General features: G+C 43.9%; 180 protein-coding genes and 1 riboswitch (1 of these 181 cut by a window edge). Of the genes, 39 read left to right on the forward strand and 141 right to left on the reverse strand.

What is annotated here, in order from left to right; genetic code table 11:
* From H580_RS0101990 to H580_RS0102090, 21 genes are all read right to left on the reverse strand, one after another.
* Nucleotides 1-338: the 5' portion of a Rossmann-fold NAD(P)-binding domain-containing protein gene (locus H580_RS0101990; protein ID WP_028593302.1), read on the reverse strand. 322 nt of this gene lie to the left of the window's left edge; only the first 338 of its 660 coding nucleotides appear in the window; it begins with the start codon at nucleotides 336-338; the stop codon falls past the left edge of the window.
* 27 nt (nucleotides 339-365) lie between these two features.
* Nucleotides 366-1,244, reverse strand: a complete 879-nt coding sequence (gene rfbD, locus H580_RS0101995; protein ID WP_245583463.1) for a dTDP-4-dehydrorhamnose reductase — start codon at nucleotides 1,242-1,244, stop codon at nucleotides 366-368.
* Nucleotides 1,245-1,439: 195 nt separating this feature from the next.
* A complete protein-coding gene (locus tag H580_RS0102000) occupies nucleotides 1,440-3,293 on the reverse strand; it encodes a glycosyl hydrolase family 28-related protein (RefSeq protein ID WP_028593304.1) in 1,854 nt (617 codons plus the stop codon).
* A 145-nt stretch (nucleotides 3,294-3,438) separates the two neighbouring features.
* The gene (locus H580_RS25305) at nucleotides 3,439-4,560 is read right to left on the reverse strand and encodes a lipid II:glycine glycyltransferase FemX (RefSeq protein WP_051217152.1); all 1,122 of its coding nucleotides are present in this window, start codon (nucleotides 4,558-4,560) and stop codon (nucleotides 3,439-3,441) included.
* Nucleotides 4,561-4,582: 22 nt separating this feature from the next.
* Nucleotides 4,583-5,344, reverse strand: a complete 762-nt coding sequence (locus H580_RS0102010) for a formyl transferase (protein WP_028593305.1) — start codon at nucleotides 5,342-5,344, stop codon at nucleotides 4,583-4,585.
* Between the two features lie 36 nt (nucleotides 5,345-5,380).
* The gene (locus H580_RS0102015) at nucleotides 5,381-5,998 is read right to left on the reverse strand and encodes a sugar transferase (RefSeq protein WP_036604303.1); all 618 of its coding nucleotides are present in this window, start codon (nucleotides 5,996-5,998) and stop codon (nucleotides 5,381-5,383) included.
* A 78-nt stretch (nucleotides 5,999-6,076) separates the two neighbouring features.
* A complete protein-coding gene (locus H580_RS0102020; RefSeq protein WP_281167949.1) occupies nucleotides 6,077-7,240 on the reverse strand; it encodes an aminotransferase class I/II-fold pyridoxal phosphate-dependent enzyme in 1,164 nt (387 codons plus the stop codon).
* Nucleotides 7,241-7,259: 19 nt separating this feature from the next.
* Nucleotides 7,260-8,603 carry a UDP-glucose dehydrogenase family protein gene (locus H580_RS23020; RefSeq protein ID WP_036604417.1) on the reverse strand — a complete coding sequence of 448 codons (1,344 nt, stop codon included), beginning with the start codon at nucleotides 8,601-8,603 and terminating at the stop codon, nucleotides 7,260-7,262.
* Between the two features lies 1 nt (nucleotide 8,604).
* Entirely contained in the window at nucleotides 8,605-9,549 is a 945-nt protein-coding gene (galU, locus tag H580_RS23025; RefSeq protein ID WP_051217153.1) for a UTP--glucose-1-phosphate uridylyltransferase GalU, read from the reverse strand.
* 64 nt (nucleotides 9,550-9,613) lie between these two features.
* Entirely contained in the window at nucleotides 9,614-10,561 is a 948-nt protein-coding gene (locus H580_RS0102035) for an NAD-dependent epimerase/dehydratase family protein (protein WP_028593308.1), read from the reverse strand.
* Nucleotides 10,558-11,904 (reverse strand): glycosyltransferase family 4 protein, encoded by a 1,347-nt coding sequence (locus tag H580_RS0102040; protein ID WP_028593309.1) that lies wholly within the window; start codon nucleotides 11,902-11,904, stop codon nucleotides 10,558-10,560. The genes H580_RS0102035 and H580_RS0102040 overlap by 4 nt, the downstream gene beginning before the upstream one ends.
* Nucleotides 11,905-11,932: 28 nt before the next feature.
* On the reverse strand, nucleotides 11,933-12,589 hold the full coding sequence (locus H580_RS0102045) for a sugar transferase (RefSeq protein ID WP_051217154.1): 657 nt from the start codon (nucleotides 12,587-12,589) through the stop codon (nucleotides 11,933-11,935).
* A gap of 56 nt (nucleotides 12,590-12,645) precedes the next feature.
* A complete protein-coding gene (locus H580_RS0102050) occupies nucleotides 12,646-13,692 on the reverse strand; it encodes an NAD-dependent epimerase (protein ID WP_028593311.1) in 1,047 nt (348 codons plus the stop codon).
* Nucleotides 13,689-14,900, reverse strand: a complete 1,212-nt coding sequence (locus H580_RS23030; protein WP_051217155.1) for a glycosyltransferase family 4 protein — start codon at nucleotides 14,898-14,900, stop codon at nucleotides 13,689-13,691. The genes H580_RS0102050 and H580_RS23030 overlap by 4 nt, the downstream gene beginning before the upstream one ends.
* Before the next feature lie 53 nt (nucleotides 14,901-14,953).
* On the reverse strand, nucleotides 14,954-16,294 hold the full coding sequence (locus H580_RS0102060) for a glycosyltransferase (protein ID WP_028593312.1): 1,341 nt from the start codon (nucleotides 16,292-16,294) through the stop codon (nucleotides 14,954-14,956).
* Between the two features lie 24 nt (nucleotides 16,295-16,318).
* Nucleotides 16,319-17,773 carry an O-antigen polysaccharide polymerase Wzy gene (gene wzy / locus H580_RS0102065; protein ID WP_028593313.1) on the reverse strand — a complete coding sequence of 485 codons (1,455 nt, stop codon included), beginning with the start codon at nucleotides 17,771-17,773 and terminating at the stop codon, nucleotides 16,319-16,321.
* A gap of 3 nt (nucleotides 17,774-17,776) precedes the next feature.
* Nucleotides 17,777-19,111, reverse strand: coding sequence for a lipopolysaccharide biosynthesis protein (locus H580_RS23035; RefSeq protein WP_051217156.1), 1,335 nt, complete (start codon nucleotides 19,109-19,111; stop codon nucleotides 17,777-17,779).
* Between the two features lie 18 nt (nucleotides 19,112-19,129).
* Complete coding sequence (locus tag H580_RS0102075; RefSeq protein WP_028593314.1) at nucleotides 19,130-21,070, reverse strand: polysaccharide biosynthesis protein; 1,941 nt, start codon at nucleotides 21,068-21,070, stop codon at nucleotides 19,130-19,132.
* 255 nt (nucleotides 21,071-21,325) lie between these two features.
* Nucleotides 21,326-22,051, reverse strand: coding sequence for a CpsD/CapB family tyrosine-protein kinase (locus H580_RS23040; RefSeq protein WP_051217157.1), 726 nt, complete (start codon nucleotides 22,049-22,051; stop codon nucleotides 21,326-21,328).
* Nucleotides 22,035-22,796: a YveK family protein gene (locus H580_RS0102085; RefSeq protein ID WP_036604305.1), complete on the reverse strand. Its 762-nt coding sequence runs from the start codon at nucleotides 22,794-22,796 to the stop codon at nucleotides 22,035-22,037. The genes H580_RS23040 and H580_RS0102085 overlap by 17 nt, the downstream gene beginning before the upstream one ends.
* Nucleotides 22,797-23,132: 336 nt before the next feature.
* Nucleotides 23,133-23,594, reverse strand: a complete 462-nt coding sequence (locus H580_RS0102090; RefSeq protein ID WP_028593316.1) for a PilZ domain-containing protein — start codon at nucleotides 23,592-23,594, stop codon at nucleotides 23,133-23,135.
* Between the two features lie 272 nt (nucleotides 23,595-23,866).
* On the opposite strand from H580_RS0102090, the gene H580_RS0102095 reads away from it, so the two are divergent.
* Entirely contained in the window at nucleotides 23,867-24,241 is a 375-nt protein-coding gene (locus H580_RS0102095) for a helix-turn-helix domain-containing protein (RefSeq protein WP_028593317.1), read from the forward strand.
* A 70-nt stretch (nucleotides 24,242-24,311) separates the two neighbouring features.
* Here the strand turns inward: H580_RS0102095 and H580_RS0102100 are convergent, their stop codons facing one another.
* The 7 genes from H580_RS0102100 to H580_RS0102130 all read right to left on the reverse strand — a co-directional run bounded on the left by H580_RS0102100 (nucleotide 24,312) and on the right by H580_RS0102130 (nucleotide 37,834).
* Complete coding sequence (locus tag H580_RS0102100; RefSeq protein ID WP_028593318.1) at nucleotides 24,312-24,500, reverse strand: hypothetical protein; 189 nt, start codon at nucleotides 24,498-24,500, stop codon at nucleotides 24,312-24,314.
* 173 nt (nucleotides 24,501-24,673) lie between these two features.
* Nucleotides 24,674-25,978 (reverse strand): MFS transporter, encoded by a 1,305-nt coding sequence (locus H580_RS23045; RefSeq protein WP_245583464.1) that lies wholly within the window; start codon nucleotides 25,976-25,978, stop codon nucleotides 24,674-24,676.
* Nucleotides 25,979-26,123: 145 nt separating this feature from the next.
* Nucleotides 26,124-30,722: a glutamate synthase large subunit gene (gltB, locus tag H580_RS0102110; protein WP_028593319.1), complete on the reverse strand. Its 4,599-nt coding sequence runs from the start codon at nucleotides 30,720-30,722 to the stop codon at nucleotides 26,124-26,126.
* A gap of 474 nt (nucleotides 30,723-31,196) precedes the next feature.
* Nucleotides 31,197-33,440: a bacterial surface protein gene (locus tag H580_RS0102115; protein ID WP_245583465.1), complete on the reverse strand. Its 2,244-nt coding sequence runs from the start codon at nucleotides 33,438-33,440 to the stop codon at nucleotides 31,197-31,199.
* A 181-nt stretch (nucleotides 33,441-33,621) separates the two neighbouring features.
* Entirely contained in the window at nucleotides 33,622-34,743 is a 1,122-nt protein-coding gene (locus tag H580_RS0102120; protein ID WP_028593321.1) for an acyltransferase, read from the reverse strand.
* A gap of 226 nt (nucleotides 34,744-34,969) precedes the next feature.
* Nucleotides 34,970-36,982: a YhgE/Pip domain-containing protein gene (locus H580_RS0102125; RefSeq protein WP_028593322.1), complete on the reverse strand. Its 2,013-nt coding sequence runs from the start codon at nucleotides 36,980-36,982 to the stop codon at nucleotides 34,970-34,972.
* A gap of 252 nt (nucleotides 36,983-37,234) precedes the next feature.
* Nucleotides 37,235-37,834, reverse strand: coding sequence for a TetR/AcrR family transcriptional regulator (locus H580_RS0102130; RefSeq protein WP_028593323.1), 600 nt, complete (start codon nucleotides 37,832-37,834; stop codon nucleotides 37,235-37,237).
* 189 nt (nucleotides 37,835-38,023) lie between these two features.
* On the opposite strand from H580_RS0102130, the gene H580_RS23050 reads away from it, so the two are divergent.
* Together H580_RS23050 and H580_RS23055 are read left to right on the forward strand one after the other, a co-directional pair.
* Nucleotides 38,024-39,148, forward strand: a complete 1,125-nt coding sequence (locus H580_RS23050; protein ID WP_036604306.1) for a UDP-N-acetylglucosamine--LPS N-acetylglucosamine transferase — start codon at nucleotides 38,024-38,026, stop codon at nucleotides 39,146-39,148.
* Between the two features lie 50 nt (nucleotides 39,149-39,198).
* Entirely contained in the window at nucleotides 39,199-39,609 is a 411-nt protein-coding gene (locus H580_RS23055; RefSeq protein ID WP_051217158.1) for a hypothetical protein, read from the forward strand.
* A gap of 208 nt (nucleotides 39,610-39,817) precedes the next feature.
* Here the strand turns inward: H580_RS23055 and H580_RS0102145 are convergent, their stop codons facing one another.
* From H580_RS0102145 to H580_RS0102160, 4 genes are all read right to left on the reverse strand, one after another.
* Nucleotides 39,818-40,705 (reverse strand): C40 family peptidase, encoded by an 888-nt coding sequence (locus tag H580_RS0102145; protein WP_245583466.1) that lies wholly within the window; start codon nucleotides 40,703-40,705, stop codon nucleotides 39,818-39,820.
* Nucleotides 40,706-40,945: 240 nt separating this feature from the next.
* Nucleotides 40,946-41,974, reverse strand: a complete 1,029-nt coding sequence (locus tag H580_RS0102150) for a FecCD family ABC transporter permease (RefSeq protein ID WP_028593325.1) — start codon at nucleotides 41,972-41,974, stop codon at nucleotides 40,946-40,948.
* Nucleotides 41,967-42,980: a FecCD family ABC transporter permease gene (locus tag H580_RS0102155; RefSeq protein WP_028593326.1), complete on the reverse strand. Its 1,014-nt coding sequence runs from the start codon at nucleotides 42,978-42,980 to the stop codon at nucleotides 41,967-41,969. Before H580_RS0102155 ends, H580_RS0102150 begins: the two co-directional genes overlap by 8 nt.
* 14 nt (nucleotides 42,981-42,994) lie before the next feature.
* A complete protein-coding gene (locus tag H580_RS0102160; protein WP_028593327.1) occupies nucleotides 42,995-43,996 on the reverse strand; it encodes an ABC transporter substrate-binding protein in 1,002 nt (333 codons plus the stop codon).
* 306 nt (nucleotides 43,997-44,302) lie between these two features.
* On the opposite strand from H580_RS0102160, the gene H580_RS0102165 reads away from it, so the two are divergent.
* Nucleotides 44,303-45,562: a sugar efflux transporter gene (locus H580_RS0102165; protein ID WP_028593328.1), complete on the forward strand. Its 1,260-nt coding sequence runs from the start codon at nucleotides 44,303-44,305 to the stop codon at nucleotides 45,560-45,562.
* 596 nt (nucleotides 45,563-46,158) lie between these two features.
* Here H580_RS0102165 and H580_RS0102170 read toward each other — a convergent pair.
* From H580_RS0102170 to H580_RS0102180, 3 genes are all read right to left on the reverse strand, one after another.
* Nucleotides 46,159-47,019 carry a cation diffusion facilitator family transporter gene (locus H580_RS0102170; RefSeq protein WP_425414102.1) on the reverse strand — a complete coding sequence of 287 codons (861 nt, stop codon included), beginning with the start codon at nucleotides 47,017-47,019 and terminating at the stop codon, nucleotides 46,159-46,161.
* Between the two features lie 604 nt (nucleotides 47,020-47,623).
* Nucleotides 47,624-49,267, reverse strand: coding sequence for a DEAD/DEAH box helicase (locus tag H580_RS0102175; protein ID WP_245583467.1), 1,644 nt, complete (start codon nucleotides 49,265-49,267; stop codon nucleotides 47,624-47,626).
* Between the two features lie 23 nt (nucleotides 49,268-49,290).
* Complete coding sequence (locus H580_RS0102180; RefSeq protein ID WP_028593331.1) at nucleotides 49,291-49,509, reverse strand: YwbE family protein; 219 nt, start codon at nucleotides 49,507-49,509, stop codon at nucleotides 49,291-49,293.
* A 165-nt stretch (nucleotides 49,510-49,674) separates the two neighbouring features.
* Between H580_RS0102180 and H580_RS26105 the strand changes: the two genes are divergently transcribed.
* A complete protein-coding gene (locus H580_RS26105; protein ID WP_157282649.1) occupies nucleotides 49,675-49,875 on the forward strand; it encodes a hypothetical protein in 201 nt (66 codons plus the stop codon).
* A 262-nt stretch (nucleotides 49,876-50,137) separates the two neighbouring features.
* On the opposite strand, the gene H580_RS0102190 is transcribed toward H580_RS26105, so the two are convergent.
* The 17 genes from H580_RS0102190 to H580_RS0102270 form a co-directional block, all read right to left on the reverse strand.
* A complete protein-coding gene (locus H580_RS0102190) occupies nucleotides 50,138-50,836 on the reverse strand; it encodes an N-acetylmuramoyl-L-alanine amidase (protein WP_028593332.1) in 699 nt (232 codons plus the stop codon).
* Nucleotides 50,820-51,200: a phage holin family protein gene (locus H580_RS0102195; RefSeq protein ID WP_051217197.1), complete on the reverse strand. Its 381-nt coding sequence runs from the start codon at nucleotides 51,198-51,200 to the stop codon at nucleotides 50,820-50,822. Before H580_RS0102195 ends, H580_RS0102190 begins: the two co-directional genes overlap by 17 nt.
* A gap of 278 nt (nucleotides 51,201-51,478) precedes the next feature.
* Complete coding sequence (locus H580_RS25725; protein WP_084508838.1) at nucleotides 51,479-51,619, reverse strand: XkdX family protein; 141 nt, start codon at nucleotides 51,617-51,619, stop codon at nucleotides 51,479-51,481.
* Complete coding sequence (locus H580_RS0102205) at nucleotides 51,612-52,097, reverse strand: hypothetical protein (protein ID WP_028593334.1); 486 nt, start codon at nucleotides 52,095-52,097, stop codon at nucleotides 51,612-51,614. The genes H580_RS25725 and H580_RS0102205 overlap by 8 nt, the downstream gene beginning before the upstream one ends.
* Before the next feature lie 11 nt (nucleotides 52,098-52,108).
* Nucleotides 52,109-54,910 (reverse strand): hypothetical protein, encoded by a 2,802-nt coding sequence (locus tag H580_RS0102210; protein ID WP_028593335.1) that lies wholly within the window; start codon nucleotides 54,908-54,910, stop codon nucleotides 52,109-52,111.
* 150 nt (nucleotides 54,911-55,060) lie between these two features.
* Nucleotides 55,061-55,702, reverse strand: a complete 642-nt coding sequence (locus H580_RS0102215; protein WP_028593336.1) for a hypothetical protein — start codon at nucleotides 55,700-55,702, stop codon at nucleotides 55,061-55,063.
* Nucleotides 55,695-56,879 carry a baseplate J/gp47 family protein gene (locus tag H580_RS0102220; protein ID WP_028593337.1) on the reverse strand — a complete coding sequence of 395 codons (1,185 nt, stop codon included), beginning with the start codon at nucleotides 56,877-56,879 and terminating at the stop codon, nucleotides 55,695-55,697. Before H580_RS0102220 ends, H580_RS0102215 begins: the two co-directional genes overlap by 8 nt.
* Complete coding sequence (locus tag H580_RS0102225; protein WP_028593338.1) at nucleotides 56,851-57,216, reverse strand: DUF2634 domain-containing protein; 366 nt, start codon at nucleotides 57,214-57,216, stop codon at nucleotides 56,851-56,853. Before H580_RS0102225 ends, H580_RS0102220 begins: the two co-directional genes overlap by 29 nt.
* The gene (locus tag H580_RS0102230) at nucleotides 57,213-57,482 is read right to left on the reverse strand and encodes a hypothetical protein (RefSeq protein WP_028593339.1); all 270 of its coding nucleotides are present in this window, start codon (nucleotides 57,480-57,482) and stop codon (nucleotides 57,213-57,215) included. Before H580_RS0102230 ends, H580_RS0102225 begins: the two co-directional genes overlap by 4 nt.
* Nucleotides 57,483-57,507: 25 nt before the next feature.
* Nucleotides 57,508-58,299, reverse strand: coding sequence for a phage protein (locus H580_RS0102235; protein WP_028593340.1), 792 nt, complete (start codon nucleotides 58,297-58,299; stop codon nucleotides 57,508-57,510).
* Nucleotides 58,283-58,603, reverse strand: coding sequence for a phage baseplate plug family protein (locus H580_RS0102240; RefSeq protein WP_028593341.1), 321 nt, complete (start codon nucleotides 58,601-58,603; stop codon nucleotides 58,283-58,285). The genes H580_RS0102235 and H580_RS0102240 overlap by 17 nt, the downstream gene beginning before the upstream one ends.
* A 54-nt stretch (nucleotides 58,604-58,657) precedes the next feature.
* Nucleotides 58,658-59,440: a LysM peptidoglycan-binding domain-containing protein gene (locus tag H580_RS0102245; RefSeq protein ID WP_028593342.1), complete on the reverse strand. Its 783-nt coding sequence runs from the start codon at nucleotides 59,438-59,440 to the stop codon at nucleotides 58,658-58,660.
* Nucleotides 59,441-59,477: 37 nt separating this feature from the next.
* Nucleotides 59,478-61,787: a phage tail tape measure protein gene (locus H580_RS0102250; protein ID WP_028593343.1), complete on the reverse strand. Its 2,310-nt coding sequence runs from the start codon at nucleotides 61,785-61,787 to the stop codon at nucleotides 59,478-59,480.
* 161 nt (nucleotides 61,788-61,948) lie between these two features.
* Entirely contained in the window at nucleotides 61,949-62,233 is a 285-nt protein-coding gene (locus H580_RS0102255) for a hypothetical protein (RefSeq protein ID WP_028593344.1), read from the reverse strand.
* Nucleotides 62,234-62,284: 51 nt separating this feature from the next.
* Nucleotides 62,285-62,689 (reverse strand): phage structural protein, encoded by a 405-nt coding sequence (locus tag H580_RS0102260; RefSeq protein WP_028593345.1) that lies wholly within the window; start codon nucleotides 62,687-62,689, stop codon nucleotides 62,285-62,287.
* A gap of 136 nt (nucleotides 62,690-62,825) precedes the next feature.
* Nucleotides 62,826-63,824, reverse strand: coding sequence for a DUF3383 family protein (locus tag H580_RS0102265; protein WP_028593346.1), 999 nt, complete (start codon nucleotides 63,822-63,824; stop codon nucleotides 62,826-62,828).
* 15 nt (nucleotides 63,825-63,839) lie between these two features.
* A complete protein-coding gene (locus H580_RS0102270; RefSeq protein WP_425414103.1) occupies nucleotides 63,840-64,280 on the reverse strand; it encodes a phage neck terminator protein in 441 nt (146 codons plus the stop codon).
* A 510-nt stretch (nucleotides 64,281-64,790) separates the two neighbouring features.
* On the opposite strand from H580_RS0102270, the gene H580_RS0102275 reads away from it, so the two are divergent.
* Entirely contained in the window at nucleotides 64,791-65,282 is a 492-nt protein-coding gene (locus H580_RS0102275; RefSeq protein WP_028593348.1) for a hypothetical protein, read from the forward strand.
* Between the two features lie 42 nt (nucleotides 65,283-65,324).
* Here the strand turns inward: H580_RS0102275 and H580_RS0102280 are convergent, their stop codons facing one another.
* Nucleotides 65,325-66,062 (reverse strand): phosphodiester glycosidase family protein, encoded by a 738-nt coding sequence (locus H580_RS0102280; protein ID WP_028593349.1) that lies wholly within the window; start codon nucleotides 66,060-66,062, stop codon nucleotides 65,325-65,327.
* A 566-nt stretch (nucleotides 66,063-66,628) separates the two neighbouring features.
* Here H580_RS0102280 and H580_RS23060 point away from each other — a divergent pair.
* The 4 genes from H580_RS23060 to H580_RS0102300 all read left to right on the forward strand — a co-directional run bounded on the left by H580_RS23060 (nucleotide 66,629) and on the right by H580_RS0102300 (nucleotide 70,769).
* A complete protein-coding gene (locus H580_RS23060) occupies nucleotides 66,629-67,111 on the forward strand; it encodes a hypothetical protein (RefSeq protein WP_051217160.1) in 483 nt (160 codons plus the stop codon).
* A 237-nt stretch (nucleotides 67,112-67,348) separates the two neighbouring features.
* The gene (locus tag H580_RS25310; protein WP_028593350.1) at nucleotides 67,349-68,236 is read left to right on the forward strand and encodes a TetR/AcrR family transcriptional regulator; all 888 of its coding nucleotides are present in this window, start codon (nucleotides 67,349-67,351) and stop codon (nucleotides 68,234-68,236) included.
* A 12-nt stretch (nucleotides 68,237-68,248) separates the two neighbouring features.
* Entirely contained in the window at nucleotides 68,249-69,451 is a 1,203-nt protein-coding gene (locus H580_RS0102295) for an MFS transporter (protein WP_028593351.1), read from the forward strand.
* 220 nt (nucleotides 69,452-69,671) lie between these two features.
* A complete protein-coding gene (locus H580_RS0102300) occupies nucleotides 69,672-70,769 on the forward strand; it encodes a cohesin domain-containing protein (RefSeq protein WP_028593352.1) in 1,098 nt (365 codons plus the stop codon).
* A gap of 130 nt (nucleotides 70,770-70,899) precedes the next feature.
* Here H580_RS0102300 and H580_RS0102305 read toward each other — a convergent pair whose 3' ends face one another.
* Nucleotides 70,900-71,586 (reverse strand): LysE family translocator, encoded by a 687-nt coding sequence (locus H580_RS0102305; RefSeq protein WP_028593353.1) that lies wholly within the window; start codon nucleotides 71,584-71,586, stop codon nucleotides 70,900-70,902.
* Nucleotides 71,587-71,696: 110 nt separating this feature from the next.
* Nucleotides 71,697-73,244, reverse strand: a complete 1,548-nt coding sequence (locus tag H580_RS23070) for an endonuclease MutS2 (RefSeq protein ID WP_051217161.1) — start codon at nucleotides 73,242-73,244, stop codon at nucleotides 71,697-71,699.
* A 559-nt stretch (nucleotides 73,245-73,803) separates the two neighbouring features.
* On the opposite strand from H580_RS23070, the gene H580_RS23075 reads away from it, so the two are divergent.
* Both H580_RS23075 and H580_RS23080 read left to right on the forward strand, forming a co-directional pair.
* The gene (locus H580_RS23075) at nucleotides 73,804-75,075 is read left to right on the forward strand and encodes a YncE family protein (protein ID WP_051217162.1); all 1,272 of its coding nucleotides are present in this window, start codon (nucleotides 73,804-73,806) and stop codon (nucleotides 75,073-75,075) included.
* 53 nt (nucleotides 75,076-75,128) lie between these two features.
* Nucleotides 75,129-76,397, forward strand: a complete 1,269-nt coding sequence (locus tag H580_RS23080; RefSeq protein ID WP_051217163.1) for a YncE family protein — start codon at nucleotides 75,129-75,131, stop codon at nucleotides 76,395-76,397.
* Nucleotides 76,398-76,473: 76 nt separating this feature from the next.
* On the opposite strand, the gene H580_RS0102325 is transcribed toward H580_RS23080, so the two are convergent.
* Complete coding sequence (locus tag H580_RS0102325) at nucleotides 76,474-77,343, reverse strand: GRP family sugar transporter (protein ID WP_028593354.1); 870 nt, start codon at nucleotides 77,341-77,343, stop codon at nucleotides 76,474-76,476.
* Between the two features lie 537 nt (nucleotides 77,344-77,880).
* Nucleotides 77,881-79,500 carry an ABC-F family ATP-binding cassette domain-containing protein gene (locus H580_RS0102330; RefSeq protein ID WP_028593355.1) on the reverse strand — a complete coding sequence of 540 codons (1,620 nt, stop codon included), beginning with the start codon at nucleotides 79,498-79,500 and terminating at the stop codon, nucleotides 77,881-77,883.
* Between the two features lie 1,505 nt (nucleotides 79,501-81,005).
* Here H580_RS0102330 and rsgA point away from each other — a divergent pair.
* Nucleotides 81,006-81,932, forward strand: coding sequence for a ribosome small subunit-dependent GTPase A (gene rsgA / locus H580_RS0102335; protein ID WP_281167950.1), 927 nt, complete (start codon nucleotides 81,006-81,008; stop codon nucleotides 81,930-81,932).
* Between the two features lie 515 nt (nucleotides 81,933-82,447).
* On the opposite strand, the gene H580_RS0102345 is transcribed toward rsgA, so the two are convergent.
* Complete coding sequence (locus H580_RS0102345) at nucleotides 82,448-83,521, reverse strand: MBL fold metallo-hydrolase (protein ID WP_028593357.1); 1,074 nt, start codon at nucleotides 83,519-83,521, stop codon at nucleotides 82,448-82,450.
* Nucleotides 83,522-83,861: 340 nt separating this feature from the next.
* On the opposite strand from H580_RS0102345, the gene H580_RS0102350 reads away from it, so the two are divergent.
* A complete protein-coding gene (locus H580_RS0102350; RefSeq protein ID WP_028593358.1) occupies nucleotides 83,862-84,992 on the forward strand; it encodes a virulence factor in 1,131 nt (376 codons plus the stop codon).
* Nucleotides 84,993-85,463: 471 nt separating this feature from the next.
* On the opposite strand, the gene H580_RS0102355 is transcribed toward H580_RS0102350, so the two are convergent.
* From H580_RS0102355 to H580_RS0102370, 4 genes are all read right to left on the reverse strand, one after another.
* Complete coding sequence (locus H580_RS0102355; protein WP_028593359.1) at nucleotides 85,464-87,437, reverse strand: methyl-accepting chemotaxis protein; 1,974 nt, start codon at nucleotides 87,435-87,437, stop codon at nucleotides 85,464-85,466.
* A 155-nt stretch (nucleotides 87,438-87,592) separates the two neighbouring features.
* Nucleotides 87,593-88,726: an ABC transporter permease gene (locus tag H580_RS0102360; protein WP_028593360.1), complete on the reverse strand. Its 1,134-nt coding sequence runs from the start codon at nucleotides 88,724-88,726 to the stop codon at nucleotides 87,593-87,595.
* The gene (locus H580_RS0102365) at nucleotides 88,723-89,886 is read right to left on the reverse strand and encodes an ABC transporter permease (protein WP_028593361.1); all 1,164 of its coding nucleotides are present in this window, start codon (nucleotides 89,884-89,886) and stop codon (nucleotides 88,723-88,725) included. The genes H580_RS0102360 and H580_RS0102365 overlap by 4 nt, the downstream gene beginning before the upstream one ends.
* 10 nt (nucleotides 89,887-89,896) lie before the next feature.
* Complete coding sequence (locus tag H580_RS0102370) at nucleotides 89,897-90,844, reverse strand: ABC transporter ATP-binding protein (RefSeq protein ID WP_028593362.1); 948 nt, start codon at nucleotides 90,842-90,844, stop codon at nucleotides 89,897-89,899.
* 189 nt (nucleotides 90,845-91,033) lie between these two features.
* Here H580_RS0102370 and H580_RS0102375 point away from each other — a divergent pair, with 189 nt between their 5' ends.
* The 3 genes from H580_RS0102375 to H580_RS0102390 all read left to right on the forward strand — a co-directional run bounded on the left by H580_RS0102375 (nucleotide 91,034) and on the right by H580_RS0102390 (nucleotide 94,925).
* A complete protein-coding gene (locus H580_RS0102375) occupies nucleotides 91,034-92,188 on the forward strand; it encodes a sensor histidine kinase (RefSeq protein WP_028593363.1) in 1,155 nt (384 codons plus the stop codon).
* 110 nt (nucleotides 92,189-92,298) lie between these two features.
* Nucleotides 92,299-92,985 carry a response regulator transcription factor gene (locus H580_RS0102380; protein ID WP_036604308.1) on the forward strand — a complete coding sequence of 229 codons (687 nt, stop codon included), beginning with the start codon at nucleotides 92,299-92,301 and terminating at the stop codon, nucleotides 92,983-92,985.
* Between the two features lie 154 nt (nucleotides 92,986-93,139).
* Nucleotides 93,140-93,331, forward strand: a riboswitch (Lysine riboswitch).
* A gap of 133 nt (nucleotides 93,332-93,464) precedes the next feature.
* The gene (locus tag H580_RS0102390; protein WP_028593366.1) at nucleotides 93,465-94,925 is read left to right on the forward strand and encodes an amino acid permease; all 1,461 of its coding nucleotides are present in this window, start codon (nucleotides 93,465-93,467) and stop codon (nucleotides 94,923-94,925) included.
* 116 nt (nucleotides 94,926-95,041) lie between these two features.
* On the opposite strand, the gene H580_RS0102395 is transcribed toward H580_RS0102390, so the two are convergent.
* From H580_RS0102395 to H580_RS0102435, 9 genes are all read right to left on the reverse strand, one after another.
* Nucleotides 95,042-95,884 carry a DUF4097 family beta strand repeat-containing protein gene (locus H580_RS0102395; protein ID WP_028593367.1) on the reverse strand — a complete coding sequence of 281 codons (843 nt, stop codon included), beginning with the start codon at nucleotides 95,882-95,884 and terminating at the stop codon, nucleotides 95,042-95,044.
* 88 nt (nucleotides 95,885-95,972) lie between these two features.
* On the reverse strand, nucleotides 95,973-96,680 hold the full coding sequence (locus tag H580_RS0102400) for a CPBP family intramembrane glutamic endopeptidase (protein WP_028593368.1): 708 nt from the start codon (nucleotides 96,678-96,680) through the stop codon (nucleotides 95,973-95,975).
* A 225-nt stretch (nucleotides 96,681-96,905) separates the two neighbouring features.
* On the reverse strand, nucleotides 96,906-97,808 hold the full coding sequence (locus H580_RS23085; protein ID WP_051217164.1) for a transglutaminase domain-containing protein: 903 nt from the start codon (nucleotides 97,806-97,808) through the stop codon (nucleotides 96,906-96,908).
* Between the two features lie 287 nt (nucleotides 97,809-98,095).
* Nucleotides 98,096-99,046, reverse strand: coding sequence for an alpha/beta hydrolase (locus tag H580_RS23090; RefSeq protein WP_051217165.1), 951 nt, complete (start codon nucleotides 99,044-99,046; stop codon nucleotides 98,096-98,098).
* 105 nt (nucleotides 99,047-99,151) lie between these two features.
* Complete coding sequence (locus H580_RS0102415) at nucleotides 99,152-99,811, reverse strand: bifunctional 4-hydroxy-2-oxoglutarate aldolase/2-dehydro-3-deoxy-phosphogluconate aldolase (protein ID WP_051217166.1); 660 nt, start codon at nucleotides 99,809-99,811, stop codon at nucleotides 99,152-99,154.
* The gene (locus H580_RS23095; RefSeq protein WP_051217167.1) at nucleotides 99,804-100,823 is read right to left on the reverse strand and encodes an ROK family protein; all 1,020 of its coding nucleotides are present in this window, start codon (nucleotides 100,821-100,823) and stop codon (nucleotides 99,804-99,806) included. Before H580_RS23095 ends, H580_RS0102415 begins: the two co-directional genes overlap by 8 nt.
* Before the next feature lie 174 nt (nucleotides 100,824-100,997).
* Entirely contained in the window at nucleotides 100,998-101,423 is a 426-nt protein-coding gene (locus H580_RS25315; protein WP_051217168.1) for an NINE protein, read from the reverse strand.
* Between the two features lie 160 nt (nucleotides 101,424-101,583).
* Nucleotides 101,584-102,003, reverse strand: coding sequence for a TM2 domain-containing protein (locus H580_RS25320; RefSeq protein ID WP_028593370.1), 420 nt, complete (start codon nucleotides 102,001-102,003; stop codon nucleotides 101,584-101,586).
* A 48-nt stretch (nucleotides 102,004-102,051) separates the two neighbouring features.
* The gene (locus H580_RS0102435) at nucleotides 102,052-102,384 is read right to left on the reverse strand and encodes a TM2 domain-containing protein (protein WP_028593371.1); all 333 of its coding nucleotides are present in this window, start codon (nucleotides 102,382-102,384) and stop codon (nucleotides 102,052-102,054) included.
* 349 nt (nucleotides 102,385-102,733) lie between these two features.
* Here H580_RS0102435 and H580_RS25730 point away from each other — a divergent pair, with 349 nt between their 5' ends.
* Nucleotides 102,734-102,943 carry a hypothetical protein gene (locus H580_RS25730; protein WP_084508854.1) on the forward strand — a complete coding sequence of 70 codons (210 nt, stop codon included), beginning with the start codon at nucleotides 102,734-102,736 and terminating at the stop codon, nucleotides 102,941-102,943.
* Between the two features lie 292 nt (nucleotides 102,944-103,235).
* Here H580_RS25730 and H580_RS0102445 read toward each other — a convergent pair whose 3' ends face one another.
* The 6 genes from H580_RS0102445 to H580_RS0102470 all read right to left on the reverse strand — a co-directional run bounded on the left by H580_RS0102445 (nucleotide 103,236) and on the right by H580_RS0102470 (nucleotide 110,367).
* Nucleotides 103,236-104,768 carry an AbgT family transporter gene (locus H580_RS0102445; protein WP_051217169.1) on the reverse strand — a complete coding sequence of 511 codons (1,533 nt, stop codon included), beginning with the start codon at nucleotides 104,766-104,768 and terminating at the stop codon, nucleotides 103,236-103,238.
* A 192-nt stretch (nucleotides 104,769-104,960) separates the two neighbouring features.
* On the reverse strand, nucleotides 104,961-105,635 hold the full coding sequence (locus H580_RS23110) for a YkyA family protein (RefSeq protein WP_051217170.1): 675 nt from the start codon (nucleotides 105,633-105,635) through the stop codon (nucleotides 104,961-104,963).
* 21 nt (nucleotides 105,636-105,656) lie between these two features.
* Entirely contained in the window at nucleotides 105,657-106,520 is an 864-nt protein-coding gene (locus tag H580_RS0102455) for a polysaccharide deacetylase family protein (protein WP_281167945.1), read from the reverse strand.
* 234 nt (nucleotides 106,521-106,754) lie between these two features.
* Nucleotides 106,755-108,881, reverse strand: a complete 2,127-nt coding sequence (locus H580_RS0102460) for a DNA topoisomerase III (RefSeq protein ID WP_028593375.1) — start codon at nucleotides 108,879-108,881, stop codon at nucleotides 106,755-106,757.
* Between the two features lie 84 nt (nucleotides 108,882-108,965).
* Nucleotides 108,966-109,754 carry an SDR family oxidoreductase gene (locus H580_RS0102465; protein WP_028593376.1) on the reverse strand — a complete coding sequence of 263 codons (789 nt, stop codon included), beginning with the start codon at nucleotides 109,752-109,754 and terminating at the stop codon, nucleotides 108,966-108,968.
* A gap of 133 nt (nucleotides 109,755-109,887) precedes the next feature.
* Nucleotides 109,888-110,367, reverse strand: a complete 480-nt coding sequence (locus H580_RS0102470) for a MarR family winged helix-turn-helix transcriptional regulator (protein ID WP_028593377.1) — start codon at nucleotides 110,365-110,367, stop codon at nucleotides 109,888-109,890.
* Between the two features lie 316 nt (nucleotides 110,368-110,683).
* On the opposite strand from H580_RS0102470, the gene H580_RS0102475 reads away from it, so the two are divergent.
* The 3 genes from H580_RS0102475 to H580_RS0102490 all read left to right on the forward strand — a co-directional run bounded on the left by H580_RS0102475 (nucleotide 110,684) and on the right by H580_RS0102490 (nucleotide 114,918).
* Nucleotides 110,684-112,093, forward strand: a complete 1,410-nt coding sequence (locus tag H580_RS0102475; RefSeq protein ID WP_028593378.1) for an MFS transporter — start codon at nucleotides 110,684-110,686, stop codon at nucleotides 112,091-112,093.
* 110 nt (nucleotides 112,094-112,203) lie between these two features.
* A complete protein-coding gene (locus tag H580_RS0102480; RefSeq protein ID WP_028593379.1) occupies nucleotides 112,204-112,680 on the forward strand; it encodes a glutathione peroxidase in 477 nt (158 codons plus the stop codon).
* Between the two features lie 447 nt (nucleotides 112,681-113,127).
* Complete coding sequence (locus H580_RS0102490) at nucleotides 113,128-114,918, forward strand: glycerophosphoryl diester phosphodiesterase membrane domain-containing protein (protein ID WP_245583468.1); 1,791 nt, start codon at nucleotides 113,128-113,130, stop codon at nucleotides 114,916-114,918.
* 140 nt (nucleotides 114,919-115,058) lie between these two features.
* On the opposite strand, the gene H580_RS0102495 is transcribed toward H580_RS0102490, so the two are convergent.
* From H580_RS0102495 to H580_RS0102535, 9 genes are all read right to left on the reverse strand, one after another.
* Nucleotides 115,059-115,760 (reverse strand): AIM24 family protein, encoded by a 702-nt coding sequence (locus H580_RS0102495; protein WP_028593381.1) that lies wholly within the window; start codon nucleotides 115,758-115,760, stop codon nucleotides 115,059-115,061.
* A gap of 11 nt (nucleotides 115,761-115,771) precedes the next feature.
* Nucleotides 115,772-116,212, reverse strand: a complete 441-nt coding sequence (locus H580_RS0102500; RefSeq protein WP_028593382.1) for a hypothetical protein — start codon at nucleotides 116,210-116,212, stop codon at nucleotides 115,772-115,774.
* Nucleotides 116,213-116,551: 339 nt separating this feature from the next.
* The gene (locus H580_RS0102505) at nucleotides 116,552-117,781 is read right to left on the reverse strand and encodes a pyridoxal phosphate-dependent aminotransferase (protein ID WP_051217171.1); all 1,230 of its coding nucleotides are present in this window, start codon (nucleotides 117,779-117,781) and stop codon (nucleotides 116,552-116,554) included.
* Nucleotides 117,782-117,827: 46 nt separating this feature from the next.
* Nucleotides 117,828-118,901 (reverse strand): histidinol-phosphate transaminase, encoded by a 1,074-nt coding sequence (gene hisC, locus H580_RS0102510; RefSeq protein ID WP_028593384.1) that lies wholly within the window; start codon nucleotides 118,899-118,901, stop codon nucleotides 117,828-117,830.
* A gap of 133 nt (nucleotides 118,902-119,034) precedes the next feature.
* Complete coding sequence (locus H580_RS0102515; protein ID WP_028593385.1) at nucleotides 119,035-119,949, reverse strand: NAD-dependent epimerase/dehydratase family protein; 915 nt, start codon at nucleotides 119,947-119,949, stop codon at nucleotides 119,035-119,037.
* Between the two features lie 9 nt (nucleotides 119,950-119,958).
* Nucleotides 119,959-121,188, reverse strand: a complete 1,230-nt coding sequence (locus H580_RS0102520) for a class I SAM-dependent methyltransferase (RefSeq protein ID WP_028593386.1) — start codon at nucleotides 121,186-121,188, stop codon at nucleotides 119,959-119,961.
* A 3-nt stretch (nucleotides 121,189-121,191) separates the two neighbouring features.
* A complete protein-coding gene (gene rfbG / locus H580_RS0102525; RefSeq protein ID WP_028593387.1) occupies nucleotides 121,192-122,268 on the reverse strand; it encodes a CDP-glucose 4,6-dehydratase in 1,077 nt (358 codons plus the stop codon).
* A gap of 1 nt (nucleotide 122,269) precedes the next feature.
* Nucleotides 122,270-123,037, reverse strand: coding sequence for a glucose-1-phosphate cytidylyltransferase (rfbF, locus tag H580_RS0102530; protein ID WP_028593388.1), 768 nt, complete (start codon nucleotides 123,035-123,037; stop codon nucleotides 122,270-122,272).
* 254 nt (nucleotides 123,038-123,291) lie between these two features.
* Nucleotides 123,292-124,050, reverse strand: coding sequence for a MerR family transcriptional regulator (locus tag H580_RS0102535; protein ID WP_028593389.1), 759 nt, complete (start codon nucleotides 124,048-124,050; stop codon nucleotides 123,292-123,294).
* A 286-nt stretch (nucleotides 124,051-124,336) separates the two neighbouring features.
* On the opposite strand from H580_RS0102535, the gene murB reads away from it, so the two are divergent.
* Together murB and H580_RS0102545 are read left to right on the forward strand one after the other, a co-directional pair.
* The gene (gene murB, locus H580_RS0102540; RefSeq protein ID WP_028593390.1) at nucleotides 124,337-125,254 is read left to right on the forward strand and encodes a UDP-N-acetylmuramate dehydrogenase; all 918 of its coding nucleotides are present in this window, start codon (nucleotides 124,337-124,339) and stop codon (nucleotides 125,252-125,254) included.
* Nucleotides 125,255-125,853: 599 nt separating this feature from the next.
* Entirely contained in the window at nucleotides 125,854-126,597 is a 744-nt protein-coding gene (locus H580_RS0102545) for a YwaF family protein (RefSeq protein WP_028593391.1), read from the forward strand.
* Between the two features lie 102 nt (nucleotides 126,598-126,699).
* Here H580_RS0102545 and H580_RS0102550 read toward each other — a convergent pair whose 3' ends face one another.
* The 9 genes from H580_RS0102550 to H580_RS0102590 all read right to left on the reverse strand — a co-directional run bounded on the left by H580_RS0102550 (nucleotide 126,700) and on the right by H580_RS0102590 (nucleotide 139,496).
* Nucleotides 126,700-127,596, reverse strand: coding sequence for a DUF2268 domain-containing putative Zn-dependent protease (locus tag H580_RS0102550; RefSeq protein ID WP_028593392.1), 897 nt, complete (start codon nucleotides 127,594-127,596; stop codon nucleotides 126,700-126,702).
* A 113-nt stretch (nucleotides 127,597-127,709) separates the two neighbouring features.
* Nucleotides 127,710-128,933, reverse strand: a complete 1,224-nt coding sequence (locus H580_RS0102555; RefSeq protein ID WP_051217172.1) for a macrolide family glycosyltransferase — start codon at nucleotides 128,931-128,933, stop codon at nucleotides 127,710-127,712.
* A 390-nt stretch (nucleotides 128,934-129,323) separates the two neighbouring features.
* Nucleotides 129,324-130,541 carry a VWA domain-containing protein gene (locus H580_RS0102560; RefSeq protein ID WP_036604455.1) on the reverse strand — a complete coding sequence of 406 codons (1,218 nt, stop codon included), beginning with the start codon at nucleotides 130,539-130,541 and terminating at the stop codon, nucleotides 129,324-129,326.
* A 1-nt stretch (nucleotide 130,542) separates the two neighbouring features.
* Complete coding sequence (locus tag H580_RS0102565) at nucleotides 130,543-132,921, reverse strand: DUF5682 family protein (protein ID WP_028593395.1); 2,379 nt, start codon at nucleotides 132,919-132,921, stop codon at nucleotides 130,543-130,545.
* Nucleotides 132,918-134,021, reverse strand: a complete 1,104-nt coding sequence (locus H580_RS0102570; protein ID WP_028593396.1) for an AAA family ATPase — start codon at nucleotides 134,019-134,021, stop codon at nucleotides 132,918-132,920. Before H580_RS0102570 ends, H580_RS0102565 begins: the two co-directional genes overlap by 4 nt.
* A 75-nt stretch (nucleotides 134,022-134,096) precedes the next feature.
* Complete coding sequence (locus H580_RS23115; protein ID WP_051217173.1) at nucleotides 134,097-135,935, reverse strand: HEAT repeat domain-containing protein; 1,839 nt, start codon at nucleotides 135,933-135,935, stop codon at nucleotides 134,097-134,099.
* A gap of 12 nt (nucleotides 135,936-135,947) precedes the next feature.
* Nucleotides 135,948-137,393 (reverse strand): SWIM zinc finger family protein, encoded by a 1,446-nt coding sequence (locus H580_RS0102580; RefSeq protein WP_028593397.1) that lies wholly within the window; start codon nucleotides 137,391-137,393, stop codon nucleotides 135,948-135,950.
* A 290-nt stretch (nucleotides 137,394-137,683) separates the two neighbouring features.
* Entirely contained in the window at nucleotides 137,684-138,616 is a 933-nt protein-coding gene (locus tag H580_RS0102585; RefSeq protein WP_028593398.1) for a manganese-dependent inorganic pyrophosphatase, read from the reverse strand.
* Nucleotides 138,617-138,776: 160 nt separating this feature from the next.
* A complete protein-coding gene (locus H580_RS0102590) occupies nucleotides 138,777-139,496 on the reverse strand; it encodes an MOSC domain-containing protein (RefSeq protein ID WP_028593399.1) in 720 nt (239 codons plus the stop codon).
* 200 nt (nucleotides 139,497-139,696) lie between these two features.
* Between H580_RS0102590 and H580_RS0102595 the strand changes: the two genes are divergently transcribed.
* Both H580_RS0102595 and H580_RS0102600 read left to right on the forward strand, forming a co-directional pair.
* On the forward strand, nucleotides 139,697-140,101 hold the full coding sequence (locus tag H580_RS0102595) for a hypothetical protein (protein WP_028593400.1): 405 nt from the start codon (nucleotides 139,697-139,699) through the stop codon (nucleotides 140,099-140,101).
* A 63-nt stretch (nucleotides 140,102-140,164) separates the two neighbouring features.
* Nucleotides 140,165-140,467, forward strand: coding sequence for a hypothetical protein (locus tag H580_RS0102600; protein WP_028593401.1), 303 nt, complete (start codon nucleotides 140,165-140,167; stop codon nucleotides 140,465-140,467).
* Here the strand turns inward: H580_RS0102600 and H580_RS0102605 are convergent.
* On the reverse strand, nucleotides 140,464-141,096 hold the full coding sequence (locus H580_RS0102605) for an HAD hydrolase-like protein (RefSeq protein WP_028593402.1): 633 nt from the start codon (nucleotides 141,094-141,096) through the stop codon (nucleotides 140,464-140,466). The two genes, H580_RS0102600 and H580_RS0102605, sit on opposite strands and share 4 nt — an antisense overlap.
* Nucleotides 141,097-141,262: 166 nt before the next feature.
* Here H580_RS0102605 and H580_RS0102610 point away from each other — a divergent pair, with 166 nt between their 5' ends.
* Nucleotides 141,263-142,237: an aldo/keto reductase gene (locus H580_RS0102610; protein WP_028593403.1), complete on the forward strand. Its 975-nt coding sequence runs from the start codon at nucleotides 141,263-141,265 to the stop codon at nucleotides 142,235-142,237.
* Between the two features lie 97 nt (nucleotides 142,238-142,334).
* Here H580_RS0102610 and H580_RS0102615 read toward each other — a convergent pair whose 3' ends face one another.
* Together H580_RS0102615 and H580_RS26340 are read right to left on the reverse strand one after the other, a co-directional pair.
* Nucleotides 142,335-143,114 (reverse strand): thioesterase II family protein, encoded by a 780-nt coding sequence (locus H580_RS0102615; protein ID WP_051217174.1) that lies wholly within the window; start codon nucleotides 143,112-143,114, stop codon nucleotides 142,335-142,337.
* 215 nt (nucleotides 143,115-143,329) lie between these two features.
* Nucleotides 143,330-143,503 carry a hypothetical protein gene (locus H580_RS26340; protein WP_169449340.1) on the reverse strand — a complete coding sequence of 58 codons (174 nt, stop codon included), beginning with the start codon at nucleotides 143,501-143,503 and terminating at the stop codon, nucleotides 143,330-143,332.
* 328 nt (nucleotides 143,504-143,831) lie between these two features.
* On the opposite strand from H580_RS26340, the gene H580_RS0102625 reads away from it, so the two are divergent.
* Complete coding sequence (locus tag H580_RS0102625; protein WP_051217175.1) at nucleotides 143,832-144,827, forward strand: aminoglycoside phosphotransferase family protein; 996 nt, start codon at nucleotides 143,832-143,834, stop codon at nucleotides 144,825-144,827.
* Nucleotides 144,828-144,920: 93 nt separating this feature from the next.
* On the opposite strand, the gene H580_RS25325 is transcribed toward H580_RS0102625, so the two are convergent.
* The 4 genes from H580_RS25325 to H580_RS0102645 form a co-directional block, all read right to left on the reverse strand.
* Nucleotides 144,921-148,730, reverse strand: a complete 3,810-nt coding sequence (locus H580_RS25325; RefSeq protein ID WP_051217176.1) for an S-layer homology domain-containing protein — start codon at nucleotides 148,728-148,730, stop codon at nucleotides 144,921-144,923.
* Nucleotides 148,731-148,983: 253 nt separating this feature from the next.
* Entirely contained in the window at nucleotides 148,984-150,186 is a 1,203-nt protein-coding gene (locus H580_RS0102635) for a response regulator (RefSeq protein ID WP_028593406.1), read from the reverse strand.
* Nucleotides 150,183-153,332: an ATP-binding protein gene (locus H580_RS0102640; protein WP_028593407.1), complete on the reverse strand. Its 3,150-nt coding sequence runs from the start codon at nucleotides 153,330-153,332 to the stop codon at nucleotides 150,183-150,185. The genes H580_RS0102635 and H580_RS0102640 overlap by 4 nt, the downstream gene beginning before the upstream one ends.
* 226 nt (nucleotides 153,333-153,558) lie before the next feature.
* Nucleotides 153,559-154,254: a hypothetical protein gene (locus tag H580_RS0102645; RefSeq protein WP_028593408.1), complete on the reverse strand. Its 696-nt coding sequence runs from the start codon at nucleotides 154,252-154,254 to the stop codon at nucleotides 153,559-153,561.
* Nucleotides 154,255-154,451: 197 nt separating this feature from the next.
* Here H580_RS0102645 and H580_RS0102650 point away from each other — a divergent pair, with 197 nt between their 5' ends.
* Nucleotides 154,452-155,336, forward strand: a complete 885-nt coding sequence (locus H580_RS0102650; RefSeq protein WP_028593409.1) for a MerR family transcriptional regulator — start codon at nucleotides 154,452-154,454, stop codon at nucleotides 155,334-155,336.
* Between the two features lie 95 nt (nucleotides 155,337-155,431).
* Here H580_RS0102650 and H580_RS0102655 read toward each other — a convergent pair whose 3' ends face one another.
* The 4 genes from H580_RS0102655 to H580_RS25330 all read right to left on the reverse strand — a co-directional run bounded on the left by H580_RS0102655 (nucleotide 155,432) and on the right by H580_RS25330 (nucleotide 158,098).
* Nucleotides 155,432-155,968 (reverse strand): sigma-70 family RNA polymerase sigma factor, encoded by a 537-nt coding sequence (locus H580_RS0102655; protein WP_028593410.1) that lies wholly within the window; start codon nucleotides 155,966-155,968, stop codon nucleotides 155,432-155,434.
* 185 nt (nucleotides 155,969-156,153) lie between these two features.
* Nucleotides 156,154-157,077 carry an MBL fold metallo-hydrolase gene (locus tag H580_RS0102660; RefSeq protein WP_028593411.1) on the reverse strand — a complete coding sequence of 308 codons (924 nt, stop codon included), beginning with the start codon at nucleotides 157,075-157,077 and terminating at the stop codon, nucleotides 156,154-156,156.
* A complete protein-coding gene (locus H580_RS0102665) occupies nucleotides 157,040-157,705 on the reverse strand; it encodes a hypothetical protein (protein WP_028593412.1) in 666 nt (221 codons plus the stop codon). Before H580_RS0102665 ends, H580_RS0102660 begins: the two co-directional genes overlap by 38 nt.
* Nucleotides 157,706-157,720: 15 nt before the next feature.
* Complete coding sequence (locus H580_RS25330) at nucleotides 157,721-158,098, reverse strand: alpha-helical endospore appendage domain-containing protein (protein ID WP_051217177.1); 378 nt, start codon at nucleotides 158,096-158,098, stop codon at nucleotides 157,721-157,723.
* A 286-nt stretch (nucleotides 158,099-158,384) separates the two neighbouring features.
* Here H580_RS25330 and H580_RS0102675 point away from each other — a divergent pair, with 286 nt between their 5' ends.
* Together H580_RS0102675 and H580_RS0102680 are read left to right on the forward strand one after the other, a co-directional pair.
* Nucleotides 158,385-158,876, forward strand: coding sequence for a cation:proton antiporter regulatory subunit (locus H580_RS0102675; RefSeq protein ID WP_028593413.1), 492 nt, complete (start codon nucleotides 158,385-158,387; stop codon nucleotides 158,874-158,876).
* A 2-nt stretch (nucleotides 158,877-158,878) separates the two neighbouring features.
* Nucleotides 158,879-160,105 carry a cation:proton antiporter gene (locus H580_RS0102680; protein ID WP_028593414.1) on the forward strand — a complete coding sequence of 409 codons (1,227 nt, stop codon included), beginning with the start codon at nucleotides 158,879-158,881 and terminating at the stop codon, nucleotides 160,103-160,105.
* An 84-nt stretch (nucleotides 160,106-160,189) separates the two neighbouring features.
* Here H580_RS0102680 and H580_RS0102685 read toward each other — a convergent pair whose 3' ends face one another.
* A complete protein-coding gene (locus H580_RS0102685) occupies nucleotides 160,190-162,103 on the reverse strand; it encodes a stalk domain-containing protein (RefSeq protein ID WP_028593415.1) in 1,914 nt (637 codons plus the stop codon).
* 149 nt (nucleotides 162,104-162,252) lie between these two features.
* Nucleotides 162,253-163,185, reverse strand: coding sequence for an EamA family transporter RarD (gene rarD / locus H580_RS0102690; RefSeq protein WP_028593416.1), 933 nt, complete (start codon nucleotides 163,183-163,185; stop codon nucleotides 162,253-162,255).
* Nucleotides 163,186-163,523: 338 nt separating this feature from the next.
* On the opposite strand from rarD, the gene H580_RS0102695 reads away from it, so the two are divergent.
* A complete protein-coding gene (locus H580_RS0102695; protein WP_028593417.1) occupies nucleotides 163,524-164,384 on the forward strand; it encodes a D-alanyl-D-alanine carboxypeptidase family protein in 861 nt (286 codons plus the stop codon).
* A gap of 78 nt (nucleotides 164,385-164,462) precedes the next feature.
* Here H580_RS0102695 and H580_RS0102700 read toward each other — a convergent pair whose 3' ends face one another.
* Entirely contained in the window at nucleotides 164,463-165,470 is a 1,008-nt protein-coding gene (locus H580_RS0102700) for a glutaminase (protein ID WP_084508858.1), read from the reverse strand.
* 309 nt (nucleotides 165,471-165,779) lie between these two features.
* Between H580_RS0102700 and H580_RS0102705 the strand changes: the two genes are divergently transcribed.
* Nucleotides 165,780-167,771, forward strand: coding sequence for a bifunctional 2',3'-cyclic-nucleotide 2'-phosphodiesterase/3'-nucleotidase (locus H580_RS0102705; protein ID WP_028593419.1), 1,992 nt, complete (start codon nucleotides 165,780-165,782; stop codon nucleotides 167,769-167,771).
* A gap of 487 nt (nucleotides 167,772-168,258) precedes the next feature.
* A complete protein-coding gene (locus H580_RS0102710; protein WP_028593420.1) occupies nucleotides 168,259-168,720 on the forward strand; it encodes an NUDIX hydrolase in 462 nt (153 codons plus the stop codon).
* A 67-nt stretch (nucleotides 168,721-168,787) separates the two neighbouring features.
* Here the strand turns inward: H580_RS0102710 and H580_RS0102715 are convergent, their stop codons facing one another.
* Nucleotides 168,788-169,363: a DNA-3-methyladenine glycosylase I gene (locus tag H580_RS0102715; RefSeq protein WP_245583469.1), complete on the reverse strand. Its 576-nt coding sequence runs from the start codon at nucleotides 169,361-169,363 to the stop codon at nucleotides 168,788-168,790.
* A 224-nt stretch (nucleotides 169,364-169,587) separates the two neighbouring features.
* On the opposite strand from H580_RS0102715, the gene H580_RS0102720 reads away from it, so the two are divergent.
* Nucleotides 169,588-171,117: an FAD-dependent oxidoreductase gene (locus H580_RS0102720; protein WP_028593422.1), complete on the forward strand. Its 1,530-nt coding sequence runs from the start codon at nucleotides 169,588-169,590 to the stop codon at nucleotides 171,115-171,117.
* A gap of 10 nt (nucleotides 171,118-171,127) precedes the next feature.
* Here H580_RS0102720 and H580_RS0102725 read toward each other — a convergent pair whose 3' ends face one another.
* Nucleotides 171,128-172,003, reverse strand: coding sequence for a DMT family transporter (locus H580_RS0102725; RefSeq protein ID WP_028593423.1), 876 nt, complete (start codon nucleotides 172,001-172,003; stop codon nucleotides 171,128-171,130).
* Between the two features lie 186 nt (nucleotides 172,004-172,189).
* Nucleotides 172,190-172,471: a serine hydrolase gene (locus H580_RS26600; RefSeq protein ID WP_028593424.1), complete on the reverse strand. Its 282-nt coding sequence runs from the start codon at nucleotides 172,469-172,471 to the stop codon at nucleotides 172,190-172,192.
* 205 nt (nucleotides 172,472-172,676) lie between these two features.
* Here H580_RS26600 and H580_RS0102735 point away from each other — a divergent pair, with 205 nt between their 5' ends.
* On the forward strand, nucleotides 172,677-172,913 hold the full coding sequence (locus H580_RS0102735; RefSeq protein ID WP_028593425.1) for an AAC(3) family N-acetyltransferase: 237 nt from the start codon (nucleotides 172,677-172,679) through the stop codon (nucleotides 172,911-172,913).
* Between the two features lie 73 nt (nucleotides 172,914-172,986).
* Here the strand turns inward: H580_RS0102735 and H580_RS0102740 are convergent, their stop codons facing one another.
* Complete coding sequence (locus H580_RS0102740; RefSeq protein WP_028593426.1) at nucleotides 172,987-173,574, reverse strand: NAD(P)H-dependent oxidoreductase; 588 nt, start codon at nucleotides 173,572-173,574, stop codon at nucleotides 172,987-172,989.
* 120 nt (nucleotides 173,575-173,694) lie between these two features.
* On the opposite strand from H580_RS0102740, the gene H580_RS0102745 reads away from it, so the two are divergent.
* Nucleotides 173,695-174,132 (forward strand): MarR family winged helix-turn-helix transcriptional regulator, encoded by a 438-nt coding sequence (locus H580_RS0102745; RefSeq protein WP_028593427.1) that lies wholly within the window; start codon nucleotides 173,695-173,697, stop codon nucleotides 174,130-174,132.
* 84 nt (nucleotides 174,133-174,216) lie between these two features.
* On the opposite strand, the gene H580_RS0102750 is transcribed toward H580_RS0102745, so the two are convergent.
* From H580_RS0102750 to ahpC, 5 genes are all read right to left on the reverse strand, one after another.
* Entirely contained in the window at nucleotides 174,217-174,714 is a 498-nt protein-coding gene (locus tag H580_RS0102750) for an SRPBCC family protein (protein ID WP_028593428.1), read from the reverse strand.
* A gap of 247 nt (nucleotides 174,715-174,961) precedes the next feature.
* On the reverse strand, nucleotides 174,962-175,534 hold the full coding sequence (locus H580_RS0102755) for a GNAT family N-acetyltransferase (RefSeq protein WP_028593429.1): 573 nt from the start codon (nucleotides 175,532-175,534) through the stop codon (nucleotides 174,962-174,964).
* A gap of 450 nt (nucleotides 175,535-175,984) precedes the next feature.
* Nucleotides 175,985-176,326 (reverse strand): DUF1801 domain-containing protein, encoded by a 342-nt coding sequence (locus H580_RS0102760; RefSeq protein WP_028593430.1) that lies wholly within the window; start codon nucleotides 176,324-176,326, stop codon nucleotides 175,985-175,987.
* A 198-nt stretch (nucleotides 176,327-176,524) separates the two neighbouring features.
* Nucleotides 176,525-178,054 carry an alkyl hydroperoxide reductase subunit F gene (gene ahpF, locus H580_RS0102765; RefSeq protein WP_028593431.1) on the reverse strand — a complete coding sequence of 510 codons (1,530 nt, stop codon included), beginning with the start codon at nucleotides 178,052-178,054 and terminating at the stop codon, nucleotides 176,525-176,527.
* A 121-nt stretch (nucleotides 178,055-178,175) separates the two neighbouring features.
* Nucleotides 178,176-178,739, reverse strand: coding sequence for an alkyl hydroperoxide reductase subunit C (gene ahpC, locus H580_RS0102770; RefSeq protein WP_028593432.1), 564 nt, complete (start codon nucleotides 178,737-178,739; stop codon nucleotides 178,176-178,178).
* A 346-nt stretch (nucleotides 178,740-179,085) separates the two neighbouring features.
* On the opposite strand from ahpC, the gene H580_RS0102775 reads away from it, so the two are divergent.
* Entirely contained in the window at nucleotides 179,086-179,610 is a 525-nt protein-coding gene (locus H580_RS0102775; protein WP_028593433.1) for an isochorismatase family protein, read from the forward strand.
* Nucleotides 179,611-179,660: 50 nt separating this feature from the next.
* Here the strand turns inward: H580_RS0102775 and H580_RS0102780 are convergent, their stop codons facing one another.
* The 16 genes from H580_RS0102780 to asnA form a co-directional block, all read right to left on the reverse strand.
* The gene (locus H580_RS0102780) at nucleotides 179,661-180,329 is read right to left on the reverse strand and encodes an HAD-IA family hydrolase (protein WP_028593434.1); all 669 of its coding nucleotides are present in this window, start codon (nucleotides 180,327-180,329) and stop codon (nucleotides 179,661-179,663) included.
* 150 nt (nucleotides 180,330-180,479) lie between these two features.
* Nucleotides 180,480-181,202, reverse strand: coding sequence for a hypothetical protein (locus tag H580_RS0102785; protein ID WP_028593435.1), 723 nt, complete (start codon nucleotides 181,200-181,202; stop codon nucleotides 180,480-180,482).
* On the reverse strand, nucleotides 181,199-182,065 hold the full coding sequence (locus tag H580_RS0102790; RefSeq protein WP_084508887.1) for an ATP-binding cassette domain-containing protein: 867 nt from the start codon (nucleotides 182,063-182,065) through the stop codon (nucleotides 181,199-181,201). Before H580_RS0102790 ends, H580_RS0102785 begins: the two co-directional genes overlap by 4 nt.
* Before the next feature lie 8 nt (nucleotides 182,066-182,073).
* Nucleotides 182,074-182,448, reverse strand: coding sequence for a GntR family transcriptional regulator (locus H580_RS0102795; RefSeq protein WP_028593437.1), 375 nt, complete (start codon nucleotides 182,446-182,448; stop codon nucleotides 182,074-182,076).
* A gap of 179 nt (nucleotides 182,449-182,627) precedes the next feature.
* Nucleotides 182,628-184,016 carry a glycosyltransferase family 2 protein gene (locus H580_RS0102800; RefSeq protein ID WP_028593438.1) on the reverse strand — a complete coding sequence of 463 codons (1,389 nt, stop codon included), beginning with the start codon at nucleotides 184,014-184,016 and terminating at the stop codon, nucleotides 182,628-182,630.
* 21 nt (nucleotides 184,017-184,037) lie between these two features.
* Entirely contained in the window at nucleotides 184,038-185,135 is a 1,098-nt protein-coding gene (locus H580_RS0102805) for a cysteine peptidase family C39 domain-containing protein (protein WP_028593439.1), read from the reverse strand.
* A gap of 39 nt (nucleotides 185,136-185,174) precedes the next feature.
* Nucleotides 185,175-186,317, reverse strand: coding sequence for a radical SAM/SPASM domain-containing protein (locus tag H580_RS0102810; RefSeq protein WP_028593440.1), 1,143 nt, complete (start codon nucleotides 186,315-186,317; stop codon nucleotides 185,175-185,177).
* Between the two features lie 20 nt (nucleotides 186,318-186,337).
* On the reverse strand, nucleotides 186,338-186,604 hold the full coding sequence (locus H580_RS0102815) for an acyl carrier protein (RefSeq protein WP_051217178.1): 267 nt from the start codon (nucleotides 186,602-186,604) through the stop codon (nucleotides 186,338-186,340).
* A gap of 27 nt (nucleotides 186,605-186,631) precedes the next feature.
* On the reverse strand, nucleotides 186,632-190,108 hold the full coding sequence (locus H580_RS25335; RefSeq protein WP_051217179.1) for a DUF1839 family protein: 3,477 nt from the start codon (nucleotides 190,106-190,108) through the stop codon (nucleotides 186,632-186,634).
* Complete coding sequence (locus tag H580_RS25340; protein ID WP_051217180.1) at nucleotides 190,101-194,273, reverse strand: type I polyketide synthase; 4,173 nt, start codon at nucleotides 194,271-194,273, stop codon at nucleotides 190,101-190,103. Before H580_RS25340 ends, H580_RS25335 begins: the two co-directional genes overlap by 8 nt.
* A gap of 50 nt (nucleotides 194,274-194,323) precedes the next feature.
* Complete coding sequence (gene fabD, locus H580_RS0102830; RefSeq protein ID WP_028593442.1) at nucleotides 194,324-195,610, reverse strand: ACP S-malonyltransferase; 1,287 nt, start codon at nucleotides 195,608-195,610, stop codon at nucleotides 194,324-194,326.
* Between the two features lie 37 nt (nucleotides 195,611-195,647).
* Nucleotides 195,648-199,496: a non-ribosomal peptide synthetase gene (locus H580_RS0102835; protein ID WP_028593443.1), complete on the reverse strand. Its 3,849-nt coding sequence runs from the start codon at nucleotides 199,494-199,496 to the stop codon at nucleotides 195,648-195,650.
* A 36-nt stretch (nucleotides 199,497-199,532) separates the two neighbouring features.
* Nucleotides 199,533-202,661, reverse strand: a complete 3,129-nt coding sequence (locus H580_RS23140; protein WP_051217181.1) for a cyclic peptide export ABC transporter — start codon at nucleotides 202,659-202,661, stop codon at nucleotides 199,533-199,535.
* Nucleotides 202,654-203,898: a macrolide family glycosyltransferase gene (locus H580_RS0102845; protein WP_028593444.1), complete on the reverse strand. Its 1,245-nt coding sequence runs from the start codon at nucleotides 203,896-203,898 to the stop codon at nucleotides 202,654-202,656. The genes H580_RS23140 and H580_RS0102845 overlap by 8 nt, the downstream gene beginning before the upstream one ends.
* Before the next feature lie 70 nt (nucleotides 203,899-203,968).
* Nucleotides 203,969-208,513 (reverse strand): non-ribosomal peptide synthetase, encoded by a 4,545-nt coding sequence (locus H580_RS0102850; RefSeq protein WP_028593445.1) that lies wholly within the window; start codon nucleotides 208,511-208,513, stop codon nucleotides 203,969-203,971.
* A 644-nt stretch (nucleotides 208,514-209,157) separates the two neighbouring features.
* Nucleotides 209,158-210,156: an aspartate--ammonia ligase gene (gene asnA, locus H580_RS0102860; protein WP_425414104.1), complete on the reverse strand. Its 999-nt coding sequence runs from the start codon at nucleotides 210,154-210,156 to the stop codon at nucleotides 209,158-209,160.
* 529 nt (nucleotides 210,157-210,685) lie between these two features.
* On the opposite strand from asnA, the gene H580_RS0102865 reads away from it, so the two are divergent.
* On the forward strand, nucleotides 210,686-211,939 hold the full coding sequence (locus tag H580_RS0102865; protein WP_028593448.1) for a macrolide family glycosyltransferase: 1,254 nt from the start codon (nucleotides 210,686-210,688) through the stop codon (nucleotides 211,937-211,939).
* A gap of 119 nt (nucleotides 211,940-212,058) precedes the next feature.
* Here the strand turns inward: H580_RS0102865 and H580_RS0102870 are convergent, their stop codons facing one another.
* The 7 genes from H580_RS0102870 to H580_RS23150 form a co-directional block, all read right to left on the reverse strand.
* On the reverse strand, nucleotides 212,059-213,312 hold the full coding sequence (locus H580_RS0102870) for an L-lactate MFS transporter (protein WP_028593449.1): 1,254 nt from the start codon (nucleotides 213,310-213,312) through the stop codon (nucleotides 212,059-212,061).
* A 172-nt stretch (nucleotides 213,313-213,484) separates the two neighbouring features.
* Nucleotides 213,485-214,234: a LytR/AlgR family response regulator transcription factor gene (locus tag H580_RS0102875; RefSeq protein WP_028593450.1), complete on the reverse strand. Its 750-nt coding sequence runs from the start codon at nucleotides 214,232-214,234 to the stop codon at nucleotides 213,485-213,487.
* On the reverse strand, nucleotides 214,231-215,874 hold the full coding sequence (locus H580_RS0102880) for a sensor histidine kinase (RefSeq protein WP_028593451.1): 1,644 nt from the start codon (nucleotides 215,872-215,874) through the stop codon (nucleotides 214,231-214,233). The genes H580_RS0102875 and H580_RS0102880 overlap by 4 nt, the downstream gene beginning before the upstream one ends.
* A 201-nt stretch (nucleotides 215,875-216,075) precedes the next feature.
* Entirely contained in the window at nucleotides 216,076-217,002 is a 927-nt protein-coding gene (locus tag H580_RS23145) for a polysaccharide deacetylase family protein (RefSeq protein WP_425414099.1), read from the reverse strand.
* Nucleotides 217,003-218,191: 1,189 nt separating this feature from the next.
* Entirely contained in the window at nucleotides 218,192-218,560 is a 369-nt protein-coding gene (locus H580_RS26900; RefSeq protein WP_028593453.1) for a DUF6713 family protein, read from the reverse strand.
* 729 nt (nucleotides 218,561-219,289) lie between these two features.
* Nucleotides 219,290-219,880, reverse strand: a complete 591-nt coding sequence (locus tag H580_RS0102900) for a Cap15 family cyclic dinucleotide receptor domain-containing protein (protein WP_028593454.1) — start codon at nucleotides 219,878-219,880, stop codon at nucleotides 219,290-219,292.
* 2 nt (nucleotides 219,881-219,882) lie between these two features.
* Nucleotides 219,883-220,731 carry a nucleotidyltransferase domain-containing protein gene (locus tag H580_RS23150; protein WP_211224379.1) on the reverse strand — a complete coding sequence of 283 codons (849 nt, stop codon included), beginning with the start codon at nucleotides 220,729-220,731 and terminating at the stop codon, nucleotides 219,883-219,885.
* 89 nt (nucleotides 220,732-220,820) lie between these two features.
* Between H580_RS23150 and H580_RS0102910 the strand changes: the two genes are divergently transcribed.
* Nucleotides 220,821-221,089, forward strand: a 269-nt coding sequence (locus H580_RS0102910; protein ID WP_028593455.1) for an IS3 family transposase, incomplete at its 3' end; no start/stop codon positions are given.

Genomic DNA, 221,089 nt, shown 5'->3' on the forward strand with positions numbered 1-221,089 from the left:
TGATTCAGCTGTTGCCGCATCATCGTTGTCGTTCCAGGCTGTACTTCAGCCGCAATGACAACGAGTGCATGTTCAGCTACATGAGGCAGCAGCCATTCCACGAGCGAATGTGGATCAAGTGAAGTAGACGCGCTCCTATTGACGAAAAAGAGTACATCTGAGCGCTTCACTGCATACGAAGCATTGATCGTACACAGCAGCCGATCTCCTAGTTCCTGCCGCCATCGTTCTGCACATGGTGCGCTATTCGCTACGAGCCATACATCGTGCTTTAAGCCAGCAAGTCTAATGGCCAATGACAAGCCTTGGAGATCCCCACCTAGCACAGCGCATCTCATCACCTATCCTCCTATAATTGATAGTTGTTAGCTGCGTATTTCCAGCGTTTGAATATAATCTGCCAACGCCTCACGCCATGGTCGTAGAGAAGGTAGTCCATGAAGCGTCAGTGCTCTTCCTGCTAATACCGAGTAGGCTGGGCGTCTAGCTGGGCGAGGAAATTGTGAGGTTGGCACCGATCTTACTTTGACATTCAAATTTGCTTCTTCCATAATGGCGGAAGCGAATTGATACCAAGAGCAGCTGCCAGAATTCGAGACATGGTACGTTCCGAACCAATCTGTCTGTATCAATTTAAGAAGGCATTCGGCTAAATCCTTCGTATAAGTGGGGCTACCTATCTGATCATGAACCACTTTTAGTTCATGATTGGTTTTGCCCAGTTCCAGCATCGTCTTTACAAAATTAGATCCATGCCTGCCAAAAACCCATGAAGTACGCACGATAAACGCACGGCGGTTCAATTGACATACGATTTTTTCCGCTTCCCGCTTAGAAGAACCGTACACATTAATCGGTCTTGGCGTAGCAAATTCATCATATGGTCTCGTACTTCGCCCGTCGAACACATAATCCGTGCTGAGCATTAGTATTTTCGCATCAACTGATTCAGCAGCGGCAGCAACATTACGCGAACCATACACATTCACGCGATATGCTTCATCACGCTCATTTTCTGCCTGGTCCACCTTCGTATAGGCAGCTGCGTGAATAATGCCCCAAGGCTTTATCCGGCCAATTACTTCATGAACTTGCTCACTATCGGTAATGTCTAAATTCGCACGAGTACACCCTATCGCAGGCACATTATGTTTATCCAGCAGCTCCATAATGTCTGTACCAAGCTGCCCTGACGCACCTGTAACCAATAACGGTCTGTTCATCTGCATTTCTATTCCACTCATACATTCACCACCATTTCTCATCTGGATGCACATTCACGGCTTGTGAAGCTATTGCTGTCAGATAAGGTAGATTGAATTGTGAGTGTAAATTGCCATGAAGTGAGTAAAGACGAACGTGTAACGAAGCCGTAAGTAACAGAAGAAGAGGCGGTGCTCATTCCGTCCGCCCCTTCACGTCATTGTACGTTTTACCTATTAAAATGGTGTCTGTACGATAATTGGTGTATTTCCGATTGCTACTGTCTTTTCTCCACTCAACGGAGTCATTTCCGAAACAATCGTATTGTTAATCCAAGACAACTGTTGATGCGCGCGGTCTGCTACACCTAAGCTTCTAAGCAATAGCCCCGTGTACATCTTCGATGTCGTACGATCTTCTACTACGACATTATTTCGTACGAAGCAGTTAGAGAAGAGTGGGTTCTCATATAACGCAATACCCGAGCTGTATCCTTCTTTGCCACTGTATAACGCGCCTGGGTTAACGATTGTATTTTCCTCAACAACTACGTTGTTCTGTACCCCTTCAATGTTCCAAGTGATACCGTTGGTATACGCATTGCGTATAATGTTTCCTTTAATAAGAAGACCTTCTACTTTGGTGCCACTACCTTGTAAAGATAAGTCGATGCCGGCAGCGTGGGGAGCAAGCGTCATATAGTTGCCGCCAGGATGTTTGAAGTCAATGAAGTTGTCTGTAATCGCAATGTTGATCCAAGCATCACCGCTAGGATGATGGAATTGAATACCTGCTGATTCTGCATTGGTGGATAAAAATCCGCCACCACGAGCATTCACGATAATGCTGTTGTTCGTTATCGTTAGCTGCTTCACATCTCCGCGGGTAGCCCATAAGCTCATACCGAATACAGCATCTTCGATGCGGTTATTTGTAATGAGGTTGTTCTCGTTCTTGTAGTCTCTGTTGGCTGTGGATGCGTAAATGATGCCTGTGCGGAATTTCTTCGTAACGTTATAACTTACGACTTTGCCGAAACCGTGTACTTCTATCGCCGTATTACTGCCAGCGCCTCCGGCTTCAAAATAGTTTCGCGTAATAATGGCATTGTTGCCGACAGCGTAAATCGTAGAGGTATCAAAGAAGAATGGAGCTCCTACTCCCATATTAAGAAACTGACAATCTTGCACGACTAAATCATCGACTACATTTGCCATCACACTTTGAATGGATAAGCTGTTCCTAACGGTAACACCTTGGAACTGCGCTCCCTTTCCTGTGTAAAGTGTGAACACGCGCATGGCGTTGTTCGTATCGCTTGGCTTCTCCGTAATCGGATTATTTTGTGCATTTGCATCCACAGTCAATTCTCTAACATATATATGATCGATCGGCTTCGTAAATTCAAACACCGTATTGTACTTGCCCATATTATTTCTAACTTTCAACGTTCCACGGCCTTCAAGCGAGACATGCCCTGGCATACTAATAATCGTCTGTTGAGGTACCGTCATTGTACCGAGCACATAGTTGCGATTTTGAGTGAAATGAACCGCTGCTCCCTTCTTTAAGGTGGTTGCAAAGTTCACTGCCTCTTGAATAAAAGGCCTATCATCTTGAATTGCATTTCCTAGTGCGCCGAACCACTCAGGATATACTTTCTTAATTGTACCTGTGGCGACAACGCTTCCATCTCCAGTAAAGAGCGTATACAGGCCACCTTGCAATCCGCCATCCAACTTCAACGTCTTGCCCGAAGCCACTTTAATATTCGCATTTTGCCCAAATACAAGGGTCAGCTCTTTACGAAATACGAGATCTTCATTCAGCACATAGGTTCCTGTTGGAAAATAGATTTTGCCGGACAACATTTCACTTGCTTTACGCAAAGCTGTGGTATCATCTGTCGTTCCATTCCCTGTTGCTCCAAGTGACTTAATATTGGTGCCTTGTGGCGCAGGGGTCTCTAATGCTGCAGCTGTATTCTCCGAAGAAGAGTTCCACTGTATGCCAACAATAACAAAAATAACACCTATAACAAGCATCCATTTCTTACATCGTTGTAAACACATATTCGTTTTATGCCCCATCCTTTCCACCTCTTTAATGACAGCATAGCTCTATACCATTCATATCCCCTTGGTATCAGCTTCATGCATCATATGCCGAATCCCCTTCGTCCGTATGGTCAAGCACCCTCTGCACTTGTCCTTCTTAAGGGACGGCAGGTTCCGCTTATCCAGATGAGACCTCCGAACAGCTTGATTCCGTTGAAGTATTAAAGAGCAATGGGTTGCGATACATTGGAAAATAGGCGGATTCAGCTCCAGCTATACCGTACTGTTGATTCAAGATTAGCGCGGCAGCGTCATACAGTGATTGATGCCGAATGCGTCGGCCGACATAGAAATCAGCCCATTCACGTTCGTTGAAGCTGCGCTTAAATCGAAACAAGTTGTCGTTCCCCGTTACCCCTCCTCCTAAATGAAGTTTCTTGAATCCTTGTGACTTCGCCCATAAAGCTGCTTCATAGATGAGCAAATTAATTGGAGCAGCCTTTAAATATGCTTGATCAGAGCCCATAAGATGATAATGCGCATAATCACCTTCATGCATAAAGAGACAGGAAGCGATCACCTTGTCATCTGCATGAACTTCTATTAGCTTCACATATCCCTCTAAATAAGACGTTGTATTTTGGAAAAAGTTGCTATCAAAGTAATAGTATGCACTTGCCTGCTTTTTTAACATGGTCGCGTCGTACAAGCGAATAAGATCATCCAACCGTGTCGGTTCCTTAATGGTTACGTAAAACCCTTCTTTTTGAGCACGTCTAATCCGATTGCGATTATCCCGCGAGAACGTCTTCAACATATCTTCTTCTGACAGAGTAAGATCAATAAACACCGTATTGCGCACAAACTCTGGTCTCACATCATCATAATCCCGCCAATTGTTCAATAAAGGATGGAAGCGGACGAACTCCGAGACAATACGGTGCTCGCGGCAGTATGCATCAAATTGAAGCTCAAATTTGCGAAACAATCTCGCTCTCCTATCGGCATCGGCTACGTTCGATATCGGTCCACCATATCCGTACGGAGTCGTAATATCATAGATGGGTTTGGTCACATTCAGCTCACGCAGCCCTGGGAGATGGCTCGCATCGCGCAATAGGTAAGGATAACAGACAAACTCGTCGCCCTCCTCGTAGACAAACAACTGCGACTTGCCTTCCCCATTGTCTTCATAAACCTGACAGTACTCTGCCGAGAAATATACATCTGTATCAAGTGCAGCTCGCGTATATGTATTCCATTTCTCACGATTCGCCATATCAAGCAAGAAAGCATTCATGAATATTCCATTCCTCCGTACATCATGTATTGTCACTAGCAATCGAAACATATACTTTTCCATGATCCGTTTGCATGTATGCAGGTTCATGACCAGGGAACTGAAAGGCACGCGCCGTATTATAAATGAAATGCGGAGCAGCATGCTCAGGAATTTGCTTCAACATTCTCACTTCTTGTGCTCGATAGGTTCTCGGTTCAACCTGTAATTCCTCAGCTAATGCTAGCTGGTCAACGCCCGTCGAATGCCCTTCCCATATGCGAGGCAGCCACTCTTTTAATAGATCTAATCCATATTGATTGCTCAGCTGAAACAATTCATATACCGTGTCAGCAGGTTTAATAGGGAAGCGTTTCACTCCGATAAGTAAGCCTTCGTCCACCTTTTCATTCATCCAATGGATGCTCGTTCCGTATTCCTCTCGACCTTCTATGATGGCAGCTGCGTCACACATGGAACCACGCATTTCAGGCAGAGGAGCTCCATGAAGATTGACGACTCCTAACGTAAAACGCTCTAGGTGACGTGCACGCAGCAGTTCGTGATAACGAACACTGACCCCTAGATCAGCCTCTAATTCGCACACCTGCTCAAGCTTCAGTACAGGAACTCCTAACCGCCTTGCTTCATCGTACATATTTTCGTCCTTTTGAACGAGACGCCACTTCGATAAGGGTTCTGTCGAGCATACGACCCCCAGCACTTCTACCCCCGGCTGACGCAGCAGCCATCTCAAGCAGTCGACTGCTACGCCCATACTTCCGAATACAATGATTCGCTTCATTTTATCTCTACTCTCCTTGCAGAGGTGGTTGGTAGCTTACATCGTTTTTGATTTCAAGCTGACGCGCCGTTCTCGATCTAGTTCCGCTACAAACATAGTTGGACATACTGCGTTGTTCTTACCCACCGCAACTTGATTAACCGTTTTGAACAAAATAACGATGTCCAGCCACATACTTTGTCTCTCGACATAGTCGCGGTCACATTGAAATCTTGCTTGCCACGACAACATGTTGCGACCCGAAATTTGTGCTAGCCCTGTAATGCCTGGTCGTACAGTAAACCGAACCCGCTCCGCCTCATAATAGTAAGGATTATATTTGCTAGGCAGTGGGCGTGGGCCAACTAGACTCATATCTCCCTTTAACACATTGAACAGCTGCGGTAGCTCATCCAAGCTGCTCATGCGTAGAATATTGCCCGCTTTCGTCAAGCGCTGTTCATCAGGCAGCGGCTCTCCGTTCGGCAGAACTTCATCACTCATCGTTCGAAACTTATATAATTTAAATGACTTCATATGCAAGCCCGTTCGCTCCTGATAGAACATAACGGGCTTGCCAATAGTTATCCGCACATACATCGCAATTAGAAGCAGTAACGGACTAAACACAATAATTAAAAAGAAAGAAAATACAATGTCAAACAACCGTTTCATAATGATCTCCTTTAATTTCAAAAGAGTTGTTCCCTAGCGACCACATGTATCATCTAGCTATTCAGGCTTGAGCATCATTCAAGATAAAGAGTAGATGGGTCGGAGAGCGGATTGAACACCGTCAATGACTCTGTTCTGATCATCAATAGCCAAGCTTGAGCCTGATGGCAAACAGATCCCTCTCTCGAACAACATGTCGCTAACACTCTCATTTTCTTCGTGACGATAATAACGGCAGCCAGCGAATAACGGCTGTGCATGCATCGGCTTCCATACTCGTCGAGATTCAATGTTCATAACTTCTAGCTCCTGTACTACATCAAGCGGAGAAGCCTCAATAAGATGCGGATCTAGCGTCAAGGTCGTGAGCCAACGCGTCGAACTGCCCCATAATGGGTCTGGCATAAATGAAATACCTGGTCTGTCACCAAGCGCCTGCTGGTATCTTTCAAATACAGCTCGTCGCAATGCGATCCGCTCGTCGATCACATTCAATTGACTGCATCCAATAGCAGCAAGAATGTTGCTCAACCGATAATTGTAACCGACTTGACTATGCTCATAATGATAGGCAGGCAGCTTAGCTTGAGCTGACAAATAACGTGCATACTCCAACTTGTCACTGTAATTGGACACAAGCGCGCCACCGGCTGAAGTTGTAATCAGCTTATTTCCGTTGAAAGAGTATATCCCGTAGTCTCCAATTGTTCCTGCCATCTGTCCCTTGTATGTCGCTCCAAGTGCTTCCGCCGCATCTTCTATAACACATATGCCGTACTGCCGACATATTTTCATAATGGCATCCATATCGGCACACTGGCCATATAAATGCACAACAATGACTGCTTTGGGCAGTTGACCAAGCATGTTAGCCTCGTACAACGCTCGTTCAAGTGCACGTGGAGACATATTCCATGTCGTAGGCTCTGAATCTATAAATACAGGTTCTGCACCTAAATAACGGATCGGATTCACACTAGCAACGAACGTAAGCGAAGAACAAAATACGATATCTCCTTCTTGAACCCCTGCTAATTCGAGTGCAAGATGTATCGCTGCTGTCCCTGAGCACAATGCTACCGTTCCTTCTATTCCTACTAATTCGCTTATTTGACGTTCGAATTGCTCGACCATAGGCCCCAGAGGCGCAATCCAATTGCTTGCAAAAGCTTCCGCAATTTTCGCCAACTCTTCTCCGCTCATATGTGGAGGAGATAAGTATATACGGTCAGATATATTCAACATTCTCACCTTCTAATCATTAAACTGGTACTCTCAATGATGTCTCCCGCTGCGGCACGAACGGTCTTCCCATAGATATATATTCATATCCTAGTTCCGCCATTTTTTCTGCGCTCCAGCAATTTCGACCATCAATCACTAACGGCCTAGACATCGAACCATGCAGCTTCTCCCAATCGGCTTCAACGATCTGTTCCCATTCCGTCAATATCAAACATGCATCGCAATACATAACCGTATCCTGAACAGTAGGCATATATACGACTTGATCACCTAGTACATGACGAGCCTCTTCAGCAGCAATAGGATCATAGGCACGAACGATTGCACCTGCTTCTAGCAGCTTCGGAATAATCGTCAACGAAGGTGCATCTCTTACATCATTCGTATTGGGCTTAAATGCTAGACCCAGCACTGCGATTCGTTTACCTGCAAGCGTACCTAGTGACTGCTGCAGCTTATCTATGACGATAAGACGCTGTTTTTCATTCGTATCAATGACCGCTTCAAGAATCGAGAACGAACAGCCCGCTTCTTGCGTTAAATGGCGAAGCGCATACGTATCCTTCGGAAAGCAAGAGCCTCCATAGCCGATTCCTGCCTGCAAAAATCGATGACCGATTCTGCTGTCCAGTCCCATACCCTGTGCCACTTCATCTACGTCAGCCCCGAGCTGGTCACATAGATTAGCAATGGAATTGATATAGGAAATTTTCATAGCTAAGAAACAATTAGAAGCGTATTTAATAAGCTCCGCACTCTCGATAGAGGTCTTCAAAACAACAGTGCCGAACGGCTCATGAAGCTCTGCAATAATAGCTGCAGCTTCAGGCCGATCGGCACCAATTACTGTCCGTTCCATATTTAAGCAATCATAAACCGCTGATCCTTCTCGTAAAAATTCAGGGTTGGATACGATATCGAACGAATATTGATTATGCGCGGACTCCCCAATCCACTGCGCGATCAAACGCCCTGTTCCAACCGGAACTGTACTTTTGGTTACAATGACTTTGTAGCCATTGATCACCGTTCCAATCATACGTGCAGCTTGCTGAACATAGTCCAGATTGGCTTCACCTGTCTGCGACATGGGTGTCCCAACTGCAATGAAAATAACATCTGCTGTTTGAATGGCAGCGGCGATATCCGTCGTAAAACTTAGTCTTCCTTGCTGCATGCCTTCCGCTACCAACTTATCAAGCCCAGGTTCATAAATCGGAATTTCGCAGCGTTTCAAACGTTCGATTTTAGTTGCATCCACATCACAACAAATTACTCGATGCCCCACATGAGCGAAGCAAGTGCCCGAGACGAGCCCAACATAACCCGTGCCAATTACCGCTATTGAATAGCTCTTCATCCTATGATCCTCCTGCCGTATATTCCATCAACTGATTACGTTTACTTTCAGCAACAGTGCCGTTCAACAGCTGATGCTGCTCAACCGTCTCTATGAGATAGGCGAGCATGTCATCAGACAGTTCCTCTCTCCTCAGTGCAAAGTCCACCGTCGCTTTCAAGAAGCCAAGCTTATCGCCGACATCATATCGAGTTCCTTGGAATTCATAGGCAAGTACCGCCTGCCATTGATTCAGCGTCATAATGGCATCTGTCAGCTGAATTTCATTGCCAGCTCCAGGCTGCTGATGCTCCAGCACTTCGAAAATTTCAGGTCGTAAAATATAGCGCCCCATAATAGCGTAGTTCGATGGCGCTTGCCCTACAGGAGGCTTCTCCACTAGAGACTTCGTGTGCATGAGGGAAGGCTCGACGGAAGGACCCAGCGGATCAATGATCCCATACTTACGGACATCCTCATCTGGAACATATTGCACGCCTACAACTGAACTATGGTAACGATCAAACACATCCATCAACTGTTTAATACAAGGTACTTCCGACTGCACAATGTCATCGCCAAGCAGGACAGCAAACGGCTCATTGCCAATGAACGTTCGTGCGCACAAAATGGCGTGCCCTAAGCCTTTAGGTTCTTTTTGACGGATATAATGGATGTTAGCCATCTTAGAAATCTGTTGAATCTCTTCTAACGCCTCTAAGTTACCCTTCGCTGCTAAGCTTTCCTCCAGCTCAAAGGACTTGTCGAAATGGTCTTCAATCGCCCGCTTGCCACGACCGCTAATAATCATAATGTCCTCGATGCCTGATGCGATCGCTTCTTCCACGATATATTGAATCGTCGGCTTATCTACAATCGGCAGCATTTCCTTGGGCTGTGCCTTCGTCGCAGGAAGGAATCTCGTACCTAAGCCAGCAGCTGGAATAATTGCTTTTCTTACTTTCATTTCTTTCCCTCCATCCAGTTCTGTCTCTGCCCCATAAAAAAATATCAATCCCAAGCTCCAGTTCCTAAGCTCCGCTCAGGGCTGACAATGTCTGACGTCCAGCATCTCTCGTGTAGGTTAGCGTACGTGCAAGTCCAGTCTGCAAGTCTATCGCAGGCTCCCAACCTAAGCGATTACGTGCCTTTGTATTATCCAAATAACTATGCTCAATATCCCCTATTCGCGGTTCCAAATAGATCGGATCATCTACTCCTGTATGTGCTTGCAGATGGCGATACAACTCATTAACACTTGTAGGTTCAGCGGTGCTAATATTGACCGTCATACTCCCCTCGGACGTCAAGGCAAGCACATTCGAACGTGCAACATCCTCAACATGGACAAAATCCCTCGTCTGATTGCCATCTCCATAAATAACGGGACGTCTGTTATCGAGCATATGATCAACGAAAATGGATACAACGCCACCTTCACCTTTCGAAACTTGCCGCTCTCCATATACATTGGCATAGCGCAAAATCGAATACTGCAAATCAGGCAGCTGCTCATGATACATTTTGATATATCTCTCAGGCGTATATTTGGAAATACCGTATGCGGACATAGGTGCTATCGGGTGCCGCTCATCAATCGCTAAATACTGCGGATTTCCGTATGCAGCAGCCGAGGAAGAGTAAACAAAGCGACTAACACGGTATTTTTCGCAGCACTGCAATAAGCGGATCGTCCCTACAATGTTTACCTCTGCATCAAATATGGGCTCACGAAGAGAACGCTGCACGTCGATTTGAGCAGCCATATGAATAATCGCTTCGGGTTGCTCTTGTTCAAACACTTCATTTAATTGGTCATCCATAATCGACAACGTATATAGCTTCGCATCACTCGATACATTCGCCACATTGCCGCTGCTGCCGTCATCAATGACAATGACGTTATGATTCGCCTGCAGCAATTGATCAACGACATGCGATCCTATAAACCCAGCTCCACCGGTTACGAGTATGTTCAATGGAATCCCTCCTCCCTGCTGCTATTTGCATAAGAAGCCTGATCATGATGATGAGTTGCGGCTTTACCGTGACCCACCCGCTGCTTGTGCAGCGAATGATAAAAATAAGCATGTGCCTGAACCACATCTTCAGGATCAAAATCTCGCAAAGCCCGAATATGCCCATTCACCCCTAAACGAACACATTCTTCAGGATGCTTAATGAGCCATATCATCCGTTCAGCCAGTTCATGTATATCACCAGGCTCAATGAGCAAGCCCGTAATTCCATCCATAACGGAATCCATCATTCCCGTTGTTCTTGTCGCTATCGTCGGCTTACCTGCCACCGCAGCTTCGATCAGTACATTAGCGAACCCTTCACGGTAAGAAGGTAGTACTAAACAATCTATCGCGGCATAAAACACGCCAAGTTCCCGCTGAAACCCTACATGAATGATGTTGTCATCATTTTCAATCGTTTCAACGGTTTTAGCCGAGATCGGATCTCCTTGCTCCTTTTCCCCAACCAAAAGCAATACGGCATGAGGAATGACTTTTTTGACGAGATGAAAGGCTTCGACAAGAATGTCCACCCCTTTATCCTTCGTCAATCGACCAATGAAGCCAAGTACCGGAGTATCTTGAGCAATCCCCAAGGATTGACGCAGTGCTTCGGCATGCTTCTGCCGTTCATCTGTTAAAATAAACGGCTCCGCCTTTACACCTTTACAGCTGCCATTGTGAAGGACTTCTACTTTTCCAAGGGCACATATGCGATTCCGATGCAAAACTTCTTTCAAGCTTGGGCTAACGGCTATCACCTTATGTGCACAAGCTGCCGACAGTCGTTCAGTCGTCACCATAAGTGCCCGCTTCCAGCCCTTTAACGTTTCAAACCGCAAACCATGACATGTATAAATGCGAACTGGCACGCGGCATAACCAAGCTGCTATACTAACGAGCAAGCCGGCCTTGGGCGTTCCTGCATTCACAATATCCGGCTTAATGCGCCGAATCAGTCGGATGGCATGCCATAGCGACACGACATCTTTCGTTAATGATATTTCACGCTCTATGGTGAGCTGAATATGCGTCGCTCCTTCTAACGTTTGCGAAGAAGGAGCGCCGTCACTCATAACAAACACCTCATATCCCTGCTCCTGCAAGTAACTAAGTTGGCGCTCCAAAAAAGATACTCCGCTCTCAGCAGTAACGGCGAATAGGATACGATGATTTACTTTCGATGTTTTCGATAATTCCGATGCTTCTGGTGTTATGGAGTTTTCAGAATGCTGCAAAGTTGTTGATGATGGTTTCTCCTCAATCGCAACTGCTGAATCGCGCTTATCCAAACTCGACATAATGTCCTATCCTCCTTACACTCAAATTTCAACGTGCTCCTTTTCCAGTCAAAACGACCGTAATCGTCTTGAGAAAAATTTTCGTCTCCATCCGTACAGAAGGATTGGTTATGTAGTACATATCATGTTGAAACTTCTCTTCCGGAGTGAGGTCATATCCACCATTTACTTGTGCCCAGCCTGTTAGACCAGGCTTAACGAGCACGCGATTCATAAATCCGGGTATTTCTTGGTTAAACTGCTGCATAAATGCATTTCGTTCGGGGCGAGGTCCGATAAGACTCATCTCGCCTTTTAATACATTGATCAGTTGAGGAAGCTCATCTACTCTTGTCTTGCGAATGAACTGCCCTACTTTGGTCACTCGCTCATCATGCGCAGCTGCCCATTGTGGACCGTCCTTCTCAGCGTCCATGACCATAGACCTTAATTTAATAAGCTTAAATTCCCTACCTCTATAACCAACGCGATCCTGTACATAGAAAGCCGGACCTGAGGAATCCATCTTAATGCATACAATGAATGCCACTACGATAGGTGCAGTTAGCATGAGAAGCACTGTCGCAAGCACAAAGTCAATGATTCGTTTAACGATTAGAAATAGGATGGAATCGTTTACTTTGGGCTGAATATATACCGTTTCCGAGCTCTTTTCGCTTAACGTGAGTTCTGTTATTTGACCCATAACGAACCTCCCACAGAAGAACTGGTATCCTAGTGAATGATCAGCCTAAACCTCATTTATACGTGAAGCACACGCTCTGCTGTCCGCTGTTCTTTATAGGTCAAATACCATTCAGCAAAGCGTTGAATGCCCACTTCAATCGTTGTATCTGGACGGAAATCAATATCGTGCTGCAGACTGGATATGTCCGCATACGTTTGCGGCACGTCACCAGGCTGCATCTCCTTCATCACGAGCTCTGCTCGTACGCCTAGATGTTTTTCCAATACACGGATGAAATCGAGCAATGGAACAGGTTGATGATTGCCAATGTTGTACAGCTTGTATGGAGCTTGTTCCCCGTCACGTTGTGGAGCACGTGGAAGCAGCCTCATAATGCCTTCTACAATGTCATCAATGTAAGTGAAGTCGCGCATCATATTGCCAAAGTTATAGACATCGATTGGCTTGCCTGACGTGATTCGTTCTGCAAATGAGAAGTAAGCCATATCTGGCCTTCCCCATGGTCCATATACCGTGAAGAAGCGAAGCCCCGTGGTCGGCAAATCGTACAAATGACTGTAGGAATGCGCCATTAGCTCATTTGATTTCTTTGTGGCGGCATACAAACTAACAGGGTGATCCACTCGATCCTCTACAGCAAATGGGATTTTCTTATTCGCTCCATACACGGAGCTAGAAGAGGCGTAGAGCAGATGCCCTACGCCTTGTAAACGGGCAGCCTCCAATATATTGGCTGTCCCAACGATATTCGATTGAATATAAGCTTGCGGGTTAGTTAAGCTGTAACGAACCCCCGCCTGCGCTGCTAGATGCACAATGACATCTGGCTTCGTCTCCCGCATTAACTCGTGAATTCTATCCCCTTCTTCAATAGATAAGCGATAGAAGCGGAACGGTTGCTGCGGAACTTGTGAAGATTCCCCTGTTTGCAACAAGGATTTAGATTGTGCCAGCAACCGCTCCAGCCGCTGTTCCTTCAATGTCACATCATAATAATCATTCATATTGTCGATACCGACGACTTGATAGCCCGCTTCCAAGCAGCGAGCCGCAACATGCGAGCCGATGAAGCCAGCTGCACCTGTAATCCAAATGTTCATCCTTTCACCATCCCCGGATTCGTTAAAATGGACCGACGTACCGCTTCTTCCTTGAAAGACTGCCAAAAAGCTGTTCGTCTTTTGTCCAAAACATCCTTTGTATATTGTTGTGCAGTCGCAAAGTTTGCTGCTGCTGCATTTCGCTTCATATCACGATTGCTTATCATTATTTGCATCTTCTCCGCCAATCCTGCTACATCGCCAGCTCGGAATATCCATTCCTCTGGCAGCAATTCCGGGATTCCTCCGGCGGTAGACCCAATGGCTGGCAGGGCGCGACTCATAGCCTCAATTAACGCGCGAGGAAGCCCTTCTTGGAAGCTCGGTTGCATGTAGAAATCCAACTCGTCCAGCCAACGGAAAACTTCTTCACCGCTCGGGACAGGATCACAGAACTCCACACGATCCGCTACGCCCCAACGTTCAGCTAGCTCGATCCATTTTCCTTTATCCCCTTCACCTAGCACGCGAAGCCGGAGCATTTGCCCTTTTAACATGGATAATGCTTCGATGGCGGTATCTACACCTTTGTTATTCGATGCCAATGAGCCAACAATGCCTGCCGTTTGCCAACCATCTTTATGTTCATCCAAGCGCTGCAAGCGAAGATCGAGCACCTGTTGAGGTACTGGCGGAACTTCGACATTGGAACAGTTGATATGGTATCCCCAGCTTGGATAATGATGCTGTAGAAACGCACGGGTTACATAGAGCGCATAGGGAGCTTGTCGAACCGCTTTCTTCGTTCGCCACGTCATAATCGGCGCATAGCACTTGCCCTGCCATGAGCCATGATTCATCAGCGCATCCCAAGCGTGGCCTACAACTTCAACCGCCCATGGCTTGCCTAGCCGCTTAGCCACACCAATCGCTACCGTCCCTATCTCACTTGGCAAGCGCGCAATCAATCCATCAGCTTCTTGCAGCTGTTCCTCCAATATGCGAATGACTTCTTTACGCTTGGTCAACTGTGAGACAGGATTGCTTATCGAAGGCACATGGTGAAAACTAACGTTAGGACCGCTCGACAACTTACGGTTCAAGCGCGGTTCATCCTTGCCAACCTCCACCACTCTCGTTACAATGGCTAGTTTCTCACAGACTTCCAAGTACCGCTGCCATACCGTGTAATCAAAATAATTATGATAGTACTGTTCTGTACCTCTTACTTGTTCAATACGCACATCATAGGCAAAAACGAACTTCATCGCGCACTCCCTTCCTCACCGTACCGTTTTTCTTGAAAATGATTTCAGTCGGACTAAAGTTGTCTGGAAACGGCGTTTTCTTCTATTCCATGTTTCTTCAGTACATCGCGGATAAGCGACTCGTACTGTTCAACAACATAAGATAATGTAAATTTGTTTAAGCGCTGAAACTGAGTATCCATAGAATCCGCATAAGAAACCGCAATTTCACGTCTGGAATCAGATTCTATAAAATGGCCAACGATCTGCTTACTCGTTACATTCGACACTTCTTTACGCTGTCGTTGGACTGCCAACTCCACCACTTGTTTTTCCAGCGCGTTTGCCATTGCTTCCGCATCCCCACAAGGGACCAGTAGAGCGGAATGAATTCCTTCCAATACTTCTTCTGTACCTGTTGCTGTACGCGTAGCGACGATGCTTGTGCCCAAAGCGACCGCCTCGATGAGCGCTGTAGGCAATCCTTCTACATCCGAGCTCTGAACATAAACATCCGCCTGACGCAAAAAAGGCAATGGATTGGAAGCATATCCCGGAAGTTCTACCCATGACGCTAAAGCTTTATCAGCGATAAGCTTGGTTAGACGTTCACGCTCCGCACCTTCACCGATAATAAGCGCCCTTACTTTACACCCACGCTGGTGAAGGCGATGTACGGCCTCGATGAGCAGATCATATCGCTTCTCAGGCGACAACCTGCCGAGTCCTAATAGGACTGGGATATTCGATGCCATGACATCATCAGGATCAGCTGTATCAACTGCATCTTCTATAACCCCGCTATCGCTAGTTGCTCTAGCTTCCTCTAGCCTCTGCTGCAGCCAGTGATGCTCAACGGGTTCATTAGCGCGACTATAGAAGCTTTCATTCAGCACCGCATTATAAATGACATGCACTAATGAACGAGGAACCTGAAGAATGTCCTTCAATTCCTCGCCCATCATGTGCGAGCAGCCAACAACCGCATCAGCTCTTTTATAACACCAGCGTCTCATGATGTTTACAGCTTTACCTCGATGACGGCTAATGGAACTGTGCTCACATAGTACCGTAGCAAATCGCAAACCTGATAAGCGGCGTCCTACTACATTCAACACATTGTTCTCCCACATATGTGAAATGACGACATCAGGACGAACTTGGCGCAGCGTTCGCATATAAGCCTTCCAAGCACTCCGAAGTCGTGGAGCATTCATTTCTGACACTTGTACATAAGAAGGAAGGAGAGCCATATAAGGTCCCTCCTTCCGGTTTACGATAAGATGAAGTTCATATCGCTCAGGATCAAGCCCCTGAAGCAGCATACTAACAGCCTTCTCCGCCCCGCCGCCAGCCAATGATGTAATTAGCATCGCAACACGCGGTTTCGCTTTCTTGCCCGTCTGCCCAATCATTACTTTCACCTCAACTCAGCTACTTCATCGAACACGAAACGTATTCGCTTTATGACGTTCTGGAATTCTCTTCATCAATTGCTCCAGCACTTTCGGTCTCATAATCGCCGCCAAGACAACAATAAATATGACGAATAGAAAAGCATAGGCAATATCCATGATGACAACGTTCATCGGACTTCGCTGGAACATGATCGCTAGCGGCAAACAAATATATTTGAGCATCGAAGTTCGGGATATCCACACTAACAACAGACCTACTACGAAAAATTGAATTACAATTCCTGTGTGTCCCCCAACCATCCACGCTTGCGCTATCGGGGAGAACCCTCTTCCTCCACCTTCATTAAAGATGTACGGATAGAAATACCACACATACCAATCACCCAACGTTTTTGGTTTGCCATGCCCGAATACAGATTGATAGATGACAGAAGGCAGCATGTACGCCACTGATGTTAAATAAGAAGGATCCGCTTCTGGATAATGGTCAACACGTATAATATCTGATGTAACAAGAAACCCCGCCCCTGTCTCCCCAGTAGAAAACGCCCATCGCTCAGGAGGAAAAGAAGATAACGGGACGTCTTCAATAAGACTGAGTCTTGCATTGTTGAACAGCGACGAAATAAATACCATCATAATCAAAATAAGGACGACATGCTGGAAACGACTTATTCGAATATAGCCACGGTCGATAAATAGCGCCAAGCTTGGCAGCAGAGCGATAACAACATAAAGCCGGCTACCTATTAAGAAAAAGAAAAAGAACGTTAACAGCAATACAATAAAGCCAAACAGTTTCAGCTGCGCACGCGTACGCACCGACATCGCCAACAGCAGCAAGGAACTCGTTATAATCGATTTCCAAGGCAGCGATATTCCTTCAACCGTACTGATTGCTTTAAATCGTTCAATTCGATTGGCAGCCCCTAAAGATGCGAATCCACCTAACCGTGATTGATCATAGGCCATAATCACAATCCCTATAAGCAACACAATGAGCGCAGGCCAGAACAGCAGCGGTCGGAAGAGACGCTGCTCTGCTTCTTTTTTCTCGATATGTTCAGGTGTCCACAGCGGTTTGCTAAATTTCGGACGCCCTTTTTTCAAATGAATAACCGAGGCAACCGTAATACCGATCAACATACAAACATTCGACAGTACATACAACTGTATAACCTGAACTAGTTCTTCTTCGGTTCGTTCATGAAGTGCACCAATTAGATGATCCAACGGATACGTAATACTATAAAGGGTGAAAAACAGCAAAAATAACGTAATCAAATTATTGAACATAGAGCGAATGTGATTGCGTTTTCCATACCAAATACTAAATGATATATTCATAAACACAATCAACACGATATAAAATAACAAGGGCTGTTTGTCCAGCCACTCATAGAGACCATAAATGATAGCCAGCATGACGAGACTTGATAGAACCGTTACAATGGCTAGTTTGCATATACGTCCCATTTGTCACCCACCTGTCTTTTCAGAAAGAAGTACGTTAGTTTTCAATTTTTGACGCATCAGGGCTTTCATACAGTTACGCCAAGCAATTCCCGCCAGCAGCAAGGATAAGAAATTCGAAACAAGCAGTGTATAGCCTGTACTTTGCATCGGCATATCCAGAGCTGTCACCGCATATTGCAGCACAACGGTTATAAGCACCGTACATAAATGAATAACAAGTTGCGCCCGGAACACTCTTGCAGCGGTCAAAGCAAATCCAAGCAACGAACCGAGACAACTAAAAGCGGTTGAAAGCGTGAGGATCAGGAACAAGTCACTATACTGTGCATAATCTGCTCCATACAAAATAGTTAACAACCACGAGCCCAGTAACCAGCTTCCAAGGGTCATGCCCATTCCAATTGCACCGATCATATACGCAGCCTTCCGTAGTAGAGCACGAAGCGCATGGCGATCAACTGCTGACCACGCTCTTGCAAGATGTGGGCTAATGCTTTGCCCGAGGGCTGAAACGACTGTAGTAGCTGCCACCATCACATACATGAGAGCAGAGAAATAGCCAAGCGCAGCTTCTCCATACGCATCCGAGATGAAATAGCGAGGCACGTTCGCTTGCAGAGATACAAGCATCATAACGATCCCCATCGGCCAACATTGCCGCAATAGCTGCAGGCCTGCCCGTCTGCTTCCACTCCATGAAAAACCTTCGAGCCGCCTTGCTCTCGGTATATCAAAGACAATTAATATGCCGCCCCATGTTAACGCGTATACCGTCAAAGCTGCGAGCAAACTTTCGGTGTAAAGATAGGCCCCGCCAAATAAAGATAAAGACAGCAGCCCACGCAGGATGAGAGACTGTGCACTCCAATCCATGCGATGATGCTGCTGCCACCAGCCATACAATAATTCGCTAATCGATTCGAACCATTTTGATAGGCCGATTAGTATAATAGCAATACATGTTTCCCAGCTTGACATATATATCGCCGCACATCCAAGTGTAGCAATCAACGCCAAGCAAGAACTAACAACACGGAGCTGAACGTAAACACCACTAGCGTATACCTGCTCTGTATCCGTAGCTAGTATCCCTCGCAGCTGCATATTGGTAAATAAAAAAATAGGTGCGCTAATCGCCAAAGCTAGCGAAAATACACCTACATCTTCCACAGATCCACGCTGTGCCAATATGATCAACAACGCCCACTGACAAGCAGCGTACAATACATTGCCTGTAAGCGTCCACGAGAACAGATGCCATAAGGAAGTCCGTCGTGTGTGCGCATGATGATCCGCCCCTGCGATGCGCTTGCCCCGTCTACTTAGAAGACTTCCCATCTGTCTCTCTCCTTTTCGTTATACCAAAGACAACTTCTTCTCTCTCCAATCGACAACTGCTTGCTTTTCATCCTGATCCGTACATACCGTCGCTGCAACTTGATTTGTAAATCCATCTTCGTTAGGCAGCATATAAGTCGGGATAAGCCGCTTCAGTGCTTCACGTATAGGCGGATTCTCTTCATTGAGTATTTCTTTTATAGCGACGACTTCCTCTTCAAGTACTTGCTGCGGTACGATAGGTGGCCGTCCCACAAAAATACGCGAATGCTTCGTTACATTTAATCCTTCTTCCGCTGTCAGCATCTCTTCAAACAACTTCTCACCTGGTCGTATACCTGTGAATACAATAGGGATATCCACGTCAGGCTCATAACCGGACAAGCGTATAACCGCTCTAGCCAAATCTACAATCTTAACGGGCTCACCCATGTCGAGTACGAACACTTCTCCACCCTCTGCATAAGCTCCAGCCTGCATAACAAGCTGAACGGCTTCAGGTATGGTCATAAAATAACGGATCATATCAGGATGTGTAACCGTGACAGGGCCTCCATGTTGAATCTGTTCTTTGAACAACGGAATGACACTGCCGCGACTACCCAGCACATTGCCGAATCGAACAGCGGCGAATACTGTCGAGCTTTGTTTGCTTAAACTTTGAATATACATTTCAGCTGCGCGCTTCGTCGCTCCCATAACACTTGTCGGATTGACCGCTTTATCAGAAGAAATAAATACGAAACGATCTGCACCATAGCGGTGAGCTGCCAGCGCAACATGGATCGTACCAAATAAATTGTTTTTCACTGCCTCCGATGGATTGCGCTCCATTAATGGCACATGCTTATGAGCTGCTGCATGGAATACAACCTGCGGCTCATAAGTAGCAAATATGCGATCTATCCGCGCTGCGTCTTTCACATCTGCAATGACCGTTTCCAATTTCAGTTTAGGATACTTGGAGCGCAATTCGCGCTCGATGACATAAATGCTGTTCTCCCCTTGTCCGAGCAGCAGCAAAGCATTCGGCTCAAAATGAGCAATTTGCCGACAAAGCTCTGAGCCTATCGAACCTCCTGCTCCGGTAACAAGCACCGTTTTCTCATGCAAATAGGTAGAAATATGACCCATATCAAGACGGATTTGCTCTCTTCCAAGAAGCACTTCAATATCGACATCACTAATTTTATTAATCGTGACTTTTCCTTGAATCAGATCATTCAACAGCGGAATCATCCTCACTCTTGCTTTCGTCGCGATACAAATATCGACGATAGGCTTCAACTGCGACATGGAGAGCGATGGGATGGCAATGACGATAACTTCAACGTTATACTCCTCCACAAGTTGGGGAATATCCCGCAGCATCCCAGCCACTAGAACCCCATGAATTTCACAATGAAGCTTGGAAATGTCATCATCTACGATACATATCGGTTCCATCGGCTCAAGAAAAGTAGATTTCTGTTTAAGCATTTCTCTTGTTATAAGACTGCCGCAGCTTCCTGCTCCAACAACGAGTGTCCTCGTTCGTTCGGATTTCATATTTGAGTGTTCACGGCCTGTACGCACTTGGATCAACCGTCGTATAAATCGAATTCCACCAATTCCAAGAAGCATCGTTTCCAACAAGGATAGAATAATACCAACCGACATATTGCCACCCAAACACAACCATGTAACACAAAAGGCGATCAATACACTTGTACAGAGCGCCTTAACGATGGAATATAGTTCTCCTACACTTGCATACTGCCATACTCGATGATAGAGCTTGCCTATGTATAAGCTTGCTAGCGAGAAGATGACTGTTAATCCTCCGAACAGCATTCCGTGCGGCATAAACTGCTCTTTCCATTCGCTCCCGTATTGCAAATAAAAAGCGAGAACAATACTACTACTGACGACTGCTGCATCCAGACTCATCAGAACGAATAACCGCTTGGCTTTGTTCATGCTATGAATCGTCCTTTCTTCCCTTTTGACCTATTAAAAGATACAGCTATGTCGTTTAAGCCATACCATGTCGTAAACGACACAACTCTCTCTTTTACAAGAGCCATAGGGCATTTAACCCTTCCTCACATCGCACCACCGACGATATACGTCTAAGGCGAAATTTCGCCCACAGCACGACCGAGTACCTCCAATGATATAGGTGTAGGAGATATTACCTTACCTGCGAAAATAATCACAAGCGATACTAGCCAATTACTTGCTTGTAGCAGACATCTTTAACCCTTGTTGGGATCGAGCCCCTTTTTTCATCCATTTCTTATCCATATGTTCTTCGCTCGCATTCAGTACCGTGCCAAGGATATGAGCGTGAACGCGTTCCAATTGAGATTGCGCCTGCTGCAGTGCCTTCCATTTGGTCTTGCCAGGTTGGACAACGAGCAGCACACCATCTGAGCGGACCGCAATTTGTTTCGCTTCATTAACGAGCAGCACCGGCGGTGCATCGAACAGCACGATGTCATAGGCTTCACGAGCTTGTTCAATAAATTGATCGAACTGAGAAGAGGCCAAAATTCTACCTGGATCATCCAAGAGATCTCCCGCACTGATGAGGTCTAAGTTGTGAATCGATGTTTCCTTCGCAAATTGTGACGGGGGAGTTGAAGTCTGTAATAACTGAAGCAATCCTTTTGAACCATCCATGCCAAACACTTCATGCAAACGAGGCCTTCGAAGATCCCCATCGACAAGCAGCACTTTTTTGCCTTCTGCGGCAAAGGCCACAGCTAGATTGGATACGGTCGTCGTTTTTCCCTCACTCAAACGTGACGATGTAACGGTAATCACACGCGGTGCCCACATCTCTTCTCCTCGCTGCACGAACTGCAACTGCGTACACAGAGAGCGGTAAGATTCAGCAATGGGAGAAAAGGGCTGCCGTTCCATAATCCGCGCGTACTTATCACTGAGTCGTAACATAAGCATCCCCTCCTGATGTTGTCTGTCTTTGTCTCGACGCTCTATCATGCTTAGTGCGCACATGCTTCCGATTCATCTTAGGAATAACAGCCAGCGTTGTAAGACCCGTTGCCAGTTCAATATCTTCCTCGGTGTACACACTGTCGTCGAAGAACGAAATGACAAGTGCCAAACTAATCCCTGCAGCAAATGCAGCGATAGCAGCGATAATGACGTTCATGAGTCGATTCGGCTTAATAGGGCTTGGCTCCGCATTTTTATCCGCTGAGGTTAATAAAGTGACATTGTCGACGTGCATGAGACTTGGTATTTTGGCAATAAACAGAAGCGTAACTTCATTGGCAAGCCGTGCTGCCATCTGGTAGGACTCATTTTCTACGGAGATCGTTACCACTTGTGTATCGTTCGTAGAAGACACCTTAATCATGGAGAGCAATTGAGCTGTCGTATAAGGGATGTCAGTATTTTTACGCAGTACCTCTTTTAAAATCCAATCCGTACGAATTAACTCTTTGTAAGTTTGTATCAACTTAATGTTTGCATTAAGTTCATTAATGTTGATGGTCCCTTGCCCTTCTTCGAATTGCGTCTTATTGACAATAAATTTGGTAGATGCTTGATAAACAGGCTTTAGTACCAAATAGCTGTAATAAGATGAAGCAATTATGCCGATAACTACAAAGAAAGCTATTATCCCCTTTCGCTTCCATATCGTCTGCAGCATATGTTTAAGATCGAGTTCCATCTGTTGACTTATCCTCCTTATGATTAATGAATACAGTGCTAGTCTTTTTTAGAGACTTTCTCCTTACATCGATAGCCTAATTATTAAAATTTCGCTAAAATGCTTGCATAAGTGACTTCATTTGCAGAACCGTAATGATATAATAAGCCGTCTATAAAATGATTCGATGCTCCCCCTTACTTCTGACTCTGTAGAAAACAAGCGGAATGCTTCGTGTTCTGCGTATTCTTTACAAGGAATCAAACCTATTGATGTCGAATAGAAAATGTGGCTACAATTAACGATGGATACAATGACATTTCATTTGTAAAAATGGTATAATATGTACTGGAACATCTATATTTTCCATGCACTTTCATATATCGTTCTCAGTACTTGATCACTTGCTCGTTGATACATCTCATGAATGCCCTTTTGTGTTGGCATCATACGAACCAACTCATCATTAAGCAAACGCAATAAGCGCGAACGTTCTTCAGACTGAAGCTGAAGACGAATCCCGTAGCAGATTAAATGTTGATTAGCATCACACCATACTACACGGCCATACAGCATGATTTCCTCTTCATGTAAACGAAGCTTGAAGCTCAGAACATAATCACGTTCATGCTGGAGCGGCAAATCTAGATGTGAGAACATATACAGTCCATAAGGACTTACAGAGGTGACTAAGACAGGACATGTAAGAGAAGAATGTACCGGTTGCTGGTTGACGAGTTCAACGCCCATAGACGCTAATACGGGACGCTTTAAGGTAAGCCTTAAACTTAAATGATGAGGAAACCCATTTATCGACATGGTTGTATCCCCTTTACTAAGAAAAAAATAGATCACGGAGCCGATGATGAGTGTTGGTGAGCGCAAATTGCGATACATTTTGTAGAATACTATTGGGATTAGAAGGTTAATTTTGATACGATTTGTAACTTTTCACTTCTTTACTTTACGATACATAATGTAGCATGTCAATCCTTTTTAAGTTCTATTTTTTAATTGATGCCTTCAACGATACATTTCGTCACGTAACAATAAAAATGTTAACAGTTACCCGCCACAGAGGAGGAAGCAAGATGACAACTGGGAATCGAATATCACAGTTAAGAGAGTCAAAAGGGTGGACTCAAGAGGAACTTTCCAACAAGTTAGGTATTACGAGAGCAGCATTGTCTCATTATGAGAAAAATCGACGTAAACCGGACTTTGAGGCACTTACACAATTAGCGGACTTATTCGAGGTATCGATTGATTATCTCGTTGGTCGTACTTCTCTTCCTCAAATGGAACTTTCACCAGAAATCCAGGCTTTTACTGAGCATTTGGAATTGGCTGAAGAGGAAATACTCCAACGTTTCAAATTAACGGTAGATGGGGATGAATTAACCGAAGAGGAAGCGAGACGATTCATCGCCTTTGTACGAGCTGAACGTTTCATGCGCGGCAACTAATCTTAAAATGTTGCTAAACACGGAACAAGCGTGCAGACACTGTACATTCGTACGGTCTACACGCTTGTTTCTATGTGTTAGGATGAGGCTCCTTTATGTTCTCTATGTTCTTTTTATTATATTCATCCCATCGTTCTAAAGGAATATCCAGTTGATTGAGGATCTCTTTAATATCTACTGTAATCGTTAGCGGATTGTCCTCGGTTTGTTCAACTACCGTGCGCTGGGTCTTATCCGTTACATCGTGTCCTACCTTCATTCACCAAACCTCGTTTCTCTCAGAATCCCGCAACTTATGGTATCTCTCTATTAAAGTATCCAGTTACGATACCCCTATTATATCGATATAGAAACGCTTAAACTGTCGGACAATGGAGGAGCGAATACGAATTATCCCTTCTATTTTTGTCGAATCGTATGGGAAATGAGTAATTACCTGTCACACGTGATAGAACTAGAGTCATGAACTTGTCGTCCGCGCTGCATCCACGCGTGCAGCATATAACTGCTTAATGACAAGCCCGCTACAATTATGGATACAACGACGACCATGTTTAATCCACCTGTATCGTAAGCAATTCCTAGAGCTAGCGGTCCTATCATTCGCCCTATGGAGCTGATTCCTCCTACTAAACCTAAGTAAAAAGGAGCTTCTCTACCTGCCACCTTACTTATATAAGCTGGAACAGCAGGGGATACTAGCATTTCACCTAACGTAGCTACAATCATGGCAAATACAAATCCGATATAACTAGGCCATATCCAAATCATCAAATAAGCAACGCCATACAAGGCCGCGCTCCAAGTCAACTGAGAAGTGGAGTGGGCTGCCCAGGTTCGCTTCAACCAACTCAGAAGTGGTTGTCCAGCAAAAATGAAAATGCCATTAATGGTCCATAACCAGCTGTACATCTTCATCTCCATTCCTTGATCGGTCAAGTGTGGAGCGACACCTGTCCCCCACATCGAGTTCGCGAGCCAAATAAACATAGATCCACAGCCAATGAACAAATAAATGTGAATCGAGCGAAGCTTGGTCGAAAGTGAAAGATGCGGCATCGCGCCTATCGCCCTGTTGTCTGATAACGCGCTATTTCCTACCTCCCGACTGTCAGGCTTCGATCTTGTACTAGAAATGGCAGCCATGCGGCTAGAACTAAGTTCATTGTTCATATAAAAGTGAAAGAATACTGCGAAAGCCACTGATGCTGCTGCATTCATTAAGAAAGTCAAATTAAAAGAAATGTCAGCCAGCACACCACTCACGGCTGTTCCTAAAGCCACACCAATATTGTTGGCTACATAGAAAGAATTAAATAATTCATCTCTGCGCTCTGGCCAGCGGAATCCAATAAACGATTGCATCGCCGGCATCGATAAGTTAGAAGTAAAACCGATAGCAAACATCGTCATGATATAGCCCCACCAACTTGTATAGGCTGTCACTACAAGCGAAGCTTGAAGTATGGCCGATGCAGCTAATGAACCAATTAGAAGGTTCCTAACTCCCCATCTATAATAAAAAGAACCGCCAGCAACTTGTCCAATCATTCCTCCTAAAAATTGCATGGTGATGACAAAGCCTGCTTCTGCCAAACTGCGCCCCAGTTGTTGATGGACAAATATTGTCGTTAACGGCCACATCAGAGCCGATCCTGCCGAATGAATCATACTGGCCCAAATAAAAACATTCATTTCACGAGTATTCTTTCTGAATATAGACCACGGTGATTCCACTTAGATGTCACTCCTGTCTTTGTCGTCATCCTATGTACATAGAAGCAAAAAAACAACCTTAATCCTCTCTACCATTATATATGGTAGATGATGGATCAAGGTTGTACAAGCTAAATCGTTATCATATGAATCCGAAAGTTACTGACTAGTTGCCGCCAACACGGGACAACTCGCGCATATTCGCTTCGAATGCTGCCAACAAAGCAGCTTCCCCCACTAAGCCCTTTGCTTCAACCTTCTCAATTAGCTCTAACATGCGCTTATAGTCTTTAGGAATAACGCGTACGAACTTAGGCAATAACTCCTGCCACTGGTCCAGCACTTTACTACCAATCGAGCTGCCCGTGTAATGCACGTGCTTCTCAATCATGTGGCGCAGCTGCTCTATTTCGCTTTCAAGCTCTACACGCTCCAAAAGTACCATTTCCAAGTTGCAGTTATGAACGAATGTATTGTCTGTATCAAGTACGTAAGCAATACCACCCGACATACCAGCTGCAAAGTTTCTGCCCGTAGAACCTAGTACAACTACGCGTCCACCAGTCATATACTCACAGCCGTGATCGCCCACGCCTTCAACAACAACATTTACACCAGAGTTACGAACAGCAAATCGCTCTCCTGCTATACCATTTATATAGGCTTGACCGCTAGTCGCTCCGTAGAACGCGGTATTACCAATAATGATATTTTCTTCTGCTGCAAATGTAGCGCGCGGTGACGGCTTCACAATCAACTTACCGCCGGACAATCCTTTACCGACGTAGTCATTGCTGTCGCCTTCCACCTTCAGCGTCATTCCCTTCGGTACGAATGCACCGAAACTTTGACCTGCTGAACCTGTAAAAGTGAAGGAAATCGTGTCTTCTGGCAAGCCTTGTGCTCCGTACTTACGAGTAACTTCGCTGCCTAGGATCGTGCCTGTTGCACGATTCACATTCGTAATAGGGAATGTTCCCGTTACCGGCTGCGCATGCTCCAACGCCGCTTGAGCCGCAGGCACTAGATGAAGCATATCCAACGTTTCTTCAAGACCGTGGTTTTGCTCCCGAACTTTCGTGCGAGCAGAACCTGCTGGAAGCTCTGGCTGATACAGCACTGTAGATAAATCGATATGCTTCGCTTTCCAGTGGTCACTTACTTCTTTCACATTCAAGCACTCTGTACGACCAATCATATCGTCTAATGTACGGAATCCAAGCTCCGCCATTAACTCACGCAGCTCTTCAGCAACGAACTTCATGAAGTTTACAACATGATCAGGGTCGCCTTTAAAGTTTTTGCGAAGGTCTGGGTTCTGTGTCGCTACGCCAACTGGACAAGTGTCCAGCTGACATACACGCATCATAATGCAGCCTACTACAACGAGTGGTGCTGTAGAGAAGCCGTATTCTTCAGCCCCGAGCAATGCTGCGATCGTAAGATCACGACCAGTCATCATTTTGCCGTCTGTTTCTAGACGAATACGGTCCCGCAAATTGTTGAGAATAAGCGTCTGATGCGTCTCTGCCAATCCAAGCTCCCACGGGAGACCTGCATGGCGGATTGAACCTTGAGGGGATGCCCCTGTTCCGCCATCATAACCACTGACAAGAATAATGTCTGCGCGACCTTTTGCTACACCAGCAGCAATCGTACCGACACCGACTTCAGATACGAGCTTCACGTTAATCGCTGCACGTGGATTCGCATTTTTCAAGTCATAAATAAGTTCCGCTAAATCTTCAATCGAATAAATATCATGATGCGGCGGCGGAGAGATAAGACCTACACCCGGTGTGGAACCGCGAACTTCCGCTACCCAAGGATACACTTTACGCCCTGGCAGCTGTCCACCCTCACCTGGCTTCGCGCCTTGCGCCATCTTAATCTGAATTTCATCCGCATTAACCAAATAGTTAGACGTTACACCGAAGCGTCCTGATGCCACCTGCTTAATCGAGCTTCGGCGCCAGTCGCCATTAGGGTCCTTCACAAAGCGTGCCGGATCTTCTCCACCCTCACCGGAATTCGACTTACCACCGATGCGGTTCATCGCTATCGCCAGCGTCTCATGCGCTTCCTTCGAGATGGAGCCAAACGACATCGCTCCAGTCTTGAATCTTTTGAAGATGGATTGTAACGATTCCACTTCTTCTATAGGCACTGGTGCGCCAATTGGCTTAAGCTCAAATAGAGAGCGCAATGTACCGTTTTGACCGTACTCTTTTTGTACGAGACCAGAGTACTTTTTGTACAATTTGTAGTCGCCTTTGCGGCATGCTTCCTGCAATGTGTGTATCGTCTGCGGATTGAACAGATGTTCTTCCCCGTTCTTGCGCCATTGATAATCACCGCCGGAATCTAACTCCGTATCGCGACCTTCTTGTACCGCATATGCACGATTGTGATGTGCAAGCGTTTCTTGAGCTACTTCTTCAAGACCAATTCCACCGATACGTGAAGGTGTCCATCTGAAATATTTATCAATAAAGGACTGTTCCAAGCCAAGTGCTTCAAATATTTGAGCTCCGCGGTACGACTGCACCGTAGAAATACCCATTTTGGATAAAATTTTGACAACACCCTTGGTTGCTGCCTTAATGTAGTTCTTCACTGCTTTATCATGCGATATTTTACGAATCAAGCCTTGGCGAATCATGTCATCCAATGTCTCGAATGCCAAATATGGATTGACCGCGCTGACGCCGTAACCGAGCAGCAATGCGTAATGATGAACTTCGCGCGGCTCACCAGACTCAAGCAGCAATCCAACCTTCGTACGCGTACCTTTTTCAATCAAATGATGATGCAGGCAAGATACAGCCAACAAAGCTGGAATCGCAGCATTTTCTGCGTCGATGCCACGGTCGGACAAAATAATAATGTTGTGTCCTTTGCTTATAACGCGATCTGCTGCTTCGCACATCGTCTGTAAAGCCGCACTCAAGCCATTTGCTCCTTCATTCGCTGGGAACAAAATAGGAATCGTAATGGACTTGAATCCTGGGCGTCTAATATGACGCAGCTTCGCAAAGTCTTCATTAGACAAGACTGGTGTATCCAATCGAACATGACGACAGCTCTCTGGCTCCGGATGCAGCAAGTTGCGCTCAGGCCCAATCGTTGTCCCTGTAGCCGTAACAATTTCCTCACGGATTGCATCGATAGGTGGATTCGTCACCTGCGCGAACAATTGCTTGAAATAGTTGTATAGGCGCTGAGGACGCTCGGAAAGTACGGCGAGCGGCGCATCATAACCCATCGATCCGATTGGTTCAACACCACTTGACGCCATCGGCTCAAGCACTTTGCGCAGCTCTTCAAATGTGTAGCCAAACGCCTGTTGTCGCTGTTGAACATTCTCATGCTTCGGCTCCGGTACTTCGGGTGCCTCTGGGAGATCATCAAGGCCAATCAAGTGCTCATCAAGCCACTCTTGATAGGGGTTCTCGTTAGCAATTTGCTGCTTAACTTCCTCATCGGAGATAATTCGACCTTGCTCTGTATCAACGAGCAAAATACGACCTGGGCGAAGACGGTCTTTATACAAAATCTGTTCAGGTGCAATGTCCAACACACCTGCTTCAGAACTGAGAATGATTAAGTCATCTTTTGTCACATAATATCGGGATGGTCGAAGACCATTACGGTCCAAAATCGCACCGATCTGCACGCCATCAGTGAACGCCATTGCAGCAGGGCCATCCCATGGCTCCATCATGCAGCTGTGGTATTCATAGAACGCGCGTTTAGCAGGATCCATGCTATCGTGATTGGACCATGGCTCAGGCACCATCATCATTGCCACATGTGGCAGCGAACGTCCAGATAAGTAGAGGAATTCAAAGGTGTTATCGAACATCGCTGTATCGGAACCGTCTGGATTAATAACCGGTTTGATCTTCTCTAGATCCGCATCAAATACTTCGGACTGACAGAGCGTTTGACGAGCATTCATCCAGTTCACGTTACCACGCAGTGTGTTGATCTCTCCATTATGAATCATGAAGCGGTAAGGATGGGCACGCTCCCAGCTCGGGAACGTATTTGTACTAAAGCGCGAATGCACAAGCGCAATCGCGGTCTCTAACGTCGGATTTTGCAGATCCAAGTAGAAATGACCTACCTGCTCCGTTGTAAGCATTCCCTTATACACGATCTTGCGGCAAGACATGCTCGGAATATAGAACGTATCTGCGCCTTCCTCGTTCGTATAACGGATCGCCTGCTCCGCACGCTTGCGAATGAGATAAAGCTTTCGTTCGAATGCCAGATCGCTCTGAATATCTTCACTGCGACCGATGAACAGTTGACGAACGCAAGGCTTTACCGCTTTAGCGGACTGACCTAATGTTTCATCGTTTGTTGGCACGGTGCGGAAACCTAGGAAGGTTTGACCTTCGTCTTCTACAATTCGACGAAGCTCCGCCTCGTGACGCTCCCGGATACGGACGTCTTGGGACATAAACAACATACCAACGCCGTAGCGTCCCGCTTCCGGCAATTCCACGCCTTGCTCTTGCATCTGTTGTGCAAAGAAACGATGCGGCAGCTGCAGCATAATGCCTGCCCCATCCCCCGTATTAGGTTCGCTTCCTTGACCGCCACGATGCTCCATACTAACCAAGACAGTTAACGCTTGGCGAACGATGTCATGGGACTTCTGCCCTTTGATATGGGCGACAAATCCCATACCACATGCATCTTTCTCGTACTGTGGATCGTATAGACCCTGCTTCTGAGGTAAGCCGTATGCTTTCATAGGATGCAACCTTTCTATATGTTAATGTAGGTATTCATGCATGTATTTATAATTATTCATTTGAATTATTGTATCATTTTATCACCGCCCCATATTGAAGGCAATTCAAACTTTTTATGCGCTTGATAATTTTTGTTTTACAACAAGACAGGATTTCCGAGCTGATTACTTGCAGTACTGCGCCGATTTCACATTAAAAATGATGGATCGTTGTTTTAAATCACATCAAAATTGGAACTTAATCCGCTCATTTCTGCCATGTGGCTGTTGCTCATCATAAAGCTCAAATGCATAAACCGGACAAGTTTTGTGTATTTTTATACAAACTATTGTATAACAAACACAAATCCACTTCAGAAATCGCCCATCAACCTTATGACTATATACAAATCGCAGCCCCTATAACATAGGGACTGCGATCAACTTGTACTTATTTCTTTTTTATACTGGGTAGTGACCGATCAGCAAGGTGTACTATTTGACCGAAACTCGCATCGAGACAGATTTGCCATCGAATGTGAATTTGACCGATGCGCTGCCTTTTGTCACTGCTGTTACTTTTCCACGTTCTACTTTCACTTTAGAGCTAGAAGGTACATACTTCACTTGCGGAGTGACATCAACCACTTCACCCGTATCGTAAATTGCATTCACCTTCCAGTCAGCTGTTTGACCAACTGTCATCTTTAGTGAAGAAGTAGTTGTCTCCAGCTTCAAAAGACGCGGTTTCACATGAACAGGAATAACAAGCTGGTTGCCTTGGTACTCCCCAATAATTCTCGTGCTTCCTAGAGCAAGACCTTTAACACTAGAACCACGCAAACTCGCAATGCTTTCATTTTCAACTTTCCAGTCAATACGACTTGTCAGTGTAGCCTTCTTGCCATCGCGGTATATACCCGTTACTTTGAAGCTTTTGGACTTATTAATATTCACATAGACAGGATTCGGTTCAATAACGAAACGAACGACTTCCTGCTCAATTGAGATCTTAATGCTAATCTTTACATTTGAATACGTACCATTCAATGTTACTCTGCTCGGCACAAGCCCCTTCATCTTACCGTCACGGATAAGCAAGTTGTTGTTGCTTGCTTCCCATTTTATTTCTTGCGTTACATCAAGTTCTTCACCATTTGTAAATACAACCGTTGTCTTAGGCAGCGCAAGCTCGCGGCCCGTCACGATGGACATGTCCGTTTGGTCTGTACGCAGCATTAACGCTTTGCGCAATACTTTCACGTCTGTGCTTAATGCTAGGCCGTTTGACGTCACCAACAGTTGAGCATCTCCACTGCTTATAGCTTTCATTTTGTCATCTTCTACTTCAAATACAGCAGGATTGCTGGACGTATACGTAACCACGTTGCTCAAGTCAACTTTGTCGCCGCCAAACGTAATGCCTTGTACTTTCGGAAGAGGCTTCACATCTTCTACGTACAATTCTTGCTTAAACGGCTCCTTTGCATTTTCCTTTGCATCTGTCCATTCTAACTTTTCGATTTTCGGGTACACCGTCACATTTACCGATTTAGATAACCCATTATAACTAGCTGTTATTTTAGCCGTTCCTGCAGCTTTCGCTTGCACAACACCGCTCTCAACCGTCACAGCCATGACATTATCGGAACGCCATTCAGCAAGTGCCGTTACATTATCAGGAGCAGCTAGATCTTTCTGAGCAAATAGCTCTAGTTTAATCCCTTTTGTGTCACCCAGCATCACATGCTGATCTTCATCTGGTGTAATCCGTATGGCATGATGAGAAGGACGTACAACAGCCGTTACACTCTGGGAGCGACCAAGGTATGTAACCGTTACCGTAGCTGTACCAACATTAATTGGCTTCACTTTTCCGTCTTTTACTTGAACGATATTGGAATCACTTGTTGTCCAAGTTGCCTTCAATGTCACATCTTCCGTTGCGCTGCCCTTTTTCTCCGTAGTTGCAGTAAGTGCATATTCCGCACCACCATACTGGAATTCAATCAACTTGTTCGGGGACAACTTCAACTCATCGTAAGCATACTCTACTTTGACTTCGATCGTCTTTGTGATCCCTTTATGTTTCACCGTAATTTTCGTTGTGCCTGCAGACTTAATATCAAGTACGCCTTTATCCACATCCACGATATTCGCATCAGCAGAGGACCATAACGCTTCTGCTGTTACATCATTTTCTGTGTTGGACGATTTATCGTTGGCAAATACTTTCCATTTGTGCTTAGCGCCAAGCATCGTAGTCATAGAAGCATCTACTTCTTGTCCACTATCTGCATTACGAACGATAAGCTTCTCGTACATAAATTCAGATACTACCGTCTTCTTCAACGTAAAGCCTTGATACTTAACCGTAATTTCAGATGACCCTTTACCAGCGCCTTTGACCCAACCGTTCTCTACCGTTACAGCAGACGGATTGGAAGAAGTCCATGTCGCTGCTCCCGTAACATCCCTTAAAGTAGATTCTCCTTTAATGGATGCCAACACTTTCATCTGTACAGACGAACCATCCACGATAACATGTACAGGAGTTACCGATGATTCAAATTGAAGTCCCGTTACCGTTTCAGCAGTCGTTGTCTTCGTTGTCGTTGATGCACTAGCAACGGATTGCCACGGAGATATACTCATTATTAATGTAACAACAAGCAAGCTTGCCAGCCATGTTGTCATTTTGCGCCCGAAAGAGCGTTTGCGTACTACTAAATTGCTCAAGCTATATTCCCCTTTCCCTACTTCATACCGAAGTATGTCGCAAAGTCATGTATATATTGATATATCGGCAATTGGAAAGGTTTTTTTTACGATAATCCGAATGTACGCTGCATTATTGTGAAAATTAAGACTTTATAACTATATCTTCTACAAATTTGCAATCGAAAGAACTGCACGTATTTTATTTTCCTAAAAACATCCCCATTGGGCTGCGTACTGACCGTTGTGGAGCCAATCTATTGCCAATGTACTGCACAGCGATACATAACAGCATCGTAAGTACAGTTGTCACGACTACCATCCCAATAGATCCATACCATGCCGAACTATGAAGTTCTAAGCTTTCCAGTATAAGCACATGAGCGAGGAATATGAAAAAGGCATATTGCCCCACATTCATAATTCCTTTCATCCAACGAGATTCTGCGAATACAAGGGCACATTTCCATACAAGCAAAATTGTACAACATACATATACAAACACCGTTACACGATAAAAATGAATCGAATTGCCAAGATCTGATGAAATGCTAAACGATAAATGGACGTCTGCGAGCTGAAGAATAAGAGAAGCAACATATACACTTGTACAAAAGGCGAGTGATTTGTTCTTAACGTACTGCAAGCATTTTTCGAAATGCAAGCCAACTGCTAGTCCTACTACGAAATAGCCCATCATACCAAATAACGTAGGTGCAATTAAAATTTCCCAAGCTTTCCCGAGCGACGCAGGTATGTAGTCAAATGAAGAAAGGAATAGAAGTTGATACGCAGCCGTGTACAGAAGTTGAATGCTGCCGATGATGAGAAGAAAGCCTCCGACGTTCCATTTTAAACCTTTGAGCCAAAGAGGCAGAAGAATGATGCACTGCAACAAAAGAGGAATGAAATACAATTGATGAAAATATCCTTTGCCCAACACAAGAGCAACGATGAGATGCTGCAACCCCCACGGGTTGATCATAAACCAAGTGAACACTAAGCCGATAACAGTCCATAGCAAGTATGGCAGCAGCAGATCGCTTCCGCGCTTTAGGATTAAACTTGGATAAGAAATGGGCTTATCCTTCAGCCGATACGTGATGAGCAGTCCCGACACAAACAGAAACATAGGTACAGAAAACCTGCCCCATGCGCTTGCCCAAACCAAGGGCAGCACTCCTGCCTCCATCTGACCTCCCCATCCAGCATGATCCGGATACTGTACGGCTATTCCCATTGAAATAACGTGAATGAGAACGACACCCATTATCGCGACGCCACGCATCGCTTCGAGTTCCCATCGCCGATTTACACTTGTCACATTCGTACCTCCTTACGATTTGCCGCCCGCCGTTACGTGTATACTTGTTGCAACGAATCTAATGAAGTCTTACAACCAATTCGAGCTTTCATTCCTATTTCCTGCTGAACATGGAAAAAACCCTCAAATGCTGGTTCAGCACTTGAGGGTTTCTCTGACTTTCAATTATTCCCGTTTTAAAATGGGACGACGAGAAGAAGGTGTATCCTGTTCTTACTTCGCCAGCTTACTTTGCAGTCAAAGCACCTTGATCACTGCGTGCTTCACGCGCCTTCATAACGAAGTAGCCAAGTGTCAATGCACCGAATGCAACAATGTAAATCGCAAGAATACCTGACTGGCTAAGCAGCATACTTGTATCCCCACTTGAAATGACTGCTTTAAATCCATTTACGGTATACGTCATTGGCAGCCAGTCACCAATCACTTGCATAGATGCAGGTGTCAGCTCCACTGGGAACGTTCCTCCACAAGATACAAGCTGAAGAATAAGAATAATGATGGCAACAAATCTTCCTGGGTCACCAAGCACGGTAACGAGGGATTGAATAATAAACATGTACGTCATACTGGATAAAATACTGAAACCGATAAATTGAGCGGTATTTTGTACTTCCAGCCCAAGGCCGAATATAAGAATAGCATCTGCCACCAGTGCCTGCACGACACCGACGGATACAAATAATAACGTTTTGCTCACAAATCTACTCCATCCAGAAGCTAACGGATCAGGAGATTGTACGAGCGGAAGTACTATCGTAAGAATAAGTGCACCTACAAACAATCCGAGTGACAAGAAGTAAGGAGCGAATCCTGTACCATAGTTCGGTACTTTATTAATGCTGGATTCCACAACCGTTACAGGCTTCGCGTACATTTCGATGCGCTTCTCTGAACCCTGCACACTTGCAGCTTCATCAGCTGCTTCATTTAGCTTACTCGCTAGTTCACCAGAACCATCCTTCAGTTCGCGTACACCATTTTGCAGTTTGCCTGCACCCTCATTTAGCTTACTGCTGCCATCTGCAATCGTCGTGATCGCTTTCGTTGCTTCTGTGACTCCACCTTTGAGTTGTGCAGCACCATCAGCAAGCTGCTTCGCACCGACAGTCAACTTGCCGCTGCCCACAGCAGCCTCGTCAAGTTTCTGTCCAAATTGCTTCATACCGCCAACAAGCTGAGTTTGACCATCTTTCAAAGCGGATGCACCCGCTACCAGCTTCGTCTGGCCTTCATTTAGCTTGCTTGCACCTGCTTGAACGTCACGGCTCGCTTGCATAATCTGCTTCATAGCTGGGTGATTCGCTAATTCTGGGCTTGCTTTTACTAATTGCTCTAGACCACCTGCGAGCGCCTTTGTCCCTTCTGCCAGCTCTTTGCTGCCAACTGCGGAGCTTTTCAAGCCTGCTTGCAGTTGAGTAGCCCCTTGCTCACTCTTCCGAGCTCCTTGCTCTAGTTGATCATGAGCTTGGGCAAGCTGCTTCAAACCTTGATTCATGGAAGCTGCACCTTTGTTCAACTCAGCTGCGCCTAAGTTAAGCTTTTGCGCACCATCTGCCAGTGGAGTTGTGCCCTGCTTCAACTTCAATGCTCCGTCGGAAAGCTTCGCCATATTCGTTTTCAGCTCAGCTGTACCATTCGCTAATGTCTTCGTACCATCGTGGATCTTGGTTGCACCGTCACCAGCTTCACCTAATCCTTCCGATACTTTCTCAACCTGCTCGAACATCAACTTCGTATACGATTCCGTAATCGTTCGAGATATCTCAGAATTAACTTTATGAATGGCAGTTCCCCCGATTTGCGCTGCCAAGAAGTTATGCCCTTCATTCGTTTGGAATAACAACTCTGCTTGCTTTGGCTCGTCATCCATTAAGCTTGCTGCACGCTTAGAAAAGTCCTCTGGAATCGTGATCGTCATGTAAAAACGATCTTCTTTAAGTCCCGCTAGTGCTTCCTGTGAAGATACGAAGTGAAAATCAAGTTCTTTACTTTCCTTCAGTTCATCAACTAGCTCTTTACCGATAGTCAGCTTTTCGCCTTCCAACTCAGCACCCTTGTCCTCATTTACAATCGCGACGGGCAGATCTTTCATTTTTCCATACGGATCCCAGAACGTACCTAGAAATAGTGCACTGTACATAACCGGAATCATCATTACTGCAGTAACTGGAACCAAAACCTTTGGGTTCCGCAGTATGTTCCCCCACTCTGCAAAAAATAATCGCAAACCTTTCACACGCTTCACTCACCTTTGTGCTAAATATCATTTTAAAAACCCACCAAAACCTCCTGACCAAATAGTTCATTTGGTCATTTTAGGTCAAAAGAAACGCCTCGCCCGCTCTGCAATGAAATATACAGCGCATAAAACAGCTGTATATCTAGCTGCGATTGGACGCGACGCAATAAACCTATAACATATCTTGCCCCTTAATGGGCAAGCTGCTAACTCATAATAAAATGATTAACCTATTTAACCACACAAAGGTTACTCATCCTTCGATTCATACGGTGTTACTCGCAGAATTCCCTTCATAAAGTATTTATAGAAGGTTTCCTTTATCGTATCTTTATCCAATGGATCATGAATCTTATTCCATTCCGTTGTTAAAGAACGATACAATTGATACATAATAAAGCTCATAATACGCGGATCGCCTTGTGCCAGTTCACCACGATCCATAGCTGATTGAAGCTGAGCTTCAATGTAAGTAAGCAATTCACTTTCAAGTCGGTTCAGTGCCTCATTAGCCATAGGCGTACCTACATCACGAAGCTCTTGGGAAAGCTTCATGGCCAGCTCATGACGACTGCGGAACTCTAACGCCTGATCAAGAATACGAAACACTTTCTCATGAAATGGACGCTGTTCAGCAGATTCCCTATCTGCGATATGCTTCATTTCAAATATGACTTGTTGCAAAATCTCGTTGAACAGCTCTTCTTTATTCGCAAAGAACGTATAGATCGTCCCTTTGCCGACTTGAGCAATCTTAGCGATCTGATCCATCGTCGTTGCTTTGTACCCAAACAAAGCAAATGACTTGGCAGCAGCATCAATAATTTGTTTACGTCGATCCAAAGACATACGATCACCCCTCTCTGCTTCTGACTATTCGACCAAATGACCAAATTGTTATTTTAGTCATTTTTCTCGTTTTTCACTTTACCACATTGTTTTTCATCTTGCAACTTCAATGTTTTTTTGGAACAATATCTAAAGATTCCTTGATGCTTCCAATTCGATTGTGGGGTATAATAATGAAGGGTGAGAAACATGCGTAAAAAGAGGATCCTTCTTCTATCCGAAGGTTTCGGTACAGGGCATACACAAGCTGCATACTCATTAGCTGTCGGGCTCAAACATATAGCCCCAGACGTCCAAGCCCGTGTAATCGAGCTCGGCAGGTTTCTAAATCCTACCGTCGGACCGCTTATATTTGCAGCTTATCGCAAGACGGTCAGCACACAACCGAAGTTGGTCGGTCTTCTGTACCGCAAGAAATACAAAAAGTCACTTCATCGCTTTACTCAATTAGCTCTGCACCGTATTTTTTATACGCAGACTTCAGAGGTCGTTAATCATTTGCGTCCTGATGCAATCGTCTGTACGCATCCATTCCCGAACATCGTCATCTCTCGATTGAAACGTTCAGGACTTCATGTTCCGTTATATACTTTGATTACCGATTATGACGCTCATGGGACTTGGATAGACGATGAAGTAAGCAAATACCTTGTATCCGCTGATGAAGTACGTGACAAGCTGCTCGCTCGCGGCATCGAATCGAATCGTATTGTCGTTACAGGCCTGCCTGTTCATCCGAAGTTCTGGAGTCGTCAAACTCAGCAGGAAGCCCAAGCATCGTTAGGGCTGAAGGCAATGCCAACCGTCATGTTTATGGGAGGCGGATGGGGACTGTCCATTAATGAGGAAGCACTATCATACATAGCCGAATGGCGGGAGCATATCCAGTTTCTATTCTGTATGGGCAGCAACAGCAAAACCATTCAACGTATGAAGCAAGATCCATTATTTCAGCATCCTAACATTCATATTTATGGTTATACTCATGATATCCCGCTTATGATGGACGCGTCTGATCTATTAGTAACGAAGCCAGGCGGAATGACCTGCACAGAAGGAATGATTAAAGGAATTCCGATGCTGTTTTATTCTCCTATTCCTGGGCAAGAAGAAGAGAATTGCGACTATTTTATTGACCATGGTTACGGAGCAATGCTTACTTCACACGATACACTTATCGGATGGTTCAAAAGGCTGCAAAACGAGCTGAATGATGTAAGAAGCACAAGACAACAGCGAGAATTTCCTGCCCAGCTGCTGGAAAAGTGCCCACGTGAAGTATTAGAACTTATTAACAACCAAATGTTTGGTTAAGCAAGTATATGGAAATATGTATTTGAACACGAGATAAGGAGAGAGCCAGATTGCTATATCGTACATTCGGTGCCATTGGATATGTCTTAGTTGTTGCTGGTATGCTAACACTAGCACTTGATTGGACTTCCTTCACCCTTTCCTGTATCATCGCCATTGCCGGACTCGTCAGTCTTGGTATTGAAGAAAACCGAGCAGGCAAACGACATTGGCTTGTCAAATATGTAGATTATGCACCACTATTCATACTTGGTCTCATCTACATCGTTGTACGTGAACAGCAGAATCTAGCGGTATGGCTGCTGTCAGCTATTATTCCACTAAGTGCAATTAGTGGCTGGTATGCTAATCGTCTAGCTCGTAAGCCGCGCTTCCGCAGCTTGCGCAAAATTGAGGATCTTATTCCAGAAACGCCGGGTACTAAGAAGGAACACCATCCTCATCAGCATTACCGTCAGTAAGCAGATATCATTCATAGCATTGAACAATAACTTGATTTGATGTACAGCAATAGCTCCTTCCAAGAATTCTCTTGGGGGAGTTATTTATTTTGTCTGTTACTTGTTGCATACACTCTTGTACATACAACAGAAGGGCTGCCCTATAGAAGAACAACGCTCCCTTCGGACAACCCTTCGATTAGTTGAAAATATTAAATTTATTTATTTACTAGAGTACACTTCCACCGAACAAGAAGCGATGCTCCCACGCTTTTCCTGTAATTGTATCTACACGAACGCCACCCGAATCAACGGAGTACGTATGCATTACTTGGCCATTGCCTAAATATACACCCACATGAGTAATGCGCTCTGTGTTCTTATTTACTCCAGCATAGCTAGAAGCTTTGGAACCTTTATAGCTCATAAAGAACATCAAGTCGCCACGCTTCAATTGAGAAATGCTATTTTTAGCTGTTCCTTTATCCTTCACATAAGTGCCTTGCTGACGAGAATCTGCTGGAAGCGTAATTCCTGCGGATTGCTTGAAAATATGACGAACGAAATCAGAGCAGTCGAATGTCTGCGTATTGCTGCGGTTGGAACCGAACTCATACGGTGTGCCAAGATACGACATACCCGTCTTAATTACGTCTTCCACCGAAGAGCTAATCGGTTGCTTATCCTCTTTGTTCGAATTATTCGCGTTGATTGAGTTACTCGAACCTGTAGATGGATTGCTTGCGCCGTTAACTTTAATGTAGCTGCTGTTTGCACTAACAAATCCAACGTTTCCTTGTGAATCTCTCACTTTGTACCAGTTGGCATTTGTCTTTTCTAGTATGGAAACCGCTTCTCCCTGCGCTAGCTTGCGGATCACTTGTCCAGATGTAGATGCTGCGTCGCGCATGTTCACACTGCTTTGAATCGTTGCAATTTGTGCTGCAGTCGCAGCAGCGTTCATATTGTATGAGTTGCTTGTCCCATTATCTACACTGCGAGGAGCTGCGGATACAGGCGCTGCTAACATTTGAGCCGAGAGTGTAATTGTCGTTAGTGCTAGCAAAGATTTGCTAAATGTCTTCATATTAATTAATTTGTTCACTTTGTTGTTCATTATCGTTCTGCCTCCCTAAGATGTTGATTCATCGTTGCTGGCCTACAACAATAATGATCACATGTGTGTATGTACACATTGTAATCTTTTATAATATTAAATCAACGAATTCTAGTAATGTAACTAGATTCCATTTGTCTATACTATAACAAGTTACAATTTTGACATCTACGGGACTTTGGTCTTAATTATTACGATTTGTAACTATTTTAATAGTTCTAAAGAACTAATACAAGTGCATTATTTTCCTTTTGCTCGAATCATAAGGTACACAAAATAAGGCACACCAACAAGTGAAATGACAATGCCAACCGGAAGCTCTGCAGGTGCCACGAGCGTTTTCCCAACATAATCAGAAAAGACAACGATCAGCATGCCGATCAATCCACAAATGGGAATCAGTCTTGTATGCGTAACACCGACGAGCCTTCTAGCTATATGCGGCGCAAGCAGACCAACAAAACCGATACTTCCAGAAACGGAAACACAAGCACTCACGATGCCAATACTGCAAATCAACAAAATGATTCGTTCACGGTTAATCGCAATACCTAAGCTAGATGCACTTTCATCCTTCATTTGCAGCAAGTCAAGCACAGAGGCCTTCAGCATTAATATAGGAACAAGGATAATGAGCCATGGTAGCATAGCTACGATATACATCCAATTCGCATTGTAAATACTGCCGGTTAACCAGATCGTAGCCGCTTCGAAGTCACTCGGATTCATTTTTAAAGAGATAAATAAAGTCAGTGCACCAAATCCAGAAGAAATGGCGATACCAACTAACAGAAGCCGCTGCGGATCCAACGTTCCTCGATGCCAAGCCAATGCAAAAATAACTAGCGCTGCAAGCAAGCCCCCTACTAAACCGAAAATAGGCATAATCATCGTACCAAGCCAGCCATCTGTAAATAGCTCACCCTGAAATAAAAACATAAAAATGACAATGGCAAAGCCCGCTCCCGCATTAATCCCTAAAATACCTGGATCAGCCAAGCCATTTCTAGACACACCTTGAATAATGGCACCTGCAATACCAAGTCCAAAACCGACCAAAGCAGCAACAATCATTCGCGGCATACGAAACTCGAATAGAACCAGCTCATTTTCGGCCTTGGAATCAATCTGCAATATGGTCCGCAATATTTCCATAACCGAGATGTCATAATCACCAGACGTTATATGTAAATACAAGCTAACCGAAATAAGGGATACGAGCGATATAAAGACAACCCAGAACGTGCGTAATGAAGTAGTTTTATGCATGCTTGCCCCCTCCTCTTGTACGAATCAAGTAGAGGAAGAATGGAACACCAAACAGCGCAGTAACTACACCTATCGGCGTCTCGAAAGGCATGTTCAAGAAGCGGCTTATAATATCGCTAAAGGAGAGAAACATGGCTCCAATGACGCCTGCACAAGGTACAACCCAACGATAATCCATACCGACTAAGAAGCGCGTAATATGAGGAATCATTAAGCCGACAAAGCCAATCTTGCCTACTAGCGCAACCGATATCCCTGTCAAAATAATGACCGATAAACTGGCAATGCCTCTGACCACTTTTGTTCGCTGTCCTAATCCACGAGCTACTTCCTCACCGAGCGCCATAACGCTAATCTTGCTGGCAACAAGTATTGCTAACACAATACCTACAACAGCAAATGGAATCGCCAGCTTCACATGCTCGGGATTCACTTGATGAAGTCTCGCATTGTACCAAAAGCTAATATCTTGTGAGATTTGAAAATACGTAGACAAGGCCATCGAGACACTACTTAAAAAAGTTCCTACAATGGTTCCGAAGATGGCCAGCTTCACCGGGGACAACCCTCCTGGAATAATGGAGGCTATGCCATATACGAATCCAACACCTAACGCTGATCCAACCAAAGAGAACAAAATCATTTCCATCGATGATGCATTTGGCATAAAGATCATACAAAGTGTGATTGCAAAGGCCGAACCATCCGACACACCTAGAATAGAAGGTGAAGCTAAATAGTTGCGCGTTACTCCCTGCATTAATGCGCCGGATATAGCAAGGAACGCCCCTACAAGGAGCGCTCCTATTGCTCGCGGCAGACGGGAGTGTATCACAATCTGATGGTCGATATGATTCGGATCGAACCGAACGAACGCATCCCATATTGTGCTTAAGCTGATCGACTTAGAGCCGTAAAAAATAGAACAAACCGCTAATGCCACCATTACAAAAGGCGACAACGCAAGAATGGCTATAGGTATACGATGTGATAGTTGCCTCTTCATCTGCTCACCTGAAATCATTGCGATCCAAGCTTCTCAACAGCCGCTTTGAGGAATTGCTGTTTACTCCAAAAAGTCCCGCCTTGTGCATCTGGATCAACAACATTGATAAATACTTTGTTGTTTTTAACGGCATCAAGGTTTTTCCAAATTGGATTGTTTTGCAGCTCTTCAACAATTTTTACGTTCTTCTTATTCTCGGACTCCGCAAATTGCAAGAAGATGACGTCAGGATTGATTTCGCTAAACTTCTCAATAGAAATAATTTCTTGTTTCTTCGTAGCTTTGATTTCAGCTGGAACGGGTAAGCCAAGCTCCTCATACAGCGTAGGATTGAAGAATAGTGAATCTGCATACAAACAAAGCTCTAGTCCACGCAAGCGAAGGGCAATAACTTTTTTATCCTTATACTGCTCCCCTATTTTAGCCTTCGCAGCTTCTAAATCTGTCTTATATTGCTGCAATGCTTCCTTAGCCTTATCTTGTTTGCCCGTTAGTTCCGCTAACAGCATCAAGTTGGCTTCCCAATCCACGGCTTTGTGGGAGACTGGAATTGTCGTCGTAATCTTTTCCATTTTCTCAGTCTTATCTGCCGGGAATTTCGTCGATCCTAATATAACGTCCGGCTTAAGCTTCAATATCGTTTCAAAGTTCGGCTGCTGCTTTTGACCGATATCAGTCGCCGTCTTCGTAATTTCTGCAAACATTTGCGGGAAACTTCCACCAACGGAACTTGCTCCAGTAAGACTAGTTCCTAGCACTAATGCATCTTCCATCGACTCGATACTGCCGGCAACGACAATATTTTCGACTTTTTCAGGAACGGTATAGGTCTTGCCCAAATAGGTAATCTCTTTCGTTGCCTTAGCTGTCTTCGTCGATACTGGTTGAGACTGACTTGACTCCGGCTGTGTTGCGGTCTTATTATCTGCTGCTCCATCTTGCTTCGAGCTGCCGCATGCAGCTATTAGGAACACCATCACGAAAAGAAGTGCAAATTGCCAAAAACGCTGTTTCATTATTTTCATTGCCTGCCTCTCTATTTTCAATCCAATTAGATTGATAATTATTCTCAATTAGATTATAGAGGAGGGTCTTCTGTCCGAACATGGACAATATCCAGAATCCATTATGTACGATGTACAGAAGCATGTGACAGCAACAAACCCGAAGTTCTACATTCCCCTATCGGCAAAATTAGGATCCACTTAAAAAACTACTCTTGTTATTGTTAACTAATGTGGTAAACTTCACCTACAAGACAGCAGTGTGGGGGCGGCTATAGAGTTGAATAAGTAGAAAATAAGAGAGAGGATAGGGGTAGAATGAATTCATTTGTACAAGCAATTAAGCAGCATACGAAAACGACGTTATCCATTCAACAGTTTCCGATTGTTATGATCGTCAATGTATTTCTCGGTATATCGTTTGCCTTTGTATTGCCGTATAACTCGCTATTTGCCATCGATGAAGTTGGGATGAGCAACAAAACCTTTGGTATTTTTATGCTTGTCTCGTCCATTTGCGGCATTGTATTCAGTACGTATATCGCTAAGCTATCTGATCGCGTACCAAATCGCAGCTTTATATTAGCCCTGTGTGCAATCGCTGGGGCAATCGGTTATTTGGGGTTCGCCTTTTCCAGAAATTTTTATGTACTTCTCTTTGTCTCTTCCCTGTTTCTAGGCATCGCTTCATCGACGTTTTCTCAAGTGTTTGCCATAGGACGTGAAATACTAGGAAGGTCAACCCTTCCGTCGACACAGCTTCCACTTTATATGAACATACTGCGAACGATTTTCGCCCTTTCTTGGACGCTCGGACCTGCTATTGCAGCGTTTGTGCTGCTTTATTTGGGATTTACAGGACTGTTTGTTGTAGCGGCAACTTGCAACGTTATCGTAGCGATTATTTCACTTTTATTTTTGAAGAGTAAGCAAGAGCAGCAAACGGCCTCCATATCGCAAGCCAACATTCCGCTCACCAAGATCGTCTTTCAACCGTTTATTTTTCTTAACCTGCTTGCTTTCACGTTCATTTCTGTGGCAAATACACTTAGCACGATGAATATGGCTCAATTCGTCACCAAAGAACTCGGTGGTACCGAAAAAGATATCGGCATCATTTTTAGTATTCCACCTGTATTTGAAATTCCATTTATGCTCGGCTTCGGCTACTTAGCTACCAAAATCGTAAATGATAGGTTAATTCGGCTGGGCGTATTTATCGCCTGTATTTACTTTATTATTCTTTCATTTGCAGTAGAAACATGGCACATTTTCATCGTCCAAATATTGAGCGCTGCCTACATTTCCATCACAAGTGGTGTAGCCATTACTTATTTCCAAGACTTTTTACCGCAAATGCCAGGCACAGCTACTAACTTGTACTCCAACTCCAATAAGGTTGGATCGATGCTCGGCTTTGTGCTGTTTGGCTTTATAGCGGATGGCTTCGGCTATCGAAGTGTCTTTTTCACCTGCGCGTTGTTTGCCGTTCTAGCATTTGCATTGTTGCTCGTGTTAATCAAGATGAAGCGTGCAAAGTTTGATACCGTTCAAGCAAGCGAAGCTGAGGCGGTATAGGAAAAATAGAATAATTGCGTGAAGGCGCCTTACATCATGCACGTTACATCTTGAGGCAATTCGCCCCGGGGCAGCCTAGGTCAAGCTATTGACTCAGTTAGCATTATGGTCCACTTGCTCGACAAGCAAGTGGAGTTGTATGCGCTAACGTTCGCTATAGACGTTAATTTAAGGATATCGTCGAGTGTAGAATTTTAACGATCGTGTGTGAGCTTATTTCAACGATTATAGCTATCAAAACCGCTTTATTCGGCAAATAAGCTCGCTGGCGCTCATTAAACTTCAAAATATGTGAATGTAACAGAAATAGCCTCTGTCACAACCGTTAGCGCGCCACATCTATTCTTTCAGAAGGCTTGATGCAGCATATAGCTGATAGGCAAAGTTGTTTGCACGATAACTTTGCCTTTTCTTATGCACATTTTTATGAGCTCAGCAGCACAGCAATAATGAAAGTAGTTGCATATAAAATTGATTTTGTTGTGAGAATTCCATAAAAAAAGAGTCCAACCTTATGCCTTGGATTACACATAAAATGCAGTGAGTAACTGCCTATGCGAATCTTTGCATCCTGTTGAACTCAAACGAGAACATCTCTATTGCTCCCCTTTTATTAAGGGCTCCACATGTACTTGAACATCAGTAATATTATGCGAATGCCTCATTCGATGCTCTACCTCATCGCATATCCGATGACTCTCAATCAAGGTCAACTTTGGATCGACGAGTACAATGACATCGACAAGTACACGATTGCCATGCAATCTCGCCTTCACATCTCGAATCGCACGAACCCCGTTTGTATTTGCTATCGTCTTGCGCAGTGTCTCCAATTTCTTTTCATCAAAGCCATCCGTCAACGCATGACTCGCATCATAAAAAATATCCCACGCTGTCTTAAGTATGACAATACCGACGGTCAATGCCGCAAGCGGATCTAGCCATGGAAATCCCCATTGAGCTCCGAAAATACCAATCGCTGCACCGATACTCACCAAGGCATCAGAGCGGTTGTCATGAGCAGCAGCCATTAGAGCTTTATTTTGTATCCGTTTTGCAAGCCTGCTGTTATAGAGGTACACCACCATCATAACAGCCGCACAAAGCAGAGCGACCCAGCCTGTCAAAATATCGGGAACATGCGTATTTGCAGACCAAAGGGATTGAACGGTCGATACGATAACCTGTATCCCTACCGTTGCCATAATAAAGGAAGCCACTAAGGCAGATATCGTCTCTGCGCGAAAATGTCCGTACGGGTGATCGCGATCGGGCGGCTTCTGTGAAATTCGCAGCCCAATAAGTACAGCTACAGACGCCACGATATCCGTCAAGTTGTTCCAGCCGTCTGCCTGCAGCGCAGCAGAATGATAGGCGAAGCCAAAGCCAAGCTTCGTCATGGACAGCACAATATAGACGATGATGCTCACCCATGCTCCTCGTTCACCTTTTTTCATATCTGCATATTCTTTCAATGCAACTTCCTCCCAGCTAATCATCATTAGAGCAAATGATATCAGTATGATAAAAAGTTGGTTCTTTATCCGTTCATCATGTTAGTATTGCTCTTTCGTCATTCATGGTAACAAATACAATTGCTGTGGGTCTAGAGAAACAGTGTTGACCCGCAACCGTTCTGTTTCCCTCACAAAAAGGTGTTGCATCGGTTCTGTAAAGTTGGTTGAACGTGAAAAAGTTGCTTAGATACAACTTATCCAAATTATGTACCTAGCTCCTTCCCCTTAAAAGATGCATCGATTCTATAGTATGCACGGTCGAAGAGGAGTTCATAAGCGAACACACAAGGATGTTTACATTACCGTATGTTCTCGTTAGCGACGACTGATTTTCAATCTTATGTTCCACGCAAAAAAGCGCCATCGCCTATGGGCTCATCCCCATAAACGACAGCGCAATACATAGTTATTAGTTAATTCAAGCTTTATAACAATCGGTTCCTTGGTTCCCTAAGCTAAATCGAATTTTTTTCCTATAGGGCTGCTTGCAATTTACACAGCGATGCTAATATAGTTAGCCGCATAGTGTACTTCCCAGCTGAACTTAACGTCTGCCTCTCCCACCGGAACGACCAGCTCCAGCTCCGCCTGAACGCTGCTTGCCACCTTGACCTTGACGAGATGCTCCTGCACCACCAGATGCACGCCCGCCGCCGCGACGATTACTGGAGTCACTGCTTCTGCCAGATGTACGGTTGTCCGCATTAGCTGGCTTGCCACCGCGTCCGCGATTGCTGAATCCGCTATCCGCTTGTCCACCACGGCTGTTACGTTGTTCTCCACGGAATGCTTCTCCGCGAGAACTATTACGCTTCTCACCACGCGCAGGCGCCGCTCCTCGACCAAAACGCTCTTCTCTGCCTACAGACTCCGTTCTGCTGCCAGTACGATCCGCACGTCCTGCTGCTCCCGCTCCACGACCACTGCGTTTGCGTCCTCCGTCTTCCGTACGGGAAGTGAATTTCCGCTCTGCACTGGACTCATTTCTACCTGCGCCGCGTCTTGCCGTGCGTTTGCCAGATGAAGATGACTCCTGATAACGGTCGGATTTCCCGCCTTTAGACTTTCCTGCTCCTGGCGCGTTATCAATACGGAATCCAGGTACTTTCTGAATTTGCAGCAAGTACGGACGATCCTTCGCAGCAACGAACGTAATCGCAACACCTTTTGCACCTGCACGGCCTGTACGGCCAATACGGTGAACATAGCTTTCCGCGTCTTGCGGAATATCGTAGTTGAATACGTGCGTGACGCCTTCTACATCCAAGCCGCGTGCTGCAACATCTGTTGCAACGAGCAATTGAAGCTTCGTGTCACGGAAACGTTTCATAACCTGCTCACGCTTCAATTGGGACAAGTCGCCATGCAGCTCATCCGAATTGTAGCCTGCCTCTAACAGGGCTTCATTTAGAGCAGCTGCACGACGCTTCGTACGACAGAAAATAACCGCTTGGAACGGGTTCTGTTCCTCAAGCTGCTGGAACAAATCATCCTGCTTCGCACGATCCGTCGTCTCAATAATGATTTGCTTAATATGATCCACCATTACTTTGCGTGATTCAATACGCACGTTAACCGGATCTTTCAAATAGCGATTGCCCAAGCGTCTTACGGAATCCGCCATCGTTGCAGACAACATGAGTGTCTGACGCTTGTATGGCAATTGCTCCATAATTTCCTCTACTTCAGGCAAGAAGCCCATATGAAGCATTTGATCGGCTTCATCCAGTACAAGCGTGTCGATCCGAGACAAATCAATCGTACCACGACGAATATGATCGTTTAGACGTCCCGGTGTCGCAATAATCAACTGCGGAGAGCGACCGCTTAGCTTGTGGATTTGCTTCATTACGTCTTGGCCGCCATACACCGCCAATACGGATATACCACGAGTAGCTGCCAATTTGCGTGCCTCGTCTGTAATTTGAAGTGCTAGCTCGCGTGTAGGCGCAACGATTAGTGCTTGTACGCGTGCTTGATCTGGCTTCGCTTTTTGTACAATCGGCAAAAGAAATGCCAATGTCTTACCCGTTCCTGTTTCGGCTTCCGCCATGACGTCTTGGCCTTTCATCATGACTGGAATTGCCTGCTGTTGTACAGGTGTAGGCGTGTCTATGCCGCTTAATTTCAAATATTGCAATATTGCTGGGTCTAAGTTATAAGCTTCGAAACCTTTCAGGTCGTTCATCTCCCTTATATGTCGGTTCATTTTTAGGCATGGCCGCTGTCTTGAGGAGAAACATGTATATGCTTCACCCGTCCCACCTGACCGCTGTGCAATCTCACTTTAATGCCGTGAGGGTGGAACGGTGAGTTCGTTAATATATCCTTGACGATTCCGCGCGTCGTCTTGCCTGTACGCTGATCTTGTTTCAGAACGATATCGACATCTAGTCCTGCACGGATATGCTGACGCTGTTGCCCGTTCACTTGTCCATTGACGGTCATTTTTCTAATGCTCCTATCTGCTTGCTGGTGGTTATGCGTTCATTTTACCCATATTACAAGAAAGCGAGCAACAGCGCCATAAAATTATAAAAAGGAAGGAAAATACTTGCAGATGTGAAGGAGAAGCGGGGGAGGTGCTGGCGGTCTGTGGGGGTCGGGTTGGATTGGGTTGGGGTTGGGGTTGGGGTTGGGGTTGGGGTTGGGGTTGGGCGGTTCAGAGGTTCTAGACGTTTCGATGTACATCGGACTGAACTTGGCTATTCGAGTCTGTATATGCAACTGGCTTTCAAATGTACTCGCAGGCTGTGCTTCGACACAGGACATCTTATTTTTCGGCTTCTTCTTTAGACGGGCGTATACTTTGTATGTGGACATTCTAACGGGCGCCATAGACGTTATTTTCGCAAAATAGCCCTGCATAGAAATGTAACGGTTGTAGCCGAGCTTATTTTAGCATTTGAGGTCAATAATTTAGCTTTTTGGGAAGAATAAGCTCTGTGACGCCCTTTATCGTTCAAAATACATCCATATACGCTGAATAGGCTCTACAGCAACCGTCAGCGTGATTGCTACATTCAGTTGTAAGAGGAGGTTAGCCGCGGGACGGCCTTTATTTAGATAAAGTCGCCCGCTTGTTCGTGTTGTCCCACAGCAGCTTAAGCTGCAAAGCTTCTGCGATATCACGCAGTGGAACATAGACGTGTCCATTCAATAAATGTCCCTCTAGTGCAGATGTCTTCCCTTCTGCTAGATTCACATTTACAGGAACTTGGCTTGCCTGAGACGGCTTGTCTCCCTTCCCCTTTGAGGCAGCATCCTTCATATCGGCTAATACGCGCTCAACCATACGGGTAAACGTTTGCCAATGCGGCAGCAATCGGGATGGACAACCTTTTCCGCTCCAATGACGATGCGGCACGATTCGGCTGAGTGGTATGCTGTGCTTATTCATTAATTGTGCGACAAGCCAAGACGCCTGTCTCCAAGCCAGCATTTCATTCATGCCCTCGTACATACAAATTTCAATCCCGATGGACATCGTGTTGCCCAAGCCTTTTCCATCACCCGCATGCCAGCCCTGCTCATTGTCTTCCAAATGCTGAATAATATCGTGGTCATCCACCGTATAATGCCAGCTTTTTTTCGCGCCACCACTGCCATTCAGCAAGTAACGGGCATGCGCATCGGCAGTTGCACCGTGATCTGTATTATCTGTGTTATGAATCGTAATATAGAGCGGCTTCATCGCTCGCTTTGGTTTGTTTGGTGCTTGCTGCGGCAGCAGCCGCTGTTTAACGCTGTACGTCATCGTCATCTCCGCCCTTTTCGTGCAATATTTCAATTGCTTTTTTAATCGTAGATGGGATCGGAACACCCATCCGACCTGCATTTTCGATAATAGATAGCAGTTCATTCGCCATATAGAAGAAAATCGTCGCATCACGCAGCATGTGCTGATCCCCCAATACAAGATCCACCTGATGAGCGATGGCGATAATAAGGAAAATAAAAATTTTGCGGGAAATCCCAACCAGCCCGACTCGACTGCGCAACGTTCCCGTCACTCCTGCTGCGATAATTCCCGTAACATAATCGATGATGATCATCATAAGCAGCACTTGCATTAATGTCGGCCATCCTCCGAACATAAAGGCTGTGAATGTTCCGAACATCCCGAAGGTTGCCGTTGCCGCTACTTGCTCAGTAGTCTTGATGCCGACAAGGTCGGCCAATAATTTAGTATAGTCATTCATAGGCTTACTGCCCCCCTTTAAGTGAAATGCCCTCGGGTAGAGATATCGAGAGGTATGGCAGGAGTGTGGCTGTGAAGCTTTTAAATCTTAATGCTCATAGATTGGATATCCCTTCTACAAGCACTTTCACTGCCACCAATGGTTCTCGCATTCATCCGAGGGCATAAAAATAGCGCTCATGCAATGTGCATGGCGCTTTACTGTGCCGTTGTGCTAATCATTTTTTGCATTTCTGCATCTGTAATCACGTTATATTTTACATAGAGCTTAAGCTGCTCCGTTGTTGCCCAACCGCAATCATAGTAATACTTGATACGCTCATAGTCTGTTTTAAACATTTGTACCCATCCCTTCTAGTTTTAATAAACGCAGTTCCATTGCAACCAGTGCCGTACCTTGAGTAGCGTTCTGATTTTTGAGTTCCATAACTTCCAGCTCACGGGCCACTAGCTGCTGCCCAAGTGTCTCGACTGGGTTAGGCTGTGGCTGTGGTTTTAGTGCTTCGATTTCTGCTTGAGTTAGACCGTTTTTCCAAAATGTTGAACCATTCGTTGTTGGGTCGAGCTTTATAGCATCTCGGTAGCCTGCAACGTCGAATTGCGGCTCATAGAGTCCCTCTGGCATTGAGATAGCTACGGTGTAGCCTCTGACTTTTGTATTCGGCTGGTTGGACTTAAGCTGTTGTGCTTGACCTTTGTTCGTGTCCGTGTCAGTCGACACCGTTTCGACGATATCAAAAACGCCTGCCACGGAGTCCATGACAAGCGTTGGTTCGATGTATTTACCTTGTAGGTCGATGATAAATGCTTCTTTCATGGCGATCCTCCTTATTGTTCGGTGTTATAAGAGATACCGGTAAGTGATAAATAGTAGTTTCCTACATCTGTTGAATGACTTTGATTAATTATTACCCTTCCATCATGTGTTACATCTACCCTAATCATTGTAGGAACTGAAGTCGTACCAGATAGGCCAACTACACTAAAAATCAAAGTCCCTGTTGGCCGATATTCAGGTGGTAACAAGAATAAATTAGTTGTAGCCGCAACTGCTCCGCCCTTTATTAAGCCTTCGATATGGACAACACCATACTCATCTTTATAATAGCGTGGATTTAAGAACCCATCTTTATAAGCAATCCATCCATTCATTAAGGAAGGTATGATCCAAGTGGGCTTTACTTTATCTTTATTCGACTTTAATGTCTCTACTACAGACAAACGACGCTCTATATCTCCTGTATTATGTACCACATTGGATATAGTACCTAGAAGATTAGAAGCAACTGAACCACGAATAGTTGCTTTCAATGTTTCCTCCAACATCGTGTATGTCACGTGATAGACAGCAGAAGTATCGAAGTTTTCAGCTAGACACCCTGCGTTCTCTAAGCCAAAATCTACCTCTAAAGATGACGTATAAACCTGCCACTTCGAGTCTTTAGCATTATTTCGATACACATTCTGAATATCTTTAACCAAATACTTAAAACGATTACCTAATCCTCGCGAGTGTAGATAGAATTGATTACCTTGTCCTTGAAGTGGGTCTGCCTTTTCTCGCATGACCAATCCACTACCAATCTCAACTACGTTCGAACCCCTACCCAGCGCTGCACCTAACTCGTAATTAGAAATTGACTCTACAGTAGGCTTCGCTTTAAGATATTGGAGTTTATAAGGTCTCCAAATACTGTATCTGGTATAATCATAATCTTTGACAGGTAAAGTTGGAACAGTGGTCACATAAAAAGATGCAGATGGAACACCTTCATGTGAAGTATATCTCGCATCCAGAGGATGCCATGCTTTCCCCTCTGTTTCTCCATTAAACGGAACATTAACATTGCCCTGTGCTCCCTTATGCACTCTCCATCCCATAAAGTATGCTTTAATTTCATCAGTGCTAGGTGTGTATTCATTCCCCCAACCACTGTCTTCGTTGGATACTGAAATAATAATAGCATCAGGGTACTGATCTGCGTCATCAGTTAATGCATGCTGATCAGCAACTGTTATACCACTTCCTTGTACAACACGTGAAAGTGGCTTACCGTCAAACTTAACTACATACCCAGTATTCTTAATTGTAGGTGTTAGATTTTTCACTAGAACTTGCTTAAACCCAGGTGTTTCACTCATACAAACCCAATTTAAATTTCCATCTAAACTAATCTTTTTCCAATTCTCCCTCACATATGGTATCCCGTCTTCGCACGTGAAAAGTATATCCATATCTTTTCCATCAATTGGGTTTGAAGCCAACTCATATTCTGCTGCCCATATGCTACTTTGTTGGGGAAAGAATAGTACAGGCTTGCTTTCTGGGAACATAAGAAAATTGCTAAAAACATAGTGCCCCTCTCTTTGACTTTCTATTGAAGTTCCACCTTCATATTCATTCGTCAAGTATATCCTTACGCATCCACATCCGGCTGGAGTCCTGATGTAAGCATACTCATTTGCCTTATGATAAGTACGAGGTTGAAGAAATTTGTTTTTGTTTCCTGCACTGTTCATATCCGTATAGTATTCAAATCGGATATTTCCATTACTATTGGAGCAAATCACACGAGTACAGTAACTTTCATTTGGCAAAACCTCTACATCATAATAAAGACCTTTATTTTCTTTTTCTATTGCAGTGAATTCAAAGGAATAGTCATGATGAATAGTAGTCACAAAATTATTATTAAACTCAAAAGCCGAGGGTAGTAGATTCCCTGATTTTACAAGCATATATGGATTTTTAACATTAGTCGTACCTTCAACGTATGGAAATCGATTTACTACTTGCTCAGCTGTCATGGTACCTATTGCATCATAGTCTGCTTTTGAAATCTCAAATACTCGTAATGCATCAAAACATCCACCAGCATTAACACCTTCTGTTTCAATCCAAAGTTGCACTTCAACACTCGTCGTACTATTCACATCTGATGGTCTAAAGCGAATAAACAGAGGTTCAAATTTATTCCAACCTGATGTATCTGTATTAACAAATTGTCCACCTGGGCTCATACCGTGAATTTGCAGACGTAATCTCTTTGATGTGATATTATTCGCCATTGCTACTGCAACATAATAGCTATCAGGATTTACGTTAATGATTCTACCAACCCCCGAAAAAATTTTTTCAGGAACTGTAGATACTAACAATAAAGATCCTTGACCTTGAGATTTTCTGGATGTGTCTACAGAGACTTCAAGCTTTGTTTTTTTGTTAAACGCACTTGCGTCTTCACATGATCCTACTCGTCCTAACAAATTTACCAACGTCCGCCCCTGCACATTTTCAACTTTTAACGGCGTATCCACATCCGACTCCACCACCTGTACACCGGGCATGAACTGAATCGCCTTATATTTTGCATCCGCAAGAGCCTGCTCATTCAAATGGCCTTCTCCGTCCAAACGAACGATGCCATTAGGAGATGGCACAGCACTAACATCTCGCCCATCAACCGCATGCTGCTGAAGCTCGTTCAACGCCTCATACGTCGAATTCATCTGCCAGTTCAGCCACGCCGCAGGCGGCTTATCCTGCGCTTTCCAGCCTTCGTCCAGCTTATTTTGCGGGGGCTTTATTCCTTTTGCTTTCCATTCGGGAAGCTGTTTCTCGAAAGCCATATATGTTCACCTCTTGTCATATTGTTCTTGTAAATAAAACTATTAAGATTACAATTCAAATCTATTGCTAGTCATCTACAAGAAAGTACGCTCGTTGAATATTGGTATCTTTATAAATAAAAGAATAAGCACCACAAAGTACTCATTCCTTTAAATTGGCAATTTATAATCATCACCCGGAACGTAAAGGTCACCAAGTGTACCGCCCTGCGTCATCAACTCATCTGCTAAACCATACTCACTAACTTCCAGCTTATCCGCTACAGAAGCAAGCGCGAACGTCCCGGTCAGCTCCACTTGGCTGACCCGAACGCCTGCTGCGACGAGCCGTTCCACCAATGTAATAAATTGCGCAGGGCTTAAACCTGCACTATTTAGCTTCTCATAAGGCACAGAAGACACATGTACCGCCGCAGGTTCTGGTTGAACAGGATCACTATGCTGCTCGGTCAACCTGAACTCATGCGGCTCAGCTTGCAGTGCAAGTGCAAGCACTTGAATAACCGAGTCCAAGCTACCGTTCGCATTCATTCGCGCAAGCTTGGAGCGCAGCAGCATCCGGTACACTTCATCGCTCGCTTGTCCGCGCGGCTGACCGACATTTCCGCCGATATCTTCCAGTGTCGACCCTTCTGCCTTATCTATCGCCTTCCACTCCGAAATAACACGAAGCGTCTCAGCAATATCATTCATTTGCTTCAACCACACTTCTACTAGGGCACCAAAGCGACTACTGCCTTCTTTCGAAATGACATCTGGCAGCAGTGTCATAACATCAGGCAGCTTAAACATGAGTCACCGCCACCTTAATGCGCTCAGGCGCCACCCGCGCTACATGATAGAGCGGAATGTTCACATTGTCAGACACGAGAGGCTCTGTACCGAGCTTAATTTTTAAGCCTGCGACCTCTTCTACTCCCGTTACCTGCTGAACAGAAGACAATAAACGGCTGTATACAATGCGAGAGCCTTGCGGCAAGCCAGAATAATCCTGCTGATCTGCACCAACACCACCGACATATTGAGCAATCGCCGTACGAATAGCATCTGCCCCCTGTGCAGCAAACTGTGCGTTAACAGATACATTCACCTCAACATGAACATCCAACATTTTCATGCGACTGAAACGAATTGAATGTTCACCACCGCTGACGTCTTTCACCTTGATAACTTCCTCACCGTCTGTACCAATACCGGCAGCCTTCTTTTCAAAAATCGTCTTCCCAATCTGTTCAGATTGTCCACCATATACATAAGCGCGTATCGACTTTGCTGGAATACCTTCTGCATCCGTCTGCATCGTGTCGTTGACACGTACCGACGCCGAACGGACATCTGGAAGCTGCAATAAGGCAGATACAATCGCATCGATTGTCGCCGCATGACTTCCATCGCGTGCTGCTCGCAAACGGTCACGGAATTCAATGTCATTTTCCCGCTCACGGCCATCTGCTGTACCCGCTTCATTCGTTACCGAAGTAACTTCTTTCACTGGATTCAATATTTCCGTAATCGAAGATGGCGGCACATTGCCTGAAGATCCTAGCCCTACAGAAACAACTGGCACCGTCCCTTTTCCTTGAGCATCGAGCGTACATGGAGCTGTTGTGGTGAACCATATTTCTGACTTCGTTCCCACATGGAATCCCGCTGGAATCGTGTAGGTTGGAGTACCTTTAAAGGTAACAACACCTGCCGCCGGTGTCTCAAGCTTGCGCTGCAATCCATAAAATACGGCTAGTGCATCCAACTGCACTCCTGTCGCATATTGAATGTAAGATTCATGGTACACCTGCTCGACATCTTCCCATAACACAGATAAATGCCAAGCAAAAATTTGCATCATCATCCCGAGCGGGGACGTTTCTGAAGTGTTGACATCCTCACCAAGCCGAGTAGTCAGCTCACCTACCATTTCTTCATAAATATCGTTATACGTCTTACGCTTCAAACCCGCTGCTGTTAACATCGACCTCGACCTCCTCTCCCTCTATACTTGTCATGACAACATGTATGTCAGCTGTTCGACTTGCCTTGTCATACTGAATATTAATTTCATCTACAGACGAGATACGCTCTTCATCAGCTAACGCTTCCAATACAATTTCCCGCATTCGATCCTCATCGAATGGCTGGCCTATCAGCAGCTCATGATCAAGCCCCATCTCTGGTGTGAAAAATGATTCTCCCAGCCTTGTTCCCACTCGCACACGAACCGCTTGCGCAAGCTCTTCTCGCCCTTCCACCCATTTCACATTACCTTGTTCCAATACAATGTCGCCATCTTGCAGCAGCCACGTTTTCATCCGCCGCTCACCTTCCCTGCAATGACTCCACCACCACGATTGGACTCTGTAAAGACAACCAGCACTCGCTGGCCTGCCTCATAAACCAAACCAGGAACCTCCACAAACGGCAGCTCATATCGAATAAGTCCTTCTTCATCTTCCAATTCCACATCAGCTGTCGAACCATTCATTTGTACAATCGATCCGAGCTGGGCAGGCGACATGCCGCCCAAACGGTGATCGAGCCAAGCTTCCAAAGCGCCAACTGTTCGATTAGCCCCCATATGCTTCCCCTCCTCTCATTTTCACTCATGTTACCAAATCAACCTCCGTAACGAACTGATCATTCGAAGCCTGATGCATTCCTTGTTTCACTTCATATATGCCCTTGTAATCTTCACTTTCCAATTTCACTTTTACACCTGCCCGAAGACGGTGATTCAATAGAGAGGTAATTTTGATCCCTTTCTTTTTCTCTCCATCTTCAAAGCGTTCGGGACTGCCAATCAAACCTGTATCCGGTGCAATAAGAATAGGAGCTTCTGCTTTTTTCTTACCTGCTGCTTTAAAATGTAGTTTTCCCCGACTGGAGTAAGTGGTTGATCCACAAGCTGCGGCAACTCGACGTATCGACTCCATCACATCTCCATTAGCAACAAAGCCTTTAGCAAACGTATAATCCTCACTCAGCACCATTTGACCACGGAGAATCTGATCTTTATCCATTAAATCCTGTAAAATGACACTAGCTTTCGTCCCTGGGCGGTATGTCTGCTTAACCGGCTGCTTTTTGCGTTTTACAACATCTTTCACTTGAAGCGTTGTAAGCCGGTCCGTATGCTCACGAGTTGTACGAATTTCTACAATGGTTCCCTGCAAAATAGTACCTATATCGTTGCCATACCCCGCACGCACAACGACAGGCATCTCATTGCGAAAGCTCGAAATCGTCTGCTTTGTTAAATTGTAAATTTCAATTGTCGATTCATTAGGCTCAGCATCATCATCAAATTCTGCTCGAACGCGAATCGTCAAATCTTCACTTGTAAATGTTTTGCCGCCAATGACGACTTCCAACTGTCGTTTATACAATAACTGCATGCTCATCCCCCACATTCAGGAATACAGAGTTGCCCAGCGTCTCCCAGCTCACCAATTCCTCTGGATTACTGCCATACGGCACGATGCTTTCCAGCGGGAAATCAGTCGTTTCCATACTCTCGAACAAAGGCACTCCCCACACGAGCTTAACGCCCAATGCAAGAGGAGTGCCTCCTTGTGAAATATCCATCGTAAAATAATCATGCTTATTGTTATACCGCACATCGAATGTGTACGTTCTCGTACCCATATCCATATCGAAGGAATAGGGCACCCGCTCTTTCTCGATAGTCAATATTGCCATCCCGAACCTCCTCTCCTGCATGTTTACATCAAAAAAGATGACCTTGTGTTCGCATTATGCGATACCCAAAATCATCCCTGGCTGTAAAGAACGATATTCGGAGTAATATCGATTGCGGGCTTTCAGAACCGTGGTCGATATCCCATACATCGCCGCTATCGTGTCCCAGGTTTCACCGCGCTTAACTTCATGAGTAAGAACACCGACAACTGTCGGATTCGGTCCTTTATACTTCTTCGCAGACGGCTTAGGCGCTGGGGCTGGAGCTCCAATTGACAGCACCATTCCTTCTTCCACTTGCTTGTACTTTTTATCCCATTCCTGTACTTGAGCATACTGCTTATTCCACTCTCTCAATTGATGCGGCTTGTACCCATAATATTGGGCAATTGTCTCCCACGTTTGTCCTCTACGTACGAGATGGTTAAAAGGACTATGTGGATGCGTAACTTGCTTGCTACCGCCGTTCCCCTGCTTTTGTGTAGAGGGGTTATTTGAGGACTTCTTTGAAGTCTTCATTCGCTTTTTCGTTGCGATATGAATCTGTTTTAGCGTTAACGAAAAGCTCATTCCGTTGCTAATCGAGTTATCATGGGAAGTACGGAAGGCTGTAATGATACAGTTCGTAAGCATCGTTCTGCCAATATACTGAAGCATTTGTCCTTTTTCCATTGCCTTAACAATTCTGTATCGTGATTGTGAGGCCTGATCGCCTAGAAGCAACCCTTGAATATTTAGAGTAACACCTTCACGTTGAATATGATCAGTTACCTTTCCGCCTTTTTCCACGTTATGCGCGCTAACCTGAACGGAATATTCTGGTTCTTCCGATGTCACAAAGAGGGAAGTCCCCCCTAACCTACTCCATTGCTGTTTAATAAGGCATCATCCCTCCTTGCCCTTGAGTCGACGATGCTGGAGACTTCACACCTGGTTGTGGAGTCTTTTCATTTATCTGACGAGTGAAAGAACTGAATAATTTGTCAAATTCCTGCTTCGTAAAATCTTTAATCATATTAATCATATTCTGGTCGATATAGCCGTTTACATTCAAGTTAATGGTGGCATTGCTATTCGCCTGCACAGTTGAAGGCATTGAAGATGTCGTAGCTGCACCAGGTACAAACGGAAATGTCTTCCTCACTCCAAACCCAGGAAGCGTATAGCTATTTTCCGCTGTACCTGAACTAAGATTAGGTCCTAATGGCTGCCATCTCGATGAATTACTCGATGGTTTGATCGTTGTTGCCGCCTTCTCAGGTGTCGGCTGTGCAAGCACATCATTTGCCATCCATGATGATCCTAAATACAGGAGACCAGCTAAACCTGCAATAGCTAATCCTCCAGGACTAGGTCTTTTAAGACTATTTTTTGCTGCTTCACCACTAAATTTACCTACTGCCGCCCACATCACAGGGTTGGTATAAATTTCACCGATACTTTTATTTAACTCCATGGTTCCTTGCGCTCTTAAAAGATGTGCCTCACCCTGAAGCTCCATACTTCGATTAAAAGCTGCACCAATTCGCCTCCACCAAGGCAATTCTTCTGATACCGGTGCTGGTGTAGGATCAGAAGGAGTCGGCATCGTATCCACGCCACCTGCTGGAACACCCTCTGTAGCCGCATTTGGTTCTTTTACTAAAGCCCAATAACTAGCAAGTGCTGCTGCCATCGCAAGTGTTGGGGACATTTTAGGGTCGGGCTGCTCCTTCTTCTTCTTTTTATCTTTATCATCGTCGTCATCTTTTTTATCACAACAACAACTACATTCCTTGCCCCCATCTTCTTCTGGCTTAATTAACATATCCTTTCTTCCAGAAACGAAGCCTAAAATGTTTTGAGACAGTACTAAAAGAGAGTCTGTTAAAACCCCCTTACCTAACAAACCCTTTCCCTCTGAAGTTAATGCTTGGAGATTAGCAGTGGCATTTCTTAAGAACTGACTAAAAAAGGAGTCATAGTTAATATTCGCTATATCTTTTTTGGTTATTTTGATTTCGTTCTCAAACCCTAATACTTTTCCACTTTGAGATTCATCAAAAAATTCAGATGTCTTCTTAGCCTCACCCTTATAGTTAATAAGGTTCTCACTTTTTTGTTTAACGGTACTCTCATTCGAAATTAAAGTATGAAGGGCATCTCCGTTTAACTTTCCATATCGTTGTTCAAGATATTGACGCTGCTTGACAGGATCGTTTTTTAACTCCCCTTTATTTAGCTGACCATTCAGATGCTGGATAAGCTGATCCATCTCTGTAATATGCTCTACTCCTTGCGCCTTCTTCTGAGTGGATGAAAGAGATAGCCAGTCTTTCATTACTGCTTCCAATGCACGAGTAGATGCCGTTGTCGTATAGCCATTATCATTCAATGTCATAAGCGATGAGAGAACGTGTTCATAATTCCAACCAGCTTTGCTAGCTTGTCGTCCTAAGTGGTTCGATGCAGTTGCTAGCTCTGCTACGTCCATTCTTGAGTTGGCGTTTGCGTAACTTAACATCCCTGCATAATCGTCCGCCTCTGACGCCTTAGCAAAATACGCCGACAAAGTCGCATCCAACATTTTAGTTGCATCTTCGGTTGAAGTCATATTAGCCATCGCCAGATCATTCGTCGCAGACAGTAAATGCGGTAAATCTTCAATTTTCCAATCATTATGTGCGTAGCGATAGAGCGATTTCAGCATGGTGTCTGGATCTGTATACGGTTTATTTCTACTTTCGTTGTAGGCTAATTGCCGTAAATCTTCTATTTGGCTTTCACTAACAATACGATCCTTGTTCTCATAATTCGCTTGAATGAGAGTAAGCAAACTTTCCCCTGTTACATTATCCAGTTGCATTTTATAAGCAGGTATCCCATAGTCAGGCAATGCAGAACCGTCAACCCAAGCATTTTTTTCTGTGCTCAAATCCATACTGAAGGTTGGAGTATGGACGACTACAGGATCAATCGCACTACCTGCCGCTGTAGATATTCCTTGTGAACTTTGCGGATTTTGATTTTGCGTATATTTTGCTAGTTGACGAGGATCGACAACTACTTTAATTTCCGTAGATCTTAAGTAATTGTCGAAGCTTTTTTTCCAAGTTGTTAACAGAGCAAAAAGATGCTGATGGTTGTCGTTGATTCCATACAATTCCCGCAGCATTCGATTTTTTACTTTAATTAATTCAAGCAACTTATCCCCCTCCTTTCCCCAACATCCATTCGAGCGCCGCAGCGGCTTCGCAAAGCTCCTCAATCGTCATGCCGCACGCCTGCTCATAGGAAATGCCGCCCCGACTACCGATGACGACTTGCCATAGCAGTTGACGGAGCGGATTATCGGAGATGGCTCGTTTATACGTCGGATGCTGCGGATTCCAAGGGTGTTTCGACCAGCCCCAGGAAGCGTGCGCATTCCAACCACAGCGGTGTCATCAGATCAACCTTGTCCTCAAGGCCGTCCCAAGACAAACGCGGAGATACAATCACATGATTCAGGAAGAAATCCATCGAGGATTCCAGCTTCCATCCTCCATCAGGCTTCAATGCCGTATCATAAAGGCGCATCAGGGCGCGAGCGCCCGGATGCTGAAGTACATACTCTTCTTCTTGAACGGTAACTGTTTTTTGTTTACTCATCTGTAAATCCCCTCTCGTTATCGATCCAATCTTTCTTTATCGCATTCGCTCTTATGCAACAATATGTGTGTAATCCAGCACTTGAATTTCGAATTCGCGATCTTCCAGTTCAGCTGCAAATGCAGCCGCTGGCAACTTCTTAATAACTGCCTTCGTGCCGCCAATGCGCTCACGCGGCTGGTTATGGGATACAACCCAGATCGTGAACACTTTCTTGTCGCGAGCTAGACGCGTAAGCATACCAATTTGCGGAGAAGTAGACATCAACGTCAACTTAACAGAGCCAAGCGGATTGTTCTTATGCGCCAAAGCCACCTCACCACGCGCACCGACATGCGCAACAGCCTGCTCTTCGTCTTTTTCACAAGAAACGAATGTATTTTCACCAAAGCCTGTAATATAAGTACCGTTAATAATGACGTTTACCGATTTCGCATCATAGAATCCAATAGACATGTATGAGCACCATCCTTTTTTCTTTTTAATTAAGTAATAGATTTGTAGCTTTATGTTGAAATAAAAAATAATGGAACGTTACGCACGAAGCTTAAGGCAACGTTATAGTTAGATCAGTACGACTCAGGTACATCCATTAGAAACGGATTACTCCGCTCACGCGTACTTGATGAACTGCTCCTGCCACCTCGAACCAGAACGAACCGCCTTTGTATTCACGGCTTGCACGATCAAGCGGATCAACTTCGTCGCGAAGCAAGAACTTCGTTCCGAATAGACCTTCACCGCTCTCATCCTCTGCAATAATGCCCATATCGAATGCTTCTAGCAGCACGTTTACAACCGTACTCTCTATTTGAGCAATACCGCTGTTTGTATAAGGAACTTTGTCGGATTCATTCAACAGCTTCTGGATTTGTTCTTCCATGCGAGCACGCACATAGTCACGCGCCATAATGACGTCGATGTACTCACCGGATACCGTTTTGCCTTCCGATGTACGTGGCTGGCCTTGTTTGTTCACATACGTAATTGCACCGCCAAGATGAATATCAAGCAATTCATTGCTTGTCATTTTCAATGGAGCGATACCTTGGCACTGCTTGAACTTCCACGTCACAGAGCCAACGTCAGCAGAACCTACTGCCCCAACTAGCGCCGCATCTGGGTAAGCCGCAGCATCTGTATGATAGAATACGACTGTGCGTGTGTAGCCCGCTGTCTTCAACGCTTGAAGCTTCGCTTTGTCTGCAATGCGAGTCACGAAGAGACGATAATCTTCCTTTTCTAGTTCCTTCGCTAGTGCTTCTACTGTTGCAGCATCGTTTTCTGTGGACAAGAGGTAATACCAACCGCCATCCAATAGCGTACGCAAGCGAGTAACCGCATCTTCCAACTCATCGCGAGCAGCAATTGCGATTTGCGTCGGTGCATTTTCACCTTGATCGAACAACACTTTTGCCATTGCGTATTCTTTCGTTGTATCTGCATAGTCGGCCTTTACTGCATCTAGATGCGCGTATTCTTTATAAGCAGCACCGCCAGCTTTTTTACCGAGAATTAAAGGTGTTGCGAAGGACAGGCGTCCTGTCGGCTTTTGCAGGTCAATCGTAATTTGAACGTCTTGTAATGTCATGTTTCAGTCACTCCTTCATTTGAATGTAATTTTTTCAATCTTTTCGGAGTTGGCTTGCTGCCAACTGTCTTTCATTCGGAGTCTAACCGTTACAGCTAAACTCGGGATCGGCTCCTTCTTCCATTCGGGGGGCATCATCTTGACGATGGTGGTCGGTATAAGCTTCGCTTGCTCTTCCCCCTCTGACCAAAGCCATCTCATTAGCTCACGGCACCGCTGCATGAGATCCAAGCGGTCTTGTCCAATAAGCAGCAGCTGCCATTCCATCTCGACAACCTTTTCTACCATCGTCTTTGTCCGATCCATATGCGGCGTCATATCCTCATAAGGCTTCGGCACTTCATAAGCGATGCATGGCGTTGGACTGTCAGGCTTCACTTGGGTAACATCCAGCAGAGGCAGCTGCAAAAATAGTGCCATTGGTTCCAGCAGCTTCTGAACGATGTCCCGATACACAATCAAGCTCATCCCTCCTTCGGTTGAAAAACGAACATGTCAGATATCGATAACAGAACTAGGCTCTCTCCAAGCTTTCATTGCTCTTGGGAGCTTATCTATCCCCGTTCGACTCACTATGTCCACGTTACTAGTTTAAAACACCGAACATATGTTTGTTTTATTGATTTTTAAATTGTTTTTTATTCATTTTTGATTGTTTTTTGATGCGATTTTGAATACATAAAGTAAAGAAGGAGAGTTTCTTATTCTATTGCATGCGCTACGTTCTAGAGTTAGTAAGCTAAATGACATCAAGCACATTTAAAAAAGCAACTTTACCTATTTTTAGGGGTACAATGTAGTGTACGAGACAAATGAAATCGTTTCCCATCCTATAAAAGCATGTAGATGAAATTTACTCAGAAAGAACCTCAAGATAGATAACGTTAGCCTCTTTAAAATACAGGAATTAAAGCATTACAGATCGACTAAGACATCCGTAAATGAAAAACGTTTAGGAGGGAAGATATGAAAAAGTGGATAATAACCGTTTTTGCTGCCAGCATAGTAGTTGTTAGCGGTTGTGGTGCAGAGAATAATCAAAAGAAGGGAGATGGAGAAAACCCACAAACCGTTGTGGAACAAAAAAAGAACCAAGAAATGGAACAACCTAAAGTTAATCTTGAAGACATTGTCTATACTCCTATCGATGAAAGCAAATACGAAGGTATGGAATTAGAGATGATTAAACTCGTTAATTTATATGCTAAGTATGTGAATACACGAGACGAAAATAAATTTAAGCAAATTCATCGCGATTCTCACTTCAAATTACCGAACTTCAAAGTAAGTGACATGAAAGTAATAGAGTTTCATCATATGAAGCCAACGCAAGGTTACGTTAGCGTAGAAATGACAAGAGCCCGATTTGAATCCAGAGAAATAGAAACAGACAGACCTAATTTTTTTATTGCTCAAAATAAAGAAACTAAGCAATGGTATATTGTAGATTTGGATTGAATTTATAGAAGGGGATCTTAAGATCCCCTTCTATAAATTTTCTTACGCCCATGTTGTTGGATTAACACGAATCATATTAAATACGTCTCTATTGACACCCCCCGCATCAAATGTACCTGTTGTTTGACCACTTTTATATCGCATTTGCGAAGAGCCTCCTCCGTCTAAATATACTGCCATCGCGCATCCTTTATTTTTCATAAATTGACGCATTCCCCAAGGAGTCTCATTCTGAAAAACAACTAACACAACTTTATTTATCGTGTAACTATACCCAATAGCTGTACGTGCTCGTAGTCCAGGTGATGAATAAGTACTGCCACTCTTATTAATTACATTATTAATTCCTGATGCCTGTTCATTTACATCTAGACGACGGTAAAATTCTTGCTCTGTAATATTCTCGTTAACATATAAATTAAGTCCACCAATTGCGAACAGTTTCATATTTGGAGAAATAGGAAAATCCTCTACTTTTTTCACATTGGCTACATCATGTACACGGTTTCCAGAACGTAAATCGCGATAACAGTAGAACGTTCCACGCTGCTTTTGACCATATGCATTGAATGTCGCATTCCCACCTATGCCAGTATCATTGTTCACAGCAATCCCCAAAAAATCATTTGATGTGCTAAAAAATGTACCATTTACACCATAATTGTTTGAATTCAACACACTACCGCCGATTTTCACGACCGAAATTGATTCAGAATCAGCTTCAATTACACGCACATCTCGTCCATTATGAGTTGTTTTCGAATACTTTGCTGTTGTCATTGTTCAACATCCTTTCACTAATTAGAATTTTTAAGCAATACAATAACTTTCAATACAATTATTAAGTTGAAATGAAATTGTCCAACTCTCCTCCCTTTGGCTTTGTTGGATCACTGTATGTCTTAATTCTAAAGTCAATATAATAGTTACCTGCGACTCACAATGTCCACATTACAAGTATAAATCTGGAAACATATGTTCGGTTTATTCGTTTTTGATTCTTTATTCATCGTTTTTTTATTATTTTTTTAATAGTTCCAAAGATTTGATATCCATGGATGAAAAGCTTCATCTATATTTAGCAAACATTGAACAAAAGTGAGGGGGTATAATTTGTATCAGTCATATCAGTTCTTAATGAGTTATCGATAAATAAACTTTCTTTAACTAGGAACTGATGCTGAACACGAACATCTTACGAATGATTTCCGCAGAACAAGATCACAAAAATAGAACATAAAAAGAAAAAATAAGAACACTTGTTCTTGTTTTTGTGTTATAATAGATATACCTGCCCACGGTGTTCCATAGATCAGAACGGATATTTGAAGGAGGATTTTACGCAGATGATGAAATGGGATATCCCCTCTCTTGAAGCATGGGACATGCTCGGAACGAAAGACAAGAAGTCAATGATGGAGAACGTATTTAGCAAATATAGAATGTGTAAAGTGATGAAATTTGCTGTGCGTGAAACGAAAATTACGGCCCAATACGAAGCAAGAGCCCACGGTGCGACCAATCGTGTTGGGGATCCAACAGCTGCCGTAGCTGTGTATAACATAGACAAGACGAATGAGTGCCTTGCATTTTGCACCTTAATTGAAACGATTGTCGCGGAACTTGAGCCAGATGAGCAACTGCTTATCCGTGAACGGTATATGAAAGCTGCCAAGGTAACGGATATGAAGGTGTACAGCTTTATCTATGATCCTCCTATTACTGCTGTAGCTTATGGACAGATTCGCAAGCGTGCCTTTGAAAAGCTCGTATACGCATTTCAATATGTGTTCCCTCCGCAAGGAACTATTCAGCAGCTCATGAATTAACTTTGTTCATCAAATGATACCAAGCACTGCGCTCTACGATAACGAGCCGTTAAAGTTCCGATGGATCGAGCAATTTCCGACCGTTGGAACTTTATTTTTGCTACATAAAATACCGCTGCTGCCTAGCGCAGTATCCCGATGATCTACCAATTGACAATAAAGATTGTATTCTATACAATGAGGTTCGACCATAAAGTCATTATAAGAACTAGTGAGTCAGAACTTGGAGGTATTGAGGTGTCAGTCGATGTAATCGCAGATAAGAAGTGCAATATCATCAAGACAGCGATGAAGCTATTTGCTCATAAAGGCTATCGCAATACGACGATGCAAGAAATAGCGGAGACTTGCCAAATTGCCAAGGGAAGTTTGTATTCTCATTTCAAATCAAAGGAAGACTTACTGTACAGCATATTTCAGACATTCTCACAATCTCATATGAATATGCTCTGTAAATCCGACCAGGAACCGTATACCTCCGAGAAAGAGCGCTTTATTCATCAGTTGGAACTGCATATGAATTACAGTATGGAGTATCGGGAAATTATTATTTTTCAGTTCAAAGAAAGTTCTGATGTCATTAATGATGATCTCGTTGCTTACCTCAAAGCTTTTCGAGCCGAATTTCTGAGCTGGATAGAGAAACGACTTATTCAAATATACGGTCCTGACTTTGAACGCTATGCTTTTGATACCACGTTTACCCTATGCGGTATGATTCATATTTTCACAAACTACTTATTATTCGAGAAAAGCACGCTCGATATCTCTCACATCAGTCACTATCTCATTCGACATTTGGACTATATGGCAGAAAAGCTTATGCAAGAGCAGCCTGAACCACTCGGGATTAAATTGTTATTGGAAGAATTCAAAGTTACACGCCCTGTTGAAGAAGCAGTACATCCATTGCATATTACAAAACGAATGGCTGATACGATTGCAGATTGCCAAGCCGATGAAGACCTCAAAGTCGAAGCCAAGCAATCTTTAGCTCTTATTGAAAAAGAACTTACTGAAATTCAACCGCGCCGCTTCCTTATTAAAGGAATGCTGCACAATTTGCGAAGCATCCCTCAGTTGGATATTCATATATGCCAGCTAAGCTCAAGATTAAAACTATAAGGAGAAACACACGTGAACGCAAAGAAAACAAAGAACGGCCCCTTGTTCATACTGATGATCAATATGTTTATCGCCATGGTCGGTATGGGGATGATTATTCCGCTTATGCCTATGTTTATTACGGAATTTGGCGCTACCGGTAAAGACATGGGTTATCTTATGGCGGCATTTGGACTAACTCAGTTCATTTTTTCCCCACTTGGTGGAGATTGGTCAGATAAATATGGCCGTAAAAAAATGATTGTTATCGGTATGGCATTTTTCACAATTTCACAAGTTCTGTTCGCTGTAACTACGGATTTGTGGGTGCTTTACCTATCTCGTCTACTCGGTGGAGCGGGTGTAGGTCTGATGTCCCCACCAATGACGGCATTTATCGCTGACGTAACGACAGAGGATCAGCGTGCAAAAGGCCTTGGCTGGCTTGGAGCAGCTATGTCGCTAGGTATTGTTATCGGTCCTGGTATCGGTGGTTATCTTGCTGACTTCGGGATGCGCGTACCATTCTATACGGCTGCGGCACTAGCCGGCTTATCTACACTTATCTCGATTGCCATATTGCCAGAAACGTTAACACAAGAAGCAAAAATAGCGGCCTTGGCGATGAAACAAAAGCGCGAGAATATTTTTGAACTAATCATTCGATCATTCAAAGCGCCTTACTTTGTTCTGTTATTGCTTGTATTCGTCTTAACATTTGGTCTTATGAACTTCGAAACGGTATTCGGACTATTTGTGGATAAGAAGCACGGATTCACACCACAAGATATTTCGCTTATCTTTACTTTTGGAGCATTAGCTGGGGTTATTATTCAAGCCGTTGTATTCGGTAAGCTCGTTGAGAAATTCGGAGAACAACGTGTTATTCACGGCTCCTTGATGCTTGCTGCCATCTGTATGTTCAGCATGACTTTTGTCGGTCAATACGCAGTGATCTTCACAACAACGTTACTATTCTTTATCGCTACTTCCCTTATCCGTCCGGCAGCTAATACATTGCTGTCCAAGATGGCTGGTAATGAACAAGGCTATGTAGCTGGATTGAACAATGCATTTATGAGTCTTGGCAATATCATTGGACCTTCCATTGCAGGTATTCTATTCGATGTCAATATGAGCTATCCTTACTGGCTTGGTGGAGTTGTTCTTATGGTTGGCTCTCTTATGCTTGTCGGTTGGCAGCGCAGTAGAGCGCAGTTTGCTAAGGTAGGTTGACTTAAATCAAATACTCATTTATTGAAACCTTTAAGCCCTATCTTCGCTCATGAAGATAGGGCTTCTTTGCATCGTATTTTTCATTGTATGGACCACTAAAAAATATTTATGATTTTCTTCCATAAAATGCTTAAATAGATAATTATGTTTAGCATCTCTTGATCGTATTCATTACAATGACTGATGTGCGCACAACATTATACATATTATGGAGGTACATATGCGTAAAAAATTTATGCCTAGCTTTATATTAGCAATCGTCTTTAGTTTAGTATTTTCTATTATGCCAGCTTTTGGTTATGCAAAAATAGGAACTAACATGTGGAATCCCGAGCAGGGCTGGAAGCGATATGAGAGCACTTCCTATGGGTTTTCTTATGAGGGATATAGCTGGGGCCACGACTATTATTTATCTAGTCATTACAACCAATATGCTGGTTCATCTGTAAAATTTAATGTTGTAGGTACTTCCTTCCGAGTAATAAGCAAAAACGCATCTAGTTCATTGTCTGATGATATCTCGGTTATTATTGATGGAAAATATTACGGTAAAATGAACTTGCAAGCAATTGCCCATGACAGCCCTAGTAATCCAGCCGCACCACGTTTGGCTTACGAAGTGACAGGATTATCGCCAGGAGAACATTCAATTGAACTCATAATAAATAGCTCATACGGGAAAAGCTTTATATTTTCGGCTATCGACGTACCTCAACAAAGCTCTTTAAAGCCGTATAACCCTAACATTTCCACACCGAAACTATCCGTAACATCGGTTACCTATTCGGTATATTTAAACGAAACGTTTGACGTTCAGCTTCGATTGGACAATGTGAACAATATTTATGCTGAAGATTTCAGCATCAACTATGACAAATCACGCTTCCAATTCGTAAGCGCTGCGGCAGATAGCAAGCTAACGATCGTACATCAAGAAAACACAGATACATTACGATTTATTACAGCAAGCAAAGGCCGCTACAATGGCATTAACGGCAGCAGTGTACTTGTTAACTTGAAGTTTAAAGCTATCGGTGTAGGCGCTGGTACAGTAGATGCTGTTAAAGCTAAAATTGCTGACAATGGAAAAACAGAACTTACACTTGCACCAGAAAACATCGGCGAGCGCACGTTTCAAGTGCTTCCAAGCACGGAATACAGCTTGAAGCATCTTGGCGAGGTTGCTTTCTTCTATAACGAGGATAAAGCCAACTTGTCTAACAATGTGAAGAGCATTTTGGGAGACCGAGGTCCAGTTCAAGACGTCGATTTGACTCATATCGTGAAAATTGTGCTGGCTAACCCACAATATAAGTAATAGCATATCGCGCAACAAAAAAGGCCCGTTCCCAACTCCTTCTCTCTTATCTCGTAACAACTACTACGAGAACACGAGTGATAGGAGATTCGGTAGAACGGGCTTACTATTTAGCTAACTAGAAGCTCAGTTATAAGAAAAACAAGTTAAAGCTCAGCAGGATATAGATCAACATCTCAATAACAGCCAATCGTAATTTCCAACTGCCGGATTGGTTCATAAGTCGTCCACCCAAGCTGCTGGCAAGCACTGAAACAAGCGCAAATATAACGAACGCCTGCATCATAAACAATAATCCCAGCTGTAACATCTGGAGTGGTACCCTACCATTTTCTTGGCGTACAAACTGCGGGAATAGTGCTAGGAAGAACAAGGATAGCTTCGGATTAAGCATACTCATCACAATTCCTTGACGATACAAGCCTAAGCCTGCATTCACGCTTTCCACCGCATCAACTTTGATAACTGACGCATCTGCAACAGATGATATTTCAGCTGTTATGGCGAGCTCGCCTTCCGCTATCATGTTACGAATCCCCATCCATACTTTCCATGCTAAATACAATAAATATATTGCACCTAAAAGCTTTATGATGAAAAATGCCGCTGGTGAAGACAGAATAAGCGCAGATACACCTGCCGCAGCCAATGCAACATGAACAATTAGTCCTGTACATAAACCAAGTGCAACGGTAATGCCGCTGCGCCAAGAACGGCTCATACTCTGTGCAGTAACAAATAAAATATCTGGACCAGGCATTAACGTTAGTGCAATGGCAACGGCTAAAAAGGATAGCATTTGATTCAGTTCAACCACGTGTAGGCTCCTCCTGTAAACATCCAATATATAAATAAAGACATATAATTCTGTATCTAGACAAGGGCCAATATAACACCATTGCACCAACATGTAAAGGCTTTTAAGCGTTAACGCGTTTTATAACGATTGTGGATAAGCTGTTCGGAGCGTTCTATTAGATGCTCCTCAATACCTAATCGTTTGGCTATCGCAAGCGCGTAGCTACTACCCGCTTCACCAATCGTCAATTTATATAAAGGGTGCAGCGTTTCTGCATCAAATTCCATCCTTGCATTTTCAAATCCCTCTGTCTGCGAGGCAAATGTCTTCAACTCATTGAAATGCGTCGTAATAAGCGACACGGCTCCTCGACGATGTAGTTCTTCCATAATCGCTATCGACAGCGCAATTCCTTCTCCCGGATCGGTTCCAGCAGCCATTTCATCGATCAACACAAGGGTAGATTCATCGGCTACTCGCAACATATCAATGATGCCATTCATATGGGCGGAAAACGTACTTAATGATTGCTCCATACTCTGATCATCGCCTACGACGATCATGACATGAGAGAACAGTGCACATCTACTGCTTGGATGAGCTGGAATAAGGAGTCCAGACTGTACCATTAGTGTCAATAGCCCCAGCGTCCTCAACGTAACTGTCTTACCGCCTGTATTTGGCCCTGTAACGATCAGGGAACGATAGGTGCTGCCAGCAGCAATATTTAACGCCACCATCTTCTCATAAATGAGCGGGTGCTTCGCCTCACGTAAATCAATAATGCCTTGATCATTAATTTGCACCCGGTTACCATCAAATGTTCTTGCATACTTGCCCTTTGCGAAAATAAAGTCACATTTACCGATTATCTCTGCATTCTTTTTTAACTGCTCCTCCACCTCATCAACTAGACCTGTCAAATAACTGAGTACTTTCCCTTCCTCGCATGCCTCTTCTGCGTACAGCATGTTCAATTCGGACTGCAAAGCCGCTACTTCCTTCGGCTCGATAAAGATGGTTTGACCACTGCCAGACTCATCGTGCACAACACCCGCCATATGATTGCGATGAGATCGCTTGACTGGGATGACATAGCGCCCATTCCGCATGCTGACGATGCCTTCTTGCATAATGGAGCGGTTGCGTGCAACCAAGCTATCCAGCTTCGATTGAATTTTTTGTTTCGTAACCGCTATTTTTCGGCGTACTCTCTCTAGTTCCTTACTCGCAGCGTCTACCACATGCCCATGATGAATACAGCGTTCGATCTCTTTTTTCAAATTGCCCGTATCTTTCATCGATGTGACATAAGCATGAATGCGAGGTGCGATAGCTGCTTTGCTGGACATATAGCTTCTTAGCTGCTCACAGCTGTGCAAAAACGTACCGAGACAACTAAAGTCCTGTGCCGAAAACATATACCCTGTCCCGACGAGATTCAATATGGTCTCCAATCCGTCCATCGTAGCCAATGGAATACTTACTCTTGTTTCCAGCAGTGCTTTTGCTTCTGAACTCTCATCCAGTGCTTGTTCCACTTCAAGCAGCTTCGTAGATGGGGATAGTTGTTCAACATACCGTCTACCGATGTAGGACAAGGTATGTTCCATTACGTTCTCCTTCACTTGATCATAGCCTAACCGTGTGTAAGAACGTTCCTGAATAGATGTCATTTGTAACATCCTCCTTTTCAATTTGGCATAAAAAAGAGGCAAAGAATGAACGTCGTCATTCTTTGCCCCGCGTAAAAGATAAGGAACGTACACGTACTTACATACGCGCACTTCCCCTTTCTTTTATACCAGATAGCTGCTAATAGGCATCAAAAAAACCGTGCTGAACCAGCACGGTCGCATCGCTAATAACAGCACAAAGGTGCAAATTAGATGTCCGTAATCGTTCTTAACAAATCAGATGATTGAATCGAGGTACAGCAAATAAACTTCAAATTCATGCTCTCCAAAAAACAGGCATACAGCTAAACATGAAAATGAACGCTAGAGCCACTCTTGACCCTTTTCAATCAACTATACAATTTGATTAGTTAAGAACTTAAACCAACATCAACATTTCCCCTTCGCCTTCATATACGCTACAAATGTATCATAATAGGAAATTATTTTCAATAATTCCATGTAAAAGTTCCCCATATAAACGAGGTATAGGTACCTGCACGTCCGAATCAATTTCATTTGCATATGCTAGCAATAACAAAAATAAGCAGGTGAGCGCATGCCTATTTACGATTCAGGACCGATCGATAATAGTCAAACAGGAAGAGCAGCCTTTGCGGAGGTAAGCGCCGTTAATGCAGGCCGTTTTCCCACGAATGTAAGCATCCAATTGTACGAATTGCCTCCACTCGCATTCGGCACACAAACGAATAATCCTTTGTTTACGAGTTTGTTCTACCTCCAGCCGAGAGGGAATCCCGAAGATACTTTATCAAGCGGACTTGTTGCCTTAGGAAGTGCCTTCGGCGTTCGGGTCGCAAGCAGCGGGACAGGTGAAGATGACATTGCTGTACATGTTACGCTGTACGACGCGGACAATCGCATTATCCGTACCTTAAATGTGCCAGCTACTGCCCCCACCCCTTTGCTCGTGTATGAGGTCAACAACGGCTCGGAACATATTGGAGTCATTGAGGCCGATACGGAACAAGTCATTCAATTCATTCCTGCTACGTCCTCTGATCCTACCGGCGTTGCCTTAACGCCAGACGGCTCTAAATGCTACGTAACCGTCCAAGGCACCGATTCTGTCGATATTTATAATACAACTGCCAATACGCTTATTACTTCCATACCGGTCGGTCTTGATCCAGTTGGTGTATTTGTCCGTCCAGACAGTCTGCAAGCCTACGTCACTAATATTGGCGGAGACTCCGTAACGGTCATTGATGTAGCAACAAATACCGTCGTTGGTGCGCCCATTCTCACGGGCTCGCAACCTTTCGCTGTCGCTTTCGCTCTTTCCTTATCTAAAGCATACGTTACGAATTCAAACGGCTCTAGTATCACCGTTATAGATACCAATACGTTAGCAGTAATCAATACAATCCTTTTACCTGCCAATCCAGTTGGGATTGCCACGACACCGGATAATACGAAAGCCTACGTATGTGTACAATTGGATACCCTTGCCGTTATCGATACTTCTACAGATACACTACTCCCCTCCATCGCGCTTCCCGTTGGATCTGGCGTATCTCATGTTGCCATCACCCCTGATGGATCACGAGCTTACGTAACAGGCAGTGTTGCAGGGCAGATGTTTATGGTCAATACCAAAACGGATACGGAAGTTCCCTCAGAATCAGTCATTATTGGGATGGGTGCGAGAAGTATAGCGATTACACCTGACGGTAACAAAGCTTTTGTTACCGCTACGCTCGAAGATTATGTTGCAGTTGTTGATCTGCGTACAAACACACGTCAACAGCTCATCGCAGCAGGTGTACTCCCTACAGCAATAGCGTTGACGCCTAATCTGCTGTACTGAGCACTTGTTTCACTAATCTCCCTAGCCCTATAACAAAATGAAAGGATGAGCGTATGCCTATTTACGATTCAGGGCCAACCAATAATAGCCAAACAGGAAGAGCAGCATTTGCAGAAGTCAGTGCCGCGAATGCTGGCCGCCTTCCTACCAACGTGAGCATTCAGCTATACGAACTGCCCCCGCTCGCCTTTGGCACACAGACGAACAATCCTTTGTTTACGAGTTTGTTCTACCTCCAACCACGAGGTAACCCAAACGATACGGTGTCCTCCGGACTTGTCGCCTTAGGCAGTGCCTTCGGGGTAAGGGTCATTAGCAGCGGACCTGGTGAAAATGATATCGCTGTGCATGTCACGCTATATGATGCGGACAACAACATCATTCGTACACTTAACGTCCCTACTACCACTCCTACTCCCTTGTTTGCTTACGTTTCCACTAGTTCAACTAGGGTCACGGTTATTGATACCTCTACGAATCAAATAGTAGAATCCTTGACGACTGATCCATCTATAGCTTCTGTCTCTACCTCAACACCAGATGGAACACGTCTGTATGTAGCTGTTCAAGGTTCAAACGTGATCGATGTATTTGATACGACGACCAGCGCGTTGATCACTTCGATCCCAACCGGAGGCCTCCCGCAAAGTGTATTAATGAGACCTGATGGTCTCCAAGTCTATGCAACGAATGCGATGACAAACAATGTGGTCGTGATTGATGTCGATACGAATATGCCAATAGGCGCTCCTATACCTACTGGACTCAACCCATTTGCAGTAGCTTTTTCCTTACCTGTCAGCAAGGCTTACGTGACTGACTTCAGCGGGCCTAGCATTACCGTAATCAATACCACTACGCTGTCTGTCATCACGACAATACCGCTTGTAGGTAGTCCATTCAACATCGCAGCTACACCAGATGGAAGCAAAGTATTCGTCTGCCTGAATACAAACAATGTGGTCGTCATTGACACAGCTACTGACTCTATCATTACTACAATAAACATGTCTCCCAGTACGGGAATATTTGATATTGCAATTACACCAGATGGCACGAAGGCGTATGTATCTGCATCTACAACAAACGAAATTCGAGTCATTAATACGATTACAAATGCGGTTATGAATAATGCAACGATCCCCCTTGGAAACGGTCCACGTTCGATTGCGATCACACCAGATGGTACAAAAGCCTATATCACTACGTTTTCAGAAAATCTAGTGCACGTTTTCGATCTAAAAACAAATATCTTCCTAGCCACAATTGTCGTAGACGCCATGCCAAATGACGTGTCTATTGCTCCCAATCTGTTATTTTAATAGTGAAAGCAAAAAGAAGAGGTTCCCCTTTGTCCGTTAAGACGAAAGAGAACCTCTCTGTTCTATATTGATGTTGCTATTCCTTTGTAAATCCGATCATCACGCCACCTACTACGATAAGCAGACAGCCAATAATAACGAATACCATTTGACGCTTGGACTTCCTCTCATTAAGTAGGAAGATACCACCCAGCGTAGAAATAATCGTACCCGTCTGTGACAAGGAGAAACTTGTTGCTACGCCGATAAGCGGGATCGATAGAAGCAATGCAAGGTTACCAGCTCCCCACCAAGCACCTGTCAAGATGTTACGGAATGTGTATTTGTTAAATGGCTTATGTTTCAACGTTAACAACAGTCCACCCAGCACCATACCGATTGCTTGCGGCAGAATCGCTGCCCAGCCATCCACTTCAAACCAACGAAGAATAATAACATATCCAACAAAACCGACTGTGGAAATAACCAGATGCACAATTCCCTTTTTCATCTGACTGCCGCCACTAATCTGCGTTCCTTGTGTATTCGCTTGCTTGTCTTCCACAACGGTACATACAACTCCGATAATAAGAAGAACAATCGCAATAATGCCTAGAATGACAGAAGTTGTCGTAGACCATTCACCGAACACGATAACGCCGAACAATGTCGTTACAACCAACTGCATACCTGTCGAGATAGGAACGGTACGAGATACACCTAAATATTGAACCGCAGAGAACTGATTGTATTGACCAAGTGCCCAACATACACCAGAAACAATACCAGCAATCCATATCGTTGTGGACAATTCAGGCTGCTTAAAGAGATAAATTCCAATCGCAAACAATAGAGCACCAAATGTCATACCGACGAGTTGATGATGCGCTTTACCTCCAAGTTTGGAGCTGACAAGCAATAACGTTCCCCAGAATAATGCGGGGACAAGAGCCAATAAAATATCCATTATCCTATTTTCCTTCCATCGCTATCACGAACGAATCAGTATTTATTTTTATACAAAGCCAAAATAAAATCTAACAATCATTTCTTAGCTACAAATTCCACATAAGCGAAACTATGAAGCCTAGTACCAACCGCAGCCACATCATCCTTAAGGATAGTGTAAACATCGCCCAGCATTTATAATCATCTGACACAGTTGATCCTGCCGAAAATGATGAAACCAAACATGAGCATCGAGTTAAAATGTTAAGAAAAGCTGCCTTATTGTTTATGTAGCAGACTTTATGCAGCAAACCTGTAAGCGTCGGTGCCAATTCTTCGAGTTATCGATAACATTTTTAAAATGAAGCAACAAAAAAGACGCCCCTGCTTCGACTTGCCTTGAAGCGGAGCGTCTTCCCTAAGAAAATAATCTGCCACACTTGCTTGAGTCACTGCACTGCATGTATTGCCGCTTACTGCTGCATTGCCATTACCGTTAAGCTATATTCGTTAGCTCAGAGATACAAAGTAGAAATTCATGAACTGCTGCGAACTTCTATTCTGCGTACAATTTCTTACGAAGTTCTTTAATCTCGTCGCTCTCAAGGTATTCATCATAAGACGTTACGCGATCGATAATACCGTTCGGCGTAATCTCAATGATACGGTTCGCGATTGTCTGCATGAACTGATGGTCATGAGACGTGAACAACATCGTACCATCGAAGTCGATAAGTCCATTGTTGAGTGCCGTAATGGATTCTAGATCCAAGTGGTTCGTTGGCTCATCCAACAGAAGCACGTTTGCACCTGTCATCATCATTTTAGACAACATACAGCGAACTTTCTCTCCCCCGGACAATACGCTTGCTTTCTTCAATGCTTCTTCGCCTGAGAATAGCATACGACCCAGGAATCCACGCAAGAACGTCTCGTCTTGATCTTTGGAATACTGACGAAGCCAGTCTACCAAAGAATCGTTCACGCCATCGAAGTACACCGAGTTGTCTTTCGGGAAATAAGCTTGCGATGTTGTAATTCCCCAGCTGAATGTACCAGCATCAGGTTCTACTTCACCCATCAAAATTTGCATCAATGTTGTTTTGATTAGACCGTTTGGTCCAACAAGTGCGATCTTGTCGCCTTTGTTAACAATAAGGTGCAAGTTCTCGAACAGCTTCTCGCCTTCAACTGTTTTGGACAAGCCTTCGATCGTAAGAAGCTGCTTACCAGCTTCGCGGTCAGACTTGAAGTTGATGAACGGATATTTACGGTTCGAAGGACGAATGTCGTCAAGTGTAATCTTGTCGAGCATTTTCTTACGAGAAGTTGCTTGCTTGGACTTGGATGCATTCGCGCTAAAGCGCTGGATGAACGCCTGCAATTCCTTAATCTTCTCTTCCTTCTTCTTGTTCTGGTCACGCATCATCGTTTGTGCCAATTGGCTGGACTCGTACCAGAAGTCATAGTTACCTGCATAAAGCTGAATCTTACCGAAGTCGATGTCAGCAATGTGCGTACAAACTTTGTTCAAGAAGTGACGGTCATGGGATACTACAATAACTGTACCTTCATAATCCATCAAGAAGCTCTCCAACCACTTAATGGATTCTAGATCCAAGTGGTTCGTCGGCTCATCAAGGAGCAAGATGTTCGGACGACCGAACAAAGCTTGCGCCAAGAGAACGCGAACTTTCTCGCTGCCATCAATTTCAGACATAAGCTTGTCGTGCCAGTCTCTATGAATGCCTAGACCGATCAACATCTCTGCTGCGTCAGACTCTGCTTCCCAACCGTTAAGTTCTGCGAATTCGCCTTCCAACTCACCCGCACGCATACCGTCTTCTTCAGTAAAGTCTGTCTTTGCATACAACGCATCTTTCTCTTTCATGATCGAGTAAAGACGCTCGTGTCCCATCATAACTGTATCAAGTACTTTGAACTCGTCATATGCATAATGGTCCTGCTTCAATACGGATAAGCGGTCGCTTGACGCAATGTGTACATCGCCGCTGTTTGGCTCGATTTCACCAGATAATATTTTTAAAAAGGTCGATTTGCCAGCACCGTTAGCACCGATAAGCCCGTAGCAGTTGCCCGGCGTGAACTTAATATTCACATCTTCGAACAATGCGCGCTTGCCGTAACGAAGCGTAACGCCTGTCGTATTAATCATCGTTAAACCGTCCCCTATTCTTAATAGTCTTAAGCGAACATTATAACACATTTAAATGAAAAAAGCATGAAACCAAATAGAAACAAAATGAATGCCAAATATTGATTGTTATTGTTAGCTTTATGGAGAAAAACAAATGTAAATGAGTTTATTTGGTGCATATATTTGATTTTCAGATAGCTAAGTAAGCGTAGAACTATGTCAGATGGGCGAGTAGTTCTACTTATTAAGTGACCAACTAGACGGATTATGGTGGAATGGACAAATGTGCAGTTAAATAAAGCAGAAAACGTAATTTTCCGATAAATAAAGACAAAAATGCAGTTATTTTTATCGATTAGACTCTATTTACGAAAAAGTCGCTAAAATAAATGCACTTTTGTCCAGAAGATCCCCAAATACGGACATTTCCAGACAAATTACCTGCATTTTTGTCAGTTCGGTGCATCAACTCGATCAGAACGATTCTTATGCTGGATTCGTGCAGTACATCCACTCTATCGGAGCGATACATAACACTCCATTATTGTAGTAAATTCATTGGTTAGGAGCGCGATTCCTATACTCAATTCGTACGATGCCACACTTAAGCCGCTCTGCTGTTAACTTATTTGGGAATACACATCTTTCCATGTTATTTTACAGAAGCTATAATAAAAGTATCTAACAAGAAAGTGAGTGATGTTATATGAGCACCGTTTTTAATATGAGGGAGATTCCGTTGGCCCCTTAGCACTTCGTGCAACCGAATGTATGATGCTTGCCTGACTATGAAAGCCAGGATGATCGTCATGCCAAAACCAATTGTTTGAATACGTGCTGCACGTAGAGAAAAAAATAATACTACCGCTAAGGTGTATCCAAGCGGGATTCTCCCATTTACTTGTGTCGTTCTGTCACTTATGTCTAATCCAACACACAAAGGGAGAATCACATTGAACCAATTTAATGTTAATGCAAATGAATCACATGAACAGGCAGCAAATTTTACAGACGAGAATAACGATACGAATACTTTAAATTTTGAAAATATAGGTCATCCCGATGCTTGCTCATCAAATGCAGAGGGTACAGCAGACGTCGAGGCGCCACAGGTGACTGATAAAGACAAAGATGCTAATAACGCTAATGACGGTGATGACAGCAAACAAACATCAGGCTTGCTAGCGAATGTAACTGAGTCTTTGAGCGTTGGTGCGTTGGCTGACAGCGCCGCAGTTGGCGACGGTGCAGTTGGTGACGACGCGGTAGGCGGCGATACAGTTGGAGGCAGTGCAACTGACGCGGCGCAAGCGTTGAATTACACGCTGGAAGCGCTTGGCTGGGACGAATCCTGGGACGCAGCATGGCGTGCTTGGGAGGAGTCCATGCCCGAAGCGGTGCATCGCCGCTACAGGGAAGCATGGGTACCGGCGCGCGTGGCGCTATCGCACAAGCGCCTGTACCGCGTGTTCGGCGCCGGCGGCGAATGGCTCGCCGAGCCGTCAGGCCAAGCGCGGGCGAGCATGCTGACGCCTGCGGATTGGCCGGCTGTGGGCGACTGGGTTGCTGTCGTCCCACGGCCAGCCGATGGCCGCGCAGTGCTCGCAGGCGTGCTGCCGCGGCGCACGCGCTTCGCGCGCAAAGTCGCGGGCTCGCGGTCCGACGCACAGGTCGTCGCGGCCAATGCCGATACGGCATTGCTCGTCACATCGATGACGAGCGACTTCGAGCCGCGGCGGCTGGAGCGATATGCCGCGCTTGCTTACGACAGCGGGGCTATGCCAGCTGTCGTGCTCACCAAAGCAGACGCAGTCGCTGACGCTGCGGAACAATCCGCATTCGTCGCACAGGCGATGCAGGCAGTGCCAGGCGCCGACGTGTTCACCGTGTCAGCACAGAACGGCACAGGCATCGACCTCCTACTTGCCTATTTAGCACCCGGCTCAACCATCGTACTTGTCGGCTCCTCCGGAGTAGGCAAGTCCACGCTCGCGAACGCCCTAACAGGCTCCACGAGAATGGCAACGCAAGCTGTACGTGAAGACGACAATCGAGGTCGCCATACGACAACACATCGCGAACTAATGGCACTTCCTAACGGGTCGTGGCTCATCGACACACCGGGTATGCGCGAGGTCGGTCTCGTTACAGGAAGCGATGAAGAATTTGGTCACGGCATTACGCAAACGTTTCAAGATGTTGAATCGTTCGCTGAACATTGCCGCTATCGCGACTGCCGTCATGAACAGGAGCCCGGCTGCGCAGTAAACACTGCTATCGAAACAGGTGAATTGGAGCCAGGTCGCTTGCAGGCTTATCGTAAGCTCCAACGTGAACTGGCTTATGCAGAACGCCGCGAAAACTCACAGGCTAGGCGGGTTATGAATGAGGCGGCGAAAAAGCTCTCTAAACATGTGAAAGCTGCGCAGCGCCATAAAACGAAGCGGTAATTCACATATTGGTAAGAATCCATTCGTGTTCTTATTTAATTCGAAGCTCAATATGCAAGTAATGCTATAAAAATGGAACACAATCAATAAAGCTTCAAACACTATCAAATAGGGCTATCCTCAGCAACTAGATCGATCAAGCTGCTATAGGATAGCCCTATTATTTTATATACGACTAGGAACTTTTGGGTTTAGCTTTCGGCTTTTAGTTTTTGGTTTTTGGTTTTTAGCTTTGGGCTTAGGCTTTTGACACTCGGCACTTAGCATTTGACTGATAGAAGTTGCACTTATCTCTTTCTCGTTTTTCTTTAAGTTTTAGCACTTAGCGTACTTAGCGTTCAACACTTAACTTTCAGTACTTTGCCCTCAAGTCTATCCATATTGCAATCAGAATCAATCAGAATCCAACCCAAGGCCCGCTTAACCCTTTCAAGCCCCACTTCTAACTTGTTACCTTCACATGCCGCCCATAGTTCAGCAAGGTGGTTCACTACCCGATTCCACAGGCAACTGTATTACGCTTCACTGCCCGATATTATAGGCAGCTGCGCGCCCTCCCACATGTCACCTAGCATGAGCAAGCGTACACGTTCAGGCTCAATACCTAGACGCTCTCGCTCTGCCATTAAGCGGTCTATCGCTTCTTTTGGCGTATCATCCGCCAATTTGAAAGCACCGTAATGCATCGGTATCATCAGCTTAGCACGTACATCTAGAAATGCTTGCAGCGCTTCTTCTGGATTAACATGCTGCGCATTCATAAACCATTCCGGCTCGTAAGCGCCAATTGGCATCAAGGCTACATCAATATCGAACCGCTCTCCGATTTCTTTGAACCCGCGAAAGTATCCGCTGTCCCCAGCAAAGTAGAGCGTGCTTACATCATCTACATGCTTCGCAGCATCTGTTTTATAGCTAATTCGCTTCTCCACTGTTTCCTCGGATCGGTCTAGATTTGCGAACGGTTCGTTCTCATCCACATCCCCCCCGCGTTCCAGCACATATCCACCCCAGTGCGAGCGATTCATATCGGTCAAAGAGCGTCTAGTCCAGTGCTGAGCAGGCACGAATGTTATGGAAACTTGATCCACTTGGATCGATTCCCACCACTTCAGTTCCATAATATTTCGGAATCCTTTACGGGCCAATTTCCCTTTTAAACCGGCAGGAACAATAATAATCGTTTGCTCTGTAACGAGTTGACGAAGAGACGCAACATGCAAATGGTCGTAATGGGAATGAGAAATCAATACAACATCCAGTTCAGGCATGTCCTGTATCGGAATACCTGGAGGGCTTAGCCTTTTCTCTAATGCCATTTTCATCGCCCATACCGGATCAGTAACGATATTAAGTCCCCCGATTTGCAGTAAAAAGGTAGAATGACCAATCCAAGTAATCGTCGTATTCGATCGATTGTCGTTCAATGCAGCCAAGTTAGGCTCCACATGAGGAATGACGTAGGAATAGTCCTTCTTGCGGAGACGCAAACGTCGCTCCGAACGCCAACGCTTGAACTGCTTCCACGTCTTCTCGGTCATAACGTTATCCATATTGTGATATTTCCGAGTTGTTCTAGAGCGTAACATGCCTTCACCTCTCCGTTATTTATGTTAACCATATTTACCTTACACGCACTATTGTTCTATGTTTTCATCTAAAAATGAGCAAACTTATTATAAAATAACGCACCTGTTAATCAATTAAATTATACGTGTACAAACAGCTCGCGAATGCGATCATAGAACAGGTATTATTCACTGACACTCATTGTTGTACTATCGTATCATGTGAGGAACGTCATTTCCAACGACACTCCAATATGCTTGTTAAGTACGTTATACCCCTACTTCGGCTACTTGATTCATTGTAGCCTCACGCTCATTCATGTACAATAAATGTACTCGCATCAAGTAAGGAGGATTCTAGATGAAACTCATTCGTATCGAACCTACACCAAGTCCAAATAGTATGAAGCTTGACTTGGACGAGCGACTGGAAGAAGGCGTTAGACGTACGTATACGCCCGAGCACAAACAAAATGCGCCTCGTTTGATTCAACAATTATTAGAAATTGACGGCGTAAAGAGTCTGTTCCATACCGCTGACTTTATTGCGCTTGATCGCAAGCCAAGTCACGATTGGGCTGTCATCTTACGTCAAGTTCAAGATATATTTGGCTGGTCTCAAGAACAAGGTTCTGCATCTGAAGAAGAGCCTGGAAACTATAGCTTCGGAGAGGCACATGTATATGTGCAATATTTCCGTGGAATCCCGATGCAAATTCGTGTCCAAGCGGGCGGGCAAGAAGAGCGCATTGGTCTAAGTGAACGATTCGTGAAGGCTGTCCAAGAAGTTGCCAGCGCTACCTTGATCAAAGAGCGCAAGCTTAGCGTATATGGCACTCGCTACGGTGATCTTCCGACGATTGCACGTGAAGTTGAGCAAGAACTCGAGGCAACATACACGGATGAGAGACTTCAGTCTGTCATCAAGCAAGCAATCGAGTCGAAGCAATCCAACGAGCCATTCGTTGAGGAGCGCATTGCTTGGGATCAAGCTGCTATCGAAGCTGGACTTCAAGATAGCGACTGGCGCAAGCGCTATGCTGCACTGGAACAGTTGGAACCAGAGGCAGCTAATTTGCCGCTGTTGGAGAAGTTGATCGAAGATGAACATAGCCAAATTCGCCGCCAAGTAGTCGTCTATCTCGGGGAGATTAAGACTGACGAGGTTATGCCACTGTTAATCCACGCCTTAAAGGATGCTTCCGTGAGCGTAAGACGAACAGCCGGCGATACATTATCTGATATCGGTGATATTCAAGCGATGGAACCGATGATTACCGCGTTGAAAGATAAGAACAAACTTGTTCGCTGGCGTGCTGCCCGCTACCTGTACGATCTAGGGGATGAGCGTGCTGTACAAGCGTTAACGGACGCTCAGGAAGATACTGAGTTCGAGGTTGCCTTGCAATCCCGTATGGCTTTGGAACGAATCCAGTCTGGCGAAGAAGCAGCGGGTACAGTATGGCAGCAAATGACGCGTGCTCGAGAATAATCTGACTTTTCAAGTTTCTACGTAAGTAGAAAACATAAATAATAAATAACATCTAACATACCCTATCATGAAAGAACGAAGCTGACGACGATACTCAACCGACGTCAGCTTTTTTCAATTCCAACCATTTTTCAGTCGTTCTAACCTAATAAATTGAGGTAAAAGAGATGCGAACATTCAATATTTGGTTTGTTTTTATATGTGGATTTTCAGGACTGACGCTAGGTATCTATCAGCTCATTCATGCCATTAACAACGATGGCTCCATCACAATGCCCATCATAAACATCATTCTGTGGAGCATCTATATCCTATCTATCTATTACAGCATAAAAACAAAAAAGCACCCTTAGTTCTTGCCATGGATTAGCATAGGATAGCCCTATGTCCATGTCTAAGGGTGCACATTATTTTACTTATGGAAGCTCTACCGGTTACTGAACTCTTCTTCTAATGTATCCACTTCCATCCTTACGATTCCAACTTATAACGGCTTGTCACCTGCTGCAAGTCATCCGCAATAGAGGCCAAATGATTAGCAGAAGCAGCAATATCCTGCATCGCCGCATTTTGCTGCTCACTTACCGCAGCCAGCGTCTCAATCTCCGCAGCTACTTTTTCCGTCACTTCAAGCGATCCGTCGAATGAATGAATCATTTCACGATTCGTGTGTGCCAGATCCTCACTCACCGCAGCTGCATTCGTCAACTGCTCGCTAACCGCCTGAATTACTTCAAACATTTCTGTCAAACGCTCTGTAAGTGAGTTCGTGAGCTGTTTGCCCCCGTTAACCGACTCTGTTCCTTCGACCATCGCTTGTGCAACTGCATCTGTCCGAATGCCAATCTCTTCAACTAATGCTGTAATTTGTTCCGTCGCCTGCTGGGCTTGTCCCGCTAATTTGCGAACTTCGTTCGCTACGACTGCAAAGCCCCTACCTTGCTCACCGGCATGTGCAGCTTCAATTGCTGCATTCAACGCAAGCAGGTGAATTTGCTGAGACAAGTTCTGTATAAATCCGACGATCGTTTGTATCGTTTTGGATTTCTCCTGCAAAGCATCCGTTTCCGTCTGAACCTGATGTGTATTATCCATAATCGTTGACATCTGTTCATTTACGACACGTAAGGAATGCTCCCCCTCCACTGCCCAAGATTGAATCTGATTTGCATGGGCAGCAGAATGTTGTACAAGTTCGACGACATTCCGTAGTTTACCGTCAGCTTGAGAAGCCATCTCGTTAACACTTATTAACTCCTTTTTCATACGATCAGAACGGTTATTGATCTCTTCGTAAGAAGCTGCTACTTGTTGTAGCGATGCTACGTTCTCCTCTGAATTGGCTGACAACTGTTCCGAGGAAGCTGCTAATGTATTCGCTGTATCTCGAAGCTCACGCATTACATTTGCTAGTGACAATGCCATTGTATTGAATTGACTTTCCAACATCCCAATCTCATCATTACGCTGGCTCGTGTTCACCCGAACATCCAACTCACCATCCGCAATTCGCTTCGACATTTGCTGAAGACGAATAATAGGCAGTAGAATCGATTGAATAAAGGCAATTACGCCGATAGATATAAATAGTAAAATAAGTCCCAAATAGAGAAGCGCTTCTCGATACAGTTGATTCTGTACTTGTTTAATCTCCCCTTCATCCATAACCCCAACGACATTAAGCTTCAACTTATTGTCGCGGTTAAAGGAAACAAACATTTCAGCCTGCTCACTGTCTACCATAAGCTCTCCTTGCGGGGACGCCATCAGAGCAGCATACGCTTCTCCTTCTAGGATTGAACCTGGCGGATAATCAGGATGAACAATAACTTGGTTGAATTCATCCAAAAGTGCAATATATCCATTTTCACCAATCTTAAAGCTCGAAGCCATCTCTGCCAATCGCAGTGTATTTACATCCAGCCCCATCACACCGCTGCCATCGCTCAATGTACGCGAGAACGTAATGACCATCCTTCCTTCACTATCCTTACGGACTTTGGAAGTAATAATTTTGCTTGGCTGGGCTAACGCTTCGGTATACCACGGCTGTTTATTATAGCTTTCTGCTCCTTGCACACCATCACTATGATGCAGTCTGCCATCGAGCACTACATAGGAGGCAAGAATTTTATCGGTGTCCTTATCCATTGTGGTCAATCTAAATTGCAGTTGAGCATCATTCGTTCGGATATCCGGCAATGATTTCTCCAAGGCTTGAAAAGCAAATACGTAGTCATCGAACATCGCGTTAATGGATTCGGTCATCGTTCCAGACATTTTTGTAACTTGCGACTTCTGAGATGTAGACAATTCATTTGTAGCGCTGTTCGTAAGCATCCAGATAAGGCCAATAGTAGGTAGTAAAATCAGTGTGAAAATAACTACTGAAACTTTCTTCTTAAGTGAGTTGCCAATTGTCCATGTACGTAGATTGAGTTTCAAGGCCCTTACCCCTTTGTCTCCGATTAGTAGTTTCCATAGATGCCCATACTATATATATCGGTAATTCGACAAAAATGTATAGAAGACCTTTCCATCCATTTTACAATATGTAACACTTTATAATTGATTTCTTCCTTCGGTTGTTGGTTGAACAGCTAGCCCTCTCTTACAGCAGGCCGGAACGTAGATACACCCACTCCGAGAAAAATAATCGTGAACAGCAGTAACACACCTATCGGCAGCAGAACAGCCTCCAAAGCAGCTCCCGCTTCCAACTTATCAATGGCATCCAATACCCAACGCTGAGGGACATAGTAGGATATGCGCTGCATATACGGCTCCATAATATAGACCGGCCAGAAGCAACCACCTATCATACATGTAGGTACAATAATTCCATAGCCAACCTGTGTAAATCGCTTCATATCCGTCAAGAAGGCGCTAACCATACATAGAGCCCCAAGTATCGCTAACAAATACAATTCCAATAATAGAAATTGTTCTCCAATTGAAGTAGCGATACGAGAACCTAAGAGGAGATGGACAATACCCAATACAATCGATATCTGTATCGTCCCGTTCGCAAATGCCCCCATAAAATAACCGAAAGAAATTTCCGCATTCCTTACTGGCGCTGCATAGGCACGAAGCATCGTACGATTGTGCCTATCTTCGATCATGACACTCACTGCCTGTAGTGCATTCATAAAAATAAACATTAGGAAGATGCCCATCGCCATTCGCATAGATACGGAAGAGGCTGATTTGCTCGATTCAATCTTCAGTACAGGCCTTTCTTGTAAATATTGTTCATAGCGCGTCGCCATTTGGTCTGGAGCTAACTTCTTGCCCTGCTCCAATCGCTCCATATCAGACAGAAACAATTGCTGCTCTTGTACAAACTGTTCAACTGCGAGCTTTACAAGTGCGGACTGCTCACTCAAACTTTTTTGATACATCTCGACTTGAGGAGCTGCTCTTCCCAACAAGGATTCACTATAGGAAGCAGGAATAAATATACCGAAGCCTGATTTCTCGGCACTCTGCTTCATCTCGGCATGATTAGCTGCTAATACGACTTCAAATCGCTCATCTAATTGATTTTTCAACTGTTTGCTCCATACAGACTGGTCTTCATCATACCAGACAACGACAGGCACGATATTCGTTATCGTTATGACCATCATAAATACTACGACTACAGTAGGCAGAACGAAAGTGAGCCACCATGCGCGTTTGTTCACTAACATTCGATGGATGTAAAACTGTGCAATTTTCAGCGCACTCATCGCACTACCGCCTTTCGTACGAAAATAAGAGAAAATGTACATAGCACACAAGCAATTCCTGCTAGTACGCTTAACCCGAACCACATTTCACTCCAACCCTCACCCTTCATTACACCCGTCAACAGCTCCATTCCCCAGTATGAAATCGTAAAGCTGCCCACACTGTGTTGTACGGCCGGTATCGCAAAAAAACCTCCACTTACTGCCGTCATAAATACAATGACCGTTTCAAGAAACGTTTTCATCGCTTGCTGGGATTTGAACCAAGTTGCCGCGATCAATCCTAAGCTCAAGGAACACGTTAACACGAGCGCGCATACTACGAGCGTCACTAGTGTCGAGTATCCCCAATCCACCCCATATACAATAGATGAAAATCCAATAATAAATGCAGACTGAAGCATGCCAAAAAGGAAATGGCCCAACATTCTACCGCCTACGAAATCAACCATACGTATGGGCGAAGCCACTGTGCGGTGCAAGGTTTGATTAAGGCGATCATGATACAAGGACTCTGCAAGCCCTCGCCCTGTATACAACGAGAACATGACTAGCATCGCGACAGCATAATACTGAATGGCAGTTACCATTTTCGTATTAGACGAGTTTACCTTAACGATCGCTGCCTCAGCAGTTGGAGAAGCAAACACTTCTACTGCCCTAAGCTCTTCCAGTTGGGCGGGATCAACCCCACGTTTCATGGCTGCTATCGTTTTGCCTACTTCAGCATTAAAGGAATCGATCAGCGTTTCCATCGTTAGGTTGGTGATCGTTAGCGTACCTTGAACAGCTGTAATTGAGATTGGTTCCAATCCCTCTGAGAGGGAAGGGAGGATAATGCCATACTCAACGATCTGACTTTTGACATCGCGTCTCAGTTCTTCTTCCGTCTCATATCGCTGAAACAATGCATATTTCTTCACTTTTGCATGCTCAGCCCAATCCTCGAATGCTTGCTGCAGCGGACTATTTTCACCTACTACAACACCAGCGTGTACTTGATCTACCTCAACATCCGATTGCTTGAACATATTCATCCCAGACAAGGAGGAACCTAGTACAAATATTAAGATTAGCGGCATAATGAAAATAACAAAAATAATGCTTTTTTGAGAAAAGTTCATTCGAATCTCATGAAGAGCAATCGTTAACCAACGCATCTGTATCCCCCTAGTCACGCAGCTGGCGCCCTGTCAGAGTAAGGAACAACGTCTCCAAGCTTGGCTGCTCACGCCTAATGGTACGGACAGGAACTGCATGTTTGCTTAAAATGAACAAAATATCCTGCAAGCTCTCTTCCCCATGCGGCAGTATTAATTCTAAAGAGGTTCCCTGCTCTGTCACTTGCAGAACAGACGGATGACGCTTAAGCTCAAGCACAGCCTCCCGTACCTGCTGATCAGAAACAGGGAAAAATTCAACCCGGACTTTATCATCAGAGCCAATCTGCTGCCTCAATTCTTCCTCTGTACCCTGTGCAATAAGTCGGCCTTCGTTCATAATGCCAATCCGTGTGGAGATCGCGGATACTTCCTCCATATAGTGACTTGTATATATAATCGTAGATCCGTCTTCATTTAATTTGCGGACAGACTCTAAAATATGATTACGGGAATGCGGGTCAATTCCTACCGTTGGCTCATCCATAATAATGATGCGCGGACGATGTGCAATCGCACAGGCAATGTTAAGTCGCCGCTTCATCCCACCCGAGTAAGAAGCGGGCTTATCATATTGCCGCTCTGTTAATCCTACTCTAGCCAAAGCCTCATCTGTCTGCTCTTGAAGCTGCTTACCTTTAAGCCCATACAATTTCCCGAAGAATAGTACATTATCTCGCGCAGAAATTTGCTCATACAGAGCTAAATCTTGGGGAACTAAGCCGAGACTGGCCTTTGTACGCAGCGGAGAGTTCTTAACGGAATGACCAGCTACCCAAATATCGCCTTGATCAATCGGAAGCAAACCGACGATCATTTGAATCGTAGTGCTTTTTCCTGCACCATTTGGACCGAGCAATCCATAAATTTCTCCCTCTTCAAGCTGAAAGCTCAAATGATCTACGGCTACATGCTGATTAAATCGTTTTAGTATTTGGTCCACTTTTAATATGCTCAACGTCTACTCCTCCTGATCATGGCTAATGTCTCTACTCGTCCCTTTCATCGTACTCGGATGTACTAATCGTACGTTGATTTCCCTACCTAAGCAGGTCAAAATGGTCACTTTCTAACCATGACTAAAGTCATAAATTGAAAGGAGAGCAGACATGTTTGTGGTATAATTATCCACGGAGGTGAGCGAACAGTGTTGAAACGTCACATTACGATCCTCATTCAGTTCATACTTACTATCGTCACTTCAATTGCTGCGCTCTATACCGATAACGCAATTGTTTGGTTGAGCGATCAAGAAGCGTTCTTCTTCTATGTATTCCTCTACTTGGGCTTGTCCCAAATCAGACAAATGTGGATACCGTCTCACTGGATAAAGCTTGGCTTTATGCTCGAACTTATCTATACCTTATTTTTGATATATACGTTTTCCGCGCTACTGGTCTTTTTATTTATCGCCACATGGATTACGGCACCAAAGTCATGGCCCCCTTCCCTGTTAGCAAAAGGGTTTATCGTATCATGGATCGGACTGTTGGCTGCCCTTAGCGATTATTCATGGACGGATATCATTCAGTTCAATTTGATAGCTGCTGTAATAGGGATTCTTTTATATGGCTTGAGGCAGTACGAATGGGAAAAGCAGCATTTAATTTTGCAAAATGACCTGCTCCGCCAGCAAGTGTATGAACTTCAGCAGTCTAACCATGACATGATTCATTACGCACGAGCTATAGAAGAAATGAGTCAGGCGGAGGAACGAAGCCGAATCGCACATGACCTGCATGACGAATTGGGGCACCAATTTATTCGTCTCAAAATGATGATGGATGCTTCTGTTGAAGTTTCCACATCCAATCAAGAACAAGCATTCAAACTGTTCACTGAAGTTCGTTCGCAGCTTACAGCTTGCATGGAACTGATGCGTTCAACGGTAAAGAGGCTGAAGCCCTCTGATCATCGGCTTCATTCCTATTCCTTAGAGCGACTCCAGCAGGAATACGCAAATGCTAAGTTCCATGTCGCTTATGAGGTAAATGGAATACCTTATGTGCTGTATCCCAGCGTAGAAATAGCCCTATATCGCAATGCCCGTGAAGCTTTGACGAATGCCATTCGCCACGGCGCTGCTTCTAAAGCATCTATTGTTCTGAACTATGAGCACAACCAAGTCGTATTACAAGTATCCAATAATGGACAGCTACCGTTAACGCCTATTCAAAATGGGATCGGAATTCGAGGCATGCAAGATAGAGCCCATACCCTGGGCGGACATATCGAGGTCATATTGAAGCCTGTGTTCTGCATACAAACAAGTTTACCTATCCGGCATAAGTACATAGATTAGTGCTTTCAAATTGAGATTGAAACGAATGTTTACTCTGCTTCCATTCTAGGAGCATATGCTGCTCTCTTCATCACGAAGACAGAACAAGCTGGAAAATAGGGGGTGCCGTGATGAGTATTCGATTAATGATCTGCGATGATGATGTGTTTATACGTGAAAGCTTGAAGCTAATCTGTCAGCTCCAGCCAGATTTTGCAGTCATCCATACTTGTGGTAGCGGCCATGAAGCAGCAGCGTTGGTTGCTGAAGAGCCTGTAGATGTGGTATTAATGGATATGAGGATGCCAAATGGCGATGGTGTAGAAGGAACCCGTCTCGTCAAGCAGCTGTGCCCAGCTGCGAAAGTGCTTATTTTGACCACTTTCGATGATGAACAGCATATTGTCGATGCACTGCGGCATGGTGCAAGTGGTTATTTGCTCAAAAATAGCGAGCCATCACGCCTTATGGAGGCCATACGTACCGTACATAGCGGGTCGGTTCTTATGGATTCATCCGTCGCACTTAAACTCGCACACTTGTTACGTCATTCCGATAGTGGAACATCGGCATCAGCACCTGTACCGCAGTCAAATGTGCCTGAACAGCCTAAGTGGGAGTTGTATCCTGTAAATGCTTCTGAACAAGCTATTATCCAGCATATTGCGAACGGCTTGTCCAATCGTGAGATCGCTTCTACCTTATTTTTAAGTGAAGGAACGATCAAAAATTATGTCACCGAAATACTGGCGAAATTGGAGCTTCGCGACCGAACACAACTAGCCATTTGGTACTGGAAGCAGCTAAGCCGTCACTAATCATTTACGCTATGAATACATTACTTTATTGCTGATATGAAAATTTCAGTAAATATTTTCAATATTGCTCAACTGCTTTGATTGCTTTATACTACTGTGTATATTATTTCTGTCATATGAACAACAACATTATTCAAATCCTCATCAACTCCAAAGGTGAGGTAGAGGTTGCGGATGTTAATAGTACGTGAAGGGAGACGGGAAGCGTCTACGAACTTCACTGAAAGGAACAACCGCCGAAGTCTGCAAAGTTCTAACTTCCAACATGCAGGCTGGGGCTGCTGCCGAAAGGCGCAGCACTGCCATATTCGGATTACCCGTCCGTCTATGGAGCGCTATCTTGACCAAGGGGCTAGTTGAGACGGAATATAGAGCCGTCCTAGCGATTATCGCTTAGACGGCTTTTTTATATTTTCGGAGGCAACTTGCACCTTTTCGGTCATACTATTACCTAACATCTAAGGAGTGTGCCGAACATTATGAGTAACACAAATAGTAATCAGAAATTGCAACGGCATTTAAAAACAAGACATTTAACGATGATCGCACTAGGCGGTTCAATCGGTACAGGATTATTCCTTGCAAGCGGTGGCGCAATCGCACAAGCAGGACCTGGTGGCGCACTGCTCGCTTTCACTGCTGTAGGCATTATGGTTTACTTCCTAATGACGAGTCTCGGTGAGCTCGCTACGTATATGCCAGAATCAGGCTCATTCAGCACCTATGCTTCTCGCTTTGTCGATCCAGCGCTTGGCTTCGCACTTGGCTGGAACTTCTGGTTCAACTGGGCAATTACAATCGCGTCTGAACTAGTAGCAGCTACATTAATTATTAAGTATTGGTTCCCAGATTCGAATTCGTTCTTATGGAGCTTCTTGTTCCTTGGCATTATTGTCGGGTTAAATTTATTATCCGTTAAAGGCTACGGAGAGTCGGAATACTGGTTCTCTATGATCAAGATCGGTACTGTACTTATTTTCCTAGTGGTCGGCCTACTTATGATTTTTGGCATTATGGGCGGTGAGCGTACAGGATTTATCGGATTCGATACCTTTACTACTGGAGACGCACCATTCCATGGCGGCCTACTTGCGATACTTGGCGTATTTATGGCAGCAGGGTACTCCTTCCAAGGAACAGAGCTTGTCGGTATAGCAGCTGGTGAGACTGATAATCCACGTGAAAGTGTACCAAAAGCAATTCGTCAAATTTTCTGGCGCATCTTGTTGTTCTATATTTTGGCGATTTTCGTAATCGCGATGCTTATTCCATACACAGATCCGCGTCTACTAATGGGTGATGTTACGGATATTAGTGTGAGTCCATTCACCTTGGTGTTTGAAAAAGCAGGCATTGCATTTGCAGCTTCTGTCATGAACGCGGTTATTCTTACATCCGTATTGTCCGCTGGTAACTCTGGCATGTACGCGTCCGCTCGTATCGTATACGTATTGGCACAAGAAGGAAAGGCACCACGCTTCCTTGGCAAGCTTAGTAAACGCGGTGTTCCTGTAAATGCGATTTTGCTAACAGCTTCCATCGGTATGCTCGCTTTCCTAGCTTCTTTCTTCGGAGACGGTGCTGTTTACTTCTGGCTATTGTCTGCGTCTGGTATGTGCGGCTTTATCGCTTGGCTCGGTATCGCAATCAGTCATTATCGCTTCCGCCGTGCTTATGTGAGTCAAGGACGCAAGTTGGAAGATCTCGCTTATCGCGCACGCTGGTTCCCATTCGGTCCATTGTTCGCATTTGCGCTGTGTCTAGTCGTTGTCATCGGACAAAGTCTACCGATTCTTGTCGCTGGAGACTATCATTGGCTGGATATCGCGATGCCTTATATCGGGCTTCCGTTATTCCTTACGGTATGGCTGGGCTACAAAATCAAATTTAAAACAAAAGTTATTCCATTGGATCAATGTCAGCTGGATAGCCCAGAATAACAGTTAGCTGATAGCTAATGACAGCTGATTCAAACGCTAATTCTGCATCATATACGCCGTAAGGCCGAATAAGAAAGAGCCCGCTCTCTGTCACCGACAGTAGATGCGGGCTCGATTTATTTTTTACTATTGTTATGGACCGTTCCTGACACTCGCTCAATAGTCACATTTCCGGACGAATCAGACTCGATACGAACATCACCTTCAATTTGTTCAATACGCAAGTCTCCGCTTTCATCCTCTACCGTAACATTGCCTTTTACCTGATCAATCTTTACATTGCCGCTATCATCGACAACCACTATCATTCCACTATGATTCGATATATCAATCTCGCCTGACGAATCCTCGATATTCACATTTCCTTGATTATTCGCAAGTTCAATATTTCCAGAATCATCTATGAGTGTGATATTGCCCTTCACCTTTTCGAACTTAATCTCACCTGATTCATCGGTAACTTGAACTTCGCCTTCTATGTCTTTGAGTTCCATATCTCCAGATTGGTCATTGATCACGACAGGTCCAGTAATTCCAGAAACGGTAATATTACCTGACTCATCGACAATGTCCAACTCCATATTCCGTGGCACTGTTAGCGTAATATCCATTTGGTGTAATACATTTATACCAAATGAAGATGATGACAAGGAATTAACGAACTCCGCTTCCTCTCCACGCTCGGTAAACGCCATCTTAAACTCTTCACTTGGTACATTTTCCGTACGTTTAATCTTTGCTACCGCTTCTATTTTATCGGCTTGATCGCTGCCAACTATCGTAAGATCACCCGACGGATTGCTAACCCGGAGCTTCTTAATAACCCCTGCTTCGATTTGCGCCGTTTGTTGTTCTTCAATGATCTTGTCTGTACAACCTGATGCAATCGTCATCAGAGCTGCCGTTGCCAACGCATAGCTAATGGTTTTTATCCGTGACTTACGCCGTCTGTTCAACATATCCACCCCATATTGTTTTATCTATTTCCTATTCGACGCAACTTCCAAGTTTTCCCCTTCAATATTTGAATCTAGATCATCATTTTAATTAGCTAAGTGATGTCAGCAGCACTGCAATCGCATTTACAGCGCCATGAATAATAACTGCTGGCCATATCGAATCGGTTCGCTCGTACGCCCACGCAGTAACAACACCACACAAGAAGTTGACCGGCATCGCATTATACGTGGGAATATGGACAATTGTAAAAATGAGCGAACTTAGAAAGATTCCCCAACCGATACCAAGACGATTGCGTAACCAACGATATAAGAACCCTCGATAAAAAATTTCCTCATAGATCGGTGAAATAATAGCTGCTGCTATAAATGAAATTGAAACAGCGAGTAGCGTTACATTTTGCTGCATCGCCTCTGTTTTACGATTATCATAGGAATTCCCTACTAGATGTACAGTCAGTTCCATAATGACTACACTCCCAACTAAATACAACAGCGTCCAGCCAACAATTCGCCACCAGTCCTTTGCTGGAAATGAGCGCAAGCCTACTTCACGCCAAGAAAGCTTTTGTGGGCGAAGAGCGATAAAGTACACCCCTAGTAGTAGAACAATGGCAATGGTAAGCCCCATCAATGTCCCCGAATATAATTCATTTCCGAGCCACTTTGTGTACATAGGTGCTACTACAAATTTGATAACCCCAATAATGAAGCCAAACTCTAGCAAAAGCAGTGCTGCTAACTCTTTCCATGTCCAGTTATCCTGTGTCTTCCCATTCATTACGCCGCTCTTCATGTTCCTTACTCCTTTGTCTTAAGTGATTTACATTCACTATATTGGGTGACGTAACGTCACCTGCAAGCACTTTTTTTGTAATGATTTCTGCTCCAGTTTTTAGCAAACAAAAATAGCCCGCTACCTCCAAAGAGACAACGAGCCATACTCCTACTTTTCTTCAAGTAAAAAGAAGGTAGCGTTTGTAACAAGTATATGGTTGGTTAAGCAGTCAATGGTCACGCCTTAATCCTGCTTATGCGATAGCGTTGCCTGTGGAAACTTTGCACGGTCCCATGTATGATCACGCCCAATTTCCTCATCACTGAGCAAGTAATACGTATGCAAAATACGATTGCGTTTGTCTGGCAGCGGATCATTCCATGTAGCATCCACATGATACCATTGTCCATCAAGCTGAACCATATTCCATGCATGCAGTTGCCCACCCGCATTGCCTTCAACGACACGGCTCGTTATCCCTGCATCCTCATACAACGCTTGCAATAACAAAGCATAACCTTGACAGACGGTACTTCCTACCGTAATTGCCTCATAGGCCGTGAACCTCGTCATCGTCGCATCATAAGCAAGCTGACTCACAACAAAGTCATGCAGCGTTTTCACTTTTTGCTCCTCACTCATGTCAGGTGTAACGAGCCGTTTCACTTGCTCTTTCGCATATTGACGAACCTGTTGATACTGCTCGTACGTTTCTCGATATTGAACATAGACGGATACTAATGCTCCTTTTCCAAACGATTTCCAGTGAAAGGTGTAGCGGCTAACGTTATAACGAATAAACGGATTCGAATATAAAGCATCGTTCAATACCTCGGTAAGTATCTGACTGAATTGATCAACCGATCCCTCATACTTAAATTGAATCATCGTATTCCGCTGCGCCAATCGTTCTGCAATCCAACTCTCCATCATGTGCTCATCAGATAGGTTCACGGATGAAGACTCCGCTTCAACATGCGGCCACGATATACAACTGCTCCACATCAATACGAAAATAAGTGTAGCTATCATCATACGCATACTTCGATGTACCCACTGTGAGCGATGAACCGCCCGATGCTTCAACACCCGCTGTTTTCTACTCGAACAAACAAATGGACAAGCCTTCTCTTCCTCTTGATTCATCAAGCCACCTCCACATATGGCAAGCCTTATCATAGGATGATCCATAGCTTAGCACAGTGTGTATAAGAAGACTGTCACGTTATGGAGTGCCCGCTGGTCACTCACAATTCCCCCATCTTGCAGTACTCGACAACGTCTTTCATACGTTGAGCGTATCGGAGCCCTTATGCACAACACGAAGCAAGATTAGCAGCTTGATGGTCTATAAAGAGGGCGAATAACAGAGAGCAATGACTGAAAATTAAGCCGATTCTACAAAAAAAACGTCCTCGCAGGCACACTCGTGCTTACGAAGACGTACATTTATTGGAATGATGTGGAGAAACTGCTGCTTGCTTTACATGCTGATTGAGAAAAGGCAGGACAGCCTCCCAAAATGCCGGATCCTGTTCAGAGCAGCTATGACCATTCGTATGGACGAACAAATGAGGCAATTCACAAGGTAGGTTTGTTACAATCCCTTGCAATTCGGACGGTGGAATAAACGTATCGCCCATGGAATGAATCATATATATTGGGACTCTTCCTGTACCACGTCGTTCATTGCGAAGGATCGTCTCGCGAATATTAATAGCATCGAAGTCTGCTCTATGAATTCGGGATCGTAGCAGCCAAATGCGCGGCACAAGTTGTGCCAATGGAAAAATAGGCAGTCCTCTGCGCTTCAATTCAGCAGTGATCATCGTAAATGGATTGGCCGGCATCGAATCAGTTACAATCGCTTGTACCTCTAGTCCTTCATCCAGTGCCAGCATGGCACCAAAACCTCCTAGTGAATGACCAAGGATGCCTATTCGTGCAGCATCAAGCTCTGGACGGCTATGAGCATAGCGAACCGCCGCCAGCAAATCATCACGAAACAGCAGCGCAGATGGTGCCTTCACTGCATCGCTTTCCCCATGACTTGTGACATCATAGACTATGACGGCATAACCTGCCGCTCGAAAGGGCTCCACATAACGCAGCACTCGAGCACGATTGGAAGCCCAGCCATGAGAAATAATAATGACAGGCAGAGGTTGGTTACGAAGCTCTTGCTGCCCATTGGTCGGCCAGAGCAGCCAGCCTCTTACCCATGCGCTGCCCTGAAATTCAATCGATTCATACTCTCCTGTTGGCTGTACCTCAATTGGCATTCTTCGTGGCGATTGGCTTTTGACAGACAAGCGCCAAATGACCATTAGAAAGAGAAGGAGTAATAAGACGACTGCCATGATAAACAAGCTAATGAACGGCATAACTACCTAGCCTTCTTTCGATTATATTTCACAGCAAGGGCAGCTTGGTTGCAACTATACATAATCTAGTGAACAAACCCATTTTATTTTTCACATCTTCCTCAACTACGTTAAATGACGAACCGTATTCACCCATTCAGACGCATGCTCCTCTAGCTGCTGCCAGGCTGCTGCTCGAATAAGGTCACCGCGAACGAGCTTAGAACCAAGCCCAAATGCCGACGCTCCTGCCGTCCAATATTGCTGTACATTATGCAGATTAATACCACCTGTCGCCATAAGCGGTATATGCCCGAGAGGGCCGCGTACTTCACGTATATACTCTGAACCGAGGCTGCCAAGCGGGAACAGCTTTAACACTGGAGCCCCTGCTTTCCATGCACGCACCATTTCAGTTGGAGTCAGTACGCCTGGCCATACGTCAATTCCTCGACTATGGGCTAGTTCAATCACTTTCTCATCCAAGTTCGGCGTAATTAAAAATTGCGCACCACTATCCAATGCTTCCCGCGCTGTTTCTTCATCTATAACCGTTCCAGCGCCGATAAATACATGCCCCCCGAAGCGTTCACGCCATCTGGATACGATAGCCGCAGCCCCGTCTGTATTCATCGTCACTTCCAACAATGTAATGCCACCTCGAATTAAAGCAGCAGCCGCCTCATCAGCTGCTTCTCCCGTATAACCGCGGAATATTGCAACGATGCGCTGTTGCAGCAATTCAGCTGTCGCAGCATTATGTAAATGAGGAACAGCCTTAGACATGGCAATCACGTACGGACGCTGAATTAGAGGCAGAAGCTTGTGATGAAGCAGCGGTTAGTTGGCTCCATCTTGTGCGCGCGAAGGCTGCACTCCCAATGACACCACCATCATCGATCAATTCACCTTGACGAATGTCTAACTGCTCCAAGTAACCATGATATACATGACGCTTCAACGTTTCGCGAACAGGCACAAACAATCGCTCCCCTGCCAAAGAACCACCACCGCCAATAACGAGAACATCCGGGCTGTAAGCGGTAATCGCATACGCCAATGCTTTGCCTAACACGGTACCCGTATGCTGCATAATAGATACGGCAAGTTCATCTCCTTGATCGTATGCATCCGATATGAGTGCTGCCGTCAAGCTGCCAGCTTCATAAGCTTCGCGCAGTATGCTGCTTCGACCTGCCTCCAACGCTTCTCTAGCTTGCCGAACTAAGCCAGTAGCAGACACGACAGTTTCCACACAACCGATTAACCCACAGCCGCATGGAGTAGTCTCCCCATCCATGGCGACATGCCCAATTTCACCAGCCATAAATCGATTGCCATAATACAATTCTCCGTTCGCAACTGTTGCGGCAGACATGCCCGTACCGATGGTAACACCTAGAACCACTGTGCCATCACGACCAGCACCGCTCATTGCCTCTCCATACACGTACATGCGAACATCGTTATCTATAAATACAGGAACACCCACAAGCTCCCCTAGTCGCTTGGATACTTCCACGTCTGTCCACTTCAAATTAGCTGCAAATAAAGTAATACCGCGAATGGGATCAATGAATCCAGGGCAACCCGCTCCTACCGCAATCAAACTGCTTCGCTCAATTCCGTTCTTAACTAGCAGTTCCTCAACCATCGAAGCCATCTTCTGCAATACATGCTCTTCCCCAAGCTCGGTTTCGGTCGGTCGCTTCACTTTATCAATAAGCTCATATTGCTCATTCACCAATCCGCAAACGATGTTCGTACCACCTAAATCAATACCAACCATATAACGCACGATAGCTCCCCCTCGATTATCCCAAGTTTTATGTGGTCTCCAACTTATTCCTTATTATACCACCAGCAATCTATCAATGAAGAGAATGATCTCAAATAGCAACGAAAGCTGCGAACAACACCTAGAAATAGTTCTTATTTGTATACAAATTAACAGGATGAACAGACACGTATACTATATACGCTTTATAATATCCATGACCTCTTGCTCGATTACCGCATTTATGGAAGCAACTTTTTTCTTCAAACGGATACCTTCCACGATCCAAATAATGAGGATACAAACAAGTCCTCCTACCATGAGCAGTACTCGATTCGTTGCTTCTTGTTCGTCGTCACTCCAACTGTAGTCATTCGATTCAAAACCGATTGAAAAGTCCGTGATATACCACAATGGGACAATATACAAAATGATCGAACTAAGAAGCAGCAGCACTGCTTTTTTAGGCTGACCCAAATAGAAACGATGGCCTCCGTAAACCCCCATAAAAAACCACAACAATATCGCTATTTTCAAAGACTTACGACGATTGTTATATTCCTGCATAAAAATGATTAACTGATCTGACTTTAACTGCTGCTGCCATTCAAGTATTTTCATTGGATTATCCTCCTCACATCAATTCACCCTTAATAAGTGAAAAAGGGAGTCATGGTTGACCCCCCTCACTAAACTGCTCTCCGTTATGTATAATCCATGCTGAGGTTTACGATAACTTAGCCATCTGCACGTTAACGTGGCAGAATAATTAGGTTATCGTTTATCGCAAAGGACTTCGCTGATATGCCTTAGACGTGTTTGCATTCACTTTGGACGGTACAATTCGACGCATAATATCCATCTCAAGCTTCTCATTTAGACGATCTACCTTGCCTGAAATGAGAAATCCTTCAATGACCCACCATATAAGGCCAATAAATATAATGAGTAGAAATAGAATGAGCAATACATTAGGATCTATTCCAGGATTTACGGGATCAAATGTATTTACAGCAAAGACAAACAATGAGATCGGTAGCACGATGTAAAAGCATAAACCTGTGAATAGCAGTAATATGCCCGCTGCCTTTTCTCCTAAGTAAAATCGATGCGCACCAAACGGGCCCAAGAACAACCAAAAAATGACTGCATGCATTTTAGACTTAGCTCTTTTCTCATATTCATGCTGAAAAGCGATCATTTGATCAGTACTCAAATTATACGTAAATAGCAGATCGCTGTTCATAAACTAGTAGCGATTGCGGAGCATTTTAATATTATGAATAAGCTCCATTTCTTTTCTAGTATTTATTTTATCAACTGCTCCACTAAGAAGAATCAATTCAATAACCCAAAGAATCATGTAAGGCAGGCCTAGCAGTAATAAGCTAAATACAAATACGACAATATTCAAAATCCCCATACCGATGTGGCCCAAATAGAAACGATGAACACCAAGTGTGCCTAAAAAGATCAAAAGCACATAGGCTAATGCTTTAGACTTCTTCGATCTTTCCATTTCAGATGAAACGATGACCAACTCGTCCATTGATAATTCTTTCTTTAGAATGACATTTTGCACGACTAAAGTCTCTCCCTTTTCTCATAAATTTTCTATTTCCCCTTAGAACTGGATTTATTATAGACTAGATTCGACAATTTTGGCATTAAATAATTACCTAAGCAACTAATTATTGGTTATTTATTTTTGCCTTTTCAACACCATTTTTAATCCCATGATTTTTCTCTCTCTTTATAAGCAAATTGATGAAAAATTGACGAAAATGCACATAGAAAAAGGAAGACTTTGGTTGTTAAATCGATATATAATAACAGTTGTGTTCTTTATTTTTACGAGTTCATTCGTAATCTGTCGTTTTCCATTCGCTTATAAATATTCATATTCCATTCATATGATGAGGTGATTTACGTTGACCTACGTCGATATTAGTACGATAAGTCCGCAGTTATTTGTAACCGTCTTGTTTTTCCTATTAATTGTGTGCCCGCTTGTTAGCCTTGGCATCGTTCGCTTTTTCCAGCAGCGTGTCAAACAAGGCATTATTTATATTACCACCGCGCTTGTTTCCTACATTGTCTTTCTCATCGTGGCTGACTTCGTCGCCAAGACGTGGCAGTAAACGGACCAATGCGCTCCGAAACTTGTAACGCAGGCTCGTATTCATTGATGGTTATCTCACCTTAGTGGTGCAACGTAAACAAGCAGACCTCCGTGCAGGTCTGCTTGTCTTATTCTAGTTACATATTTTAATATTTTACCCTAGCCTTAATAGAGGATTAACTAACTTGTAGGCCAACTGCGCACATGCATTCCGCTTCTGCTGAGACAGCATTTTTCTTTTTAAAATCAGATATAAAAAAACTGCCTCCCAGCATCAAGCTGAGAAGCAGTTCTCAAAACTAGCTTATTTATTACTTCATGTAAACGCCAGTACCTGGGCCAATATCGATACCAGAGAACATCCAGAGGAAGAGCATAATTACCCAACCAATTGAGAATGCAATCGAGTATGGAATCATCGTAGAGATAAGCGTACCGATACCCACTTTTTTGTCGTACTTTTGAGCGAATGCAATAATAACTGCGAAGTACGGCAATAGTGGAGAAATAATGTTTGTTGTCGAATCAGCAATACGATATACGAGCTGTGTAAACTCTGGTGTATATCCAAATTGCATCATAATTGGAACGAATACAGGCGCCATAATCGCCCATTTTGCCGAAGCCGATCCAATAAACAAGTTAATAAATCCACAAATTAATATAAAGATCAAAATTAACGGAATACCTGTAATACCGGAGCTTTGTAATAGCTCTGCCCCTTTAATAGCAAGAATCTTACCAAGATTCGTCTGTGTAAAGTATGCTACGAATTGACCTGCAAAGAATGCAAGCACGATGTAACTTCCCATACTGGACATCGTGTCACCTAGCATGCTGGAAACATCTTTGCTCGTGCGAATCGACTTCGTCATTTTTCCGTAAACGACACCCGGAACAAGGAACATGATAAGAAGAACGGGTACGAGATTCATGAAGAATGGTGATTTAACGATGTCTCCATCTCCACGAAGTGGTCCCCACGACGGTACTACGAGAAGTGCCAACAGTCCGCACGTAACAATTAGAGCAACCAATGCTCCCCATAGTCCTTTTTTCTCTTCTTTCGTCAAATATTGCAGCTCGCCAATCTCTTCACCTTTATACTTCCCAAGGCGAGGTTCAACAATCTTATCCGTCACGAACGTACCGATAATCGTAATCAAGAATACCGATGCAGCCATGAAGTAGTAGTTACCTGCAACGTTAAGATTTGCTGCATATTCAGCATTGAATGGCTCAACAGCCATACGTGTCAGCTCACCTAGCATTGGGTCAAGCGATGTCAGGAACAAGTTAGCACTGAATCCACCAGATACACCTGCGAAAGCAGCAGCTAGACCAGCAAGCGGGTGACGACCCATACCTGCGAACAATACAGCACCTAGCGGCGTCAATACAACGTATCCTGCATCAGATGCCATACTGGACATAACCCCACCGAATACAAGTGAAGCTGTAATCAGTTGACGTGGTACAGAAGTAACAAGACCACGTAAAGCAGCTGTAATCAAGCCAGAACGCTCAGCAATACCGATACCTAGCATTGTAACAAGTACGGTGCCTAGTGGAGCGAAGTTCGTAAAGTTTTTAACTGCATTTTCAAATACGTACTGAAGTCCTTCTTTACTTAGAAGGTTCATTACGGTTAGCGTCTCGCCCGGCTTCGTCGGATCAGCTACACTCAATCCAATAGAAGACAATATAGCGGAAACGACCATAACGAGCAATGATAGCAATGCGAATAGCATAACAGGGTCTGGAAGCTTATTTCCGACCTTCTCGATGCTATCCAGAGAGCGCATTAATAGACTTTTTCTTGTATGCTGTTCTTTAGATCCCATTGTCACTTTCCTCTCTTATTTTTATATGTCCACTAGTAGTAGACATCTGTTTTTCGTTTGTTCTATTATATGCGAAAGAAATTTATAAATAAATAGTATTTTTTTGTTTGTAAGAAATTACCTCACTTCTTTCTATTATAGAAAAAAGAAGGGCATTCGCCCTTCAAAAGCATATTCTCTTCTAGCTTCTAATTACTTGGAAGAGTTAGCTTTATCCGTTTGAATGCCCGCTGCTTTATAAAAAGCATCTTTATTTGTATTAAACTGTTCTGAGTATTGATTAAATTGCTGTTTCAACTGATTGACCTGCGTCCACTGCTGGTTGCGTTCGCGTACAGCTTGCTGCAGCTGTTTCAAGTTCGTCTGTTCCGCCTTGAGCTGTTCATACAACGCACGTTCCGCTGTAATCAACTTCTCATATTGCGCCGCCAACTGCTGAACCGTCTCATAGCGCTTCGTATATGCAGTCAATGCTTGTGCAGCCTGCTCTTTTCCTTGTGCTGGCTCCAGCTTGTCCACTTGGGACTGTGCTTTTGCAACATGCTCATAAGCAGCTGTAACTTTATCTTTCACCTTCGTCATAGCTTGTTGACGCTGATCCAACGTGGACATTGTCTGTGTGATCAGTGTCTGTACGTTCACATTGCTGCGCTCACCTTTGTCCAAGATCGTATCGTATTGCTTCTGATCTCTACTCTCTAGTTGCTTCAGCTCTTCAAATGCAGCCGCTGCTGCACTTTCTGTAGAGGCTGCCTGCTCAAAAGAACTGAACAACTTCTCACTTGAAGGAGCTCCGCACGCTGCTAGCATCATTGCCATCGCGACTATCATGGCTAATACGCCAATTTTATTTTTCCAAGACTTCAACTTTGATCTCCTCCTACCCAATTACAGGCGCTCATCATGATGGAAGTTCACGACAAAATGAGCATTAGGGTCGTATACTTCAAATTCATAGCCTTGCGAACTAATATACTCTATCAATTCTGGCAATATCTCAACCGTTTGCTTGCGATCATGCATCAAAATAACTTCCGTATCCTTCTTCAAGCCTCGTTTCACTTCATCCAGCATCCCAGAAGGATTTTTTGCATAATTCCAATCCAATGTATCCAACGTCCAATCCCACATCTTGAAGCCTGCCTCCGCGATATCATCACGGAACGGCTCTTTAATTTGCGGTGCACTGCCGTATGGCGCACGAATCAGGTTCGTCGTTACTCCTGTTGCTTCCTTCACCAACTGCTGTGCTTCCTTCTGTTCCTCAATAAAGTTGTTTGCACTGCCGCTCCGATACAACTTCGTAAAGTTATGAGTCATACTGTGCAGCGCAGGATAATGACCTTCATCAACTATCTGTTTGATAAGATCAGGATGCTGCTGCATACTGTTGCCTAGCATGAAAAATGTCGCTTTAATATTATGTTCTTTTAAAATTCGAAGAATTTCTGGAGTATGTGAATTAGGGCCGTCATCGAATGTCAAATAAGCGACTTTGCGCTTCATACCATTATACATCGTAGGCGATTGCTTCTCTTTCGTTACCGTATCAAATGCCGCGACACTAGTAACTACATGCTGACCTTGCTTAGAGGTTGTCGATATCCCATCATGTGCCCACAATTGTTTGCCAACCGTATAAACCCCAAAGCCTATCCCAACTAATAATGCCAGTAAAATAATGCGGAGAATCCATTTCTTGCGTTGGTTGCGTCTCCGTGAATCTACCCTCACCATGTTCGTATTTCTCACGACAACTTCCACTTCCTTATCTCACTTAATATGACCGTATATGACCACTTTCGACATCAACTTTCTTGATTCTATCAAACTAAAGTTACACAATCATTACAAGTTTTTCAGATTTGGGCAAATGATAGCGAGGAAATTTTGGAAGTTTTATAGGGAGAAAGGAGGAGCAATAAAAAAAGCTTTGCCCCTCCTGTATGCTAGAGAGAGACAAAGCTATTCATGATTGGAAAAGGTTTATTCGTCCTGTTTGGCTAGTGCTGCCTTCAGCAAATCACCTAGATTTGAACCAATTGATTCTTGCTTCGAATATTGCTTCACAAGCTTCCGTTCTTCATGCTTCTTCACTTTGCCACTTGCACCGTCTAACTTCTCGATGACGTTGCACGGCAAACATTGAAAGAATTTGCCGACCTTGCCCGTCTTCAACTCCATGCGTTTATGGCATCGCGAGCAGCGACGATTCGACAACTGTTTATCTGCCGAGCGCTTGTAGCCGCATTCTTTGTTCGGGCACACCAAAGTCTTGCCTCGCTTGGACTTGCGCTCCAACATACGTGTTCCGCAATCCGGACAGTGGCTATGGGACACATTATGCGGCTTATACTCTGCTTCACTCGCCTTCACACCTTGTACAAGCTGCTTCGCCATTTCGCGAATTTGCTGCATGAAGTCACCTGAACGGCGCTCACCACGTGCGATGCGCTCCAATTCACGCTCCCATTTCGCTGTCAATTCTGGCGTTCTCAACTCTGACGACACGAGCTCGATCAGTTGCTTGCCTTTGCCTGTAGGCTTCAAATGCACACCCTCACGCTCAATCGTGTCGCTAGACACGAGCTTCTCTAAAATATCAGCGCGAGTGGCAGGCGTACCGAGGCCATGCTTCTCCATCTGCGTTAAAATAGAAGCTTCTGTATAGCGAGCAGGCGGACGAGTCCGATCACGCTGCACGTATAAACGCTTCACGCTCACAACATCATTTACGTTAAGACGAGGAATACGCTCTGTCTCACGGGCATCTGCTGAACGGCCTTCTTCCTCTTCATCCTTCCAATCGTTGTCGTAAGCTTGACGCCAGCCTTGCTCTAACGCCGTGCGCCCTTTTGCTGTGAACGTCTCGTCACCAATACGAAGGGACAACGCAACTTGCTCCCATTCAGCAGCTGGTAAGAACAACGCAAGGAAGCGGCGTGCGATAAGATCATACAGCTTGCGCTCCTCTGGAGAGAACTGTGCAAGCCGCAGCGGCTCATCCGTAGGAATAATTGCGTGATGATCCGTCACCTTGGAATCGTCTACGATACGTTTCGTAATTGACAGAGGGCGCTTAGCTATGGTTCTAGCCAAAGCAGCATAAGGTCCCGCTGCCATCGACTCCAATCGCTCCTTGAGCGTGCTTGTCATATCTGAAGAAAGATGGCGGCTGTCTGTACGCGGATACGTAACCGCTTTGTGCTGCTCATAAAGTCGCTGCAGCACGTTCGAAGTCTGCTTCGCTGAGAAGCCGAAGCGACGGTTCGCATCACGCTGAAGCTCAGTCAAGTCATAAGCAAGTGGATGCGGCTCTTGCTTCTTCGACTTCTTCAAATCAGTGACGACAGCACGCTCATTCGCCAACTTCTCCATCCGTGTCTTCGCAGCATCCAGATCAAACTCGCGTGCATCGCCATTCGCTCCACGCCACATCGCTTCATAGCCGCCCATATCGGCAATTAGCTGATCAAATTCCTGCGAGCGGAAGCCAGCGATATCCTTCTCGCGCTGCATAACGATGCCTAGTGTAGGTGTCTGCACACGACCAGCTGACAATGGCGTTTCAAACTTACATGTCAGTGCTCGCGTCACATTTAAACCAACGAGCCAATCCGCTTCTGCGCGACAACGTGCAGATTCATAGAGACGGTCGAAATCTGTACCTGGACGCAGCCGTTTAAACCCTTCCTTGATCGCCTTATCTGTCTGGGATGAAATCCATAAACGGCGAAACGGCTTGCGCCAATTTACCTTTTGCATAATCCAACGTGCCAACAATTCGCCTTCGCGAGCGGCATCTGTTGCGATGATCAATTCCTTCACATCTGCACGCTTCATCAACTGCTGAACAATCTTGAACTGATGCGATGACTCACGTAATACTGTCAACTGCATCTTGTCAGGCATCATCGGCAAATCTTCCAGCTTCCACTGCTGATACTTCTTATCGTAGAACTCCGGTTCGGCTAGACCAACGAGATGACCTAACGCCCACGTGACAATATACTCTGAACCTTCTATATAATGCTTATGATTGTCACGGCAGCCCAATACGCGCGCGATCTCGCGCCCAACTGAAGGCTTTTCCGCCAATACGAGAATTTTCATAGTTCCTTCCTTTCTAAACCCTACTGCTGTTATATCTATTGTTCATTTTCATGCTCATCATTGTAATATTCGGTTATACCCACTTTAGATCGAGTTAACTGTACCGCCATCTGCAAGCAAAGATTGCCCTGTCATATAGCTATTCGCTGGCGAAGCGAGGAACGCAATCAGACGTCCCATTTCTTCAGGCGAACCATAACGTCCAATCGGGATACGAGCCGCTTCCGCCGCCTGTATTTCTTCAATAGAGACCTGCTTCTGCTGTGCAACCAGCTCGTCCAATTGTTCCACACGATCCGTTGCAAATCTGCCCGGTCCAACTGTGTTGATCAAAATACCCTCTTGCGCCAGCTGCGGCGCTAAAGTCTTCGCAAGACCTACTACGCCGACACGGAAGGTCGAAGACAACATCAACGTCTCAATCGGCTGCTTAATGGAGGAGGAAGTAATATTTACAATGCGTCCAGAACCGCTTTTTCGCATGTACGGAAGTACCTCACGAATCGCACGCACATAGCTAAGCAGCGTTAGTTCAAAGCCTTCCTGCCACATTTCATCGCTAAGTTGATCAAACTTCCCGGGCTTAGGCCCACCACAATTGTTTACCAAAATATCAACGGTTCCGAAACGCTCTACGGTCAGTTGTACAATGCGCTTAATCGACTCTGCACTTGTAATATCTGCCTCCACAGTTAGCGCTTCTGCACCCGTCTTCTCCTGCAAACGAGATGCCGCCACTGCTAAGCTATCTGCGCTGCGTCCTACCAAAGTTACTTGCGCTCCTTCCGCAGCCAACGCCTCAGCAGCCGCATAGCCAAGCCCTTTCGATGAAGCCAGTACAATCGCAACTTTCCCCTTTACGTGCAAATCCATAATAAACACTCCTCCTATAACCTATAAACGCTAATCCCTAGTGCTATTCCTTATAACGAATATTGCTACCGCCCCCCGCATACCAGACGATAAATTTCATGCAGAAGAATGACGATGTAAGTCGCCTCATCTTTTATTTAAAAGCTTTGGCATCGGGTAGAGACATATCTTTATTTTCCATTAATTGAAACAGAAGCTTGTAAAACTGTGTGCGCTGCTCTTCTGTCAAATTCGTTAATAGACTTTCTGCAATGGCCTTTTGTGAATCAAGCACTTCATGTAAATGCTGCTCAGCCAATTCCGTCGTTTGAAGCAAGGTTGCTCGCCGATCCGTCGGATCCGGTAATCGAACGAGCAGTTTTTCTTTTTCCAACGCATCGACGAAATCGGTGACCGTGCGAGCTTTCACCCCAATTTGACAGGCTAATTCATTCATTCGAATTTTTCCTGCTGCGGACACGATAGATAACAGTCGCAACCGAGGACCTGAGATTTGAAAAGGCACATCGACAGCTGCCAACTGTACATCAAATTCTCGTTGCATATATTGGGTGGAACGAATCAACATATGAATGACATCTATTGCTGGTGGATTATCCTTATAGATGACCATAACATCAACTCCTGCTTAACTCAAAATCATATTCCCTATTACTTACCTTTTAACATACATTAGCTAGTTACTGAGCCCCCTCATCATATCATACTTTTTAGGTATAGCTCCTCTCCATTCTATACGTGCTAGAGCTGCCAATATTGACAATCCGAAAAATACTGAGTAAACTCACTATTATAAATTAATGAGGCAACTCAGTATGTGGTCACTCATTATAGAGATTATGTTGGAATGGAATAGCCATTGCCCCCTTCCTATATTCCATATAACCATTTGTTCGCAAATACTTATCCTTAGATTGGAGGGAAGCCTTATGCATGAATTAAAACATACCGGTGCAGCGAACGCCGATAAATTACTGCGCATTCTTGTTGTTACTTTAATTTTTTCCGTGATGAACGGTACCATGTTCAATGTCGCACTCCCAGCTATAGGTGCAGAGTTTAGCTTACTTCCTTCTCAGGTCAGCTGGATTATGACAAGTTATATGGTTCTCTATGCAATCGGCTCTGTCGTATTTGGTAAGCTTGCTGATAAATATCGGCTCAAAGATTTACTCACCTACGGTCTTCTTGTCTTCGCAGTTGGCTCCATTGTAGGAGCACTCGCAAACGAGTTCTGGGTGATGATTGTTGGACGTATTCTGCAAGCGGCTGGAGCCTCCGTTCTGCCAGCTACTGCGATGATTATTCCGATCCGCTACTTTGCACCTGAAAAGCGTGGTCGTGCCCTAGGTACATCCGCGATTGGACTAGCACTTGGCGGAGCTTTAGGTCCTGTTGTATCCGGCTTAATTACGAGTCTAGGCAGTTGGAGAATGCTATTTCTATTTTCTCTTCTGCCTTTGCTAACTCTGCCCTTCTTCCGCAAATATTTAGATGATGAGAAAGGCACAGCAGGCTCCATTGACTTCCTTGGCGGCCTACTTTTGAGCGGAACAGTTGCATGCCTTCTACTTGCGATTACACAAAGCAGCCTATTGATGCTCGCGGGTGGCGCTGTATTGCTGGTCCTATTTATTGCCCGAATTCGAACAGCCACCAATCCATTTATTCAGCCTGAGCTGTTCCGTAATCCCAATTATGTCGTTGGCTTGCTGCTTACGTTTATAGCAACAGCGATGAGCTTTAGTATGACTTATATTACGCCTCAATACTTAACGGCTTTGAATGAACTGCCTCCGAGCAGCATCGGCTTCGTGCTAACGCCAGCCGCACTGGCCGCAGCCATGCTAGGGCGTAAAGGTGGAAAATTAGCTGACGAACATGGCAACTTCACCTTAGTCAAAACAGCATCGCTCATGCTGCTGCTGTGCTTCATGTTGTTATCGATATTCGTGGGCGTGTCGCCTTATGCAATTGCACTTATTTTAATACTCGGCAATCTAGGACAAACGTTTATGAGCATCGCTATGTCGAATACAGTATCTAGAACGTTAACCAAGGAGCAAACGGGTGTGGGCATGGGACTGTTTTCGATGCTCAATTTTATTTCGGGCGCCATCGCCATGAGCTTGATCGGTAAAATACTCGATAATGGTTCTACTACGCTTCGTATCAATCCATTTGTCACAAATGAAGGTGCTTACCTGTATAGCAATATATTCTTTGTGCTTGTGTTGCTCACGCTAATCGTATGGGGAATTTATCGTGTTCAATTCGGAGCAGCATCGACGTTGTCATCATCTGCAGTTGTGAGCGATATTAGTAAGCAAGCGAAATAAACGTTCTAGCACAATTGGCTGCTAGTCCCAAAACATCTATTCGAGTTCAGCATCGGTCTATGCTAGAATGGATTCAGCTTGTATAGCCTGTATATAAGGAGATGAAACGAATGTCGACCTTGTATGAAATTAAAGTAAACAAGGCTTCTGAGGAATCTATTTCGCTTGATGCCTACCGAGATAAAGTACTGCTAATCGTGAATACAGCCAGCAAATGCGGCTTTACGCCACAATTCAAACAATTACAAGAGCTCCACGAACGGTATCATGCACAAGGACTCGAAGTATTGGGCTTCCCTTGTGATCAATTTGCGAATCAAGAGTTCGCCAATATTGAGGAAACACTTCAGCACTGCCAATTGAACTACGGCGTATCCTTCCCTATGTTCGCTAAGTTAGATGTAAAGGGCGATAACGCTTCACCATTGTTCAAGCATCTTACTTCGGAGAAGAAAGGCTTGCTTGGTTCAGAGGTAAAATGGAACTTTACCAAGTTCCTTGTCGATCGCCAAGGTAAAGTAGTTCACCGTTTTGCTCCACAGACGAATCCGTCTACTATTGCACAACATATCGAGAAGCTATTGTAGTGGCATAGCGATTAGCATAGCGATTAGCATAGCGATTGACCGTGACCAAATAAGGTCACGGTCTTCACATTTTCTTGACATAGTTACAGCCTGCCTCCTGCATAACTTACTCTAAGGGGCGCCACGGACGTTATTTTCGCAAAATAAGCCATTTTGAACATGTAACGGTTGTTGTTGAGCTTATTTTAGCCATAATGATGAATAAGTTTGTTCCCGTTGGCAAATAAGCGCTGTGACACCCTTTAACCGTCCAAAATACGTCCATTTACCCCAAATAGGCTCTACAGCACCCGTTAGCGATTTGCCCCTCCAAGGAACATACTGGTGGATGGCACAGGATTGATGCGTTTCCCACAAAAATGTGTAAAAATAGAAACAGACCTCTCTGACGTGTAAGTACGTTATTCTGCGTCTGATTATGTAATGAACTAAATGAGGATGAACGATATGAATGATGCAATACCATCTAAAAAAAGTTTAGTCATGCGCATGACTCGCGAAGTATTGCGGGTGTTGAAGCTGTCATGGCGTCCGCTGCTTTTATTTGAACTCGTATACAAATTGTTGACGATCGGAATATTCATTCCGCTATTGTCTGCTTTATTTAATCAAATCTTGGATTGGGGAGGCTATCAAGCGATTGCCAACCATGATGTCATCCGGTTCCTATTCAGCAGACATGGCATGGTGAGCCTAATCGTACTTGCCCCCATTGCAATTGCGATTATTTATACCGAATTCGCCGTGCTCGTCTATATTGCCTATTACAGCATTCAAGGACGTGAAGTTCGGGTACGCGCCGTTCTAATGAAAGTGTTGATACGACTGCCTAAGCTCGGTCGAATTGGATTGCTTGGACTCGCTATCTATTTGCTGTTGCTCTTCCCACTCTTGGATGCAGGATTTGGTGCTTCGCTTCTGCCTAGCCTTCTTATTCCTGAATTTATTACCAACGAGCTCATGAAGACGCTAGCTGGACTGCTGGCGGTTGTAGGCTTTTTTGTTTTTATCGGTGCAATGAACTTAATTTGCATTTATGCGCTGCCTATTCTCGTATTAGAACGAACACAGCGTTTCATTCAAGTCGTTCGGCGCAGTGCCAAACTGTTCTGGCGCAGCAAGTTCACCCTGCTCGCTTTACTTGCGGAATGGTTGCTTGTTTCGATCTTGATTGTTGTGTTCTTCTTTATACTTCTTGTGCTGTTCATTTTGCTTACGATGTGGATACTTGGCGAAAACATCGCTATCGACATGGCAATCGGCATGATGATGAGCTTAGGATTATACACGTTGTCCTTATTGCTTACACCTTTGTTCGTCATCGCCATTACTCGTGTTTATATGGAGTATACAGAACCAGCCGATTATGCTGCGGATGAGGATGGCATTGATCCAACCTACTGGATATGCGAAAAAGGTAAGAAACAGCAAGTGAAGAAGCAGGGCGGCAAGCTTATCACGATGATCATGCTGTTGTGCATCGCACTTGGCTGGGGACTTACGACGCTATTTGCAAGCGAACAACCTGCTCGGCGAGATGAATTTATTCTTATGGCTCATCGCGGAGATCTATCATCTGGCATTGAGAATTCTATGGAGGCCTTCGAAGGTGCCGTGCAAGCAGGGGCTGACAGAATTGAATTAGATATTATGCAAACAAAGGATGGCAAGTTGGTTGTCTTTCATGATGAAAACTTAAAGCGATTAACGGGGCATGATATTCCGATTTACGACATTACATGGGATGAGCTTCAGCATATTCCACTGCGAGACGGAGAACTAACAAGTCGCATCGCAACATTGGATGAAGTCATTGCTGCCTTCAAAGGAAAAACAAAATTTACAATCGACTTGAAGCCGCATGGCTACGAGCAAAATTTGGTTGCTTCCTTAGTAAGCACGATTCATAAGCATGGCATTCAAGATGAGGTATATGTGCAAAGTACCGATTATGAATTTTTACAGGAGTTTAGAGCTGCAGCTCCAAACATCAAAATTGGCTATGTAATGTTTGCAGCGTTCCGTTCTCTGCATCCTTATGATGTAGACTATTTCGCTATTGAGCAGTCATTTATTAGTTCTCGTATTATTGCTTCTGCGAAGCTTTTGAATAAGCCGCTGTACGTATGGACTGTGAATGATATAAATAGTGCTGAACACTTCTATAAATTAGGCGTGGACGGAGTTATTACTGATATTACAGCCGACATTCGGGAGCATATCAATATGCTTCATTAACCATGCATAAATGAAGGACCCGCATGTACCAAAAAAGGGATGACGAGAGTTCGAGACTCTTATCATCCCTTTTCTATGCAGGCTCCAGATCATTTGCAGCTGCATTATTTGCAGTAATTGACCACAACTTCTTTCGCCCCTTATTTTATAAACACACCACCGAATGGAATGACTTCACGTAAAATACGCTTAATAAATCCGCCGCCATCTAAATCCCGTTCCAATTGCCCATCCGATTTGCTGGTTTGCAGCAGTACATAGCCTTTCCCTGTTATTTCCCAATGATAGTTCATATGCTGGCTCGCTAATGTGTTGCCGTACACGACAGGCTTTAATTGCGCATTCTCGGGATATGCTACTAAGCAGCTGACATCAACATAAGTCGGCCGTACAGGATCAAGCTCCATCCGATAAAGAGGTCCGTGAGAAATAACACCGAGCAGACCATCTTCAGCCGTAAACTTCATTTTAACGAGCTCTCGTGTAATAACTGCATTTTTAAACGTCTGCACACGACGATCCACTTTCATTCCTGCTGTATAGAACATGACATGCTTCCATTCAAATAACAAATCCGATCCCGCCGTAATGGGAATCGTCTGCATGCTGAATCCTGTCGGCAAGCCAATCATAAACTTAACAGGCCCAGATATACGGGATTGAATGAATTTGCGCTTACGGTAAATGCCCGCAATATCCATCAATTGGTCTTCTCGCTGTGCAGAAGCCCCTTGAAAGGACAAAATTTGTCCTGGATGAAGAATATAGACGACCTCGCCCGCCCTAAGCTCTATGGATAAAGCTTGTGATAACACTGCTTCTGCTTCATTAATAATGTTCATACCTGCACCTGCTATCGACTGCGGTGACGGCTCCATACCATCACACGCATCACTCTAGTCAACACAAAATACAATAGTAACAAACCTACGCCCGTCGCGATTGTAATAAATATTTTGCGCACCTGCTGCTTCTGTTTGAGCTCCTGCTCCTCCAATAGAAGCAATCGGTTCATTAATTGTTCGTTCTGCTGGCGCAGTTGGTCATTTTCGCCGTTCAGCTTGTCCGTCATCTCTTGATAACGCTGCTGCGAGTCTTTTAAAGATTGCTCCATCTGATTATATTGGCCCTTAAGCTCGTTAAATTCCTTAGGCATCTCGGATATGCCCTCCATCCAATCCCACAGGCCCGCCTGAGCACTAGGAGCCGGATAACAGAACAATATGACGCTCACGATGAACATGGCACACAACATTCCGGTACGATGATAAGCTCTCCCATTCGTTCGTCGCATACGCTCACCTCCTTGAATGTTATTTACATCAAATGTGATGTAGATTTATCGGTCATAAAGGATCTAAACTTGATAAAGTTAGTAGAATTAGATCGTTGCATTGCATAAAGATCTGCTATGTTAAAAATAATCAACTGCCCCATCGTTCTTGTCTGTCATCTTGCGAACTATGACGATAGCTTTACCAAATATATACGGATTCATGAGCCATTACGTTGCAAGTTATGACAACAGACGACAATGCCATTATACAACGTTCGCATGCAAAAAGGACCCGCCCAAAGGCGAGTCCACCATAAAAATATTTAACGAAAGCTAATCTAGCTTCAATTATGCACCTTATCTAAAATCATTCATCAACGCCTTGAACAATGGACGCGAACGTTCAATTTGCTCTGAAGAAACGCTGAACGACAGTCGGAAGTAGCCTGGAAGGCCAAAGCCTCGGCTCGGTACAATCAATATCCGGTATTGCTGCGCCGCATGCTGACAAAATGCCACTTCATCCTCAATTGGGGATTTCGGGAAGACGAAGAACCCGCCTTCCGGCTTCGTGAAGGTGAAGCCTGCTTCCTCAAGCACGCTAACGATTAAGTCTCTGCGCTCACGGTAGCCAGAGGCGTCTACCTTCAAGCTGTCCATGCGAGCAATGGCACGCTGCATAAGCACAGGTGCATTAACGAAACCTAGCGTGCGATTGCAATAGACGAATGCACTCGTCAACAGCTCGGCATTCGGTGTGTCGTCAGCAAGCGCGATATAGCCAAGGCGCTCTCCTGCAATCCCTAAGTCTTTGCTGAACGAGCTAGCAACGATGACACGGTTATAGCTAATGAATGGGTTAGCAAGCTGCGCATCATAAATAAGCTGGCTGTATGGCTCATCGAACAGCATATAAATACTGTGACCATATTTATGCTGCGCATCTTGCAAAAGCTTGCCCAACGCATCCAAACGAGCTTGCTCAAATGCAGCTCCAGTTGGATTATGCGGTGTATTTACGATAATTCCTTTCGTACGAGCAGTAATTACTTGGGCAAGACGATCCAAATCCGGCTGGAAATCCTCCGTCAGCAAGCATGGTACAGCATGTCCGCCATAGTTCTCGATATAGCCTTTGTATTCCGCAAAGTAAGGTACAAGGACGATCACCTCGTCACCTGGATTCAATATCGCCTTCAAAGCAACATTCAAGGCACCGCCCGCTCCTACTGTCATCACAACATGTTCATGACGAATGGAAACCGCGAAACGATCAGACAGAAATTGAGCTACCTTAGCCCGTGCCTCTGGCAAGCCTTGATTCGGTATGTAGCTGTGGCTGCCATGTGTGGTGGACGCCACTTCTTCTTGCAAAGCTTTCAAAAAAGCAGCCGGAGGATCCAAGACCGGATTACCAATGGAAAAATCGCATACATGATCCGCGCCATGAATCGATTTCAGCCTTGCACCTTCTTCAAATAGCTTACGAATCCACGATCCACCATTCAATCCTTGCAGCACTTGGGCAGACAAATTATCTTCTAGGGATGTGCTATCTTGAGCTGCGAATTCATTTTGTCTAGTCATCTCACTACTCCCTTTCTAGCAAATGATAAAAGAACAGTGACAAATGCTATTCGTCTATAGCAATCACTGTATGCTCATAATCGTTCAGCCGTTCGAGAAGCACAGCTATTTCGTCCTCTGTACCAATCGATATACGTAGTTTATCACTTAACCGCGGTGAAGGGAAATACCTAATATAAATATGATGCTGCAGCAAGTAATCGTAAATTTCCTTCGCCTGATGGCGGCGAGGTCGACATAAGAGGAAATTTCCGTTGGATGGGAACACTTCATAGTCCAGCCGCACCAATGCTTCACTAAGCGTCTCTCTTGTTTCATTCACCCGTGCAACATTAGCCATAAAATAATCTTGATCTTCAACGGCCAAACGAGCCATGTTCTGGCTTATGACGTTAAGATTATAAGAATCTTTGCACTTGTCCATTGCAGTAACAAAGTCAGCCGAGGCAAAGCAATAGCCCACTCGCGCCCCACACAAGGAGTACGACTTCGAGAAAGTACGAACAACGACAAGATTCGGGTATTTTTCTAGCAGCGACACTGCTGACGTATGAGGTCCCGCAAAGTCGATATAAGCTTCATCGATTACGACTACACCTTCATACTGCTGCAGCAACTGCTCAATCTGCGCCAGTTCCAGCAGCCTCCCGGTCTGCGCATTTGGATTCGCAATAAAGATGCCCTGCGAGGCTGGCTTAAGCATATTTTCAATTGAGATTTCAAATTGCTCATTTGTATCCACGTATACACATTGCAGTTGGTGAATATCTGCTAACGTTTTGTACAACGTATAAGTAGGATATGGCGTTACGATCGTATCACCTGCATCAAAGCATATATTGAACAAGACAGACAGCACTTCATCCGATCCATTGCCGCAAAATACTTGTGACGGATCAATCCCGTACATTGTCCCGATTGCTCGCCGCAGCTCTGTGCTCGTTGCATCCGGGTAATAGCGCAGCTCTTGCATGGCGAACGATTGCAGCCACTGTTGAATCGTCGGTGTAGGAGGGTATGGATTCTCATTCGAATTAAGCTTAATTACGCCTGGGTCACGCTTCGGCTGAATGCCAGAAATATAAGGCTCTAATTGCAAAACACTTGATTTGATAACCAATATAACCCCTCCACGTCGATTTAATTTTAACTTACTATAGCTTGTATAGAATGATAGTGCAATCTTTGTTTCTAACAAAAATATCCTTATATCCGCGATTAGCTGACATAAGGAAAGGAATCAATTTATAGTATTAATCCTTTACATGTTTACGCCACCACGCTATCGTATCTGCGAGCCCCTTTCGTAACGTATACCTGGGCTTCCAATGTGCTTCTTTTTGCAATCGCTCTATACTTGCCCCTACAAATAAAGGTTCATCTGCTGGCAACGGAATCGCTCCCCAGTGAATAAACTCCCTGCTTCCAAGTTGTTCTTGAATAATAGAAGCGATTAGCCTTAACGGTACAGGCTGACCTGAACCCACATTTACGACGCCCTTCAACTGGCTCATTACCAAGCAAACAAGGGCCGATGCGACATCTTCTATATAAAGAAAGTCGCGAGACTGCCTGCCATGCGTGCACAGTACTTCTTCCTTTTTCAAAAGAGAGGTAATCATACTAGTGATGAATCGCTTGCCAGACTCATGCGGCCCATACAAATGAAAGATTCGTGCCCAACATACTCGCAAGCCGACGTGCTCCGCATAAGATTGCAGCCAAGTATGCAGCGTATTTTTACATAAAGCATACGGTGTCTTCATAGAGAGCGGCGTTCTATACTCATCCAAATATCCATTCTCCCACTCGTACTCCGCGCAGCTGCCCGCAACAACAATATCCGTCCCGCCATTCTCTACAAAACGCCGTATGAGGGCCATGCTGGCATGCACCCAGTGATAATTTGTGATCGAGTGATAGCATTGCGGAGGCACAGCTTCCCAAGCAAGATGAATCAAATGAGTAGGCTGTATTTGGCGAATAAGATTCGTAACTTCTGCTTCCTCTAACAAGTCCACCTGATGCCAGTGGCAAACTACCTGAGACGTATTGGGGATCACGGCATTTCGATACGTAGCATGAACATCAAACCCTTTTTCCAGCAGTTGAGCTGCAACCTGTCTGCCAATCCATCCGCTTCCGCCCGTAACTAGAACCCGCTTCATCTTCATATTTTATAACACCTGAGCATGAGGGATTAATACGACAAACTGCCCGCCCCAATCTCGTATATAGGCGTGTGACTCCATAATTTCTTGCTTGAGATTCCATGGCAAAATCAAAACATATTCAGGCTTCGTCCGCTTGATTTCATCAGGATGTTTGATCGGGATACGTGTGCCTGGCAAATATAAATGTTGTTTATGCGGGCTTTGATCCACGGTAAAGGGAAGCCAATCTTTGCTGATACCGCAATAATTTAAAAACGTATTGCCTTTCGCAGGCGCTCCATAACCAACGATACTTTTTCCCATTGCCTGGACGTACGTGAAAAAGCTCAATACTTCACGCCTTCTAAGCGCTATTTGCTGCGAAAACTGTGTATAGGTAGAAAGTTCATCAAGGCCATTTTCGCTTTCAAGCTGAAGTATCTCGGCTACCCGAGTCGTGGCCTCACCTGAATTCTCTGCATGTTTGACAACTAATCGCAAAGAACCGCCATGCGTTGGAATCTGATCGACATCTACAACCTTAAGGCCATGCTCCGCTAACAGCTTTTGAGCAGTCCGCAAAGAGAAATACGAAAAATGCTCATGATAAATCGTATCGAATTGCTGTTCTCTCAGCAATTCCAACAAATGCGGAAACTCGATCGTCAGAACTCCATTCGGTCGCAGCAGACGCTTGAACCCGGCTGCAAAATCATGCAAGTCAGGCACATGAGCCAGCACATTGTTAGCGATTAATAAATCCGCCTGATATCCCTCTTGTACGAGCTGATTCGCTAATTGCTCTCCAAAAAATGAAGTTCTTGTTGGAATTCCTTTATCCTTTGCAAGTTCAGCCACATTAGAGGCGGGCTCAATGCCAAGTGTTTGAATGCTGCGTTGGTGGAAATATTGCAATAAGTAACCATCATTGCTTGCTATTTCGATCACTTGCGACTCGCTGTTCAGTTGAAATCGCTCAATTACCATCTCTGCATAGGCTTCTGCATGCTTAAGCCAACTGGATGAGTAGGAGCTTGCATATAAATAATGACTGAATATTTGCTGTGGGGATTCATATTCGCCTAGCTGAACAAGCAGACAGGCATCGCAAACATAGGCGTGCAGAGGATAGAATGGTTCCATATGATCTCGTTGGTCAGCCGTTAAAAATGAATTTGCGAGCGGAGATACCCCCAAATCTAAAAACGTATGTGTAAGTGCCGCCTTGCAGACACGACAGTTCGAATGTGCCATGCTCTACACTCCTTCTCCCTTGATGTAAGCCTTGATTTGCTGCTGCGTAAATAGGCTCATATTTGCCCCTGCCTGATATTGTTGATACCACGCAACCGTCCACTCCACAGCTCGCTCTACCGAGAGTTTAGGCTGCCATGCTAACTGCTGGACGGCCTTACTGCTGTCTAATGTCAAGATCAGCACTTCATATGAAGTGTGATCCGATGCTTGATATCGAATATCCAGTGACTTGCCCCAATGGTCGGAAGTTAGACGGATTAATTCATCAACCGTTACATGAGCCTGCGAAATGGGTCCAAAATTCCATGATTCAGCATACTGACGATCCCTCCAACACGTTTCCGCCAATTGTAAGTAACCTTGCAATGGGTCCAGCACATGCTGCCAAGGGCGAATCGCCATTCGATTTCTGATGCTAAGCGACGTCTTAGTAGTAACCGCTCTAACGATGTCTGGAAACAGCCGCCCTTCTGACCAATCTCCCCCACCAATTACGTTACCGGCTCTTGCCGTTGCCAATGCTGGATTGGAAGAAGAGCCGCCATTCCAAAAGGACTTACGGTAACAGTCGCTAACGATTTCTGAACATGCTTTGCTTGCACTATACGGATCATGTCCGCCAAGCGGATCATGTTCTTTGAAATGCCGATGTCCAAGTCCATCATTTTGATAGCACTTGTCACTCGTGACATTTACGATGACTTGCACACTTTTCGTTTGTCTGGCTGCTTCTAACACATGAGCGGTGCCTAATACATTGGTAGCAAACGTGTAAACAGGTTCCTTATAAGATGGTCGGACTAACGGTTGAGCCGCTAAGTGGAATAGGATTTCGGGCTGATGCGTGCTTATTGCATGCAATAGTGATGGATAGTCATTGATATCCCCTTGGATGGAGGTACATAGCTCTGAAACGTTTGCTGCTTCATATAGATTAGGGGATGAAATGGGAGAAAGGGAATATCCAATTACTTGTGCACCTAGTGAGGTGAGCCAAAGGGTAAGCCAACTTCCTTTGAAACCTGTGTGCCCTGTAATGAATACTTTTTTCTGATGCCAAAATGAATGTTCCGTCATATTACCAAACCTTCCAAGGCGCTTGATTGTCTTCCCATAACGAGTGCAGCTTTTTCTTATCACGCATCGTATCCATAGGGTGCCAGAAGCCATGATGATGATAAGCCGCCAATTGCTTCTGTTCAGCTAACTTCATTAACACATCCGTTTCCCAAACGCTTTGATCATTTGCTATATAGTTGAACACAGTCGGCTCCAGAACAAAAAAACCACCATTAATCCAACCGCCATCGCCTACAGGCTTCTCCCTGAAGTTCACGACCATTTGATTCTCAACGAAAAGAGAGCCAAATCTGCCTGGCGGCTGCACAGCCGTAACGGTAGCTGATTTCCCGTGCTGCTTATGATAACGGATCAGCTCTTCTATATTTACGTCCCCTACCCCATCACCATAGGTGAGACAAAAGGTATCATTACCTACATAATCGGCAATTCGCTTTACACGCCCACCCGTCTCTGTTCCTTCGCCTGTATCGACCAAGGTCACTTTCCATGGTTCTGCATTGGTCGCATGATGTGTAATCTCACCCTTATCCATATCAATCGTAAAGTCAGACCGATATAGGCGGTAGTTGGAGAAATACTCTTTAATAATATGGCCTTTGTAGCCTAGGCAAATAATAAACTCACCAATTCCATAATGGCTGAATATTTTCATAATGTGCCATAAAATCGGCTGCGCCCCAATTTCAACCATTGGCTTCGGTTTCAAATTAGTCTCTTCACCAATGCGCGTTCCGTATCCACCCGCTAGAATCACTGCCTTCACTCATCTTCACCCCTAGCTGTCCATATTTTCAATAGGAATAACCGATTGTTGTTGTCACACTTTATGCACAGTATCCTTATTGGGTGCTGGTATTGGAGGTAGCCTCACACTTCCTCATTTTAAAAATTGAATCTCTCATTACTATCGTATGAACTCTAGCAAACACTCGTGTCGGTTACCGTCATTATGACCAGCAAGTAAGTTAACCTGTATAGAATAAAAAAACGAAGCCAGAACGGCTTCGTTGGCTTCGTTTATTGACGATCACAATAAATATGCATCGCCTGCTGCAAAAAAGAGGATAATCCAGGCTTCACTTTATCGATGTTTTTGGTAAAACGCGGGTCCGACGTATATAAATCCCCAAGTCCACGGAATATTTCCAACGTGCAATTGTAGAAATTCGCTGTAATTAATGAGCGGTATTCGCTAATTAACGCCTGCACCTCTTCATCCGCAGGACCTTTGTCCATTCGCTCCGCAATTTGCTTATAAAGGGAGTCCCACTCGTGCTTAATTTGCTTCCAATCATCAGCCGTATAAGTTGATGTTTTCTCTTGGGATTCTTTATAAGCGTCGGTGTGCCCATACTTCTCTTCTACTTCCTGCTCATACTTTTTCTGATGCTCTTCTATTTCAGCCATATCGAATGGCTCGAACATGTCTTCTTTGGTCATCGCAATAGCTCCTTTCATCGATTGGAGAGTTTCCTCCACCGTATGAATCAATCGTTCGAGGCGATGCTTCTTCTGCAGCATCATGCTCCGATGGGAGACGAGGGCGTGCTTGCGATCGAAGCTCGGATGATCGATAATACGCTGAATCTCAACGAGAGGAACTTCCAACTCTTTAAAAAAGAGAATTTGCTGCAGTCGCTCTAGATCGTCATCATTGTAATATCGGTATCCGTTCTCCTCTATCTTCTTTGGCTTCAACAGTCCAATGCTGTCATAATGATGCAGTGTGCGCACACTGATCCCAGCCAAGTCCGCCACCTCTTTCACTTTGTACATCTCTTCATCACCTCGTATTTGCAGAATAAACTATTACGTTACGTTAGAGTCAATGCGTTATTTTTATTTTAATAATAACAACCAGATTAGGACACATCCATTTATGGTTCCATAACTATTAATAGGGTAATACTAGGAAATTCCATTATTTGGACTAGCAACTATAAAGGCTAACGTACATATGATATATGACGGATTGGAATTATCCGATGTATATTCCATCATGGCTCATTCCGTCAATGATTGATATAATGATAGGGTTAATTACACATAAAGGATGAACAATATGAGTAAATGGCTTGAACTTTATAAACAATTACTAACGATTATTCCCGAAACATCGATACAACTTGAAGAATCACTCTGTCAGCATACGTACACGCGCATGGGCGGACCAGCAGATCTGTTCGTTACACCAGCTACCTATGAGGAAGCAGCTCAAGTCGTCCGCTTCGCTCGCCAACGCGATATTCCTATTACCGTTCTAGGCTTCGGTTCCAACGTCATTGTCCGTGATGGAGGTATTCGCGGCATCGTATTAAGCTTCGAGCAATTAACAGACATTCGCGTCTCTGACTCGATCGTCATTGCGCAAAGCGGCGCGGCTATTATTGATGTTTCTAGATTTGCATTGAAGCAGAGCTTATCTGGCCTGGAATTTGCCTGCGGTATACCCGGCTCTGTAGGCGGAGCACTCTACATGAACGCAGGAGCTTATGGCGGCGAGATTTCGGATGTACTGCAAGACACGCTCGTTCTGACATCAGAAGGTGAACTGCTTCGTCTTTCAAAAGAAGAGCTGGAGCTCGGTTATCGCACAAGCGTAATCGGACGCAAACAATATATCGTATTGGAAGCTACCTTTAAGCTTGTCCATTCAGATATTGATCCGATCCAGAAAAAGATGGAGGAATTGACCTATCTGCGTGAATCGAAGCAGCCATTGGAATACCCTTCATGCGGTAGTGTGTTCAAGCGCCCTCCTGGCTATTTTGCTGGTCAATTGATTCAGGAAAGCGGGCTTCAAGGGACTCGTGTAGGCGGTGCGGAAGTATCAACGAAGCATGCTGGTTTCATCGTCAATGTTGATCAAGCTACTGCTTCTGAATATATTGCGCTTATTCATCATGTGCAGCAGACGGTGAAAGAGCGATTCAATGTCGAGTTGGAGACAGAAGTTCGGATTATTGGAGAAGACAATTAGCGTAAGAGGCTGGCTCTCTTTGCAATAATGAACAACAACGAACAATCAAATAACCTATAAATAACTTTCCGAATCTATTGCGTATAGAGAAGGAAGGTTATTTTTTTATTCACTCCTGAAGGCTGATTGTTAATGATTACCCCCATTATTGCATGCTAAGTTAGCGTGGGACAGTCCGCATTCACAAAATTCTCCACATGAACGCATAAATAAAGATGGCACGGACAAAAGTGCAGTTATTTTAAGTAGTAATCATCATTTTCCGATAGATAAGGACAAACATGCAGTTATTTTTCTCGATTAGGCATTTTAATAGGAAAAGAGACCAAAATAAATGCATTTTTGACCATAATCGCACAAATGAGGATGTATTTAAGTAAAATAACTGCCTATTTGCCGCTGCTCTAAACTAGGCACAGTTATACGCTTTTAACAATGATATCCATGATGAAATAGATTCAATAATCATACATTCATGTTTGTTCATATTTAACTTCAAGCATAATTAGCATAGTAAAATTAACTAGAGTGCAATTTGGGATTTTATAGTATATTGGAGTTATTAAGGAAAGGCTTACAAGAAAAAAGGGGCGTTGTTAATGGTTTCATGGTTCGACACCTACGATCCGAACACCTTTCAAGCTTTCTCATCTGCTCATCTCGGTGCACTGCTGCTCTTTGCCGTTTCCATTATTCTGCTGTATGTGTGCCGTTTTTGGCTGCGAGATGAGAAACGCAGCAAGCGTACTAGATTTACACTAATCGGATTGCTCATCTTAGCAGAGGTATCGCTCAATATATGGTATGTGGCAGGCGGTGTATATGATGCAGCCGACACCCTCCCACTTGAGCTATGCAGTATTTCACTATATTTATGCGTGTTTATGCTGCTATTTCGCAGCCGCTTTATTTTCAGTATCGTCTACTTTACTGGTATCGGAGGAGCGCTGCAAGCATTACTAACACCTGCACTGGGCTTTCCGTTCCCTCACTTTCGATTTTTACAGTTCTTCTTAGCACATATCGTTATTATTTTAGCGGTACTATACATGGTATGGGTAGAAAAATATCGGCCAACTTGGAAATCGGTCGGGCTTGCGATGGTATTCCTCAATGTGCTGCTTGTCGTCGTAGGTTCTATTAATTACTTGACTGGCGGCAACTATATGTTCTTGGCGCGCAAGCCGGAAACTGCTTCTTTATTGGACGTGCTCGGCCCCTATCCATGGTATATTATATCACTGGAAGCCGTTGCTTTTATTATGTTTATTATACTGTATGCGCCGTTTGGAATATCGGCCTGGAGACGGCGTAAAAGAGGATTTATCTACTACGGACAATAAGAGCAGGTCATCCGATGCAAAAATCGGAGCCTGCTCTTTCCATTATCTTACGATGCAAATACGTTATCTGAACCGATTTACTGCCAATCACTCTACCTCTCATCAGCCAAACACACCGCTGCCCTGAATAATATCCTCTTCTTTCATCAAGGTCGCTTCTGCAATACTGACATTGTTGCGCTTGAGAAAGGATTGCACGATATGATAGCCAACGGCATAACCCGCACCATAAGACATCCCTACAGGTGTATACCCTTGCGCCTTGGCTACTTCATCACCAAACATATAGCCGCTTATCCCATCAAATCCTTTATTCCCTAGAACCGTACGCATCACTTCAATCGAGTAAGCAAGATCATCTTCATCCAGCGAGGTCACCCATGGCCCAATAAGTTCCTCACCATACATAGCAGTTGCAAAGGATTCAGCTAGTCCTTCAATAATCATATATTCCCCTAGCGTGACATCTCCATGGCTCCAATTAAAATACGAAAAGCGAATATTATGATGGAACTCGTGCGCAATCAAGGTAGGTAGCCGCTTAAGATTGTACTCATTTGGATACATATAAAGCTGAATGAAACCAGGAATACCACCGAAGCCAGAGTAGCCATTATGCAGCTTTAACTTTTCTGGATTGCCAAAATACAATCCTGCTATCAGCTTCTCTCTCGCCACTCGTAATTCAGCTTGCTCCGCATAGTGAATACATTCCTGTAAAGAGCGCTGCAACATGTCTTCCGCTTGATTCGCCTTGATCATATCCACGGCAGCTAAGCCGCGCTTATCTTCGTCCAACGCTAATATCCCCATCATTTCACAAGCCATAACTACATCATATCCGCCCTCTGTCGTTGGCTTCAACGGCACTTGGATTGTGCTCCACATGTCCTCAAATGGCCCCATCATCTCATACCGAAAATAGTCACGACGCTTTTCCATAGGCAGCTGATAGAGCTCCTGATATTGTTTTATCGTATCTACCCATTGAATATTCATGTTGACTCACTCCTCACATTTCGTTAGGCTCATTGTGCTGCGCTGTTGCTAAACAACACACTAAACGATCTCGTAACGTGAGGGTCAAGAAGATATTTATCATAGTTACAAACTCACATAGAAGGCACGCTTATTCGATGCAGCCGCTGTTCAATCAACTCCACTGCACGCATAGTTCCTCCCGTATCTTCAATATGTTCGCTCATTTGCTTGACTCGCGCTAACATACAATCGTTGCCTGCAACGGTTTTGACCGCCTCACGCAGCGTATCCACGGTTACATCCTCTGGCTTCAAATAATAACCCAGCCCTAATGCGGCTACACGCTTGGCCGTTATCTCTTGCTCTAGCATCTGCGGAATGACGACCAGAGGGACATGATGCAGCATCGCCTCCATCGTACTATTCATGCCGCCATGAGAAATAAATAACTTTGTATGTTTCAACACAGACAATTGCGGGACACTCTCATGAATTTCAAAGTTATCAGGGATATGCAGCAGTTGATCGCGGTCTATTTGCTTACCAATGACTAGAACAACATGCCACGATGTATGGCCGAACGCTTCTATACATTGATTGAAAAACTCAGGCCAATCATTAAATACAGTTCCGAGCGAGATGTAAAGAACAGGTCGTCCGTCTGCTGGCGGATTCCAGCTCAATGGATTATGCTCTGTACGGAGACAAGGCCCTACGAAGTGATAACGATCATCAAAGCTTTCTCCCGCGTAGTGGATCATTCGAGGCATAAAAATAATCGATAATTGGCTGCCGAATAGTAACGATTCCAGCGTTACCCCTTCGATCTGGAGACTATCAAGATATTGAGATACCCTTTTTTTAAAATCCTCCATTCCAGGGATCTGCTTCGTGACTTCTTCGATACTGTCCTGCTTGCTTCTAGGATAGGAGGAACAAAGCTCGATCGCAGGAACGCCCCACTTCACAGCTACCGCACTGGCTATCCAAGCCATAAAGTCGTACAATACCAAATCTGGGCGATCATCCTCGTAAATCTCTTCGAGCTGCGGCAGCATTTGCTGGGCTTCTTGGAAAAATAGCTCCATAGGATCGAGCGAATGTTCAAAACCCTGCCTTTTCAAAACGATATTCGCTGGGATAACCGATGCATAAATACGCGCCTCCGCACCTGCTGCCTCTACAACTGGCACGAACTCTTCCGTGACCACGTACGTAACCCGATGCCCACGATTCACCAACTCCTCCACTATTCCTAATGTAGGGTTAATATGGCCGTGAGCACGAATATTTACGACAGCAATATGTTTTCGCTGAGAAACATCACCTTTATAAGTAGTATAGGGATCGGTCATCTACATTCCTCCTTGTACGGACATGTACGACAATGTTTTTTGCTCTTAGAAATACAGTGAAGATATTGTGAGTCGTTCGTAGGTGCAGCTTTGCAGTATAAACAAACAGGGTACATAGAGGGGCTTGAAGTAGTGAACATGGAGGAAATAATACTAGAAGCAGATATCAACGAGTTCACACCATTCTGATGCGAGTTATGAGATGGACCAGATGAATCGGATCGTAGATTAAACATTTTATCACTTCCCTTATCCATTTCTACTATAAATTGTAATAAAATCTTTATCATCTTTCAATGCAAAAAGGCTGTCCTCTGATGACGAATCAGTGAACAGCCTTTAAACATTGATTAAAGTTATCTATAACAAGAGAAGAGGAATAAACTGCCGCTATCTTTCCTTTGTCTTCTCCACTCGTTTCGCCAGCTCGAACAGATCATAACCTTTTAAAGCACCCTCTACTAATTCTGGCAGCAAGGCAGGGGTACAAGCAAAACAAGGAGTACCGTCTTTGGACAGTGTCTTCGCTAAATTTTCATCATAATAAGGCTGACCTTGGTCAGACAAAGCAAGCAAACACATTGTCCTCACTCCTGCCTCCCGCAGTTCACGCATGCGACGAATTAAGGCTCCACGATTCCCACCCTCATATAGATCAGATACGATGATAAATAGCGTCTTTTTCGGTTCTTCGATAAAGGTTTCACAATAAGCAACTGACTTATTTATATCTGTTCCGCCACCCAGCTGAATACCGAACAGCATATCCACCGGATCATTGGCACACTGCTCCGTCAAGTCTACGACCTCTGTATCAAAGACCACGACGCGTGTGTTTAAGGCTGGTATACTCGCAAAAATGGAGCCAATAACAGAAGCCCAAATTACCGAATCTGCCATTGAGCCACTTTGATCGATATCTACGATAACGGTCCATTCCTTACTGCGCTGTGCACGATCAAAGAAGTAAAACTTCTCAGGAATTATTTTTTTGCGCTCCCTATCATAATGCTTCAAGTTACGCTGAATCGTTCGTTTCCAGTCGATCCCGCTCACGGAAGGAAGCGGCGAGTGCTGGCGACGATTTAACGCTCCTGTGACAGCACGTCGTATATCATGCTCCAGTAGCTTTACTAGATCATCTACAACTGTCTGAACAAGCATTCTTGCCGTTTCTTTCGTCTGTTCAGGAATCTTCCCTTTTAAAGACAATAATGTGCCGATAAGCTGAATGTCTGGCTTCACTTGGGCTAGCACTTCCGGTTCGAACAAGAGCTGCTTCCAGCCTTTTCGCTCCATCGCATCATGCTGAATAATCGACACCACATCATCCGGAAAAAAGGAGCGAACATCGCCAAGCCACTTCGACAGATGTGGTGCTGATTTACCATTTCCCGCACCTCGTTTCCCTGCAGAAGCACCACCGCTTGATTGATCCATCCCCTGCGTATCATCGTAAATTTCAGATAGCGCTTGGTCCATAATTCGTTCTTCATCTGTTAGTCCAGTCGAACCTCCTGAACCATAGTCCGCTAATTGCTGTTCAGCGGATTGACCGAGTATGAGCCGCCAACGTGAGATTGATTTCACATCTACAATTGTACTCATATTAAAAATCCTCGAAGTCAAAATCATTCAATTGTTGCAGCATGTTCGCTTCGTCCTCCTTCAACTCTGCACTGAGCACCTCTTCTACTTGCTCAGCTTGCACACCCCACAACTCGCCTAATAGCTCCGCAATCATAACTTTCTCTCGTGGTGCAAACGTACTGAATGCACGCCGCAAAAATACTAATGCACGAACAAACTCTTCATCTTCAAGAGATTCGATATAGTCATTTAGTTGTTCCCATAGGCTCATTCGCGACAACAGTGCATAACGATTGCGCATCGATAATCCCTCGAACCAACCTGCACCGATGTCTGCTGGTATACCAGGAGACAGACGGCGCGACACCTCCTCTGCACATTGCTGAGCAGAGATCGCATTGCGTTCCAACAGTATCGCACAAGCAAAGCCCGACAACCGCGGATTACGGTCATCACGTTCTGCAAGTTTAGCAAGCTCCTGCAGCCATAATACTTCCTCTACCTGCTCACTATGATCTAGTGAGACACTGTTTAGTTCATTCATCGCTGCAATCATGGATGTAGCAGCTTCATCATTACAACCGCTCGCATCCAATAAAAATAAACATGCGCGCATAAATAGTTGTTCAAGCAGTGGTAAAAGTGGTGACGTGTCGATTCGCCTCACATCACCATAGCGAATAATCATCGACAACTCACGTGCTGCGGCTGCGATTTGAATGACATCACGGCTGTCTGCCGCGATACGCTGCAGCGTCTGACGCGCAGCCTCCATCTGTGTAAGCATCGCACATTCACATGCAGTGCGTATAAGCTTAGACGCATCGGTAATCGTCGTACAAGCTTCCATTTTCTGCTGCAATACATAAGCAGATGCCACTTCAATCGTTTCACCGAGCAGCGTCGATTCGACGACTTCAATCTCTACCTCAGGCGACCATTGAAGAACCCAGTGTTCTGCCCAAGTCGCATTCTCTTGTCCGCTTGCTCGCTGTTTCGCCAACGAAATACCCAACAAGCTCAATCTATGAAATAAAGTGGAGCGATGCAAATCTAGAAAAGCAGATTCCTCAGACTTGACTCGTCGATTTTCCCGTAAATCTAATGCTACATCTGTCGCTACCGTTGACTTATACTTCTCCAACTTCAACTGCTTAAGCAGCCGGTTCAAATCATCCTGGATAGGCGTCTGGCTAACCCCATCGGCGAGCAAACCGATTGCAGTTCCGACATCAACTCTAGCTAATGCCTCAGCAACAACTGCGAGTTCCCCGCGACCTAATAGCGTCTGCGCAGCATCGCGCAAATCACGCAGCGTTGGTGCACTTCCCTCGTGCAGCGCTGCTAAAGCATGAGCCAGTCGAACTGCCTCAATCACCTCAGCTGTGGAGCGATGTGTACCACTCTCACGCAGCAACCGTGCAACACTTGCTAAATAGTGTTCGGGCAGATCTTCTAGTGTGCCATCCATCATTCGCTGCCACATCATCTCATAGTAATGGGGAGCATTATTTCCTGCACCATAACCAGACATCGTCGACAGCTTGTAATAAGAATACGGCATAAGTGTCAGTTTCGAGCTTCGCCTTGGCAGTAATGCTAACTCCTCATCGGTCATGGCTGCCGATAGATCCGATAATGCTTCAGCATGATACGCACCACACACAACGACGATCTTACTAGGATCATGTCCGGCTGCAATCGTCTCCTTAATTTGCCGACGCATGTATGCCTCACGAATTGCATTGTAGGCATATTCTGTATGCTCATAACGTCGTTCTCTTGCTTCCAATAGGTCACGCATCTGAGCGGAGAAGGATAGAATCGCAGATTGATATGCACCTTTATTCAAGTTGTGCTCGTAATAACGCTCCCAGTACATATCATAGTCGTACTCACCAGCCAAGGTGGCAATCCGTTGATAGATGGACGATTCACTTTCTTCGCCTCGCTCTTCTACAACTGTTCCACCAGCGTTACATTCTCCGTGTCCTTGTTCTTGTAATGAAGTCGATGCTTCATCCACTTCCTCCTTCGCTGACGTTGAAGACCTCACGCTTTGCAGCGCAAGCGTTACAGCTGTTGGCAAGTCAATAAAGGCTGCCATCGCATCATTTTCTTCTGCCCACTTCATCGCCTGATATTCCGGCGAATAGATAGCAAAGGGCCACATCGCTGTCCGCACAGGCAGCTCATCCGTAAACGCTAAAATTGCCACAGGCGGCTTCGTCACTCGATTCGTTAAATGACGTATCTCTGATGTAGCATCGGACGGCCCTTCTATGAGAATCGCGGTTGGACGAATATGATCCAAATCATCTAGCAAATGCTTTGCACCGGCGGGAGACAAATGACGCACGCCAAAAATGTGCACGGCCTCTTTTGCTATCGTGCTCACTCGTTCAACTCCTTACAAGCCGTATACAAGCCTCTCCATTCCGCTCCACGCTTCTTCATAACGTTATCAAGATACTCTTTCCAGACGAGCTTGTCTTTGACGTCATCTTTTACGATCGCACCTTGCAAACCAGCCGCTAAATCCTCATCCGTCAATTCACCACTGCCGAAGCTTGCCGCAAGCGCCATACTATTGGTTAATAGGGAAATTGCCTCTGCCGTAGAAATGACACCAGCAGGAGATTTGACCTTCTCCTTCTTGTCGAGTGTCATTCCGTTGCGCAGTTCACGGAAGATCGTAACGACTTTGTGCAGCGCCTCATCCGCTGGAGCAGCCGATTGCAAATCATACGCAGCTGCAATCTCCTGCACTCGCTTCTTCACAATCTCGACCTCAGTCTCCATATCAGAAGGAGTAGGTAGTACAACAATATTGAAACGGCGCTTCAAAGCTGCCGACATTTCATTAACACCACGGTCTCTCGTATTAGCCGTAGCAATAATCGAGAATCCTTTATGAGCACTCACTTCCTTGCCAAGCTCAGGCACTGAAATGGTCTTCTCAGACAAAATAGAGATAAGCGCATCCTGCACCTCTGATGCACAACGCGATATTTCCTCAAAGCGTGCAATGCCGCCTGCTTCCATCGCACGCATAATTGGGCTTTGCACCAATGCCTCAGGTGTCGGACCATTCGCTAGCAGCATCGCATAGTTCCAAGAATAGCGCACCTGCTCCTCTGTCGTGCCTGCTGTCCCTTGTACAACAAGACCAGAATGGCCGTAGATTGCTGCCGTCAAATTTTCAGACAACCACGATTTAGCCGTACCTGGTTCACCGATTAGCAAGAGAGCACGGTCAGTTACCAACGTCGCGATCGCCATTTCTACTAATCTTTTATTTCCGATATATTTGGGCGTAATAACGGTTTTACCCGCCTTGCCGCCAGTAATAAACGTAAATACAGCCTGCGGCGACATTTGCCACCCTGTCGGCACTTTGCCTTTATCAGCCTTAATTAGCGCAGCGATTTCATCCGCGTATAAGCGCTCTGCTGGTAAGCGCATCATGTTTTCCGTCTGTTTTTGAATTGTCGACATATTTTCATCTCCCGTTTCGGATATATAACGAGCAAAATTTATTTTGCTAACAAATAATATCAATTGTAAAGACTGTTACTGTGATGCAAACTTTTCCGCACCCGCAACAGTTTGCATCTGATCTAACGTATACAGAAGCGCATCAAGAATAGGACGTCTGTAATTTGGTAACACCGCAACCAAGCGATCATGATACGTCACTGGCAATTGATAAAGCTGCTCCAGCACATATGGATCATGCAAATCACATTTCGTCGTTTCAATTAATTTCACCAACGCTTCCTGAAGCAGCTCATCACTCTCTCCTAGTCGTCGAAGCCCTCTCAGTAATGTGCCTGCAAAATCTTCACTTTGTTTAGGAGGGTTCGCTAGCTTATCTAGCAAAAACTGTCTGGCGGCAAGGTGACCTGGGCGCGCAAATACACACACTAGCGTAAATTCCTTCTGCTCAATAACCCAGTCTAACCAACGCTCATCCCATTCTTGGACAATTTTATCTGTGGGCAGCATCGAATTAAAATTCATATATAACTCTTTCTTGCCCCAAGGAACTATGAAATCCCCATACTCGTTTTTCAGAACTACTTCCTTAATGAGTTCAACAACTTCATTTTGACGTCTTTTCACATTCTTCTTTACCTTCAAATCGATTTCTGACCATATTGCATATCGTTCATAAAATTGTGATGGTGTGAGCTGATGCAGAGCATTACGAAAAGCATAACTCATATATCGAGTATCATGCTCCTCCAGCTCTTTAAGCTTGTTCATTGCAACTTCTGTATTACACTCCACCAAATATCGGGCAGCGTAATAGTACAAATCCAACTCGTTTAAGCTCTTATAAGACATATAGTTAGAGATTAGAAACACATACAAGTTGTACAGAGAATCACTCCGTTTTCCTACAAGTGCATTCAATAAGTATTTAATCTTTTTGTGCGAAGACTCTTGCAGCTTCTTGTCTTCTATAATTTCAATTGCCTGCTTCAATGCACGCTCCAAATCTTGAACAAGCCAATCAATAAGTTCACTATCTTCACAGGTGTAAATTGCGCCGCTCGCAGCGTCCGTATCACTACCAGAGAATGCCTCGTAGATCCAGGCAACAGCTGATTTACTTCCTATTCTCGCTAATGCGCAGTATGCAGCTCGTCGAATCCCCCACCTACGATCTTTAGAAAAACTCAGTAACTCCGACTCGTATTGCTCAAATCGCCATAAATGATCAATAGCCACTTCTCTCACTTCGTTCGAACCGAACTGTGCTGCATGAAACAAACATTCCTCTATTTCTACTCCACCAATTTGAGCAATAACGTCCAATGTCTTCGCATGTAATTTTCCTCCTGATGGATCGAACGCCGACAATAGATATGGTACAATTTGCGAATCATAGGAAGGAAGAATACGCCGTTCAATCATTCTGGCAATAGGATCATAATGATCATCCAGAGCAGCAATTGCATACGGTAAAAGACGCAGATCTTCGAACATTCCCTTTTCGAATGCTTCCTCAATAGTGCTATAACGGCCATACCCCTTCGTGCTCAGGGCTTCTACCACAACAGCCAACTTGCGAAAAGACAGCTTCGTCGTTAAAGAAGTAGGATGGCTCTTCACATCCGTCAGTTCCCCTTCTGCCGAAGTCGTCCCCAGTGTGCGAAGCACTGAGCTTAACAACAAGCTCAAATCCTGCAACTTCTCCGCAGACGTACGCGTCTCTTGGGCTTCAGGAGCAATAACCGCAGCAATACCTTCTGCTAACTTCTTAAAAACAGGTGCCCGCTCACCAAGCTGTTCAAACTGAGGCAGCAAACGCTTCAAACGAAAATCTCCTTGTGCTAAATCACTGCCCGCAATATATAGCCGTCTTACTTCTTGATGAAGCTCTTGCAATAAAGCTGTACTCATCTTCATTCCCCCTTAGTACAAAAGGCGGGTGATATCCGCACCTTTGATAATCGTTAACGGCTGTGCAACAAGACGTCCGGTATCCAAATGATGCTCAAACATAACGAGCATGGTTACATCATGCAGGTTCGCCTCCGATAGGTACGTCAGCAAAGACACCGTTTTATATCCGATAGGGGACAGATCATCCAGCAACAACCGATGCCCCACTTCATCCAAAATAACAAATTGACCTTGCTCCGTCTGACGCACTTCAACAACATGAAGCAGCATGACTGGATTACGATCACCGAGTGGATTTTTAAGCTGGTTTTTCACTAGCTTTATAGCATCCGCATAGGAACGATAAGCCTTCGCATGAACAGGCTCCAAATCTTGTGGAGCGAGCGGGCGTGAGGTCATTTTCTCCCATCGCACTCTTCGATTTATGTCACCTGGATAACGATAAAGCTCACTCACAAGCGCAACGTCGAAGAAGCTATCTTCCTCTTTTATGTATTTGCTAGCCTTATAGGGCCGATATTGGATAGTTCGATGAATCTCTCCACTTTCCTTATCCAGCCAATATCCTCGATCCATATATTCCTCTCGTCCCTGATCGACATAACCGGCAAAGGCAAGCTGAATAAGCTCCACCTGCTCGCTCATTAAGCCAAATTCCTTCAACTCTGCGAGCTGCCAAGCGTGCCCCAGCCATTCTTCAATCGTTGATTCGGGATCAAGCTTCAGCTCGGGATCATTCAGCTTGGCCGTCAAATGAACACGACCTTTTTTTATTAACGCATGAAGAAGTGTTAGCTGCTCCATGATAGATGTGTAGGCTGCTTCACGATTGTCTTCATCATCTAATAGGACTACTAAGCGACGCAGTTCCGACTGTGCCCCTGTCAAATAATAATTACCGAGCTGCTTCACATGCTCTTGAATCATCTTCAATGTTTTAGAATCAATCGTCCCCAAACCACCACGAATCAGTGAAAGTGTCAGCTTTTCCAACAGATCGAGTCCTTCTAGCTGCGCTTGAATTTTTTTCTTCAAGGCAGATTTATTCACCTTTTTCACCTTAGGCTTTGTATCTACCCCTGCAGCAACCTGCTCCGCCTTCTTTTGTTCGCGCATCTCTGCTTTTTCACGCTTTGCAGCAATATCCTCTGGCACATCTGCTTGTTCAAATGTTTCACCATTTACATAGGCATACAACAATCCCAATGTATGCTTACAAGGAAACTGTCTGCTTGGACACGAGCATCGCATCACCGGCATCTCCGGTTCTATAAAATCGGCAGAGCATGCATAATTGGACTTGCCACTGCCAGAGCATTCGCCAAATAACAACGTGCCGTCTTCCGATTTGTTTAGTTGAACGAAACTGCGCTTTTTGACGAGCCCCTGTGCATTTTTAATGGCCGAGGCATTTAATGCTAATGAATCGACATAGCCTTCCGTTAGTTCGATCACACAAATTCCCTCCTAATCCCTTCTATGTACAAAGTGGAACTGCGATCTACGCAAGCAACTCAGAATTTGAAGTAGAGGTTGAACCACTTATTTTTCAATATGAGCTATCGATAAACAATTCCATGTTTCTCCTTCTACATCGAACGTCTGTTTCCTTCCTATTTTTACAACTTTATATGTAAATATGAAAAAGGGCTGATTCCTGAATAGATCAGAAATCAGCCTTTTCCTTTGTAACATTTATGAAAATAAGCCGCTACATACACTACATGTAATTGGCTCTCTAACTACTAGAGACTATTGAACGCCTCAGTCAACACAGGGACGATTTGAGACTTACGGGATACAACACCTTTAAGAACCGCTTTGTTGTCATCCAATGTAACATTGTAAGCCTTCTCAACTGCGTGTGCAGCTTGTCCGACCGCAAGACCAACGGAATCATTGTTCAAAATGTCCGTAACGACGAACAAGAACAAGTCCAAGCCTTTGTCAGCAACGATTTTGTTAAGAACCGCTTCAACTTCTGCTTGGCGGCCCAATACATCGTTAACATCTACTGCATTTACTTGTGCGATTTCAACTTTAGCGCTGCCCATTGTGAACTCTTTGGAGTCAATAGATACAAGCTGCTCGATTGTTTTGTCGCTAAGGTCCGCACCAGCTTTCAACATGTCCAAACCATATTGCTCAGCATCTACACCAGCGATCGCTGCAAGCTCACGAGCTGCATCGATATCTTCTTGCGTGCAAGTTGGAGATTTGAACAAGAGAGAGTCGGAGATAATAGCGGATAGCATCAAACCAGCTACTTCTTTACGAACTACTACACCTTTCTCTTTGTAGATCTTCAACAAAATTGTCGCTGTGCAGCCAACTGGCTCAGCACGGTAGTACAATGGCGCAGCTGTTTCGAAGTTCGCGATACGGTGGTGGTCGATAACTTCCAACACTTGAACTTGATCGATATCGTTAGCGCTTTGTTGACGCTCATTGTGGTCTACCAAAATAACTTGCTTCGCTTCGCTAGCAACAGCCTCAACAAGACGAGGTGCTTCTACATTGAAATGTTTCAATGCGTAAGCTGTCTCACCGCTTACCTCACCAAGACGAATAGCTTCTACGTTCAAGCCCAATTCTTTTTTCAATTCAGCGTATGCGATAGCGGAGCAGATTGTGTCCGTGTCTGGGTTTTTGTGTCCGAAAACTAGAATTTTGTCCATTACTAAACTCCCTTTTTAGTCGATTTTAGCGATGTAAGTATACCTTAGATCTTTGTAGCCAATCAAGATTATACATGGAATTTTTGCTTATTCCTATACCTTTAGTAGGTTTTATTTTCCTGTAATAAGAACTTTCTCTCAAAATGAGTAAATCTCAGCTTTATCCATTGGATATATACAGTTTATCGCCTTCTTGAATACGCCCTTCCTTCTTAACGGAGGCATATACACCAAAGTTCATATTCATTTCTGCGTTTAATGTTTTTAATAGGGACGAATCACGTTCCAGTGTAACTGGATCGAGTGTAGTGATCGCGCAGCGAGAGCATTCTTCATCCACTTGCAATTGTACGTCCCCTACCGTAAGACGTTTACCAATCCACTCTATTTCCGATGCAACACCTTCCTCGACTGCAACAACGATGTTAGCCCGGAATCTGCGATGATCGACAGGCTTGCCCCATAAAGCTTCAAGCTTGCGCAAAGTCGCATCCGTTACAATAAGGATACTGGCCGCATCTACAGACATCAGCTGTGGATCAGTAGGATTCGGTGCTCGATAGCTTGTCATCGACATTTTTTTCTTTGAATAAGATTGAATCTCTTGCAGTAATGGTTCATCCCAGCCAAATGTCCTTCCATCTGGCCCAACGACGACAATACCGTCATCCACATGTTTGGCTTGGTAAGCAAGCATATTAGGAATTTGACGTGCGGTAAAGAAACTATTCCAGCCCTGCTTCGTCTCATCATAAAAGGCACAAAATCGATCTCCATACAAGCCATACGATTCGATACGACATGAATCCAAGCGCTCACCCGCAAATGATTTAACAGGATATCGGTTAATCTCGATAATTTTCCCAACAATAGTAGCCAAGTTCCCTTACTCCTCTCTGTACATACATGATGCTTAATCGACGTGGAACAGAACGCTCATCTACGTTACTTTACTAGCATAATCATTTCCCTACTGAATAAATAAAATGAATTCATGTAACTGAAATAGCTTACTTCTATTATATGGCTGTCGCGGATCTTCGTACAATGTAATATCACATACAAAGGAGAGATAGCAGTATGACTTATGAAACGATTGTTGAGCTCAAACCATTGCTACTTCGTATCTATCGGCTCATTAAAAGGTTGGAGGATTCAGAACAGAATGTAGATGAAAGCTTGCTGGAAAAAGAAATAAAGACGATTCTCGAGCAACAAGATAGAGAGACTTTAATTTTACTAAAGACCGTAACTCTAGTTGGGCGGCATGAACGCGGTTATGTCTATACGAATTATAAAAATGAAGATGGCTCTTCATTCGAACAAGCTATTAAAATAAAAATCTCCGATTGTCCTGAGCAATTGGTTCAGAAGTACGGGAAATATCTTATTTATGACAAAAAAGAAGACATCATTAATCTGTTAGTTAGAAAATGGATTCAGCCGTCCTTTATCGAAGGTATGCAAATTTTAAAACTCACGTAACATGGATTCGATCATTCGATATACCCGAATATTGAACCTATACGAGTACGAGGAGGAAACAAGTTGATTGTAGAAATTAATTTTACCCACCATTCCAATTATATGGAACTTCAAGATGGTCTACATATAAGTGCACGTGAGTTGCAGCGCGGATTTGATGATTTTATGACCGAACTCAAAGGAAATAACTTCTTCCAAGAATTTCATGTGTTTGTAGACCCCGAAGGTGATACCTATTCCCATTATGTAGGCGTGTTTGGAGCAGAACATTTCATAGCGTGGATAAATGTAGAGAAATACGGAGAACAAGTAGCTTGGTCAATCAGTAAACCTGAGCGTGAGCCAGATGAGATTATTTATTTTTAAGGCTCTGTGATATTTAAAACTAGTTGTTTTAACGATTCAGGGGAATGACAAATATGATCTGCGTCTTTTAGAAGCTTAGCGGAATCGTATCCCCATGTAACAGCGACCATTTTCACCCCAATTTTGTTACATGCCTGAACATCACGAAGTTCATCGCCAACATATCTAATATCCTGCAAATCTATATGATACTTCCGAGCCACATGCGCAATTGCATGATGCTTCCCAAATAAATTGGTGACGGAATGTACAAAATCAAAAACATGCAATTGATGCACTTCTAGAAATGGGCAAATAACATCCTGTCTATTAGAAGAGAGGAGTCCAAGCGAGTAGCCTTTCTGTTTTAAAAAATATAGTACAGAAATAATACCCTCAACTGGTTGAAGTTCGGCAGCTAATTTTCTATATTCTTTTTTGCCTTCAATTAGAAGAGCCGGCAATCTGTACATGGGGATATTCAAAACACGCATTCGATCAGGGATAGACATTTCTGACAAATCATCGATTTCATCACTATTCACTGTGCGTCCACCATATTTCACTGCTAGCTTATTCAAAACATAAATGGCTAGCTCCTTAGACTGGACGAGCGTTCCATCAAAGTCAAAAATCAAATACGGTTTCATATCTCTCCTCCTCTTCTCATAATTTTAGCATAAATTTACTTTTGGGTAATCATAGTTTGAATCTCACTCAACTCCGTAGTATCGTAAAAAAGTAAAGGAATTATATTTTCAACAGCATCTTGAGTTCAAACATATCCACGCGACACGCGATAAGGAGAGATTTCCGTTGCCAAACATCCCGTTACATCGCCGTAACATCCCTGCCAGTCAACTTGTACTAGGCTGCATGGGGCTCGGCGGAGCTTGGAATCACGACCCGATTACGAATGAGCATACAAAACAAGCGCATGCAGCAGTAGACGCAGCGCTATCGATTGGCATCAATATGTTCGATCATGCGGATATTTACACAAAAGGCAAAGCAGAGCAAGTATTCGGGCAAGTATTGAAAGAAAGCCCTTCTTTGAGAGAGCACATGATTATTCAGTCCAAATGCTGTATTCGCCCGAGCGAAGCACCTGGTATGCCTGGAAGATACGATGCGTCTGAGTCTCATATCACTACTAGCGTAGATGGAATATTGCAGCGCCTAGGGCTTGAGTATATCGATATTTTATTGCTGCACCGTCCAGATCCGTTGATGGATCCAGAGGAAGTGGCACTCACGCTCGATAGTCTTCATACAGCTGGCAAAGTGCGCTGGTTCGGTGTATCCAATATGAGCGCAGGACAAATTCGCTTGCTGCAAGCTTACAGCAAACAACCATTTATCGTGAACCAATTGGAGATGAGCCTAGCGAAGATTGGCTGGTTGAATCAAGGGGTACAGGTGAATACAGACACTGCTGCTCAAGACACCTTCCCAGAAGGCACACTTGAATTCTGCCGTCTCGAACATATTCAGTTGCAAGCATGGGCACCACTTGCTCAAGGCGTGTTCTCAGGCCGTAGTCTGGACGGACAGCCCGACAATATAATTGCTACAGCGAAGCTTGTACAGCAAATGGCTGCGGACAAAGGCACGACGCCGGAAGCCATCGTCTTGGCGTGGCTTATGTTCCATCCTGCCAACATTCAGCCTGTAATCGGCACGGTTAATCCCGACCGTATTCGCGCTTGTAAAGATGCAGGAAGTGTTGTGCTTACGAGAGAAGAATGGTACTCCTTGTACGTTAGCTCTCGTGGTGTGCCTCTGCCTTAATTTATAGTTTAAAATATTTTTATACTAAAATGGTGCTGCCCTCATTCGAATACCTGAAGGCAGCACCAGATTACATGCTGGAAGTCGTTATCCGTTATTACAACTTCACCACTTGCTCGTTCGCATAAGCCGGTTGGAGCTGTTGTTGAATCATTGAGGTAAGGCGATTCATACTGTGATGAATATAGAAATGCTCCCCTTCCATTAAGTTTAAGTCAAACCGACTGTCCGTCACCTCTCTCCACTGTGCAATCTCCTCCACAGAAACCAAAGGATCATTTGCTCCTGCAAAGGCAGTAATAGGAACGTTCAACCGTCCTTTATCCGTATAGCGATACGTCTCACACAACTCCAAATCTGCACGAATGATAGGTAGTGCTATGTTCATCAATTCTTCGTTATGTAATACCCATTCGGGCGTGCCATTCCACTTCTTTATCGTCTCTTTTAAGTGCTGATCACACAACTTATGACGTTCGGTCTGCTCTCTAGGCGTATGCGGACTACTTCGTGCAGAAACAAATAAATGCTCAGGTCGCAAACCATATTGCTCTTGCAAATGACGAGTCAACTCATAAGCAATTAAAGCTCCCATACTATGTCCAAAAAAAGCAAATGGCATTTCGCTTATTACCCGAAGCATCCCTTGTGCAATACATTTCACAAGTGTATCAATTTGAGTAATAGGTGGTTCCATTAATCGCGCACCCCTCCCCGGAAGGTGAACGGAAACAACCTCAACCTGCGTATCAAAAGCATCTGACCAACTCCGATACAAAGAGGGGCTACCACCTGCATATGGAAAGCAAATCAATCGGACCGCTGCGTTGCTTTTTCGAGTCGTGCGATACAACCATGGATTTCCCCAATGCGCCATGATTTTAATTTCCTTTCCATTTCTCAGTCTCTGTAATTCGAGATCTTACACGATTTACTGTTTTTTGTCATTGATAGATTTTGTCGAGCTATTTGCGAAAAAACAAATAAGCTAGCTATCGTACGAAGCGAATTTCGTCGATTGCTAGCTCTGTTAAATATAGTTGCACAAAAAAGCAGGGAAGGCTCAACCCACTCCTACCCTGCTCGCTCTATTTACAACGGATCTGCATGTTTCACCGCATGTTCCCAGCTAGGGAAGTAGAACAATGCACTTCTCATCAATTCGGGGTCACTTTGCTTCACTTGCTTTTTACTCACCGAACCGCCACTCGATACGCGTTGACGTATTCGGGCGATCACCTCGTCAGGCTGTAAGGAAATATCCATCAGACTCACCTCCTCCTGCACTTTGTTATTCCCAATTGTACCCATCGGATCATTAAGCTATACGAAATTTGTCCGATGTATACAAAAAGAACCGAGGTCATCTCAAGTGAAATCCACTTGAGATAACCCCGGTTCTAAGCTGGAAATAGCTATATATTAGCGGTTTTATTAACAAAAATTCAATTCAATTCCATTAATTGTTAAACAAACTCAAAAAAGACCTTATTCAACATCATATCTTAACGGAAAGAAATAGTCTATATTTTTACATTTCTTTTCTCTATAGTAAGGAGGCCGGCACAATTCAAAAGACGGAGTGTTGCTAACGATGATGGCCTACCAATGTCACCTTAAACCAGATGATCTACAAACACATATTAAGAACATTTTTGGCACGGATTATGTAGTCGATAATATTTTTAACATGCAAGGCGGTGCACAAAAGGCAGTCTATAAAGTGAACTGTACGAATCAATTTAGCTTTGTACTCTACGTTTGGGATCAAGCTATTAATTATTTTCAACAAGAAAGAGAAGAAGAGCAGCAGCGATCAGAGCCATACTGCGGCAGTCAATTATTTGCACAAAATTATAACTTCTTGCATCAGCTCAATGTTCGAATTCCTACTGTATACTATTTAAATCAAGACAAACTGCAATATCCATTCGACTTTGCGTTTGTTGAATATGTAGATGGCCAACCTTCAGATGCCTATTTCCAAGCTAATCATGATGTACAACATAAAATATTTACGAAAGCGAACGACATGCTTGCAGCCATTCATTCTAATCAAAGCAGTACGTACGGAAAATTAGACGAGCTTGGAAAGAACAACGAGCCTTGTCACCTATCGATCATGAAGAACGCACACAAGCAGCTTTCATTCGCTGCCCAATATGTAAACGATATAAGTGAACAGCAAGCACAACTATTGGATACTATTCACGAACTAGAATCGCGAATGAAACCGCGTCAGACGTACCATTTTATCCATGGCGAGCTTGGCCCTAACCATATCGTCATCGACAAGCAGCTTGAGCCATGCTTCATTGACATTGATGGTGCTATGTTTTCTGATCTTGAGTATGAACACAGCTTCATGGCGTTTCGCTTTGATGAACAATATCGCTATTTCAAAAATGATTCCTTGGATCGCAATCGAATGCTGTTCTATAAGCTGCATCATCATATTTCCTATACTGCAGGCGGTTTAAAGCTGCTGCAAAGAAACTTTCCCGATCGGCAGTTGGCTGAAAGCATCGTTTCATATAACTCCAAATGTGTGCTTGAATTTCTTGCAGGCACGGAACATATGACGTTCTAACCATTCCAAATAACAAACCCGCAAAGAGCCAGTGCCATTGGCTCTTTGCGGGTTCCTTTATTACTTATTTTGCAACAATAAAACGATAGCGCCTTACTTAGAAATTAATTTCTCACCTTTTGCAGGTACGACTTCAGCCGTATGTGATTGAGATGCTTCCTCGATATCACCATAAGCCCAATGCGTCGGTAACACATCACGCCATGTCGGCTTAGTAACTTCGAATAATGGACCACGTTCCAACAATCTGTTCACCAGCTTAACCGCTTCTGCTCTTGTTATCGAAGCATCAGGGCGGTAGCTGCCATCTTTGTATCCATGAGCCGCTCCTGCTTCTACAAGCGCAGTAATATGCTTCTCAGCCCAATGCCCTTGTACATCTTTAAAGCTGCTTGGCTTGTTAGACACGAGCTGTTTCCAACGAGCAGCAGTAGCTGCCATCTCTGCTCTCGTAAGTGGACGGTTCGGTTCGAATGACTCTTCACCAACCCCAATCATGATTCCTTTCGCACTTAACGATTGGATAGCCGCAAATGCCCAGTGGCCCGCTTGAACATCCTTGAAGCTAGATGTAGATGCTGACGTTGATGCCGCTTTACCCTCACTAAGCTTCCACAGCATAACAGCTAGTTCTGCACGAGTGATAGACTTCTCTGGGCGGAATGTGCCGTCCTTGAATCCTTTTATATACGGCTTATGCTGAACCGTCTTCACACCATGATTATCTTTATTGGAATCCTTGTCCTTATCTTTATCTGTTTCTTTCGTTCCTCCCGTTGTCGGAGGTATTATACCGCCTGTGGAACCACCGCCATTAGTTACCGCATCCATTTTCACAATTGTAAATGTACTGAACTTATGAATAACGATGGACATCCCGATCACGTTACCAGCAGCATCACGCTCGATAACGCCTTGCTTCAAATCTTTACTGCCGTCACTATGCTGAATATACACATACAAAGACTTCAGATAAGCAGCTTGTGCGACTGGATCAGTCGGTGCTTGCAGCTTGTCTAATGGGAATACAAGCTTTGTCTCACGATCCGAATAGTTCGTTTCAATAATCATCGGAGTTCCAACAAGCTTCACTCGCTTCGTTCCTGCAGTTTGTTTCACTACTGCGTCATTTATCGCTTGCTCATTCAATGCCTTCTTCTGTAACTCAGCACGAATCGGTACAAAACGGAAGAACAGGTCATTGCCATCTTGCATCAATTGATGCAGTGTTGCTTTATCTAATACAACATGTGCCCCAGCAGTCTCGATAACCAAATTTAATCCATTAGCTAGTGGAGAATATGCCGCGATCGGCACTTCTACTGCTACTTCATCTGCTGGATCATTTGGCAGATCCGCTGCGATAAGACGAATGGAAGAATGATTATTCGCTTGTGCCTTAACACGCGCGTATTCCGTTTTAGCTGGATCAACGACTACTTTATCAATTTTCGTACCATCAGACATCGTCTTGCGCGTAATAATGTTATTCTCTACGCTCTCAGCATCGTTTCCTGCTTGAATGGGTACCGTTCTAGAGCTATCTTCTTTCACAATTTGCAGCGAGCCCTTTTTCACAATAACGAGGAACGTACGTGTCGCTTTCACGCCATCTTTCTCAACAGTTGCGGTCATCCATACGGTTGTATCTTTATCTGGAGAAGGGGTAACTTCTCCTTTTTCGTTCAACACAGACGGGTCACTCGATGTCCACTTCACCGCTGTATTGTATTTGCCTTCTGTCGGCAATATTACATTTTTCGTTACACTTTCCCAGCTATCCCCTTTTGCATAGCCGATGGACAGTTCTTTTAATGCCTGAGCTACTTCGCTTTCCTTCGATTGTCGAGTCGCTTTAATGGTATATACCGTTTGAGTAAGTCCATCTTCAGCCGTCACAATTACCTTTAATTCGTTAATACCAACTTGCAATGGGAACGTATACCCACCCGTTAACGGATCATATGTCGCCCCAACTACCGAGATGTTGGCTTTTGGACTATATACAAGATCAGTAACCGACAATTGATCGGTTTCATGCCCCACGTTCACTTCGTATTCCGTTGTACCGCTAGAAAATGCAGGGCTAAGCGTACCCGGTGACACTGTTGTATGCAGCAGCTGTGCATTTCGGCTCGGCTGTTTGTTCACCTTTAGCGTATACGTTTTCTTCGTCGTGCCATCTGGTGCTGTGACTTCAACTTGTATGACATTGTCTCCCGTCTTCAACGGAATAAGGTCAGACGGTTGATTGCTGACTACTTTTACCCCATTTACTTGCAATGTAGAACGTGGATCGTAAACAGCTCCTGTCACCGTAATGCTGTATACATCTTCCGTTACGGATACAGCATAATCGGTAATATCTTTATCGAATGCAGGGCTTATTGTCCCTGGTGTTGTAAAAATGCTAAGAAGATCGGCGTTGTTACTTTCTGTCACAGCAAATTGTGTCGAACTGTGAATAGCACTCACGCCATCCACTTTTACTTTGATATAATAGTTAGCTAGATTCAATACATCTGTCACGGGTAATACTACGGTCGCCTTGTTATTCGTTACCGCTCCACTTCCTGTTATAGCAGGGGACAGCGACCGTTTATTTTCGTCTACCAATTCCACTTGTACAGCAGCACCGTCAAGAACATTTGCTGTTTGAATCTCAACAGGTATGTTAATCGCAGTGCCTACTGCTGCTTTATTAGGAACAGCTGTCACACTGGAGATGACAGGCAGTGCCGCATTAATCGTCGTAGTCGCGCTTCCGACATTGGTAATCGTTTGATCCTTTTGCGATGTTCCTGTCAACGTAATCGTATCTGTTCCAGCTGCCCCAGCGGGCACCTGTACTTCCACCGTTACCGTTTTGATTGCTCCATTACCAGGGACAGTAACACTAGTACCTTCAACAATGTTTACCTTCCATCCATTAGCTGATGTTGCATATAAGTCAAATACATCTGCATCCTTTTGGAAGTTTTGAAGCTTAAATGGATAGACCACTGTACTGTTTGGAGCAGTCGTTTGTGAAGGAGGCGCTATAATTTGCAAGGAGCCCGCAGTCGTCCACATTTCAGTAGATTGAACGACCCATTTTTCATTAGTGCCCAATGTTTGACGATCCCATTGCAACTGATAGCCGGCATCGGTATTTTCCGAATTTACCGAATTCGACAACTGCCCATTACTTGCCTCCGTATTGCCCTTTCTAAAGTCCCCGCCATAATATCGGTCAGCTGGAGATGTATTTTTACCTGCAAATCCCATCAATCCAAAGCGGGACATATCATCATTTTTCACATAAACCATGTTCAATATTGGGTCCCAATAGGACTTAGCACTATCTTCTCCGCCAAACATTGTATCTCCGCCATGAAACAGCTTCAAATTGCTATATGTTTTGGTGGCTGACTTATTTTCAACGGACCATTCTTTTTCCATGTATCTTTCATTTTCTGGATAATAGATCGTCTGCTTTAGTTCCAGCTCCCCAGAATCAAGCTGCCATGTTACTACGATTGTGTGTTCATCGGGCATGGTAATAATACCTTCGCCTAGCGGTACATTTTTCCCTGTTGATTGATTGCCAGCAAAATAAGGGGAGAATTGTCTCGTAACTGTACCTGATTCGGTATAAAACAGATTTGTCCCCCAAGCTTCATTGCCAAAGTATTGCCCTACATAGCCATTCCCTTGCCATAAGTAAGCAGCAAGTTCTCCATTATTTTTCACGGTAACTTTCAACGGCTCCTGCACACCATTGATGAGCTTCCCACCGATGTCGCGCTGCTGTGCAGCAGCTTCCACCTTCGTTGCAAAAGGTGCTAACACAATTGAACCGATCATGACTATAGCTAGCACAAATGCATATATACGTCTTGGATTATGCTTTTTTAATGCCAATTTTCATACCCCTTTGCCCTCATTATTTAGGTACATATACCTAATCCTTATGAAATATCATAGTAACAGCCACTGAACAAACGCTGAAAAATAAGTGTTCATTCGTTTTTTCTCGACAATTTTCCAACGTTACGGCCATATTTTTCATGAATATGAGAGTGTAAAGGTACCATAATATAAAAAGAACTGCCCACCTATTGGCAGACAGTTCTACATACATCTATTATTCGTTTTATATAAAAGGGCAACATCTTTACCAATTCATTTCATACTCTTCTTTGAGAAGCTTCGCAACATAATCATACCAATTAATAGGCAGCGATTCTCCCAACTCTCTCTCATACTGCTCCTTGTATTCTTGCACAAAACTTTTTGCTTTTGCTTTTTCCCCTACCTCGATATAACACTCGACCATTTGAAGCGCGTAATCTTCATTCCATGGCTCAAAATGGAGCAGCTTGCGTGCATAGGTGATGGCTTTCCGATAATCCCCTTGCTTCTTTTTTAAATGACTAACCGCATCTTCCATCAGCCATATATACCGCTCCCGCAGTTCTTCACGATGGACAGACATCCAAAGATTATCCAGCCCTTCACACCAATCACCGCGATACAACGACAATTTCTCTTCCCATTTCTCAATATCAGTTAGCAGAGATGGAAGATTCATAAGCTCATCCCTGTCATGCCATATATCTGTTAACACTAATCGATACATCCGATCACGAAACGAAACGTGAATATGCTCCTGCAGCTCTCTCTCCACTACAGCACGGCGGAGCTGATACACACACGTATGTACATATTGCTTCGCTTTATCAGGGTCAGAGTTAGGAAATACATCCGTAATAATCTGGTCTAGACTGACGGAATCCTTATACAGCAAATAAGCAAATAATTCTTCAACCTTAAGTGTACGCCACTTCACAAGGCCAGCATGAGATTGTATTGTCAAACGTCCCAGACTATAAATTCGGGGTGCATTCGTTTCCATTAATACTGCACTCGGAATGGATGATGGTTCAGAAGTGCACTGCTCATACACGCCCCCCACTGATGACGCTTGCTTATTTTCAGTGGTCGTTTTCCCCGACCGTCGACGATGAATGCGATTTAATGATAGCTGTAACCGCTCGGTCTTGACGGGCTTTAGTATATAATCAATCGCACTTAATTCGAACGCTTGGATCGCGTATTGATTATAAGCTGTTACGAATACGACTTCGATCATAGGCTTCTGCTCAAGGAGTTGCTCCGCAAACGCAAGCCCCGTAATCCCAGGCATTTGAATATCCAACAGCACGATATCCGGCTCATGTTGAAGTGCCCACTCCAGTGCTTGCTGCGCATGTGAGAATAAAGTGATTTCCCCTGCTAAAGGTTCTTCTTTTAACATATCTTCCATCTCACCTAACGCAGGCAGCTCATCATCTACGACTAGTATCCGATAGGTCATATGCTCCCCTTCTCTGCACGTATTTTCATCGTTATAACCGTACCTCCGCTTTCAAGGCGTCGAATGTCCAAATATGTTCCATACATACTTTTCAAACGGCCATTAATATTGGCGAGTCCGATTCCCTTCCGTTTACCGTCCATTGGCGGCGCAGCTACCGTTACATCCAACGTCATCTCGTCCAACGAAATTCCTACCCCATTATCCATTACAGATAATTCAATCCATTCCCCAACTTTACGAGAGGAAATGTTAACCGTTCCACCTTCTACTTTTTCCATAAGTCCGTGGCGAACTGCATTTTCCACAATCGGCTGTAACAATAATGGTGGCATATGAAAATCTGTCACATCCAAAGCGTACTCCACATTCAACCGATCACCGAAGCGTGCTTGTTCCAGCGATAAATAAGCCTTAATGAGTGCAACTTCTTCTGAAAAGGGAACCTCATCTACCTCATTATCAAAGTCAAAGCTCCCTCGCAAGAAATCACTTAGCGCATGCAATAGCCTTCTCGTTGCCTCAGAGTCACGTTTACTCATCCACGATATCGTATTAATCGAGTTGAACAAGAAATGTGGTTTAATTTGAGCACGCAGCATATCCCGCTCCGAATGAACTAACTGCACAGCTGTTTCTTTAAGCTGAATCAATGTTTTTACGCGCCCTTTTAAATCTGTCCAATCAAAAGGTTTGTGGATAAAATCATTAGCCCCTGCTTCAAACCCCGCCAAATTCATCTCCGTATTCGAGCCAGCTGTGGCCATCAATATTGGCAGCTCTAAGGAATGATATTGCTGACGAATTTCACGGCACAATTCAAATCCAGACATTTTCGGCATCATGACATCCATAATGCACAAGTTGAAGCGATTGCCATCTTGCAGCAGCTTCAGGGCAGCTTCGCCGCTCTTTGCTGATTCACATCTATACCCTTCCATCTCCAGCAAATTAATAAGTGCCTTCAAGCTGGCGTAACTGTCATCGACGAGTAAAATGCGAGCTTTGTGGTTCCGAACATCTATCGATGATATAGCAGCTCGTTCACTTGCTTGAGGCAATTGTATTGTAGCTGCCTGCTCTTGAACATGTGCGACTATATAAGATGAAAATTTATTTTCCGAATACGAATTACGTAAAAGTTCATCATGATCTACTACGTGCTGACTGAAATCAACAGCAGGAAGCATAAAGGTGAAGGTACTCCCTTTTCCAAGTATAGAATGAACGGAAATACGTCCCCCTTGGAGTTCAATTAATTGCTTCGTTATAGAGAGGCCAATGCCAATTCCCGTTGTATCGGTATATCCTTTTCGCTCCAACTGTTGGTATTCCATAAATATTCGCTCAAGTTGACTCGCTTCCATTCCAACACCTGTATCCGTTACCGCAATGGATACCCATCCTTCCTGATGGACAGACGACACGGTAATCGATCCAGACGGCGTATGTTTTAGTGCATTATCAAGCAAATTGTATAAACTCTGAAGAATTCGATTCTCATCCGCAATAACATAATGCTTCCCAGGCTCAACGTGATTGCGCAATTCTACTTCATCATTATGGTTCAAGCGATTAAATATATCTAACACAACCGAAACCAATCGATAAATATCAACCGGCTCAGTATGCAGTCGAATTCTGCCGTTTTTCACTTGCTCATGATCCAAAATATCTTTCACCAGATAGCTCAATCGCTGCGCAGTGCCATTTACAAGGCGCACATCCGACTGCTGCGCTGCATTTAATTGACCACCTGAACCACGGATCATCGATTGACTAATATTAATAATCGCATTCAGCGGGGACTTCAGTTCATGAGAAGTACGAACTAAAAATTGTTCCTGATCTTTCATCTGCCTTGCCAACTGCTCAGACAATTGCTTGCTGCGATTAAAGGCAGTCGTAAATCGGCTGGAGAAGAACAACCCTTGTGACAGCACGAAAATAGGGACACCGATGGGCAGCATGTACGTAAACGTTCCGACCCACATCACTTTAAAGGCCATCAATAAAATAACCTGCAAAGCGGCCAACATACTAACAAGCATATACATCGAGCCAGCTAATTTATGCTGGACAACCCTCACAGATACAACCACCATATAAACAATAACAACGTTAAGAACCAGTAATAACAAATAGGTGAATCTAGAAAAAAAGCTCATCGGCGTAAATAGCGCTACCAATGTGATGAGCAGCGTTAACCAGCCTATTACTTTAGCAATCTTAACCGATGCATGCGGTTGAAATTGATAACAAATATGAGCGGTGAAAAAATATCCCGCGCAAGCCCCAGAAATGAGCTGGATTTTCACATTCACTTCAAACGATAAATACGGTAGAAATTCCAACAGTACTTTTTCACCATGTGAAGCCACATAAAAGGCACTAAAAAAACAAAACAACGGGTAAAAGATGCCTGCTTTCCCTTCACGCCTATGGAAACTTTCTCCCGATAAGTAAATGGCCATAAATAACAGGCAGACAATAATGGCTACATCCACATAGCCCCTGCGCTTTTCCAACGCCTGTATAGCTTCTGGTGTACCAATATAAATCGGCTCAGAAACACCTTGGTTCGCATAAAAATCAAAGTTGGATGCTTGCAGTACCAGCTCAACTTCCCCTTGATCTGTGGAAAAATAACTATTATACGGGCGGTTATCCGGCGTTGAAGTATCCGAACTGCTGCCTACTTGCCCTGTGGAGCCAATCAGCTCACCGTCGGCATAAAGCCTGCTTGCCGTCTTTACATTGGTTACCCTTATCGCATAATCTCGATGGTTCGATGGCAGCTTGAGCTTTATACGATAGGTCGCAACATAGACGTCATCATTGAGAAATGGTATCCATCCTTGAGGATTCCATTGATGAGGGAGCCTAACAAAGGCAGCAAGTTCAGGCTTAACTTGCTCATACATGAGCAAGTTAGCAGGGATATACTCCCACAATCCATCAATCGGGATCGCTCCTTCGTCCTCCATGCTGCATAATGAGAAATTCATAATTCTCTGCTCGCTCACCGCACATTTTTCAGTACGAATATCCATTAACGGCACTACAAATAAGACGAACAATAGCATAATCCATAAACATAGGATGGCTGCTGGTATACGGCGTAGTTTGTTCCAGACGGATGTCATAAGATGTGAGGCTCCCATTCTTCTAGACAGTAATATGATGTACTTCTGGAATAATACTACTGCTTACAAGAATTGTTGTACAAGCAAAAAATACGGATGTATATATTTACGCCCACTAAGAAAATGGAAAATTATATATTGATTGCCCCTTGATCAAGTAGAAACCACCTACATCGAGCAAAGAAAACGACAAAGCACGATTTGCTTTATCGTTTCCTGATCACAATCACTTTGGAAGGGAAGCTACTAGCGTACCGGGTGAAATTTCTAGACTATATTCGAACGGGACTCCCTTATGTGGATATTTCGAAGCAGGAGTTGGCCAGTGAACCTCAGCACTAGGCTTACCTGAACCATGCGATGTAGGTGGCGTAGAGTTATTTATCGTACAAGTAATCCAGTTATTAGAGGAGTCTCTGTATTGGAAATCGCTGCAAATAACAGGGCTATGGGTTGTTGCCCAGTCTGGCAATGGGTCTGGGACACGCCCAGCAGGGAAGTTCTGGTCACACGCTCCAACAACAAGCCGCACACTCGTTAGTGTGCTGTATGTGCCAGGAAATGATTTTACAATAGCGCCATTCACAATGTAGTCCAACGCTGTTTTATCTGCACTAATAGATAATTCAATCGGTACAACCTGGCCTGGCCGAAAGCTCCACGTATCATCCCCACCGCTTCCAGTACGTGCCCACGTATAGAACCAATGCCACTTATCTCCTTGATGCTTAAAGCTTGTCGAGATTCCACATTCAACATGATGCCCTGAGCCATCTGCCGACAAATAAAAGTTGATAAATCCATTGCCATTTCTACCTTTCATAGAAGCTTCGGCTGGAATCGTCATCGTTGTTTTTACACCCGTAACTCCATTTACAGGTGTGTACCATCTTGCCAATTTCGCATATTCCGTTGCACTCATACAAACACTCCTTTATTGGATAATTGATAGAAAACTCCGAATCCTATACGAAAGTGAAAAGTATGACGCGAATAACAACCCTCAACAAAAATATTTATAATAAATATTCTCATCAATTACAACGATAAGGTATTCTGAAAGTAAACACATACGATACAAGCAACTCTATTCACACTTTATCGAAAGGGGGCCCATCCATGTATTCGATCGGTAAATTTTCAGAACTATGCCATGTTCCTATTAAAACAATTCGCTACTATAGCGATATTGGCTTACTCAAGCCCTCATACATTGATCCGGTGACTAACTACCGGTATTACGACTATGACAGTATTCAAACTTTGAACAAGATTACCATTTTAAAAAGCTGTCAGTTGTCTTTAGCAGAAATACAACAAATGATAACGAATGCCGATCCATCCGAATGGATGAGCATCTTGAGCCAGCAACTAGACAGACTAGAAGAACAGAAACAACAAATCAACTGTCGAATCGAAGAAATTCATCAATTAACAATTCAAATCAAACAAGAGCACGCCTTTATTCCGGGGCCTACTTTGTCCACTTGTTATTTAGAAAATAGAGAAGAGCAAACCGTGTATACGATCCGTAAAAAAATAAAGATGACCTTTATCGATCATCTCGTTAAACAATTATTCCAACGCATATATGCGTTTCAACTTGAAACTGAAGGCAAATTAATGGCCGTATTCCATGAACGAGAGGATAATAAAAAAGAAGCCGACGTAGAGCTGCTCATTCCCGTGAAGCTGATGAATGATTCGGATAAATTAGACGACTTCAAAATACTGGCCCGCGGAACATACGCGTGCATCACCGTTGAAGGCCCTTACTCCGAACTGGGGTCAGGTTATATCATGCTATTAAAGTATATCGATGAACAAAAGCTCATTCAGACGGGCCCTCCAATGGAGATTTACGAGCAAGGATTGCTCCCTGCTAGTATTGAAGCTCAAAATGCTAAGGATATTAAGCCAGATGTAACACGACATCCATCCGAATTTTTCACGAAAATAGTTGTCCCCGTTATAACAGAAGACCTAAGCGTGTTACATATATAGAAGCGGAAAATGTGTAACTTTCGGTGGGAGTAATGAGGGGAGTCTCCCACCCTTATTTTTCCTACACAGTATGGAATTGACTTATTAACTTTAATTTAATAGCCTCCTGAGACATCTCCTCGTTTCAATCGTTTCCGCAGCTTTCCCAACCCACGATACAGGATCGTTTTCGTAGAGCCCAACGGAAGCCTTAATTCATCCGATATCGCTTGAATCGTATACCCTTGATAATATTTCAATTGAATTACCTTTTTCTCATTTATATCTAACTCATCTAACATTTGCTGTAAAGTTAAAGCAAGTGGTACATCCTCAGCTGACACGCTCGCACTATTTTGCTCCGTGTATTCAGGCGGGAATAGTATAATCTTTTTCCGCTGCTGCAATAGGTGAATGGATTGATTAATAGCAATCTTTGTCATCCATGACTTTACATATCGCGGCTCTCGCAAGCTGCCAATTGACTTATAAGATTGATACGCGGTCTCCTGAACAATATCTAAGGCATCATCTTTATTTTTCACATACGTATAGACAACTCGAAAAATAGTTCCCTCATACTGTTGAAATATTTCTAAAAATGCCTTGCTATTACCCTTTTGTGCCTGTTTCACGAGCTTATGTATATCCATGTCACATCGGTTTCTCCCTTCCCTCTTACATGTATTAGATCACAATTGGAGGAATATGGATTTACAATTTGTTAAGTTTTATGAAAAACCACTTCAAATTAAATGATAAAATTTACATAAGTCTATCGATACACAAAAAAACGCCGATAAGCATCGACGCTGTGTATATTACATATGTAAGCAGCTCAAATCGTGCGAGAAACCACATTAGACTGCTTTATAACTAATTGTCCCTTCTCTACAAAGCAATTGATTTTGTTCGTGCGCTTTAACTCGTTTAATAAAGCTCGGACAATTGAGCTAATGGCCATATAAGCCGTACTATTATCCTCTATTTCATAATGGAGGAGTACTTCTTTTACGATCTGCTCATAGGTCATCGCATGTGCACGAATGATAGCTTCAACATCTTGCAAACATTGCTCTAACCTTTCGAAATGATCATGAACCAATTCCGATATATCGGTACAATACCCCCCGTGGTTAAACACATAAGATGAAACAGCGGATGCAGATAACTTGTTAAAAGTTGCTCTCGCACTTTTAATATCATTGTAGTACAGCAGTTTCTGACGCATTAGCGTCTGTTTTCCAAACAAAGCATCACTGCCATATAACACGTTGTCTGGTGTAATTACGCCTATCATATCTGGACTATGGCCAGGTAATGTTACAATGGTAAACGCAGCCCCATCAATGTGAATGGCTCTGTCTTCATACGGAATCATGTCTGTTACAACAACTTGATGTTTCACTTTCTCCTCCTCTACCAAGAGGGTTTCAGCAGCACCATAGGAGTGGCCGAGCCAAGGATATTGAATAAATGGAGCAGACAACTCTGAGCTATAAACACGTATATCGGGATAGGTTTCTTGAAAATAATAGTTTCCACCGTATTGCTGAACATGTGCATGCGTGTTAATGATGGCACTCACACTGTATCCCATATTTCTTAGTAAACGATCCAGAGCTTTAGCAATTCCAGCATTCGGCCCGCTATCTATTAATACAGCAGTGCGATTCGCTTCATTTAAATAAACCCCTACTGATAATTTTCCAGACAAATAATAGCTAGAACCTATCGCTTGCAGCAGTTCTAATTTGAGCATCTGCCTGCCCGCCCCTTTCCTTATCCATAGCCATATGATTTAACTTCTTTATAGAGGTCCATGAACCAATCTTGGACATGACTACATTATCAGCCAATATGGGGAGTGAATGATTACCTCGCTGACGTTCCAACTTGCTTGTATCTGCACAAGCTGTTAACTCTTTCGCACAAGAAATCTCTGTTATGGAATCCACTTCTGAATCTAGCATTTGATTGTGATCCGTAAAGGCGCCGATAATGAATTCATCATCGTGTGACAACTTATTTGAATAATAGCTTTGAAGCCCGTATAACTGCGTCATCACTTGTGCACCGAGCATTGCATTTTCGAAGGGCCATTGTTGGAGCCGTCTAATCGTACGATGAAGTTCAGCTAGAAATTTTTCTGCATCGTCACTGCGTCCTTCATCCTTATCCCTTCTATTACTAGTTGTCTCCGAATAAATGAGATCACTCCAGCTCACGCATTTATGAATATCCACTCCAATGCTAACTATCTTCGCGATATCATAATCCACAAGTCGCTGATCCCTATTTTCCATATGCATACGCTTTTGCTGAAGAGCCTGTATCAGATGAAAAATCGCAAACAATAACGAAACAGCCGATTTCGTTCTTACTTGCATTACGAATCACCTCTACTAATAATCAAATCCGCGATCATCCTGATAAAAGTGTGCAATTTCTTCACTATCATCAGCAACAATTATCGATGTACAGGAAGAAGTACCGCTTTCATAAGGAATCAAAGGAAGGATCGCAGTCCATTTTTTACACAATTGCCATTCTGTCATGTAAACAGATTCAAGAACCTGAATAAGAGACTGATTAAATTGGATGATTTCCTTCGCAGTTGGATGACTAGGAAAATCTCGATTTCTTCCCACAAACGCTAGCACTTTATCTGTCTCTATTTGCATGAAATTGGCTAGAACCTTTTCTTCAGAAACAAGCAATGCTAACAATTGAGCAACACTATGACTTTCGGCAGAAACATTGCCTTTGGATAAGGTCTTCATCGCTCCTTCTCCCTTCGTTCTTACCTACTCTATTTATATGATTACGCAACTACCAAATATTACTTATCTGCTAGCAAATTTCTATGAAACTACCCTTTTCGAACTCCTGTTTATCTGTTTCTACTAATAAATGCACTCTATCTCATCACTAAACCCATTTAAAGCATTGCAGACGAATTTTGATAGCCAGATTGAATCCCCCTACATAAAAGGTTTATCTCACGTCTACAATAGGTTATAATGTTTATGTAAACATCATTTTTTTCGACAGGAGGTTTAAATACGGGTGAACATTAGAGAAACGGACCTACCAGGAATCGGCAGAAAGTACCAAATGGAATCTAGAAGTGGGGATAAGTTCGTTGTCATCATTCATGATGATGGGCGCCGCGAGTTGTATCATTTTGATTACGACGATCCAGATGAGAGCATTTCCATGGTTACGCTCGAAGATGAAGAAGCTCGCCAAATGGCAGCTATTATCGGGGGCATGACGTACAAACCGAAAGCACTAGAGACAATTGAAGTTGCACTCGATGATTTGACAATTGAATGGTATCGCATCGAGCCTCAAGCGTCCTGCATCGGTAAAACAATCGGCGAGACTAATGTTCGTCAATCAACCGGGACGACGATCATCGCAGCTATCGAGAAAGAAACAAAACACATTAATCCTGGCCCTGAATACGTCTTCAAAGCTGACACAATGCTTGTTATCGCTGGGGAACGCAAGCAGATGAAAGCCCTTAAAGCTATGTTACAGAACGGGAGTCGGTAATTATGGATCACCTGGTTCTTGAAGTTGGACTAGCCATCATTCTCATTGCCCTAGCAGGTTTATTGGCAGCCAAAATTCGCTTCTCCGTCATTCCTTTCTATATTTTAGTCGGTATGGCTGTAGGGCCTCACGCTCCACAACTCGGTGTGCTTGATTTCAGATTTATAGAAAGCGCAGAGACGATTCACTTTTTGGGACGATTAGGTGTTCTATTTTTACTCTTCTATCTAGGATTAGAATTCTCTGTCGGACGATTGATCAAGTCAGGGAAATCGATTGCGGTCGGTGGTACGATCTACATTGCGATTAACTTTACACTTGGACTTGCCTTTGGCTTTCTTGCCGGCTTCCCATTTGCTGAAACCATGGTGTTGGCAGGAATTACGACCATATCGTCCAGTGCAATCGTAGCGAAAGTACTTGTAGATTTGAAACGGACAGCGAATCCAGAGACAGAAATGATACTCGGTATCATTATGTATGAGGATATTTTCCTTGCGGTATATCTCTCTGTTCTCTCTGGATTGGTTCTAAGCGATGAATCTTCCTTAGTGGGAGTACTGCTTTCTGCTTCATACGCACTTGGATTCATGCTACTATTCCTTGTAGCAGGCAGAAAAGCTGCACCGCTGTTGAACAAGCTATTGGATATTCGATCGAATGAGCTCTTTATCCTTCTTATTTTCGGATTGTTGTTCTTTGTCGCTGGATTAGGAGAAACCATTCATGTAGCTGAGGCGATTGGTGCATTGCTGTTCGGTCTTGTACTGGCAGAAACGACGCATATGAAGCGCATCGAGCACATGATTCTACCGTTCCGTGATTTCTTCGGGGCATTGTTCTTCTTCAGCTTCGGACTAACGATTGAGCCTAGCACATTAGGTGGAGCAGTAGGACTGACGCTTGGTGCAGTAGCGCTTACGTTGTTCGGTAACTTCCTTGCAGGCATGCTTGCAGGTAAAAGTGCTGGATTGTCCAGAAAAGCTTCCGCTAATATTGGACTAACGATTGTATCACGCGGTGAGTTCTCGATTATCGTTGCAAATATCGGTATTGCGGCTTCCCTAAGCCCTAAGATCCAACCATTTGCGGCCTTGTATGTACTGATCTTAGCCGTGCTTGGACCACTCCTAACGAAGGAATCCAAATTAATCTACAAAGGATTAAATGCGATTTTCCGCTGGGATAAGCCAAAAGCAGCTAAAGAACGAAGTACATCCAACCGTTAACGCAGTACCATAGGATAGACAGAGGGTGTCCCAAGGGCCATGTATAATGACTTTTGGGACACCCCCTTTTCATATTCATTATGGTTATTGATATATGCCTGTCACTTTGCCATTTGTAAATGTAATAATGCTAAGACTTGATCCGCTTCCGTATCCCCATGACTCCACCGTAATATTTCCGCCCGTAATATAAGAGGTGTTTCTTGGCTGTCCCCAAGACATGAGCACCTGCTCCTTGGTCATCCCTGTAGATACTTTTTCATTTTTGATTTTTTCCCATACTGACTTCGACCATTTATAACGTTTATACGGATCATAGTTCAATAATTCAGTTTGATCCGTAAATAACCACGTTACTGCGCTAGCACTCATTGGATAGCTCGTAAGCGTTTTACCGTTAGCATGCTTGAACACGATCGTATAGAGCGTCCCGTCTGGAACGATGTCCGTCACGGTTAGTTTATTAAACCGCTCCCAACCTTGGAAATGATTAATCCAGTAGCTCTTCCCGATATATTTGGCCAAATCACCTTGTTTAGCACGCTTTTGGACCTTAGCTGTTTCATCAGACTGAACGATCATTTTCGCGGAACCGAATTTAACTGTAGCCTGCTTCCAATGATTGTCCCATGAAATATTCGCTTGCAGCATATGCTTCAACAGCTCCGCAGGGAACACTGTTGTACCTCCAGCCGTTTGCACCACGCCTTTCATGGTATATGCCATCCCATCGACCGTCGCCAGTTTGCTTCCGGATTGCAGCTTGATTTTTTTGGAGCCTAGTTGAATATGATGTTCTTTCGTACTAGGAACGGAAGTTACTTTACCGCCGAGTGTCTGGAACACAGATTTCAGCGGAAGGTAGACAATACCGTCTTTTTGGATCGCATGTTGCAAAGGCTCATCTAGACTGACCGATATTTTCGCTTGGCTGCTCAACCCATGAGCCGTTATTTTCACACTAGTTTCACCAACACCACGAGCTTTGAATTTATTGTCTGGTACCCTCTCGATCAGCTGTGGTTGATCGATAACAAGTTCATCCTTATTCGGATATCGCTTATGCGTATAACCATTTGTGTACTGTTCTTCTACTGCAATTAAAAAGTGATCGCCTAACTTAGGCGTTGTTCTCGTAACGATCAGCTTAATACTTTTCATTTCAGGTACTTTCATTTTCTCTATGCCCTCTTCACTAAAAACATTCCAAGAGCCATCTTTTTGCTGAAAGTAAACACTGCTTCCAGAATCAGGACTAGTCATCTTCACGATATCTTTGAGATTATGAATTTGCTCCATTGCAAATTTATTTGTACGATCTGATACCCATACCGTGCCGTCTTTTTTCGTAATTAACAGTTGTTGGGGCTCAAACCATTGTACGTTGTCTGCATCCGTTGTGACAGTTACCGGTTCTTTTTGAAAAGGAGCATAATGCGTGACAGTTCCCTCTTTATCCACCACTATAGTGTCATAGTCGTTGACATGTACGGATACCGCATTCGGTACATTTGCAATCAACTCAGGTTTACCCGACCCCTGTTTCTTATAGATATCACCACTGTTTGATAATGCAGCAAGCACATGCCCCCGTGCATCCAGCAGCCTAATGTTGGACAGCCCCGCAACTTCCTCGTCATGATTCCACACCGTACCGTCTTTCTTGAGCCAATAGCCATACTTGCTCAGTTGGGCAACTTCCTTCATATATGGAAGTTCTTTTGATTTCTCCAAATATCCCCAACTAACTACTTTCCCTCCAGCCGTTAACCCCCAGCCCCCCGTATCTGTTTCTTCTATGGAGACGAGATTAAACTGATTCCGTCGTGCACCGTCAAAATCATCTCTCCATAGGGACCCATTATCCAACAAAAATGTATCGCTATCAATGACGGATACAATCTTCGGTTTACTTGCTGGCGAACTTGCCGAAACGATTCCTGCCGTGCAAAGCGTCAATAAAAGTGCAACGACAGATAGACTAAGCAATCTCTTCATTTACAATCTCCCCTATTTGTTTGTAAATAGACAACTTCCAGATTATATCAGACGATGCCGAATACAAGTAGGATAATAATAGTAAATAAAGAAAGGAGAGGTTAATTTCCTCTCCTAATGAAGTGTCCTTTATGTGAACGAGTAAATACCTACTTCTTATGAGCAGCGAGCTGCAGTTCATGCTTTCTTCGCAGCAGCATTTCTTTGGATCGAGAGTAGGTAAATAAAAGAAGGGCGAGCCAGATCATCATAAAAGCAAGCAGTTGTGGAGTGCTAAACGGTTCATTAAATAGGAACAGCCCTAGTCCAAGCATAATCGTAGGTGCGATATATTGAAGAAAACCTACCAATGTAAACGATATACGCTTCGTTCCTGCTGCAAATAACAGAAGGGGAACAGCCGTTACCGCTCCGGCGCCTATTAATAAGAACATCGTTGTTACATCTCTATCCCAGAACGTAGGCGAACTTTCAAAAGTAAATAGGAACACAAGCGCAAACGGCACCATGATGAGCGTCTCAATCGTTAATCCTGCCCAAGCACTAATTGGAACAGTCTTTTTCATAAGTCCATAGAAGCTAAAGGTAGCAGCTAATATTAAAGCAGCCCATGGGAAATATCCATAGTACACTACGAGCCCCAGCACACCTGCTCCTGCAATAGCTACAGACAACCACTCCAGCTTCTTCAAGCGCTCTTTCAAGAAAATAGTGGCGAGAAAGATGTTAAAGAGTGGGTTCATGTAATAGCCCAAACTTGCTTCAATAACCCGATCACTTTCTACGGCAAAAATATAAACGAGCCAATTCACACTAATTACGACAGCAGCAAGGATGATCCTGATCGCCTGCCTTTTATCGGCAAACACCTGCTGAATCTCCTCACTTATGTCCCTTAGCTTACCAAGCAGCAGCAGAACGATGATCATAAACACCAAAGACCAAATAATGCGATGCGCTAACACTTCCCCCGCTGGAACGGAACCGATTGCCTTCCAATAAATAGGGAGAACTCCCCACAAGATGTAGGACACTACGGCTGCCAGCATACCTAAAGCATACGGGTTTTGTTTTGTTTCCATGCTACGCCTCCACTCTATCCAATTATTATCTAATTTTGTATATTACTATATCAAAATTAGTATATTAAATGGTGGAGAAATTATATTTTTATACCAACTAAACATGAAAAGACCTGCTCGTATAAACGCTAGCGGGTCTTCTATGCTTATGATCTGACAACTTATATAGTCTGACTCGGAGCATCCTTATTCACATCGAGCTCACGGATGGATCTCATTTATGAAGAATACCGATTTTCATTTTACCGATACCCATTTAATAAAAACTTTATTTTTTCTTTCCTCCCATTTAAATATTTATGGTTAGACTGGATTTATACCATTACGGAGGTTAGAAAATGAAACTTGTAAAAAAGGCAATTCCCTTTATCCTTATATTGCTCGTTCTATATATTGCTTTACCCTTCATTACCAAACCAGAGGTTAATGCCAAGGCTGCAATTCTCATGGAAGCTGAATCGGGAAAAATACTTTATAGCATAAATGAAAATACACCTCTTGCCCCAGCAAGTATGTCAAAAATCATGACAGAATACATCGTGTTGGAGCATATTTATAACGGTTCATTAAAATGGTCGGATACGGTTACGATTAATGCAACAACGGTTGATAGTGATGGGGTTAAAATCAATGTAGAAATAGGTGATCGCCTATCGATTAAAGATCTGTTTTATGCGATGGTCGTTTCATCAGCGAATAATGCTGCGGTCGCACTAGCTGAACATATTGCAGGCAGTGAAGAACAATTCACTCAACTGATGAATGATAAGGCGAAGGAATTACAACTGTCGCCTCATACTTACTTTGTAAATGCAACTGGGCTTGCCAATGAGAACTATGAAGAATCCAGAATGACTGCGCTGGATGTTGCTATATTATCGCAGCAGCTACTTGAAACATTCCCAGATGTAGTCGCCATAACAAAGCTTGATTCTTACACGCTAGAATATGATGGTACCGTTGTAACAGCGACAAATAAAATGCTCGATCCCGTTCATCAAGAGCTATACTCTAAAAGCGTTGACGGCTTAAAGACAGGGTTTACGAATTTAGCAGGCTATAGCTTTGCCGGAACAGCTAAAGAAGGGGAGAAACGATTAATAACGGTAGTTATGGGTACGGATAGCGATGCAAGGCGATTTGAGGAAACCAAGAAATTATTGTCCTTCGGGTTCAATAGCTTTCATATTCCTTTTTAACGAATACTGACCTATATTCGTAGTTGCACTTTGTATTGCATCACGGTTAAACGGCTCACTAAATGATGAACAATGATCTCAAAAAATATTAAAATTCCATTCCTTAGCGATATGCTTCAATAGCATGCCTCCGGCTACGCTGTTGCCGTACTCATCAATCGCTGGGCCATAAATGCCAATTCCACATCCCGCAGGAAACGGAGAATCTGGAGCACTTGCATGCGTGGGCACAGCTGCCATGATGCCGCCAGAAACACCGCTTTTCGCGGGCAAGCCGATAAATGCGGCGAATTTTCCAGAGGCGTTATACATACCGCATGTGACCATTAATGCTTTTGCCAACTTTGCAACTTCCTTCGGGAAGAGCTGCTCTTTACGAAACGGATGATAGCCGTCATGAGCCAGCACCAATCCAATCATAGCGATATCCTGCGTATGTACTTCAATGGAACATTCTTTTAAGTAAACCTCCAAAGCTTGCTCTACAGAGCTTTCAAGAAACCCTGTTCCCTTCAAATAATAAGCGAGCGAACGATTCCGATCGGCTGTCTGCCATTCGGACTGATACACTTCTTCATTAATACCGACGCGTCTCCCTACCATCTTCTCAATAAAAGCCAAGATGGAGTCTATTTTTTGCTGGGGCGACTTGCCGCCAAGTAAAGAGGAAACGGTAATCGCACCGGCATTAATCATCGGATTAAACGGCTTGCCTGGCTTATGTACTTCTAAACGAACGATGGAATTAAAAGCATCTCCAGTCGGTTCTACATCTACTCGTTCCAATACATAGGCAGCCCCATGCTCCACACAAGCAGCTATGAAGCCAATCACTTTTGATACGCTTTGCAGTGTGAATAGGGATTCGCAATCTCCTGACTTTGCAAGTTTCCCATCTGGACCGATTATCGTAACTCCTAGCTGCGAGGGATCGACTTGTGCCAAAGCTGGGATATAGGCTGCGCATCGTCCGTCCGAGGTATAGGGGCGATAGTGTTCCAGCCATGTATGTAGAATCGAATCTGTTTCGTGCGGCGGCGCAGCAGCTTGTAGAGCTTGACCTAGCTGAATATTCTCGTTTGCCATAGACATATCCCCTTTTTCCTCTACCAATCTAAAATAAAAATGAGCATCAAATTGATTATCATCGTATTAGAAGTCCAATCAATTAGCAAGCATTTTGCATGCAAACTGTAAACACTGCGAACGTTAGTTAAGTAAACGCGATCTCTAGGGTTGATTTTACAAACTGCCTTATTTATTTTTACAAAATGACCTTTGTTCAATAATTGTGTTAAATTTTCCACTGAACTCTATCTAAAACGTGATTCTAATGATAGAATGAACTCGGTTGAAATATTATCTATCACCTACTCATTAGGAGGAATATCCAGCATGAAACTTTCAACAAGGCAGAAGATCACAAGTCTTGTACTCTCCGCGTCATTAGTGGCGGGAACGCTTTCATTCACGCTCGCTCCTGCAAGTGCTGACACAAGTACAGCATCGGATTCCGTACTGAAACTGCGTATTATGGAAACAACCGATTTGCACACGAATATGGTGAACTACGATTACTACCAAGACAAATTAACAGATGAGTATGGCTTAGCGAAAACGGCGACATTGATCAAGCAATCACGCGCAGAAGTGAAAAACAGCATGTTGTTTGATAATGGTGACCTCCTCCAAGGCAATCCACTTGGTGATTATGTCGCGAAAGTAAAGCCATTGAAAGATGGCGAGACACATCCTGTATATAAAGCTATGAACGAATTGCAATACGATGCAGCGAACATCGGCAACCACGAATTCAACTTCGGACTAGAACATTTAGACCGCAGCTTGAAGGGGGCGAAGTTCCCTTATGTAAACTCCAACGTATATATTGATGACAAAGATAAAGACCCAAACAACGATAAAAATAGATTTGAGCCATATGTAATTTTAGATCGCACATTTAAAGATGAAGCTGGCAAAGACGTAAAGCTTAAAGTAGGTGTAATTGGCTTCGTGCCGCCACAAATTATGAGCTGGGATGAAGCACATTTGAGCGGCAAAGTCATTGCAAAAGATATGGTTGAATCAGCGAAAAAATTTGTACCTGAGATGAAGAAAAAAGGTGCAGATCTTATCGTTGCAATTCCTCACTCTGGTATCAGTACGGAAAGCAACGATTCCGAAAATGCGAACTTGGAATTGAGTAAAATCGACGGAATCGATGCGATTCTATTCGGTCACTCCCATGCTGTATTCCCTGGCAAGGGCTTTGAAAATATTAAAGGCGTAGATGCGAAAAAAGGTCTAATCAACGGAATTCCAGCTGTAATGCCTGGATTCTGGGGTGACAACCTTGGTGTCATTGACTTGGAATTGAAGCAAGTAAACGGTGAATGGGATGTAGTCAATTCCATATCCAAAGCAGTACCTGTATACGATAAAGAGAATAAAAAAGCGCTCGTTGAAGCAGACAAAACGATTGTGGACGCTGTTAAAGAAGACCACGATCACACGGTGAAATGGGTTCGTTCTGCTGTAGGTAAAACGACTGCTCCTATTCACAGCTACTTCGCGCTTGTACAAGATGACCCGTCTGTACAAATCGTAACGAATGCACAGAAATGGTACACAGAGAAAGCTATTAAAGGTACGGAACTAGAAGGTCTCCCAGTTCTATCTGCTGGTGCACCGTTCAAAGCAGGCGGACGCCAAGGTGTGAACTACTACACGAACATCCCTAAAGGAACGTTGGCAATTAAGAACGTTGCTGACTTATACGTATACCCGAATACCTTGAAAGTTGTAAAAATTAACGGTGCACAAGTACAAGAATGGTTGGAGCGTTCTGCTGGACAGTTCAATCAAATCGATCCGAAGAAAAAAGGCGAGCAAGCTCTTATTAATGAGGAGTTCCGTACGTACAACTTCGACATTTTGGACGGCGTTACGTACCAAATCGACGTCACTCAGCCATCCAAATACGATACTGACGGCAAGCTGATTAACAAGAAAGCAAAACGTATCAAAAACTTGTCTTACAAAGGCAAGCCTGTTAAAGCAACCGACAAGTTCTTAGTTGTTACCAACAACTATCGTGCGACAGGCGGCGGAAGCTTCCCAAGTCTTGATGGCTCCAACATTGTCATCGATTCCCAAGAAGAGACGCGCCAAGTTGTTATCAATTACATTCTAGAGAAGAAAACGATCAACCCTACTGTGGACAAGAACTGGTCGTTCGTTCCGTTGAAGAACAAAGCAAATGTAACGTTCGTGACTTCTCCAAATGCGAAAGAGTTCGCGAAGAAGCAGCCGCACATGAAGTACCAATCTACATTGGACACAGGCTTCGCGAAGTTCAGCATTGATTTGAGTAAGAAGAAGAAATAATTGAACAAATCGATCCTATTATGTATTCTCTGTAGGTGACAGTAGCTTGGAAGCTTGAAATGTAAAACTAGTGTATGAAAAAGATTAGTGGTCGCTCTAGGATGGGAACTATCTCACCTAGACGGCCATTTCTTTTGTATATGGAGGAAATAGAGATTACACCTTTCCGCATAATACGATCCAATTGAGTATAGTCCGTATACACCTTATACGATTATCGTTCCTGCAAAAGTGCAGACTTTTCATTGCTTACTGATACTTATTGAAGAAAGCCTGCTCAGATGCAGGAATTTGGCTCATATTAGGGAGTTTCAGTGCTTTTGAGCAGATAAGGATGTATATTTGCATCAATTCCCCATAAAACGCCTATATGGACTTAAAAATGATGCACATTTGCAGGAATGGGATAACACTATTTAATTTCCATTGACCATGATATCATTTTCACAGAAAAAATATTCCTAACAAGAAGCAGGGGGTTCTTACAATGCGAGAGTATATAAAGGAGATGCGCCAATTAGTCGGCACACGACCATTACTATTATGTGGCGCAAGCGTGATCGTGATGAATAAATCGGGACATGTCCTTATGATGCGCAGGACGGATAATAACAGTTGGTGCTTTCCAGGCGGAGCGATCGAACTAGGAGAAGAAGTTCGCGAAGCCGCAGCTCGCGAACTATTCGAAGAGACAGGACTACACGCAGAGCAACTAGACATCTTCGATGTCTTCTCAGGCGAGCGGCTTTACTACAAATATCCTCACGGGGATGAAGTCTATAACGTCGATATCGTGTTCACAACAACGCAATACAGCGGTGAGCTAACTATTAATAATGAGAACAAAGAGGCCCGCTTCTTCCCTGTAAATGAGCTGCCAACACCCATTAGTCCGCCCGTCCTTCCGATTGTAGAAACCTTGCAGAAGGCTTTTCATGAAACAATTTAACTAACTTGGTATCAAAGCACGACAGGTTCATGATATGCTGCAAATTTAGCACTCTACACCACTTTCGCTATCGATTCCTTGGATGACAGGAACAGTCCAGCGTATGGTCATTCACCATGCCCACTGCTTGCATATACGAATAACAAATCGTACTTCCTATAAACTTGAACCCGTCTTTCTTCAACCTTTTACTCATTCTATCACTGATTTCCGTTGAAACAGGCACTTCTTTTATCGTTGCCCATTGGTTCAAGATCGGCTTGTCGCCGACAAATCTCCAGATGTAATTGGAAAAGGAGCCGAATTCTTTTTGGATTTTGAGAAATGCATCCGCATTGGTTACGACACTTTTAATTTTTAACTTATTTCGTACAATGCCTGTATCTTCAAGTAAAGACTGCAATTTCTCATCTGTATACTGAACGATCTTCTCCGCATCAAAATGATCAAAGGCTTTGCGGTAGTTGTCCCGCTTCTGCAAAATAGTCCACCAGCTAAGCCCCGCCTGTGCACCTTCTAAACATAGCATCTCGAACAAGATTCGATCATCAAACACAGGAACTCCCCATTCTTTATCGTGATACTCCATATATAAAGGTTCTTGTGTTACCCATGCGCAGCGCTTTAACATTCGTGCAACCATCCTCTTCCGCTTGTTATTGTCATTGCCTATATTCATTTTACAGACCGAACAATCTCACACCTATTAAACCCATCATATCAAACATACGTTCTCATGTAAACAACTGCTCTTATCCCCCTACTTTACTACTATTGATTAAACCAAATGCGATAAGGAAATGAATATCAAGGGAGACCCTTTGCAGGAGGATAGCAACTACCATGACTAATGAACACAATGAACACTTGAATACGAATGATATGCCTCAATTCCCTGAATCTTATTGGTGGGATTCTATAACCCTTCCTTCTTTTCCAAAGCTTACGGAGCATCGTGAAGCTGAGGTCGTGGTTGTAGGAGGAGGAATTACTGGAGTAACAACTGCTTATTTGTTAGCTAAAGCAGGGCTCAAAGTCGTGCTTGTAGAAGCAGGACGTCTGCTTCACGGCACAACTGGGCATACGACGGCCAAAATAACAGCGCAGCATGATTTGATTTATGACGAGCTGATCCATACATTTGGTCAGGAGAAGGCACAACTTTATTACAAAGCCAATGCGGATGCACTGCATTTTATTAAACGAATGATTGAGGATCACAAAATTGAGTGTGATTTTCATGAGCAAGACGCCTATATTTATACAAATTCCGATACTTATACGACTAAGCTGGAGAAAGAACTGGCCGCTTATGAGAAGCTTGGTATTCATGGTGATCTAGTTGAGCAAATCGCCCTTCCGATCCCGATCAAATCAGCCCTAGTCATGCACAAACAGGCGCAGTTTCACCCGCTTAAGTATTTAAAAAAGCTCGTTGAATTGTTTGTTCAGCTCGGTGGCACGATCTATGAAAACACGACGGTTGAAACGGTTGAAAAAGGCGAACAGCCTGAAGTCGTATTAAGAGATGGGCACAAAATCACTTGCAAGCACGTCGTATCTTGTTCTCACTTCCCTTGCTATGACGGAATGAGATTTTATTTTACAAGATTGTATGCCAACCGTTCTTATGTCATTGGTGTCAAAAGCGAAAAAAGATATTTGGGCGGCATGTATATTAGTGCTGAAGACCCGAAGCGTTCCGTGCGGTCTGCAACTTCAGCCAACGGAGACAATTTGTTGTTAATTGGAGGAGAAAGCCATAAAACGGGGCAAGGCATATGCATGATTAAGCACTATGAGGCACTGCAGGCTTTTGCGCAGCAGACATTTGGAATCGAGGAGTTTGCCTATCGTTGGTCTGCTCAAGATTTAGTCACGCTGGACAATGTTCCTTACATCGGCCATCTATCCTCTTCAACACCAAACATCTATGTGGCGACAGGGTATCGGAAATGGGGAATGAGCACAGGAACGGCAGCTGCTCTGCTATTAAGGGACATGATTACAAGAAAAGAGAATGCTTATGAAGAGCTGTACACACCTGCAAGATTCCATCTTGTACCCGATGTAAAAACCTTTGTCGTTCAAAATGCGGATGTTGCCAAGCACCTCATTGGCGGAAAATTGGAAATGGTTAGCAAAAAACCAGAAAGCTTATCGAATGACGAAGGCGCAGCCGTATCCGTTAATGGAAAACGAGCTGGCGCTTATCGAGATAAGAAAGGCAACTTGCACCTCGTCGATACAACTTGTACGCATCTGGGTTGTGAAGTAGAGTGGAACGAAGGTGAGCGCAGTTGGGATTGCCCATGTCACGGCTCTAGATTTTCGTATGATGGTGATGTGTTAGAAGGTCCAGCAACAGAACCTTTAAAGAAAATAGAACAATCCTGAAGTTCGTACTTCAGGATTGTTTTCTATTCAATTGCTTATCCGTTTTATTTACAAGGTAAATACCTGCGATAATCAATAATCCACCAACGATAAGGGAAGGATATAGCGGCTCCCCTAATAACAACCAACCCGTTAATACACCGAAAAAAGGAGCTAAAAATAAAAACGAACTCGTTTTTCCAGGATCGCCATGCTGCAATAAATAATACCATCCTGCAAATTGAACAATTGAAGACATAATGCTTAACCACATTAATAAGAACAAGGACTCCCCGTTTACAATAAAAAATGGCTCTTCAAAAATAAAGCTGCACACGAACAGAATAAGCCCGCCGAACAGCATCTGATAAGCGGATAACACCCATGTATCAAGGGTTCCTCCCCACTTCTTAGCCAATAGCGTCGCAAATGCCCAAAAGACAGCGGAAAGAATGCCATAGACGATACCCATTTTCAAATCAACCTTTGCGCCCATCGTAATGACGACCCCAGCCAAACCTAGAACGACACCGATCCACTGATAAAGCTTGTAGCGCATGTTTACAAATATAGTCCCGAAAATAACGACAAATAACAGATTCGTAAACGTCAAAATGGATGTTTCACTAGCTGTAATCGTAAGCAGGCTTAAAAAAATACAACCCATTACGCCAGCCGTCTGGAGCGAACCGATTACGAACATCTTCAGCCAACTGCTTGTAGTGGTTGGATGAGGACGTTTGAGAACATATACGATTAGTCCCATGATGACACCAGCAAGCAGAAATCTTAATGCCGCTAATAGTAATGGGGAGGAATAGGGCAAGCCAATTTTGACAACAGCAAAGGAAGAGCCCATTAAGAAGGTGGTTAGCAGTATAATCACAGTAAACTTGAACGTGCTCATGATTGATATCTCCTTATTTCAGACAGCTCATTACACAGTCGCCAAATCCTTTAATATCAGGCAAATACTCGTATCCAGGAGCAGATCCCCAACTATTAAACACACGTACAACTACCGTGTCATAATCGGGAATAACAAGCACAGCTACATTAGAGTAACCCAATATCTGATAAGAACCTTTTAGAACTAAATCTCCAATCTCGACGAAATATATCCATGATGCACGGCGTAAGCAACTGCAAATCCAGTATAGCTTTTTCGAACAGAGCCAACATGAAATTGAGTGTCCGCTTGTACCGATCTAACATCTTCATTCGGGGAATGTCGTCCCCAATACGTTTCCGCAACGACGTTGTCTTGGTGAATTACCATAACAGCTGCGCCAGAACAATGATTAGCAAGAAAGGTTTGATATACGTGCTCTATTACCGGATCGAACTGATTAGAAATTTCTCTAGTCCATGACATAGGGGCCAGCTCCTTAGTTGGCAACATTTAACTAATATTTCACTCATAATAGAACATACGTTTTTGTTTGTAAATATTAAAATTATCGCGATAACCAAGAATCGATATGTTACTTGTGCTATATTGTTTATGCTATATATTTTTCCAATTCATGCTAGATAGAGAGACCAGAAATTCGATGCGTAACTTGAGGGGAGGATACTCGATGGCACATGGACAGCTAATTACGAAAGATCGAATAAAGGTAGATGGAGAAGAGAAATGGACGACTTATCGAGATATTAATAATGATTCTGATGATTTCAGCAACCTATTTGACGACTTTAGAAAGGATACAACTTACATCGTAGAAGGAAAAGTTGGAGCAGCGACCAGCTATTTGATACCGATGAGAGCCATTGTAGATTACGCGCTGAATTGGATGAATACCAATCGAGCTTAAACGAGAATAACAGTAAAGCATAAAAAGGACTACCACTCGGCAGCCCTTTATTTTGTAGCGGTTTCTGCTTCAATTAAGATGCTAGCGTTTTGAAATAGTGAAGCACTTTATTTAATTTTTTCTCATGATTTCCTTTCGGACTCTCCATATTGCCAAATTCAAAAAACTTCACTTTTTTAATGCCGACATATTGAAACAACGCCTTTCTCATCAGCATTTTATGGGCATTCCCCAGCCAAAATAACGGATAAAAAGTAGGCCCTTTCATCACAGAAATGCAGACAGCCGATTTCCCTTTCAGCAATCCTTCAGGAAGTATACCTCCTGTGTCTCGATATGCAAAATTAGAAGCAAACATTTGGTCGATATAACCTAATAACATCGCAGGTGGACGCCCCCACCAGATTGGATAAATAAATACAAGCTTATCCGCCCACAGAATTTGTTCACGATATTTGGCCAGCTTAGGATCATCATGCATATCCCTTCTGCGCTTCGTCTCATTGAATACCAGTACGGGATCAAAGCCTTCTTCATATAGATCAAGCACCTGCATATTGGGCGCATGCGAGTTCTCACTTAATCCTTGAATAACTTTTTGCAAAAAGCCGTAACTAAGACTTTTATGATTCGGGTGGGTATATACAACCAATATGTTCATTGCCTTTCCCTCCATTACTTATCATATGATAAGTAAAAGGTAGCACGCCGTTGCTTTAGTTGTCAATTGATAATTGTATTATGATAATCATTTTGTTATCGTACAGTTGAGGTGATCCGTATGGATAAAGAAGCTTTGTTTCAACAATTTGTGACCTTCACAACTTCCGTGCACGAAGTGACATTCGAAATGACCAAAGATGTTAAGCCAGAGGATATTACTCCTCTTCAATATAGTATTTTGGAATATCTCGCGGTCAGCCAGCCCGTTACGTTAAGCCAGATCAGCGAATGCAAGCATATTTCCATGCCAAATACGAGCCGTGAGATAAAGAAGCTAACCGACAAGCAACTATGTGAAAAATTTGAAGTGCCCGATGATAGACGCAAACAATTCATTCGGTTATCGGAATCCGGACAGGCCATGATGAATAAAGCTTTTGAGCAAATCGGAGCACGATTTCTAGAGCGAATAAAGGATGTGTCTGCTGAAGAGTTAGAGGACATACAGCACGCGATAAATATTCTTCAATCCAAAGTATTTCATGGCAGCAAGTAAATTTACACCTTTCAGATTTACGTACTCGTTTATTCGCAGCAAATGAAAAAGAAGGAGCCACACTCGCTCCTTCTCTCCCTATTTTCAACCTGTATAACTCACCTTACCCGTTTCCACTAATTCCTTCAGCCCCATAAACATCAAGTTCCAGCCGTGCTCAGTGCCATCATATGCTTCAGTTATTGCTTTTTGAATATCTGCTTCCGTCCAGCTCGGTTCATATGGCACGTTGATGTTGTGTGTGAACGTCATCTGGCTGCCTTCCGGCGTTTCTGTCAACTCCACTGCAATCGTATCTTCCCATTCGCTGAATTGCGGCATTTTAAAAGTAAACACCAGCTTATGAGGAACGTCCAGTTCAACGTATTTCCCAATCGCTCGATAATCCACACCGCCTCGATGGTCGACAATTTCCCAATCCCCGCCCACTTCAGGGTTGTTCCGTGTTACCTTATTTGTACCTTCCAATGTAAAGAGCCATTTTTTCATCATCTCAGGGTTCAACCATGCATGATATACCTTTTCAGCAGGCACCTCAAAATGTCTCGTCATAGTTAACACCGTTGTAGAATAGTTGTTCATACTCAACCTCCTCTATGTCAGATATAAATATCGATTTTTACCATCAGTCTCTTTGCAGAGCTTGTCCATTTGCAATGCAATTATAACTCACCTCGAAAGCGTCATCCAAAAATCCAACGATCACGATAATGCCTCTGTATGAATCTGCGCTGCGCTGAATCCTTTCACGGCATCAGCAGCTTCGCAAAAGGATGGAATATATAAAAAGGACTACCGTGCGGCAGCCCTTCATGTAAAATAACTGTTATTATTTTGTAAGCTTATAATAGCAATGAGGTTGACCCTCGATCTCCACATCACCACAATATTGAAATCCACACTTTTGTATCACTTTATTGGACGAATCATTACGTAAATGAGCGATAGCGATAAGCTGTTCAACGTTTGTATTTTCGAATAAATACGTAATTAGACCTCTCGCCGCCTGCGTGGTGTATCCCTTATTCTGATAAGGTTCAGAAATGCCATAAAAAATTTCACGATTAGGTGGTGAAACCTCATCCTTAATACCTGTACCACAAATACCGATAAATTCACCTGTTTCTTTCAATAAGATGCCTAATCGCAACCGATATTGTTCAGGATCTCCAGTTCTCGATAAAGCATCAAGAAACCGCTCATTCTCTGGTATTTCATAATTTAGAAACCACTCTTCCCGCTGTTCCCTTGGAGCATTCCATCCAATCAAATATTTATGGAAATGAGGCTGCCAAGTAAGATTATGCAGCGCATCTAGATCATCAGCTTGATACTCCCGTAAAATGATATCTTGGCACTCTATCGTAAAGACACTATTGCTTCTATTTTGTAAATGACTCATTATATATCCTCCTAATGAATAGAAGGCATACAAAGCAGCTAATTTTATGATTGATCATCACAGAAACATGCAGCAATCCACAAGGATTCACCGCATAAAGTGATGGATAACACTATGCTTTGCATCCTTGTAATCGTTAAATAATTGTATATTCGATTTAACCCATTACAAAGTTGTTGGCATAATGAATCCTCCCTGTTATCAAATACTAGTAAATTGTAGCAAATTGTTTAATTAGGTTCAATAAACATACTTCTCGCTAGTTTTCAACCTTAAACCACGCCGTTTAAACGGAAGTACAGTTTCATTAATGGAAGGCCGCTAATTTAAATTGGTGACAATTATGCAGTTATTTTATCTTTTCTATCTAAAATAACTGCAGTTTTGTCCATACCATCATAAAAAAAAGAGCAATGCTTGACGTTCGTGCATCACTCTTCCCTTAACCTATTAAAGAGAACTGGAAGCTTGCTGTAGCCATAATATTAACTGCTTGGAATCATAAGTAGTACCTTTGCGAAGCTTCAATGTCTTTCTTTCAGGCGGGCCCTCAAACATGCCTTCTGGAAGCTCCAAGCCAGCAGCATTAAAAATAGTAAAGCTAACCGCATCTTTAGATGTAGAAATAACCGCAGCGTATTTCCCATTTTTCAAAAAATGAGGTTTCTTATACTGAATCCGTTCCGTTACTTCCGGTATTGCCTGATGCACAACTTCTCGCAAGTTCGTGGATAGCTCCACCTGCCATGGCTCTTTAATTGCAGCGATAAAATCGGTCACTTCCTGATTCATTTCCCTCTCTCCTTCACTTAAGTATAAAGTCTTTCACAGGTACACCTTGTGTTCGACGAAAGTACATCAATTCCTTCTATTTACTTGCTGCACCTACATATGACAATAGCCCCCACTTTATAAAAAGTGAGGGCTACGCTAACAGCAATAAGCTATTCTAGATAGACTGCTGCCATTTATTATTTTAAACGATATAAATTAGTTACGAATCAAATAATCGAATGCGCCTAGAGCTGCCGTCGCACCGGATCCCATCGAGATGATGATTTGCTTGTACGCGCTGTTTGTGCAGTCACCAGCAGCAAATACACCTGGGATACTCGTAGCACCGTGGCTATCAACGATGATTTCACCCATACGATTGCGTTCAACCGTATCAGCTAACCAGTCTGTGTTCGGTACAAGACCGATTTGTACGAATACGCCTTGCAAGGCGATTTGTTTTTCTTCACCTGTCGCACGATCGATGTACGTAAGGTTTTCAAGCTTATCTGTACCCGTCAATTCTTTCGTTTGAACATTTTTAAGAACGGTAACGTTCGGCAAGCTGTAAAGACGATCTTGCAATACAGAGTCTGCTTTAAGTTCAGGAGCGAATTCAAGGACAGTTACATGGTTTACGATACCAGCAAGATCGATTGCTGCCTCGACACCTGAGTTACCGCCTCCGACAACTGCAACATCTTTACCTGTGAACAATGGGCCATCACAATGAGGGCAGTAAGCTACGCCTTTGTTTTTGAACTCCACTTCACCTGGAACGCCCATATTTCTCCAACGAGCACCTGTAGAAATGATAACGGTCTTACTTTTCAGAACCGCACCATTTTCAAGCTCGATCTCGATGAACTCATTTTTGTCTAGACGCTTCGCACGCTGTGTTTTCATCACATCAATGCCGTACTCTTTTACTTGCTCTTCGATGCTAGCAACAAGCTTAGGACCTTCTGTATACTTCACACTGATGAAGTTCTCGATGCCCATTGTATCATTAACTTGACCGCCGAAGCGCTCTGCAACGATACCTGTACGAATCCCTTTACGAGCTGCGTAAATCGCTGCGCTTGCGCCGGATGGACCGCCACCAACAACAAGTACATCATAAGGAGCTTTATTATCCAATTCAGACGCATCAGGACCAGAACCCAATTTAGCAAGAATATCTTCAATTGTTGTACGACCGCTTTCGAAGAACTCACCGTTGAGGTATACGCTTGGCACAGCCATTACGTTTTTGCTTTCTACCTCATCTTTGAATACAGCACCATCAATCATCGTATGGGAAATACCAGGATTGAAAATACTCATCAAGTTCAATGCTTGTACTACATCTGGACAGTTATGGCAGCTCAAGCTGATATAAGACTCAAATGTATATTCGCCTTTAATACTCTTAATTTGGTCGATTACACTTTGGTCCACTTTAGGAGCTCTGCCGCTCACTTGAAGCAATGCAAGTACAAGTGAAGTGAATTCATGTCCAAGCGGTGTACCTGCGAACACAACACCTGTGTCTTCGCCAACACGGTTTACGCTGAAGCTTGGTGTTCTAGCCAAATCTGCTTTCTCTACCGAAATCATAGCAGACATGCTAGCAAGCTCATCTACAAGAGACATCATCTCTGTAGATGCAGCATCATCACCTGCGCTCACTTTAATGACGATGTTGCCTTCCAATAGTTGAAGATATTGCTCTAATTGTTGTTTGATATCCTGGTCCAATGCCATTTGATAATCCTCCTTAAAATGTTTGATAATGATGCCAAGTAACATACTCTACTCATACTGCTGTTGGACAAACGCTTCTATAATCAATGCCGACGACTACGGCAACTTTATTACAGGTTGTTTAGATTTTTCCTACAAGATCAAGATTTGGCTTCAATGTTTCGCCGCCTTCTTGCCATTTAGCTGGGCAAACTTCACCTGGATTGTTGCGAACGTATTGTGCTGCTTTAATTTTGCTAATAAGTGCACTTGCATCACGGCCGATGCCACCAGCTGTAATTTCAACCGTTTGGATAACTCCGTCTGGATCGATGATGAACGTACCGCGATCTGCAAGACCCTCGGACTCAACCAATACATCGAAGTTGCGAGAGATGACATGGGATGGGTCACCAATCATAATGTATTCTACTTTACCGATTGCAGGCGAGCTTGCATGCCATGCTTTATGCGTGAAATGTGTATCTGTAGATACGGAATATACTTCAACGCCAAGTTGTTTCAACTCTGCGTATTGATTTTGCAAATCTTCAAGCTCAGTTGGACAAACGAATGTGAAGTCTGCTGGATAGAAGCACACGACGCTCCATTGACCTTTAAAGTTTTGTTCTGTTACATCAAGGAATTTCCCGTTTTGAAATGCAGTTGCTTGGAATGGTAGAACCTCTGTATTGATAAGTGACATATATAAAATCTCCTTTGCTAGATGGTTTCTAAGTTGATTAAAAAGCTAATTTAGAACGCCCGAGCAGTGTGTGCTGTCCGTTCCGCATCGCTCTTTATAATGATTATTATTTACTATGAAGTACAAACTGTCAAGCTTTTTTATAATCATTCTAAAATGAGAACCTTTTTCAATGACGAAATAGTGACAGAGAGATAGTACCCGTTATATGAAAAACCGAGTGACCTCAGGTACACTCTGATGCCCACTCGGCTTGTACGTTTATATTTTTACTGCTGCCATGCTAATTACATAATCAGTCCATCATTTGCTACAATAAAAAAGAAACGAAAGGAAGTGTTACTTCATGAAACAGGCACTCATTGTCATTGATATGCAAGAGATCTTCTTTAACTATCCTCAGAACCATTTACTACATAATGAACAAGTCGTTGAACATATTAACGAACTAATTAAACAAGCCCGTGATAAACAAATACAAATCATCTTCATTCAACACACAAGCCAAGACGATCAGCATCTTATGTCTGAAGGGAAAGAGGATTGGAAGCTTCATAAGAACTTACTCATCTCCTCTGATGATAAAATCATTCAAAAATCAAAGTTCGATTCCTTCTATCAAACAGAGCTCTTAGACTACTTAAAGTCCAATAAGATGGAGCAGCTTATTTTTGCAGGAGCACAAACGGAGTTTTGCCTCGACACTACCATTAGAGCTGCTCTAAGCTTAGGCTACCAGCATAACCTGCTCTTCAAAGGGACACACAGCACGATTAACGGCGCAGCGCTGCAAGCTGGCGACATTATTAATCACCATGAAGCAACATGGAATAATCGATTTTTAACGGTTATGGATGAGATAAAATTATAGATAACAACTTAAGGGACGGCTAACTGCCGTCCCCTTGCTACTCCTATATATCAACACCTAGCACTCCCGAACGATAACGTTTTTAGCTCATCCATACGATTAATAACAATATCTGCTTGAGACAACTCATCTTCTTGAGCAAAATCAAAATTACATCCTACTGCTAGTAAGCCGTTCTCTTTCGCTGCTTTGATATCGGATAGTCGATCTCCCACTACAAAAGCATCCTTAATATTATATTTCTCCAAAATAAACCTTACCAAATCGGTTTTATTTTGCGACTGTATATGCTGTATACTGCATGTTTCTGTAACCCATTTATCTAACTTATAGTAGTTTACTATCGAATTTAAATAGTCAATTTCTCCATTACTTGCTATGTATATCGGATAATTTTTCTCTTTAAAATATTGTAAAACTTCTTCTACATAAGGATACAGAGCGCCGTTTCCACAATTAATATTTGCGATCAATTTCTCATGGAACCATACGTTTGCTTGTTGTCTGATATCATCACCATGCTCAGGCAGCAACGTTTCCCACACTACCGGTAAAGGGACGCCCATAATGGCACGGTACTTTTCTATCGGAGTTTCCGTTTCATCCCCCCATACCTGTAATGATCGTAAATGATCAAATGTGTCACGAAGAGAAATTTCTAATATTTTATCCGTTTGAAATAAGGTACCATCCATATCAAAAATTACAGATAAAGACATTGTGCTCCCTCCTATATGATTAGCATTTTTCGCACAAAGAATAAATTACCAATTGAGCATACCATATTCATTTATAGCAAATAAACGGCTTACGTCGTCCTTAAGGATGTAGTAAGCCGTTTATTGTTTTCTCACGCAATTTATTAATGCTTACTCTTTAATACGCACTTCTTTCGTTAATAACCTTATGGCCATACTTACACCAACAATGAGTACTACACTAATAAGCACCGCAAGCCATGTGGAAACTTCATATATATTCATCAATTTATACAGTGGAATTGGTACGCTCTCCCCCCATATCCCACTCTGAATGAAGGCAATCCATACAGCAATCGCAATAAACGCCATTCCCAGCCAAACATTCATACGATAAAATCCGGCTGCTATAAACCAGCCAACGACATAAAACAAAATGACATCAAATAACATTTTTAAATAAAATACAATAGGAACATGTATGTTTCTTTCCAGCCCAATCATATTCATAATCAAAAATTCGAGTCCGTATAATATAGCTACGGCAGCAGTAAAACTCAATGACAAATACAAAATGGACTGGGCTGTACCCTTATAGTAATCCCGCCTTGTTACCCCGTTTGATACAAAGTATTTAATAAACCCACCCATAGAGAGCAGACCACAGATTAAGAAAAAGACTTTGGAAGAGGTTAATGCACTATTTAGAATAGACCAGCCAGCTTCCCCTTGTATCAGTGCAGCGTGCGACAACTTCACATCATCACCTGTATAGTACGTTACTACTATACTTCCTATATGCAAGACTACAAGAATGCCTATATACCACACCATCCAAGTCCCGATCGTATGAAACATGGATAATCCAACTACAGTAGATTTATTTTTCTTCATTGTTTATCCTCCTTCGTCAAATGAATAAACAATTCTTGAAGCGTAATTGGTCCTAAAGATAGCTGCATAGCCTTCGCTTCTTCTCTTTCCTGTTCAGACAATTGTCCGTAAAGCATAACTAGCTTCGTACCTCCAAGTACTTGTTCCTTCAAAATATGTTTCCCCTGTACAAAGTAATCAACCTGCTCAACCGCCCCTGTTACAGATACTCCACTATCACGTAAAATTTCCGCTTCTTCATGCAGAATGAGCTCCCCCTGATCGATAATGAGCACTTCCTCAAACATGGATTCCATCTCAGAAATTAAATGCGTAGACAGTATAATCGTCCGCGGATGCTCCATAAAATCATTCAGTACTTCCTCATAAAAGATCTCCCTAGCTGGAGCATCCATTCCTAAGTAAGCCTCGTCAAAAATCGTAATCGGACAGCGACTTGCTAAACCAATGATGACATGAAGTGCCGACTGCATACCTCGTGAAAGCTTAGACACTTCCGTATCCGTAGGAAGCTTAAATCGCTGCATGAGATGTTCTGCATAATCCAAGTCAAAGTTAGGACGGAAAATGGATAGATCCTTGATATACTTTTTTGCTTTACCAGACTCTTCATCCAACTTTACATCTCTAATAAATACCATTTGCTCCATCAGCGCTGCATTTTCAAAAATAGGCTGACCATCTATCGTAATACTACCGCTTGTCGCTTTTACAAAAGCAGATAGAACGGACAACAGTGACGTTTTTCCTGCTCCGTTTCGCCCCAGCAAGCCATATATCTTTCCACCTTCTAAATTGAAAGATATATCTTCTAATACTTGTTTATTTTGATATTGAAGTGACACCCGTTCAGCTCTAATCATATGCGGCACTAGTTATCCCTTCCTTTCGAAGCATCAATCATATTTTTTATTTCCTCTATCGTAATTCCAAGCTTATCTGCCTCATGAAGCATGCTACTGACATACTGTTCTTGAAAGGCTTGTTTGCGTTGTTCTCTAAGCATCTGATGCGCTCCCGCTGCCACAAACATGCCAACTCCTCTTTTCTTATATAAGATTCCTGCATCCACTAACTGATTAAATCCCTTTAACACAGTTGCTGGATTGATCTTGTAGTAAGCAACAAGTTGATTGGTGGATGGCGCCTGCTCTTCCTCTTTCAAGTTCCCGTTCACAATGTCATCCTCAATCATTTCCCTAATCTGCTGAAATATCGGTTTATTCTCATCTAATGACGAACGCATAGAAAGCCTCCTTCCGTTCCCCATTTGCATGTTAGTATTATGGTTAGTTGGTTATGTAGTTAACCATATATCTAATTGTATGTAATGTCAATCGTGTTGGGCGGAAATGACTGCCGATTCGACATAGAAAAGCAGAAAAACTCCCTCCCACTAAGGGACGGAGTTCCTCCTTGTAACAGCTATACGCGAGCAGCCACCTTTGCTTTATCCAATTCAAATACTTTACAATCACCAATTTGCTGCTCCGTTTGAGAGACAAGTTGATTCCGGCTGAACAACTGTTCAAGCTCTTGTCTGCTATGCCACATCCATCCGGCTGTTGTAGCGAGATAAGACACATAAGTATCGTTGTACACAAATACAACTTTCTTCGCAATGCGATATAATTCCTTCAGCATCAGACTGATTAACGGTTCGTTAAACATTCTGAAATAATCCGTTACGATGATGACATCAAAGTGCTTGGATGAATAAAGCGTGTCCACCCCTAGTAAATAGACGATCTCTTTGTCAGGCCACGTCTGTTGATAGCGATTAATCAGATGTTTATTTTGTAAAAATACATGGGAGACTTGCAAGGAAGAGAGCACCCCATGGCTGTCTGCGCCAAGTACTGCCGTTCGTTCGGCCCCTTGTAAATAGTCTGTGTTCAGCAACTCGATAAGCTGACCACTATATGCAGGCACATAATAATGGATTACCAGCCGATTAAACTTAGCGATAATCTGATCGTAGTGCATATCCGCCGAATACGGATACAGCTCCGTATCGAAAGTTCGCTGCTTGAGATGCATCTTTTTACGATTGAGGAAGCTCGATCTGATCTTCTGATCAATCTTATCATCAGATGGATGCGGTAAATGCAGGGCGCTAATATCGGCCGTAGCATACATAACCGCGCCATGCTTGTGCAGCATGTATGCAAAGTCCGTATCTTCCGCCCCCCATCCTTTGAGCGTCTCATCAAATCCCCCAGATAGAAGCACAACGTCACGCGAAGCACTGACTGCTCCTCCCCAGCCCATCGTCCAAGGCACATCCATTCGATTAAGGTCATGTTCGACCAGTTCAAAATGAGAGGTTCGCATATCTTCCCAGCCAGGATGATACTTTAGCTGTTCACATATGTCCGCAAGATTAGTGGGATCAATGCCTTCGATGACAGACATATCCTCCTGCTCCGGATCTGTTAGTGCGCCCATAATATAATGATAGAGAGCCATATTCGTACTGTCGCCTATCCGATTGATGACACGTTCTAAGAAGAAGTTAGGTATCACGATCCCGCAGTCAAGGAAGACCAATATGTCCCCCTTACTCTCCTTAATCCCGATATTACGAGTACGAGAACGTCCGGAATGTTTATCACGAGCGATATGCAAATACTTGAGGTTCGGTATGCGTCCTGCAAAGGAATCGACAATCTCTTGAATCGGCTGAGTTGAACCATCATCAACGACGATCACCTCTACAGTGGCTTCGGACACCGTCTGATGTGCTATAAAATACAAGCTGCGCTCCAACTGCTCCATCTTATTGTATACAGGAATAATGATCGATACGTCCAACGTGCGTGCACCTCCTGTTAATTATGAGTTATTTTCCTGAAGCGCTTTAATCAGTTGTGTAATTGCTACCTTTTCTGCATCCTGCATACCTTGCAACGATTCATTAATGGATTGAAGTATCTTTCTATCATCAATCATTTGACCTTTGATTACTTTGTTACGTTGCGCATACGCACGCTTCTCCAACCACTGAAACTCTGCCAATAGAGAGGTGTCCGCAGTCAAATGACCTTGCTGCTGTAAATATTTAATTCTTCTGATCATCATCATCTTATGTTCCCACAATATATGAAACGGCCGCACATCAAAGTATTTAGTACCATCAATCATTTTAGTCGTGAACTCTTGCAGCAGAGGGTAAATATCCATTCCGAAAATTCCTTCTACTGGATGCTGCTGAATCTTAAGTCGCTCCGTGGAATTTTTCCCCTCCAAGTAGTCTTGCAATGTCTCAATAATAAGCTGCAAGTCAAAATCAAATCTTGCTAATCCTGCTCCAAATTTACTATTCTCATAATCGGCAGGCTCCAATCGTTTGAAAGAATTGATCAGCGTGTGAACACCCGAATCCACAGAATACGCTTGTTCAAATTGTTCAAAGCTAACTTCCTGCATAGAGAACTGGCGATTTTTATCAAAGATGGCTACATGATAGATTTGCCGCTCCAAGTCATACCCATAGATGAAAATATCATGGATAAAGTGATATTGCTGATAGCATCCAGTGTTGCTAATGTAGTACTCATCTACGTACGTAACGACATAGGATTCACGCTCTAGTTGTGTAATCAAGTATTTATGAATATCTACTCCAAGCTGCTTCAATATCTTCTTGTCGCTATGCTTGTACTCCAACCAAGGCAGATTTCGATAAGCAATCATTAAGTCTGGATAGAAGTCCAACCGACATTCCCCAAGATCGTTCAAGTAATGCTTCGAAACAAACAATTGAATATAGCTGCTGTGAATCCAAGGCTGCGCATATTCAAATGGTTGCAATACACCTAACACATAAGCATGTCCCAAGAATCCATATATTTGAGGCTTTTCAAATGGCAGTATGACAACCTTCTTGGTCTTATCAACAAGCGCTGATTCTACTTCTAACATATCTATCATGCGGTTGACCTCCATTTATCTAGGTGGGAGCTCTGTCTATTAAAAAGATTGAGGGTCAGCGAACAACCTTGTGCAGCGATTGCACATCATGAGATTGGTCGTTTGGAGATAATCGCGGAATCGGGTCGCACGCTCCCCTTCCCACATTTCGGCAAAGCTATTCTCGTAAATGTTGCCATACTTATAGTCCGGCAAATCTACACATGGGTACACATCACCGGTACGGCGTATAACCATTTCATGCCACGGCGCCACACATTTCGTACGACCGAACACATTATCAATATCTGAATAATAGTCATGAATATCAACATAATCAGAGGAGTCGATCCCTTCTGAAGCCCACAACTCCTCTAACTCCTTTTTCAACAGCACCGTATCCATCGGTATCGACTCTTCTACAAATCCTTGCCATGCAGGCGACACATCGCAATCCAAATCGTGCTTCATCTGCGTCGCATAGGCACGACCTCGTTCTGGTGTTGTGAACAAGAGCGGTGCCAAGTTGACAGACAAATCACGACGCGACCCAAATGGGTTACGCGGATTATGCAGCTCTATTGTGGCGTCACTGAATCGCTCGCGCAGCGCACTCATAAATTGCTTGATGCTAAGATAATTCGTTGGTGAAAGAACCATCGTAATATGGATAAATGGGAACCTCTTCTTACGTCTGCGTTTCTCCGCAATAAGTGCTTCAATGTTCTCACATATCTTTTGATAACTTCCTTTACCTCGAATCGCATCATGGAACTCTTCGGGTCCATCAATGGAAATGTTCATTCCAACGATATTTTCCATAATGAACTCAATACGGTTTTTAATTAATGATCCGTTCGTTAACAAGAAGATATTCGCTTTTCGCTTCCGAAGATGCTCCACGAGTTCTGTAAAATGCTTGTACAACATAGGTTCACCGCCAGTAATAAGAACGCCAAGATTTTTGTTCACAGCCGTGACTTCATCTAGAAACTTCTTCAATACCTCAATATCCAACTGCTCGCGAATCGCACGTTGCGGCTCTTTAAGCGCCCATCCTGTATCTCCCCAAATATGGCAGAAGTTGCAGCGATAATTGCATAGCTCTGATGGGTATAGCGTAAGCTGCTTAATTTCTGGTTTTAAGTTTTGGACATGCTCGATTAGAGCTGTACCACCGAGTTCCCCTGCTTTTGTTAACATGATAATCTCCCCCTTTTGTCTTATTCCTGGCCCTGGTTCAAGCTAATATAATTCATGATTTGGTTAATCGTGCTGAAGTTACGGAAATCGAGATCCTCGTCGTTCCATGCCACCCCAAATTCCATCTCTGTCGCGATAACCAGCTTAATGAATGTCATAGAGTTAATACCGAGAGAAGATAGATCATCGTCTGGATCAATGTTCTCAAGCATTTGCGGATCATCCACGTTATCCTTCAAAATTTCGATTACTTTCATTTTTAGTTCATCCATCGTTTCGATTGTCATTATAAATTCCTCCTATTAGTTGGGTAATCATGTGCATTCAAGTTGATCCATGAATGTCGACAGAAATTGCTGTTCAGCTTCCCATAATCGTTCCAGTCTGGCATGCATGGCCTCGATCCTATCCATTTGATAAGTGGGTACGTACAAAAAGCGTACGCTCCCTTTCCGAATCGTCTCCCACTGCTCCACACATGCTTGATGAGCTACAACAACAGCGGCATCAGCTCCGTAAAGAGCCGTTAGCCGGTAGCCTTCTACTTGCTTGGCGTTCAATATTTGATTCAATGTCTCAACGATCACTTCAATCTCCTGCTTGTAAAGCTCTTCTGAAGAACTGACTGCTTTGATCCACCCTACAAATTGATGCAGCACGGCTATACTTTCGTCCAGAAGACGGCGGTTCTGAAGCTGGTTGTTAGCAAACAACTGTTGAAGCTCTGCCAACTCGGGCTTCCATGGGCTGGCACCGTGATTGAATTCCGTGATGTAATAAGCAACTCGCTGCTCCTGTTGTTGAAAATGATCTTGGAATCCTCGGCACGCGCGTACGAGATCCTCATAGTCGATCATGCATGGCTTGTACGTAAGATTTTCACGTCGATCATGCTCGAAAATATGGAACTTCTGACTATGTTCATCACAGCCGTAAATGAGAATCGTATGATCCACATGCTGCTTTTGATACGCATCTTTACGAAATGGTACATAGTAGCTGTCTATCCACACAATAACGGGATGCCCTTGACGGATACGCTGTATGATCTCTTCTGTGATGTTCGTGAATTCGCTGCCCGTGTGCACCGTTAGATGGAATTGTGAAAATAAAGTCTCAATCGGCTGAACTTCTTGGTAGCGAAGCTCGTATCCACCAGCACCTTCTGTATGCTCGCTACGGTGGAATCCGATTACATCATTGAGGAGAAATGGCAGTATGCTGCCTCCAAAATGATTAACTACTGGGAAAAAGGAATTGTAGAAACAATTGCGGTAGTATAAATCGTTAAATGGCTCCATGTCTGGCAATATAAACGTATCCGAGTTGTACATTGAATCTAAGTCAGCTTCCTCCACGAACATAGAGCTGCTAGATCGTTCGCTAGCTGCGACATCATCTGCCATGGCCAGCCGCTCGCTACTTACCTGCTGTACCGAATCATCCACATCCACGGGCATAGCTTCACCTGTCTGTTGCTCCAAGCAAGCCGCAGCTTCACGAATCGTGGAATATTGGTATAGCTGCTCCGAGCTAAATGCCAATCCTACTTGCTCTAGCTCCACTTCCAAGCGTATTGCTAAAATGGAATTGCCTCCAAGCTCGAAGAAATCATCATCTACATTGATGTCTTCAACACCTAGCAGTTGTTCCCACAATTGGGCCAGCTTTATTTCTGTTGGGGTATACTTTCCGTCCGTCTTTCCATGTAAACGAGGTGTAAGTGTCATGGAAGTATGCGTAGAAGACAATGACGGAATCGAACTCGTTTCTTTGCTGCATCCGGCTGCATTCGCTTCAGTTGCTGACCAAGCCTTATAGATGTCAGCGGCTGGATCAATCCAGCATCTTGATGGTTCAAAGCTATATACAGGAAGGTGCAGCTTCCTACGATGGCGCCCTTCGTAGAACCGTTCCCAGTCCACTTCAACACCCTGTACAATGTGCTCAGCAAGCTGCTCTAGTTGACTCCGCACCAGCGTGCCACTATCAGCAGCTTGTACGATCAGTTTCTGCGCAGCCTCATTGAGGACTCTCCATTCATCAGAAGTTCGCTCCGTATGCTGCCGTACTTCTCGGCGTCCGCTTGCGATTCGATGTTCATCGTAATAGATGCCGTTCTTCACATTGTGCTGCAAGCCATGTTCCGCTATCGTTTGCAGCTTGTTCAGCAAGTCGGACTTGCTGCTCGCAATAACGGCCAATCTACAGCTGTAATGTCCTCTGCCTGTATTCGCTGTATAACAAATATCTTCAAAGCTCCCATCTAGCTTAGGCAGCTCAGTGACATAGGACAAAATGAGACGTTCTAAGGACGGTTTGGTCTTGGCTGATATGATGATTAAGCTATCGACTCCATCATCATTCATATGGCCTTGAACCGTTTCATCGATCCTCACAGGCGCTTCTTCCAAGACGAGATGACAGTTCGTCCCACTGAACCCAAATGAACTCACGCCGCATCTTCGCGGAGTACCTTCATCTGTCTCCCAATCTGCCAAGCGATCATTCACGTAGAGCGGTGAACGTTCAAAGGGAATATTTCGGTTCGGTTTCGTAAAATGCAGTGTAGACGGCAGCTTCTTATACTTGAGTGCAGCGATAGCTTTCGCTAGTCCTGCAACACCTGAGGCTGCGTCTAAATGGCCAATGTTGGTCTTAACTGAACCTATGGCGCAAAATTGCCTTCGGCTCGTATAGCTGCTGAACGCTCTTCCAATCCCGTCTACTTCTATCGGATCGCCTAGCTTCGTTCCGGTCCCATGCGCTTCGATATAGCCGATCGTATCTGGATGGACGCCTGCATCCTCCCAAGCTCGAATGAGCAATCTCTCCTGCGAAGCTGCATTAGGTGCAGTCAGACCAACAGACATGCCATCTTGATTCGTAGCACTGCCTCGAATGACAGCATGGATCGGATCTCGATCCCGTATAGCTTGATCCAGCGGCTTAAGCAGCACAGCAACCGTGCCTTCTCCCCACATCGTGCCGTCAGAACTGTCATCGAACGCACTCGTCTTTCGATGGGAAGATTCAATTCCAATTTCGAACAAGCCGTCTACAGGCATTAGCATCACCTTGACTCCGCCTGCGATCGCCATATCGCACTCCCCGTTGCGTATCGCTGTACATGCAAGATGAACAGCTACTAAGGAAGAGGAACATGCCGTGTCCACAAGCAGCGCAGGACCTTGCAAATCAAGTAAGTAAGCAATACGACCAACCATAATCGAAGGCGTATTTCCCGTACTCGCCATCGGAATATGAGATGGCTGATGCTTCGTAATATACTGGCCATATACAGGCCAATCCGCATATCCGAGATAAATGCCTGTCTTGCTGCCTTGAATGCGTTTGCCACCATAACCAGCGTCTTCAATCGCTTCCCATGCGGTTTGCAAGAACAACCGCTGGTTGGGGTCCATTAAGGCAGCTTCCTTAGGAGATAAATTGAAAAATCCGTAATCGAACTTATCAATATTCTCCAAATAGCCGCCATAACTAAAGCGCACTTCCTCTTCACTTAACGGCGTGAACGCTCGAACAAACGATAGACTATCTCGCTGCCTCGACGAAGGCAGCGGTCCGATGAAGTCGCGGCCTTGCTCCAGGTTGTCCCAAAATTGCTCGATGTTACTCGCACCAGGCATTTTTAAGGAAAGCCCAATAATTGCAATGTCCTTCGTTCCTGAAGCCTCTTGCTTCAACGTCCGAAGCAACTGCAAAGCTACTTCTTCATCCAATCGTCCCGCACCAACTTGCTCGAATATTTGGCTCGCTAGATTATCCATTAGTTACCTCCAGCTCACGAAATCGTCGAACCGCATCCTTTACCGATAATTCGCCGTGTTTCATTCGACCAAACATGTCTAGAATCACCTCGTCAAACGGGTCCTGCTGGCTAGATTCCAACCTTCGCACTGCTATTCCTAGTGCCTCTCCCTTTGAATCTAATGTGTTCAACCGCAAGTCGCTCGTCGCAGCCCTACTCGTAATAACCGCATGCAGATGGCTAGTTATTCGTGCTACGGTTGGATAGGAGAACAAATCCGAGATCGTGATTAGGCTTGGAAACACTTCATCGATAGCCCGATGCACTCTTGTGATGAGTATCGAATCTCCTCCAATTTCGAAGAAATTCGCGTGTACATCCAGTTCCTCGTATCCAAGCACCCGCTTCCATGCCCGTATGACGACTCCCTCAATTTCACTATACGTGCTGGGTACTTCATTCCATCCGGCTGTATTTGCTGCTTCTGCTGCTGTATTCCGATTGCCCGAAGCACTTCTTGAAGATTTCTCCCCACCTTGCGTAGAACTCGCCAGCAGTCGTTCGTGTTGAACCTGCTCAGATTGACGGAAAGGCAGCCGATCACCTAAAGCGAATAATCCACTTTGGTGATTCCAATAGCCTACAATGGCTTGCCGGATCGATACGTGTGCAGACATAGAGTCGGTCACATTTTCGGTTCCGGTCTCCCCATTTGCAACAGATGACTGAAGCAGCTCTTGAAAAGCTTGCACTCCTTGCTCCGCTGACATGAGACAGAACATTTCCTTGGATTCATCGGCATCGTCATCCTCAGATACGCCAATCTGCTTCCACGCAGGCCAGTTTATGGTCAATGTCCTCAAGCCCAATCGATTGCGGAAAGCTGAATATCCATCCAAATAGGCATTCCCCGCCGTATAGGGACCTGAGCCGATTCCTCCAACTAGCGTTATCGCTGATGAGAATAAGACGAAGAAGTCCGGCTTATCTGCCCTTGTTAAGTGATCCAATAACCAGGTACCCGTTGTCTTCGCGGCAACAATCGATCTCAACTCAGTTGTATTTAATTGGCTAATAACGTTCCCCTCTGCTAAACCAGCAGCATGCACGACCCCTGCAATTCTTCCATATCTCTGCCGCAGCTCTGTTATAGCCTTACTTATTTGCCCTTCATCTGCCGTATCTGCACGAATGAATTCAACCTGCGTCCCCCGTGCTTCCATTTCACGAATCGCTCTTATTGCTCGAATGCTCCATCGTTCTTTACCTTCATGCTCGATAGCAGACCACTGCTCCCGCGGAGGCAACAGCGTTCTTCCCAACAGAGCAAGATGAATGTTCCCTTTCGCTTCTGTGGCAAGATGTGCGGCAATAAGCAAGCCAATGCTGCCAAGCCCCCCCGTAATGACATATACGCCATCAGCATCGATATGCACAGATTGACTGACAAGATGCCTCTTATCCACATGAAGCACATCCACTCGTTCTACATAACGCTGGCCATCGCGATACGATGTCCAGAATTCATTAGATTCCGTCCCAAGCTCTGACTCGATAACATCCGTTGCATCTGTTCCCTCGTCCAGATCGATCCAACGCAGGCGGATATGGGGATTCTCCCAACCAATCGCCTTGCTGAGCCCGATCATAGCCGATTGCTCTGGCTGTATTCGCGCTTGATCTGCTACAACTTCGTCAGCATATTGCGACAAAACTATCATGTTTAGCGGCTCGTTGCTTGATCGACGTGTTAGCGCATGTGCTAGACGATAAAATCTATACATCGTCTGATCCAATACTTGCTCATGCGCCTCCACCTCTGCATGGTCTGCTTGCCCGTGCTTGTGTATATAACGCAGGTCTACGATATGAGTAAACGAGACATCTGCCATATCTAGCAGAAGCTGCTCATAATCTTGCGCCTCATCACGTATGACGTAACTGAGCGCGTCCCTCCGCTCATACTGCTCGCCCATTACCACTTGGATGACGGATGCACTTGCATCTTCCCAGCGACGGACTAACGAAGCTGCTGCTGCTTGACCTTCATTGTGGAACAACACGATATTCGTCTGCTTCCCTATTGTTTGACTGCTATTGCTTAAGGGCTCAGGACGCCAAATACGATGATGATAGAAACTACTTGAATGCTCCTCATCCGTATTCTCATACCCATGCCCATTCCTATGACTCAGCTGCTCGTTCACAGCATTTGATCTATCACCATTCACCTTACGAACGGAAGAGGCCTCGTCCAAGCTGCTATTGTCCAACTTAACCCAACAACGATAAGGATCAAATGGATACGTAGGGAAACTAATCCGCTTTCTACGCTCTTTCCTATACAACTGCTCCCAATTATAGTTGGCCCCCTGCACATAAAGCTTGCCTAATTCACCACAGAGCTCCCGATCATTTTTATCCGACTGGATAAATGAAGCTACCAGCGATGCAATGTTGGAATGCATCGTTGTCCATTGCGAGCTATTACGCTCGACTCGTTCGATATAATCAGCATACATGTAACCGCTAAGCTCAGCTTCCTGTTGATTCATAAAGGATGCAAAGCCGATCTTGTTGAATCGTACAAGCTCCTCCAACACTTCCTCAGCACCGGTTGCCGCAATAGCAAGTCTATAGCGGTAATGCCCCCTTCCTGTACTAAGGGAGAAGCAAAGATCACCCACGTTGACCGAAGGATTTTGCTCAATAAATTGAATGCTAGACTCCACATACGCTTTCAAGGCAGACTCCGACTGGGCAGACAGTAGAAACAAATGATAGTGAGGCTTATCCGATTTCACCACATGCTTACCTTCTGGAGCCTCTTCCAAAATAACGTGGCAGTTCGTCCCACTTATACCAAAGGAACTCACTCCGCATCTGCGCGGCGTAGGAGAACTCTCCCATTCCATCAACTTGTCATTCACATATACCGGAGAATTTGCAAAATCAATAACTTGATTTGGCCTGTCAAAATGCAGCGTTGGATAGATGCGCTTATGCTTAAGAGACATCACCGCTTTTAGCAAGCCCGCAATACCGGCTGTATTGTCTAAATGACCGATGTTGCTTTTAAGCGCTCCTATTGCACAGAACTGACGTTTATCTGTAAATCGTCGGAACGCTCGCTCAAGCCCTTTATGCTCGATTGGATCCCCGAGCTTCGTTCCTGTTCCATGTGTCTCGATGTACCCAATCGTCTCTGGGTCAATACCTGCTCGCTTCCATGCATCAACAATGACAGCCTCTTGCGCTTCTGCATTCGGAGCGGTAATACCAGCAGAACCGCCTCCGTCTTGGCTCATCGCGCTCGACTTGATAATCGCGTAGATATGATCGCGAGCTTCCTGCGCTTGATCAAGCGGCTTGATTACCATCGCTACGACACCTTCTCCTGTTCCGGTACCATCGGCATCATTATCGAATGTTCGCGCTCGGGAAGTTGATGATTCGATTCCAACCTCATACTCCCGCACGGGTATCAAATGAAGTTGAATGCCGCCTACGATAGCCGCGTCGCACTCCCCGTTGCGAATAGCCTGACAAGCCAAGTGAACAGCGACTAGAGAAGAGGAGCATGTTGTATCCACAAGCAAGCTTGGGCCCCTTAAATCCATCAAATAAGATAATCGACTGGCGATAATCGGTCTTACATTCCCAGTCATGGATAGCGATACAGCTTCTGGCTCTACTTGGCGAATGAGCTGCAAATAGTCCGGATCCGATCCATAGCCAACGTATACACCTGTCCGGCTGCCCGCAAGCTTCCCACCGCTGTATCCAGCATCTTCAATGGCTTTCCACGCCGTTTGTAGAAACAGCCGTTGATTCGGATCGAGTAAGCTTGCTTCCTTCGGAGACAACTTGAAGAACGGGTAATCAAACTTATCGATATCCGTTAGGTACGCAGCCTCTCCATAGGCGACCTCCTCAGGATTCATACCCATTCGCTTGAAGTACAAGTCCGTGTCCTGCTTACGCAATTGTGGGAGCGGCCTGACACAATCCCTTCCCATCTCTAAATTGCTTGCGAATTGATCCACGGTATCCGCTAACGGCAGCTTCAATGCAATTCCGATAATGGCGATATCCTGATTGGCATTCGAAGTCTGATCAAAGGAAACATCATCTTCAGGTACAGCAACAGACTTACGGTTCAACTTGATTGATTGAAAATCCACCTTGATCACCTCCATACATCATCAAGCATTCACCACAGTCAACAATACTCCTACACATGCAACTGCTCCGGATGAGCAAGCATGTTAGAAAATAACGATGTTGTCCCCGTCTGCATCAAAATATCAACCAATCGTTCTCGCTGCTCCTGTTCAGGCACTCTCTTCGTTATGAACATCTGCTTCAGCAATTCTAACGCTTCTCTCATCTGAGCTTCAGTTGGCGGAGCCCCTGTTTCATCTAATTGCTCTTGCAATCGCTGTACTTGCTTGTACGGTGCCACAAACCCCTGTTCATACTCTTCCAAATCCCAATTGCGGTTTCTTGTGCATACAGCAGCTGCCAGACATCTTGTCACAACATTGTTGGCCGCTAGTCGACGAGTCTGCTCCAACAGATCTGGTGCCAATTCCTGCCGCAGTAGATCAAGCTCCGCTGCTTTTTCGTAGGAATAGCACACAATCGACTTGGCATCTGATTTCATAAATTGTGTCAACACCCGCTTCGCCCCAAGTTCGACCGCTATGGAAACCCCGCCATCGCACAATTCCTGCATCGTCAAATCCCAACGCACAGGAGCCGTAAGTTGCTGTGTTAGACAGCTTGTGATCTGCGCTGGCGATTCGTAGGGCTTGCCTGTAACGTTCGCTACAACTGGGTATTCGAATGAACCAAATGTGCAGGCAACAAGCTCCTCTCTAAACTTGGCAGCAGCCGAGTGCATCAACGGACTATGAAAGGGAGCACTCACTTTTAGAAACGAGATGCGGGCTCCATCAGATTCCAATGTACGAGCTGCTTCCTCAACGGCCAGACGATGCCCCGAAATGACCAACTGCTCCGACGAATTGTAATTAGAGACGACGACCATTCGTTCATCTGAACTTGACGCCTGCACACACACTGCTTCTATGCGCTCCCGACTGCTGCCAATAACGGCACACATCGCACCTGTCTCTTCAGCAGCAGCTTCCTGCATCAATTGTCCACGGCGCCGGACCAACCTCAACGCATCAGGAAATGATAGGACTCCTGCACAAGTTAGTGCCGAGAATTCGCCCAAGCTATGACCTGCTGCATAAGCAGGCACTACACCAATCTCCTCCATATACACTCGATACGCAGCGACACTTACCGTAAGCAGTGCAGGCTGCGCGTACTCCGTTCGAGTTAACTCCTCCGGGCTTCCTGCGGCGATTATTTGCTGCAGATCGAACCCCAATACTTCATTCGCTTCTTCAAATACGGACCTTGCCGTTGCCGAGCGCTCAAGCAGTTCTTTGCCCATCCCGACATATTGCGAGCCTTGACCTGGAAATAGAAGCGCAAGCTTTCTCATTCACGTACTCCTTTCACGACATCACGACATCACGACATCACGACATGACACGACTTGCCGCCAATTGACGCAGCAGATCAACATAACCGTTAGCCAGCATTTGAATGGCTTCTTTTTTCATCCGCTTGTCGTTGAATTTGATCGATATAGATAGTTGCTCTTCATCCTGATCGTCTATCCCCCAAGCCATATCGTAAGACTCTAACAAGGTCGAATCGATCTCCATGTCCTGCTGATCGTAGACGAGCGGCAATATTTCGTCTTCCGCCTTCTTCAACTGTTCGGATGTAATTGAACGAATCGCATAATGACCTACCGCACCGCTAACTTGTGCTTCGTGTATATAGTGAAACAGTTCTTCAAACCCGCTAATTTCCCCCATGTCGATCGACAAGGAAATTACCTGCTCCCCACCATCTTGCAAGCATTGAATGGAGGCATCAGGCTTCTCATTCCACTCGCTGAACAGATACAACACGATTCCCGCAAGTACATCAAACGAAGACACTTGCGCACCCTCGGCTATTGCAATGACCTGTTCACGGAGATTGGATTGAAGGTGGAATCGGACAATTCCTATCCCAGTACCATGCCATTTACGATGGAAAACATCTGCAGGCAGCTGTTGATAGTCGATACGCAGAGCATCATCGTCGCGTTCACTCCCCGATTGCCTTTCGTCTATCCATTTCGCTAATCTAGCAACCGTCGAATACGTGAACAAATCTACAATCGCGATCCCCCATGCGTACTCTTTCTCCAGCTTGGCATGCAGTTGCATAAGCAAGATGGAGTTGCCCCCTAGGTCAAAGAAATGATCATGCAGCCCGATATGCTCCAGCTTCAACACTTCTTGCCATACACGACGAATGTTCTGCTCTGTCTCACTGGCATCGTGATCCCTCATCGAATGACCTGCATGCTCATTAGGCAACCGCGTAGAAACTTGCAATAAAGCTTTGCGGTCCAATTTGTTGTTCGATGTCTTCGGGATGTTCTCAATATGATAGAAAGAAGCAGGAATCATATAGGCTGGTATACTTAGAGCCATTGCCTCTCGCAGCTCATTAGCGGTAATCGTCTCACTCGTCTTTACATACGCAGCCAGCGACATCATGCCATGTTCATCTTGATGTGCAAGTACAACTGCCCCGTCAACCGCTGGATGGGTCAGCAGGCAATGCTCGATATCACCTAGCTCGACACGATAACCACGAATTTTCACTTGATGATCATTTCTGCCTACATACTGCAAGCTTCCATCCGACATCCACATCCCTACATCCCCGGTACGATACATGCGCTCATCCGCGTAGAACGGATCTTCAGCAAAGTAGCGAGCGGTCAGTTCAGCTCTGTTCAAATAGCCGCGAGCCACACCCGCTCCAGCGATACATATCTCCCCGGGCACACCTATCGGCACAGGGTGCCCGTAACGATCAAGCACATACACACGATAATTGAGTATCGGTTTGCCTATCGGAATGCTTCCCCGGGCTAAATCAACAGACGAATACCGATGATAGGTCGCGCATACCGTTGCTTCTGTAGGACCATACGTATTGTAAATATTCGCTTTGCCTGACAAAGACGATATATATTCGGGCTTCAATACGTCTCCACCACTAATGAAGGTTTTGACGCTATCCATGCCTCCCCGTGTATTTAGCTCATTCAGCAGCAACGGAGAAACTGAAATGAGCGTAATTTGATAATTATCGATTAGTTGAATCAACTTAGGAATGTCGATAACATCCATCTTGTTAGCTATCACAACATGACCGCCTACGAGTAATACCGGATACGCTTCCTCGACGAATTGATCAAAGGAAAACGAAGCTTGCATCAAACATATATCGTTCTCAGTCAATTGAAACTCGTGTTGAAAGGCGTCTACATAAACTAGCAAGTTGCGATGCTCGATAACGACCCCTTTCGGCGTACCAGTCGTACCCGATGTATAGAGAATGTAAGCCGCGTCGCCCGACTTGTTCCTATGAGGGAGGTTGCTCTCTTCATTTCTCTCCGGCATCGATGACTGAGCACGATCATCGTTTTGTCCATGTACATTCACAATCGTCCCCGTAAATGTAATAGAGTCTGGCAGCCGATCATCTGCAGCGACTAACTTCGTTGCTTGGCAATCTTCCAATATCTGATTAATCCGACCTGGTGCGTATTCATAATCGATAGGGACATAAGCTGCCCCCGTCTTTAGCACAGCCAATAAAGCAATAATGAGCTGCTCTGAACGTTCCAGCCAGATGGCGATAGGTTCATCCACACATACACCAAGATCGCTCAGTCGGTGTGCAAGGCGGTTCGCTGCCGCATTCATTTCGGCAAATGTATAGCTACGTTCCCCGCATCTAATGGCAATGCGATCAGGAAACTGTGCCACTATTCGTTCAAACCGAACCTGCAAAATGTCAGCTTCTTCATGCTCGGTGTTACTTGCAGGTACTGGCTTGGAGTTGAACGTATGCAGCAGTTGTTCTCGCTCTTGTCCATTCAAGAGTCCAATTTCGCTAATACGCAGCTCACTATTCTCACAAACCTGCTCTACAATTCGCTTAAAGTGACCAGCTAGCCGCTCGACCATAGCCGCTGAGAAGCAGCTCGCATCATAAGCAAACTCCAACTCTATGTCCCCATTACCAAGCAGTTGCACACCAATTGTCATCCCGTAATGCGTCGATTCTTCCATTTCGTAATGCTCGATTTGCAAAGCTCCCGTTTGCCCGATACTCTTATCTAGCGGATAATTTTCAATAACCATAATCGTGTTAAACAATGGCTCGTAATGATCAGCACCACTATAAGCATGAATATCAACTAGCGGTGTTAGCTCCACATCTACTCTTCGTCTTACTTGTTCATCGACCGCTTTAACGACTTGGCTGGCTAGCTCATCGGACTGCCAACGCATCCGAAGTGGAATTGTATTAATAAACAAACCAATCATCTCTTCCACACCAGCCAGTTCTGGTGGTCTGCCTGACACCGTTGTACCAAACAGCACATCTTCGGTCTGACAATAGCGTCCGAGCAGCAGGCCCCAAGTGGTGTACAAGAGCGCGGCCAAAGTCACTTTATGCTGCTGTGTATATCGATGCATTTGTTGTGCCGTCTGGACAGAAACATCTAACTTATAACGGGAGTTGCTATGACCAGTTCCTTCCCTATCATCTCGATCAAATAGCAATTCTGACGGTTCTACTAATCGAGTCCGCTCTTGCCAACCAGCCAGCTCTTGCTCCCAATATTGCTGTTGTATCCCCTTGTCTTGACGCTGTTGCAGCTGTACATAGTGCTTAAACGGGGTTTTGATAGATTCGCTGTTGAACCGTATATCCGTCCCGTCACAGAGCGCTTGATAAGCTTGCATAAACGCTTTGAGCAATATTCCGTTGCTCCAACCGTCCAATAAAATATGATGCCAAGTTAGTATCGTTTCGCTTGTTTCACTATCCAGCAAGCATAGTCCGATTCGAAGCGGTGAAACTCCAATATCTAGCTCCTGATGACGATCTTTCGCTTTCAGTTCGGCAACAAGAGTCTCCGCATATGCTCTCGGATAAGAAGAGAAATCATGCACCTCAATCGGTATTTCCTTCTCTTTCAATACGATTTGAACGGGCTTCTCCAGCTTCTCCCACCGATAGATCGTCCGCAGCACATCGTTGGCGCGAGCAACTGCTTGCCATGCCTGCTTGTATCGTTCAACGGAACAATTGCCTACTAGGCGCATCGAAAATTGCTGCGTGTAATGCCCCTTGTCTTTGTCGCTTCGATAATGGAACAGCAGGCCTTCCTGCATCGGCGTCAATGCAATGATATCCTCGACATTTTCCCTATCCAATAGATTGGACTTCGTCTCTCCCATACAGCCACATCCTCTCATGCTGGACCATTTACTCGTTTAACCTTTTTCAGAATAAACAAGTTCTCTATTCTCTTCGTTCTGCACGATCTGTACGACTTGCCCAAGCTCCATCTTGATTACTTGATCTGCCATATGGAAATATCGATCATCATGTGTAATCGCAATGATGCATTTACCTCGCTGTTTCAACTCAGGCAATAACGTGTGATAGAAAAATGCTCGGTACTCCGGATCTTGATCTGCTGCCCACTCATCAAACAAGCAAATCGGTCGATCCTCCAAATAACTAATGAGCAGCGCCAGACGCTTGCGTTGACCTGTTGACAATTTGGTCGTATTTAACGCTCCGTCACGGATTTCCACCTTATCCTGCAAATGAAGAACATTCAGGTAATAAGCGATTTCCGACTGTTTCGTGGAGTACGGAACACCATACAGCTTATCGAATAAATAAAAGTCGCTGAATATGGCTGAAAACTGCTGGCTAAGATCTCTTGGTGCGATAGACTGGCCATTGATCGTTATGCCGCCCTGTACAGGCTCATAAAGCCCCGTAATTAATTTCGCCAAGGTCGATTTGCCACTGCCATTGCCCCCAGTAATGAAAGTAATCTCGCCTGTGCGGAATGAGCAATCAATCGGACCTACCGCAAATCTCTCTCCTTCGCTATTTCCATAGTGATACTCGACTGCCTGCAGCTTAATCTCTACAGGCTCGTTAGCTTCCAAGCTCGATGCTGCTTGCTTCTCAGCTTCCTGAATGGAATCAAGCTCCTTCGACAGCTCGTTAATGCGATTCCAACTGATTCGCACGCGGAACAAGTTGGGGATCGTACCTAGAATCCCGTGTACCGGCCCTGTCATATAGAGCAGGACGAATACGTAATTGCGCAGCGTACTGACCTTTAAATCATTAAACAACAACGGGAACAAGAAGACGACTGCACCAATGACGAATGTAAATAGCAACTCTCCAATGACGTTTACATTTGCGAACTTGAGATCCCCGCCAATCCGCTTCACACGATAGGTATGGCAGTTTTCCTGCATATCTTGTTGGAAATCTGTTCGCTTGTCTTTATTAAGGCTTAGCTCTTTAACCCCACCTGTCAGATCGCTAATAAATCGGAAAAATACGTTCTGAATGTCACGTGTCTGCTCCCATAGCTGGTTGGCTTTTAACCCTATAAAATAATGCAAGCCAGCAGCCACTACGATAAATCCTATCGCCATGAGCACGCCCATCGGGCTAATCATGCCCATGTACACAAAGCAGCTGATTAAGGTGACTAAGCTAGTAGCTCCTGTGATTACAATATTGGAGAAGCCGGATATCGTCTCTGTATCGTTATTGAGTGAAGCAGGAATTTTCCCTTCTTCTACCCCTTCAATTCTCTGATACGACGTATTTAATATTTTCCCAAGCAATTCCATTCTTTTCTCATATACCATGTCATTTGCGATGCGGACCAAACGAGTACGGACCAACTTCTGCCCGAAGACGTAGATTGCGATACCGAGTACAAAATAGACAAACAACCCGCTCTGAAACTTCTCAATATCCCGATTCAATGTTTCATTGACGATAAATATGATTAAGGCATTACCAAAGCCGCTTGCGACACTAAGCAGCGTAATCGCAAAAAAGGAGCGGTCATCGGATTTAGGAAACACAGTCGTAAACAGGAAGTAGAGTCCGAACAGGAACATCGTTGTATACATGGAAACAACAGCGTATATAAGCGTATTAGGTGCCCAAACTCGAACAAATGCCCAGTCCACGCCCCAAAATAAAGTACTCGGAATTTGATAAAAACAGTATGCAAGCCCTACCATAAATGCCGCGAATATCGAGAATCCTACAATCGTAGTCGCGTGGCGACCAACATAGCGACGATTGCCTCGAACGGCCTGCCAGATGGCTTTACTCGTCAGCCATAGAACTAACAAGACAACTGGCGTCGTTAATAACAGTACGACAGAGGAAATCATATCGATACTTTTGTACATATCACTTCCAGGCTCTGGTACTTCCTTGTCGAGCATCATGTTCATAATGCCTTGTGCCGTAGTGCTCGTGTAGGGAGAATTCATGTTGGTAAGCACAGCTACACCATATCCATCATGCGGACGAACGGCAAAGTAGGACGAATAATTGGGATTAGCACCTGCATGCGCTAGCATCCCCGTTCCATTCTGGTACACACTCCAACCACCAGCGTAGGAAGAACCATCTCCAGCAGGCGATACAGAACGATCCGGTTCATGAGCGCGAATGAGCCATTTCTCAAAACTTTTCGCTTCAGGCACCGTGCCCATTTGAATTTTGAGCCATGCTGCCACATCTAGCGAATTGGAAATAACATAACCTGCGGGTGTGTTACCTCTATACATAGGCGCATCATAAGCTGCTGCACGCAGCATGTTATATTTGTAGCCTTGAGCCAATTCTCCATTTGCTGCTGCTTCCTCACGGAACAAGTACGTGTCACTAAGTTTCAGCGGAGCTAGTACATGCTGCTTGATATACGCCTCATAGGTCATGCCTGATTGTTGTTGAATAATTAGACCCAGCACATCATAGTTAATCGTTGCATACGAATACGTTTCACCGGGTTCATCGTCGAGCTTCTGCCCAATCTGAGTACGCACTGTGGCTTCAAGTGCTTCAGCATCCTCAGCAATAGGAATATCACTGATACTTTTAAACGGAATGCCGCTTGTATGATACAGCAAATGCTTCAACCGGATAGGAGCAGGCTTGCCTTCGTACGTTGTCTCCAACCAAGGGAGATACTTCGTTACTGGATCTTCTAGATTCACAAGTCCTTGCTCTTCCATCTGAATGAATGCTAGTGCTGTATAGGCCTTACTCGTAGAGCCAAGCTCAAACAATGTCTCTGGTCGAACAGGCAGCTCTTTGTCGACATCCGCGTAGCCAAACCCTTTTTGATAAACCGTTTCCCCACCTTTAACGATGACAACTGACATCCCAGGTATTTTCGATTTATCCATCATTTCTTCCACGTAAGCATCAATATTACTGATCGTTGCAGCACCAATTGTTGAAGCTGCTGTCGCAGCCGCTGCAACTGAACCTACTGTGCTTACACTTAACATAACAATCAAACTAATCGATAATAGCAGCCTTTTCACATTACACATGGCACACCTTCTGCTTCGCAAATTGGATGATTTCATTAACAGCATGATCTAAGCCGCCAGTGGCCTCAAAGGACTGCTCGACACGCTTACAATTGTCTCGATAATGTGTATTCCATAATACTTGTTCCACTGCGTCTCGCAGCTCGTCCGTACTCGCTTCATGATTGCGCATGTAGATGCCGGCACCTGACCGTTCAACCATTAATGCTCCCATAAATTCATCGAATGTTTGAGGCAGAACGACCATCGGCACGCGATTGCAAATTGATTCATAAATGCTATTCGCTCCACCGTGTGTAACAAACGCATCGGCCCGACGCAAGAGTTCCAACTGTGGCACATACGACCTAACAATAAAATTATCTGGAACAGCGCTGAATGCTGTTGGATCGGTATGCATACCAATCGACATCACCACTTGATACGGGCTATCACCAAATGCTTTGAAGCAAGTCTCATACAGTTCGGACAAATGATTCAAGATCGTTCCAAAAGCAATGTAGACAAGTGGTCTATCATTTAACCGCTCGAAAGGGAAATCTATCGGTTCCAATCTAGGATAAATGTCGTAGCCTGCGAATAAATGGGTATTGTCAAACACTTCCTCATGAATTTGAAATTCGCGAGATGTGAACAATAGATTTAACTTTTCTTTGCTGCAAAAAATATCATTCATTACATTAAGCGACGGCTTCCCATATTTGAGCGATATAACACGTGCCAACTTGTCCAGCAGCTTGCGATACACATCATGCTTCCCTTTATGTTTGAGATAAAGTGGATCGTCCGCAGCGAGAAGCACGTACTCCATAAAGAACGATGGATCCTTCTGAGCCATCTCATCGATAAATGGGAAGTTCGCGAATACAGCAATTCCCGGAATTTGCAACTTGGCCGCGAACTCCTTGCCCCACAAGCAGAAGCTGTCATGAATAATATAATCTGGCTGCAGTTGAGAAACTTCTTCCTGTAGTTCCTCAACTAATACCCGGCATTTATCCATAAGAAAGTCCGCAAATACAAGAAGCGTCTCGATGCCGCTGCCTTTATGCATTTCAAAGCTAAGCAAACCTCGATAACTGCGGAATGAAGCTCCCGTTTGTTCAATTTTTTCACGAAATGGATCACTACAGTAATAAATGACCTCTTCGCCTCTCTCAATCAACTTGTGAATTAAACCTAGCGTTGGATTCACATGCCCGTGCAGATCAACTCCAAAAAATACGACTCTAGACATATAAGATGGTACGACCTCCTTTGAGATCTGGAATAACGAACTGGCGCAATCAAGCCGCATTCATCCATGATTACAAAAATAAGCTGTCCAGTTCATCCTGAGTAATGGCAACCGTCTCGAAGTCAGACGGTGTATATTCTTTTATCTGCTTGCCGCAACAATGGTTCGTGATCAAGGTCAGTGCTTGCCCATAGGACTGCATGAATTTAGTCATGGTTTCATCTGTAAACTGATTCCGGCTATAGGTAATACTCACACGCAGCGATTCATTTATGATCATGACCTGTACATCCAACAATGAAGTGAGTGCATTGTATTTACTTGTATCTGGACCACTGCTTTCCTTTGCTAACGTGAACCATGGATTATCCCAAACACTGTCAAAGTCACCAAGAAAGTTAAATCGTATTAACTTTTTAGCATCGTAATTTGATATTAATTTCTTTTGGGCTTGGAGTACCCCGAAGCCAATTCCTTGGTCTGGTATTGTACGCAATCTCTCCTTCGTCGTCTTCACTAGAGAAGCTAGTGAAGATACATCAGACCCACAAGCGGGCATCGTTAGTTTCACCGGATACATACTTGTAAACCAACCAACTGTTCTGGAAAGGTCAATCTCATCATGGAGCTGTTCTCGTCCATGGGACTCCAATTCAACCACTGCTTCTTCCATATCAAAGCAGCTATATATCGCATACGATAAGGCTGCTATTAGCAGTTCCAGCGGCTTGGTACTATAGGCTCGGTGACTCTCATACAGTAGACTCTTCGTCTGCTCCACCGTCAGCCATTGCTCAATCGTATTAGCGCTGCTCATCAATGCTTCACCATGCTGTAATTCAGTTGGAATGAACTTAATTTGTTCAATTGTAGATTGCCAGTCGTGAAGCTCCTGCTCTGCTATTGAGTGATTCCATACATATTGGGACCACATTTGTAACGATGCTGTTTTGGATGGAAGCTGATACGGTTCTCCCCTAGAATGGCTATGTAGTGCTTCTGCTAGATCTTCCAGTAAAATACGCCATGATACACCATCCACAACGAGATGATGCGCAGTAATAAGCAATCTCTTCCCGTTGCCGCCAAGATCGAATAAGCACATCCCAATCAACAGCGTATCAAGTAAACGGAACTGGGATTTAAACGTTTCACAATGCTCAAGCATCCGTAACTGTTGAGTTTGATTATCGGAATCGAGCTCTGCTAATGAAACGAAATGAACAAGTCTTGTCCGATCAGACTGACTCGAATAAGTTAATGTTCCCGTTTGCCTATCTACTTGTAGACGCAGGCCATCATGGTGCTCTATAAGTTGTACGAGAATGGCTTCCAGCACATGAAGATCAATATCTTGCTGCAATTCAAGCAATACAGATTGATGGTAATAGTCAGGCTCGCGCAGTTGCTGCTGGAAGAACCAATGAGCAATCGGCAGCGGTTCAAGCACCCCTTCACAACGTTCTTGTGAGTAAACATGTGAACGATGCAACGGTTGAATACGCAGTGCCATTTGCTCCAAAATTGGGTTTTCTAATATATCTCTAACTTTGAGCGCGTATCCCGCTTTGTTTAATCTTGATGATAGTTGAATCGCTTTTATGGAATCCCCGCCTAGATCATAGAAATGATCGGTAATCCCAATCCGATTATGCTGTAACACACCGCTAACAATTTCGATCAATTTCGCTTCATTGCTACTTCGCGCTGATACATGCTCGTATTCCTGTGTTAAAGTAAAATCCGGTTCCGGTAGCAACGCGCGATTTACTTTGCCGTTAATCGTTAATGGTATCTCATCGAGTTCCACGAATATGGAAGGCACCATATACGAGGGTACTTGCGCGGACAAATATGATTTCAATTCCGAACTCGCAATCGAGCATTTCTTCACTATATATGCGCATAAGTATTTCCCAAGCTGCTCATTCTCACGGTCTATAACCACTGCATCTTGGATGGCTTCATGCTGCATCATAACTTTTTCGATTTCACCTGTTTCAATGCGATAACCACGAATTTTCACTTGGTGGTCCACACGACCAACATATTCGATCTTGCCATCTTCAAGCCGCATGACCAAATCACCCGTGCGGTACATTCGCGTTCCTTCGACAAATGGATTGTTCAGAAAACGCTCCTTAGTCAGCTCTTCTCGATGAAGATATCCTCTAGCAACTCCGTCTCCAGCGATATACAATTCCCCGATTGCTCCTGCACTTACCGGATGCTGGTCAGGATCAAGAATGTAAAGCATGACATTGTGTGCAGGCACGCCAATAGGTACAGATACATGCCGATCCTCACTGCTGTTATATAGATGAATCATGCAACCCACTACCGTTTCGGTAGGACCATATTCATTGTAAATTTCTATGGATTGTCCAAATAAAGTGGTTATGTCCCTAGCTAAATCCGTCTTGAGATCTTCACCACCAACGATAAACCGTCTAACTGTCGAATGCTCGTAATTGCGTTCTTTGAGTAATGCAAGATGTGCCGGCGTCAGTTTCACAATGGTTGAAGCGTTGTCATTTAAAATTCGATATAAAATAAATTCATCGCCATCGTCTCGGTATACACCAATTTGGCCTCCGCATATAAGCGGCGTGAAAATAGAAGTTACAGTGAGATCGAATGCTAGTGAGGAATAGAGTGGAAATATCGGTATCTCGTCACGAACATATACGTTCTTCGCCCACCAGATGTAATTCGTTAATCCTCTATGCTCGATCATTGCTCCTTTAGGACGACCCGTTGATCCAGATGTATAGATGACATAAGCAAGATCAGTAGGTTCATATACATGACCAACATTCGATGCATCCAACTTATCTAGTTCGAGACTGTGATAGCTTAGTATTTCACCTGTAAACTCCGCTATAGCTCCATCTGTCATGTTCGTAAGAACGAGCTGTGTGCGAGAATCTTCCAACATGTAACGAATCCGCTCTTCGGGATAGGCCGGATCAATGGGCAAGTATGCTCCGCCTGCCTTCATCACTGCCAATATTGCTACGACAGAGTCGATAGAATGCTGCATCCATAAACCCACGATAGTTTCTCTGTTTACTCCCTTAGCGCTTAAATAGCGTGCCAGTCTATTAGCTTGCTCATTCAATTGCTGGTACGTCCACTGTTCTTGTTCATACGTGATTACGATTTCGTTGGGTGTTCGTCTGACCTGCTCCTCAAATAGGTGGATGACCGATTGATCGGAAGGGTACGGTACAGCTGTTGCGTTGTAATCGTAGAGCTCTTGTGCTCGCTCCTGCTCTGTTAATATGGATAATTCCTTAATGGCAGCCTGCGGTTTGTCTAACATTTGTTCAAAAATAAGGTTCATTCGTCTAGACATTTCTTCGATCTGATCGGCATGATACACATCAAGACGATAGTCAAAATCAAGCGTCAGGCCTTCGGAAGCTGACCAGTCTTTAATGACGAGCTGAAGCTCATAGACTTGATGACCGTTATAAAACTCAACATTTTCGATAGACATGCCATTCATCGTTGTAAGCATCTTCGTATTGTAGTAGTTAATGCTCGTATGGAATAGCTGATCATATCCTTGTTTCTTCAGTTCCAGATCCTGTACCAGCACATCGTACGGATATCGCTGATGGAAGTAACATTCCATCAATCCCTTCTGAGCCAGCTTAAGCGTCTCATCAATGCTCATCTCGACATCCAACTGCCATCGGAACGGCATCGTACTCGTGAACATCCCATACATCGACTTTTCCTTTTTACCGGATCGATTCAGCACCGGCGTTCCGATAACAAGATCGCTTTGTTGTGTCGTTTTGTATGCATAGATCAGATAAGCGAGTACAAAAAATGTATTCACGGATACCTTCGCTTCGCTCGTCATGGAATGAATGCGCTGCGAGAGTCCTGCATGAAGTTGTACGGAATAGCGTCTTCCCTCTGTGCTTGCAACAGACGATTGCGTTAAACTTTCTGGAAGCCATCGAAACTTGTCATGCCAGAATTGCTTGCTTTTGCTACATCTTGGTGAGGTAAAATAATGCTCTGCTTCTTCCACGTAGTTGATATACGATGGTGGTTGTTGCTCATCTTCGAGACGCTCGCCTTTCAACAGCCTCGTGTAGTTCTCAGCAATTTGAGACGTTGTTAACTGGTTCGACCAGCCATCGGAAATGATGTGATGACACTTGACCAAGTAGCCATTATCCTCGTCCGATATACGGAATAACGCAAAATAGAAAAGCTTCGAGTTCAGTAACTGAAAGGGTCTCCCCGCCTCACGCTGTATCCAAGACCAAAAAGCTGATTCCGCATCCGCCTCTTCGGAAAAATCTAAGTAATCTAACGGTTGTGCTTCGTATTCTGTAACGACCTGTGCGATCTGCGCTGCTTCCCCATCCTGCTCCATAAGTTCAATTCTCAAGCCATCATGCTGTTGAATAAAGGTGTGAATGGCTTGCTCCAATAAGCTAAAGTCAATCGCTCCCTTTATCCGAACGGGACCGCCTATGTTAGCGAATGATGTGCCCGGAAAGATCTGTTCCATGTACCAAATACGCTTTTGCGGATGGGTCAAAGAATACGTCGTATTGCTCGGAGCCTGAACCGATGTCGGTACGGTCATAACATTCCTCCAATCTCGTTCCATTTCATTTCGCCTCGACCGATTGCGTGTTCACACGCTCCTGTCCTATATCGACGAACAATGAAAGACGTGAATCTGAGTACTTCCTGAATCATTAAGTTGGTAAACAAGCTTCTGTGAGATAGTGTAGGTTAGGTTAATCTTTTGAGCAGGATTAGAAAATTGTGTCTAAATAAATCGGAGATTGCAGGATGGAATATCGAATCATGGTGATTGAATTAGAAATACTTTATCAAAGCTCGTCAAATAAAGTCAACAAGACGAAAGTTGTGTTCGAAAAACGTTCACTTTGGGCGAAATCAGCATTCACAGTCCAATATTTGTATTTTTATGTCATTTTCGCTCGACGTGCTAATCATTGCCCGCTGCCGACAAAACCGTTATGGTATCACACTTTTTTTATTTATTCGAACGTAAATATACGATTTACCGCTAACTATTAAACTCGTCTTATCGCCTGCTAATTTATTGAAATAGCGAGGAGTAAATTTTTCAATTTGAATGGACTCATTCGCCTCTACTATCTTAAATTTTGATAAAGTTATGTTAAAGTTTATGAAAATAACTGCCCTAGACATCATTATCATAGGGCAATTATCTCACCATTATTAAATGGTATATCGTTAGCTAATGACGTTAAGCAACTCGATTTCACGTTCCCTACATGCTTGTACCATTTCATGCGGCCATACAGACATCTGCACCTGACCAATATGGAACTTGTGCAGCAGAAGCATAACAACACGAGATTGGCCAATCCCCCCACCCATTGTACAAGGGAGAGTGCCATTTAGAAGCATTTGATGAAAAGGAAGCTGTGCACGGTTCTCACATCCACTATGTTGAAGTTGACGTTCAAGTGCCGCCTCATCTACACGAATACCCATAGAGGAAATTTCAACGGACGTTTCCATAACAGGATACCAGACGATAATATCTCCATTTAGCTGCCAATCGTCATAGTCTGGAGATCTGCCGTCATGCGGCTCGCCAGATGCCAATTTACCTCCAATTTGCATAATAAAGACCGCACCCTTCTCTTTTGCGATCCTATGCTCACGCTCTTTAGCTGTCGTATCTACTCCATACAGATCTTCAAGCTCTTGCGATGTAATGAACGTTATCTCTTTTGGTAAGAAAGGCTTTAATGACGAATCCAGTTCTGCTACTTCCTCTTCTGTCATTTTAAGCGCCTCGTAGATAAGGAGAACCTTTTCCTTCAACGTTTCTACCGTTCGTTCTTGTCTATCGATAACCAGTTCCCAATCCCATTGATCAACGTACAGCGAATGCAATGGACTGAGTACTTCGTCACGCCGGATCGCCCGCATATCCGTGTACAATCCTTCTCCCGGCTGCAAATCGTAATAGCGAGTAGCCATCCGCTTCCACTTAGCCAACGACTGGACAACCTCCAGCATCATTGGCGGGTAAGCAGCCGTATCGAACGCGACACATCTTTCCCATCCGTTCAAGTTATCATTGACGCCCGTGCTCCCCTCTACGAAAAGAGGCGCTGACACCTTCATCAAGTTCAACTTCTCGCTCAGCTTATGCTCGAACAAGCCTTTTACTTTGTGAATCAACTTCTCAGTCGTCTTTTTGGATACGTTACTCTCCAGTACGGCCCGTGCTTGAATAATCACTATAAATGCCCCCAAGCTTTCAACATTTTTTAATAAATTAAAGAACCTTGGAACTTCTAACAAAAGTAAGATCAACGAGATAAATAGATAAGATAACTAGAGGAAATCTAACTGTGTGCAGTTGTACTTGGAAGTTTTTTGTTTTGTGTGCTGTGTGCTGTGTATTGTTGAATCGTTGTGAAGAGAGCTCTAAAAGTAATACCGCTTTAAGTTAAATGTATGTGGCTGAGTGGCAATAATCTCAGAGGTTAGAGGTTTGAGATTGGACTTAGTGTTCTAGCTGCATCGTACACGCCTTTACATGGAAAATCAAGACAAGATAACAACCTTTCCATAATTATTTCGTTAACCGTACCTTAATCCCGATTCATTTCTTAAAGTGAACTTAAGGTGAAAGAAGAAGGATTTACCAATCCTAAATAGAAATTGTACTTGGACATAGAAGGACAGTGTATATTGGTTTGAACAAATATCCTAGTTAACTGATTAGATAAGGAGGAGTGTAATGGCTAAGCTGATATATTTCGGAATCGATCTACACGGACATATCAATGTGTCACTGGGGTTGATTCAGGCACTAGTTGAGAAAGGTGAGGAGGTACTCTATTACTCCAGTAACGAGTTCCGTGAAAAAATTGAGGCAACCGGCGCTCAGTTTAGAAATTACGAGGATATGAGTGGCTTCGAAAGACGAGAGGGGGATCGCGTCGATACATTCCTGCTATTTCCCCATTACATTTTAGATAAAAGCCGATTACTCGTAGAACGATTCAAAGATGAGGTTACGGCATGGAAACCTGATTACATCATTCATGATGCATTTGCGTATTGGGGGAAAGAATTTGCCCAACTACTTGGCGTTCCTGGTATTGCGGCTTTCGCCACGTTTTCGTATATCGACGAAATGGCAGATTTTGATCCTACTTTCTTTATTACCAATTTTATTCGGCTTGAAGAGAATTCGGTTTACAAGAAATATAAGGAAGCTGACCTTTACCGAAAATTAGTTGATATGTCCTCCAAAACCATTGCATCAAAATACGGACTAAATAACGTAAACGTCATTAATGATATCTTGGGCAGCAAAGAGAAATTAAATATTATATATAGTTCCAAGTCCGTTTATTTATTCCCGGATTCGTTCGATGATAGCTATTTATTTGCTGGTTACTCGATCACCCCGCGCAAGGAGACGGTGGAATTCCCTTTCGATCAACTTGATGGCAGGCCGTTAATTTACATTTCATTCGGTACTATTTTGAATCAATTGGAGAATTTATTCCAGAACTGTTTCGAGGCTTTTGGACAATCGGACGTACAGGTAGTAATGTCAGTAGGCAATCGTTTGCGATTAGAAGACCTTGAAGGCATTCCCGACAATTTTATCATCCGCAACTATGTGCCGCAGCTTGATATATTGAAGCATGCAAGCGTGTTTATTAATCATGCAGGCACGAATAGCGTGTACGAAAGCATCTGCTTCGAGGTGCCACAGGTCGCCATACCGCAAGCGTTTGATGAATTTATGGGAGCGGAAATGGTAGAGCGGGCTGGAATCGGGATTTACATAAGAAATATGGCTCCAACTACCGACGAACTGCGAGAAGCGGTGCAGCAAGTGCTGTCGGATCCATCTTACAAAGACCGCAGCACAGCGATAAAAGCTAGTTTCAAGCCCTTGGATTATGCAATCAATGAGATTGCCGCATATGTGGAACGAGAGCGCGCTGCAACAATAACAACTTCACAATCCTCTTAGGTACCACTTACACGAAAAAACAGGCGTCCTCTCACATCTTATATGTGCAAAGGACGCCTGTTTAACTTGCCAACACTCTTTCAGTGGTCTTTCTTATCGAATAAGACATTCTCCTGCAATTATCCCGCATTATAATGTGGTTTCAGTACAGATTCTTGGTTCTTCTTCGACTCGTTACGATGACCAGGTGCTGTGATAAAAATAGCAATCAAGAAGGATATCATGCATAAGACCGCGATTACATTGAAGGTAACTTGGAAACCTCCAAACAAAACACTTAGGAAAGAACCCGCCAAAGCACCTAAACCGAAACCTTGATAAATGATGCCGTAGTTTTTACTTTGATTCTTTAAACCAAAATAATCAGCAACAATCGCTGGGAAGACAGTGATGTTACCACCAAAGCAAAATGCAATCACCCCGACACATGTGAAAAAAATACCGGCGTTCAAAGTTGCGAAGCTTAACGTTATGACGGACAATGCCGTTGCAAGCAGCGCACCCGCTACCACTTTCATGCGTCCTACTTTATCCGACAATGCACCGAGTATAATTCGGCCAGCTGTATTAAAAATCGCTACCATCGCTACAGCATTTGCTGCTGTACGAATATCAAGTCCAGCAAGCTGTACACCGATGTCTTTGACAATACCAATTAGATACAACCCGCTCATACAAGCTGTGAATAGAATAACGAAGAGCAAATATGCTTCTTTCGTACGGAGCATTTCTTTAACTGTATAGTTTTTTTGACTGTGTAATGGAGTATTGGTATTTGCAGGTGTTTCTGTCATTACAGCTTCTTTAATTAAGAATGATCCGACAATCACCATTACCATCACGATCAATCCCCAGACTAAGAAAGCTTGGGAAACCCCCAACGTATTGATGAAATGTCCATTTATATATTTAAAGAGCAAGCTGCCTGTCCCAAAAGCTCCCACGGATATTCCCGCTATTAGCCCTTTGCGTTCAGGAAACCATTTCATTAAATTCGATAGCGATGTAATATATGCTGTACCATCAGCAAAACCAACAACTACCCCAGCAAGTAAGTATAACATCCATAACGATGAAACTTGCGAGCTAGCAATAAGCCCTGCACCGAGAACAGCACCTGAGATCATCGTCAGATTTCGGATACCGATACGATCCTGTATTTTACCAGCAAACAGTGTCGCAAATGCCAAGGCAAAGCTCGTAATGGAGAACGTAATAGATACGGAGCTTAGCTCCCAGCCAAATTTGTCAGCTAACGGTTGATTGAATAAACTCCACGTATATATGGTGCCCAATCCCATTTGAATAATGATCGTTCCAAGTACAATTATCCACCGATTTACCTTCGAATGAGCCGCTTGATGCATACTCATGATAAATCCCCTCTTTCCATTCTGCTATGACCAAGATGTATGCGTTATCTCTATTATCTGTAGGGAAATGAAAGCGTCATACGCCTTACTTCCACGCCTTTATCTTACAAGAGAGAACGCTTTCTTGATCCACGCACGACATGAAATGACGGGATTACGGAATGAACTGCCTTTATATATGCATCAACTGCCTAAATTCTTTAACTTTACTTCGACTAACTGGCACCTTCGCATCCATATCACGCAGACGCAACAAATAAGTATTGTTGAACCATGGAACGATTTCATGAATTTGTGACAAATTGACGGTGTAGGAACGATGACAACGATAGAAACGATCTTGAGGCAGCAGCGCATGAAAATCTGAAATACTCATCGGCATCTTATACATACCGCTCTTCGTGAACACGTTCGTTACCTTCTCTTGAGCTTCTGCATAGTAGATGTCATCGCTGCTCGTCACAATATACTTGTCATTTTTCAGCAAATTAATGCGCTTTTCCTCTGACCTTTGCCTACTTTCCACAGCATTTGAACTTTGTCCTGGCTTTTGATGTTCTCGATCAAAAGTAGTCTCCAACTTACGTAACATGGCAGCAATTCGCTTCTCGTCATAGGGTTTCAAAATATAATCAAAAGCTTCTAATTCAAATGCTTGAGCAGCATGTTCCTTATAAGCGGTCGTAAAAACAACATAGGGCTTGCGTGCGAACTTACTTATATTAGTCGCAAGCAGCATGCCGTCTAACGATGGAATATTAATATCGAGAAAAATCGCATCGACTTCCTTCTCTTGTAGAAATTTAAGCACATCAAGACCATCCTCGAATCGATCCACGATTTCAATGTGACTATGTTTGGTAATCAAATACTCCAGCTCTTCGCGGGCTAATATTTCATCTTCCACGATTATGGCTCTCATCTTGTCTCCTTCTGTACGTCAAAAAAGATATTCGTTCCTTGATCCAATCGCTCTACCGTAACGCCATGCCCGAAAATAAGCTTCACACGCTTGTGCACATTGAAAAGACCAATATGGTTCGATGGAACTCGCTCTTCTTTCACCTGTTCAATCATATCTTCACGGATACCCACACCTGTATCCTGTACGCCAATCCGAACGTAATCTTCTGTATCTTTGACATAAATGGTAACCGTTCCTGGGCCCTTCTCCTTCAATATACCGTGGACAATCGCATTTTCAACCAACGGTTGAATAATAAGACTGGGAATCTTCACAGCAACTTCATCCACATCATAAACAATGTGTAGGCGATCTCCAAAGCGTGCCTTTTCAATTTCTATATAATTTCGAACTTGCTCCAATTCTTGATGAATATCGATCAACTCATCCGTAAGCTCCAAATTATAACGCAAATAGCCCGATAAGTTGACGAGTAACTCCCTCGCTTGATCCGGCCTTGTCCGAATCGACGAGCCAATCGCATTCAACGCATTGAACAAAAAGTGGGGCTGAATCGTTGTCTGCAACGCTTTAAGCTCGGCTTTATTCGCCATCGCCTTAATTTCTTCCACACGAGAGACCTCCATTAGCGTCGAAATAATCTGGGACAAACCGACAGCCATCGTCTGCAGCGGATACGTAATTTTATGTGCTTTTCGATAATAAATCTTCAACGTACCAGTAACTTCTTCCCGCTCTTTCAGCGGGATAATTAAAACGGATTGAACACCCGGCAGCGCATCATCCAACGCATGGTTGCTTATCATGAACTCCCCACTCCGTATCGTCTCTTTGGTCATATCACTAATGATCTCATGCCGAGATTGATAACGTTCTTCTCCATAACCAACATAAGCGAGCACAGTCGAAGCATCCGTAATGGCTACCGCATCGGCCTGAATATCATATTTAATAATGGAACAAATTTTATGCAACGATTCTGGATTGATCGAGCGAAAATAAGGTAATGTTTTATTCGCAATATCCAAAGCTAGCTTCGCCTGCTGCGCAGCAATACCTTCTCGTTCACTTTCCACATTTTGTATTAACAAAATGATTAATCCCACATTCAATTGACCTAGAATCATCGGTATGGCAATTTTGGATACAATGTCTACTCCTAATGCTGTAGGCTGCGCCATGAAAATAATCAACAGCATCGTTAATGCCTCGCAGGCCATCCCGGCAAAGATACCGACAAACCATCGCTTCGCTTTAGGCGTTAGCAAATAAATATAGCCGGATACGAGCCCCGCAATAATACTCGTGATGAGACAAGGAATCGAAGTTACCCCGCCGATATCGATAAGGTAGCGATGGATACCAGACACCACTCCCACGACCATGCCGACCCAAGGCCCGAATAAAATACCTCCAGCCATAATGACGATGATCCGTACGTTTACCAATGAGCCTTCCACATCGATTCCTGCATAGGTACTAAAAAGCGCGAAGGCACAAAATAAAATCGTCACAACCGCGAACTCCCTAGGTGTCTGCGATTCTTTTTGCAGTATTTGCCTAAAACTCGAAATACGAGTTAATAAAAACAAAATAATTAGCAATAATGCCGCCCGCTCAAAGAGCTGAAGCAGCATTGTGAACTCATAGCCTATTGTCCTTACCTCCCGTTATGACAAGCTGTTGTTTGCTTATTTTATCTAAGTTTGATCTGTTTTTATGCTTCAAACCGCACAATGGAATGGAGCAGATGGGCTGAACCTAGTAAATATTAGATCAGCCCATTTACTAATGAATTGTCATGCTGTGTTTTATTTCATCCTATAGAATAGAACTCATTACAACCGCTCATCCTTCCAAAAATTACTCATAAAATGTTCCCCTTCTTGATAAACAGCAAATTCGTAACCTTCATCTTTATAAAAATCGATAATGTCCTGTAGTGCCTCTAGTGTTGTCTCTTTTTCGTGTAACAGTACGATTTCGACATCTTCAGTCGTTGTGCTTTTCACTTGTTCCACAATGCCATTAGGGTTTCCTTGCAGTTTCCAGTCTTTCGAATCGATTGTCCAATCCCATACTTTCAAATTGGCATCTGCCGTTTCATTACGCAGCGAATCTTTTAGCCCAGGTTTTGAACCGTACGGGGGACGCACTAATGTTGGCGTTACTCCCGTGATTTCACCGATAAGTGCCGAGCTTTCCTTCATTTCATCCACAAACGCGCCCTGCTTATACAGCTTGTTATAGTCGTGCGTCATACTGTGTGCTCCCACATAATGTCCTTCCTCCACGGCTCGCTTTACTTCATCCTGCCATTCAACATTGTTTAAGTTAGTGCCAACCATAAAAAATGTTGCCTGAACCTCATTTTCCATCAACAAGTCGAGGAAATCATCCGTCAAACTCGTAGGTCCATCATCAAACGTCAAGTATACGACTTTATTAGACTTCATCGTCGACTTCTGAGCACTCTTTGGAGCTTCCGTTTTCTCCGTTAGTGATAGAACGTTCGTTTCTATTTCAATTGTTGAATTCTGATTGTCCGGTGGTGTCTCGGTTCTCCCTGCTAAAGGTGGAGCACTCGTTACTACTTCAACGGTTTCCTCATTTACGGATAATTGCTCTGGAGAAACCGTTCGCATTATTCCTGCTGCAACATTGGTAAGTACGATAAGGATAATAATAAATCCTAACCCCAATACGACATTCTTCCGTATGCGTCTTTTCCTCTTAGCTGCTGCTCGATGTTGCTCCCTTCTCAATTTTCATTCCGTCCTTTCCTTGCTGATTATAGTTCAATGACTCTAGTAAACCTGTAATCTACCTAGGCTCTCTCCATATCGAAGCGATAAGTAAATTACAGCTAGAATAGAGAGCTTATATCTTCTGTAGATCACTATAATAGTTAGATGTAGCTAAAGTATGATGGAGATGTAAACAAGTTGTCATGCCCTTGTAATTTTTTGTCGACACTAAATAAAAACACCGCTATTACGTAGCAATCAGATGCTCCGTAATAGCGGTGTTTAGAGTAAAAAAGGATTCTCTATCATTCCGAAATAACTGTTCGGGCTTCCAGCGTGGCTGAGAACTTGCTGACCAAATAAAAGCAAGACACTTAATAAGCCCATCGTTACTTTTTTCATTTTAATAGTCTCCAGTTGCTCCTCTGCTTTTATTTTAGGATGCTCTAAAAGAATGAAATAGTAGACAATGATTACTTTTTATAGTAGTTCTATGACTTTAATTAAGATGTCCAAAGCGGAGCCTAAGAGTAAGAAATAACTATAAATAAAAAAACCATCGTTATTAGCGTAACAATAGTCTCAAGAATAGACTGCTGCGAATTTCCCGCCATGCTTTGAATATTTATTTAACCATCTTCTGATTAGCTGTTAACTGAAACAGAAGAATTACAAACATTGGGTCTGTCTAAAAAGTTATTTTTACGATTTTTCAAGCCCATTAGGAGCTGAATTTAGCCTATAAAAAAGGACCTCATCCTCCACTTGGCGGTAGAGGATGAGGTCCTGCTATTTAGATACAATCAATAAACGCATATTCACAACATCTGTGCATTTATTAAAAAGTCGTATCACGCCACCTCCCCTACCTCAAACCCCCAAAGCAAATAAAGTCGCCCTACAAATCAGAGTAATATCGGGGGGGGGGGGAATCAAAGAAAAGCTTCATTTATCAAGGGGATTGGCGGATTGTTTGTCCCGCTCCAAAGGTGAAAAGAGCCGAGGAAAACAGAAATGGATACCTGAGTTTCGCTCGGCTTTTTGATACGCCTCTATAAGCTATAGGTCAACTTTATAAACCTTGGAGAACTTTAATTCATCTTTACAACTGTTCAAAGAAAATAAAGTATTAGACCGGAGATGTTGATCATATGAGTTTTAATATTGCTATCGAATCAAACATCTTTGTCTTTGATATTATTGCTACTCAGTTATTAAATAGTAATACTAAATGAATAGCCGCAAGGATTCCCATTGGATAAATAATTGTTCTTGAAAAAGTATTTTTAAATTCATTACGGGGGTGCTTTTCAAAAAATAGGTGCAGGATTGCATGTATGATTAAAAATAAATCTAGGACCCAAAAAGTAACTGTCTGATATTTACTAAAAAGTAAATAGAGTATTATTGTGTAAAGAGGAAGGTGAATAAATGTGAATACTTTATAAGCTTTAGAATCTTCCATATCCTTAAGCACGATGAACAATCTCCACTCAGAACGTCTTATCGCATCCATTTCGTGCAAGAGAAATAAAGATAAGTTTATCAAGAATAACATTAGCAAGAGATCAGGCATAAAAAAGCCCCCTACAATTTTATTACTTTATGTTACTACACCCTAATAAATAAAGAGATCAAAATATAAATCGGACACAACATTATCACATTTGGAAAACCATGTCCTGATTATTTGAAAACCCATACCATTATATATTAGGCTTAACGGCTTGTTAGTTTAATCACTGGCCGCCAGTCTAACACTTTATTTCACAGTCTAGTACTTTATTTTTCGGTCTAATACTATATTTTACAGTCTACAACTTTATTTTCACGTAACAACTGGAACACCTACCTCATCCAACAGTAAATATCTCTTTTTATTATCATTTAGAATTACTTCTTGTACTCTCACAGCGTCACTCCCAACGAAAGCATTTATCCTCAATATATTAAATAATTTATACTAATTTTATAAGCCATAGTTAATAATTCTATTAAACAAAAAAATAGAGGAGATTAGCTCATATATTGAACTAAACATCCTCTATTTACGTTACTACAATTAACCTAGTCTAACACTTTATTTTCTTCTGACAACATCTGTTCGAAGAAAATAAAGTATTAGACTGGAGTTGTTGCTGTAGCGCGGTTTTCAGGTTTGAAAATCGGCAGCTTTTGAGAAATAAGTTGTAGACTGAACATCAAACAAAATCATATGGACTTCCAAACTGAGAAAATAAAGTGTTAGACTCTGAGTATGCATTTTATATTGATAGATTTATTTCCAAAAACCTTGAGTGTACGCTCAAGGTTTTAAAAACTCCATTGTTCCATAATTTAATCTACCTCTACCAGTGTAATAACCCCCTTCAAGTTTTTTTTGGTCTCTGGAGAGCGTTAACCGAGTAAATCCACGATGTATTTGCATTGTAGGTACAGAGTTGTAATTAGGTTCATTTTGGTATTCGTAACTTAAAACATAGCCTTCTGCATTAGTAGTCATAATTGATGAAGTGATGCTTTTTGACCGTGATGTACCATTATTAAATACAACGCACATTCTAGTCCAAGTTTGTATTATTTCAATGGTTCCTGGTTTTTGGTTTGTGTGTCCATCATAAGAACTTAAAAAATGTCCATCCCAAGTTCCATTAAAATTAGGCGTTTGAATTAGATTTATTTTAGCAAACCACTTCCACTTCCAAAAGAAGTTATCAAATAACTTGTAGTAAATAAAGTAAAACCCCATAACAGCAGGTGCATCAACATACCAAGGAATAGACAGGCCCATCATTTCTATTAACTTGGGTAATAACCAAGCAGATAAAATGCTGATAATAGCTAAATAAAATGGAATGTTAATTCTTTCGTTGGAATCAGTTGAGTATGAGTGCACTTTTATTTCCCCCAGTCATTCCATAGCTTAATCATTGAAGTTAAAAACTTCTGTGCATTTTCAGGATTCCATTGCTCTGGAGAGGGTCCAAATAGCATTGTTTGCTCATTCTGACAAACGAAAGCATCAAAATCAGCCTTGTGTAACCAGTTTAAAATTTCAAACATCGATTGGTTGTACGTATTTTTAAAATTGTTATTCGTAACATTATAAAGAAGACCTTCTATGAAATAACCCGGTGCAAGGGACTTATCAAACAAATCTCTATTATCCATATAAGTACGAGCATTTTTAAATATACGGATCATATGCTTATACATTTGGTCAGTAATCTGGTTCTTAGAGACACCATTGTCATAATGGACTTTGGGATAGTTGACTACAAAACGGTTTTCTGTTGATGTCCAAAAACATATTCCTTCTACATAGTCAGACTTATTTGAAACTCCAGTATATCGTTTATAGCGGCGGTATTGCGCACATGGAACTACATCAGCCGGCAATCTTCCGTTACTAGGTAAGATTTTGATTGATTTATTGCCGACCTTTACATACGATTTACCGAAATAATTCTCTAAAACAGTGATAAGGTCTGATTTAAAATCTTTCCATTCGTACGTAGCAGAAGAATGTTGTGATGTGTATGTCTGTTTTTCATTTTCGCTTAAATTGCTCAAATCTCTATAAAACGTACTATTAAGCTGAACTACGATATCCACATCTGAATCCCCACGGATATTAGTAGAATTTTTATACGACCCTTGCAGATATATTTCAAACGACTTTCCTTTTAAAACTGTGCTTTCACTAATGACATCTCTTATTTTTTCGTGTGTCAACTTAGACGTCACAATCGCTCCTTTGGATCGGCTACACTTAGTTGGACAGAAAAAATAAGGGCTAGTAGAATAAGAGCAATATAACAAGGAGCGGATCTACTATGCCAAGACAAAGACGTACATTTACTGCTGAATTTAAGAGACAGATGGTTCAGTTATACGAAAATGGAAAAGCAAGAGCAGCTATTGCAGATGAGTACGAACTAAGTGCTTCTGTACTAGATCGCTGGATTAAGCAATACCAGCAGTCAGGATCATTCTCAGAGAAAGACAATCGGTCTACTGAAGAGAATGAACTTATTGCATTACGTAAAGAAAATGAACGTCTTAAAATGGAGGTGGACATTTTAAAGCAAGCAGCGCTGATCAT

The organism is Paenibacillus assamensis DSM 18201 (assembly GCF_000422445.1).
Lineage (GTDB): Bacteria > Bacillota > Bacilli > Paenibacillales > Paenibacillaceae > Paenibacillus_B > Paenibacillus_B assamensis.

What these genes read in the sequence shown, in the direction of transcription:
- rfbD (WP_245583463.1), bottom strand. Translation starts at nt 1,244, where the DNA reads ATGAGTGGAATAGAAATGCAGATGAACAGACCGTTATTGGTTACAGGT.
- H580_RS0102000 (WP_028593304.1), bottom strand. Translation starts at nt 3,293, where the DNA reads ATGGGGCATAAAACGAATATGTGTTTACAACGATGTAAGAAATGGATG.
- H580_RS25305 (WP_051217152.1), bottom strand. Translation starts at nt 4,560, where the DNA reads ATGAATGCTTTCTTGCTTGATATGGCGAATCGTGAGAAATGGAATACA.
- H580_RS0102010 (WP_028593305.1), bottom strand. Translation starts at nt 5,344, where the DNA reads ATGAAGCGAATCATTGTATTCGGAAGTATGGGCGTAGCAGTCGACTGC.
- H580_RS0102015 (WP_036604303.1), bottom strand. Translation starts at nt 5,998, where the DNA reads ATGAAACGGTTGTTTGACATTGTATTTTCTTTCTTTTTAATTATTGTG.
- H580_RS23020 (WP_036604417.1), bottom strand. Translation starts at nt 8,603, where the DNA reads ATGAAGAGCTATTCAATAGCGGTAATTGGCACGGGTTATGTTGGGCTC.
- galU (WP_051217153.1), bottom strand. Translation starts at nt 9,549, where the DNA reads ATGAAAGTAAGAAAAGCAATTATTCCAGCTGCTGGCTTAGGTACGAGA.
- H580_RS0102040 (WP_028593309.1), bottom strand. Translation starts at nt 11,904, where the DNA reads ATGTCGAGTTTGGATAAGCGCGATTCAGCAGTTGCGATTGAGGAGAAA.
- H580_RS0102045 (WP_051217154.1), bottom strand. Translation starts at nt 12,589, where the DNA reads ATGGGTCAAATAACAGAACTCACGTTAAGCGAAAAGAGCTCGGAAACG.
- H580_RS0102050 (WP_028593311.1), bottom strand. Translation starts at nt 13,692, where the DNA reads ATGAACATTTGGATTACAGGTGCAGCTGGCTTCATCGGCTCGCATGTT.
- H580_RS23030 (WP_051217155.1), bottom strand. Translation starts at nt 14,900, where the DNA reads ATGAAGTTCGTTTTTGCCTATGATGTGCGTATTGAACAAGTAAGAGGT.
- H580_RS0102060 (WP_028593312.1), bottom strand. Translation starts at nt 16,294, where the DNA reads ATGATTGGGCAGACGGGCAAGAAAGCGAAACCGCGTGTTGCGATGCTA.
- wzy (WP_028593313.1), bottom strand. Translation starts at nt 17,773, where the DNA reads ATGGGACGTATATGCAAACTAGCCATTGTAACGGTTCTATCAAGTCTC.
- H580_RS23035 (WP_051217156.1), bottom strand. Translation starts at nt 19,111, where the DNA reads ATGGGAAGTCTTCTAAGTAGACGGGGCAAGCGCATCGCAGGGGCGGAT.
- H580_RS0102075 (WP_028593314.1), bottom strand. Translation starts at nt 21,070, where the DNA reads ATGAACAAAGCCAAGCGGTTATTCGTTCTGATGAGTCTGGATGCAGCA.
- H580_RS23040 (WP_051217157.1), bottom strand. Translation starts at nt 22,051, where the DNA reads ATGTTACGACTCAGTGATAAGTACGCGCGGATTATGGAACGGCAGCCC.
- H580_RS0102085 (WP_036604305.1), bottom strand. Translation starts at nt 22,796, where the DNA reads ATGGAACTCGATCTTAAACATATGCTGCAGACGATATGGAAGCGAAAG.
- H580_RS0102090 (WP_028593316.1), bottom strand. Translation starts at nt 23,594, where the DNA reads ATGTCGATAAATGGGTTTCCTCATCATTTAAGTTTAAGGCTTACCTTA.
- H580_RS0102095 (WP_028593317.1), top strand. Translation starts at nt 23,867, where the DNA reads ATGACAACTGGGAATCGAATATCACAGTTAAGAGAGTCAAAAGGGTGG.
- H580_RS0102100 (WP_028593318.1), bottom strand. Translation starts at nt 24,500, where the DNA reads ATGAAGGTAGGACACGATGTAACGGATAAGACCCAGCGCACGGTAGTT.
- gltB (WP_028593319.1), bottom strand. Translation starts at nt 30,722, where the DNA reads ATGAAAGCATACGGCTTACCTCAGAAGCAGGGTCTATACGATCCACAG.
- H580_RS0102130 (WP_028593323.1), bottom strand. Translation starts at nt 37,834, where the DNA reads ATGTCTTTGGATCGACGTAAACAAATTATTGATGCTGCTGCCAAGTCA.
- H580_RS23050 (WP_036604306.1), top strand. Translation starts at nt 38,024, where the DNA reads ATGCGTAAAAAGAGGATCCTTCTTCTATCCGAAGGTTTCGGTACAGGG.
- H580_RS0102145 (WP_245583466.1), bottom strand. Translation starts at nt 40,705, where the DNA reads ATGAACAACAAAGTGAACAAATTAATTAATATGAAGACATTTAGCAAA.
- H580_RS0102150 (WP_028593325.1), bottom strand. Translation starts at nt 41,974, where the DNA reads ATGCATAAAACTACTTCATTACGCACGTTCTGGGTTGTCTTTATATCG.
- H580_RS0102155 (WP_028593326.1), bottom strand. Translation starts at nt 42,980, where the DNA reads ATGAAGAGGCAACTATCACATCGTATACCTATAGCCATTCTTGCGTTG.
- H580_RS0102160 (WP_028593327.1), bottom strand. Translation starts at nt 43,996, where the DNA reads ATGAAACAGCGTTTTTGGCAATTTGCACTTCTTTTCGTGATGGTGTTC.
- H580_RS0102165 (WP_028593328.1), top strand. Translation starts at nt 44,303, where the DNA reads ATGAATTCATTTGTACAAGCAATTAAGCAGCATACGAAAACGACGTTA.
- H580_RS0102170 (WP_425414102.1), bottom strand. Translation starts at nt 47,019, where the DNA reads ATGAAAAAAGGTGAACGAGGAGCATGGGTGAGCATCATCGTCTATATT.
- H580_RS0102175 (WP_245583467.1), bottom strand. Translation starts at nt 49,267, where the DNA reads ATGAACGACCTGAAAGGTTTCGAAGCTTATAACTTAGACCCAGCAATA.
- H580_RS0102190 (WP_028593332.1), bottom strand. Translation starts at nt 50,836, where the DNA reads ATGACGTACAGCGTTAAACAGCGGCTGCTGCCGCAGCAAGCACCAAAC.
- H580_RS0102195 (WP_051217197.1), bottom strand. Translation starts at nt 51,200, where the DNA reads ATGTTCGGAACATTCACAGCCTTTATGTTCGGAGGATGGCCGACATTA.
- H580_RS25725 (WP_084508838.1), bottom strand. Translation starts at nt 51,619, where the DNA reads ATGTTTAAAACAGACTATGAGCGTATCAAGTATTACTATGATTGCGGT.
- H580_RS0102205 (WP_028593334.1), bottom strand. Translation starts at nt 52,097, where the DNA reads ATGAAAGAAGCATTTATCATCGACCTACAAGGTAAATACATCGAACCA.
- H580_RS0102210 (WP_028593335.1), bottom strand. Translation starts at nt 54,910, where the DNA reads ATGGCTTTCGAGAAACAGCTTCCCGAATGGAAAGCAAAAGGAATAAAG.
- H580_RS0102215 (WP_028593336.1), bottom strand. Translation starts at nt 55,702, where the DNA reads ATGTTTAAGCTGCCTGATGTTATGACACTGCTGCCAGATGTCATTTCG.
- H580_RS0102220 (WP_028593337.1), bottom strand. Translation starts at nt 56,879, where the DNA reads ATGTTAACAGCAGCGGGTTTGAAGCGTAAGACGTATAACGATATTTAT.
- H580_RS0102225 (WP_028593338.1), bottom strand. Translation starts at nt 57,216, where the DNA reads ATGAAAACGTGGCTGCTGCAAGATGGCGACATTGTATTGGAACAAGGT.
- H580_RS0102230 (WP_028593339.1), bottom strand. Translation starts at nt 57,482, where the DNA reads ATGGGGGCTAATCGAACAGTTGGCGCTTTGGAAGCTTGGCTCGATCAC.
- H580_RS0102235 (WP_028593340.1), bottom strand. Translation starts at nt 58,299, where the DNA reads ATGCAGTTATTGTATAAACGACAGTTGGAAGTCGTCATTGGCGGCAAA.
- H580_RS0102240 (WP_028593341.1), bottom strand. Translation starts at nt 58,603, where the DNA reads ATGGCAATATTGACTATCGAGAAAGAGCGGGTGCCCTATTCCTTCGAT.
- H580_RS0102255 (WP_028593344.1), bottom strand. Translation starts at nt 62,233, where the DNA reads ATGAGTAAACAAAAAACAGTTACCGTTCAAGAAGAAGAGTATGTACTT.
- H580_RS0102260 (WP_028593345.1), bottom strand. Translation starts at nt 62,689, where the DNA reads ATGTCTATTGGATTCTATGATGCGAAATCGGTAAACGTCATTATTAAC.
- H580_RS0102265 (WP_028593346.1), bottom strand. Translation starts at nt 63,824, where the DNA reads ATGACATTACAAGACGTTCAAATTACGATTGACCTGCAAAAGCCGACA.
- H580_RS0102275 (WP_028593348.1), top strand. Translation starts at nt 64,791, where the DNA reads ATGAAAAAGTGGATAATAACCGTTTTTGCTGCCAGCATAGTAGTTGTT.
- H580_RS0102280 (WP_028593349.1), bottom strand. Translation starts at nt 66,062, where the DNA reads ATGACAACAGCAAAGTATTCGAAAACAACTCATAATGGACGAGATGTG.
- H580_RS23060 (WP_051217160.1), top strand. Translation starts at nt 66,629, where the DNA reads ATGATGAAATGGGATATCCCCTCTCTTGAAGCATGGGACATGCTCGGA.
- H580_RS0102300 (WP_028593352.1), top strand. Translation starts at nt 69,672, where the DNA reads ATGCGTAAAAAATTTATGCCTAGCTTTATATTAGCAATCGTCTTTAGT.
- H580_RS23070 (WP_051217161.1), bottom strand. Translation starts at nt 73,244, where the DNA reads ATGACATCTATTCAGGAACGTTCTTACACACGGTTAGGCTATGATCAA.
- H580_RS23075 (WP_051217162.1), top strand. Translation starts at nt 73,804, where the DNA reads ATGCCTATTTACGATTCAGGACCGATCGATAATAGTCAAACAGGAAGA.
- H580_RS23080 (WP_051217163.1), top strand. Translation starts at nt 75,129, where the DNA reads ATGCCTATTTACGATTCAGGGCCAACCAATAATAGCCAAACAGGAAGA.
- H580_RS0102325 (WP_028593354.1), bottom strand. Translation starts at nt 77,343, where the DNA reads ATGGATATTTTATTGGCTCTTGTCCCCGCATTATTCTGGGGAACGTTA.
- H580_RS0102330 (WP_028593355.1), bottom strand. Translation starts at nt 79,500, where the DNA reads ATGATTAATACGACAGGCGTTACGCTTCGTTACGGCAAGCGCGCATTG.
- rsgA (WP_281167950.1), top strand. Translation starts at nt 81,006, where the DNA reads ATGCTGACGCCTGCGGATTGGCCGGCTGTGGGCGACTGGGTTGCTGTC.
- H580_RS0102345 (WP_028593357.1), bottom strand. Translation starts at nt 83,521, where the DNA reads ATGTTACGCTCTAGAACAACTCGGAAATATCACAATATGGATAACGTT.
- H580_RS0102350 (WP_028593358.1), top strand. Translation starts at nt 83,862, where the DNA reads ATGAAACTCATTCGTATCGAACCTACACCAAGTCCAAATAGTATGAAG.
- H580_RS0102360 (WP_028593360.1), bottom strand. Translation starts at nt 88,726, where the DNA reads ATGAGTGCGCTGAAAATTGCACAGTTTTACATCCATCGAATGTTAGTG.
- H580_RS0102365 (WP_028593361.1), bottom strand. Translation starts at nt 89,886, where the DNA reads ATGCGTTGGTTAACGATTGCTCTTCATGAGATTCGAATGAACTTTTCT.
- H580_RS0102380 (WP_036604308.1), top strand. Translation starts at nt 92,299, where the DNA reads ATGAGTATTCGATTAATGATCTGCGATGATGATGTGTTTATACGTGAA.
- H580_RS0102390 (WP_028593366.1), top strand. Translation starts at nt 93,465, where the DNA reads ATGAGTAACACAAATAGTAATCAGAAATTGCAACGGCATTTAAAAACA.
- H580_RS0102395 (WP_028593367.1), bottom strand. Translation starts at nt 95,884, where the DNA reads ATGTTGAACAGACGGCGTAAGTCACGGATAAAAACCATTAGCTATGCG.
- H580_RS0102400 (WP_028593368.1), bottom strand. Translation starts at nt 96,680, where the DNA reads ATGAAGAGCGGCGTAATGAATGGGAAGACACAGGATAACTGGACATGG.
- H580_RS23085 (WP_051217164.1), bottom strand. Translation starts at nt 97,808, where the DNA reads ATGAATCAAGAGGAAGAGAAGGCTTGTCCATTTGTTTGTTCGAGTAGA.
- H580_RS23090 (WP_051217165.1), bottom strand. Translation starts at nt 99,046, where the DNA reads ATGCCGTTCATTAGCTTGTTTATCATGGCAGTCGTCTTATTACTCCTT.
- H580_RS0102415 (WP_051217166.1), bottom strand. Translation starts at nt 99,811, where the DNA reads ATGTCTAAGGCTGTTCCTCATTTACATAATGCTGCGACAGCTGAATTG.
- H580_RS25315 (WP_051217168.1), bottom strand. Translation starts at nt 101,423, where the DNA reads ATGAAAATACTTGAATGGCAGCAGCAGTTAAAGTCAGATCAGTTAATC.
- H580_RS25320 (WP_028593370.1), bottom strand. Translation starts at nt 102,003, where the DNA reads ATGATCGCTTTTCAGCATGAATATGAGAAAAGAGCTAAGTCTAAAATG.
- H580_RS0102445 (WP_051217169.1), bottom strand. Translation starts at nt 104,768, where the DNA reads ATGGGATCTAAAGAACAGCATACAAGAAAAAGTCTATTAATGCGCTCT.
- H580_RS0102460 (WP_028593375.1), bottom strand. Translation starts at nt 108,881, where the DNA reads ATGAAAATTCTCGTATTGGCGGAAAAGCCTTCAGTTGGGCGCGAGATC.
- H580_RS0102465 (WP_028593376.1), bottom strand. Translation starts at nt 109,754, where the DNA reads ATGGATTTGCACGTAAAGGGGAAAGTTGCGATTGTACTGGCTTCATCG.
- H580_RS0102470 (WP_028593377.1), bottom strand. Translation starts at nt 110,367, where the DNA reads ATGGTCATCTATAAGGATAATCCACCAGCAATAGATGTCATTCATATG.
- H580_RS0102475 (WP_028593378.1), top strand. Translation starts at nt 110,684, where the DNA reads ATGCATGAATTAAAACATACCGGTGCAGCGAACGCCGATAAATTACTG.
- H580_RS0102480 (WP_028593379.1), top strand. Translation starts at nt 112,204, where the DNA reads ATGTCGACCTTGTATGAAATTAAAGTAAACAAGGCTTCTGAGGAATCT.
- H580_RS0102490 (WP_245583468.1), top strand. Translation starts at nt 113,128, where the DNA reads ATGAATGATGCAATACCATCTAAAAAAAGTTTAGTCATGCGCATGACT.
- H580_RS0102495 (WP_028593381.1), bottom strand. Translation starts at nt 115,760, where the DNA reads ATGAACATTATTAATGAAGCAGAAGCAGTGTTATCACAAGCTTTATCC.
- H580_RS0102500 (WP_028593382.1), bottom strand. Translation starts at nt 116,212, where the DNA reads ATGCGACGAACGAATGGGAGAGCTTATCATCGTACCGGAATGTTGTGT.
- H580_RS0102505 (WP_051217171.1), bottom strand. Translation starts at nt 117,781, where the DNA reads ATGACTAGACAAAATGAATTCGCAGCTCAAGATAGCACATCCCTAGAA.
- H580_RS0102515 (WP_028593385.1), bottom strand. Translation starts at nt 119,949, where the DNA reads ATGAAGCGGGTTCTAGTTACGGGCGGAAGCGGATGGATTGGCAGACAG.
- H580_RS0102520 (WP_028593386.1), bottom strand. Translation starts at nt 121,188, where the DNA reads ATGGCACATTCGAACTGTCGTGTCTGCAAGGCGGCACTTACACATACG.
- rfbG (WP_028593387.1), bottom strand. Translation starts at nt 122,268, where the DNA reads ATGACGGAACATTCATTTTGGCATCAGAAAAAAGTATTCATTACAGGG.
- H580_RS0102535 (WP_028593389.1), bottom strand. Translation starts at nt 124,050, where the DNA reads ATGTACAAAGTGAAAGAGGTGGCGGACTTGGCTGGGATCAGTGTGCGC.
- murB (WP_028593390.1), top strand. Translation starts at nt 124,337, where the DNA reads ATGAGTAAATGGCTTGAACTTTATAAACAATTACTAACGATTATTCCC.
- H580_RS0102545 (WP_028593391.1), top strand. Translation starts at nt 125,854, where the DNA reads ATGGTTTCATGGTTCGACACCTACGATCCGAACACCTTTCAAGCTTTC.
- H580_RS0102550 (WP_028593392.1), bottom strand. Translation starts at nt 127,596, where the DNA reads ATGAATATTCAATGGGTAGATACGATAAAACAATATCAGGAGCTCTAT.
- H580_RS0102555 (WP_051217172.1), bottom strand. Translation starts at nt 128,933, where the DNA reads ATGACCGATCCCTATACTACTTATAAAGGTGATGTTTCTCAGCGAAAA.
- H580_RS0102560 (WP_036604455.1), bottom strand. Translation starts at nt 130,541, where the DNA reads ATGAGTACAATTGTAGATGTGAAATCAATCTCACGTTGGCGGCTCATA.
- H580_RS0102570 (WP_028593396.1), bottom strand. Translation starts at nt 134,021, where the DNA reads ATGTCGACAATTCAAAAACAGACGGAAAACATGATGCGCTTACCAGCA.
- H580_RS23115 (WP_051217173.1), bottom strand. Translation starts at nt 135,935, where the DNA reads ATGAGTACAGCTTTATTGCAAGAGCTTCATCAAGAAGTAAGACGGCTA.
- H580_RS0102585 (WP_028593398.1), bottom strand. Translation starts at nt 138,616, where the DNA reads ATGGACAAAATTCTAGTTTTCGGACACAAAAACCCAGACACGGACACA.
- H580_RS0102595 (WP_028593400.1), top strand. Translation starts at nt 139,697, where the DNA reads ATGACTTATGAAACGATTGTTGAGCTCAAACCATTGCTACTTCGTATC.
- H580_RS0102605 (WP_028593402.1), bottom strand. Translation starts at nt 141,096, where the DNA reads ATGAAACCGTATTTGATTTTTGACTTTGATGGAACGCTCGTCCAGTCT.
- H580_RS0102615 (WP_051217174.1), bottom strand. Translation starts at nt 143,114, where the DNA reads ATGGCGCATTGGGGAAATCCATGGTTGTATCGCACGACTCGAAAAAGC.
- H580_RS26340 (WP_169449340.1), bottom strand. Translation starts at nt 143,503, where the DNA reads ATGGATATTTCCTTACAGCCTGACGAGGTGATCGCCCGAATACGTCAA.
- H580_RS0102625 (WP_051217175.1), top strand. Translation starts at nt 143,832, where the DNA reads ATGATGGCCTACCAATGTCACCTTAAACCAGATGATCTACAAACACAT.
- H580_RS0102635 (WP_028593406.1), bottom strand. Translation starts at nt 150,186, where the DNA reads ATGACCTATCGGATACTAGTCGTAGATGATGAGCTGCCTGCGTTAGGT.
- H580_RS0102640 (WP_028593407.1), bottom strand. Translation starts at nt 153,332, where the DNA reads ATGACATCCGTCTGGAACAAACTACGCCGTATACCAGCAGCCATCCTA.
- H580_RS0102645 (WP_028593408.1), bottom strand. Translation starts at nt 154,254, where the DNA reads ATGAGTGCAACGGAATATGCGAAATTGGCAAGATGGTACACACCTGTA.
- H580_RS0102650 (WP_028593409.1), top strand. Translation starts at nt 154,452, where the DNA reads ATGTATTCGATCGGTAAATTTTCAGAACTATGCCATGTTCCTATTAAA.
- H580_RS0102655 (WP_028593410.1), bottom strand. Translation starts at nt 155,968, where the DNA reads ATGGATATACATAAGCTCGTGAAACAGGCACAAAAGGGTAATAGCAAG.
- H580_RS0102660 (WP_028593411.1), bottom strand. Translation starts at nt 157,077, where the DNA reads ATGCTCAAATTAGAACTGCTGCAAGCGATAGGTTCTAGCTATTATTTG.
- H580_RS0102665 (WP_028593412.1), bottom strand. Translation starts at nt 157,705, where the DNA reads ATGCAAGTAAGAACGAAATCGGCTGTTTCGTTATTGTTTGCGATTTTT.
- H580_RS25330 (WP_051217177.1), bottom strand. Translation starts at nt 158,098, where the DNA reads ATGAAGACCTTATCCAAAGGCAATGTTTCTGCCGAAAGTCATAGTGTT.
- H580_RS0102680 (WP_028593414.1), top strand. Translation starts at nt 158,879, where the DNA reads ATGGATCACCTGGTTCTTGAAGTTGGACTAGCCATCATTCTCATTGCC.
- H580_RS0102685 (WP_028593415.1), bottom strand. Translation starts at nt 162,103, where the DNA reads ATGAAGAGATTGCTTAGTCTATCTGTCGTTGCACTTTTATTGACGCTT.
- rarD (WP_028593416.1), bottom strand. Translation starts at nt 163,185, where the DNA reads ATGGAAACAAAACAAAACCCGTATGCTTTAGGTATGCTGGCAGCCGTA.
- H580_RS0102695 (WP_028593417.1), top strand. Translation starts at nt 163,524, where the DNA reads ATGAAACTTGTAAAAAAGGCAATTCCCTTTATCCTTATATTGCTCGTT.
- H580_RS0102700 (WP_084508858.1), bottom strand. Translation starts at nt 165,470, where the DNA reads ATGGCAAACGAGAATATTCAGCTAGGTCAAGCTCTACAAGCTGCTGCG.
- H580_RS0102705 (WP_028593419.1), top strand. Translation starts at nt 165,780, where the DNA reads ATGAAACTTTCAACAAGGCAGAAGATCACAAGTCTTGTACTCTCCGCG.
- H580_RS0102710 (WP_028593420.1), top strand. Translation starts at nt 168,259, where the DNA reads ATGCGAGAGTATATAAAGGAGATGCGCCAATTAGTCGGCACACGACCA.
- H580_RS0102715 (WP_245583469.1), bottom strand. Translation starts at nt 169,363, where the DNA reads ATGGTTGCACGAATGTTAAAGCGCTGCGCATGGGTAACACAAGAACCT.
- H580_RS0102725 (WP_028593423.1), bottom strand. Translation starts at nt 172,003, where the DNA reads ATGAGCACGTTCAAGTTTACTGTGATTATACTGCTAACCACCTTCTTA.
- H580_RS26600 (WP_028593424.1), bottom strand. Translation starts at nt 172,471, where the DNA reads ATGTCATGGACTAGAGAAATTTCTAATCAGTTCGATCCGGTAATAGAG.
- H580_RS0102735 (WP_028593425.1), top strand. Translation starts at nt 172,677, where the DNA reads ATGGCACATGGACAGCTAATTACGAAAGATCGAATAAAGGTAGATGGA.
- H580_RS0102740 (WP_028593426.1), bottom strand. Translation starts at nt 173,574, where the DNA reads ATGAACATATTGGTTGTATATACCCACCCGAATCATAAAAGTCTTAGT.
- H580_RS0102745 (WP_028593427.1), top strand. Translation starts at nt 173,695, where the DNA reads ATGGATAAAGAAGCTTTGTTTCAACAATTTGTGACCTTCACAACTTCC.
- H580_RS0102750 (WP_028593428.1), bottom strand. Translation starts at nt 174,714, where the DNA reads ATGAACAACTATTCTACAACGGTGTTAACTATGACGAGACATTTTGAG.
- H580_RS0102755 (WP_028593429.1), bottom strand. Translation starts at nt 175,534, where the DNA reads ATGAGTCATTTACAAAATAGAAGCAATAGTGTCTTTACGATAGAGTGC.
- H580_RS0102760 (WP_028593430.1), bottom strand. Translation starts at nt 176,326, where the DNA reads ATGAATCAGGAAGTGACCGATTTTATCGCTGCAATTAAAGAGCCATGG.
- ahpF (WP_028593431.1), bottom strand. Translation starts at nt 178,054, where the DNA reads ATGGCATTGGACCAGGATATCAAACAACAATTAGAGCAATATCTTCAA.
- ahpC (WP_028593432.1), bottom strand. Translation starts at nt 178,739, where the DNA reads ATGTCACTTATCAATACAGAGGTTCTACCATTCCAAGCAACTGCATTT.
- H580_RS0102775 (WP_028593433.1), top strand. Translation starts at nt 179,086, where the DNA reads ATGAAACAGGCACTCATTGTCATTGATATGCAAGAGATCTTCTTTAAC.
- H580_RS0102780 (WP_028593434.1), bottom strand. Translation starts at nt 180,329, where the DNA reads ATGTCTTTATCTGTAATTTTTGATATGGATGGTACCTTATTTCAAACG.
- H580_RS0102785 (WP_028593435.1), bottom strand. Translation starts at nt 181,202, where the DNA reads ATGAAGAAAAATAAATCTACTGTAGTTGGATTATCCATGTTTCATACG.
- H580_RS0102790 (WP_084508887.1), bottom strand. Translation starts at nt 182,065, where the DNA reads ATGATTAGAGCTGAACGGGTGTCACTTCAATATCAAAATAAACAAGTA.
- H580_RS0102795 (WP_028593437.1), bottom strand. Translation starts at nt 182,448, where the DNA reads ATGCGTTCGTCATTAGATGAGAATAAACCGATATTTCAGCAGATTAGG.
- H580_RS0102805 (WP_028593439.1), bottom strand. Translation starts at nt 185,135, where the DNA reads ATGATAGATATGTTAGAAGTAGAATCAGCGCTTGTTGATAAGACCAAG.
- H580_RS0102810 (WP_028593440.1), bottom strand. Translation starts at nt 186,317, where the DNA reads ATGTTAACAAAAGCAGGGGAACTCGGTGGTACAGCTCTAATCGAGCAT.
- H580_RS0102815 (WP_051217178.1), bottom strand. Translation starts at nt 186,604, where the DNA reads ATGACAATCGAAACGATGGATGAACTAAAAATGAAAGTAATCGAAATT.
- H580_RS25335 (WP_051217179.1), bottom strand. Translation starts at nt 190,108, where the DNA reads ATGGATAATCTAGCGAGCCAAATATTCGAGCAAGTTGGTGCGGGACGA.
- fabD (WP_028593442.1), bottom strand. Translation starts at nt 195,610, where the DNA reads ATGAGAAAGCTTGCGCTTCTATTTCCAGGTCAAGGCTCGCAATATGTC.
- H580_RS0102835 (WP_028593443.1), bottom strand. Translation starts at nt 199,496, where the DNA reads ATGGGAGAGACGAAGTCCAATCTATTGGATAGGGAAAATGTCGAGGAT.
- H580_RS23140 (WP_051217181.1), bottom strand. Translation starts at nt 202,661, where the DNA reads ATGTGTAATGTGAAAAGGCTGCTATTATCGATTAGTTTGATTGTTATG.
- H580_RS0102845 (WP_028593444.1), bottom strand. Translation starts at nt 203,898, where the DNA reads ATGTCTAGAGTCGTATTTTTTGGAGTTGATCTGCACGGGCATGTGAAT.
- H580_RS0102850 (WP_028593445.1), bottom strand. Translation starts at nt 208,513, where the DNA reads ATGACCGTACCGACATCGGTTCAGGCTCCGAGCAATACGACGTATTCT.
- H580_RS0102865 (WP_028593448.1), top strand. Translation starts at nt 210,686, where the DNA reads ATGGCTAAGCTGATATATTTCGGAATCGATCTACACGGACATATCAAT.
- H580_RS0102870 (WP_028593449.1), bottom strand. Translation starts at nt 213,312, where the DNA reads ATGAGTATGCATCAAGCGGCTCATTCGAAGGTAAATCGGTGGATAATT.
- H580_RS0102875 (WP_028593450.1), bottom strand. Translation starts at nt 214,234, where the DNA reads ATGAGAGCCATAATCGTGGAAGATGAAATATTAGCCCGCGAAGAGCTG.
- H580_RS0102880 (WP_028593451.1), bottom strand. Translation starts at nt 215,874, where the DNA reads ATGCTGCTTCAGCTCTTTGAGCGGGCGGCATTATTGCTAATTATTTTG.
- H580_RS26900 (WP_028593453.1), bottom strand. Translation starts at nt 218,560, where the DNA reads ATGCCTGATCTCTTGCTAATGTTATTCTTGATAAACTTATCTTTATTT.